General features: G+C 59.8%; 138 protein-coding genes, 2 tRNA genes and 1 pseudogene. 76 read left to right on the top strand and 65 right to left on the bottom strand.

The window, feature by feature from the left end; all coding sequences use genetic code 11:
- Both WA157_RS07875 and WA157_RS07870 read left to right on the top strand, forming a co-directional pair.
- Positions 1 to 1,128: branched-chain amino acid ABC transporter substrate-binding protein (locus WA157_RS07875; RefSeq protein WP_422620415.1), on the top strand; the 1,128-nt coding region annotated here is incomplete at its 5' end.
- Positions 1,129 to 1,233: 105 nt separating this feature from the next.
- A tRNA-Ser gene (locus tag WA157_RS07870) sits at positions 1,234 to 1,323 on the top strand.
- A gap of 63 nt (positions 1,324 to 1,386) precedes the next feature.
- Here WA157_RS07870 and argF read toward each other — a convergent pair.
- The 3 genes from argF to rpsT form a co-directional block, all read right to left on the bottom strand.
- Positions 1,387 to 2,295, bottom strand: a complete 909-nt coding sequence (gene argF, locus WA157_RS07865) for an ornithine carbamoyltransferase (RefSeq protein WP_422620414.1) — start codon at positions 2,293 to 2,295, stop codon at positions 1,387 to 1,389.
- Positions 2,296 to 2,347: 52 nt separating this feature from the next.
- Entirely contained in the window at positions 2,348 to 3,562 is a 1,215-nt protein-coding gene (locus WA157_RS07860; RefSeq protein WP_422620413.1) for an aspartate aminotransferase family protein, read from the bottom strand.
- A gap of 310 nt (positions 3,563 to 3,872) precedes the next feature.
- The gene (gene rpsT, locus WA157_RS07855; protein ID WP_011464414.1) at positions 3,873 to 4,175 is read right to left on the bottom strand and encodes a 30S ribosomal protein S20; all 303 of its coding nucleotides are present in this window, start codon (positions 4,173 to 4,175) and stop codon (positions 3,873 to 3,875) included.
- A gap of 85 nt (positions 4,176 to 4,260) precedes the next feature.
- Between rpsT and murJ the strand changes: the two genes are divergently transcribed.
- Positions 4,261 to 5,826 carry a murein biosynthesis integral membrane protein MurJ gene (murJ, locus tag WA157_RS07850; RefSeq protein WP_422620412.1) on the top strand — a complete coding sequence of 522 codons (1,566 nt, stop codon included), beginning with the start codon at positions 4,261 to 4,263 and terminating at the stop codon, positions 5,824 to 5,826.
- Between the two features lie 84 nt (positions 5,827 to 5,910).
- Here murJ and WA157_RS07845 read toward each other — a convergent pair whose 3' ends face one another.
- The gene (locus WA157_RS07845; RefSeq protein WP_011464416.1) at positions 5,911 to 6,822 is read right to left on the bottom strand and encodes an SPFH domain-containing protein; all 912 of its coding nucleotides are present in this window, start codon (positions 6,820 to 6,822) and stop codon (positions 5,911 to 5,913) included.
- Positions 6,823 to 6,854: 32 nt separating this feature from the next.
- A complete protein-coding gene (locus tag WA157_RS07840) occupies positions 6,855 to 7,280 on the bottom strand; it encodes an NfeD family protein (protein WP_422620411.1) in 426 nt (141 codons plus the stop codon).
- 132 nt (positions 7,281 to 7,412) lie between these two features.
- Between WA157_RS07840 and WA157_RS07835 the strand changes: the two genes are divergently transcribed.
- A complete protein-coding gene (locus WA157_RS07835) occupies positions 7,413 to 9,701 on the top strand; it encodes an Orn/Lys/Arg decarboxylase N-terminal domain-containing protein (protein WP_422620410.1) in 2,289 nt (762 codons plus the stop codon).
- 76 nt (positions 9,702 to 9,777) lie between these two features.
- Here the strand turns inward: WA157_RS07835 and fabI are convergent, their stop codons facing one another.
- Positions 9,778 to 10,563: an enoyl-ACP reductase FabI gene (gene fabI / locus WA157_RS07830; protein WP_422620409.1), complete on the bottom strand. Its 786-nt coding sequence runs from the start codon at positions 10,561 to 10,563 to the stop codon at positions 9,778 to 9,780.
- A gap of 128 nt (positions 10,564 to 10,691) precedes the next feature.
- On the opposite strand from fabI, the gene WA157_RS07825 reads away from it, so the two are divergent.
- From WA157_RS07825 to WA157_RS07770, 12 genes are all read left to right on the top strand, one after another.
- Complete coding sequence (locus WA157_RS07825; RefSeq protein ID WP_422620408.1) at positions 10,692 to 12,488, top strand: extracellular solute-binding protein; 1,797 nt, start codon at positions 10,692 to 10,694, stop codon at positions 12,486 to 12,488.
- A gap of 3 nt (positions 12,489 to 12,491) precedes the next feature.
- Entirely contained in the window at positions 12,492 to 13,526 is a 1,035-nt protein-coding gene (locus WA157_RS07820) for a microcin C ABC transporter permease YejB (RefSeq protein WP_422620407.1), read from the top strand.
- Positions 13,510 to 14,649 (top strand): ABC transporter permease, encoded by a 1,140-nt coding sequence (locus WA157_RS07815; RefSeq protein WP_422620406.1) that lies wholly within the window; start codon positions 13,510 to 13,512, stop codon positions 14,647 to 14,649. The genes WA157_RS07820 and WA157_RS07815 overlap by 17 nt, the downstream gene beginning before the upstream one ends.
- Positions 14,646 to 16,361 carry an ABC transporter ATP-binding protein gene (locus WA157_RS07810; RefSeq protein ID WP_422620405.1) on the top strand — a complete coding sequence of 572 codons (1,716 nt, stop codon included), beginning with the start codon at positions 14,646 to 14,648 and terminating at the stop codon, positions 16,359 to 16,361. The genes WA157_RS07815 and WA157_RS07810 overlap by 4 nt, the downstream gene beginning before the upstream one ends.
- Positions 16,362 to 16,476: 115 nt before the next feature.
- The gene (rimP, locus tag WA157_RS07805) at positions 16,477 to 17,091 is read left to right on the top strand and encodes a ribosome maturation factor RimP (protein WP_422620404.1); all 615 of its coding nucleotides are present in this window, start codon (positions 16,477 to 16,479) and stop codon (positions 17,089 to 17,091) included.
- A gap of 22 nt (positions 17,092 to 17,113) precedes the next feature.
- Positions 17,114 to 18,610, top strand: coding sequence for a transcription termination factor NusA (gene nusA / locus WA157_RS07800; RefSeq protein WP_422620403.1), 1,497 nt, complete (start codon positions 17,114 to 17,116; stop codon positions 18,608 to 18,610).
- Between the two features lie 24 nt (positions 18,611 to 18,634).
- Positions 18,635 to 21,562 carry a translation initiation factor IF-2 gene (gene infB / locus WA157_RS07795; RefSeq protein WP_422620402.1) on the top strand — a complete coding sequence of 976 codons (2,928 nt, stop codon included), beginning with the start codon at positions 18,635 to 18,637 and terminating at the stop codon, positions 21,560 to 21,562.
- Positions 21,563 to 21,590: 28 nt separating this feature from the next.
- A complete protein-coding gene (gene rbfA / locus WA157_RS07790) occupies positions 21,591 to 21,959 on the top strand; it encodes a 30S ribosome-binding factor RbfA (RefSeq protein WP_011464427.1) in 369 nt (122 codons plus the stop codon).
- 86 nt (positions 21,960 to 22,045) lie between these two features.
- Entirely contained in the window at positions 22,046 to 23,080 is a 1,035-nt protein-coding gene (gene truB, locus WA157_RS07785; RefSeq protein WP_422620419.1) for a tRNA pseudouridine(55) synthase TruB, read from the top strand.
- Positions 23,081 to 23,093: 13 nt separating this feature from the next.
- Positions 23,094 to 24,917, top strand: a complete 1,824-nt coding sequence (gene typA / locus WA157_RS07780; RefSeq protein WP_422620401.1) for a translational GTPase TypA — start codon at positions 23,094 to 23,096, stop codon at positions 24,915 to 24,917.
- Positions 24,918 to 24,934: 17 nt separating this feature from the next.
- The gene (locus WA157_RS07775; RefSeq protein ID WP_422620400.1) at positions 24,935 to 25,810 is read left to right on the top strand and encodes a DMT family transporter; all 876 of its coding nucleotides are present in this window, start codon (positions 24,935 to 24,937) and stop codon (positions 25,808 to 25,810) included.
- Positions 25,807 to 26,949, top strand: coding sequence for an enoyl-CoA hydratase/isomerase family protein (locus WA157_RS07770; RefSeq protein WP_422620399.1), 1,143 nt, complete (start codon positions 25,807 to 25,809; stop codon positions 26,947 to 26,949). The genes WA157_RS07775 and WA157_RS07770 overlap by 4 nt, the downstream gene beginning before the upstream one ends.
- 245 nt (positions 26,950 to 27,194) lie before the next feature.
- Here WA157_RS07770 and phaP read toward each other — a convergent pair whose 3' ends face one another.
- Positions 27,195 to 27,737 (bottom strand): TIGR01841 family phasin, encoded by a 543-nt coding sequence (gene phaP / locus WA157_RS07765; protein WP_422620398.1) that lies wholly within the window; start codon positions 27,735 to 27,737, stop codon positions 27,195 to 27,197.
- Positions 27,738 to 27,981: 244 nt separating this feature from the next.
- Here phaP and WA157_RS07760 point away from each other — a divergent pair, with 244 nt between their 5' ends.
- From WA157_RS07760 to WA157_RS07735, 6 genes and pseudogenes are all read left to right on the top strand, one after another.
- Positions 27,982 to 28,428 (top strand): acyl-CoA thioesterase, encoded by a 447-nt coding sequence (locus WA157_RS07760; RefSeq protein WP_422620397.1) that lies wholly within the window; start codon positions 27,982 to 27,984, stop codon positions 28,426 to 28,428.
- Entirely contained in the window at positions 28,425 to 29,150 is a 726-nt protein-coding gene (locus tag WA157_RS07755) for a nitroreductase (protein WP_422620396.1), read from the top strand. The genes WA157_RS07760 and WA157_RS07755 overlap by 4 nt, the downstream gene beginning before the upstream one ends.
- 76 nt (positions 29,151 to 29,226) lie before the next feature.
- A pseudogene (locus WA157_RS07750) lies at positions 29,227 to 29,373 on the top strand (nicotinate phosphoribosyltransferase); the annotation flags it as partial.
- A 40-nt stretch (positions 29,374 to 29,413) separates the two neighbouring features.
- Positions 29,414 to 30,823 carry a sodium:proton antiporter gene (locus WA157_RS07745; protein WP_422620395.1) on the top strand — a complete coding sequence of 470 codons (1,410 nt, stop codon included), beginning with the start codon at positions 29,414 to 29,416 and terminating at the stop codon, positions 30,821 to 30,823.
- Between the two features lie 9 nt (positions 30,824 to 30,832).
- Positions 30,833 to 31,813, top strand: a complete 981-nt coding sequence (locus WA157_RS07740; protein ID WP_422620394.1) for a 2-hydroxyacid dehydrogenase — start codon at positions 30,833 to 30,835, stop codon at positions 31,811 to 31,813.
- A 95-nt stretch (positions 31,814 to 31,908) separates the two neighbouring features.
- Complete coding sequence (locus WA157_RS07735) at positions 31,909 to 32,913, top strand: sodium:calcium antiporter (RefSeq protein WP_422620393.1); 1,005 nt, start codon at positions 31,909 to 31,911, stop codon at positions 32,911 to 32,913.
- Positions 32,914 to 32,916: 3 nt separating this feature from the next.
- Here WA157_RS07735 and WA157_RS07730 read toward each other — a convergent pair whose 3' ends face one another.
- The 5 genes from WA157_RS07730 to WA157_RS07710 form a co-directional block, all read right to left on the bottom strand.
- A complete protein-coding gene (locus WA157_RS07730; protein WP_422620392.1) occupies positions 32,917 to 34,179 on the bottom strand; it encodes a putative Na+/H+ antiporter in 1,263 nt (420 codons plus the stop codon).
- 11 nt (positions 34,180 to 34,190) lie between these two features.
- Positions 34,191 to 34,349 (bottom strand): hypothetical protein, encoded by a 159-nt coding sequence (locus tag WA157_RS07725; RefSeq protein ID WP_422620421.1) that lies wholly within the window; start codon positions 34,347 to 34,349, stop codon positions 34,191 to 34,193.
- 221 nt (positions 34,350 to 34,570) lie between these two features.
- Positions 34,571 to 37,435: an AMP-binding protein gene (locus tag WA157_RS07720; protein ID WP_422620391.1), complete on the bottom strand. Its 2,865-nt coding sequence runs from the start codon at positions 37,433 to 37,435 to the stop codon at positions 34,571 to 34,573.
- Between the two features lie 124 nt (positions 37,436 to 37,559).
- The gene (locus WA157_RS07715; RefSeq protein WP_422620390.1) at positions 37,560 to 38,186 is read right to left on the bottom strand and encodes a TVP38/TMEM64 family protein; all 627 of its coding nucleotides are present in this window, start codon (positions 38,184 to 38,186) and stop codon (positions 37,560 to 37,562) included.
- A 243-nt stretch (positions 38,187 to 38,429) separates the two neighbouring features.
- Positions 38,430 to 39,503: an AI-2E family transporter gene (locus tag WA157_RS07710; protein WP_422620389.1), complete on the bottom strand. Its 1,074-nt coding sequence runs from the start codon at positions 39,501 to 39,503 to the stop codon at positions 38,430 to 38,432.
- Positions 39,504 to 39,697: 194 nt separating this feature from the next.
- On the opposite strand from WA157_RS07710, the gene WA157_RS07705 reads away from it, so the two are divergent.
- The 3 genes from WA157_RS07705 to WA157_RS07695 are packed head-to-tail and all read left to right on the top strand — an operon-like array spanning position 39,698 to position 42,843.
- The gene (locus tag WA157_RS07705) at positions 39,698 to 40,579 is read left to right on the top strand and encodes a universal stress protein (protein ID WP_422620388.1); all 882 of its coding nucleotides are present in this window, start codon (positions 39,698 to 39,700) and stop codon (positions 40,577 to 40,579) included.
- On the top strand, positions 40,576 to 42,042 hold the full coding sequence (locus WA157_RS07700) for an NfeD family protein (RefSeq protein WP_422620387.1): 1,467 nt from the start codon (positions 40,576 to 40,578) through the stop codon (positions 42,040 to 42,042). Before WA157_RS07705 ends, WA157_RS07700 begins: the two co-directional genes overlap by 4 nt.
- Positions 42,043 to 42,063: 21 nt before the next feature.
- Positions 42,064 to 42,843, top strand: a complete 780-nt coding sequence (locus WA157_RS07695) for a slipin family protein (RefSeq protein ID WP_422620386.1) — start codon at positions 42,064 to 42,066, stop codon at positions 42,841 to 42,843.
- Here WA157_RS07695 and WA157_RS07690 read toward each other — a convergent pair.
- Positions 42,761 to 43,192: an antibiotic biosynthesis monooxygenase family protein gene (locus tag WA157_RS07690; RefSeq protein ID WP_422620385.1), complete on the bottom strand. Its 432-nt coding sequence runs from the start codon at positions 43,190 to 43,192 to the stop codon at positions 42,761 to 42,763. The genes WA157_RS07695 and WA157_RS07690 overlap by 83 nt on opposite strands.
- Before the next feature lie 477 nt (positions 43,193 to 43,669).
- On the opposite strand from WA157_RS07690, the gene WA157_RS07685 reads away from it, so the two are divergent.
- The 5 genes from WA157_RS07685 to WA157_RS07665 all read left to right on the top strand — a co-directional run bounded on the left by WA157_RS07685 (position 43,670) and on the right by WA157_RS07665 (position 50,990).
- Positions 43,670 to 44,761 carry a mechanosensitive ion channel family protein gene (locus WA157_RS07685; RefSeq protein WP_422620384.1) on the top strand — a complete coding sequence of 364 codons (1,092 nt, stop codon included), beginning with the start codon at positions 43,670 to 43,672 and terminating at the stop codon, positions 44,759 to 44,761.
- Between the two features lie 173 nt (positions 44,762 to 44,934).
- On the top strand, positions 44,935 to 46,395 hold the full coding sequence (locus WA157_RS07680; RefSeq protein ID WP_422620383.1) for a phospholipase D-like domain-containing protein: 1,461 nt from the start codon (positions 44,935 to 44,937) through the stop codon (positions 46,393 to 46,395).
- Between the two features lie 80 nt (positions 46,396 to 46,475).
- Positions 46,476 to 46,823: an HPF/RaiA family ribosome-associated protein gene (locus WA157_RS07675; protein WP_422620382.1), complete on the top strand. Its 348-nt coding sequence runs from the start codon at positions 46,476 to 46,478 to the stop codon at positions 46,821 to 46,823.
- 160 nt (positions 46,824 to 46,983) lie between these two features.
- On the top strand, positions 46,984 to 48,588 hold the full coding sequence (gene otsB, locus WA157_RS07670; RefSeq protein ID WP_422620381.1) for a trehalose-phosphatase: 1,605 nt from the start codon (positions 46,984 to 46,986) through the stop codon (positions 48,586 to 48,588).
- Positions 48,585 to 50,990, top strand: a complete 2,406-nt coding sequence (locus tag WA157_RS07665; RefSeq protein WP_422620380.1) for a glycoside hydrolase family 65 protein — start codon at positions 48,585 to 48,587, stop codon at positions 50,988 to 50,990. The genes otsB and WA157_RS07665 overlap by 4 nt, the downstream gene beginning before the upstream one ends.
- 15 nt (positions 50,991 to 51,005) lie before the next feature.
- Here WA157_RS07665 and WA157_RS07660 read toward each other — a convergent pair whose 3' ends face one another.
- The 9 genes from WA157_RS07660 to WA157_RS07620 all read right to left on the bottom strand — a co-directional run bounded on the left by WA157_RS07660 (position 51,006) and on the right by WA157_RS07620 (position 70,989).
- The gene (locus WA157_RS07660) at positions 51,006 to 56,114 is read right to left on the bottom strand and encodes a malto-oligosyltrehalose synthase (protein WP_422620379.1); all 5,109 of its coding nucleotides are present in this window, start codon (positions 56,112 to 56,114) and stop codon (positions 51,006 to 51,008) included.
- Positions 56,107 to 57,963, bottom strand: a complete 1,857-nt coding sequence (treZ, locus tag WA157_RS07655; protein WP_422620378.1) for a malto-oligosyltrehalose trehalohydrolase — start codon at positions 57,961 to 57,963, stop codon at positions 56,107 to 56,109. The genes WA157_RS07660 and treZ overlap by 8 nt, the downstream gene beginning before the upstream one ends.
- Before the next feature lie 7 nt (positions 57,964 to 57,970).
- Complete coding sequence (gene glgX, locus WA157_RS07650) at positions 57,971 to 60,130, bottom strand: glycogen debranching protein GlgX (protein ID WP_422620377.1); 2,160 nt, start codon at positions 60,128 to 60,130, stop codon at positions 57,971 to 57,973.
- Entirely contained in the window at positions 60,117 to 60,809 is a 693-nt protein-coding gene (locus WA157_RS07645; protein WP_422620376.1) for a mechanosensitive ion channel family protein, read from the bottom strand. The genes glgX and WA157_RS07645 overlap by 14 nt, the downstream gene beginning before the upstream one ends.
- 40 nt (positions 60,810 to 60,849) lie before the next feature.
- Positions 60,850 to 64,188: a maltose alpha-D-glucosyltransferase gene (treS, locus tag WA157_RS07640; protein WP_422620375.1), complete on the bottom strand. Its 3,339-nt coding sequence runs from the start codon at positions 64,186 to 64,188 to the stop codon at positions 60,850 to 60,852.
- A 12-nt stretch (positions 64,189 to 64,200) separates the two neighbouring features.
- Complete coding sequence (locus WA157_RS07635; protein ID WP_422620374.1) at positions 64,201 to 66,243, bottom strand: alpha-1,4-glucan--maltose-1-phosphate maltosyltransferase; 2,043 nt, start codon at positions 66,241 to 66,243, stop codon at positions 64,201 to 64,203.
- Complete coding sequence (glgB, locus tag WA157_RS07630; protein ID WP_422620373.1) at positions 66,236 to 68,113, bottom strand: 1,4-alpha-glucan branching protein GlgB; 1,878 nt, start codon at positions 68,111 to 68,113, stop codon at positions 66,236 to 66,238. The genes WA157_RS07635 and glgB overlap by 8 nt, the downstream gene beginning before the upstream one ends.
- Positions 68,114 to 68,224: 111 nt before the next feature.
- Positions 68,225 to 70,456 carry an alpha,alpha-trehalose-phosphate synthase (UDP-forming) gene (locus WA157_RS07625; RefSeq protein WP_422620372.1) on the bottom strand — a complete coding sequence of 744 codons (2,232 nt, stop codon included), beginning with the start codon at positions 70,454 to 70,456 and terminating at the stop codon, positions 68,225 to 68,227.
- 44 nt (positions 70,457 to 70,500) lie between these two features.
- Positions 70,501 to 70,989 carry a MarR family winged helix-turn-helix transcriptional regulator gene (locus WA157_RS07620; RefSeq protein ID WP_422620371.1) on the bottom strand — a complete coding sequence of 163 codons (489 nt, stop codon included), beginning with the start codon at positions 70,987 to 70,989 and terminating at the stop codon, positions 70,501 to 70,503.
- A gap of 147 nt (positions 70,990 to 71,136) precedes the next feature.
- On the opposite strand from WA157_RS07620, the gene WA157_RS07615 reads away from it, so the two are divergent.
- The 3 genes from WA157_RS07615 to WA157_RS07605 all read left to right on the top strand — a co-directional run bounded on the left by WA157_RS07615 (position 71,137) and on the right by WA157_RS07605 (position 75,379).
- Positions 71,137 to 72,483 carry a chloride channel protein gene (locus WA157_RS07615; protein ID WP_422620370.1) on the top strand — a complete coding sequence of 449 codons (1,347 nt, stop codon included), beginning with the start codon at positions 71,137 to 71,139 and terminating at the stop codon, positions 72,481 to 72,483.
- Between the two features lie 287 nt (positions 72,484 to 72,770).
- A complete protein-coding gene (locus WA157_RS07610; RefSeq protein ID WP_422620369.1) occupies positions 72,771 to 74,171 on the top strand; it encodes a DNA recombination protein RmuC in 1,401 nt (466 codons plus the stop codon).
- A 17-nt stretch (positions 74,172 to 74,188) separates the two neighbouring features.
- Positions 74,189 to 75,379 (top strand): MFS transporter, encoded by a 1,191-nt coding sequence (locus tag WA157_RS07605; RefSeq protein WP_422620418.1) that lies wholly within the window; start codon positions 74,189 to 74,191, stop codon positions 75,377 to 75,379.
- Positions 75,380 to 75,431: 52 nt separating this feature from the next.
- On the opposite strand, the gene WA157_RS07600 is transcribed toward WA157_RS07605, so the two are convergent.
- Positions 75,432 to 75,941, bottom strand: coding sequence for a nucleoside-diphosphate sugar epimerase (locus tag WA157_RS07600; protein ID WP_422620368.1), 510 nt, complete (start codon positions 75,939 to 75,941; stop codon positions 75,432 to 75,434).
- 73 nt (positions 75,942 to 76,014) lie between these two features.
- Positions 76,015 to 77,739, bottom strand: coding sequence for a DEAD/DEAH box helicase (locus WA157_RS07595; RefSeq protein ID WP_422620367.1), 1,725 nt, complete (start codon positions 77,737 to 77,739; stop codon positions 76,015 to 76,017).
- Positions 77,740 to 78,111: 372 nt separating this feature from the next.
- Between WA157_RS07595 and WA157_RS07590 the strand changes: the two genes are divergently transcribed.
- Positions 78,112 to 80,325 (top strand): DUF1631 family protein, encoded by a 2,214-nt coding sequence (locus WA157_RS07590; protein ID WP_422620366.1) that lies wholly within the window; start codon positions 78,112 to 78,114, stop codon positions 80,323 to 80,325.
- A 78-nt stretch (positions 80,326 to 80,403) separates the two neighbouring features.
- Entirely contained in the window at positions 80,404 to 82,065 is a 1,662-nt protein-coding gene (gene ettA / locus WA157_RS07585) for an energy-dependent translational throttle protein EttA (RefSeq protein ID WP_318665039.1), read from the top strand.
- A gap of 24 nt (positions 82,066 to 82,089) precedes the next feature.
- On the opposite strand, the gene WA157_RS07580 is transcribed toward ettA, so the two are convergent.
- The 3 genes from WA157_RS07580 to WA157_RS07570 all read right to left on the bottom strand — a co-directional run bounded on the left by WA157_RS07580 (position 82,090) and on the right by WA157_RS07570 (position 85,190).
- On the bottom strand, positions 82,090 to 82,890 hold the full coding sequence (locus WA157_RS07580) for a class I SAM-dependent methyltransferase (RefSeq protein WP_422620365.1): 801 nt from the start codon (positions 82,888 to 82,890) through the stop codon (positions 82,090 to 82,092).
- 167 nt (positions 82,891 to 83,057) lie between these two features.
- Positions 83,058 to 83,942 (bottom strand): Rossmann-like and DUF2520 domain-containing protein, encoded by an 885-nt coding sequence (locus WA157_RS07575; RefSeq protein WP_422620364.1) that lies wholly within the window; start codon positions 83,940 to 83,942, stop codon positions 83,058 to 83,060.
- 51 nt (positions 83,943 to 83,993) lie between these two features.
- Complete coding sequence (locus WA157_RS07570) at positions 83,994 to 85,190, bottom strand: amino acid aminotransferase (RefSeq protein WP_422620363.1); 1,197 nt, start codon at positions 85,188 to 85,190, stop codon at positions 83,994 to 83,996.
- 107 nt (positions 85,191 to 85,297) lie between these two features.
- On the opposite strand from WA157_RS07570, the gene uvrB reads away from it, so the two are divergent.
- From uvrB to WA157_RS07520, 10 genes are all read left to right on the top strand, one after another.
- The gene (gene uvrB, locus WA157_RS07565) at positions 85,298 to 87,430 is read left to right on the top strand and encodes an excinuclease ABC subunit UvrB (RefSeq protein WP_422620362.1); all 2,133 of its coding nucleotides are present in this window, start codon (positions 85,298 to 85,300) and stop codon (positions 87,428 to 87,430) included.
- Positions 87,431 to 87,530: 100 nt separating this feature from the next.
- Positions 87,531 to 88,067 (top strand): Fe-S cluster assembly transcription factor, encoded by a 537-nt coding sequence (locus tag WA157_RS07560; protein ID WP_011464468.1) that lies wholly within the window; start codon positions 87,531 to 87,533, stop codon positions 88,065 to 88,067.
- A gap of 52 nt (positions 88,068 to 88,119) precedes the next feature.
- Positions 88,120 to 89,340 (top strand): IscS subfamily cysteine desulfurase, encoded by a 1,221-nt coding sequence (locus tag WA157_RS07555; RefSeq protein ID WP_041790588.1) that lies wholly within the window; start codon positions 88,120 to 88,122, stop codon positions 89,338 to 89,340.
- Positions 89,341 to 89,395: 55 nt separating this feature from the next.
- Positions 89,396 to 89,794, top strand: a complete 399-nt coding sequence (gene iscU, locus WA157_RS07550; protein ID WP_422620417.1) for a Fe-S cluster assembly scaffold IscU — start codon at positions 89,396 to 89,398, stop codon at positions 89,792 to 89,794.
- 2 nt (positions 89,795 to 89,796) lie between these two features.
- Positions 89,797 to 90,120, top strand: coding sequence for an iron-sulfur cluster assembly protein IscA (iscA, locus tag WA157_RS07545; RefSeq protein WP_422620361.1), 324 nt, complete (start codon positions 89,797 to 89,799; stop codon positions 90,118 to 90,120).
- The gene (gene hscB / locus WA157_RS07540) at positions 90,117 to 90,650 is read left to right on the top strand and encodes a Fe-S protein assembly co-chaperone HscB (protein WP_422620360.1); all 534 of its coding nucleotides are present in this window, start codon (positions 90,117 to 90,119) and stop codon (positions 90,648 to 90,650) included. Before iscA ends, hscB begins: the two co-directional genes overlap by 4 nt.
- A gap of 25 nt (positions 90,651 to 90,675) precedes the next feature.
- On the top strand, positions 90,676 to 92,532 hold the full coding sequence (gene hscA, locus WA157_RS07535) for a Fe-S protein assembly chaperone HscA (RefSeq protein ID WP_422620359.1): 1,857 nt from the start codon (positions 90,676 to 90,678) through the stop codon (positions 92,530 to 92,532).
- 22 nt (positions 92,533 to 92,554) lie between these two features.
- The gene (fdx, locus tag WA157_RS07530; protein ID WP_422620358.1) at positions 92,555 to 92,893 is read left to right on the top strand and encodes an ISC system 2Fe-2S type ferredoxin; all 339 of its coding nucleotides are present in this window, start codon (positions 92,555 to 92,557) and stop codon (positions 92,891 to 92,893) included.
- 2 nt (positions 92,894 to 92,895) lie between these two features.
- Positions 92,896 to 93,597 carry a DNA polymerase III subunit epsilon gene (gene dnaQ / locus WA157_RS07525; RefSeq protein WP_422620357.1) on the top strand — a complete coding sequence of 234 codons (702 nt, stop codon included), beginning with the start codon at positions 92,896 to 92,898 and terminating at the stop codon, positions 93,595 to 93,597.
- A gap of 39 nt (positions 93,598 to 93,636) precedes the next feature.
- Positions 93,637 to 93,711 (top strand) — tRNA-Val (locus WA157_RS07520).
- An 84-nt stretch (positions 93,712 to 93,795) separates the two neighbouring features.
- On the opposite strand, the gene WA157_RS07515 is transcribed toward WA157_RS07520, so the two are convergent.
- The 4 genes from WA157_RS07515 to WA157_RS07500 form a co-directional block, all read right to left on the bottom strand.
- Positions 93,796 to 95,421: an NAD(P)-binding protein gene (locus WA157_RS07515; protein WP_422620356.1), complete on the bottom strand. Its 1,626-nt coding sequence runs from the start codon at positions 95,419 to 95,421 to the stop codon at positions 93,796 to 93,798.
- Positions 95,422 to 95,483: 62 nt separating this feature from the next.
- On the bottom strand, positions 95,484 to 96,476 hold the full coding sequence (locus WA157_RS07510) for a thiamine pyrophosphate-dependent enzyme (protein WP_422620355.1): 993 nt from the start codon (positions 96,474 to 96,476) through the stop codon (positions 95,484 to 95,486).
- A 95-nt stretch (positions 96,477 to 96,571) separates the two neighbouring features.
- Positions 96,572 to 97,825 (bottom strand): transketolase C-terminal domain-containing protein, encoded by a 1,254-nt coding sequence (locus tag WA157_RS07505; protein WP_422620354.1) that lies wholly within the window; start codon positions 97,823 to 97,825, stop codon positions 96,572 to 96,574.
- Complete coding sequence (locus WA157_RS07500) at positions 97,818 to 98,405, bottom strand: 2-oxoacid:acceptor oxidoreductase family protein (protein ID WP_422620353.1); 588 nt, start codon at positions 98,403 to 98,405, stop codon at positions 97,818 to 97,820. Before WA157_RS07500 ends, WA157_RS07505 begins: the two co-directional genes overlap by 8 nt.
- A gap of 262 nt (positions 98,406 to 98,667) precedes the next feature.
- Here WA157_RS07500 and WA157_RS07495 point away from each other — a divergent pair, with 262 nt between their 5' ends.
- Positions 98,668 to 99,711: an NADP-dependent oxidoreductase gene (locus WA157_RS07495; RefSeq protein WP_422620352.1), complete on the top strand. Its 1,044-nt coding sequence runs from the start codon at positions 98,668 to 98,670 to the stop codon at positions 99,709 to 99,711.
- Between the two features lie 90 nt (positions 99,712 to 99,801).
- Here the strand turns inward: WA157_RS07495 and WA157_RS07490 are convergent, their stop codons facing one another.
- The 3 genes from WA157_RS07490 to ppsR all read right to left on the bottom strand — a co-directional run bounded on the left by WA157_RS07490 (position 99,802) and on the right by ppsR (position 102,912).
- The gene (locus WA157_RS07490; protein WP_422620416.1) at positions 99,802 to 101,010 is read right to left on the bottom strand and encodes a serine hydrolase domain-containing protein; all 1,209 of its coding nucleotides are present in this window, start codon (positions 101,008 to 101,010) and stop codon (positions 99,802 to 99,804) included.
- A 135-nt stretch (positions 101,011 to 101,145) separates the two neighbouring features.
- Positions 101,146 to 102,027, bottom strand: coding sequence for an ion transporter (locus tag WA157_RS07485; RefSeq protein ID WP_422620351.1), 882 nt, complete (start codon positions 102,025 to 102,027; stop codon positions 101,146 to 101,148).
- 63 nt (positions 102,028 to 102,090) lie between these two features.
- Entirely contained in the window at positions 102,091 to 102,912 is an 822-nt protein-coding gene (ppsR, locus tag WA157_RS07480; RefSeq protein ID WP_011464482.1) for a posphoenolpyruvate synthetase regulatory kinase/phosphorylase PpsR, read from the bottom strand.
- Between the two features lie 218 nt (positions 102,913 to 103,130).
- Between ppsR and ppsA the strand changes: the two genes are divergently transcribed.
- The 7 genes from ppsA to WA157_RS07445 all read left to right on the top strand — a co-directional run bounded on the left by ppsA (position 103,131) and on the right by WA157_RS07445 (position 112,692).
- Entirely contained in the window at positions 103,131 to 105,530 is a 2,400-nt protein-coding gene (ppsA, locus tag WA157_RS07475; protein ID WP_422620350.1) for a phosphoenolpyruvate synthase, read from the top strand.
- Positions 105,531 to 105,575: 45 nt separating this feature from the next.
- Complete coding sequence (locus WA157_RS07470; RefSeq protein WP_422620349.1) at positions 105,576 to 107,885, top strand: VC_2705 family sodium/solute symporter; 2,310 nt, start codon at positions 105,576 to 105,578, stop codon at positions 107,883 to 107,885.
- Between the two features lie 120 nt (positions 107,886 to 108,005).
- Positions 108,006 to 108,371, top strand: coding sequence for a 30S ribosomal protein S6 (gene rpsF, locus WA157_RS07465; protein ID WP_011464485.1), 366 nt, complete (start codon positions 108,006 to 108,008; stop codon positions 108,369 to 108,371).
- A 23-nt stretch (positions 108,372 to 108,394) separates the two neighbouring features.
- Positions 108,395 to 108,694 (top strand): primosomal replication protein N, encoded by a 300-nt coding sequence (priB, locus tag WA157_RS07460; RefSeq protein WP_422620348.1) that lies wholly within the window; start codon positions 108,395 to 108,397, stop codon positions 108,692 to 108,694.
- Positions 108,695 to 108,723: 29 nt separating this feature from the next.
- Positions 108,724 to 109,008, top strand: coding sequence for a 30S ribosomal protein S18 (gene rpsR, locus WA157_RS07455; protein WP_011464487.1), 285 nt, complete (start codon positions 108,724 to 108,726; stop codon positions 109,006 to 109,008).
- Between the two features lie 11 nt (positions 109,009 to 109,019).
- A complete protein-coding gene (gene rplI / locus WA157_RS07450) occupies positions 109,020 to 109,472 on the top strand; it encodes a 50S ribosomal protein L9 (protein WP_422620347.1) in 453 nt (150 codons plus the stop codon).
- A 310-nt stretch (positions 109,473 to 109,782) separates the two neighbouring features.
- The gene (locus WA157_RS07445) at positions 109,783 to 112,692 is read left to right on the top strand and encodes an adenosylcobalamin-dependent ribonucleoside-diphosphate reductase (RefSeq protein WP_422620346.1); all 2,910 of its coding nucleotides are present in this window, start codon (positions 109,783 to 109,785) and stop codon (positions 112,690 to 112,692) included.
- Positions 112,693 to 112,732: 40 nt separating this feature from the next.
- Here WA157_RS07445 and WA157_RS07440 read toward each other — a convergent pair whose 3' ends face one another.
- Positions 112,733 to 113,170 carry a universal stress protein gene (locus WA157_RS07440; protein ID WP_422620345.1) on the bottom strand — a complete coding sequence of 146 codons (438 nt, stop codon included), beginning with the start codon at positions 113,168 to 113,170 and terminating at the stop codon, positions 112,733 to 112,735.
- A 268-nt stretch (positions 113,171 to 113,438) separates the two neighbouring features.
- On the opposite strand from WA157_RS07440, the gene smc reads away from it, so the two are divergent.
- The 4 genes from smc to def are packed head-to-tail and all read left to right on the top strand — an operon-like array spanning position 113,439 to position 120,652.
- Positions 113,439 to 116,954 (top strand): chromosome segregation protein SMC, encoded by a 3,516-nt coding sequence (gene smc / locus WA157_RS07435; protein ID WP_422620344.1) that lies wholly within the window; start codon positions 113,439 to 113,441, stop codon positions 116,952 to 116,954.
- Positions 116,955 to 116,959: 5 nt separating this feature from the next.
- Complete coding sequence (locus tag WA157_RS07430; RefSeq protein WP_422620343.1) at positions 116,960 to 118,006, top strand: cell division protein ZipA C-terminal FtsZ-binding domain-containing protein; 1,047 nt, start codon at positions 116,960 to 116,962, stop codon at positions 118,004 to 118,006.
- A 26-nt stretch (positions 118,007 to 118,032) separates the two neighbouring features.
- Positions 118,033 to 120,105: an NAD-dependent DNA ligase LigA gene (gene ligA, locus WA157_RS07425; RefSeq protein WP_422620342.1), complete on the top strand. Its 2,073-nt coding sequence runs from the start codon at positions 118,033 to 118,035 to the stop codon at positions 120,103 to 120,105.
- A complete protein-coding gene (def, locus tag WA157_RS07420; RefSeq protein WP_422620341.1) occupies positions 120,092 to 120,652 on the top strand; it encodes a peptide deformylase in 561 nt (186 codons plus the stop codon). Before ligA ends, def begins: the two co-directional genes overlap by 14 nt.
- Before the next feature lie 32 nt (positions 120,653 to 120,684).
- On the opposite strand, the gene dnaG is transcribed toward def, so the two are convergent.
- From dnaG to WA157_RS07405, 3 genes are all read right to left on the bottom strand, one after another.
- Entirely contained in the window at positions 120,685 to 122,562 is a 1,878-nt protein-coding gene (gene dnaG, locus WA157_RS07415; protein ID WP_422620340.1) for a DNA primase, read from the bottom strand.
- Between the two features lie 115 nt (positions 122,563 to 122,677).
- Complete coding sequence (locus tag WA157_RS07410; protein WP_318665054.1) at positions 122,678 to 123,436, bottom strand: 3-hydroxyacyl-CoA dehydrogenase; 759 nt, start codon at positions 123,434 to 123,436, stop codon at positions 122,678 to 122,680.
- A gap of 108 nt (positions 123,437 to 123,544) precedes the next feature.
- Positions 123,545 to 124,618, bottom strand: a complete 1,074-nt coding sequence (locus WA157_RS07405) for a quinone-dependent dihydroorotate dehydrogenase (RefSeq protein ID WP_422620339.1) — start codon at positions 124,616 to 124,618, stop codon at positions 123,545 to 123,547.
- 46 nt (positions 124,619 to 124,664) lie between these two features.
- On the opposite strand from WA157_RS07405, the gene rpiA reads away from it, so the two are divergent.
- Complete coding sequence (gene rpiA, locus WA157_RS07400; RefSeq protein ID WP_422620338.1) at positions 124,665 to 125,369, top strand: ribose-5-phosphate isomerase RpiA; 705 nt, start codon at positions 124,665 to 124,667, stop codon at positions 125,367 to 125,369.
- A 47-nt stretch (positions 125,370 to 125,416) separates the two neighbouring features.
- Here rpiA and WA157_RS07395 read toward each other — a convergent pair whose 3' ends face one another.
- The 5 genes from WA157_RS07395 to WA157_RS07375 all read right to left on the bottom strand — a co-directional run bounded on the left by WA157_RS07395 (position 125,417) and on the right by WA157_RS07375 (position 132,255).
- Positions 125,417 to 126,082 carry a glutaredoxin family protein gene (locus WA157_RS07395; RefSeq protein ID WP_422620337.1) on the bottom strand — a complete coding sequence of 222 codons (666 nt, stop codon included), beginning with the start codon at positions 126,080 to 126,082 and terminating at the stop codon, positions 125,417 to 125,419.
- A 14-nt stretch (positions 126,083 to 126,096) separates the two neighbouring features.
- A complete protein-coding gene (locus WA157_RS07390) occupies positions 126,097 to 128,136 on the bottom strand; it encodes a M3 family metallopeptidase (protein ID WP_422620336.1) in 2,040 nt (679 codons plus the stop codon).
- Positions 128,133 to 128,996, bottom strand: a complete 864-nt coding sequence (gene folD / locus WA157_RS07385; protein WP_422620335.1) for a bifunctional methylenetetrahydrofolate dehydrogenase/methenyltetrahydrofolate cyclohydrolase FolD — start codon at positions 128,994 to 128,996, stop codon at positions 128,133 to 128,135. Before folD ends, WA157_RS07390 begins: the two co-directional genes overlap by 4 nt.
- A 74-nt stretch (positions 128,997 to 129,070) precedes the next feature.
- Positions 129,071 to 129,697 (bottom strand): response regulator transcription factor, encoded by a 627-nt coding sequence (locus WA157_RS07380; RefSeq protein WP_422620334.1) that lies wholly within the window; start codon positions 129,695 to 129,697, stop codon positions 129,071 to 129,073.
- The gene (locus WA157_RS07375; RefSeq protein WP_422620333.1) at positions 129,694 to 132,255 is read right to left on the bottom strand and encodes a PAS domain-containing sensor histidine kinase; all 2,562 of its coding nucleotides are present in this window, start codon (positions 132,253 to 132,255) and stop codon (positions 129,694 to 129,696) included. Before WA157_RS07375 ends, WA157_RS07380 begins: the two co-directional genes overlap by 4 nt.
- A 208-nt stretch (positions 132,256 to 132,463) precedes the next feature.
- Here WA157_RS07375 and aceE point away from each other — a divergent pair, with 208 nt between their 5' ends.
- The 3 genes from aceE (at position 132,464) to lpdA (ending at position 139,007) form a co-directional block, all read left to right on the top strand.
- Positions 132,464 to 135,175 carry a pyruvate dehydrogenase (acetyl-transferring), homodimeric type gene (aceE, locus tag WA157_RS07370; protein WP_422620332.1) on the top strand — a complete coding sequence of 904 codons (2,712 nt, stop codon included), beginning with the start codon at positions 132,464 to 132,466 and terminating at the stop codon, positions 135,173 to 135,175.
- A gap of 141 nt (positions 135,176 to 135,316) precedes the next feature.
- Entirely contained in the window at positions 135,317 to 137,023 is a 1,707-nt protein-coding gene (aceF, locus tag WA157_RS07365) for a dihydrolipoyllysine-residue acetyltransferase (protein ID WP_422620331.1), read from the top strand.
- A 124-nt stretch (positions 137,024 to 137,147) separates the two neighbouring features.
- A complete protein-coding gene (lpdA, locus tag WA157_RS07360; RefSeq protein WP_422620330.1) occupies positions 137,148 to 139,007 on the top strand; it encodes a dihydrolipoyl dehydrogenase in 1,860 nt (619 codons plus the stop codon).
- 134 nt (positions 139,008 to 139,141) lie between these two features.
- Here the strand turns inward: lpdA and WA157_RS07355 are convergent, their stop codons facing one another.
- The 3 genes from WA157_RS07355 to WA157_RS07345 are packed head-to-tail and all read right to left on the bottom strand — an operon-like array spanning position 139,142 to position 143,926.
- Positions 139,142 to 140,677: a SpoVR family protein gene (locus WA157_RS07355; RefSeq protein ID WP_422620329.1), complete on the bottom strand. Its 1,536-nt coding sequence runs from the start codon at positions 140,675 to 140,677 to the stop codon at positions 139,142 to 139,144.
- An 8-nt stretch (positions 140,678 to 140,685) separates the two neighbouring features.
- Positions 140,686 to 141,954 (bottom strand): YeaH/YhbH family protein, encoded by a 1,269-nt coding sequence (locus WA157_RS07350; RefSeq protein WP_422620328.1) that lies wholly within the window; start codon positions 141,952 to 141,954, stop codon positions 140,686 to 140,688.
- A 49-nt stretch (positions 141,955 to 142,003) separates the two neighbouring features.
- A complete protein-coding gene (locus tag WA157_RS07345) occupies positions 142,004 to 143,926 on the bottom strand; it encodes a PrkA family serine protein kinase (protein ID WP_011464509.1) in 1,923 nt (640 codons plus the stop codon).
- A 305-nt stretch (positions 143,927 to 144,231) separates the two neighbouring features.
- Here WA157_RS07345 and WA157_RS07340 point away from each other — a divergent pair, with 305 nt between their 5' ends.
- Positions 144,232 to 146,355 carry a beta strand repeat-containing protein gene (locus WA157_RS07340; protein ID WP_422620327.1) on the top strand — a complete coding sequence of 708 codons (2,124 nt, stop codon included), beginning with the start codon at positions 144,232 to 144,234 and terminating at the stop codon, positions 146,353 to 146,355.
- Between the two features lie 113 nt (positions 146,356 to 146,468).
- Complete coding sequence (locus tag WA157_RS07335; RefSeq protein WP_422620420.1) at positions 146,469 to 146,612, top strand: hypothetical protein; 144 nt, start codon at positions 146,469 to 146,471, stop codon at positions 146,610 to 146,612.
- A gap of 136 nt (positions 146,613 to 146,748) precedes the next feature.
- Here the strand turns inward: WA157_RS07335 and WA157_RS07330 are convergent, their stop codons facing one another.
- Positions 146,749 to 147,939 (bottom strand): putative bifunctional diguanylate cyclase/phosphodiesterase, encoded by a 1,191-nt coding sequence (locus WA157_RS07330; protein WP_422620326.1) that lies wholly within the window; start codon positions 147,937 to 147,939, stop codon positions 146,749 to 146,751.
- Between the two features lie 28 nt (positions 147,940 to 147,967).
- Here WA157_RS07330 and WA157_RS07325 point away from each other — a divergent pair, with 28 nt between their 5' ends.
- Entirely contained in the window at positions 147,968 to 148,210 is a 243-nt protein-coding gene (locus tag WA157_RS07325; protein ID WP_422620325.1) for a hypothetical protein, read from the top strand.
- Positions 148,211 to 148,311: 101 nt separating this feature from the next.
- Complete coding sequence (locus WA157_RS07320; protein WP_422620324.1) at positions 148,312 to 148,929, top strand: 2'-5' RNA ligase family protein; 618 nt, start codon at positions 148,312 to 148,314, stop codon at positions 148,927 to 148,929.
- A gap of 11 nt (positions 148,930 to 148,940) precedes the next feature.
- Here the strand turns inward: WA157_RS07320 and WA157_RS07315 are convergent, their stop codons facing one another.
- The gene (locus tag WA157_RS07315) at positions 148,941 to 150,176 is read right to left on the bottom strand and encodes an NAD(P)/FAD-dependent oxidoreductase (RefSeq protein ID WP_422620323.1); all 1,236 of its coding nucleotides are present in this window, start codon (positions 150,174 to 150,176) and stop codon (positions 148,941 to 148,943) included.
- Positions 150,177 to 150,440: 264 nt separating this feature from the next.
- On the opposite strand from WA157_RS07315, the gene WA157_RS07310 reads away from it, so the two are divergent.
- Together WA157_RS07310 and WA157_RS07305 are read left to right on the top strand one after the other, a co-directional pair.
- Positions 150,441 to 150,920 carry a BON domain-containing protein gene (locus tag WA157_RS07310; RefSeq protein ID WP_422620322.1) on the top strand — a complete coding sequence of 160 codons (480 nt, stop codon included), beginning with the start codon at positions 150,441 to 150,443 and terminating at the stop codon, positions 150,918 to 150,920.
- 307 nt (positions 150,921 to 151,227) lie between these two features.
- Complete coding sequence (locus WA157_RS07305; protein ID WP_422620321.1) at positions 151,228 to 152,967, top strand: methyl-accepting chemotaxis protein; 1,740 nt, start codon at positions 151,228 to 151,230, stop codon at positions 152,965 to 152,967.
- 197 nt (positions 152,968 to 153,164) lie between these two features.
- On the opposite strand, the gene WA157_RS07300 is transcribed toward WA157_RS07305, so the two are convergent.
- Positions 153,165 to 153,629, bottom strand: coding sequence for a CHRD domain-containing protein (locus tag WA157_RS07300; RefSeq protein ID WP_422620320.1), 465 nt, complete (start codon positions 153,627 to 153,629; stop codon positions 153,165 to 153,167).
- 203 nt (positions 153,630 to 153,832) lie between these two features.
- Positions 153,833 to 156,880: an AAA family ATPase gene (locus WA157_RS07295; RefSeq protein ID WP_422620319.1), complete on the bottom strand. Its 3,048-nt coding sequence runs from the start codon at positions 156,878 to 156,880 to the stop codon at positions 153,833 to 153,835.
- Positions 156,881 to 157,090: 210 nt separating this feature from the next.
- On the opposite strand from WA157_RS07295, the gene WA157_RS07290 reads away from it, so the two are divergent.
- From WA157_RS07290 to WA157_RS07280, 3 genes are all read left to right on the top strand, one after another.
- Positions 157,091 to 157,453 (top strand): group I truncated hemoglobin, encoded by a 363-nt coding sequence (locus tag WA157_RS07290; protein ID WP_318665072.1) that lies wholly within the window; start codon positions 157,091 to 157,093, stop codon positions 157,451 to 157,453.
- Positions 157,454 to 157,499: 46 nt separating this feature from the next.
- Entirely contained in the window at positions 157,500 to 158,330 is an 831-nt protein-coding gene (locus WA157_RS07285) for a class I SAM-dependent methyltransferase (protein ID WP_422620318.1), read from the top strand.
- Between the two features lie 400 nt (positions 158,331 to 158,730).
- A complete protein-coding gene (locus WA157_RS07280) occupies positions 158,731 to 159,465 on the top strand; it encodes a hemerythrin domain-containing protein (RefSeq protein WP_422620317.1) in 735 nt (244 codons plus the stop codon).
- 3 nt (positions 159,466 to 159,468) lie between these two features.
- Here the strand turns inward: WA157_RS07280 and WA157_RS07275 are convergent, their stop codons facing one another.
- Both WA157_RS07275 and WA157_RS07270 read right to left on the bottom strand, forming a co-directional pair.
- Positions 159,469 to 160,809: a GAF domain-containing protein gene (locus WA157_RS07275; protein WP_422620316.1), complete on the bottom strand. Its 1,341-nt coding sequence runs from the start codon at positions 160,807 to 160,809 to the stop codon at positions 159,469 to 159,471.
- Complete coding sequence (locus tag WA157_RS07270) at positions 160,806 to 161,315, bottom strand: hypothetical protein (protein ID WP_422620315.1); 510 nt, start codon at positions 161,313 to 161,315, stop codon at positions 160,806 to 160,808. The genes WA157_RS07275 and WA157_RS07270 overlap by 4 nt, the downstream gene beginning before the upstream one ends.
- A gap of 207 nt (positions 161,316 to 161,522) precedes the next feature.
- Between WA157_RS07270 and WA157_RS07265 the strand changes: the two genes are divergently transcribed.
- Positions 161,523 to 161,708, top strand: a complete 186-nt coding sequence (locus tag WA157_RS07265) for a hypothetical protein (RefSeq protein WP_422620314.1) — start codon at positions 161,523 to 161,525, stop codon at positions 161,706 to 161,708.
- Here WA157_RS07265 and WA157_RS07260 read toward each other — a convergent pair.
- The 4 genes from WA157_RS07260 to WA157_RS07245 all read right to left on the bottom strand — a co-directional run bounded on the left by WA157_RS07260 (position 161,666) and on the right by WA157_RS07245 (position 165,550).
- Positions 161,666 to 162,634: a DMT family transporter gene (locus tag WA157_RS07260; RefSeq protein ID WP_422620313.1), complete on the bottom strand. Its 969-nt coding sequence runs from the start codon at positions 162,632 to 162,634 to the stop codon at positions 161,666 to 161,668. The two genes, WA157_RS07265 and WA157_RS07260, sit on opposite strands and share 43 nt — an antisense overlap.
- A 90-nt stretch (positions 162,635 to 162,724) precedes the next feature.
- The gene (locus WA157_RS07255; RefSeq protein WP_422620312.1) at positions 162,725 to 164,026 is read right to left on the bottom strand and encodes a TRAP transporter large permease; all 1,302 of its coding nucleotides are present in this window, start codon (positions 164,024 to 164,026) and stop codon (positions 162,725 to 162,727) included.
- Positions 164,027 to 164,035: 9 nt separating this feature from the next.
- Positions 164,036 to 164,545 carry a TRAP transporter small permease gene (locus tag WA157_RS07250; RefSeq protein ID WP_422620311.1) on the bottom strand — a complete coding sequence of 170 codons (510 nt, stop codon included), beginning with the start codon at positions 164,543 to 164,545 and terminating at the stop codon, positions 164,036 to 164,038.
- A gap of 24 nt (positions 164,546 to 164,569) precedes the next feature.
- Positions 164,570 to 165,550 carry a TRAP transporter substrate-binding protein gene (locus WA157_RS07245; RefSeq protein ID WP_422620310.1) on the bottom strand — a complete coding sequence of 327 codons (981 nt, stop codon included), beginning with the start codon at positions 165,548 to 165,550 and terminating at the stop codon, positions 164,570 to 164,572.
- Positions 165,551 to 165,708: 158 nt separating this feature from the next.
- On the opposite strand from WA157_RS07245, the gene WA157_RS07240 reads away from it, so the two are divergent.
- The 4 genes from WA157_RS07240 to WA157_RS07225 all read left to right on the top strand — a co-directional run bounded on the left by WA157_RS07240 (position 165,709) and on the right by WA157_RS07225 (position 171,204).
- Positions 165,709 to 166,263: a winged helix DNA-binding protein gene (locus WA157_RS07240; protein WP_422620309.1), complete on the top strand. Its 555-nt coding sequence runs from the start codon at positions 165,709 to 165,711 to the stop codon at positions 166,261 to 166,263.
- A gap of 27 nt (positions 166,264 to 166,290) precedes the next feature.
- A complete protein-coding gene (locus WA157_RS07235) occupies positions 166,291 to 169,947 on the top strand; it encodes a hydantoinase B/oxoprolinase family protein (RefSeq protein WP_422620308.1) in 3,657 nt (1,218 codons plus the stop codon).
- Positions 169,948 to 170,021: 74 nt separating this feature from the next.
- On the top strand, positions 170,022 to 170,792 hold the full coding sequence (rlmB, locus tag WA157_RS07230) for a 23S rRNA (guanosine(2251)-2'-O)-methyltransferase RlmB (RefSeq protein ID WP_422620307.1): 771 nt from the start codon (positions 170,022 to 170,024) through the stop codon (positions 170,790 to 170,792).
- Positions 170,793 to 170,844: 52 nt separating this feature from the next.
- On the top strand, positions 170,845 to 171,204 hold the full coding sequence (locus WA157_RS07225) for a hypothetical protein (protein ID WP_422620306.1): 360 nt from the start codon (positions 170,845 to 170,847) through the stop codon (positions 171,202 to 171,204).
- 95 nt (positions 171,205 to 171,299) lie between these two features.
- On the opposite strand, the gene ahpC is transcribed toward WA157_RS07225, so the two are convergent.
- From ahpC to WA157_RS07200, 5 genes are all read right to left on the bottom strand, one after another.
- Positions 171,300 to 171,863: an alkyl hydroperoxide reductase subunit C gene (gene ahpC / locus WA157_RS07220; RefSeq protein WP_318665076.1), complete on the bottom strand. Its 564-nt coding sequence runs from the start codon at positions 171,861 to 171,863 to the stop codon at positions 171,300 to 171,302.
- A 211-nt stretch (positions 171,864 to 172,074) separates the two neighbouring features.
- Complete coding sequence (locus tag WA157_RS07215) at positions 172,075 to 172,938, bottom strand: TIGR00730 family Rossman fold protein (RefSeq protein ID WP_422620305.1); 864 nt, start codon at positions 172,936 to 172,938, stop codon at positions 172,075 to 172,077.
- Positions 172,939 to 172,998: 60 nt separating this feature from the next.
- Positions 172,999 to 173,310 carry a YqjK-like family protein gene (locus tag WA157_RS07210; RefSeq protein ID WP_422620304.1) on the bottom strand — a complete coding sequence of 104 codons (312 nt, stop codon included), beginning with the start codon at positions 173,308 to 173,310 and terminating at the stop codon, positions 172,999 to 173,001.
- Positions 173,297 to 173,698: a phage holin family protein gene (locus WA157_RS07205; protein WP_422620303.1), complete on the bottom strand. Its 402-nt coding sequence runs from the start codon at positions 173,696 to 173,698 to the stop codon at positions 173,297 to 173,299. The genes WA157_RS07210 and WA157_RS07205 overlap by 14 nt, the downstream gene beginning before the upstream one ends.
- A gap of 24 nt (positions 173,699 to 173,722) precedes the next feature.
- Positions 173,723 to 174,034 carry a DUF883 family protein gene (locus WA157_RS07200; RefSeq protein ID WP_422620302.1) on the bottom strand — a complete coding sequence of 104 codons (312 nt, stop codon included), beginning with the start codon at positions 174,032 to 174,034 and terminating at the stop codon, positions 173,723 to 173,725.
- Between the two features lie 130 nt (positions 174,035 to 174,164).
- Between WA157_RS07200 and WA157_RS07195 the strand changes: the two genes are divergently transcribed.
- Complete coding sequence (locus WA157_RS07195) at positions 174,165 to 175,565, top strand: phenylacetate--CoA ligase family protein (protein WP_422620301.1); 1,401 nt, start codon at positions 174,165 to 174,167, stop codon at positions 175,563 to 175,565.
- 27 nt (positions 175,566 to 175,592) lie between these two features.
- On the opposite strand, the gene WA157_RS07190 is transcribed toward WA157_RS07195, so the two are convergent.
- The 4 genes from WA157_RS07190 to earP form a co-directional block, all read right to left on the bottom strand.
- Positions 175,593 to 176,498 (bottom strand): ribose-phosphate pyrophosphokinase, encoded by a 906-nt coding sequence (locus tag WA157_RS07190; protein ID WP_422620300.1) that lies wholly within the window; start codon positions 176,496 to 176,498, stop codon positions 175,593 to 175,595.
- Positions 176,498 to 178,066, bottom strand: a complete 1,569-nt coding sequence (locus WA157_RS07185) for a thymidine phosphorylase family protein (protein WP_422620299.1) — start codon at positions 178,064 to 178,066, stop codon at positions 176,498 to 176,500. Before WA157_RS07185 ends, WA157_RS07190 begins: the two co-directional genes overlap by 1 nt.
- Positions 178,067 to 178,194: 128 nt before the next feature.
- A complete protein-coding gene (efp, locus tag WA157_RS07180) occupies positions 178,195 to 178,749 on the bottom strand; it encodes an elongation factor P (protein ID WP_011464532.1) in 555 nt (184 codons plus the stop codon).
- A 92-nt stretch (positions 178,750 to 178,841) separates the two neighbouring features.
- Entirely contained in the window at positions 178,842 to 179,963 is a 1,122-nt protein-coding gene (gene earP / locus WA157_RS07175; protein WP_422620298.1) for an elongation factor P maturation arginine rhamnosyltransferase EarP, read from the bottom strand.
- Between the last annotated feature and the right edge of the window lie 115 nt (positions 179,964 to 180,078).

The raw sequence follows: 180,078 nt of genomic DNA, 5'->3' as shown, positions 1-180,078 counted from the left end.
CAAATGAAATTGAAAATTACTATGGTGGCTGCCATTGCTGCTGCCGCCGGTGTTGCCATGGCCCAGGAGACGGTCGTCAAGATCGGGCACGTTGCTCCGATTTCCGGTGCCCAGGCGACTTATGGCCGGGATAACGAGAATGGCGCCCTGATGGCAATTGACGATCTGAACGCCGCAGGCGTCGTGATCGCGGGCAAAAAAGTCAAGCTGCAACTGGTGGCTGAAGATGATGCAGCCGATCCCAAACAAGGTGCAGCGGTTGCACAAAAACTGTGCGACGCCAAAGTAAATGGTGTGGTCGGTCACCTCAACTCCGGCACCACAATTCCTGCATCCAAGATTTACCATGATTGCGGTATCCCCATGGTCACCCCATCGGCGACCAACCCCAATTTGACCAAGCCTGGCTATAAGACGACTTTCCGCTTGCTGGCCAACGACAACTCGCTCGGCGCTGGTCTGGCTTTTTACGCCGCTGACACTTTGAAACTCAAGCGCATCGCCGTGATTGATGACCGTACGGCTTATGGCCAAGGGGTCGCTGATATTTTCAAGAAAACAGCCGCATCCAAAGGCATCACGATCGTTGATGAACAGTTCACCACCGACAAGGCGGTTGACTTCATGGCAATCCTGACGGCCATCAAGGGCAAAAATCCGGATGGCGTGTTCTTCGGTGGCATGGACGCGCAAGCGGGTCCCATGTTGCGTCAGATGGAGCAACTCGGTCTCAACAATGTCAAGTATTTTGGCGGTGATGGTATTTGTACCCAGGATCTGATCAAACAGTCCGCTGGCGCTAAAACACTTGAACACGTGATTTGCGCCGAGGGCGGTGCCTCCCTGGCCAAAATGCCCGGTGGTGTAGCCTGGAAGGCACGTTACGACGCCAAGTATCCCGGCCAGTTCCAGGTTTACGCCCCCTATGTCTATGACGCCGTGAACGTGATTGTTGACGCCATGAAGCGCGCTGGCAGTGCAGACCCCAAGGTCTATCTCGCCAAATTGGCTGATACCAATTACAAGGGTATTACGACCAATGTGCAGTTTGAACCCAATGGCGAGTTGAAGAACCCGGCTATGACAATCTACACCTACAAGGGTGGAAAAAAAGCAGCTTTGAACTGATCCAGTTCTACACAGAAAGAAAGCCATCTTCGGATGGCTTTTTTCTTGGCCCTTGGGCTCTTGCAAGGGGAAATCAGACTTTGCTCGGTTAAAATTGCGAGTGCTGGAGCGGTGGATGAGTGGTTTAAGTCACACGCCTGGAAAGCGTGCGAGGGGTCAAACCCTCCGGGGGTTCGAATCCCCCCTGCTCCGCCAGTTGACAAGTAAATACGGGCCTTTTGAGGCCCGTATTTCATGCGGCTTTTGCCGGGCTCACATTCACAGACGTCCCAGCAACAGGTACTCCATGAGCGCCTTTTGCACATGCATGCGGTTTTCTGCTTCTTCCCACACCACCGATTGCGCGCCGTCAATCACCTCGGCTTGCACTTCTTCACCCCGGTGCGCGGGCAGGCAGTGCATGAATAGCGCGTCCGGCTTGGCCGCGTGCATCATGTCCAGGTCCACGCACCAGTCAGCAAACGCCACTTTGCGGGCCTCGTTTTCGGCTTCAAAACCCATGCTGGTCCAGACATCGGTGGTGACCAGATCGGCACCGGCGCACGCCTGCATCGGGTCCTGAAATACCTGGTAACTGTCGGCTGAGCGCAGGCCCGCGATGGACTGGTCAACTTCATAGCCACCGGGCGTGCTGACATGCACCTTGAAGCCGAGAATCTCGCTGGCTTGCAGCCAGGTGTTGGCCATGTTGTTACCGTCACCGACCCAGGCAACCGTCTTGCCCGCAATGGAGCCGCGGTGCTCGATGTAGGTAAAGATGTCGGCCAGAATCTGGCACGGGTGAAATTCGTTGGTCAGGCCGTTGATGACCGGCACGCGGGAGTGTTGGGCAAAGCGCTCAATCTTGGTCTGCTCAAAGGTGCGGATCATCACCAGATCGACCATGCGGCTGATCACCTTGGCGCTATCTTCAATCGGCTCGGCGCGGCCCAGCTGGCTGTCGCCGGTGGTCAGATGCACCACGCTGCCGCCCATCTGGTACATGCCAGCCTCAAAGCTGACCCGCGTACGGGTGGAGGCTTTCTCGAAAATCATGGCCAGTGTTCGATCAACCAGCGGGTGGTGCTTTTCGTAGGCCTTGAACTTCTTCTTGATCAGGGCGGCCCGCTCAAACAGGTAGGCGTAGTCGAGGGCAGTGAGGTCGCTGAATTGCAGGTAGTGTTTCATGGCGGATACTCGCAGGGCAGGGTAGGGAGCAGTGGGCGGTTGTCGGCATTCTTCAGCTGGCGTCAGTCAAAAGCTGCTTGATCAGTGGACACAGGATGCTGACCACTTCATCGGCTTCGGTCGCGCTCATGATCAGGGGTGGCACCAGGCGGATGACGGTGTCGGCGGTAACACTGATCAGCAGGCCGTTGTCGGCACATTGCTGGACCAGGGCGGAGCAGGGTTTTGCCAGTTCGACCCCGATCATCAGACCCATCCCTCGAATTTCCTTGATGGCGCCTGAGGCCAGCTCGGCAGACAGCGCAAGAGCGAGGGCTGCCGCCATATGCTTGCCCACCTGCGCCGCGTTCTCCAGCAGGCCATCTTCTTCCATGATGCGAATGGTCTCGACCCCAGCCCGCATGGCCAGCGGGTTGCCGCCAAAAGTAGTGCCGTGGTTGCCAGGCTGAAAAATGGCGGCGGCCTTGGGGCCTGCCACCACCGCACCCACCGGCACACCCGAGCCCAGGCCCTTGGCCAGGGGCATCACGTCAGGCACGATGCCAGCCCATTGATGGGCAAACCATTTGCCGGTGCGGCCCATGCCGCATTGCACCTCGTCAATCATCAGCAACCAGTCACGCTCGTCGCACAGCTGTCGTACCGCCTTGAGATAGTCCATGTGCATGGGGTTGATGCCGCCTTCACCCTGGATGGCCTCAAGAAACACGGCCACCACGTTTGTGTTGCCTTCCGTCGCTGCTTGAAGACTTTCGATGCTGTTGATCGGCACCCGGATGAATCCTTCCACCAGCGGGCCAAAACCAGTCTGCACCTTGGGGTTGCCGGTGGCGCTGAGGGTGGCGATGGAGCGGCCATGAAAGGCCTTCTCGTAAACCACAATCTCCGGCCGCTCAATGCCCTTGTCATGGCCAAATTTGCGCGCCAGCTTCAAGGCGGCTTCGTTCGCTTCCAGACCGGTGGAGCAGAAAAAGACATTGCTCATGCCCGACAGTTCGACCAATTTTTTGGCCAGCACTTCCTGATTGGGCACGTGGTAGTAGTTGCAGCTGTGGATGATTTTGCCGATCTGGTCTTGAAGCGCTGGCACCAGCTTGGCATGGTTGTGGCCCAGGGTGTTGACGGCAATGCCGCCCAGCGCGTCCAGATACGACTTGCCATTGACATCCCAAACGCGGCAGCCCTGGCCATGCGACAGGGCGATGGGCAAACGACCGTAGGTGTTCATGACGTGGGGCGATGCGGCTTCAATGAAAGATGCATTCATGGTTTCAGACTTCATCCAATCAGTTGGGGGACAGAGCCAGCTCGTGCTGCGACGCTGCGGACTATCCCTCCAAGGCTCAAAAATAAAGCGGCCCAACGTGGGTTGGGCCGTTGAAGCGTGATTTTATGGCCATTGGCCTGTCTGCTTTTTTGACAATTTGACATCACTGCGATGCGTTTGATGTTTCAGACAAGTGTTCCAACAAAAAAGCCGTCTTTCGACGGCATTTTTGCTTTGCTTGAGCAGCGCACCCGTTACAAACGGCGGATCGACTTTCAGATAAGTCAATCCGTGCGATTTGCCTGAAAAATCAGGCGGCGATTGCGGCCAGGGCTTTCACCTTGGTCGACAGACGGCTCTTGTCACGAGCGGCCTTGTTTTTGTGGAAGATGCCTTTGTCTGCCACGGTGTCAACCACGGCTTGCATCTTGGCAAACAACTCGGTTGCCTTGGCCTTGTCGCCAGCGACAACTGCTTTTTCCACGTTTTTCACCGCAGTGCGGTATTTGGAGCGCAGCGAGGTGTTTGCAGCGTTGATTTTGACGTCCTGACGGACGCGTTTACGGCCCGACGCCAGGCGCGGGTTCTTTTTCTTGGGTTTTCCAGATGCCATAATTTAGTTCCTTGTGTCTGAGGATGTTGCCAGCAAAGCCTGCGATTCTAACAGGTGCTGGTCTGACGCAGCTACACTTCGGGCGGTGAGTCTCCTCAAATCTGCTTCTATTGTTTCCCTGTTGACACTGGTGTCACGCATTACCGGGTTGGTGCGCGAACTTCTGATTGCATCGACCTTTGGCGCCAATGCCATGACGGACGCGTTTAATGTCGCGTTTCGTATCCCCAACCTGTTTCGCCGCTTTTTTGGCGAAGGCGCCTTCAGTCAGGCCTTTGTGCCGGTGCTGGCGGCCTCCAAAGCGCAGCACGGCGAGGCGGCCACCCAAACCGTGATCAACCATGCCGCCACGGTCCTGACCTGGGCTCTGTTGGTGCTCAGCGTCATCGGCGTGGCGGCAGCCCCGGCCCTGGTGTGGGCCATGGCCAGTGGCCTGCAACAGGATCCGCGCGGCTTTGAGGTGGCTATTGTCATGACGCGCTGGATGTTTCCCTACATTGCCTTCATGTCCCTGGTGGCGTTGGCCGCGGGTGTGCTCAATACCTGGAAGCGTTTTGCCGTGCCGGCCGCCACGCCTGTGTTGTTGAACCTGTGCATGATTGCCGCGGCGTGGCTGGGAGCGCCCTGGTTCAAGACCCTGGGGCTGGAGCCGATCTACGCGCTGGCCGGTGGCGTGCTGTTGGGTGGCGTGCTGCAACTGGGTGTGCAGTGGTGGGCCTTGAAAAAACTCGGTCTCGCCCCCGCTATCGGTCTGCGCTGGCGTGTGTTGCGCGCGGCCTGGGCTGACCCCGCCACCAAAAACATCCTGCGCCTGATGGGACCCGCTTTGTTGGGGGTGAGCGTGGCGCACATCTCGATGCTGATCAACACCCAGATCGCCTCGCATCTGGCGCCCGGCAGCGTGAGCTGGATCACCTATGCCGACCGCTTGATGGAGTTCCCCACGGCCATGCTCGGTGTCGCCATGGGCGTGGTATTGATGCCCCAGCTCGCACTGGCCCGCGCAGCGGGAGACAAGGCGAAATACTCCGCCATGCTGGACTGGGGGCTGCGCCTGGTGGTGCTGCTGGCCGTACCGTGCGCGGTGGCGCTGATCGTGTTCCCGATGCCGCTGGTGGCCGTGCTGTACCACTACGGTGCCATGACTGACTTGGACGTGCAAAAAATTACTTACGCACTGATGGGGTGGGGCGTAGGCTTGATCGGGATCGTGGCCATCAAGGTCCTGGCGCCGGGGTATTACGCCAACCAGGACACCAAAACACCGGTCACCATAGCGGTTGCCGTGTTGCTCATCACGCAGTTGCTCAACGTTGTGCTGGTGCCCGTGTTTGCCCATGCCGCGCTGACGTTGTCAATTGGCATCGGCGCCATGATCAATGCCGGCTGGCTGCTTGTGGGGCTCATGCGGCGTGGCAGCTACAAGCCTGAGCCGGGCTGGGGCGCTTTTGTGTTGCAGGTGATTGCCGCCTGCGCTTTGCTGGCGGTCTTTTTGATGTGGGCCAATGGTGCTTTTGCCTGGACCCAGCTGCGCAGCGAGAGTTTCAAGCGAATTTGGCTTCTAGCCCTCATCCTTATTGGCTCTGGTGCTATATATTTTGCAGCAATCTGGGCGGCGGGCCTGAAGCTTCGTCAGTTCTTGCGGCGCTGAGCGGGGTCAGCGCTGTTGGGCCTTCAGCGCCAGGAAGCCGTCGTTTTCGAATGGACGCGACGGCTTCTTGCTTTTGACAGTTGCTTAAGCCCGCTGGACTTGCACCATCTTCATGGCCGAAGAAATCAGCGCTGACACTTCGGTCATGTTGCTGGGCACAATCAGCGTGGTGGTGGCCTCTGCCGCCACCTTGGAATAGGCGTCCACCGCTTTTTCGGCCACCTTGAGCTGCACCGCCTCGGCACCGCCGGGCTGGCGAATGGCCGACGCGATACGTTCAATCGCTTGGGCGGTGGCCTCGGCGACGGCCAGAATGGATTGCGCATCGCCCTGAGCCTTGTTGATCACCGCCTGCTTTTCGCCTTCAGAGCGGGCAATAAAGGCTTCACGTTCACCGGTGGCTATGTTGATCTGCTCCTGGCGCCGACCTTCTGAGGCGGCGATCAGTGCCCGTTTTTCACGCTCGGCGGTGATTTGCTGCTGCATGGCGTGCAGGATTTCTTTCGGTGGCGTCAAGTCCTTGATTTCATAACGCAGCACCTTGACACCCCAGTTCAATGCGGCCTCATCAATCGCCTGCACCACCTGCGCGTTGATGATGTCGCGCTCTTCAAAGGTTTTGTCGAGTTCGAGCTTGCCAATGACGGAGCGCAGCGAGGTCTGCGCCAACTGAGAGATGGCCACAATGTAATTGCTGGAGCCATAGCTGGCCCGCATCGCATCGGTCACCTGGAAATACAAAATACCATCGACTTGCAACTGGGTGTTGTCACGCGTGATGCAGACCTGGCTGGCAATGTCCAGCGGGACTTCCTTGAGTAGATGCTTGTAGGCTACCTTGTCGACAAAGGGAACCAGAAAGTTCAAACCCGGCATCAGGGTGCCGTTGTATTTGCCCAGCCGCTCGACGACCCACGCGTGTTGTTGGGGAACGACCTTGATGGACTGCGTGACAAAGATCACCGCGATCACGAACAGGATGACTGCAACTTCCATTTAACTCTCCAAAAAATAATAGCTAACCGAATTCACACCTTCTCGACCACCAGGCGGCTGCCAGTCACCTCAACGATGCGGTGCAGACCCGGGGTCGCCACGGCACCCGTCCTCAGTGACACGCTCCAGGCGGCACCTCGGTACCTGGTCGTGCTGGTTCCATCTGCGTTCCACGCCTCTATCTGCAGGGTTTCCCCAATATCCAGATTGACATCCCGGTTGGCACTGGCAGGCAGTGCGGGCGGCTGGTGCTTCCTGTAACTGCGCCAGGCTACAACAAAACCACCACCCAGCAGGGCCGCCACCACCAATTGAGCTGGCACCGTCGCCCCCAGATGGGCGGCGACGGCTGCGCCGGCCAGCCCCAGCGACAGCATGAGCAAATAAAAGGTGCCGGTCAGCAGTTCGGCCGCGATAACCGCCCCCGCCAACAGCCACCAGATCGTCGATTCAGCCATGTTTGTTTCCAATTGTGTTTCCCTTGCCACATTCTGCGGCAAAAGTCGCCATACGCAAGGGCTGAGAATGGATTAGTCCTTACACTTCGCGCCTCATTCCTGAAATTGTTTTGTAAGTGGCTGGAGTTACCAATGAAATTTCGCTTTCCCATCATCATCATTGACGAGGATTTTCGCTCTGAAAACGCCTCCGGCCTGGGTATACGGGCGCTGGCCCAAGCCATCGAGTCAGAAGGCCTGGAAGTGCTGGGTGTAACCAGTTATGGTGACCTGAGCCAGTTTGCGCAGCAGCAAAGCCGCGCCAGTGCCTTCATCATGTCCATTGATGACGAGGAATTTACCCCCGGTCCGGACCTCGACCCGGCAGTGGTGAACTTGCGCCACTTCATCGAAGAGGTGCGTCGTAAAAATCTTGATGTGCCGATCTATATCTACGGCGAGACCAAGACCTCACGCCATTTGCCCAATGACATCCTGCGCGAGCTGCATGGTTTCATTCACATGTTTGAGGACACGCCCGAGTTCGTGGCGCGTCACATTATTCGCGAAGCCAAAGCTTACCTTGAGAGCGTGCAGCCGCCGTTTTTCAAAGCCTTGTTGGACTACGCCGAGAACGGTTCCTACTCCTGGCACTGCCCAGGGCACTCCGGTGGCGTCGCCTTTCTGAAAAGTCCGGTCGGTCAGATGTACCACCAGTTTTATGGCGAGAACATGCTGCGTGCCGACGTCTGCAACGCGGTGGAAGAACTGGGGCAACTGCTCGACCATGATGGTGCGATTGGCAAGAGCGAGCGCAATGCGGCGCGCATCTTCAATGCCGACCACTGCTTTTTTGTGACCAACGGCACCAGTACCAGCAACAAGATGGTGTGGCACCACACCGTGGCGCCCAACGACGTGGTGGTGGTGGACCGCAATTGCCATGTGTCCATCCTGCACGCCATCATCATGACCGGGGCCATTCCGGTGTTTTTGAAGCCCACGCGGAACCACTTCGGCATCATTGGGCCGATTCCCAAGAGCGAGTTTGAGCCAGCGTCCATCAAGGCAAAAATCAAGGCCAACCCTTTGATCAAGGCGCATCTGCCCGACGTGGACCTGAGCCGGATCAAGCCGCGCGTGCTGACGCTGACCCAGTCCACCTACGACGGTGTGCTGTACAACACCGAGACGGTCAAAAACATGCTGGACGGCTATGTGGAGAACATCCATTTTGACGAAGCCTGGTTGCCACATGCGGCATTTCACCCGTTTTACGGCACCTACCATGCGATGGGCAAAAAGCGCTCGCGCCCCAAGCACGCCATGGTCTATGCCACGCAATCCATTCACAAGCTGCTGGCCGGCATCAGCCAGGCCAGCCAGGTGCTGGTGCAGGATTCGCAAACCGTCAAGCTCGACAAGCACCTGTTCAACGACGCGTACCTGATGCACACCAGTACCAGCCCGCAGTACAGCATCATTGCCAGTTGCGACGTGGCTGCCGCCATGATGGAGCCACCCGGCGGCACCGCGCTGGTGGAAGAAAGCATCGCTGAAGCGCTCGATTTCCGCCGTGCCATGCGCAAGATCGACGAAGAATACGGTACCGACTGGTGGTTCAAGGTTTGGGGACCGGACAAACTGGTGGACGAGGGCATTGGCCGCGCCGATGCCTGGGTGATCAAAGGTGAATCCGCCAAAGCCAAGGCGGGTGTCAACTGGCACGGCTTTGGCAAAATGGCCACCGGCTTCAACATGCTCGACCCGATCAAATCGACGGTGGTCACGCCCGGCATGGACTTGAACGGCAAGTTTGCCAAGACCGGCATTCCGGCCAGCATCGTCACCAAGTTCCTCTCCGAACACGGCGTGGTGGTCGAGAAGACCGGGCTTTACAGCTTTTTCATCATGTTCACCATCGGCATCACCAAGGGCCGCTGGAACAGCATGTTGACCGCCTTGCAGCAGTTCAAGGACGATTACGCCAAGAACCAGCCGATGTGGCGCATCCTGCCCGAGTTTTGCCAGAAGTACCCCAAATACGAAACCATGGGGCTGGCTGACCTGTGCCAGCACGTGCACCAGCTCTACGCCAAATATGACATTGCGCGCCTGACCACCGACATGTATTTGAGTGACCTGGCGCCGGCCATGAAGCCCAGCGATGCCTATGCCCACATTGCGCTGCGCAAGACCGAGCGCGTGGCGATTGATGATTTGGAAGGTCGCATCACGGTTGGCCTGGTCACACCTTACCCGCCCGGCATTCCCTTGTTGATCCCGGGCGAAGTGTTCAACAAGAAGATCGTGGACTACCTGAAATTTGCCCGCGAGTTCAATACCCAGTGCCCCGGTTTTGAAACTGATATTCATGGACTGGTGGAAGAACAGGATGCTGACGGGCAGCGGCACTACTATGCTGATTGCGTCAAGTCCTGATTCAAGCCTTGAAGTGAGAAGCTATTAATTTAATAGCTTCTAACCCAGGTAATACGGGGGCTACAGCCCTATTTTATCAAGATTCCACGACCGCCACGGCGGTCTGGCTGACGCCGCAATCGACATAAGAAATCTGCCCGGTCATGCCGGACGCCAGGTCGCTGAGCAAGAAAGCGGCCACATTGCCGACCTCTTCAATCGTCACGTTGCGCTTCAAAGGCGATGCGCTGGCTGAAATGGCCAGCAAGCGGCCAAAATCCTTGATGCCGCTGGCCGCCAGTGTCTTGACGGCGCCAGCGCTCAGGCCGTTCACGCGCATGCCGCGTGGGCCAATCGCATCGGCCAAGTAACGCACCGACGACTCCAGTGACGCCTTGGCCAAACCCATGGTGTTGTAGCTGGGCACCACGCGCACGCCGCCCAAGTAAGTGAGTGTGAGCAAGGACGCCTTGTCGTTGAGGTAGGGCAGGGCAGCCTTGGCCATGGCGGGGAAGCTGTAGGCGCTGATGTCGTGCGCGATGCGAAAGTTTTCGCGCGTCAATCCGTCCAGAAAATTGCCGGCAATGGCCTCGCGCGGCGCGTAGCCAATGCTGTGCACAAAGCCATCAAATTTGGGCCAGTGCTTGGCCAAATCGGTGAACAGTTTTTCAATCTGGGCATCGTCTGCCACATCGCAGTCAAACACCAGCGTGGAACCAAAATCGGCCGCAAACTCAGTGATGCGCTCCTTGAAACGCTCGCCCACGTAGCTGAAGGCCAGTTCCGCGCCTTGTTCGTGGCAGGCTTGCGCGATGCCGTAAGCAATCGAGCGTTTGGACAAAACACCGGTAATCAGCAATTTTTTTCCTGTCAGGAATCCCATAGTGGTCTCTTCTCTCAGTTCTATATGCAGTTAAATCGTCGCCGTCTCGAAATCGGCTTGAAAAGCCGTTTATAGCGGCATTCATCATGCCCGCCCGACGGCAGGTGTCGTTGATGCAGAATTGTCGCATGCGACGTTTGTTTTTTTTATGCCTGTCTGTTGTTTGCAGTCCGTTGTGGGCGGCGCATGGGTACGCGCTGTGGGGCGATCTGAAGTACGGTGCCAATTTTTCGCACTTCGATTATGTCAACCCGAACGCGCCCAAGGGTGGTGAACTGCGGCTGGTGAGCAATTTGCGCGTGTCCACTTTTGACAAGTACAACCCGTTCACGATCAAGGGCTCGGCCCCGGCGTATCTGGCAGATTTGATGTTTGACTCGCTGCTGACGGGCGCGCTGGATGAAACCGGCGCCGGTTACGGCCTGCTGGCGCGTGACGTGGACGTGGCGCCAGATGGCTTGAGTGCCACCTTTCGCCTGGCGCCCGAGGCCCGCTTTCACAACGGTGACCCGGTGTTGGCCCAGGACGTGAAATACAGCTTTGACACTTTGATGGGGCCGCACACGTCGCCGGCCTACAAGAGTCTGCTTGAAGATGTGGCGGGTCTGGAGGTGCTCGATGAGCGCACTGTGCGCTACCGCTTCAAAAAACCGAACCGGGAACTGCCGCTCACCGTTGGCGGTTTGCCGGTGTTCAGCCGGGCCTGGGGCAGGGTGAATGGCAATGTCAAGTCATTTGATCAAATCGTCACCGACATCCCGATTGGCAGCGGCCCCTACAAAATTGGTCCGGTGCGCTTTGGCAAAGACATCACTTATGTGCGTGACCCGAACTATTGGGCCAGGGACCTGAATGTGAAGCGTGGCAGCAACAACTTTGATCGCATCACGGTCAAGATTTACAAGGACGGTACGGCGCGACTGGAAGCGCTCAAAGCCGGTGAGTTTGATTTGATGCGTTTTTTCTCGGCTGGCGATTGGGCGCGCCGGGTGAACGGCAAGCGTTTTGACAGTGGTGAGTTGGTCAAGGCTGAGTTCAAACACCGTTTGCCGACCGGTTTTCAGAGCTACGTGCTCAACACCCGGCGCGACAAGCTCAAGGACCTACGCGTGCGCCAGGCGCTGGGCTTGGCGCTGGATTTCGAATGGATGAACCGGCAGATGTTCTACAACGCCTACCAGCGCGTCAATGGCCTGTTTGGCAACACCGATTGCCAGGCCAGCGGGATGCCCAGCGCGCAAGAACTGGCGTTGATGACCCCTTGGCGCCAAGACATCCCGCCAGCCGCTTTGGGTCCCATGGCGGTCGCGCCGCGCACCGATGGTGATTCATCCCTGCGCGCCAACCTGCGCCAGGCCCAGTCCCTGCTGAAGGCCGCAGGCTGGGAGGTGCGCGATGGGGCCTTGCGCAACGCCCAGGGCCAGGCGTTTGAAATTGAGTACCTGGACAGCAACGAGAGCGGTGCCCGCATGGCGGCGCCGTGGGCGCGAAATCTGGAAAAAATTGGCATCACTTTGAGCTTTCGCCCGGTGGACTTTGCCCTGTACCAGCAACGCCTGCAGAAGTTTGAGTTCGACATCACCTCGATTGCCTATGGCGGCACCCACAACCCGGGGCAGGAATATGCCGACATGTTTGGCTCCAAGGCGGCCGATCAGGAAGATTCCGGCAATTTTGCGGGCGTCAAGAACCCGGCCGTCGATGCGTTGATCAGCGCGATGACCAGTGCCAGGTCCAAGGCCGAACTGCTGCCCGCGTGCCGTGCGCTGGATCGTGTCATCAGTCACAGTCATTTTCTGATTCCCCAATGGAGCGCGGGCACACATCGCATGGTGTACAACAGTTGGCGCCTGGCCAAACCCGAGTCGATGCCGCCCTATGCGGCGGGCGAGGGCTGGGCGATCGACACCTGGTGGGCCAAATAAACCATGTTGAGCTACATCCTCAAACGCTTGCTGCTGATGATTCCCACCTTGCTGGGGGTCTTGCTGATCACTTTCATGGTGGTTCAATTCGTGCCCGGTGGCCCGGTAGAACAATACCTGGCTGAGGCCAAGGCGGGCAGTGGCAAAGGGGCTGGTGCGGAAAGTGGCGGCTTGAGTTACCGCGGCGCGCAAGGGGTGGACCCGAAGCGCATCGAGCAGATCAAGGCGCTCTACGGTTTTGACAAACCCGCGCACGAGCGTTTCCTGCAAATGCTGGGGCAATTTGCCCGTTTTGATCTGGGGCGGGGTTTTTTCCAGAACAAAAGCGTGTCGGAGCTGATTTGGGAGAAGCTGCCGGTCTCCATCAGTCTGGGACTGTGGACATTTTTTATCAGCTACCTGATTGCCGTGCCGCTGGGCGTGGCCAAAGCGGTGCGCGCGGGCTCGCGTTTTGACTTTGTCACGACCCTGCTGGTGCTGTTTGGCTACGCTATTCCCGGCTTTGTCCTGGGGGTGGCGCTGCTGGTGATTTTTGGCGGACAGCTGCAGTGGTTTCCCCTGCGCGGCTTGACGTCGGGCAATTGGGATGAGCTCAGCTGGGGTGCGCGCGTGGTCGATTACCTGTGGCACATTGCCCTGCCGGTCACCGCCATGGTGCTGGGCAGCTTTGCCGTCACCACCATGCTGACCAAGAACGCGTTTCTGGAAGAAATCCGCAAGCAGTACGTCGTCACGGCGCGCGCCAAAGGCCTCGACGAGCGCCAGGTGCTGTGGAAGCACGTTTTTCGCAATGCGCTCATTCCTATCATCACCGGCTTCCCGGCGGCGTTTATTGGCGCCTTTTTTACCGGCTCCCTGCTGATCGAGACGCTGTTTTCGCTCGATGGCCTGGGGCTGCTGAGTTACGAGAGTGTGATCCGGCGCGATTACCCGGTGGTGCTGGGCACCCTTTACTTCTTTACGCTGATTGGTCTGGTGACCAAGCTGATTTCAGATTTGTCTTATGTTTGGGTCGATCCGCGTGTCAAGTTTGACTAACCCCCCCGAAGCGGCCTCTGGCCGCCTCCCCCCTGAGGGGGCGCCGCCAGCGGCCCGGCAAAGGCGGTTCCGCGGCGGCCCCGCGAGGACGCCCCCGAAGTCTCCATCGCCCGGCCGTCGAGCCTGGATGCGATTCAAGCGCAACCGCCTGGGCTACTGGAGCCTGCTGGCTTTTGTGACGCTGGTGCTGCTCAGCCTGCTGGCTGAAGTGATCTCCAACGACCGCCCGTTGCTGGTGCGCTACCAGGGCACGACCTACTTTCCGATTGTCAAGGATTATTCGGAGAAGACTTTTGGCGGTGATTTCGACACCGCCACCGACTACCTTGACCCTTTCATCCGCGAGCGCCTGTCCCAGGCAGGCAACTGGGCGCTGTTTGCCCCCAACCCGTACGGCTCGAAAACCTTGAACTACTTTGCCAAAGAGCCCAACCCGTCGGCGCCTGGGCGTGACAACTGGCTGGGCACCGATGACCGCGGGCGCGACCTGCTGGCGCAGCTGATTTATGGCTTTCGCGTCAGCGTGCTGTTTGCCCTGGCGCTGACTTTCACCGGCACGCTGCTGGGTGTCATCACCGGTGCCATTCAAGGGTTTTTTGGTGGCAAGACGGATCTGGCGTTTCAGCGTTTCATTGAAATATGGGGCTCCATGCCCGAGCTGTACCTGCTGATCATTTTCAGCGCCGTTTTTGCCCCCAGTCTGGCGCTGCTGCTGATTCTGCTCAGCCTGTTCGGCTGGATGGGCTTGAGTGACTATGTGCGCGCTGAATTCTTGCGCAATCGCCAATTGGACTATGTGCGCGCGGCCCGTGCGCTGGGGGTGAGCAACTGGCAGATCATCACCCGCCACCTGCTGCCCAACAGCATGACGCCGGTGGTCACGTTCCTGCCGTTTCGCATGAGTGGCGCGATTTTGGCGTTGACGTCGCTGGATTTTCTGGGCCTGGGCGTGCCACCGGGTACGCCGTCGTTGGGGGAACTGCTGTCGCAAGGCAAAAACAACATCGATGCCTGGTGGATTTCACTCGCCACCTTCTGTGTGCTGGTGCTGACCTTGCTGCTGCTGACCTTCATGGGCGATGCCTTGCGTGATGCGCTGGACCCACGAAAGGCTGAGAAATGACCCCCACGCTTGTCGCTTCGCGTACTGCGCTGCCCCCCGAGGGGGCCGTCCCGCCTAAGGGCGGCCTGTCGGCGGAACTTACCCACACGCTTGCCGCTTCGCGTACCGGACCGACGCCATTGCTCGACGTCCGTGGACTGCGCATTTCGTTTGCCGGGCAGGAAGTGGTGCGCGGCATCGACTTTTGCATCGCTGCGGGCGAGAAAGTGGCGTTGGTCGGTGAGTCAGGCTCTGGCAAGACTGTCACTGCCTTGAGTCTGCTGCGGCTGGTGCAAAACGCCGACGTCGGCGGCCAAGCCGTGTTTCAGGGGCGTGATCTGCTGTCAATGCCGGAGCAGGCCTTGCGCGGCCTGCGCGGGCAAGCGATCTCAATGATTTTTCAGGAACCGATGACGGCGCTGAATCCTTTGTTCACGGTGGGTGAACAGATTCGCGAGGTTTTAGAGCTAAAACAGAGTCTAGCCCCCGTTCAGTCTTCTCAAGTAGCTATTAAATTACTAGCAGACACCGGCATCTCCGAGCCGCAGCGGCGCGTCAACGCCTATCCGCACCAGCTCAGCGGCGGCCAGCGGCAACGCGCCATGATTGCCATGGCGTTGGCGTGCCAGCCCCAATTGCTGCTGGCCGACGAGCCAACCACCGCGCTGGATGTGACCTTGCGCGGCCAGATCCTTGATTTGCTGGCCAGTTTTCAGGCCCAAAACGGCATGGCCGTGCTCATGATCACCCATGACTTGAATCTGGTACGGCGTTTTGCCGACCGCGTCATCGTGATGGAAAACGGCTTGATCGTGGAGCAAGGTGCCACGGCAGACGTGTTTGCCCGGCCGCAGCATCCCTACACCCGTCGGCTGATTGACAGCAAGCCGGTGCGCGACGGGGCAGAACAATTGCCGCCAGCCGGTGCGCCTGCGCTGATGACCGCACAGGGATTACGGGTGGTTTACCCAATCCCGCTGCCGGGTTTCAAGGGCTGGTTCAGACACGGCGAGTTTGTCGCGGTACAGGGCGCGGATTTCAGTCTGCCAGCGGGGCAGACGGTGGGCGTCATGGGTGAGTCTGGTTCGGGCAAATCCACGCTGGCGCTGGCGGTTTTGGGTTTGCTGCCTTGCAGTGGCGATTTGCAGGTCACGGGCCAAGCGTGGGGCATCAGTGCGGCCAGCAACCGGGCCATGCGCCGCGAAGTGCAGGCGGTGTTTCAAGACCCTTTTTCCTCGCTGTCCCCGCGTCTGAGTGTCGAGGAAATCGTCGGCGAAGGCTTGTCCGTGCATGAGCCGGGCTTGTCGCGGCTGGCGCGTCGTCAGCGCGTGGTACAGGCACTGGCCGATGTCGGCATGGATGACGGCGCCAGTGCGGCCCGACTGGCCGAGCTGCTGCAGCGTTACCCGCATGAGTTTTCTGGCGGGCAACGCCAGCGCCTGGCGATTGCCAGGGCGCTTATCATCAACCCCCGTGTGCTGGTGCTGGACGAACCGACCAGCGCGCTGGATGTGACGATCCAGAAGCAGGTGTTGCTATTGCTGCAGCGACTGCAACGCGAGCGCGGTTTGAGTTACTTGCTGATCACGCACGATGTTGATGTGATCCGGGCCATGGCGCACTATGTCCTGGTCATGAAAGAAGGCCACATCGTGGAGTCCGGCGCGGCAGCCCAGCTGTTGGCGGCGCCGCAGCACGAATACACCTGCGCTTTGCTGGCCGCCGCCAGTTAAAATCCCTGAATATTCTTCGATATTGGGCTATAATTCGCCCCTCACGACCAAACGGGCGGGTATCTACCGCCCGTTTTTTTTGGTCGATTGTTTTTTATGGGACATTTGGACTGACGTGGCGCTGAAAGAAATTGTTGAGCAAACCGTAGCCGGTCTGGGTTACGACCTGGTGGAAATCGAGCGTTCCGCTGGTGGTTTGCTGCGCATCACGATCGATTTGCCTTGGGTACCCGGCACGGCGGGTAGCGAGGCTGAGCAGTTTGTCACGGTTGAAGACTGCGAGAAAGTGACCCGTCAGTTGTTGTTTGCGCTGGAAGTGGATGGTGTCGATTACAAGCGGCTGGAGGTGTCCTCGCCCGGTATCGATCGTCCCTTGCGGCATGAGAAAGACTTTGAACGCTTTGTGGGGCAAGAGATTGATGTCACCCTGAAGGCGCCCATTGGCGCGGCGGCGGGGACCCTGGTGAACGCGACACGCAAAAAGTTTCGGGGTACGTTGGAGCGCACGCAAAGCACCAACGGCGAGTCAGGGGTCGTGCCGGGTTGGCAAATCGTCTGGAGCGATGCGCCCGAGGTCAAGCCCGGCCAAAGAGTCAGTAAAAAGAGATTGCCCGCGCCGCTGCAGGCGCTGGGTTTTACGCTTGACGAGTTGAAAGAGGCGCGCCTGGCGCCAATTGTCAGTTTTAAGGGCCGAGGTGCCAAGGCTGGCACTGAGTCGAATTTGGATTGAATTGAAACAGGAGAGTCATGGCATGAATCGCGAAATGTTAATGCTGGTAGAAGCCATATCCCGTGAGAAAAACGTGGAGCTTGATGTGGTGTTTGGCGCAGTTGAAGCGGCGTTGGCGCAGGCAACAAGAAAGATTTACCCCGGTGATGTCGACATCCGGGTGGCGCTTGACCGCGACAGTGGCAACTACGAAACATTTCGTCGTTGGCATGTGGTGCCCGATGAGGCGGGCTTGCAGTTGCCCGATCAGGAAATCCTGTTGTTTGAAGCCAAAGAACAGATTCCCGACATCGAGGTCGACGAATACATCGAAGAAACAGTGGAATCGCTGCCGATTGGCCGTATTGGCGCCATGGCGGCCAAGCAGGTCATCCTGCAAAAAATCCGCGACGCCGAGCGTGAAATGCTGCTCAACGACTTCATGTCGCGTGGCGATAATATTTTTGTTGGCACCGTCAAGCGCATGGACAAAGGCGACCTCATCGTCGAGTCAGGCCGCGTTGAGGGCCGCCTGCGTCGCACCGAGATGATCCCGAAAGAAAACTTGCGCGTTGGTGACCGGGTTCGCGCCATGATCATGGAAGTCGATCTGACCTTGCGTGGTGCGCCGATCATTCTGTCGCGCTCGGCGCCTGAATTCATGATCGAGCTGTTCCGTCAGGAAGTGCCCGAGATTGAGCAGGGTTTGCTGGAGATCAAATCCTGCGCCCGTGATGTCGGTTCCCGCGCCAAGATCGCCGTGTTGTCGCATGACAAGCGGGTCGACCCGATTGGCACTTGTGTGGGGGTCCGTGGTACCCGCGTCAACGGTGTCACCAACGAGTTGGCGGGCGAGCGCGTTGATATCGTGCTGTGGAGCGAGGACCCGGCCCAGTTTGTGATCGGGGCGCTGGCTCCAGCCAACGTGTCGAGCATTGTGGTGGACGAAGAACGCCATGCCATGGATGTGGTGGTCGACGAGGAGAATCTGGCGATCGCGATCGGCCGGGGCGGCCAGAACGTGCGCCTGGCCTCCGAGCTGACCGGCTGGAAGATCAACATCCTGGATGCGGCCGAGTCGGCCCAGAAACAAGCGAGCGAAACCGATTCGGGTCGCAAGCTGTTCATGGAACACCTCGATGTTGACGAAGAAATCGCCGATCTGCTGATTGCCGAAGGCTTTACCAGCCTGGAGCAGGTGGCTTATGTGCCGCTGGAAGAAATGCTCGAAATCGAGAGCTTCGACGAAGACACAGCCAACGAATTGCGCACCCGTGCCAAGGATGCGCTGTTGACCATGGAAATCGCGCATGAAGAGAGTGTGCAGGCGGTTTCGCTGGATTTGCGCGACCTGCAGGGCCTCACCCCTGAGCTGATTGCCAAGCTGGCAACAAGCGGCGTTAACAACCTGGACGACCTGGCTGACCTGGCCGTTGACGAATTGACAGAAATCACCGGCCAGTCTGCGGACGAGGCCAAGACCTTGATCATGAAGGCGCGCGAACATTGGTTTACCAATGACGCCGCTTCTCAAGAGTAATGGTCATGAAAGGTTACCCAACAAATGTTCAGTACGACAGTCGCCGAGTTTGCAAACGAACTCAAAAAATCAACCGCTACGCTGCTTGAGCAGCTCAAATCGGCGGGCGTTGCCAAAACGGCAGCTTCCGACAAGCTTAACGACGCTGACAAGCAACGTCTATTGAGTTACTTGCAGTCCACCCATGGCGCGGCGGGTGCCGAGCGCAAGAAGATCACCTTGGTCAAGAAGTCGACCACCGAAATCAAGCAGGCGGATGCCAGTGGCAAGGCGCGCACCATTCAGGTCGAGGTGCGCAAGAAACGCACCTTCATCCGGCGCGACGATGGCGTAGAGGTGAGCGCGGAGGCTCCCGCGCTTGAGACCGAACAGGAAGTCGAGGCCGCGCCGCAGATCGACAACCTTGAGTTGGCACGCCGGGAAGAAGAAGCGCGCCGTCAGGCTGAGTTGATTCGACGTCAGGAAGAAGAGCTGTCCGAGCGCAGACGTCAGCGTGAAGAGCAGGAAGCGCGCTCACGTGAAGCATCTGAAAAGGCTGCGGCAGTAGCCGCAGAAGCTGCGGAAGCCGCAGCAGCACAAGCACTCAAGAAAAAAAGCAAGCCGGTGGCGCCCGAGCAACCGGTGCCCAATCCGACTGAAATTGAAACCGCCAAGGTTTTGGCTGCAGCGGAAAAAGAGCAACACCTGGCCAAAGAAAAAGGGCTGGCACGCGAAAAGGAATTGGCGGAGTCCAAGGCTCGGGCGGCTGAAGATGTGGCTCGTGCCGCTGATCTGGGGGACCGCCGACGCAAGGCAGAGAGCGAAGCGGCTGCCATTCGCCTGATGATGTCCTCGCCGGCCAAAAAGGCGCCGCCTCCACCCAAGAAGCCGGAAGAGGTCAAGCCGGCCATGAAGGGCACGCTGCACAAACCAGCAGCTGGCGCCGTGCCTGCGAAACCGGTCAAGCCTGGGGCACCTGGTGCACCGGCGGCCGGAGCCGCCGCAGGCGCTGGCAAGGAAGTCAAGTCAGCCAAGCTGTCCAGCAGCTGGGCCGGCGATCCAGCGAAGAAAAAAGGTATTCCCACCCGTGGCGCAACCGGCGCACCGGGTGCAGGTCGAGGCACCGCCTGGCGTGCCCCTGCACGGGGTGGTCGACGCGGTGTCCATGATCGCGACCGTGATGACAGCCGGGTGCAGGCAGCACCGGTCGAGGCACGCGTTATCGAAGTGCATGTGCCCGAAACCATTACCGTGGCCGAGTTGGCGCACAAGATGGCGGTCAAGGCGTCCGAGGTGATCAAACATCTCATGAAGCTTGGCCAGATGGTGACCATCAACCAGCCGCTGGACCAGGACACAGCCATGATTTTGGTGGAAGAAATGGGTCACAAGGCGATTGTGGCGGCGCTGGACGATCTGGAAGCATTTACCGATGCCGAAGTGTCGCAGCAGCAATCCGAGTCGCTGCCACGTGCACCGGTTGTGACCGTCATGGGCCACGTTGACCATGGTAAAACCTCCTTGCTGGACTACATTCGTCGTGCCAAGGTCGCCACGGGCGAAGCCGGCGGCATTACCCAGCACATTGGCGCCTACCACGTGGAGACACCACGCGGCATGATTTCCTTCCTTGACACCCCCGGTCACGAGGCCTTCACGGCCATGCGGGCCCGCGGTGCGCAAGCGACCGACATCGTGATTCTGGTGGTGGCTGCCGACGACGGTGTCATGCCGCAAACCAAAGAAGCCATCAAGCACGCACGGGCGGCCGGTGTGCCGATCGTGGTCGCCATCAACAAGATCGACAAGCCCGATGCCAACCCGGAGCGCGTCAAGAACGAGCTGGTGGTCGAAGAAGTGGTGCCCGAGGAATTTGGTGGTGACTCGCCGTTTGTTCCCGTGTCGGCCAAAACCGGTCAGGGTATTGACGCCTTGCTGGAACAGGTGTTGTTGCAGGCTGAAGTGCTGGAACTCAAAGCGCCGGTCGACGCCATGGCCAAGGGTCTGGTGATTGAGGCGCGGCTGGACAAGGGCCGTGGCCCGGTGGCCACTATTCTGGTTCAGTCCGGCACGCTCAAGACTGGTGACGTCATTTTGGCGGGCTCCACTTACGGTCGTGTGCGCGCCATGCTGGACGAAAACGGCAGAACCATCAAGACGGCAGGCCCTTCGATCCCGGTCGAAATCCAGGGTCTGACGGAGGTGCCGCAGGCGGGCGACGAGTTCATGGTGCTGGCCGACGAGCGCCGTGCCCGTGAGATTGCCACTTACCGCGCGGGCAAGTTCCGTCACACCAAACTGGCCAAGCAACAAGCGGCCAAGCTCGAGAACATGTTTACCGACATGGCCGCGGGCGAGGTCAAGATGGTGCCGATCATCATCAAGGCCGATGTGCAGGGTTCCCAGGAAGCGCTGGCGCAGTCCTTGCTCAAGCTCTCGACCGACGAAGTCAAGGTGCAACTGGTCTACACCGCCGTGGGTGCCATCAGCGAGTCGGATGTGAACCTGGCGATTGCCTCCAAGGCCGTCATCATTGGTTTCAACACCCGCGCCGACGCCGGCGCGCGCAAGCTGGCCGAGAACAATGGCGTGGACATCCGTTACTACGACATCATTTATGACGCCGTGGATGAGCTCAAGCTCGCCATGTCGGGCATGTTGACGCCAGACAAGAAGGAAGAAGTCATTGGTACCGCCGAAATTCGTCAGATTTTCAAGGTGTCCAAAATTGGCTCGATTGCTGGCTGTATGGTCACCGCCGGCGTCGTGCGGCGCACCGCGCGGCTGCGCTTGCTGCGCGACAACATGGTCATCTTCACGGGTGAACTCGACTCGCTCAAGCGTTTCAAGGACGATGTCAGGGAAGTGCGTGAAGGCTTTGATTGCGGTTTGAATATCAAGAACTACAACGACATCCAAGAGGGTGACGTGCTGGAATTCTTTGAAATTCGCGAAGTGGCGAGAACACTTTGATGCTGCTGTGATGGACCCGACGTAAATCGTGCGTAAAAAGTCAAAAACCCCCAACCGCGCCTTCAAGGTCGCCGATCAGATCCAGCGGGATCTGACCGAGCTGATTGCGCGCGAGCTCAAAGATCCGCGGGTGGGTATGGTGACGATTCAGGCGGTGGAAGTCACGCCTGACTATGCACACGCCAAGGTGTACTTCAGCCTGCTGGCGGGAGATCCCAAAGCCTGTACGGAAGGACTGAATCAGGCGGCCGGCTTTTTGCGGGCGGGCCTGTTCAAGCGGCTGCACATTCATACCGTGCCCACACTGCATTTTTTGTTTGACCAAACGACCGAGCGAGCCGCCGACATGAACGCCTTGATTGCGCGTGCTGTTGCCTCTCGCGCCAAAGAGGATTGACCATGAGCACCGCTGGGCCGCCCCAAGGTGCGAAAGTCCCCTTGGGGGGCAGCGACGCACACGAAGTGAGCAAGCGTGGGGGCAACATCCCTGCGCCGCGTGCACGGGTTGCCAGGCGCCCCGTGCATGGGGTGCTGTTGCTGGACAAACCTTTGGGACTGTCGAGCAATGACGCCTTGCAAAAAGCCAAGTGGCTGTTGCGGGCCGAGAAGGCCGGCCACACCGGCACGCTCGATCCACTGGCCACGGGTCTGTTGCCGCTGTGCTTTGGTGCCGCCACCAAGTTCAGCCAGCTTCAGCTGGATGCGGACAAAACGTACGAGGCAGTGGCGCGGCTGGGTCTGAAAACCAGTACTGGCGACGCCGAGGGCGAGCTCATTGAAGAGCGGCCGGTGAAGGTGACGGAGCAAGACCTGAGTGATGTGGCGATACGCTTCACCGGGCCGATTCGGCAGATACCGCCGATGCACAGCGCCTTGAAGAAAGACGGCAAGGCCCTGTACGAATACGCGCGGGCCGGTATCGAGGTGGAGAGGGAGGCCCGTGACGTCACAATTTATAAGCTAAATATGGCTCTAGCCCCCGTGGGTATTGAGTATATTGCTATTAAAATGATAGTTAAGTGCAGCAAGGGAACTTACATCCGGACCCTGGCTGAGGATATCGGTGAAGCGCTGGGATGCGGTGCGCATCTGACGGCGCTGCGCCGGGTTGAGACCGGTGGCTTCGATGTGGCGCAGTGTGTGACGCTGGCGGCATTGGAGGCGATGACGGATGAAGAGAGATTGAGCCAGCTGCTGCCGGTGGAGTCGCTGCTGAGCGAGCACACGGTAGTCACGCTGGACACTGAGAATGCAGGGCGGTTCCTGAGCGGCTTGCGCCGCCGGGGAGATTGGCCTGACAACGGGCAAGTTGCCGTTTATGGCCCTTCGACCGGCTCAGGACAGGCACCGCGTGCCTTATTGGGCACTGGCCATGTGGTGGCAGGTGAGCTGATACCTGGGCGGCTATTGAGTCCGCTTGAGATTGAGAAAATAGTGGGAGATTGCGAATCGGGGTCCAGCGTGCTGCACGCAGCCCCGCCCTCAGCCCTCCAGACGACAGACTTTGACGAGATTTAAGAGAAAGTGAACTATGTCCCATAAGCAAATCCGAAACATCGCCATCATCGCCCACGTCGATCATGGCAAGACCACCATGGTCGACCAATTGCTGCGCCAGTCTGGCACCTTTGCCGAGCACGAGAAGGTTGTTGACACCGTGATGGATAACAACGCCATCGAAAAAGAGCGTGGCATCACGATCCTGGCCAAGAACTGCGCCGTGACCTGGCAAGGCACGCACATCCACATCGTCGACACCCCCGGCCACGCCGACTTCGGCGGCGAGGTGGAGCGTGCATTGAGCATGGTCGACGGTGTGGTGCTGCTGATCGATGCGCAAGAAGGTCCCATGCCCCAAACGCGTTTTGTGACCAAAAAGGCCCTGGCCTTGGGGCTCAAGCCGATCCTGGTGGTGAACAAGGTGGACAAGCCCGGTGCGCGCCCCCAATGGGTGGTCAACGCCGCATTTGATTTGTTCGACAAGCTCGGCGCCACGGATGAACAGCTGGATTTCCCCGTGGTCTATGCCTCCGGCATCAACGGCTGGTCGTCGCTGGAAGAGGGCGGTCAGGGTGAACAGTGGGGTCCTGATATGTCGGCCCTGTTCAACACCATTCTCAAGCATGTGCCGCACCAACAGGGTGACCCTGCAGCGCCACTGCAACTGCAAATTTCGGCGCTCGACTTTTCGACCTTTGTGGGCCGGATTGGCGTCGGGCGCATCAGCCAGGGGACGATCAGGCCCATGATGGACGTGGTCGTGATGGAAGGTCCGGATGGCAAGGCCGTCAAAGGTCGTATCAACCAGGTGTTGACCTTCCAGGGCCTGGAACGCGTGCAGACCACGGATGCCGGCCCAGGTGAAATCGTGCTGATCAACGGCCTGGCTGACATCGGCATTGGCGTGACCATCACCGATCCCGTCAATCCGGCACCGCTGCCTATGCTCAAGGTGGATGAGCCGACCCTGACCATGAACTTCTGCGTCAACACCAGCCCGCTGGCGGGCCGTGAGGGCAAGTACGTCACCAGTCGCCAGATTTGGGATCGCCTGCAAAAAGAACTGCAACACAACGTGGCCTTGCGTGTGAAAGAAACCGATGAAGAAGGTATCTTTGAAGTCATGGGTCGCGGCGAACTGCACTTGACCATTCTGCTGGAAAACATGCGGCGTGAAGGTTTTGAGTTGGCAGTCAGCAAGCCGCGCGTGGTGCTCAAGGAAATCAACGGCGAAAAGTATGAGCCGATCGAGCTGGTGACCATCGACGTTGAAGAGCAGCACCAAGGCGGTGTGATGCAGGCCTTGGGCGAGCGCAAGGGCGACTTGATCAACATGGAACCCGATGGCCGTGGCCGGGTCCGTTTGGAATACCGTATTCCGGCGCGTGGTCTGATTGGTTTTACCAATGAATTTTTGAACCTGACGCGCGGCTCGGGCCTGATCTCCAATATTTTTGACAGCTATGAGCCCCACAGGGGTGACATCGGCGGGCGCAAAAATGGTGTATTGATCTCCATGGATGCGGGTGAAATCTTCAACTACGCGCTGGGCAAACTCGATGACCGCGGCCGTATGTTTGTCACGGCCAATGACCCGGTCTACGAAGGCATGATTGTGGGCATCCACAACCGTGACAACGATCTGGTGGTCAACGCCACGCGCACCAAACAACTGACGAACTTCCGCGTCAGTGGCAAGGAAGATGCGATCAAGATCACCCCGCCGATCCAATTGACACTGGAATACGGCGTGGAATTCATTGAAGACGACGAACTGGTCGAAATCACGCCCAAGTCGATTCGCCTGCGCAAGCGTTACCTGACTGAGAGCGAGCGCAAGCGGGCAGGGCGCTAATTTCCGATTAAAGACGCGTGAGGCTCACCCACAACCGGGCCGTTCTCTTGATGGTGGCGGTGACCCTGATGTGGTCTATCGCCGGGGTGGTCACGCGCCATTTGGAGCAGGCCCGCAGTTTTGAGGTGACCTTTTGGCGCAGCTTCTTCACGGTGCTGTCGCTGCTGGTGATCCTGCCGCTTTTTCTCGGGCGTGGCGTTTTCAGCCGAATGCGCAGTGGCGGCTCGGCACTGTGGATTTCCGGCGTCTGTTGGTCCGGCATGTTCACTTTTTTCATGCTGGCGATCACGCTGACCAGCGTTGCCAATGTGTTGATTACCATGGCGCTGGGGCCCTTGTTCACGGCGCTGGCCGCCCGCCTGTTCATCGGTCACCGCATTGCCTGGCGAACCTGGGTCGCCATTGTGGTCGCCGGCGGCGGCGTTGCCTATATGTATGGCAGCCAGATCACGCAAGGTGGCAGCCTGCTCGGCACCTTGGTGGCTCTGTGTGTCCCCATCTCCGGCGCCGCCAACTGGACCGTCACGCAACATTCCCACGCGCAAGGACACGACGTCGATCTGATTCCGGCTGTGTTGATCGGCGCCGTGCTCTCATCCCTGGTGACCCTGCCCATGGCCTTGCCGTTTCAGGCCTCGGCGCACGATCTGGTTTTACTGGCCGGGCTGGGCTTGGTGCAACTGGCTATTCCCTGTGCACTGGCGGTGCTGTGCACCCGGGTGCTGAAGGCGCCTGAAGTGGCGCTGCTGGGCTTGCTGGAAGTGATTTTTGGCATTTTGCTGGCCTGGGTCGGCGCCGGCGAGGTGCCGGGCCCCAATGTGCTGTTGGGCGGCACGCTGGTGATCGGGGCACTGGCAGTCAATGAACTGATTGGATGGAGAAACCGCGCATGACGAACCCTGGATTGAATGTACAAAAACCTGCACCAGGCGATGAGGCAGCCCTCGTGCTGGGCGAGGTACGCGGCCAGGTAGGCTTCATCACGCTGAATCGGCCCAAAGCCCTGAACGCCCTGTCGCTGTCCATGATCCGCGCCTTGACCCAATGCCTGCTGGCCTGGCGCGATGATGCTCGGGTCAAGGCGGTGGCCATTCGCGGCAACAGCAAAACCGGCTCTTTTGGCGCCTTTTGTGCCGGTGGTGACATCCGTTTTTTTCATCAGGCTGCGCTGGCGGGTGATTCTGAGCTGGAAGACTTCTTCACTGAGGAATACAGGCTCAATCATTTGATCCACAGCTACCCCAAGCCCACAATGGCCTTCATGGATGGCATTGTCATGGGCGGTGGCATGGGCATTGGTCAGGGCGCCAAGATCCGCATCGTCACGGAACGCACCAAAATGGCCATGCCGGAAACCAACATTGGCTTGTTCCCGGATGTGGGTGGTGGTTATTTTCTGAGCCGCTGCCCGGGGCACAGCGGTGAATGGTTGGCCTTGACCGGCGAAACCCTTGGCGCCACCGCAGCGCTGGCGCTGGGTCTGGCCGACGTTTGTTTTGACGCCACCCAGTTGCCGTCGGCTTGGGAAGCTTTGGCCCAGCTGGACTTTGATCGCGACACCGCCATCGATTCCTGGACTGCTATGTATTCAATAGCTAGTAACGATTATTTCACGGGGACTAGAGGCCGAATTGATCAATATTTTGGATTGGACTCTGTGGCCGCCATGGTGCAGGCGCTGGAGGCTGCTGACGACGAGTGGGCACAACGTACTGCCGCCACTTTGCGCCAGCGCTCACCGCTGATGCTGCAAGTGACGCTGGAACAGATTCGCCGCGCCCGCACTTTGAGTCTGGCTGATGACCTGCGCATGGAGCGCGACATGGTGCACCACTGTTTTGCCCCCCGGCATCTGGGGCGCAGCGCCAGCCAGAGCGAGACGGTCGAAGGCATCCGGGCGTTGGCCGTGGACAAAGACAACACGCCGCACTGGAACCCGGTCCGAATTGAAGACGTGACCCCGGCGATGGTGGCGCCATTTTTCACCAGCCCGTGGACGCCTCAGGCCCACCCGCTGCGTGAGTTGAGATAGTCGCTGATCACACTCAGCCCGTTGTCAAGTTTTTCTCCAAAAAAAAGGGCTGATCTTGCGACCAGCCCTTAAGGAGTCCCTGAACCTGTTGGTTTCGAAAGGACCCGAGGAGACAACCAGTAAAAAACTAAATGTTTTTCATAAATCCAACTGGTATGAAGTATCTCAGGGTTTGCCCTAAGTTTTGTAGAGATGTTGCTCCAGAAAGACGATTTATCTCTAACTTACTTCACAAGTTTTATTAATTAACGCTTTTTGCCGGCGGGCTTGGCCGCATTCACAGCGGTCGCTGAAACTGCATTGAAGTTGGCTTCAGCTACTTCAGTCGCTTGCTGAACCGCTTTTTGAACTGATTCCATTGCATTGCTGGCTGCAGCGACGGCGCTTTTCATGACGGCAACAGCAGACTCAGAGCCAGCCGGTGCGTTCTTGGCAACGTTGTCCACCAAACCCATGAACTTTTGTTGCGCTTCGGCAGCCTGGCCTTCAAAAGCCTTGCTGAATTCAGCGCTGGAGCCGGTTGCGATGTCATACAGATGACGGCTGTAGGCGGCGGTCTTTTCAGCCAACGGTTGCATCAGGCTCGATTGCAGCGCCAGCAGCTCTTGTGCATCTTTTGCGCTCAAAAAGGCTTTGGCAGTTTCGCTGGTTTCGGCCAGGGCAGCTTTGGAAGCGGTCATGTTCAGTTCAACGATACGCTCCATACCTTCGAAGGCTTTGGAGGTCAGACCCAACAGGGTTTCGACGTTTGCTTTTTGTGAAGCCAGGACTTGTTCGACGGTCAACATGGTAATTTTCCTTTGAAAGTTAGGATGAAAAATATCTGCCCCGTAACCCTGCTTGAATGTGGTTTATGTTGCAGTGCAGCATGGCTCAAATTATAGGGTGATCCCGGGCCCATGCAAGTGTTTTTTGCTGCATTGCAACAATTTAGAACAAAATTTCTAGAAAGTTCAGTGATTGGGGTCTGACATACGCTTGACATGAAAGCCTTTGCCGGAGATGGGCCGCCGCACTGGCAAAATCAGGCCCATGAGTGAAGCCAGATCCGACAAGCCCCAACCCGCGCCGCGCAGTGCCTACAAGGTATTTCGCAGCATCAGCACACGCTGGATGGACAACGATGCCTACGGTCACGTGAACAATGTGATTTATTACAGCTGGTTCGACACGGCTGTGAATGCCTACCTGATCGAACAGGGCGTGCTTGACATCCACCACGGCGACACCATCGGATTGGTGATTGAAACCCAGTGCAACTACTTCTCGCCCCTGGCCTTTCCGCAGACGGTGGAGGCCGGCATTCGTGTGGCCCGGCTGGGTGCGTCCAGCGTGCGCTACGAGGTCGGCCTGTTTGCACAGGGCGAGCCTCTAACCGCGGCCAGAGGCCATTTCATTCACGTCTATGTGGACAAGCAAAGCCGTCGCCCGGCGCCCTTGCCGCTCAATCTCAAAACTGTATTGGAAACCCTGCTATGACTTCAACCCGCCCGGATGCTGCCAACCTGAGTGCCGCACTCGTGGATGCTGCCATCACCTCGCGCATGTCGGCGCGTGCCTTCACTCAAGCACCAGTGTCGCGCCAGACACTGTCGGACTTGCTGCAGGTGGCCAGTCGCGCACCCTCGGGCACCAACACCCAGCCCTGGAGGGTTTACGTGCTGCAGGGGGAAAGTCGTGCTGCCTTGGTGGAGAAAGTATGCGCTGCGCACGACGCCGTGCGCGCCAACCCGGTCTTGGCCCATGAATACCGCGAAGAATATGACTATTACCCCGAAAAATGGGTCAGTCCCTACATCGACCGGCGCCGTGAAAACGGCTGGGGCCTGTACAACTTGTTGGGCATCGGCAAGGGGGACAAGGACAAGATGCACCTGCAGCATCAGCGCAATTACAGGTTTTTTGACGCGCCGGTTGGTTTGATGTTCACGTTGGACCGTGTGATGGGCCGCGGCTCGCTGCTGGACTATGGCATGTTCCTGCAAAACATCATGGTGGCGGCGCGCGCCCGCGGCTTGCATACCTGTCCGCAGGCGGCGTGGAACCCTTTTGCCAAAATCATACTGCCACACATCGGCGCCGGCGCCGATGAAATGCTGGTTTGCGGCATGGCGCTGGGTTACGTCGATGAGGACGATATGGTGAATGCCTTTCGTACGCCGCGGGTGCCGGTGGCAGAGTTCACGCACTGGCTGGAATGATCCTTGGGCTGTCGCCAGGGTTTTTACGCTGGTCGTCGGGCCACTTAAACCTTAGAGTCAAACCATGACTTATCCCGAGCCATTGCAAATTGTCATCAAGAGGGCGGGCTGCAACGGCCAGTTGGTCGCTAAACTCGGTGATTCGCCATCCAAGGACATGTGCGACGATGAGAAATACTTAGCCTACTTGCGGCAGGTTTTTGACATTGTCCATCCAGCATGACTGGACACGCTCTGCCCGAGCACGATCAAGAGACAAAAACATGAAACAACTTCATTGGGTTGCTGCGGCATTCCTGTTCGCCCTGCCGGGCCTGGCCCTGGCCGCGCCCATCGACGGCAGCCGGCTCTCGCCACTGTGGGGCGTGCCGTTCGTGGGCGTTTTGCTGTCAATTGCGTTGATTCCTCTTTTCGCACCCATGTTCTGGCACCACCACTTCGGCAAAGTCGTCGCTGCTTGTTCCTTGGCTTTCCTGCTGCCGTTTGCTTATACGTTCGGCCCAGCGGCGGCCGGGGTCAATTTCGTGCACGCGTTGCTGGCCGAGTACATTCCGTTCATTCTGTTGCTCACGGCTTTGTTTGCTGTAGCGGGCGGCATCTACATTCGGGGCAACCTGCACGGCAGCCCGGGGCTCAATGTTGCGATCATGGCCATTGGAGCGGTGCTGGGAAGCGTCATGGGTACCACGGGGGCTTCGATGCTGATGATCAGGCCGCTGGTTCGTGCCAACGACAACCGCAAGCACAAAGCCCATGTGGTGGTGTTTTTCATCTTCATCGTTTCCAATGCAGGGGGCTCGTTGACACCGTTGGGAGATCCGCCGCTGTTCCTGGGCTTCCTCAAGGGTGTTGATTTCTTCTGGACGGTTAGCCACATCCTCCCGCAGACGCTGTTCCTCATCGGTGCGCTGCTATTGCTCTTCTATGGGATCGACTGGTGGTACTACCACCGGCACGAGGAAATTCTGCCTGCGGATCCGACGCCTGACAACGAGCCCATCGGATTCGATGGTGCGGCCAACTTCTGGTTGCTTGGCGTGATTGCGGCACTGGTGCTGCTGAGCGGTGTCTGGAAGTCGTCAGTGGTGTTCAATATTGCGGGTACCGAAGTTGACCTCCCCGGTCTGGTGCGTGATGTCGGCTTGGTTGCCGTGACGTTGGTGTCGCTTTGCCTCACTCCCCGCCAGGTGCACGAGGACAACCAGTTTTCCTGGGGGCCAATGCAGGAAGTGGCCAAGCTGTTCGCGGGCATCTTTCTCACTATTATTCCCGTCATTGCCATGCTCAGGGCCGGCGTGAACGGTCCGTTTGGCGCCATTGTCTCGGCAGTGACACGGCCAGACGGCTGGCCCGATCCGGTCATGTATTTTTGGGCCAGTGGCGCACTGAGCTCTTTCCTTGACAACGCACCCACTTACCTGGTGTTCTTCAACACCGCCGGTGGCGATCCGGCGCTGCTTATGACGTCTTTGGCGCCGACCTTGGTTGCGATTTCGGCCGGAGCTGTGTTCATGGGTGCCAACACCTACATTGGCAACGCACCGAACCTGATGGTCAAGGCGATTGCCGAAGACCGCGGCGTCAATATGCCCAGTTTCTTCGGTTATATGGCGTGGTCGGGCGCCATCCTGATTCCGCTGTTTGTCGCTATGACCTTCATATGGTTCCGCTAGAGTCACTCCATGAGCAAGCCAAAAATATTGATTTCCCGCGCTATCTTCCCGGAAGTTGTTGCCAAGCTGGCGCAGCAATTCGATGTGGCGTCCAACCAGGCCGATGAACTCTGGACCCCCGCCCAGCTGATTGAGCAGCTGCAAGGCAAACAGGGCGTGTTCACCACCGGCGGCGAGCGCATTGATGCCGCGCTGCTGGCCGCCTGCCCTGAGTTGAAAATCTGCGCCAACATGGCCGTGGGTTACAACAACTTCGACCTTGACGCCATGACCACCGCCGGTGTGCTGGCGACCAATGCGCCGGACGTGTTGACGGAGACCACGGCTGATTTCGGCTTTGCCCTATTGATGGCGACGGCGCGTCGCATGGCTGAGGCCGAGCATTTTTTGCGCGCGGGTCAATGGACACGCTGGCGCTACGACATGTTTGCCGGTTCCGACATTCATGGCAGCACGCTCGGCATTCTGGGCATGGGCCGTATCGGCCAGGGCATTGCCAAACGCGGCGCCCATGGCTTTGGCATGCAGGTGATTTATCACAACCGCTCCCGGTTGGATGTCGAGAACGAGGCGCAATGCAAGGCTACTTACGTCAGCAAGGAAGATCTGCTGAAAACCGCAGACCACCTGGTGCTGGTGCTGCCGTATTCTGCGTCTTCACACCACGCCATCGGTGCGGCCGAGCTGGCGCAAATGAAGCCCACCGCCACGTTGGTCAACATCGCGCGCGGCGGCATTGTGGATGATGCCGCGCTGGCGGCTGCCTTGCGCAACAAGACGATTGCCGCCGCCGGTCTCGATGTGTTTGAAGGTGAGCCCAAGGTGCATCCTGATTTGCTGACCGCGCCCAACGTGGTGCTGACCCCGCACATCGCCAGCGCCACTCTGCCTACGCGCCTGGCCATGGCCAATCTGGCGGCGGACAATCTGATCGGATTTCTGCTCTATAACAAGCCGCTGACACCGCTCAATGCCAAGGTGCTGATTTAATTTCCAAATATTGCCAGGAGATCAGGCTTTCACTAACTCAAGGCTGTCCAGAGCTTGTCGCTGACATCCACCCTGTCGTTCTGTTGTCGAACACCATGAATCCCATCGCCTTGATCTGGTTGCAATTTGCGCTGTGCGTGGGCGTGATTGGCATCGCCGGTGTGCGCCTGAGCCGCTACGGGGATGCCATTGCCGCGCTGACCGGGCTTTCGCGCAACTGGGTGGGCCTGATTCTGATCGCCACCGTGACTTCGTTGCCAGAATTGGTGACTGGTTTAAGCGCCGTGACGGTCGCCGCCGCGCCCGACATTGCCGTGGGTGACGTCTTGGGCAGTTGCGTTTTCAACCTGACGATTCTTGCCATGATCGACGTGACTTATCGCAAAGGCGCTATCTACGCCCTGGCGGGCAATGGCCACATCGTGTCAGCGGGATTTGGCGTCATTCTGCTGGCGGGTGTGGGCCTGGCGGTGCTGCTGACCACGCAGGACATGATGCCCTCCATTGGACATGTCAGCTTGGCCAGCGTGATGATCTTCGTCATGTATCTGGTGGCGATGCGTGCGCTCTACCTGACGGAGCAGCGCAACACCAGCACCGTCGTGGCCGAGCGACCGGATATGACCCTCAAGGCCGCGCTCATGGGCTATGGCGTGGCCTCGGCGGTGATTGTGGGTGCCGGCATCTGGTTACCGCTCATTGGCGTGGAGTTGGCCCGGGTGATGGGCTGGTCGAATTCTTTCGTTGGAACGTTGTTCGTGGCCTTTGCCACCTCGGTACCCGAGCTGGCCACGACCTGGGGCGCCGTTCGCATCGGCGCGATCGACATGGCATTTGGCAACCTGCTGGGCAGCAATCTGTTTGACGTGCTGATTCTGGCGATTGATGACTTCGCCTACCGGCCCGGCTCCATCTATGCGCATGTGTCGCCGGTGCATGCCGTGTCGGCCATCACCGCCTGCCTGATGAGCGGCGTTGTCATCGTGGCGCTGGCCTACCGGCCGGTGTCACGCGTGTGGCGCACCGCCAGTTGGGCCAGCCTGGCGCTGCTGGCGCTGTACCTGATCAATGCCGCCATTCAATTCCTGCACGGCCGGTAGTCTTCACAGCAATTGAAACGCGAGTACCGCCACCAGCGTGGGCGGGATGGCCGCAATCAGCAATCCCAGCGGGTGAATGGTGTTGTCCTCAAAGCTGCCGCGCAGGATGGCCACCCCAGCCGGATTGGGCGCATTCGCGATCACCGTCAAGCCGCCGCCCGTGACCGCGCCGGCGACCAGTGCCACCTTGAATTCCTGGCTCAAGCCTTCGACCAGCGAGCCCAGATAGGTCAATGCCGCGTTGTCGGTGATGGCGGTCATCACCGTGGCACCAAAGAACACCGCAGTGGCATCCATGCCCATCAGAATCGGTTGCAACCACCACTGCTGCAGGCCGCCCAGCACCACCAAGCCAGCCAGGAAGAACGCCACCAGCAGGGCCTCGCGCAAGATCAAGGGGTTCTGGTGTCGCTCGTAGGCGGATGCAAAGCCCAGGAAAAACAGGAACAAACCCATGAACACCGAGGGGTGATGCGCGAACACCACCACGCCCAACAGAAACATCAGGTGCACCAGCACCACGGAAAAGGGAACCGGCGGGGCATCATCAGCGCCGCCTTGCTTGCCCATGGCCCCCAGTTCACGCCGGAATAGCAGCATGGCCGAGCCCGCGTTGATGGCGACGGCAATCGCTGCCTTCCAGCCGAAGTTGGCGATCATGAACCAGATGTCCCAGTTCCATTTGGCCGCCACCATCAGCACCGGCGGCGCGGCAAAGGGCGTGAGGGTGCCACCGATGGAGATGTTCACAAACAGCACGCCGATGGTGACGTATTTCAGCTTGCTGGACACTTGCTTGGCAAACAGGGTGTCGCGCAACATCAGGGCCGCCAGCGTCATGGCGGCGGGCTCGGTGATGAAGGAGCCCAGCAGCGGCACAAAGGCCAGCATCAGAAAATACATGGCCATGCCTTTGTCCAGCGGCATGAAACGCGCCACCCACATCACGGTCGATGCCGCAAACTGCAGGATGGGCCGGGTGCCGGCAATGACCATGATCGCGAAAACGAACATGGGCTCGGTGAAGTTGCGTGTATCGAGGTAGGCCGTGGCCTCCTGCTTGCCGCTCACGGCGAACATAAACAGCATCAGGACCATGGCCCAGAAGCCAAACACCACCTCCACTTCACCCAACAGGTGCCAGAGGCCGGCATGGCGTGGCCGGCTGTGGGCCAAGTGCTCAAAGAACTTGGTTGAGAAGGTGTGGATGACCGCCAGGGCGAACAAGGCCGCACCGGCGAGTTGGATGAATGTTGGATCGGTCATGGGAGGTTATGTTAGCGGAGGATCACAACCGGCACTTCACTTAGGCGCAACAGTGTGGTCGTCGCGCTGGCCTCGCCCAAGCCAAGGACCACCACTTCGGTGCCCTCACGCCTGAACTTGAGCACCAGCTTGTCCAGCGCGCTCATTGGGCCTTGAGGTGCTTTGGCCATGCGCTGGTTTGGTTCGTCTGCTGGCACCTGCCCCGGTGTTTTGGATCGCTATTTATTAAGGAGCACGATGCGCTTATTCTACGGGGGCTACCGGGCAATTTTATTGAAGAATATGTTGAGGAAATCCAATGTTTGTTGGCAGTCCAGAGTCGGATTGCACATGCGGGCCGGCCTCGTCTTTCTTGCACTGTCCGCGGGCTGATGGCGGATCCTGGCGCGCTTCAAGCATCATGCGTCGCCTCCACCAGACGGGCGGCCAGCGCTTTGCGCCCCGCATCGCGCAGTTCAAGCGCGCGGCTCCAGCCTGGACCCGTCGCAGGAATCGCCTCGCCAATCGTCACTTGAATAGCGCAGCGTAGCGGCAACCAGGCGCCGTCGCGCAGCAGCGAGCGGGTGCCGTTGAGCGTCACCGGCACCAGCGGTGTTGCGGTTTCGGCGGCGATGACGAAGGCCCCGAGCCTGAAAGGCTGCAGGCCACCGGCACGCCGGAGCCGGCCTTCGGGGAAGAACACCATAGATTCGCCGGCACGCACACGCGCTTGCAGCGTCCGGGTGTCCTCGACGCCTTGCGCTGCGTCGAAACGTTCGACGAAGGCAATGCCCAGCCTGCGCAGCGCCGCGCCGATCAGCATCACGTCGGCCAGCTCGCTTTTGGCGGCAAAGGAAAACTCGGGTGGCAGCACGGCACCCAACAGGATCGCATCGGCATAGCTGGCGTGGTTGGCCACGACGATGCGCGGCCCCGCCACCGGCAGCCGCTCCAGCCCCTCGACCCGCACCGGCAAGCCGATCAGTCGGATCGCCAAACGCGTCAGCGTGCGCGTGACACGTCGGCGCCGGGCCACGCCGGGCAGCGTCATCACCGCACACCATGCCAGCGCGCCCAAGGTGCAGAACACACCCCAGGCCCACAGGCCCCAGGCCAGACGGCCAGTCGTGTGCAGCGCGCGGCGGGCCCGCGCCGCAGCCGCAGTGGCCGCCAAGGCCGCCCATTGCCGCCAAGGCGGGCGTTGCGTCACGCCGAGCCGACCCTGCTCATACAGTTCGCGACAGGCGGCGCGGCGGGTCTTGCCGCTGGACGTTTTCAATACCGAGCGTGGCGGCGCCAGCACCACGTCGTCGGCCGGCGCGCCCAGCAGCGTGGCCGACAACGCGGTGATGGCCCGGATCATTTGCGCACACTGCGCCGGGTCGCGGACGCGGGTCTCGGCGAGCACCACGAGTCGTTCCGTGCCGCTATGCCGATCGGTGGCCGCGAACACCGCCACGCCACCTTTGCGCACGCCGACGATGCCGGCCACCGCGGTTTCAAGTTCCTGCGGGTGAATATGAAAGCCACCGCGGATGATGATGTCCTTCTCGCGTCCGGTGAGGAACAGTTCTGCGGCTGCGATGTAGCCGAGGTCGCCGGTGTTGAGCCAGTCGCCGTCGAACAGGCCTTGATTGGCAACCGGATTGTTCAGGTAGCCCTGGCTGCTGGACGGGCCGCGGAATTGCACGCGCCCCTGCTCACGCTCGGGCAATTCGCGCCCGCCGGCGCCGACCACGCGCAGTTGGTGACCGGGCAGCGGCGAGCCGCAGGAGACGATGCGCAGCGCTTGCGCGTCGTCGGGCTGTGCCGGTTCCGCCACGCCGTCGCGGGCGAGCGCGGCCCGATCGATGTGATCCACCAACGGGCCGCGGCCCACCGGCCCAAAGGCCAGGCCGACCGTGTTCTCGGCCAGGCCGTACACCGGCATGAGCGCCTCGCGCTTGAAGCGGCAAGGCGCGAACCGCGCCGCAAAACGTTCCAGCGTATCGGGACTCACCGGTTCGGCCCCGTTGAACGCCAGCCGCCAGCACGACAGGTCCAACGTGGCGAGCTCGGCGTCGGTGACCTTGGACAGACATAACTCGTAAGCGAAGTTGGGTGCCGCCGACACGGTGCCGCGATGGCGGTCAATGGTCTCCAGCCAGCGCGCCGGTCGGGCGAGAAACGCCAGCGGCGACATCAGCACCAGATGAAAACCCAGGTACAGGGCGCCCAGACAGGCGCCGATCAGCCCCATGTCGTGGTACAGCGGTAGCCAGGAGACAAAGGTGTCGCTGCTGCCAACCTTCGATGCCCGCCACATGGCGCGCAGGTTGGCCAGCAGATTGGCGTGCGTCAGGATCACCCCCTTGGGGTCGCCGGTGCTGCCCGAGGTGTACTGCAGGAGCGCGATGTCCGATGCCGCAAGTGCCGGCCGCACCGGGGGCGCGTCCGCCAGCGACAGATCGGTTACCGTGCTGACGAGCTGCAGGGCTTCGGCCTGCGCCAGCAACAGGTGCGACAGGGGCTTGGCACGCTCGACGGTCACCAGCACACGTGCCTGGGCATTGCGCAGGATGCCGGCGATGCGTTTCAGGTGGTCTTCAAGCTGCGACGGCCGCGCCGGTGGGTACAGCGGCACCGGAACGAGGCCCGCATACAGCGTGCCAAAGAACGCGGCAAAGAACTCGCGCCCGGTGGGCAGCATGATCGCCACCTTGTCGCCTTTGTCCAGCCCGAGCGCGCGCAAGCCCGCGGCCAGCGCGACAGCCTCGTGGTGCAGGTCGGCGTAGCGCAGATCGACGGCCTGGTCACCGTTCTCGTACAGGGTGATGAGCACGCGCTGCGGGTGGTGCTGCAGGTGCCATTCGAAAACATCCAGCAGCGTCTGGTCCGAGTCCGGCGGATAGTCGTCACCCACCGCCTCTCGCGACGTGAGCGCCTGAGGTGCGCGCGCCGGTGCGGCACCGCGCCCACTGGCCGGTGTGATAAAGCGCAACAGGTCGCGCGGCGTCTCCGCCTGCGTGATCGCCGCTTCGCCCAGCGACACGCCAAGATCGCGGTCGAGGCGGGCGATCAGCTCGACGCGCGCCAGGCTGTCCAAGCCGTAGTCGCGTTCCAGTGAATCGTCCAATCCCAGGGTGGCGGCGAGCCGCGCCTGTGGCCGCAACTCGTCGGCTACGCTGCGCACCGTCGCCAGCAAGCGCGGCGCCAGCGACTCGGAATCCAGCGCACAGGCAATCCCGCGCGCCCCCAAGGGGGGCAGATTGTCTTGTTTCGGTGGAGGTTCGTTCATGGCTCATCGACATTCACCAATCCGCCGATTCAACGGCAAGCAGCCTTCGGCCAATTGATAAATAACAAGCAGGAGAGCGTTCACAGCCAGATCGCCAGGGCCGGTCCGCCGCGGGTGCTTGCGGCTATAAGCGGGATGCCCGCTCGTGCCGCCACCGAAGCCAAGCCAGGCCCAGTGCGACAAGCGCCACCCCGGCAGCCGAGAGCAGCAACACATACTGTCTTTGCAAGAAGGCGCTACCGAGAAAAACCGTACCCAGCGCGTACGGAATTTCGGTGAGCATCAATGCGCCGAAATAGACGCGCAGCGGGTAGCCGAGCAGCCCGAAGAAGTAGCCCGAAACGTCTGACGGAACCGCCAGTTGCACCAGCACGGCGGTGACGAAGGAGCCTCCTTCGGGAATTCGTCTTTCGTAGCGGTCGATCATTCCACCGGACAGCATGCGCTGCACGGCGGGGCGTTTCAGGCGCCGGCCAATGGCGTAGGTCACGAGTCCACCCAGACACCAGCCGCTCCATAACATGAGGAAGCAACCCGTCTCGCCCCAGGTCTGCACGCCGATGGGAACGAGCAGCACACCGGAGAAGAACATCAGCATGGCCGAGAGCGCCGCCAGCCCCATGAAAATCAGTGCGCCCAGAACAGGGTGCTGGGCAATAACCGGTTCGGCCAGCGCAAGGCCGGCGACGATCTGGTGGTGAACAGTGTCAGACAAGGCCAGCAGCCCGGTGACGAGCAGGACGGCGATCACGATTCCAGCGCGCCGCGAAATCTCGGTTGACGAGCCCCAGCGCCTTGCATGTGCGACAGCGGTGTCTTTGGTCAGGCCCTGAGGCTGCGGCGGAGGGGGGGCAGGCGGTGTGGGCATCGAGCGTTCGGGTTGCGGTTGCAGCCGGGATTATCCGTTGAACCACGCGACCATCAGCACGATATCCCGCTTTCGGTGTGCGGGAACCCGAACTGAAACGATAGCGTCAGCGCTTGCCAGAGAGTGTCAAGCGGGCGGAGGCTCGCGCATCTGGACATTGTCGGCGGCCCATTCGCGCCAGAGCGCCAGCAGAATCGCCAGGATCACCGGTCCGACAAACAGACCGATGAGCCCGAACGCCACCAGCCCACCCAGTACGCCGAACAGCACCAGCAGAAATGGAATCTTGGCCACGCCGCTGATGACAAGCGGGCGCACCAGGTTATCGATCCAGCTCACGGCCAGCGCGCCCCAGAGCAGCAGGCCGATGCCGGCGCTGACCTGGCCCTTCAACAACAGCCAAGCACCGATGGAGCCCCAGATCGCCGGCGCGCCGAAGGGGATCAGGGCCACCACGGCAGTCGCCGCGCCCCAGAAGGCTGGCGCCCTGACCCCAACCGCCCAATAGCCCAGGCCCGCCAGCAGCCCTTGCGCCAAGGCAGCCAGCAACAGGCCATAGACCACGGCGCGGGTGGTGTCGCCCACCGCCTTGAAATAGGCATGGACCCGATTCCCGAGCAGGCCGTACAGGACGCCGCGCAGTTGTTCGAGCATGCGATCACCATCGAGGAACAGGAAAAAAGACGTCAGCAAGGCAAAAAAGAGGCGCAGCGCATTCAAACCAAGATCACCGACCATACGCATGGCGCGACCACCCCATTGGTCGGCCAGGTCCGACAATGGCGCGCCCCAGGCGGCACGGTCACCGCTGAGCGCGGTCAAGCGCTCCTGCAGCCACGGTCCCAGCCACGCAATACCCAGGATCGACTCCGGCAGGCGCACGCCGCTCTCCAACAACGCAGCGGCCTCACGCACGGCCGCCGCCCCCTCGCTGCGCAACAACAAGCCCGCCCAAAGCAGTGACAAGCCAAGAACCAGGGTCAGCACGAGTGTCATGGCCAATGCGGCCCAGGTCCGGCGACCGCCCAGCCACGCCAGCATTCGCAGATGCAGCGGCCACGCGACATAGCTCAGGATGGCTGCCCACGCGATGGCCGCCACGAATGGCTGCATCACCACAAAGCCCGCCAGCAGCAGGCCGCCCAGCAAGGCGGCGAGTACGGTACGGCGCAACCAGAGTGGTGTTTGCTGTTCGGTCATGGTGGGTCCTGGTGACGATAGATAAGATAAGCGCAGTGTGCGCTTTTTGGTTCAGCGGACAACAGCATCGGCCCGCAGTCAGCACCTGCAGTTGACGATGATCAAACTCGAGTTTTGAAAATCATGGAGCATCAAACCAAGCGCCTTCGATTGACGGTGACGCAGGGGCTTGGGATGCATGAGGAGATACGACCTTGACGCCGATTCACAACATTGTGGTGGCTACGGATTTCTCACCGGGTTCCAACGCGGCCGTCGATCGGGCGGTGCTGTTGGCCCAGACCCACGGCGCGTCGCTGCGCCTGCTGCATGCGTTTGATGTGAGTGCCTGGCACAGCCTGCAGGGCGTCTTTGACCCGCATCGTCTGGCCAGAGAGCCACCGCCGGATGTTCAGATACAGCGGCGTTTGACCGAGGTGGCGGCATCGCTGGCCGCCCAAACCGGGCTGCAGGTTGAAGCACGCTTCACCGTAGGCAAGGCAGCAAGTGCCATCAACGCCTACGTCACTGCCCACGACACCGCATTGCTGGTGATCGGTTCACGCCCCGAGCCGGGTCTGTTGGGACTGGGCAGCACCGCCTCCAGGCTGCTGCGCTCGCCGACCTGCCCGGTGCTGACCGTCCGTTGGGGCCATGCCCGGCCGTATGCCAAGGTGCTCGCCGCGGTTGATTTGGGCGCGGATGCGATGCGCGCGGCAACTTTTGCCGTCGCCGTGTTTCCGGCGGCGCAGCACCACCTGGTCCTGGCGCTCGCACCTGCACTGGAGCGCGCCGCGTGGCTGCAGGCCCTGGCGCAGGAGCAGTTGGCGGGGCCTGACGATTCGATGCGCGCGCAGGCGCTGCGCCAACTGGAGCAACTGGCGCTGACCCTGACCCGGCAAACCCAACATCCGGTGATCGCGGAGGTACTTGAAGACTCCCCCGCACGCGCCATCCTCGAGCGCGCCGCCGCACTGCCTGCGGATTGCGTAGCCGTGAGCCATCATGGCCAGGGCGCAGGCGCCGAACGCCTGTTGGGCAGCATGGCCCAACAGGTGTTGCAGCACACCCTGCGCGATGTGCTGGTCGTGCCATGAAATATGCGCTGGCAATGGCAATCATGGCGATTGCCTTGTTGGTTGCCGCGCAGGAGCGTGTGGCAACACCGGATAAGCCGGTGCCGGGCGCTGTCGCTGCCGCCGTGCCGCTGCTGACGGTGACCGGCCCGATTGGGCCCGCCACGGCCGACTACATTGCGCGCGGCCTGCACAAGGCCGCCCATGACCGTGCACCGCTGGTGGTACTGCAAATTGACACGCCGGGCGGGCTCGACAGCTCGACCCGCCAGATCGTCAAGGACATCCTGGCGTCAGTCGTGCCAGTGGCTGCCTGGGTGGCCCCCGGCGGCGCGCGCGCGGCCAGCGCGGGCGCCTACATTGTCTACGCCAGCCATGTGGCGGTCATGGCGCCGGGCACCAACCTGGGTGCTGCCACACCGGTACAAATGGGCGGCTTGCCTGGCACACCACAGCAACCGCAGCCCAGGCCTGCCAACCCGGCTGCGCCGCAGGGCAAGGCGAGTGAACCCAAAGACGCCGCAGACACAGTACGCCCGGCGGCTGACGCCATGACCCGCAAAATCGTGCACGACTCGGCGGCCTATCTGCGCTCGCTGGCCCAGATGCGCGGGCGCAATGTTGAGTGGGCCGACAGTGCCGTGCGTGACGGGGTCAGCCTGTCGGCAGAAGAGGCGCACAGCCAGCGGGTGATTGATTTCATCGCTGCTGATCTGCCCACGCTATTACAACGGGCGCATGGCCGTACCGTGCAGATGAGCGACGGTGTTGCGCGCACGGTGGACAGCATGGGGATGCGGACGGTCGCCATTGAGCCTGATTGGCGGACCCGGCTGCTTGGAATCATCACCGACCCAACCGTGGCCTACCTGTTGCTGCTGCTCGGCATCTACGGCATCTACTTCGAGCTGATGTCGCCGGGTTTCGGCGTGCCCGGGGTGGCGGGTTCGATCTCGCTCCTGCTGGGCATGTTTGCGCTGCAGATGCTGCCGGTGAGTTATGCCGGGGTCGCATTGATCGTGCTCGGTTTTGTGATGTTGGTGGCTGAGGCCTTGCTGCCCAGCTTTGGCGCTTTGGGCATTGGCGGCACCATCGCCTTCGTCATCGGCTCGGTCATGCTGATCGACACCGAAACACCGGGCTTGGGCATTCCGCTCGGGCTGATTGCCACCGTGGCTGTGGTGAATGTTCTGTTTGTACTGGTGGTGTTTCGGATGGCGATCAAAGCCAGGAAGCGGCCGGTTGTCAGCGGGTCGGAGGAGCTGATTGGCGCGACCGGCGAGATTCTTGAGGCCACGCCCCATGACGCCTGGATGCGTCTGCACAGCGAGCGCTGGCGCGTGCGCTCGGACTCGCCGCTGCAGCGGGGCCAGCGTGTGAGGGTGACCGGACGCGAGGGACTGGTGTTGCAGGTAGAACCCATGGCGGCCGCGCCCACCGCAGGCGCTGCGCCAAGGAGATCATTGGGGGCTTCAGGCCCATAACGTCACGTAAAGGAGACCTCTATGTACTGGGAATTCGGATACGGCTTCATCCCCATTGTGCTGATCATGCTGGTGGTCGCATCGGTGCGTATTTTGCGCGAGTACGAGCGCGGCGTGGTGTTCCAGTTGGGGCGGTTCTGGAAAGTCAAAGGCCCGGGTTTGATCATTTTGATACCCGGTATCCAGCAGATGGTGCGGGTGGATCTGCGCACCGTGGTGATGGACGTGCCACCGCAGGATGTCATCACGCGCGACAACGTGTCGGTCAAGGTCAACGCCGTGGTCTACGCCCGCGTGGTGGATTCGCAGCTCGCCATCATCCAGGTCGAAAATTACATGTTGGCCACGTCGCAACTGGCGCAGACGACCCTGCGTGCCATTCTTGGCAAGCACGAGCTTGACCAGTTGCTGGCCGAGCGCGACAAGATCAATCAGGCACTGCAGCAGGTGCTTGATGTGCAGACTGACGCCTGGGGCATCAAGGTCTCGAAGGTGGAGATCAAGAACGTCGATTTGAACGAAAGCATGGTGCGCGCCATTGCCAAGCAAGCCGAAGCCGAGCGCGAGCGGCGCGCCAAAATCATCCATGCCGAGGGTGAGTTGCAGGCGTCCGCCAAGCTGCTGGAGGCGGCGCAAAAATTGGCGCAGGCCCCGCAGGCCATGCAGTTGCGTTACCTGCAGACGCTCACGGCGATTGCCGGGGAAAAGACTTCCACCATCATTTTCCCGATGCCGATTGATCTGATTTCGTCGGTGCTGGACCGCCTGTCTGAGCGACCAAAGTCGGGCTCGCCTGGCTGAGCCGCTGCGCTGCATCGGTCGTGCCAGGCGAAGGCGTTTTTGGGTCCGGCAGCACCGACCACTGCGGCTCTTCAAATTCGCCAATAACCGTGACCTCGCAGTTTTGGGCGTGTTTTTCGAGGATGGCGCGCACGGTGTCGCTGCGGCTGTCGTCCTTGGCATCGCGGTGCGCCTTGGACTCCCAGGTGGCAATCGCCAGCAGGGTGTCGGGCGAACCGATCTTGCGGTGCAGGAAAGTGCCGCGCGCGCCTGGCGTACGCTGGATGATTTCGCTGGCGCGGATCCAGGCCGCAGCGTACTGGTCCACGGTGTAGCCGGGCTTCATCCGGACTTCAAAAATGAATTTCATGGTGGCTTCATTGTGCGACGACCAGCACATCCGCGCGCGCCCGGCCCAGACGCTGTATCAATCGCAGCGCACCCCAAGCCAAGCCGGGCTAGCCGGCTGCGGTGAAAGCTGATTGGTTTTCAAGCATTTTAGTGCTCTAGCCCCCGTGTAATAAGCGTTAGTAGCTATCTATTTGGTAGCAAAACAAGAAACTCAAACCAGTCGACTTTGGGTGTGGGGTGAGTGACTGGTGCGCCATCTTGCCAATGGATAAACCCAGCGCCAAGATTGATACTGTGACCGTGCGGCAAGTCTGTTCCCAGGGCGACGCGGTTGTTTTACGAAGATATTCCCTGTGTCGCCGATGCCCGTACCGGCCACGGCAATCACGATGTGCCCGCACGAGGCACTGGTACGGCTGAAAGATTTTTTCCGCGCACCACGGGTGGTGTGTGAATGGCCGCAAAATCCTGTCAAGAAAACTTGAATTTGATCACGATGTTTCGTCAACTGATAAACAACAACACCGCCCAGGACTGGGTCTACGCGCTGCTGGCCGCTAGCGCCTTCATGCTGCTGCTGCACATCCTGAGGCGGCTGGTTTTGCACCATCTGGAGCGCGTTGCCAAGACCACCGATACGGTGATTGACGACTTCTTGGTCGAAGTCCTGTCGGCCACACGCATTTTGCTGGTGGCCGCCACGGGCGTCTACCTTGGCACCCATTTTTTGACGCTGCCCGCTGCGCTGGAAAAATTCGTTGACCGAGCCTTCATCACCCTGATCATTTTGCAGGCTGGCTTTTGGGCCAGCCGGGGCCTGATTTTCTGGCTGAAACACCGTTTTTCCCAAGGAGAAAAGGAAGACGAAGGCGCGCGCGCCATGACCTTGTCGCTGCTGTCCTTCCTGGGCCGGGTGGTGGTCTGGGTGCTGGTCTTGCTGCTGATGCTCGACAACCTCGGCCTCAATGTGACGGCCCTGGTCACCAGCCTGGGCATTGGCGGCATTGCGGTGGCACTGGCGGTGCAAAACATTTTGGGCGACCTGTTTGCCTCGCTGTCGATCGCCATCGACAAGCCTTTTGTCATTGGCGACTTCGTGATTGTGGATGACCTGATGGGCAGCGTGGAACATGTCGGCCTGAAGACCACCCGCATTCGCAGCCTGGGCGGCGAACAAATCATTTTTTCCAATAATGATCTGCTGAAAAGCCGCATCCGCAACTACAAGCGTATGCAGGAGCGCCGCGCCGTGTTCGCCATCGCAGTCACCTACGACACCCCGGCAGAGAAACTTGAGCAGATTGCGGCACTGATTCAGCAAGCCATTGAGGCGCAGGGCGATGCCCGCTTTGACCGTGCCCACTTCAAGAGTTTTGGCCAATCTTCGCTGGATTTTGAGGCGGTCTATTATGTTTTGAAACCCGACTACAACGTCTTCATGGACGTCCAGCAGGCGATCAACCTGCAACTGGTGCGCCGCTTTGCCGAGCATGACATCAAGTTTGCCTTCCCGACCCAGACGCTGTACCTCAATCGCAGCCCGTCCCAAGTCAAGACGGAAGATCCGGTGGCCGCGAAAGTTGAATAGTATTTATGCTTTTTAGGGCTCTAGCCCCCGTGAAATAAGCGTTAGTAGCTATCAATACAATAGCGAATTGCGATCCCACGCCAGGTTGTCAATGCGACCCCTATGCAAGGTTTGCCAAACTGCTTCTTATCCAAAAGGGTGAAGCCATGGAAACGCACGGCTAACATGCGGGCATGACCTCTTCCTGGTTCGAATCCGTGCTGCAGGTGATGCACGGCCTTGCGCCCTTGCTGGTGTCCCTGTTGCACTTGGGCTGCGCGGCGGCTGTGACGGTGCATGCCTTGCTTAACAAACGGCACGTGCAGACCGCCATCGGCTGGATCGCGCTGGCCTGGCTGGCCCCGCTGTTGGGTGCCTTGCTGTACCTGATGCTCGGCGTGAACCGTATTCAGCGTGCCGGTGTCGCACTGGGGCTGAAGGACACTTGGCGGGTGGAGGGGGGAAGCGCTGATGCTTTCATCGAGGCCGATGCCATCTGTTTGCCCGAACTGGCGGGCATCAACCAGCTGACGCGTGAGATCACAGGGCGATTCTTGCTGGCTGGCAATGCGGTGACGCCGCTGGTCCATGGCGATGAAGCCTACCCAGCCATGCTGGCCGCGATTGAGGGGGCCCGCCGCTCGGTCACGCTGCTCAGCTACATTTTCAATCATGATGTGGCCGGGTTCGCCTTTGTGGACGCCCTGGCGCTGGCGCAGGCGCGCGGCGTGCAGGTGCGGGTGCTCGTTGATGCGGTCGGGGCCCGCTACAGCCGTAGCAACATGGTCAAACAACTGCGCCATGTGGGTGTGCCTGCAGCGGCGTTCCTGCGGCCGCGCCTGACCCGCCTGCTGGCTCAGGCCAATTTGCGCAACCACCGCAAGATCATGGTGGTCGATGGTGAGCTTGGCTTCACCGGCGGCATGAATATCAGCGCGGTGCATTGGCTGTCAACCCAGCCGAAGCGGCCTGTTCAATGCCTGCATTTCGCCGTGCGAGGTCCCGTGGTCGCTGACTTGCAGCGCACCTTTGCCACCGATTGGACCTTTACCACCGGCGAGGCATTACACGGCAGTCCCTGGTTTGCCGCCAACGAAGCCTGCGGCCCGGTGCTGGCACGCGGTGTTACCGACGGCCCGGATGCCGACATCGACCACATGCGTCAGGTGATTCTTGGCGCTTTGGCCATCGCCCGGCGCCGGGTGCGCATCGTCACGCCGTACTTCCTGCCCGACGAGGTGTTGCTCACCACCTTGCAGGTGACTGCGCTGCGCGGCGTGGTGGTGGACATCGTTTTGCCCGCCCACAGCAACCTGCCGCTGATGGACTGGGCGATGCGACCGCAGTTCGCCGGCCTGGTTTCCAGCGGCTGCCGTGTGCATCTGAGCGGACCCGGGTTTGACCACACCAAACTGTTTCTGGTGGATGACGCGTGGTCGCTGATCGGCTCCACCAACTGGGACGCGCGCAGTTTGCGGTTGAACTTTGAATACAACCTGGAGTGTCACGATGCCCAGTTGGTGCAGCAACTCGATGGCCTTGTCGATGAACGCATCCGCCATGCGCACCGCCTCACTGCCGCTGAGCTGGCGGGCCAGTCTCTGGCGGGGCGCCTGCGCGACCGGCTGGTCTGGCTGCTCTCGCCTTACTTGTGAGGGCCAGGGCGTGCTATAAGGAACTCATATTTGATGGCCTGTTTCGGCCAATGTGCAAAGCCCAACCAAGGAGAGACAGCATGCAAATACAAGTGAATACCGACGACCACATCCAGGGTGGCGAATCCCTGGCCCAATGGGTGCGAGACGAAGCGAGCAGCCGTCTGGGCCGGTTTCAAGACCATATCACCCGCCTGGAGGTTTTCCTGACCGACGTGGATGGGGGCAAATCTGGTGTCAACGACAAACGCTGTCGCCTTGAAGCCCGCGTGGTCAATCGCCAGCCGCTTACTGTGACGGCCGAGGCCGACAATATGAACAACGCCTTCATCGGCGCTGTGGACAAGCTTGCACGTGCGCTGGACACCGACCTGGGCCGCGTCAAGGACCGCAACGGGCGCGACACGATCCGCGCTGCGCAAGAGTAAGTCTGGTCCCGGCACTGACAGCCGGGGTGCGTCAAGTCAGGCAAGGGGCAGCAGCTTGCTTCTTAAATTCTGAAGCTGCCTCCTTGCGGCAATCAGGTCTGGTGGGGCCTTGGCAGGGCGCACGTAATTTTTCCCGCCACGAAGTGAGGAGCTAGCGGACATGAACGCCAAGAACCCAAGCTCTGAATCGCCGCGTCTCATCCTTGCCAGGGATGTGTTCGATGCCGTGATTTTCGATCTCGACGGAGTGGTCACCCGCACGGCCAAAGTCCATGCCGCAGCATGGAAAGCGCTGTTCGACGCTTTTCTTCAACAGCAGGCTGACGCCACCGGCAAGCCGTTTCGCCCGTTCGATGTGGAAACAGACTACCGCCGTCTGGTTGACGGCAAGCCGCGCTACGACGGCGTCGCCGATTTTCTCCAGTCGCGCGGCGTCGCTCTTGCCTACGGCGATCCGGCTGATCCGCCTGAACGGGAGACCGTGTGCGGACTCGGCAATCGCAAGAACCTGCTGTACCTGCAGAGGCTGAAGCAGGGGGTGGAAGTGTATGACTCCACGATTGGGCTTATCCATCAATTGCGGGCGCAGGGTATCAAAACCGCCATCATCTCCGCCAGTAACAACTGCGCGCAAGTGCTGGAATCCGCCGGCATCACAGGTCTGTTTGACGTGCGGGTGGATGGGGCGGTGGCACAACGCCTGGGCCTGGCCGGAAAACCTGCCCCTGATGTTTTCCTGGAAGCGGCCCGGCAACTTGACGTGAAACCGGCGCGCAGCGTGGTGGTGGAAGATGCGCTTGCCGGTGTGCAGGCGGGCCGACGTGGTGGGTTTGGCATGGTCATCGGCGTGGACCGCGGCGGTCATCCACAAGAAATGAAAGACGCGGGCGCGCACGTGGTGGTCGCCGACCTGGTGGAAGTCGGCGTAGCGAAGAAAACCGTTCTTACCCGCCAGCGCAGTGACGGCCTGCCTTCCGCCATGGTGGCGTTCGAAGACATCAAGGCCCGCATGAAAGGCAGGAGCCTGGCGGTTTTTCTTGACTATGACGGCACGTTGACGCCGATTGTGCAAAGCCCTGAGCTGGCACTGCTGTCGGACGACATGCGTGATGCGGTGCGCACACTGGCCCGAAGCTGCACGGTGGTCGTGATGAGTGGCCGGGATCTGCCCGATGTGCAGGCAAAGGTGGGTTTGAAAGACATTGTTTATGGTGGTAGCCATGGCTTCGAAATCTGCGGCCCCCAGGGCATGCACTTCGAGCAGGAGCAGGGCAGCGAATTTCTGCCCCAGCTCGACCAGGCCGAGCTGGCGCTGCGGGAGCGACTTGGGGGCATCCCCGGCCTTCTGGTCGAGCGCAAGAAATACGCCATCGCAGTCCACTTCCGCCTGGTCGGGCAGACAGACCTGGAGGCCGTGGAGCCCGCTGTGAATGCGGTGCTTGCAACACATCCGAGACTGCGCAAGACCCACGGCAAGAAGATTTTTGAAGTGCAGCCGGATATCGACTGGGACAAGGGCCGGGCCATGATCTGGCTGCTCGGAAAGCTCGGCCTGGCGCAATCCGATGCATTCGTGCTTTATCTTGGGGACGACATCACCGACGAGGATGCGTTCAGGTCGCTGAACGCGCAAGGCAACGGCATCGGCATCCTGGTGCGGGACGAGCCCCGCGACACCGCAGCGCAGTACGCCCTGGGCAGCATTGAAGAAGTTCGACGTTTTCTGAGTGAACTTGCCACCCTGGCGGAGGGGAAAAGGGCATGAGTCAGTGGTCCCTGATTTATGAAGATTTCGAGCCGGCCCAGGAAAAGCGGCGCGAAGCCCTGTGCACCCTGGGCAATGGCTATTTCGCCACTCGCGGCGCTGCGCCCGAAGCGGATGCAGACGACGTGCACTATCCTGGCACCTATCTCGCGGGCGGCTACAACCGGCTTGTGAGCCAGGTCGGTGGGCGCGACGTGGAAAACGAAGATCTGGTCAATATGCCGAACTGGCTGGCCCTCACGTTCCGAATTGCCGGTGGCGAGTGGTTTGATTTACAAGGGCTGGAGATCCTGGCATACAGGCGGGAACTCGATATCAAACAGGGTGTGCTGCTGCGCAGCCTGCGTTTCAAGGATGGCCAAGGGCGCGTGACGCGGCTGGCCAGCCGTTGCCTGGTGCACATGCAGCAGCCGCACCTTGCGGCGCTGGAAACCACGCTGACCGCCGAAAACTGGTCCGGGCGCATTGAAATCCGCTCGGCGCTGGATGGCCGGGTTGTCAATGATGGTGTTGCGCGTTACCGGGGCCTGGGCAACCGGCATCTGGAGTTGCTGGAAACCCGTACGCTCGACGCAGAGACCCTGTTTCTCAGGGTGCGTACCAGCCAGTCGCGCATTGAGGTGGTGCAGGCTGCCGCCACACGGCTATGGGCCAATGATCAGCCCCTTGCCTGTGCGCGCAAGACATTGCAGGAGCCTGGCTATATTGCCCAGCACATTGAATTGGATATCACAGAAGAAACACCGCTGACCATTGAAAAAATCGTCAGTTTGCACAGTTCGAAGGACAGGGCCACTTCAGAGTGCGGACTGGCAGCAGAAGAGAGCATTGCGCGCGCCGGGCGATTTCGGGATCTGTTGCGAAGTCATGTGCTGGCCTGGGGGCACTTGTGGGGGCGTTTCGATATAAGCATCGGGACGCGCGAGCCTGAGCAGGGGTTGCCGACGGTGCTGGTGCTGCGGCTGCATATTTTCCACCTGCTGCAAACTGTGTCGTTGCACACCATGGACCAGGACGCGGGCGTTCCGGCACGCGGCCTGCATGGCGAGGCTTACCGCGGCCATGTGTTCTGGGATGAGCTGTTTATCTTTCCGTTTTTGAATTTGCGCGTGCCAGAGATCACCCGCGCGCTGCTGATGTACCGTTACCGCCGCCTTGACGCGGCCCGTGCTGCAGCACGCAAGGCCGGCTATGACGGTGCCATGTATCCCTGGCAGAGCGGCAGTGATGGGCGCGAGGAAAGCCAACGCCTGCACTTCAATCCGAAGTCGGGCCGCTGGAACCCGGACAAGAGTTATTTGCAGCGCCACGTCAACGCGGCCATCGCCTACAACGTCTGGCAGTATTTCCAGGTCACCCAGGACATGGAATTTCTCTCCTTTTATGGGGCGGTGATGCTGCTTGAAATTGCCCGTTTCTGGGCCAGTATTGCCACTTACAACGAGGACCTGGGACGTTATGAGATTCTGGGTGTGATGGGCCCGGATGAATACCACGACGCCTATGCGGACAGTGAACGGCCGGGGCTGGACAACAACGCCTATACCAACGTCATGGCCGTGTGGGTGCTTTGCCGCGCGCTGGAAGTGCTGGAACTACTGCCGCAGGAACGACGCCAGGAATTGAGTGACACACTTGCACTGCGCCCGGAAGAACTGGCACGTTGGGACCATGTCAGCCGCAGGTTGCGTGTGGTTTTTCACGGTGACGGCATCATCAGTCAGTTTGAACACTACGACCGCCTGGAGGAATTTGACTGGGAAGGCTACCGCAAAAAATATGGTGATATCCAGCGTCTGGATCGTGTCCTTGACGCGGAGGGCGACACGCCCAACCGCTACCAGGTTTCCAAGCAGGCCGATGTGCTGATGCTGTTCTATCTGTTCTCGTCGGAAGAATTGAGCGCGCTCTTCGAGCGTCTTGACTACCCATTTGGATACGACACCATCCCGAAAAACATCAATTACTACCTTCAACGGACCTCGCATGGCTCCACGCTCAGTCGTGTCACGCATTCCTGGGTGCTGGCGCGCTCTGATCGCGAAGGTTCCTGGCGCCTGTTTGCCCAGGCTTTGATGAGCGACGTGGAGGATATCCAGGACGGCACCACGCCGGAAGGCATCCATCTGGGCGCCATGGCCTCCACAGTGGACATGATGCAGCGTGCTTACACCGGGGTAGAGGCGCGCGCAGGCGTGCTCTGGCTCAACCCGCAGTTGCCCAAGACCATCGACAGTCTGTGCATCCATATCCACTACCGCAACAAGTCGCTAACCATGACGGTATCCGGCGACGTGCTCACAGTCGAGGTGGCGGGCGTCACGCCAGAGGCCATCAAGATCGGTTTCAAGAATGATGTCCATGAACTCCGGCATGGACAGACGAAGGAATTCACGCTGTAAGAAAGCAGGATTGCGTCAAGTCGGACCGAGCAAGGCGGCGGCCGGCAGGCGCGCAAACGCTACGCCCAGCTTGATGTGCCCGTGTTCGACGATGAGTGTCTCGTCGGTCAGTGTATTGGTCAATCGCGTGCCGTCGGGCAGGTTGATCGCGACTGTGGTGTCGGCCCAGACGGACTCGCCCAGTGGTGGGAGGATCGCTTCCCGGAGCAGCCGGGCAAACAAGCGTCCGGCAATGACCACCAGCGTTGCGCCTTCATGACGACGCGCGAACGCGACCACGTGCTGGGCATGCGCGCCGCTGACCTTGAGCGCGGTGTAGTCGCCATCGCGAAACAGCGCCTGCCGCTCGCGCCGTAGTGCCAGCAGGCGCCAGGTGATCCACAGCTTGGCACGGCCGTCCTGCGGCGCGGCCATCAGCGTTGGCAACTGCGTTGGATCGAGGGACTCCAGTGAGGCAAGATTTTGATTCAGCGCCTCATAGTCAACCGGCCGGCGATTGTCCGGGTCCACCAGCGTCAGGCCGATGGTTTCGTGGCCCTGGTAGAAATCCGGCACACCCGGGGAGCTCAACTTGAGCAGGGTCGTGCTCAAGCTGTTGAGTGCGCCGAACCACGCGAGCGTGGCGCCGAGCGCCTGCAGTTCGGTGAGGAAGGTGTTGTTTTCACTGTGCCCCAGCAGCGCCCGCACGAAGCCTTCGAGCGCGGCCTCGTAGTTCTCGTCCGGATGGGTCCAGCGGGTGTGGAGCTTGGCCTCGCGCGCCGCCTTTTGCATATAGCGCATGATGCGTTCGCGGTAAGGCGCCAGTGTCGTCTCGTCCAATTCGCCTACGGGCAGCGTGCCCAGCAGCGTTTGGTACAGCAGGTACTCGTCGCCGGGCGAGGGCGCCCCTGCCGCTGCGCCCCCTGCCTCCAGTCTGTGGCGCAGGCCGCGGTGGTGGGCGCGCCAGCGGCGCAAGGCCAGGCGCCAGCGCGCAGGCATTTCAGACAGCACGTTGATGCGATTGCGCACATCCTCCGAGCGTTTGTTGTCATGGGTGGAAGTTGCCAGCATGTTGTGCGGCCAGTACGCGGCCCGCGCGGCGTTGGCGGCGTGAAAGTTGGCCACCGTGACGCCGAAACGGCTTGGGTCGCCGCCGACCTCGTTGAGAGAACTCAAGGGGAAATAGCGATAAAAAGCCGTATCCTCGACACCCTTGGCCGCCACCGGCGCGCTGAATTGCTGGAACCGGATGGCAAAGCGGCGCACACGCTGGCACAGGCTCTCAGGGGCATCGGGCAGCGCCTGCCCGAGCAGGGTCTGGCGTATGAAGCCAAAGATCGACAGGTCGGCGTCATGGCTGTGGTGCTCGGCATCCCGCACGGCCCAGTCGACAAAGCGCTGGTCCTGCTCGGAGGCCGATTCAATGATGTAGGTGCGGTAGACCGGCAGGCAGGCGGCCACCTCGGTCAAGGCGCGGCGCAGCGCATTGAGTGTGTAGTCGCGGGTGCGCCGGTCGGCGCGTGCGATGCGCAGCAGTTCGGTTGAGAGGACATTGAGCTCGGAGGCCAGCGCGGTGCGAATGATGTCGAGCTTGCCGGCATAGGCCAGCTCGTCGAAACTCTCGCTGACGGCGGTGAAGTTGCGCCAGATCAGCGCGAATTTGGCCGCCGCCGAGGGGTCAACCAGCAGCCCGTTGACCGAGTTGGCAAAACGGTAGCCGGTCATGCCGTGGATGTGCCAGCCGAGCGGGATATCCTCGTGGAGCGCGGCGATCTTTTCCGCCACCACATAGAGTGGTCGGGCCGGCCGGCCCTGCTCATCCGGGCCCGCCAGCAGCAGGCCGGCGCGTCGCGCGTAGCCCTCCTGCAGTTGCTGGAAATAGCGCGCCGGATCGTACAGCCCGTCCGGATGATCGATGCGCAGCCCGTCCACCATGCCGGCCGCGGCGAGGTCCAGTGCAAACGACTGCGTGGCCTCGAACACCTCTTTGCGCTCCATGCGCAGGGCGGCGAGTTCATTGATATCAAAGAAGCGCCGGTAGTTGATGTCGTCGGCGGCGACGCGCCAGTAGGCGAGCCGGTAGGCCTGCACTTCGATCAGCGCATGCAACTCATCACGTGCGCCCGCCAGGTTGAGTTCCGCCACCACGCTGGCGATGGCCTGCGCCACGCTCGCCTGGCGCGCCAGCCGCGCCAGGCGGGCCTTGAGCAACTCCTTGTCACGCGAGCGCTCGGCACGTGCATCGGGGTCGGCAACGTCGCGCCCGGGCAGGTGACCGAAAGCGGTGGCCGTGCTGGCCACGCTGGCGGCCAGGTCCACATCACCGAGCCGCGCCTGCGCCGGCATCAAGACCTGCGGGTAGCTCTCGGGCGCCAGCGGGAAGCGATGGTCAAAGTAATGCAGCGCCAGGCTGCCGGCACTGTCGTCAAATCGCAGCTCGATCTTGCCGCTCATGAGGACATCGCCATAGTGGTCGCTCAGCACAGGGAGCAACACTTTGCCGGTGAGTTCGGGGTTGAGCGGCTGCCAGTCGATGTCGAAGTGCTGGGCAAAAAGCGAGGCCGGCCCGTTCTCCAACACGTCCATCCACCAGGCGTTGTCGCCGCCCATGACGCCCATGTGGTTGGGCACCATGTCGAGCAGCATGCCCATGCCGCGTTCACGTAAGCCCGCGCAGAAGCACTCGAAGCCTTCACGCCCGCCGAGTTCGGGGTTGACCTCATTGTGCGCCACCACGTCATAGCCATGCATGCTGCCGGCGCGTGCCCGCTGGATCGGCGAGCAGTAGACATGACTTACACCCAGGCGTGCCAGGTAGGGCAGGATGCGGATGGCATCCATGAAGGTGAAATCCTTGTGGAACTGAAGTCGGTAGGTGGCGCGCGGCACGATCGCCTGGGCACGGCTGCGCTTGGAGGCCGCACCGGACCCGCGTGGCCGCAGCCCGGACAGGGTGCGGCTCAAACTCAGCATCGCCTCGTCAGTGGCCAGTGCGGCCAGGTTCAGCGGCAGCTTGCGCCGCCAGTTGGGTTGTTCATCGGTGGTGCCGGGCACATTGATTTGTTCAGCGATGCCGAGCGCGTCCTCGAGTTGGACCGTCATGATCGCGCACGGTGTTGCCGCCAGAAACGCGTGAACCGCCTGTGCTGCATGCGCCGGCAGGTTTGACCCGGCCAGAACATCCGCCACCTCGCGCGCCGACAGCAGGTTGGCATGCTGCAGAGCCAACAGAAGCTGCACGCGCTCCTGGGCGCGGTCGAGCAGTTGCTTATCGAAGACCTGCAGGTCGGGGAACAGGCCGAGCTGCAGGCGCAGGCGCAAGTCCAGTCCGCACCACCAGCCGGCCAGTGTCGCCAGATCGTGCGTGCTGACGGCCACCAGCGCATTCGCCGGGTAGTCGGTCGCCGGTTTGAATTCGCCATTGTCCTGGCGTTCGAAGTACAGCAGGCGATAGGACAGCACGTCGAAACGCGCCAGCGCCGCACGCACCTCGTCGGCTACAGTGCCCAGGTCTTCGCCGATCACCATGCAGCGGTTGCGTTGGCTCTCCAACGCGACGATGGCCAGCATCTCGTCCTGCGCGTAATGCACGTAGGTGCCCGCGCGCGCGGTCTGCCCGGGGGGTATCCAGAACAGGCGCATCAAGCCCATCACGTGGTCAATGCGCAGCGCGCCCGCACCGCGCATATTGGCGCGCAAGGTGTCGATGAAGTAGCGATACTGGCTCGCGCGCAGGCGGTCCGGCCGCAGCGGCGGCAAGCCCCAACCCTGGCCATTCGGATTGAACTTATCGGGCGGGGCGCCGATGCTGGCATCCGCGGCAAAGCACGCGCGCTCGCACCAGACATCGGAGCCCGCGCGATCGACCGAGACTGCGAGGTCAACATACAGGCCCACACCCATGCCCAGCGCCTGGCAGTAGTCGCTCGCGCGTGCCAACTGGCTGGCCGCCAGCCATTGCAGGTACTGGTGGTACTGCACACGCTCGGCGTGTTGCTCGGCGAAGGATTTCAACTCGGGACTGTCGGGATCCTGGTACGCCAGCGGCCATCCCGGCCAACCGCCAATGGCGGCATCGTTGGCATGAAAATACGCCCGCAGCGCTTCAAAGAGGGCGTGGCGGTACAACGCTTCGCCGCCTTGGACCACGAACGCGAGAAAGGTGCGTCCGGCGTCGTCGCCCGCCTGCAGACCGTCGGGCGTCAAATGGTGTTCACGGAAATGACTGAACAATAATTCGAGCGCCTCGAATTTGACTGCGGCAACCCCAACATAGTCGACCAGCGGCGCCTCGCGCAGGCGCGCCAGCCGGCCCTGAAACTCGAAGGAATGAACCAGCCGCGCCAGCGCTGCACAGCTGGCGTAATCATCGACCGCCTCGACATCGATGTACAACACGTTGAGTTGCAGGCGCGATGAGGGGCTGTAAGGGCTGGCATGGGCCGGGTTGTGCACGAACAGCGCGTGCAAGGGGTTGATGCCTATGATGTCGGCACCCCGTTCAGCCATCTGTGCGACCAACTGCGCGAGATCGCTGAAGTCCCCGATGCCCCAGTTGCGCGGGGAGCGCAGTGCATACAGCTGCACCGTGGGTCCCCAGGCCTTGCCGCCATTCTGCAGTGCCGCCGGACGATAGCAACGCTCGGGTGCGCTGACCACCAGTGTCTCGCCGGCCAGGTCCGTCACGCTGAGGCGATGGTAGCCAGCGGCCAGCCGCAAGCTGAACGACAGCTTGCGCTCGCACCAGCTGACGCCGTCGAGTTCGGTTCGGTCGATCTCGGGCAGCGCATCGGCGGCGACCTCGCCCTGGTGCACAGTGCCGGTTTCCTCGCGCAGTTGCCAGCGGATACGGGCCAGCGAGGCGGGCAGGCGCAGCGACACGTCCCACGCCGGCGCCGACGCCTGAATCGCCACCACCGGCGGCAGCGCCTGGTGCCAGGCACAGCGCAGCACGGCTGCGAGTGCGTCAGGCGCGTTCGATTCGTCAGCCAGTGTGACGCCGAAATCCGACAGCAAGGCCAGCAAGCTCGCGCGTGCTACCGGGTGGCGCGTGCCCCAGATGTCATCGTACTCAGTGGCAATGCCAAAGTGTGCGCACAGTTGGCTCAACGCCTGCGCGTTGTGCTCGGTCCTCGGGCTAGACAAGATCGCTCTCCTGCAGCGTTAGAACGACTGCGCCGCGCGCGAGCCGCAGCGTGGCACCCGCCTCGGGTTCAAGGCCGGTTCCGTAGAGGCGTTCGCCCGGCGGGGCCACCACGCCGACGCGCGGTTGCATGCCGAAATGCGCGAGCAGATGCAGGCACGCACCATTCGCTGGAGTGCCCGCGTGGTCAAGCGTCCATTGAACCGACAGCGTCTCGCCCTCGCAGTGAAAGCGGCCAGTGCCTTGTTGGCCGGCCAGCAGGGGTACCAGTCGGCGTTGGCGCAGGTGCAGCAGGTGGCGTACCTCGTCCAGCCAATCCTTGTGAGGCGCGATGTCACGCTCTTCCCAGCGCAGTTTGGACGCCAGGAAGGTCGTTTCCATGTTCGGGTCAGGAATGCCCGCCTGGGTAGCTTCACTGGCGAACGCGGCAAAGCGGCTGAACTCGGCACGCCGTCCGCGCGACACCGCATCCGCCAACGCTGGACCGAAATCGCAGAAGTACAGAAAGGGCGTGGAGGCGGCGAACTCTTCGCCCATGAACAGCATGGGGATGTGCGGTGACAGCAACACGCAGGCGAGGGCGGCACGCACCAGCACCGGATCGCCCAATGCATGGATGCGTTGGCCGAAGGCGCGGTTGCCGACCTGATCGTGCGACTGCAAAAAAGAGACAAAGGCCGCCAGTGGCAGCTGTGTGCTCGGCTCGCCGCGCCGCTCGCCATGACGAAACGGCGAGGGCTGCCCCTGGTAGATGAAACCCTGCGCCAGTGCCCGCCCGAGTTGGGCCACGGGTGCGTCGGCGTAGTCAAGGTAGTAGCCATCGTTTTCGCCGGTGGCCAGCACATGGACGGCATGATGCAGATCGTCGTTCCATTGCGCTGTTGCGGCGAGCGGATCACCGCTGGCGTCGCGCGACAGAAGGGATGCCTGGTTGGCGTCGTTTTCCAAAACCACATGAACCTGGCGCTCACGACCCGGGCCGGCGCGCAGTGCTTCGCAGATCTCGCGCACGATATGGCGTTCGGAGTCATCACGTATGGCGTGAATGGCATCCATACGCAGGCCGTCGAACTGGAATTCTTCCACCCAGTAAATTGCGTTGTGAATAAAAAAGTCGCGCACAGTGCGCGAATCGGCACCGTCGTAGTTGATGGCCGCGCCCCAGGGCGTCTGGTGCGCCGGGTTGAAAAAATGCGGGCAGTAGGCGTGCAGGTAGTTGCCCTCCGGCCCGAAGTGGTTGTACACGACATCCAGCAACACCATCAGGCCGAGCCCGTGAGCGGTGTCGATCAGGGCTTTGAGCCCGTCCGGGGTGCCATAGGAGGCATCGGGCGCGAAGGGTAGTACGCCGTCATAGCCCCAGTTGCGCCGACCGGGGAATTCAGCGAGCGGCATCAGTTCCACGGCGGTGATGCCGAGCTCGGCCAGCGCCGCCAGGCGGCATTGTGCTGCGGCAAAGGTGCCCTCGGGGGTGAAGGTGCCAACATGCAATTCGTAAATCACGGCCTCTCGCCAGGGGCGGCCGCGCCAGGTGTCGTGCCGCCACAAATAGGCGTGTGGGTCAATCACCTGGCTGGCGCCGTGCACGTCGCTGGGGTTGCAGCGCGAGGCTGGGTCCGGCACGCGCAGGCCGTCGGGCAGACAGTAGCGGTAGTGGTCGCCGGCCTGCGCGCCGGGCAGCGTCAGCTGATGCCACCCGTCGGCGCTACGCGCCATCAAGTGTGCGAGCGCGCCAGCGTCTGGCCCGCTCTCAAGCACGACTTTTCCAACCCCTGGCGCCCACAGCGCAAAGTGCACGCCACCGCCCGACAGCACACTGGCGCCAAAAGGCATGGCATGGGCGTGTTTCATGGTCACTTCATGCAAGCGTCCTGGCGCGGGTCAGCAGTACCAGGGAGCGAGATTGCAGCGGATAGCTCGCCTGCCCCCACGCTGGCGGCGAAGCGAGCGGTAGACCGTTGTCGGCCGGTGGAAGGGCCTGGGTCGCGGTGTCAAGCAGCAGCAGCCACTCGCCCCCGCGCACCGGCGGCAGGGCAAAGGGTATCTCGGCATGGTGGCTGTTCAGGAGCAGCAGAAAGTCATCGTCGTGCAGTGTTTCGCCACGTGCGCCCCGCTCCGAAATGCCACAGCCCGACACCAGCATCGCCAGGCATCGCGCCTGGTTGTCGCTCCAATCCTTCCCCATCATCTCGCCGCCGTCGGGCTTGAGCCAGCACACATCCTTATCCGCGTCGCCCTCCTGCGGCTTACCTTCGAAGAAATTGCGCCGACGCAGAGACGGGTGCGCCCGGCGCAGCAGGATCAAGCGTTGCACAAAGGTATGCAAAGCGTCGCGCTCCGGAGTCGGGGTCCAGTCCAGCCAGGCCAGCTGGCTGTCCTGACAGTAGACGTTGTTGTTGCCCAGTTGCGTGTGGCCGCGTTCGTCACCGGCCAGCAGCATGGGCAAGCCTTGTGACAGCAGCAACGTGGCCAACAGGTTGCGCTTCTGGCGCTCCCGCAGAGCGAGAATAGCGGGGTCGTCACTCTCGCCCTCGGCACCGCAGTTCCAGGATAGGTTGTGGTTGTTGCCGTCGCGGTTATCTTCGCCATTGGCCTCGTTGTGCTTGTCGTTGTACGAGACCAGGTCGTGCAGCGTGAAGCCGTCGTGCGCCGTGACGAAGTTGATGCTGGCGTGGCTGCGTTTGCCCGACCAGCCGTAGAGGTCATGCGAGCCGGTGAGGCGCTGTGCAAGCTCACCGATCTGCCCGTCGTCACCTTTCCAGTACGCGCGCATGCCGTTACGGTAGCGGTCGTTCCACTCGGCCCAGCCGTGCGGGAAGTTGCCAACCCGATAACCACCGCTTCCCAAGTCCCAGGGCTCGGCGATCAGCTTGACGCGATTGAGCGTCGGGTCCTGGCGGATGGCATCGAAAAAGCCGCCCAGGTTCTCCACCTCACCGGCTTCGCGCGCCAGCGCGGAAGCAAGGTCGAAGCGAAAACCGTCGACATGCATCTCTTCAACCCAGTAGCGCAAGGAGTCCATCATCAACTGCAGCGCGCGCGGGTGCTCAATGTTGACGGTGTTGCCGCAGCCGCTGAAGTCGTCGTAATACCGGTGGTTGTCGGCGTTGGCGATGTAGTAGGACGCGTTGTCGATGCCGCGCAGGGAGAGCGTGGGCCCAAGCTGATTGCCCTCGCAGGTATGGTTGTAGACCACGTCAATGATCACCTCGATGCCGGCTGAGTGCAGCGTCTTCACCATGGTCTTGAATTCCTTGACCTTGCCCGAGGCGCTGTAGCGCACCTCTGGGGCGAAGAAGCCCAGGGTGTTGTAGCCCCAGTAGTTTGAAAGCCCCTTGCTGGCCAGGTGGCGTTCACTGACGTAGCTATGTACCGGTAGTAATTCAACCGTCGTGACCCCCAGGCGCTTCAGGTAGTCGACCACCGGGGCGCAGCCGAGCCCGGCGTAGGTGCCGCGCAATCGTGCTGGCACCTCCGGATGGGTCATGGTGAAGCCGCGCACGTGCAACTCATAGATGACCATGTCCTGCCACGGTACCGTGGGCCGGCGATCGTCGCCCCATGTGAAAGCGGGCTCGAGCACGCGGCTCTTGGGCACCAGCGGCGCACTGTCGCGGCGGTCGAACGAGAGGTCCTCGCGCTTGCTTCCGATGGTGTAGCCATAGAGCGCATCGCCCCAGCGCAATTGGCCGATAAGGTCTTTGGCATAGGGATCAACCAACAGTTTGTTGGGGTTGAAGCGGTGGCCCTCTTCGGGTTTGTAGGGGCCGTGCACGCGGTAACCGTAGGCCAGACCCGGGCGGGCCTCGGGCAGGTAGCAGTGCCAGATGTCGTCGGTGCGTTCGCGAATCTCGATGCGTTGGCGTTCGTGACGACCGGTCTCGTTGAACAGACACAACTCTACTTTCTCGGCATGTTGCGAGAACAGCGCAAAATTGACGCCTTCGCCGTCCCAGTGGGCGCCGCGCGGATAAGCCCGGCCGGGCCAGATTGCGGTGATCAGCTCATTTGTTTTCATGGTCGAGGGTGTCCCTGGCCTTCTTGTCGCGCGGCCACCAGTGCTCAATGCGTTCGGCCGCCCAGTCCCGGCCACCCAGACCAAAGGCGAGTGCCAGCGCAAACACGATGCCGGCAAGAATCACCAGGAAGCTCTCGCGAATAATGTCGCCTCCGACCTTGATCTGCTCCAGTGCAATCAGGACCACGAAAGCCATGATGGCGTACTGCGCCAGCCTGCCCAGGAGGCTCGCATCCGGCAGCTTGAGGCTGCTGACGACAGTGTTTCCGACGAAGCGCGCGAAGTAAGAACCGAACGCCAGCACCCCCAGTGCAACAAAGACATTCGGAATAAACCACACCACGCGCGACAGCAGGTCAGTGATGTAGGTCAGGCCGAGTCCGTTGAAGGCAATCAGCAGGGCCGCCAGAACGACCAGCCAGTACAGGAGCATGCCGAAGAGGGAGGTCGTGTCGCCGGACATGCCGCCTTGGCGCAGGAAGTTGTCCAGGCCCGAGCGCTCGGTGAGGACGTTGAAATTAATCGCACGCAATGCCTTGGTCACCGCAATACGTGCCACCTTGGCAAGCAGCCAGCCGGCCAGCACCACCACCACGGCGATCAGCAGGCGTGGAAGGAACGCACCAATCTGAAAAAGGATGGCCCGCAAGGGTTCGAGCTGAATGTCCAGTTTTTCCATGATCTCTACTCCAGTTGGGGTTGCAGGTGCAAAGGCGACCTCAGCTTGTCAAGCCCGTATCGGGGCCAATCAGGGCCAGGATACCTTGCAAAGGCACTTGGATCCAGTCGATGCGATTATTGAGCTCGTATCGGAGTTCGTAAAGTGCCTTTTCAAGTTCGAACAAAGCGAGCAGGTCCAGGTCAACCGGCTGCCCCGATTTGACGGACACCATGGTGTGCTCGTAGGCCGCCAGGAAAGCCTCGCGGGTGCTGCGTTCCCATTCGCGCACTGCGGGTTCCAGTTGGTCAATCTCGGTAGCATTTTGTGCCACGCGCCGCAGCGCTGACCAGCGTGCATAGTTGAAAGACCGCAGCATGCCGGCCACGTCGCGCAACGGTGAACTCTTGGTGCGGCGTTCTTCAAAGCTGCGGGCTGGCTCACCCTCGAAATCGATAATCACGAAATCGTTGCCGGTTACGAGGACTTGGCCCAAATGGTAGTCGCCGTGGTAGCGTGTTTTGATGCTGACCTTCCCCTCGGTCTTGACGGCGGCGATGCGAGTCTGCAGTCGGTCCTGTTGCAACAGCAGGGCTTGGGCTCCATCTTGGGCGGCTGCGGGCAATTGCGCCTGGCGCTCGCGCAGCAGTGACAATGTGGCGGTGGCCTCTCTAGCCGCCCGGTCCTTGAACGCGACGACATCTCTCGACAAGAGAGGTTCGGGGTCGAAGGCCGGCTCTGCTGTGTGTTGCGCCAGTGCGAGGTGAAGCTCCGCAGTGCGCTGGCCGAGCGTGGCGGCCAAAGCCAGGAAGCCGCCATGCGTTTCGCCTGCGGCGGCATTGACGTCGCCCGAGATGCGCAGCTCTTCCAGGAAGCGCTCGACGTAACGTGATGTGTAGTCCCAACCATCCCCTTGATTGGACACGTAACCTTGGATCAGAGCCAGCGTCATGACGTTGCCATCGTTCATGAAGTATTCGAGTGCGCCCAGCACCGGCACGCAGTTCGGGTAGCGTACGACTTCAGTCAGGAAGCGACCCATCTCCAGTTCGGGATTCAGGCCCTGGCGCAGACGACGGTAGCCCTTGAGAAAAAGCGTGTCATCCAGTGTCACAACCGTGTTGCTGCTCGTCGTGCTCGGACGCGACACCGTTAGCGCGGCGATGTCCGAGGTGAAGTTTTTGAACACCCTCGTGGGTTTGAACTGCAGGCGTCCGGCTGCGGTGGAAATTTCCATGTCGGCGCCGATAGCCTGGACCAAGGCGCGGCAGAAGGCCGGGTCGTAGAAAGCATCGCCCATGACGCCAGTGTTGGCCTGCTGGCGTACCTTGGCCAGTGCGGCGGGCGCGAGGTTGGCGATGCGCTCTTCGTCGCGCTCCTCCCACGCCAACGCCAGCGGCATGAAATAGGTCGATTCCCCGACGGGTCCGTCCAGTTTCAGAATGGGCAGCATCCAGCTGAAGTTGCCTGCCTCCCACACCGCATGATCGACCAGCCGTGCGCGTTCAATGGGCGTGCCTTTGGATGCGTACCAACGCTGGATCTCAATATGACGCGGCAGTGTGTCCGTTTCGAATTGCGTGCGCATGCGGTCGGCCATTCCGATTCGCCACGGCATCACGCGATCGCGAAAGAAGCTGGTCCAGCCATCAAACAGCACCAGCGTCGGGCGGTCTTGCAGTGCCACATACTCCTGATGCCAGCTCGGAACTTCAGCGTCGGCGGCGAGCCGGAACCAGAAAAAACCGAATGACGGCAGCGTCAGCAGATAAGGCAGCTCGCTAATCGGCGGGAACGAGGTGCGTCCCAACATCTCGACCGGCACACGGCCCTTGTAGGCCGACAGCTCCAGCTCCACCGGTTGCGCCGCGCGTGACAGATTGAACACGGCCAGGATGGTGTCGTCCTCGTACACGCTCAGGTACGCCAGGATCTTGCGGTTGCCAGGCTTGAGGAAGCTGCGCTTGCCGCGGCCGAAGGCCCGGCTGCTTTTGCGCACGGCGAGCATCCGTTTGGTCCAGTTGAGCAGCGAGCTGATGTCGCGCGCCTGGGCCTCGACGTTGAGGGCCTCGTAGCCGTACATCGGATCCATGATGGGTTGCAGGTACAGGCGCTGCGGATCGGCACGGGAGAAACCGGCGTTGCGGTCGGGGCTCCACTGCATCGGTGTACGCACGCCGTTGCGGTCGCCGACGAACATGTTGTCGCCCATGCCGATCTCGTCACCGTAGTAGATGATGGGCGAGCCGGGCATCGACAGCAGCATTGCGTTCATCAGCTTGATGCGATCCGCGTCGTTCTCCATCAGCGGGGCGAGGCGGCGGCGAATACCCAGGTTGATCCGTGCCCGCGGGTCGGTCGCATACATGCGGTACATGTAGTCCCGTTCCTTGCTAGTCACCATTTCCAGGGTCAGTTCATCGTGGTTGCGCAGAAAGATGGCCCACTGGCAGCCGTCGGGGATTTCCGGCGTTTGCTGCATGATTTCGATGATCGGGTGACGGTCTTCCTGAGCGATGGCCATGTACATGCGTGGCATCAGCGGGAAGTGGTAGGCCATGTGGCATTCGTCGCCGTCGCCGAAGTATTCTCGAACGTCCTCGGGCCACATATTGGCTTCAGCCAGCAGGAAGCGGTTCTTGTATTGCGCGTCGATGGCCGCGCGCAGTTGCTTGATCACCGCGTGCGTCTCCGGGAGGTTCTCGTTGCTGGTGCCATCACGCTCGATGAGGTAGGGAATGGCGTCGAGGCGGAAACCGTCAACGCCCATGTCGAGCCAGAATCGCATGGTTTTGAAGATCGCTTCGAGCACTCTGGGATTGTCGAAATTCAAATCAGGCTGATGACTGAAGAAGCGGTGCCAGAAGAAGGCCTTGGCCATCGGGTCCCAGGTCCAGTTGGAGGTCTCGGTATCGGTGAAGATGATGCGCGTGCCGTTGTACAACTGATCGCTATCGCTCCAGACATAGAACTCGCGCTCGGGCGAGCCCGGTGGCGACCGTCGCGCTGCCTGGAACCACGGGTGATCGCTCGATGTGTGGTTCATGACGAGCTCTATGATCACCCGCAAGTCGCGTTTGTGCGCCTCGGCCAGCATCTCACGAAAGTCGTCGAGCGAGCCGTATTGTGGGTGAACGTCTTCATATTCCGCAATGTCGTAGCCGTCGTCGCGCATCGGCGAGGGATAGAAGGGCATCAGCCAGATGGTGTTGACCCCCAGGTCCCGGACATAGTCGAGCTTGGCTGCGACACCCTTGAAGTCACCCATGCCGTCGTCGTTGCTGTCGAAAAACGCTTTGACGTTGAGCTGGTAGATGACCGCGTCGCGGTACCACAGCGGATCGTCGCGGCTGTCAATCTCGACAGTTTCGAGCGTCAGATTGGTTGCAGGTGCGTTCATCGGTGGCCGGTTTCAAAAATAGTAATCGAAGTCGCGTTCATCGCGGACGCGCCGGCGCACGACGAAGACGTGTGCTGGCGCGTTGTGCGGATCGAGACGGATATAGTGATGCCGGCCTTGCCACACAAAGCGCTGGTTGCTTAGCAGGTCGTGCATCTGAAACGGATGCGAGGCATCCACTCCGATCGATTCGGGGTCCAGATGAACCATGCCAGACTGGACGTTATGGGGGTCAAGATTGACCACCGTGACCACCACGTTGCTGCCGTCATCCGAGGTTTTCGAGTAGGCCAGAAGCTGGTCGTTGTCGATGGGCAGGAAGCGCAGGCTGTGGTCCGCATGAAGCGCAGCGTTGTCGTGACGGATCTGATTGATTCGGGTAATGAAGGGTGCAAGGCTATCTGGATCATCATTGTTCCAGTTGCGCAGTTGATATTTTTCGGAGTTGAGATACTCCTCGCTGCCGGGCGACTTCGGCAAATGCTCGCGCAACTCATAGGCCGGGCCGTAGATACCATAACTTGCCGCCAATGTGGCGGCAAGAACCAGACGGGCCATGTACATGGCGGGCTCGCCGCTTTGCAGCTGTTCGTGCAGGATGTCCGGTGTGTTCGGCCAGACATTGGGGCGGAAGTAGTCAACACCCGGACCGCCTGAAAGCTCCGTGAAATAATTCGTCAATTCCTGTTTGTTGTTGCGCCAGGTGAAATAGGTGTAAGACTGTGTGAAGCCGAGTTTGGCCAGCCGGTGCATGACCTTTGGCCGGGTGAAGGCTTCGGCCAGGAAGAGAACATCGGGGTGCTTGCGCTTGATTTCGCAGATTGCCCACTCCCAGAACGGGAAGGCCTTGGTGTGCGGGTTATCCACGCGGAAGATTTTTACTCCCTCAAGAATCCAGTAGTCGAACACGCTTTTTAGCTCTGCCCACAAGCCGCGCCAATCTTCACTTTCGAAATTGAACGGGTAGATATCCTGGTATTTCTTCGGTGGGTTCTCGGCACACTGCACGCTGCCGTCAGGGCGCCAGCGAAACCAGCTCGGGTGCGCCTTGACGTAGGGGTGGTCGGGCGAGCACTGAAAGGCGATGTCGAGCGCGATCTCAAGCCCAAAGTCCGCGGCCTTGGCCACCAGGTGCCTGAAATCTTCCGGTGCACCCAGTGTCGGCAGGATCGACTTGTGGCCACCCTCGACGGCACCGATCGCCCAGGGACTGCCGACATCACCAGGCTCACTGGCCAGTGCATTGTTTTTGCCCTTGCGCTGCATCAGTCCGATGGGATGGATCGGTGGGAAGTACAGAACATCGAACCCCATCGCTGCGATCACAGGCAGGCGGGCCTCCACATCTTTGAAAGTGCCGTGTCGGCCAGGCTCAGGCCCGGCAGAGCGAGGAAATAACTCGTACCAGGTGCTGAAGCGCGCGCGAGCGCGGTCCGCGACCAGCGGCAACTCCTGATCGGAGTTTGCAGCCAGACTGCGGTCCGGATAACGTGCTGCCAATTGAGCTAGAGCCTCATCCAGCGCCAGTGCCTTGAGGAGTGTCGCGTCGACCGTGCGGTCGCTTGCTGCTGCCCTTAGATCCTTGGCCCATTTGGACAGCGTCTTGCAGTCTCTGCCGCGCGCGCGCTGTGCCGCTGCAGAGATATCAATTGCGCCTACCTGCGACGCAATGCGGATGTCGTCAACATCGGTGCGGCGCGTCATCTCGTAGCGCCACGACTCGAACGGATCTACCCAGGCGGTGACCGAGTAACGATAGTGTCCGACCGCAATGGGTGTGAACTCGGCGGACCAGACGTCGTTGCCCAGCGGCTTCATGGGGACTTCGTGCACTTCGGCCTGCTCTTCCTTGCGCCAGCGCAGCACGACGCGCAACACGTCGTGGCCATCGGTGAAGCAATGGGCCGTGACCGCCATACTTTCACCCGCCACCCGTTTCACCGCGAAACGGCCACCGTCCACATTGGGAAGAACGGCGTCAATCACGGCGCGAATGCGCCCGTCCTCGACTGAGGCGCACGGCAATGGTGTTCGGGCTGTGGCGGATTTAGGCATGGGGCACGTGTTCAAAGATGAGTGTGGACAGGGGCGGCAAAGTCAGGCACACCGAATGGGGTCGGCCGTGGAATCGCACGGGAGATGCTTCGACCCCGCCCAGGTTGCCCCAACCCGAGCCACCAAATTCGCTGGCGTCGCTGTTGATCACTTCACGCCAGAAACCGGCCAATGGCACGCCGAGCATGTAATTGGTGCGTGGCACCGGTGTCATGTTGCAGACGATCAGCACCGGTGCTCCACGCTCACGCGGCTTGCGCAGGAAGGCAAAAACGCTGGTGTCAGTCGCGTCGGCCTCCACCCATTCAAACCCGGCGGGAGAAAAGTCCAGCTGGTAGAGGGCTGGCAGGCTGCGGTACACGCGGTTAAGCTGCGCCACGTAGCGTTGTAGTCCGGCATGACCTTCCAGCTTTGTGACCCACCATTCCAGCTCGCCGTCGTGGGTCCATTCGCGCCGCTGGCCGAACTCGCCGCCCATGAAGAGCAGCTTCTTGCCAGGATGAGCCCACATGTAGCCGAACAGCGCACGCAGGTTTGCAAACTGCTGCCAGGCGTCGCCGGGCATCTTGCCCAAGAGCGATCCCTTGCCATGCACCACCTCGTCGTGTGACAGCGGCAGGACAAAATTCTCGTTGAAGGCATACACCAGCGAGAAGGTCAGCTTGTGATGGTGGTATTTGCGGTGGATCGGCTCTTCCTGCATGTACGCCAGGCTGTCGTGCATCCAGCCCATATTCCACTTCATGCCAAAACCCAGCCCGTCCATGTCGGTCGGCCGCGACACGCGCGGCCAGGCAGTTGACTCCTCGGCGATGGTGAGCGTGTCGGGATGCTCACGGTAAACAGCCTTGTTCAGTGTCTGCAAGAAATCGACGGCTTCCAGGTTCTCTCGCCCACCATGACGGTTTGGAATCCACTCGCCCTCCTTGCGGGCATAGTCAAGGTAGAGCATGGAGGCGACGCCGTCCACCCGCAGGCCGTCCAGGTGGTACTTGTCCAGCCAGAACAGTCCCGATGAAATCAGGAAGCTGCGCACTTCATTGCGCCCGTAGTTGAAGATGCTCGAGTTCCATTCGGGGTGGAAGCCCTGCCGCGGATCGGAATGTTCGAACAGATGGGTGCCATCGAAATAGCCAAGCCCGTGCTCATCCGTCGGAAAATGCGAGGGCACCCAGTCCAGCAACACACCGATTCCGCGCTGGTGCAAGTGATCGACGAAGTGCATGAAGTCCTGCGGTGTGCCGAAGCGCGAGGTAGGTGCGAAGTACCCGGTTGTCTGGTAGCCCCATGAGCCATAAAACGGATGCTCGGTCACCGGCATCAGCTCAACATGGGTGAAGCCCATCTCGATCACATAGTCGGCCAGCGAATGCGCAAGTTCGCGGTAGTCGAGGAAGTGTCCGTCCTTGCGCCGCCAGGAGCCAAGATGGATCTCATAGATGGACATCGGTGCATCGAGCGCGTTTTTCGGACCGCGCGATGACATCCACTGATCGTCTTTCCAATCGTGTTCAATGCTCCAGACGCGCGAGGCCGTTGCAGGGGGTGCTTCCGCATAGAACGCGAACGGGTCCGCCTTGTCCACGACGTAGTTGCCATGACTTGATTGAATGCGGTACTTGTAGCCCTGACCGCGAACCGCGTTCTCGACGAAACCTTGCCAGATGCCGGAGCCGTCGTCGCGCAGATCAAGGCGATCCACATTGCCGGCCCAGTAATTCCAGTCGCCGACGACAGAGACGGATTCAGCGTTTGGTGCCCAGACTGCGAAATTCGCGCCGCCGTTGGACTGCAAGTGGCAGCCCAGCTTGTTGTACAGCTTCGCGTGTGTTCCCTCACGGAAGAGATAGATGTCGTGATCGCTCTTCATATAGTTTTCAGCTTAGCACACAGGGCTCATTCATGGACATTCCCTATCGCAAGGCAGACGATGTCTGCAGGCCGCCTTCAGCCCCATGGAAAGCGTCAAAGCGCGTTTATTTCACAGGGGCGACGTGCCTGGCTTATCAGTCACCCGACTGCGCCGACGTTTGGTGGCGGCATCGAGCAGCATGCGCCCGGCCCAGCGGAAGACGTTGAATTCGGCCACCAGACCGCGCATGAGCCGCATGCGGTCGCGCTGCTCGGCCTCGGGCATGCTCAACGCCAGGTGCAGGGCAGCCGCGCACTGGTCGGCATCGTACGGGTTGACGATCAGGGCTTCGGGCAACTCCCTTGCGGCCCCGGTGAATTCGGACAGTACCAGCACACCGCGTTCATCGTCGCGGGCGGCGACGAACTCTTTGGCCACCAGGTTCATGCCATCGTGCAGGCTGCTGACAAAGCACAGATCAGCGGCGCGGAAATATTCATAGACCTGGGGTGGCGCGTGCTGCTCAATCTTCAGCAGGATGGGGGCGGGTCCGCGGCTCCTAAAGCGCGCATTGATGCGCGCTGCCAGGGCACGCACCTGCGCCTCGTGGTGCTGGTACTCGTCGATCCCCGTGCGCGTCGGTGCGGCAATCTGAACAAACGTGAAATGGCCGATCCAGTTCGGATTCAACTCCAGCAGACGCTCAATGGCCCGAAAGCGTTCCAGGATGCCTTTGGTGTAATCCAGACGGTCAACGCCGATGCCCAGCTTGTGTTCGGGTGGCAAGTCGTTTAGCTGGCGAATGTGGCTGCGGCAATCGGGCACGTTCTTTTGCAGCAGTTCCGGGTCCGGTGGCCAAGCGATGGAAATCGGGTAACGCCGCACGGCGGTGAGTTTGCCCCCAAAAGAGACATTGAACGATTCGCGGTCGACCCGCGCTTCCAGAAAGCGGTCCACCGTATCAACAAAATTGTTGCAATGGGACTGGGTGTGAAAACCCATGATGCTGCTGCCCAGCATGCCCGCCAATATCTCCTCACGCCATGGGCAAATGGCAAACGACTCGGGGTTAGGCCAGGGGATGTGCCAGAAGCTGATGATGGTGGCATCAGGCAGCTCGTCGTGGATCATCTTGGGCAACAGCGCAAAGTGGTAGTCCTGCACCAGCACAATCGGGTTTTTGGTCTTGGCCTCACTCACCACCGCCTTGGCAAACTTGCGGTTAACCGCCACGTACTGCGTCCAGTCGCTGGAGCGGAAAATAGGCCGAACGTGGGCGATGTGGCACAGGGGCCAAAGCCCCTCATTGGAAAAACCGTAGTAGTAGCCCGCTTCTTCCTCAGGCGTCAGCCAGACACGGCGAATATGGTAAGCGGGGTTTTCGGGTGGCACGGCCACACGGTCGTCTTTGTCAACCACCTCCGGGTCGGCCGAGCCACTGCCGTGTGCAACCCAGGTGCCCGAGCAGGCGCGCATGATCGGCTCCAGCGCTGTTACCAGGCCGCTCGCGGGGCGATGGACCTCGATGCGCTCACCGCGGCGTTGGTGGATGTAGGGTTCGCGGTTGGACACCACAATCACGTCCTCGCCACGCAGCTCGCCATGCAAAATGGTACGCAGGGTCTCCGCCGTCCAGGTGAGCTGGCTTTCATCGCGAGCTCGGGTCTCGGCCTCCAATTCACTGATGAGGCGTTGCAGGTCGCGTGCAATCGGCTTGAAGCCGGGCAGGCCGGGTGGGGCGCTGATTTCAGGCCGGCGCAGCAGCCCCTCGCCCCGCAGCAGAGCGCGCACACCGGCCATCCAGCCGCGCCATGAGAGCTGGGCCACGATCACCGTGATCAGCGAGACTGCCGCCCCCAATGCCATAAAGACATAGAAAAGGTAGCGTTTGGTTTCTTCGCTGCGCCGGGTGATGAAGCTCATGTCGTGCACCACAACCAGCTGGCCGGTCGGTCCGGCCTCGGTGCCCATGGGTTTCACTGCCACGTGTAATGGTCCCTGGGCGCTTGGTAGCAGGTGATCGCTCGGGACGTTCCAGCGGTCAAGATTGTCGCAACGAATCTCCGCCGGAAGCTGGTAGCTGGCCATCATCGGGGCCGTGGGCGTGGCGCAGTACCCCACCGCGAAAATCCGTTCATCCTGCGTGATGCGGTTGAAGAATTCTGTTATTTTTGCCTTCTTGCCAGTAGCGAGTTGCTCCTGCAGCGGTTCCTGAAAGGTGCTGGCGATCAACGATGAACGGCCGTCGAGATCGCGCACAAACCAGCTCAGCGTCAATCGGTCGATCAGAGGCGCGACGGCGTAGGCAATGCCCGCCAGCACCAGCAGCAGTGGCAGAACGAAGCGTAAAGAGAGTCGCATATCTTTCCTTGTAGCGCTGTTTCAAGCACAGACCGGTTTTATTTTTACAGTTCGGCCAACGGGATGCCCGCGGCCTGCTCATCTGCTTTGAGCAGTGCAACCAATTCGCCCAAATCCTGATCCAGCCGCAGCAAGCTTGCCGCTGACAGCTGGTTGAGGGCCTGCGGCAACACGCCTTCAAACGGGCCTGGCACCTGGCTCAAAATGGCCAGGCCGGATGGCGAAATTTGAAGCTCAACCTGACGCCGGTCAGCGCTTGCCTTGTGCATGCTGATCAGCTCTTTACGCAGCAGCAGCTTGACCAGGTTGCTGGCGGTGGACTGGTGGATGTCCATGCTTTTTGCCAAGGTGCCTACGCCAATGCCGGGATGATCCCTGACCACATTCAAGGCCCAGACCTGAGCTCCACCCAAACCAACCCGCTTTTCAATTTCCTGAAAATGGCCGCGCACGGCGTTGAAGACGACGCGGAAGCGCCGCAGCACTTGCACCGCGCTGGTCGGCTGAACAACATTGTGGGTCTTTAGCGGCATGTGGTCTCCGATGGGCGATTGTTGTGCCTGCCAAGGCGCACATTCTGGCTTGCTGGCATTTATTCGCATACGCTCTCCGCGATCGGGTTTCGGGATTACATTTGATGCAATATAACAGAGTGAATTTCCAGTACCGAGAGAGTCCCCATGCGAACGCGTTTTCCGGTTTTTTATGCGATCAGGCAAGAACTTTACGACTGGCGCTTGTGGGCCGGCCGCGCCGTGGTGCTGGCGTTTGCGGCGCTGGCCGGCTTGATCGTGGTGGCGTTCACTTGGCTGACGGAGCAGGCTTCTGCACGATTTGTCTGGTTTCAGAGTTCGTTCTGGTGGGGGCCTCTGTTTTGGACGCCGGTGTCCACCGTTGCCATTGTCTGGCTGATGAGGCGCCACGCCGTCGGCTCCACCGGGTCGGGCATTCCACAAGTCATGGCAGCCCTGTCGCCCGAAGTGAGCAAGGAGCACGTCAGCTTGTATGTGTCGATCCGCCTCAGCGTGGCCAAAATGGTGTTGGCCAGTTGGGGCTTTTTGGCTGGTCTGTCGCTGGGGCGCGAGGGTCCGTCGGTGCAAATTGCCTCGGGCGTCATGCACCACGCGCGCCGCTGGCTGCCAGCGCATTCGCAGGTGTCGGCCAAGGGCTTGATGATGGCAGGGGGCGCGGCCGGCATTGCGGCGGCCTTCAACACGCCTCTGGCGGGCGTGATGTTTGCCATCGAAGAGCTGACGCGCCAGTCGGAGCATCGCAGCAATGGCTTGCTACTGGCGGCTATTGTTCTGGGCGGCATGATGGCCGTGTCGGTGCATGGCAATGCGACGTACTTTGGCGTCATTCGGGTCCAGAACCTGAGCATGGCACTGTTGCTGCCGGGTTTGCTGGTGGCTGTTTGCAGTGGTCTCGCCGGTGGTTTGTTTGCCCGGCTGGTGGTGCTGTCTCTGTCCGGTCGCTCCAACGACTGGTTCAGCAGGTTTCGCCAGCGTGCGCCCTTGCGTTTTGCGGCCGTCTGCGGCTTGGCGGTGGCGCTGTTGGGGTTGGCAAGCCAGGGTGCAACCTATGGCAGTGGGTACGACTACACGCGCGAGATGCTTGAAGGCAGTGCCACTGAATCACCTTTCTATCTGCTGCTCAAATTTGTCGCCACCTGGATTACCACCTGGTCCGGGGTGCCGGCCGGGATTTTTGCGCCGTCGTTGGCGATCGGCGGTGCCTTGGGTAATGACATTGCCCAGCTGATAACTTACGCCAATGCGCCCACGTTGATGGCCCTGGGCATGGCCGGTTTTCTGGCCGCCGCCACCCAGGCGCCCATGACGGCCTTCATCATCGTCATGGAAATGGTGGATGGTCATGCGCTGGTGCTCAGTTTGATGGCCAGCGCCCTGGTCGCCAGCGGTGTGTCGCGCCTGATCAGTGCGCCGCTGTATAGCTCTTTGGCCCAATTGCAGTTGCAACGCTTGCCGAAGGACGAGGCTCAAAAAAAGAGCCCCGAAGGGCTCTAAACTCGTTTTGTTGATCTCGCCGCTTAAAACAAGAGCAACGTGTTCATTGTATTTGACCAAATGCAATTCATGGAATAGGGATTTCCCTTGCTACGCCGTCCAGTTGATGGTGTTGATGCGCCGGGTGTGCCGCTTCCATAAATCAATTTACTACTTATTTAATAGCATGTTACCAAGTATCCATGGGGGCTACAGGCCGATTTGTTATATAAAGCCGGGCATGGGCTGGGCCTGTGCAGACAAACAATTGTTTTGCTCAACAATAGCCCCAAGGAGAATCTTCAAGCGTGAATGAATTGCTGCTCTGGGCCGCACTCGCCCTGGCCGTGCTCAATGCCGGCTTGCTGATTTGGATCGTTCTACAGCGCGGCGGCGCGCAGGACCAGGCCGAGCTTGACCGGCGGTCGCGGGAGACAGCACACCAGGCGCTGTTGGCACTGGTTGCAAACAGCTCGGAGCGGCTGGAGCGCGAGCTGCGCCGCGAGATCAGCGAGTCAGCACGCGGTGGACGCCAGGAACTGACGCAAAATCTGGCCACGTTTCAGCAAACGCTGGTGCAGCAGGGCGCACAGGCCACGCGCACGCAAAACAGCCAGATTGACGCCTTTGCCCAGCAGTTGGCCCTGTTGCAAAAGACGCTGTCCGATACGCTGACGACGCAACTCTCGGCCCTGAGTGAATCGAACGCGCGGCGGATGAACGAAATTCGTGAGACGCTGGAAAAGCAGTTGGCGCAGCTGCAAATCACCAACGCCGCCAAACTTGACGAGATGCGCGCCACGGTCGACGAAAAGCTGCAGACCACACTGCAAAGCCGGCTTGGTGAGAGCTTCAAGCAAGTGGCCGATCGATTGGAGCAAGTCCATAAGGGCCTGGGCGAAATGCAGACGCTGGCCGCCGGCGTGGGCGACCTCAAACACCTGCTGACCAACGTGAAGACCCGCGGCATTTTTGGTGAGGCGCAACTGGCCTCGCTGCTGGAACAGGTGTTGGTGGTTGATCAATACGCGGCGCAGGTGGCGACGCGCCCAGGCAGCAAAAACGTCGTCGACTTTGCCATCAAACTGCCGGGCACGTCCGCGCATGCCGAGCCGCTGTGGCTGCCGATTGACGCCAAGTTTCCCAATGAGGACTACGAGCGACTGCTGGACGCGCAGGGCAGGGCGGATGTCTCTGGCGCTGAAGCAGCCGGTAAGGCGCTGGAGTTGCGCATCCGGCTGGAGGCGAAATCGATTGCCGACAAATACGTGGAGCCGCCGCACACCACCGATTTCGCCATCCTGTTTTTACCGACTGAAGGGCTGTATGCCGAGGTGCTACGCCGGCCCGGCCTGATGCAGGCCCTGCAGCGCGAGCATCGCATCACGCTGGCTGGGCCAACCACGCTGCTGGCGATGCTGAGTTCCTTGCAAATGGGCTTTCGCACGCTCGCGCTGGAGAAGCGATCCAGCGAGGTGTGGCAGGTGCTGGGTGCGGTCAAAACCGAGTTCGGCAAGTTTGGTGACGTGCTGGCGCGGGTCAAGTCGCAAACAGAGACCGTGCTTAAGTCGCTGGACAGTGCCGAGACCCGCAGCCGCGCCATGGGCCGTGCGCTGAAAAAAGTCGAGGCGCTGCCCGAGCCTGAAGTGCAGGCCCTGATCCCGATGGACAAAGACTTTGACAGCGACGTGGAGGCAGAGCGGGCGTGAGCCTCGCGCCCGCCCGCATGCCAGCCCCCCGCTTTGCGCTGGCGCGCCTGATCGCCGGGCAAATCTGCCTGCATGCCTGCATGGCTGGCATGCGCATGGCAGCACCCTTGCTGGCATTACGCGCGGGCTACAGTGCCATTGCGGTCGGTTTCCTGCTGGCCCTGTTTGCCTTGACGCAGGTTTTTCTGGCCTTGCCGGCGGGTCGCTACGTGGACCGGCACGGGCTCAAGCGTCCGGTTGGTTTTTGTGTGGTTGCCGCGACGCTGGGGGCCGGGCTGGCGGTGGTGTTCCCGGTCTTTCCCGTGCTGTGCCTGAGCGCCCTGATGACGGGTGGGTCAACGGGCGTGGCGGTCATTTCGCTGCAGCGCCACGTGGGGCGGGCCGCGCAGAATGCGACGGAGTTGAAGAAAGTGTTCAGCTGGCTGGCCATCGGTCCGGCGGTGTCGAATTTTGTCGGCCCCCTGACGGCCGGTCTGCTGATTGACTACAGCGGCTTTCGCGCGGCCTTTTTGTTGATGGCCTTGTTGCCACTGGCGACCTGGTTCTGGGTCCGCCGCACCGTGGAATTGCCTCCTGTAGCCGTGGTGCAGGGTGCTGCGCCCAACAAGGCCTGGGACTTGTTGCGTGAGCCCCTCATGCGCCGGCTGATGCTGGTGAACTGGCTCTTGTCATCGTGCTGGGACGTGCACACCTTTGTGGTGCCGATTCTCGGGCACGAGCGCGGCTTCAGCGCTTCGGTGATTGGCACGATTCTGGGCGCATTTGCCATTGCGGCCGCCTTTGTCCGGGTGTTGTTGCCGGTGTTTGCGTCGCACGTGCGCGAGTGGTTTGTCGTGACTTCCGCCATGGCGATGACCGCCGTGCTGTTTGCCGTCTATCCCCTGATGACAACCCCGTTGGCGATGGGGGCTTGTTCGGTTCTGTTGGGCTTGGCGCTCGGTTCGGTACAACCCATGATCATGAGCACCTTGCACCAGATCACGCCGGAGGCGCGCCATGGTGAAGCGCTCGGTCTGCGGCTGATGACCATCAATGCGTCGAGTGTGATGATGCCGATGTTGTTTGGCACCGCTGGGGCAGTGGTGGGGGTGTCCGTGGTGTTCTGGACCGTGGGATTGGCGGTCGGTGTTGGGGCACGCACAGCCTGGCGACTCAAACCGGTGCCGAGTTTGACAGCGTCGCCCGGCACAACAGAAACCTCGGAATGAACTTCGAACCGCATCAAACGGCCGGACCGTACGCCATGCGGTCGCGCTGGCGCTAGATGATGGCCTGCATTTCACCCGAGAGTAAAACGCGCGTGCCGCGTTCAGTACTGTGGACCACGCTGAGCAATGCGTGCGCTACTTGCGTGGCCGTAATCGGGTGATAGTTGGTCGGAATCAGCGGTTTGAGCAGCGTCATGGCGAGCAAACCCAGTCTTTCAGCTGGCCGTGCGGCTTGTCCGAGGGCATCGCGGTTGCCGACCAGCAGCGATGGCCGCGCCAGGATCAAGACCTGGTAACCCAACCGGGCCAGGGCTTGTTCCATCTCACCTTTGACCCGGTTGTAAAACACCCTGGATGCCGGGTCGGCGCCCATGGCGCTGATGACTCCTAATTTTGTAGCGCCCAGCGCTTTGCCGACGCGGGCTAGTGCCACAACGGCCTCAAAATCAAGCGCGCGAAAAGCGGACTGGCTACCGGCCACCTTGAGGGTCGTGCCGAGCGCGACAAAGACGTCGTCAACGTGCTTGATGCCGGACAGCGCAGACAGGGTGGCGAAATCCACCACGTAACTGAAAAGCTTCGGATGTTCGAGCGTTAACGGTCGACGGCCCACACAGTGGACCGCCGCATAGCGCTTATCGGTTAAAAGAGCCGCGAGAACTGCCCGGCCCACGAGACCCGTTGCCCCCGCCACCAAAGCCACCCGCGCCGCCGGAGCGCCCGCCTGATCCCGCATAAGAACCTCCCGTACGGTTGCCGCCGCCGAAACCACCGCCGCCACGGCGGGCACCGCGCTCAGCCATCATGTCGACGCTGGTGCGCATGGGGTCGGGCTGGCTCGACGGTGACCGCGAGGGTGCCGAGTTGCCGCCACCGTAAGCACCACTGTTGCCACCGCCATTGCCACCTGGGTACCCACCCGCATTGCCACCGCGCCCTTGTGCGGGGCGTTGGCCGGGGCCACGTGCCGCATGTTCGCCCGCTGAGGCGTGGCTGCGTGGTTCCGACGAGCGTTGTCCGCCGCCGTTGCCACCCCGACCCGCACCGGCGCGGCCACCGCGCTCACCCTGCGGGCCCTTGTTCTCGCGCACGCGTTGCAGCATCTCGGTGCGTGCCGTTCTGGCCGCTGCCTGCATGACATCGCGGCTGGGCGGCTTGCCTGCGCCACCCCAAATGGTCTGGCGACCCATGGCAATCGGTTCAGCCTGTTCACCGGGTTCCGGCATGAAGCCTTCCACGATCTGGACTTCAATGTCCTGTTTGGTAAAGCGCTCAATCGCCTGCATGAAGCCTTCTTCGTCCAGGCACACCAGGTTGACGGCAGCGCCGTCGGCGCCCGCACGCCCGGTGCGGCCAATGCGGTGCACATAGTCTTCGCAAACGTTGGGGATGTCGTAGTTCACCACATGCGGCAGGTCGTCAATGTCAATGCCGCGGGCGGCAATGTCTGTTGCCACCAGGGCCCGAATGTCGCCGCTCTTGAAGCCGGCCAGCGCCTGGGTTCGCGCCGCCTGGCTTTTATTGCCGTGCAGGGCCATGGCATTGATGCCGCTTTTGGTCAGAAATTCGGCGACGTTGTTGGCGCCAAATTTGGTGCGGGTGAACACCAGCACCTGGCTCCAGTTGCGCTCTTGAACGATGTGCGCCAGCAGCGCTTTCTTCTTGCCGCGTCCGACCGGGTGAATGAGCTGCGTGATGCGCTGCACGGTCGTGTTGCGCGGCGTGACCTGGATGGTGAGTGGGCTTTTGAGCAGTGTGGCGGCGAGTTCACGAATTTCTTCACTGAAGGTGGCCGAGAACAGCAGGATCTGCTTGTCTTTGGGGACCACGGCCAGCACTTTTTTGACGTCATGGATGAAGCCCATGTCGAGCATGCGGTCGGCCTCGTCGAGTACCAGGATTTGCACCTGACTCAAATCCAGCACACCTTGTTGCAGCAGGTCCAGCAGGCGACCCGGGGTGGCCACCAGAATGTCGACGCCTTTTTTGACGCGGCTGATTTGCGGGTTCATGCCGACGCCGCCAAAAATGACGGTGGAAGACAGTTCCACGTATTTGCCGTAGGTCTGCACCGATTCTTCGACTTGCGCGGCGAGTTCACGGGTGGGTGTCAGCACCAGGGCGCGAATGCCGATGCCGCCGAATTTGTTGCGGGCCGCTTCACTCTGGCTCAGCTTGTGCAGCATGGGCAGTACAAACGCGGCTGTTTTGCCGGTACCGGTTTGGGCGCCACCGAGCAGGTCGTGGCCGTCGAGCACGGCCGGAATGGCTTGCGCTTGAATCGGGGTGGGGGTCTCGTAGCCTTGCTCAAGCACGGCTTTGACAATGGCCGGAGCCAAATTTAGTTCTTCAAATTTCATGGTTTGGCGCCTATCCTGGGCGCTGTGGCATCGGCCTGCTCGGTGCTTGAAACACTGAATCAGTCAAAGGCAGATGGGGTACAAAGGGTGAACGTCCGCGCTAGGCATGGTTCCCAGCAAGGTGCTGGCGTAGCGGGCAACTGACGCTCCGCAACTGGCGCATTGTCGCATGATCTGGATGTTTTGCCCTTCGCCTCATGGAATTCAATGGATTTGCCAGTGCCGGACATGTGGTTTGGACTCCCGCAGACCACAACTCGTTTTGTCACGGCAGGCCGATTCGAAACAATCTGTTACCGAGGCAGTCTCTACTTGGTGGCAGCGGGGAGAATTGGTTTGATGAATTGAATTTGCAATGGGGGGCCATTCTTGATGAAGAAATTCCTGCTTCGACGTATCGGTGCGGCGCACGATCAGGCCAGTGGTCGTACCTCCCTGCAGGAATGCCTGGAAGTCGTGCTGATGCAGGCCGATAACCTGATGGATGATGTGCTGGAAGGATTGGCCGCAGCGGCCACCAGGCCCAAGAGTAAAAGGTCTTTTGGGCAACACTTCGCCGTCAGCAAAACCGTGACTGATGCGCTGCGTATGCAGGCTGGGTCCGTTAAAGCGACGTTCAAAGCGCAATTGCGGCTGGGCTTGTACAACACCGGTTCCCAACAGATCGCGGCGCATACGCAGTTGCGTTTTGACGATTTGCAGCAATTCGACTCCCGCCAAATCGATGCCAGCATTGAATTTGCGCTGGCGCAGCAGGAGGTAATCCGCTGTGTTGATGACCTGCTTCCAGCCTTGAATGCCCTGGTCAGCAGTCTGTTGGGTTGGATCACGGTTCAGCCGCAGCTCAACCCGCTCAAACCCGAGGTTTTTGTGAGGGCACTGCAGGCAAGCCTGGCGGAGCATGCGCCGGACGAACAGGCGCGGGCGGCGCTTATCACGCCCGCTGCAGGATTGCTGGGGGTGAGCCTGCACCAGCTTTACCGTGAAGTCTGCATTTGGTTGCGCTCGCAAGGCATCGAGCCCGCCTCGCCTGTGGGCGCTTTGCCGGGTGGGCGTGCAGCGGCCGGAAAGGGCACCCAGAACGCGGTGTCGCGCACCTTGGTGACGCTTGACAAACTGCGCAAGCTGCTTTCGGGCGAGCTTGACGGTGCGCAGGGCAACCCGGGCGCGCAGGACTTCTTGCAAACGGTGCCCGCCTGCTATGACGCACTGGAATACATGAAGTTGATCGAGCCCATGATGAAACGTCTGGCGCAGCGCGCCAGTTTGCCTTCGAACCCGGGCGTGCCGGTGAAGACACCTCAGCAGATGGTCGTGCGTGAGCCGACGCAGGGCAAGCAGTTGGGCAAGCAACTGGGTGCCGAAGTTGTGCGCCTGATGCTGGACAACCTGATGCAAGACGAAAGACTGCTGCTTAAAGTGCGTGCACTTATCAAGACGCTGGAGCCGGTGCTGTTGGCGCTTTCCGATGCCGATCCCCGGTTCTTCAGCGAACGTCAGCATCCGGCACGCCAGTTCCTGGACCGACTGACGCACCGCAGTCTGGGTTACACGTCTGAAAATGATGACGGGTTTTCCCGGTTCTTGGCGTCCATTTCAGAGGCGGTTGGCGTTTTGACCGGTGGCGACAGCGATGCCGCATCGTTTGCCCAGGTGGGGCACGTGCTTGAAACGGGTTGGGCTTTGGATGAGGTCAAGCAGCGGCAACAACAAGAAGAAGCAGCGCGCGCGTTGCTGCACGTGGAACACAGAAACCTGCTGGCGCAGCGGCTGGCCGACGAGTTTCAGGAACGTCAAAAAGACAAGCAAATTCCTGAGTTGGTGGCCGGATTTCTGCGGGGGCCTTGGGCACAGGTGGTGGCGGAGTCGCAGTTGGGGTGTGCCGATGGCAGCACCGACCCCGACGGCTATCTGGCGTTGGTGGATGATTTGATCTGGAGCGTCCAACATCGATTGACCCGGCGTAATCGGCTCAGACTCGTGCAACTGGTGCCTAATTTGCTGGTCAAGTTGCGTCACGGCCTACAGCTGATTCAGTATCCACAGGAGCGTATTCCGGTCTTGTTTGACGCCTTGGTCACGCTGCATGAAAAAGCATTTGAAGGTCGCCGTGTTGGACCCGTTGCCAGTGCTGCAGAGCCTGCGGCTCAGACAGCTGGCGACCTGTTGGATGTCGGCAGCCTGATGGATGTGCCTGACGTGCTGGACGAGGAGGGTCTTTGGGTCGCCGATGATCAGGCCCAGGAATCGGCTTATTCGGAGCCTGATGTTCAACATCAATCAGTTACCGACGTTCAGCGTCCCTGGTCTGCCGTGGAGCTCACCCCAGGGGTTTGGGTGGAACTGATCGTGGACGATGTGTGGGTGCGCGCGCAATTGACCTGGGCCAGTCCGCACCAGACTCTTTTCATGTTTATTTCCCGCGGCGGGATGGCTCATGCGTTGTCCCGGCGCACCATGGAACGCCTGCGGATGAAGGGCAGGGTGCGCTTCATCTCAGATGGTCATGTGCTTGACAACGCGCTCGACGCCGTGGCCCAGATGGCTTTGGAAAATGACCTGGGTCGGGTGGAGAAACAACCTTAATCCAGGCTGGTGGCGCCGCCGCGCCGGGCGAACCGCCGATAATAGCGGGTTTTCATTTAGAAGTACCCCGCACGACCCATGGCTCAATACGTATTTTCCATGAACCACCTCGGCAAGATTGTTCCGCCGAAAAAGTTCATTCTCAAAGACATTTCCCTCAGCTTTTTCCCCGGCGCCAAGATTGGCGTGCTGGGCACCAACGGCTCCGGCAAGTCCACCCTGCTCAAAATCATGGCCGGGGTCGACAAGGAGTTTGAAGGCGAAGCCATCCCCATGGCAGGCCTGAACATTGGCTACCTGCCGCAAGAGCCGCAACTGGACCCCGAACAGACGGTGCGTGAAAGCGTGGAAGCCGGCATGGGCGATGTGTTCAAAGCCAAAGCCCGGCTGGAGGAAATTTACGCCGCTTACGGCGACGAAGATGCCGACTTTGATGCGCTCGCTGAAGAGCAGGCCAGGATGGAAGCCATTATTGGCAGCACGGGCACCGATACAGAACATCAACTTGAAATAGCGGCTGACGCGCTACGGCTGCCTCCGTGGGAGGCGAGGGTTGGCGTGCTCTCCGGGGGCGAAAAGCGCCGGGTCGCCCTGTGCCGCCTGCTGCTGTCCAAGCCGGATATGTTGCTGCTCGATGAGCCCACCAATCACCTGGACGCCGAATCGGTGGACTGGCTGGAACAGTTCTTGAAGCGTTACCCCGGCACCGTCGTGGCCATCACCCATGATCGCTATTTTCTGGACAACGCCGCCGAGTGGATTCTGGAGCTCGACCGGGGCAATGGCATGCCTTACAAAGGCAACTACAGCGCATGGTTGGAACAAAAGCAGGAGCGCCTGTCGCAAGAGCAAAAGGGTGAAGAGTCGCGCGCCAAGGCACTCAAGAAAGAGCTTGAATGGTCACGCCAGAACCCCAAGGCACGCCAGGCCAAGAGCAAAGCCCGTTTGGCCCGCTTCGAAGAGCTGTCTGACTTTGAGTACCAGAAGCGCAACGAAACCAACGAAATCTTCATTCCCGTCGCCGATCGCCTCGGTAATGAAGTGATTGAATTTGTTAATGTCAGCAAGTCGTTTGGCGACCGCATGCTCATTGACAACCTGAGCTTCAAGGTGCCGCCGGGTGCCATCGTCGGCATCATCGGCCCCAACGGTGCCGGTAAATCCACCTTGTTCCGCATGATCGCTGGCAAGGAAAAACCCGACAGTGGCGAGGTCAAGATTGGTTCCACCGTCAAGATGGCGTTTGTTGACCAGCACCGCGATGACCTTTCGAACGAAAAAACCGTCTGGGAAGACGTGTCAGGCGGGCTTGACATTCTGAACGTGGGCAAGTTCCAGATGGCCAGCCGGGCTTATTGCGGCCGCTTCAACTTCAACGGCGCCGATCAGCAAAAGCGCGTGGGCACCCTGTCCGGTGGTGAGCGCGGACGGCTGCATCTGGCCAAGACCCTGATTGCGGGCGGCAATGTATTGATGCTCGATGAGCCGTCCAATGACCTGGATGTCGAAACGCTGCGGGCGTTGGAAGACGCCTTGCTGGAGTTCGCCGGTTCCATCATGGTCATCAGCCATGATCGCTGGTTCCTGGACCGTATTGCCACCCACATTCTGGCTTGCGAAGGCGACAGCCAGTGGACCTTCTTTGATGGCAACTACCAGGAATACGAGGCCGACAAGCGCAAACGCCTCGGTGAAGAGGGCGCCAAACCGCATCGCATGCGGTTCAAAGCCCTCAAATAAGCGCTGTGAAGCGCACCAAAAACCTCAAGGTTTGGGGTTTTTGGTGGCAATGACGATCTGGAAGTTGCCAAAGAACACGGTGCGGCGCTCGCAGGTGAAGCCACCCATGGCTTCAAGTTGATTCAGCGGGTCGTGAGAATCCCAGAGTGCCAGACCCAAGGGTTCGAACACCTTGAAGTAAGTCCAGCTCAACGCGCGCAGCACCCATAAATCAGGTCGATGAAATTCGGCCAGGTAGAGTTTTCCGCCCGGTACCAGCACGCGCATGGCTTCACTCAGGGCTACGCTCTTGAGGTGGTGCGGCAACTCGTGCAGCAGGAAAAAGATCACATTGGCGTCAACCGACTCGTCCGCCTGCTTCATCGCCGTGGCGTTTTCTTGCAGAAATTCAAGTTTGCCCGCGAACTCAGGGAGCTTGCTGTTGGCGTGCACCAACTCGTTCTTGATGATGTCGGCAATCAGCACGCGCTTGGCGCCTGATTTGACGGCAGCGGTGACCACGCGGGGAATGACATTGCCAAAAGCACAGGACGTGATCAGCACTTTTTTGCCACGCAAGTCCATGTGGTGCAGCCCGCTGGTAATGGCAGAGACCAGGCGGTCGTATTGAAACAGCAGGATGGCCGCAATGACTGGCTGAAAATCGATCAACTTGATCAGTCGCATGTTCGAGTAAAGGGGGTAGACATGGGCTGCATCGTCTTCCAGGTTGCCCATGGCGCCGCGCACGATCAGCGTGCCGCGGGTCAGCGCAAAGAAGAAGAGGGCCGTGCTGGAAAGAACGACAAACACGCCGATAAACGTATATAAAAACCAGGCAGACATTGCTTTCCTTAGAGGGTCAAGATGATTCTTGAATCATAACTGACGGGTTTCCCCGGGGCCCCCTTGGAAGATTGACCTCGCTCAATAGATTGATGTTCAGGCGCCGATAAACATTGGGTGCAGCCGCTTGAAGCGGGCGCACAGTAGCGCCACTGGCCGCGCGGCAATCAACTGGCTGCCAGTTTGGCTGCCAGTTGACTTAGCGCCTGGTAGGCCTTGCCCGCCGTGGGATTCCACTGCGCGACAGCCTCGCCTTGGCGCTGAACCAAGGCCGTGTCGCCCCGGGCGGCAGGGCCGGTCAGGGCGCTAACGGGGCCCAGTGCCAGGATGTTGTCGACCGCATTGCGCAGTAGAGTGGTGTTGAGCCGCGCTGCCATGTCGGCGGGCACTCCGCTGTCGCGCCACAACTGCTGTGCCAAGTCTTGTAGCACCGGCAGAAAATTGGTCGCAAATACGGCCCCCGCGTGATACAGCAGTTTGTGCTCGGCCGCCAGCGGGAAGCAGCGTGTGCCAATGCGGGCAAATGCGGGCTCAAGCGCCAGAGTCGCCGTTGGGTCGCCTTCAAGCGCGCAGGGGGAGCCTGACAATTGCTGCAGCGCGGTGCCGGGGTCGGCAAAACTGAGCAGGCAGTGTGCGCTGGCCAGTTGCCAGCCCAGGGAGTGCAGTGGCGCCAGTTCGGTAGAGGCGAGTGCGCCGCTGCAGTGAAAGGCGATGGCGGGTGGCCCGCCGGGGTTGGTTCGGTCGGATTTGGCCCAGCTTGCGGCGGCTTGTGCCAGTGCCGCGGCAGTTTGGGCAATCTGACCGTCTGGTACCGCCAGCATCCAGACATCGGCCGGGCGCAGATATGCCAGACTGGTGGTGGCTCGTCCCGCGCCCATAAAAGCCACCGCTTGCTCGGCCGACGCCGGCGAGCGCGTCAGCACATCCTGCACGCGATAGACGGCGCTACTGTGCCAGGCACGGCCCAAGGTCTTTCCTACCCGACCGCAACCAATGATGTTGATGGATTTCATGGCGTAAGTGACAATGCTATAAAAAAAATAGCTGCTCACGCCCGTTCTACGGGGGCTAAGCAGCTATTTGGTTTAAAGTTTTGGATTGGCTTAAATGACTTTGGCAATCGACGCGCAGACGTAGTCAATGTTCTTGCTGTTGAGCGCGGCCACGCACATGCGCCCGGTGTCGGTGCCATACACGCCAAACTCATTGCGCAGGCGCACCATCTGGTCTTTGGACAGGCCTGAGTAGCTGAACATGCCGATTTGCTGGGTGATGAAGCTCATGTCTTGCTTGATGCCAGCGGCTTTCAGGCCGTCGACCAGCTTCTGGCGCATGGCTTTGATGCGCACCCGCATTTCGCCTAATTCTTTTTCCCACAGGGCGCGCAGCTCGGGTGTTCCCAGCACGGCGGCCACGATGGCGCCACCGTGGCTGGGCGGGTTGCTGTAATTGGTGCGAATCACGATCTTGAGCTGGCTCAGGACCCGGCTGGCTTCTTCCTTGTTTTCGCACAGCACGCTCAAAGCGCCAACACGCTCACCGTAGAGACTGAAGCTCTTGCTGAAGCTGGTCGCCACAAAAAACAACAGGCCAGCGGCGACAAATTTACCGATCACGGCACCGTCTTCGGTCAAGCCGTAGCCAAAGCCCTGATAAGCCATGTCGAGAAACGGCACCAGTTTTTTGGCCTTGACGGCGGCAATCACTTGATCCCACTGGGCCGGGCTGATGTCATAGCCGGTCGGGTTGTGGCAGCAAGCGTGCAGCACCACCACGGTGCCAGCGGCAGCGGCGTTGAGGTCGGCCAACATGCCCGCAAAGTCAAGGCTGCGTGTGGCGGCATCGTAGTAGCGGTATGACTCAACCGTGAACCCGGCATTGGTGAACAGCGCGCGGTGGTTTTCCCAGCTTGGGTCGCTGATCAACACCTTGGCGTTGGGGTTGAGTTTCTTCAAAAAATCGGCTCCCACCTTGAGGCCCCCGGTACCACCCAGCGCCTGGATGGTGGCAATGCGGCCACTCTTGACGGGCTCACTGTCAGCGCCAAACACCAAGGCCTTGACCGCGTCGTCGTAAGCGGCAATGCCGTCAATTGGCAGGTAGCCGTGGGGTTTTGGCGCATCCATCATGGCTTTCTCGGCCGCCAGCACACATTGGAGCAGTGGCAGCTTGCCGTTGTCGTCGAAGTACACGCCCACGCCCAAGTTAACTTTGGCCGGGTTGGTGTCGGCATTGAATTGTTCGTTGAGACCCAGAATCGGGTCGCGCGGGGCCATTTCGACAGCGGAAAAGAGAGACATGGGGGTTCCTGTTCAGAGTGGTATTGGAAAAAAACCGAGAATAAGGGTTTTGCCGGATTGCAAAGACTTATTTTACCGACCGCTTTGCATGCTGATGGACCTTTTTTATGACTGTACCCACTCCCGCCGCTCTTGTTACGTCCTCTGATGCCGAGCCGGTTCGCTCCGGCACCTTTGTACGCTACCCCGACTCACCCTTTGAGCTGTATCAGCCGTACCCACCCGCTGGCGACCAACCCGAGGCCATCAACGAACTAGTGGAAGGCGTCAATGACGGTGAGGTGTTTCAAATCTTGCTGGGCGTCACCGGCTCGGGCAAAACCTTCACCATGGCCAATGTGATTGCCCGGCTGGGGCGGCCCGCCATTGTGTTTGCGCCCAATAAAACACTGGCGGCGCAGTTGTACAGCGAGTTCCGTGAGTTCTTTCCCAAGAATGCTGTGGAGTACTTCGTCAGTTATTACGACTACTACCAGCCAGAGGCCTATGTACCGCAGCGCGATTTGTTCATTGAAAAAGACTCGGCCATCAACGAGCACATCGAACAGATGCGCTTGAGCTGTACCAAAAGCGTGCTGGAACGTCGCGACGTGGTGATTGTGGCCACGGTGTCAGCCATCTACGGCATTGGCCAGCCCGAGGCGTATCACAAGATGGTGATGACGCTGCGGGTGGGCGACAAGCTGGGCCAGCGCGACATGATTGCCCAACTGGTGCGCATGCAGTACCAGCGCAACGATGTGGATTTTTCACGCGGGGCGTTTCGGGTGCGCGGTGACACCATTGATATTTTTCCGGCCGAGCACAGCGAGATGGCGATCCGGGTCGAGCTGTTTGACGACGAGATCGAGTCACTGCAATTGTTTGACCCACTCACCGGGCGCATCCGGCAAAAAATACCGCGCTTTACCGTCTACCCCAGCAGTCACTACGTGACCCCGCGCGAGCAGGTGCTGTCTGCGGTGGAGGCGATCAAGATCGAGTTGGCAGACCGCATCAAGGAGTTTGTCAGCCAGGGCAAGCTGGTGGAGGCGCAGCGCATTGAGCAGCGCACGCGGTTTGATCTGGAAATGCTCAGCGAGGTGGGGCATTGCAAGGGCATTGAAAACTATTCTCGGCACCTGAGCGGTGCCGCCCCCGGTGAGCCGCCTGCCACGTTGACAGATTACCTGCCGAAAGACGCGCTGATGTTTCTGGACGAAAGCCATGTGCTGATCGGCCAGTTTGGTGCCATGTACAACGGCGACCGCTCGCGCAAGACCACGCTGGTTGAATACGGTTTCAGGCTGCCCAGCGCGCTGGATAACCGACCGCTCAAATTTGAAGAGTTCGAGGCCCGCATGCGCCAGGCCATTTTTGTCTCCGCCACGCCAGCGCAATGGGAAAAAGACCATGCCGGGAAAATTGTGGAACAACTGGTGCGCCCGACCGGCCTGGTTGACCCTGAAGTGGAAGTGCGTCCGGCGGTGAATCAGGTGGATGATGTGTTGCAAGAAATCCGCATTCGTGTCGAAAAACATGAGCGCGTGTTGATCACCACGCTGACCAAGCGCATGGCCGAACAGTTGACCGACTATTTGAACGACAACGGGGTCAAGGTGCGCTACCTGCACAGCGATATCGACACCGTGGAGCGGGTCGAAATTTTGCGGGATCTGCGTTTGGGCACTTTTGATGTGCTGGTGGGTATCAACCTGCTGCGCGAGGGACTGGATATTCCCGAGGTGTCGCTGGTAGCGATTCTGGATGCCGATAAAGAAGGCTTTTTGCGCTCCGAGCGATCCCTGATCCAGACCATTGGTCGTGCCGCCCGCAATCTGGAGGGGCGTGCGATTTTGTATGCCGACAAGGTAACCGAGTCGATGAAAAAAGCGATTGGCGAGACTGAGCGCCGTCGCGTCAAACAGGTGACGCACAACCTGGCGATGGGTATCACACCACGCTCCATCGTGAAGCAGGTCAAAGATCTGATCGACGGTGTTTACAGCGAAAAAGCCGGCCAGGAGGCCGAGAAGTTGGAGCGCGACGCGATGCAGCGCGCTCAGGTGGAAGACATGAGCGAGAAAGACATCTCCCGCGAGATCAAGAGGCTGGAAAAACTGATGATGGAACACGCGCGCAACCTGGAGTTCGAAAAGGCGGCGCGGGTGCGCGATCAGTTGGGTATTTTGAAGGAACAGGCCTTTGGCGCAGCGGGCAGGGACAACGTGGTGGTCATTGCTGCAGGTACAAAAGACTAAAAATACTGATCAGTCTAGTTACCCGAGTAAATTACTTGGTTTCTTGATATACTCAACTCCATTAGTCAAGTTAGTACGATTCAGCTTCAAGGAGTATGCGATGCGTCTCACCACCAAAGGCCGTTTTGCGGTCACTGCAATGATCGATTTGGGTTTGCGTCAGAGCAACGGGCCGGTCACTTTGGCGGCCATTAGTCAGCGCCAGCAGATTTCGCTGTCCTATCTGGAGCAGTTGTTCGGCAAACTGCGACGCCATGAGTTGGTGGAATCCACCCGTGGCCCCGGAGGGGGCTATACCCTGGCGCGTAATCCAGCCGAGATCACGGTGGCAGAAATCATCACGTCGGTGGATGAACCGATTGATGCCACCCACTGCGCAGGCAAAGAAAACTGCTTGGGTGAGGGTGCACGTTGCATGACCCACGACCTCTGGACGTCATTGAATACAAAAATGGTGGAGTTTTTGGACTCTGTGACGCTGCAAAAACTGGTGGACGACCAATTGGCCAAAGGGCTTCAAATTGAAGACAAGCCGACGGTCAAGCGTGCCATTTCCAGTATGCCGACGATCAAGCCGATTCGCATGAATATACCGAATTCAGTGTTTGCGCTGGGCAATGCGTATTCAAAAGTATAAAACTGGCCGGTCGATAATTCAGCCTTTTCAAGATAGCAGTAACGAGCCCGCCATGGATACCACACCGCATTTCCCGATTTATATGGACTACAGCGCGACCAACCCTTGCGATCAGCGGGTGGTGGATGCCATGATTCCCTGGTTGCGCCAGCACTTTGGCAATCCCGCATCCCGCAGCCACGCTTGGGGCTGGGAAGCCGAAGCCGCCGTGGAAAAAGCGCGTCAACAAGTTGCAGACCTGGTGGGAGCCGATCCACGCGAAATCGTCTGGACCTCCGGCGCCACCGAGTCCGACAACCTGGCCTTGAAGGGCGCTGCCCATTTCTACCAGACCAAGGGCAAACACATCATTACCGTCAAGACCGAACACAAAGCGGTGCTTGATACCTGTCGCGAATTGGAGCGCCAAGGCTTTGCGGTCACGTATCTGGATGTGCAGGAAGATGGTTTGATTAATCTTGACGCATTCAAGGCCGCCATCCGTCCTGACACCATTTTGGCAAGTGTCATGTTCGTGAATAACGAGATTGGTGTTATCCAGGATATTGCCGCCATTGGTGCGCTTTGCCGCGAAAAAGGCATTATTTTTCACGTTGATGCGGCGCAGGCGACTGGTCGGGTCGAGTTTGACCTGACCCAGTTGCCGGTCGATCTGATGAGCCTGACTGCGCATAAAACCTACGGTCCCAAAGGCATCGGTGCCCTGTTTGTGCGGCGCAAACCGCGCATCCGCATTGAGGCGCAAATGCATGGTGGCGGGCATGAGCGCGGGATGCGCTCGGGCACCTTGCCGACGCACCAGATTGTTGGCATGGGTGAGGCCTACCGCATTGCCAAAGAAGAGATGGCGGGTGAAAACATACGCATTCAGGCGCTGCACGACCGCATGCTGGCGGGTTTGAAAGATGTCGAACAGGTGTTTATCAACGGCCATCTTGAAAAACGTGTGCCGCACAACCTGAACATGAGCTTCAACTATGTCGAAGGCGAGTCTTTGATGATGGGCATCAAGGGCTTGGCCGTCTCCAGCGGTTCGGCTTGTACGTCAGCGAGTCTGGAACCTAGCTATGTGTTGCGCGCCCTGGGGCGCAGTGACGAGCTGGCGCACAGCAGCCTGCGCATGACGATTGGCCGATGGACGACTGAAGAAGAGATTGATTACGCGGTTGAGACCATCAAAGTCAACGTGGCCAAGCTGCGTGAGTTGAGTCCGCTCTGGGATATGTACAAAGAGGGTATTGACATATCCACGATTCAGTGGGCAGCCCATTAACCGTATCGTCATGGATGCTGGAACAGGCCCGGCACGACAAACAGGAGAAAGAAAAATGGCATATTCTGACAAGGTTGTTGACCACTACGAAAATCCCCGCAACGTCGGATCCTTCGACAAGGGTGATGAGTCGGTTGGTACCGGCATGGTCGGCGCACCGGCTTGCGGTGACGTGATGAAGTTGCAGATCAAGGTCAATGCAGAAACCGGCGTGATTGAAGATGCGCGCTTTAAAACCTACGGCTGTGGCTCGGCTATTGCCTCGTCGTCTTTGGTCACCGAGTGGGTCAAGGGCAAGACGCTGGATCAAGCGGCGGCGCTTAAAAACAGCGAAATCGCTGAGGAGTTGGCTTTACCACCGGTCAAAATCCATTGCTCCATCCTGGCTGAAGATGCCATCAAGGCAGCAGTCGATGACTATCGAAAAAAACACGTCGCTACGCTGACGCACTGAACATGGCTGTTACGCTGACTGAGGCCGCCGCACGGCATGTGACTCGTTACCTTGCCAAACGAGGCAGGGGTGTGGGCGTGCGCTTGGGTGTCAAAACGACGGGTTGCTCGGGCTTGGCTTACAAGCTGGAGTACGTCGATGAAATTGAGCCCGAAGACATGGTGTTTGAAGACTTTGGCGTGAAGGTCCTAGTTGAGCCCAAGAGCTTTGCTTACCTGGACGGCACCGAACTTGATTTCGTGCGTGAAGGTCTCAATGAAGGCTTCAAGTTCAACAACCCGCGAGAGCGTGACCGTTGCGGCTGCGGCGAGTCGTTCCGGGTGTGAATCTCCAATCCAACGATTTCGAACTGTTCGGTCTCGCGCCTCAGTTTGCGCAAGACCGGGGTGCGATTGACGCGCGCTGGAAAGACCTGCAGCGCGAAGCGCACCCCGATAAGTTCGCGGCGCAAGGGGCTGCCGCGCAGCGTGTGGCCATGCAGTGGTCGGTGCGTATCAACGAGGCCTACCAGCGGCTCAAAGACCCGCTCAAACGCGCGGCTTACTTGTGTGAATTGCACGGTGCGGCGGTGAATGCCGAGAACAACACCGCGATGCCGCCTGAGTTTTTGATGCAGCAAATGGACTGGCGCGAAGCGCTCGATGATGCCCATAGCCTTGAAGATTTAGATAATTTGGGCCTCCAGGTCAAGCTGGCTATGCGTGACGAGCTATCAAAATGCGAGCGATTGCTGGATCAGCAGCACAACTATTTGCAGGCCGCGCAGCAGGTGAGGGCGTTGATGTTCATCGAGCGCTTTGAGCGTGATGTGCAAGCCCGCCTCGATCAGATGGACACCATGGAGCGGGGACAATAGCGCCTCTATCCAGAACAAAGAAATCATGGCGCTTCTACAAATTTCCGAGCCCGGTCAGACTCCCAATCCGCATCAGCGGCGCATTGCGGTAGGCATTGACTTGGGGACCACCCATTCACTGGTGGCGTCCGTGCGCCATGGAGTCGCTGAATGTTTGCCAGACGCGCAGGGTCGAGTCATCCTGCCCTCAATCGTCCGTTATCTTGAAGGTGGTGGACGCCAGATCGGCTTTGAGGCACAAGCAGCGTCAGCCCTCGATCCTGAAAACACCATTGCCTCGGTCAAGCGCTTCATGGGTCGCAGCGTGAACGATGTGATCGGGCGTGAGAAATTGCCGTACCGCTTTGTGGACCATCCCGGCATGCTGGGTTTGCACACCGTGCAAGGTGAAAAATCGCCGGTTGAGGTCAGTGCCGATATTTTGGCGACCTTGCGTTACCGCGCAGAAGACACGTTCAATGACGACCTGTATGGCGTGGTGATCACGGTGCCGGCCTATTTTGACGACGCCCAGCGCCAGGCCACCAAAGACGCAGCGAAGCTGGCGGGTCTGAATGTGCTGCGCCTGATCAATGAACCCACAGCGGCTGCGATTGCCTATGGGCTCGATAACGCCAGCGAGGGCGTTTATGCCATTTATGACCTTGGTGGTGGGACCTTTGACATTTCCATCTTGCGGCTGACAAAAGGTGTGTTTGAAGTGCTGGCGACCGGTGGCGACTCGGCTCTGGGTGGTGATGATTACGACCGCGCACTGGCCGATTGGATCATGGCTCAGGCTGGCGTGCGTGCCAAAACACCGCAGGACAAGGCGATTGCCATCATCGCGGCACGCGCTTGCAAGGAGGAACTGTCGGCGACGCATTGTGCCGCCTGCCACGCCTGTATCGGCGGCGAGAACGTTAAATTCGAGGTGGTCGGCGAGCAATTTGAAAAGCTGACGGCAGAGCTGACACAACGCACCATGCGAGCGGTGCGCAAGACGCTGCGCGATGCCAATCTCGACAAGAACGATGTCAAGGGTGTGGTCATGGTGGGTGGCTCCACCCGCATGCCACAGATTCAGCGAGCGGTTGCTGATTTTTTTGGTCGCGTGCCCCTCACCAACCTCAACCCCGATGAAGTGGTTGCGCTTGGCGCCGCCATACAGGCCAACCAGTTGGCAGGCAATAACGCCGGTGGTGACTTGCTGTTGCTCGATGTCATTCCCTTGTCGCTTGGCATCGAGACCATGGGGGGTCTGGTTGAGCGGATTGTGCCCCGCAATGAGACCATTCCGACCGCCAAAGCGCAGGATTTCACCACTTACAAGGACGGCCAAACCGCGCTGGCGTTGCACGTGGTGCAGGGTGAACGTGACCTGGTGGCAGATTGCCGCAGCCTGGCGCGTTTTGAGTTGCGTGGCATCCCACCCATGGCCGCAGGCGCCGCACGTATCCGCGTCACCTTTACGGTTGATGCCGACGGGCTCTTGAGCGTCAGTGCGCGCGAGCAGCTGAGCGGCGTTGAAGCCCGAATTGATGTCAAACCCTCTTACGGACTGGGTGACGAGCAGATTGCCAACATGTTGCAAGACAGTTTCACCAAGGCCGATGTGGACATGAAGGCCCGTGCCCTGGTCGAGGCCCGTGTCGATGCCGAACGCATGGTACTGGCGACGCAAAGCGCGCTGGATGCGGATGGTGACCTGCTCACCGAGTTGGATCGTGCCGGCATTGATCGGCTGATGGTTGCCGTGCATGTGGCAAGCCTCCTGGAAGACCCGGCCCGGATTGAAGCGGCGACGCAGGCGCTGGCCAAAGGCACTGAGGCCTTTGCGGCAATGCGGATGAATAGGGGCATACAAAAAGCACTGGCGGGAAAAAACATCGCAACGGTCTGATCCCGATTCAACGAGTAAACATATGCCTGTTATCAAAATACTGCCTCATCCTGAGTATTGCCCACAAGGGGTCGAGATATCGGCTCCGGCTGGCACCTCTATTTGTGAGGCCATGCTGGACAACCACATCAATATTGAACATGCCTGCGAGATGAGCTGCGCCTGCACCACTTGCCACGTCATCGTGCGCGAAGGGTTCGCGTCACTCAATGAGGTCGATGAGAATGAAGAGGACATGCTCGATCGCGCCTGGGGCCTGGAGCCCCAATCACGCTTGAGCTGCCAAGCCATTCTGGCGCGGCAAGATGTGGTGGTGGAGATACCCAAGTACTCCGTCAATCACGCCAAGGAAACTCACTAGCTATGCGTCAAATTTTTCTGGATACTGAAACCACGGGTCTGTCAGCCGATACGGGCGACCGCATTATCGAAATTGGTTGTGTAGAGTTGTTCAAGCGCAAACTCACCGGCAACAATAAACATTTCTACCTGAACCCCGGGCGTGAAAGTCACGAAGATGCACTCAGAGTGCACGGTATTACTTCTGCGTTCCTGAAGGACAAACCCAAGTTTGAAGCCGTGGCCGATGAGCTGCTGGCGTACGTGAAGGACGCTGAAATCATCATTCACAATGCCCCGTTTGACCTTGGTTTCCTGAACAAGGAACTGGCCCTGCTGGGCCGCCCCCGGTTCAAGGAATTTGTAGCCAGCGTGACCGATACCTTGGTCATGGCCAAGGAGATGTTCCCCGGCAAGCGCAATTCACTCAATGCGCTGTGCGACCGTCTCGGTGTTGACAATTCCGGCCGGGCGCTGCATGGCGCCTTGCTGGACGCCGAACTGCTGGCCGACGTCTACATTAACCTGACGCGTGGGCAAGATGCCTTGCTGATGGAGGTTGGTGCGACCGAGAGTGAGAGCTTGCAAGTGGTGCAGATCGACCTTGGCAGCATTCTGTTGCCGGTGCTGGCCGCCAACGACCAGGAGTCGGCCGCGCATGATGATGTTCTCAATCAGATTGACAAAGCCAGTGGCAACAAGACAGTGTGGCGCAAATCAGCCTGAAAATAGGGCATAATCCAACGCTTTCCTGAATCGAATTCAGGGCGGTTAGCTCAGGGGTAGAGCACAGCATTCACACTGCTGGGGTCGGAGGTTCGAAGCCTCCACCGCCCACCAAATAGTTGGATGTAAAAAAGGACTTGGCCTTATGGCCAAGTCCTTTTTTCTTGGGTACGCCCGCCGGAGCGAGGCGGCGGCTGATCAAATTTCTTCTGGCACCATCTTGATCGCGCCGCAAGGGCACTCGGACACGCAGATGCCGCAGCCCTTGCAATAGTCGTAATTGAAGTCAAAACCCTTGCCTGGCCCGTGTTTGATGACCGCATTGTCCGGGCACACGCCGTAGCAGTTGTCGCATTCAAAGCAGTTGCCGCATGAGAGACAGCGGCGCGCCTCAAACAGGGCATTGCTTTCGTCCAGACCGCCTTGCACTTCCTCAAACGTCGATTGGCGACGGATCATGTCCAGCATCGGGCGCACCGTTTTGGGCGCGTCGCTGTAATACCAGGTGTTGAGCTTGTCAAAGCTGGCCAACTCACTCTTGGGTGCAGCGGCATAGACTTCAGCGCGCAGCCAGGCATCGATATTGCGTGCTGCTTTTTTTCCGTGCCCAATCGCAACCGTGACGTTGCGCTCGGCAGGAATCATGTCGCCACCGGCAAAAATACCTGCGTGACCGGTCATCATCCGGGCGTCGACCACCACCACACCGTCCTTGACGACCAGACCTGGTACCCCTTCAATCAGCGACAAATCCACGTCCTGACCTAGCGCCAGCACCAGAGAATCCGCTTCCAGGGTTTCAAATTCGCCGGTGGGCTGTGGAAAGCCCTTGTCGTCGAGCGCCATTTTTTCGACCGTAATGGATGACTCACCAGCTTGCTTGATGGTGGACAACCACTTGATCATCACGCCTTCTTGCAGCGCTTCTTCGACTTCCAGGTCGCTGGCGGGCATTTTTTCGCGATTGCGCCGATAGACAATGATGGATTCGGTGGCGCCCAGGCGCTTGGCGGTGCGCGCCACGTCAATCGCCGTGTTGCCCCCGCCATAAATGATGACTCGCCGACCCAGCATGGGTTTGTCTTCACCCTCCATGGAGCGCAGCACCGAGACTGCATCGAGCACCTTGGCCGAGTCGCCGGCTGGAATGTAGGCGCGCTTGGCAATGTGGGCACCGACTGCCAGAAAGACGGCCTCAAAGCCGCCTTGTTCTTTGGCTTCCAGCACGTTGCTCACTTTGGTGTTGTACTCAATGTTCACACCCAGATCGACAATGCGCTGCACCTCGGCGTCGAGCACCTGACGCGGCAAACGGTATTGGGGAATACCAAAGCGCATCATGCCGCCTGGCATCGGGCCTGCTTCAAACACCGTGACTTGATGACCCAGGCGCGCCAGTTGATAGGCCGCCGACAAGCCCGACGGTCCCGCCCCCACCACCAGCACCTTCTTGCCAGATGCAACAGCGGGACGTTCGAATTTCCAGCCGAGCGCAATCGCCTCATCGCCCAGAAACCGTTCCACTGAATTGATGCCTACAGGGGCGTCAAGCTGGGCCCGATTGCACGCGGCCTCGCAAGTGTGATAGCAAACCCGCCCCATGATGGCCGGAAACGGATTTTGTTCGACCAGTTCGCGCCAGGCTTTTTCATAATCACCCGACTCGGCGTGAAACAGCCAGGCCTGGATGTTTTCGCCCGCCGGGCACTGGCTGTTACAGGGCGGGATGCGGTTCAGATAGACCGGCCGCTCGGTGCGCCAGGAGCCGGTGTGGTTAGCCAGCGAGGTGCCAACATCAAGCGTGATTGCAAATGGTTTTTCCATAATATTCTCCTTGCGGGACAGACCGCAGGTACACGAAGTGAGCCAGCTCTGTCCTCAACTAATTAAGAATCCAGCAAGCCAAAGCGGCGGATGTTGCGGTCGGCCCTGGCTTGCAGCCGTGCAATGGTTTCAAAGTCAGGGGTTTTGCCAAACAGGTGGGCAAAACGCTTTTGTGGTTTCAGGTAATCCTCAATCGGCACCCGGCGCCGGATTTTCGCCACGCCGGTCACCTCGCCGCGTTCGGCTTCAAAGACCGGAAAAACACCGCTCTCAACGGCCAGCCGTGCGAGCCGAATGGTGTCGTGCGAGGCTGCGCCCCAACCCAGCGGGCAAGGAACAAAGATGTGGATGTAACGCGCGCCGTGAATCGACATGGCTTTCTTGACCTTGTATTCCAGATCGCGCAGGTCGGCTACCGTCGCGGTGGCTACATAGGGGATTTCATGCGCCATGGCAATCTGCGGCACATTTTTTCCCTGGCCAAATTCATTGCCTGGATGCGGTCCCACGGGCATCGTGGTAGCGGTGCGCGCTGCCGGTGGCGTGGCCGATGAGCGCTGTACGCCGGTGTTCATGTAGGCCTCGTTGTCGTAGCAGATGTAGAGCACATCGTCGTTACGCTCAAACATGCCCGACAAACAGCCAAAGCCGATGTCGGTAGTACCACCGTCACCGCCCTGGGCGACGACCCGCACTTCACTGCGACCTTTCACGCGCATGGCGGCCGCGATGCCGGTCGCCACAGCGGCCGTGTTGCCAAACAGCGAGTGAATCCAGGGCATTTGCCAGGAGGTTTCGGGGTACGGGGTGGAAAACACCTCCAGGCAGCCAGTGGCGTTGGCAGCTATCAACTGGCCGTTGGTGGCCTGCATGGCGGCGTCGATGGCGTAGCGCGCGCCGAGCGCTTCGCCGCAGCCTTGACAGGCACGGTGGCCGGAATTGAGCGAGTTGCTGCGCTGGGTGTTGGCCTGTACGCTGCGCTGCTCGGGCGCGAGCAGGCGGTTACCAACCGTAAAAGTACCGGTTTGGTAAAACTTGACTAATGTTTGTTCCATGATTTTCCTAATCGGTTGAGGACAGAGCTGGCTCTTTGATTGGTTGAGGACAGAGCTGGTTCGCTTTGCGTAACTGCGCTCTGTCCCGCAAAGCTTCAGGCCAGATGTGACGCGACCGTGCCGATGTCACGCAGAATGCCTTCGGCCACGGGGCCGGAGCGGCGTTGCTTTTTCTCGCGATCAAGCACACGGTTGACAATGTCCCAGTCGAGGTCCAGGAAGGTCAGCAATTCAAGCTTCTCATCAATGGCTTCAAGCAGCAACTTGTTCAGGGAGGCCTTGGTGATGGCACGTCCGCCCAAACCGGCAACCACCGTCAGCACCGGCTGCGGTCGGTTACGCACGGCGCTACGCACATCGCGGGAAACGATACCGCCAATGCCGACGGCAAAACATTTCTCGATGACCACGATACGTTTGGCGTTCGCTGTCGCCTCCCGAATGGCGTTGATCGGGAACGGGCGATAGGAAGTAATGCCGAGCACGCCAATCTTGATGCCCTGCTTGCGCATGTCGTCCACGGTGTCCTTGATGGTGCCCAGTACCGAGCCCAAGGCAATCACGATGGTCTCGGCGTCTTCCAGACGGTAGGTCTTGATCAAGCCGCCGGAGTCGCGCCCGAAAATTTGTTTGAATTCGTCGGCAATTTGCGGAATCAGGTCGAGCGCCTGCATCTGCTTGGCATGCGCCAGGTAGCGCACCTCGGTAAACGCCTCGGGGCCCACCATGGCACCAATCGTGACGGGCTCGTTCGGGTCGAGCACCTGGCGGGGTTCATAGGGGGGTAAAAATCGATCCACCTGGGCTTGATCCGGCACGTCGACCCGCTCGTAGGCGTGCGTCAAAATGAAGCCATCCATGCACACCATCACAGGCAGCGACAACTCTTCGGCAATTTTGAACGCCTGAATGTGCAAGTCCAGTGCTTCCTGGTTGGTTTCGGCAAATATCTGCAGCCAGCCGGCGTCTCGCATCGACATGCTGTCGGTGTGGTCGTTCCAGATGTTGATGGGCGCGCCAATTGAACGATTGGCCACCGTCATGACAATTGGCAGGCCCAGCCCGGAGGCGTTGTAAACCGCTTCGGCCATGAACAGCAGGCCTTGGCTGGCCGTTGCCGTATAGGCCCGAGCCCCCGCAGCGGAGGCGCCAATGGCAACGCTCATTGCGGCAAATTCAGACTCAACATTGATGAACTCACAGTGTTCGAGGGAGCCGGACTTAACCATCTCTCCCAGGCCTTCGACGATGTGGGTTTGGGGTGAAATGGGGTAGGCGCAAATAACTTCAGGGCGGCTCATGGCGACCGCCAGGGCCACCGCATGCGAGCCTTCACATTGTTTAAGCATGGTGTGCCTCCCTCTTCGCTACGTGTTGTTTGACTATGTCATAGGCGTCCCGAGCGGCATCCTTGTTGCCTTGCGCGACCGCACCCTTGAATTTTTGACTGATGGCCGCCTGCACCGCTTCGAGCGTGATGAGTCCAGTGGCGGCGGCGAAGGCCCCCAGTAGCGGCACGTTGGGTACCGGGCGCCCGACATGTTTGATGGACAGCTCGGTAGCGCCAACGGTCAGCAAATGGTCCCTCTGGAAGTCTTTGACGAAGTCGCCCAAACCCAACTCCCCGAATGTGCGGGTGGTGTTGATCAGGATGTAGCCATTTTTTTTGAGTCCGCTAAAAACGTCGACCTGGTTCAGCAGAGTCGGGTCCTGAATGATGATCGCATCGGGCTCCATGACCGGTTCGCGCAGGCGTATTTCCTGGTCGTCCATGCGGCAATAAGCCACCACCGGCGCGCCGGTGCGCTCTGAGCCAAAGCTGGGAAAGGCCTGCGCATGTCGACCTCCCAAAAAACCTGCGATCGAGAGCATTTCTGCACCGGTCACCACCCCTTGCCCCCCACGTCCGTGAATTCGTACCTGAAACATCGTTGGCCTTTCGTGTTGCGGTCATGCAAAAGAGCGGGTTTGCGATCTGCATCATTCCGTCAGACGAAATTTTGCACCACGATATAAATTTTTAACTTGTTTTAGATCAATATTCGCGTAGACGCAAAAACCAGATGCTGCCGCCGTGAAAGGTTAATTCAGGCTGCAATACAGAGATCGTTCGAGCCGTCTGTCGCTTTCGCTACCCGCGTCTGTATCGGCTCGCGCTAGGATCAGTTGCTTTCAATTTCCGGAATTTTTTATGCCCGCACTTGCCACCTTGACCAATCACGAGATTCGCCTGGCCTCCCATCCTGTCGGCCTGCCCACCCGCGCCAACTGGCAAAGTACCCTTGAGGCGGTCGCGGAACCGGTTGAGGGCGGTGTGCTGCTCAAAACGCTGGCACTCTCGCTGGACCCCGCCATGCGTGGCTGGATGAACGAAGGCAAAAGCTACATTCCTCCCGTGGCCATTGGCGAGGTGATGCGCGCTGGCGGGGTGGGCAAAGTCATTGCTTCCAGAAACCCGCAATTTGCCGTGGGCGACTACGTTTCGGCAGGATTCGGCGTCCAGGAGTATCTGACCCTGGCGCAAGCCGACTTCAAACGCAGTGGCCTGGTCAAAATTGACCTGAACATGGGCACGCTGACGCAATGGCTTAATGTGCTGGGCATGCCAGGCATGACCGGTTACTTTGGCCTGATGGACGTCGGCCAACCCAAGGCGGGCGAAACCGTGGTGGTGTCCGGTGCGGCCGGCGCCGTCGGCCAGACCGTAGGCCAGATGGCGAAGATCAAGGGTTGCCGCGCGGTTGGCATTGCCGGCGGCCAGGCCAAGTGCGACTGGGTGGTCAACGAGTTGGGTTTTGATGCCTGTATTGACTACAAGGCCGGTCCCAGTGCTGTCAAGGACGGTTTGAAGCAACACTGCCCGGCAGGTGTTGACGTCTACTTCGACAACGTGGGCGGCGAAATTCTGGATACCGTGCTGACGCGTATTAACCGCGGCGCCCGCATCATCATCTGCGGCGCCATCAGCCAGTACAACAATACGACGGCCGTACAAGGCCCCAAGAACTACCTGAGCCTGCTGGTCAATCGCGCCCGCATGGAAGGTATTGTGGTGTTTGACTACGCCGACCGCTACCACCTGGCCGTGGCCGAGATGGCGGGCTACCTCAAGGACGGGCGCATGAAAAGCAAGGAAGACGTCGTCAAGGGGCTGGATGCCTTCCCTGAAGCCCTCAACAAGCTCTTCAGCGGCGAGAACTTTGGCAAGCTGGTGCTGCAAGTCGCCGAAGATTGAGATTGATAAATGCTATCATATATATAGCGTAGTATGCTTATTTCACGGGGGATAGAGGCCAATTTGTTATAAATCTATAGAATAGCTGATTCAATCAATCAGCGCCGCGTAGACCAGATCACGAAACAGCATACGGTAGTACTCGCGCTGGTTGGGGGCCTGCAGCATCAGAACGGCAAACAGGTCTTCGGCCGGATCCACAAAGAACGTGGTGCCTGCCATGCCGCCCCAGAAATAACTGCCGACCGAACCCGGCACTGACGCTACGCCCAAATTCTTACGCACCGCAACACCCAGCCCGAAACCATGACCCGGCGGCAACAGCGCGCGCGATGCACCACTGTTCACGGGGATTTCCCCAAGATGATCTGCGGTCATGAATTCGACTGTTCTGGGCCCCAACAGGCGCACGCCGTCGAGTTCCCCCTTGTTCAGCATGAACTGCAAAAATCGCGCGTAATCCATCGCCGTTGACGCCAGGCCACCGCCACCGGATTCCAGAGCCGCGTCCTCGCGCACATCGATCAGCCGCATCTGTACCCCTCCCGCGGGGTCGCGGGCAAAGGGTTCGGCAATGCGAGCGTGATGTTCGGGTGGCACGGAAAAGCCGGTGTCGGTCATGCCCAGTGGCTTGAAAATGTGGTCTTGCAGATACGCGCCCAGCGTCTGGCCGCTGACTATTTCCACCACGCGCCCCAGTACATCCGTGGCGCGGCCGTACTCCCATACTGTGCCGGGCTCAAACAGCAGCGGCAAAGCGGCCAGTTGATGCGAGAGCTCGGCATTGCTGCGTCCGCGCGAGCCGATTCTGATTTGCGCATACTGCCGTTGCACCGATGCATTGCCCATGAATTCGTAGGTCAGGCCGGCCGTGTGCCGCAACAAGTCCTGCAGCGTGGCCGCTTGTCGCACGGCTTGCAGTTGGATTGCCCCGTCAACCAGATTGGCCACCTTCTGCATCGCATACTCAGGCAGGTATTTGGCCACTGGGTCATTCAACAACAGTTGCCCCTGTTCCATCAACATCATGGCGGCCACCGACACAATCGGCTTGGTCATGGAATAAATGCGGAATATGGCATCCCGCGCCATGGGGGAATTCGTGGCCGGGTCCAGCGCGCCCAGACTGTCAAACAGGGCCAGCTTGCCGTGCCGGGCAATCAGTACAACGGCGCCGGGCAGGCGCTGGCGATCCACCTCGGCTTGCAGTACCGCCATGACGCGACTCGTGCGCTGTGGGCACAAGCCGACCTGATCCGGTGACAGACTGGGTAGCACCTTGCCGAGAGGGTCAACCATCTGCTGATGCGTCCCGGCAGGCTTGGCCGACTTTGGCTGGCCACCCGCCATAGAGGTTTGAAACAAGTTAATCTCCAAAAAATAATGTCAATTCGCCGGCACGCCAACATGCAAACCCAGGTGGCGTTGGTGATCCTAATCCTGCGCCGATCGCTCAGGGGCGTCGTTGATGTAGCTAGGCAATTGAGCGCCGCAATGAAAACAGAAACTGGCCTGCGCCAAGTGTCCCTCGGTGAGACATTCTTGGCAGGTGCGCGTTGTTGGTGCCGTGGAAATGCGTCTTGCCGTCATCTCTGCGGTCACGATGCCGGTCGGCACCGCCAGCGTACCCCAGCCCAATAGCATCATGGCCGATGAGATCAATCGGCCCAAGTCGGTCTTGGGCGTGATGTCGCCAAATCCAACCGTGGTCATCGTTGTAATCGCCCAATACACCGACGTCGGGATATTGGTGAAGCCGTTGTTGGGGCCTTCCACCACATACATCAGGGTGCCCATGACCAGCACAATCATCAAGACCGCTGACAAAAAAACCAGTATCTTGCGACGGCTGGCGTTCAGGGCGTGGCCCAGGGACTGGTATTCAGCCACATAGGCGGTCAATTTGAAGATACGAAACACGCGCAGCAAACGCAGCACCCGCACGTCAATCAAGGCTTGAACTTCGGGCACCAGCAAAGCCACATAGGTCGGTAACAGGGCCAACAGATCAATGACGCCATAAAAGCTGAGGGCGTAACGCAAGGGATGGCGCACGCACACCAATCGGGCCACGTACTCCACCGTGAAAGCGAGGGTGAAGAGCCACTCCAGCCACAAAAAAATCGAGTGATGGGTCGAATCAATGCTCTGCACACTGTCCACAACTACCACCACGATGCTCGTCAAAATCAGCGCAATTAGCCACTGGTCAAACAGGCGCCCGGCGCGCGTATCGGCCTCAAAGATGACGGTGTAAAGCCGCAACCGCCAGCCGGTCAGCGGCTTGCCAAGGATGTTCTGATTTGAATCGGTCATGGTGCGATCGTTGCCCTGCGCGCAGCTTAATCCAGTTGACATCCAGGGCCTGATTGAAGCAAATCAATAGGCCAGGCGCTCCGGCCTGATTTCCTGCAGGATGGTGGTCGATATTTCTTCAATCGATTTGGTGGTGGTTGACAACCACCGGATACCGCTGCGGCGCATCATGGCTTCAGCTTCACTCACTTCCATGCGGCAGTTCTCCAGTGAGGCGTATTTGGAATTGGGCCTGCGCTCGTTGCGAATTTCGCTCAAGCGTTCAGGCTGGATCGTCAGACCAAAAAGCTTGCTTTTGTGAGCCTTTAGCGCAGGGGGCAACTGTTGGCGTTCAAAGTCGTCTGGAATCAGTGGGTAGTTGGAGGCTTTGAGCCCATATTGCATCGCCAGATAGAGTGAAGTCGGCGTTTTTCCGCTTCGGCTGACGCCAACCAAAATAATATCGGAGTGCTCCAGGTCGGTGTTGGATTGCCCATCGTCATGAGCCAGTGAGAAGTTGATGGCTTCAATGCGTGATTGGTAGGCGCTGCTTTTGCTGGCATCGGTGAAGCGGCCAATGCGGTGGCTGGACTTGAGATTGAGCTCGGATTCAAGGGGATGGACAAAAGTGCTAAACATGTCCAACACCATGCCGTGGCAGTTGTCTGTAATGACTTTGAGCACCTCCATATCAACAAGCGTCGTAAAAACAATGGACTTGTTGCCGTCCACGATGCCGGCATGGTTGATTTCCCGGACCGCTTGGTGCGCTTTGTCGACGGAGTCGGTAAATGGCAGCCTGACATGCCGAAAATTGGTTTCAAACTGGGCCAGGATGGCGTTACCAAAGGTTTCTGCGGTGATGCCGGTGCCATCGGATATGAAAAATACAGTACGTTGCGACATGATGTTTGAGGATTAGGTTGTCTTGTGGCATTGTGCACGGGCCAACTGCGTCCGGCCGACTCGCAGCCTACAATGGCAAAAATTCAACCCAATTCTTCCATGTACTGCACTGACCGATTAAAACAACGACAAAGTCAAGCTGTTGACATGTGCATGGCCCGCGCACCAGAGCGCCCGGGCTTGTGCATTGATCCACTTTTAACTTCTGGAGCTTTCCCATGTCTGACCTTTTTAACTCGACCGCCTTGGTCGTTCCGTTTGAAAACCTGAGAATGACCGACGTCGAGTCGGTTGGCGGCAAAAACGCCAGTCTCGGCGAAATGATTTCAAACTTGCCAACCGGCGTGAAAGTGCCCACTGGTTTTGCGACGACAGCCCATGCGTTCCGCGATTTTCTGGCTTATGAGGACCTCGCCGGGAGGATCAATGCCCGCCTGAGTGCCCTCGATACTGACGACGTGCGGGCGCTGGCGCAGGTGGGTGCGGAGATTCGTGCCATGGTTGAGGCGCAGCCCTTTCCGGCTGACCTTGAAAAGGCCATTCGTGAATCCTTCATTACCCTCAGTGCCGACAATCCGCAAGCCTCCTTTGCCGTACGTTCGTCCGCGACGGCCGAAGATTTGCCGGATGCCTCCTTTGCCGGCCAGCAAGAAACTTTTCTAAATGTGATCGGTATCGACGAGATCCTGCACAAAATCAGGGAAGTTTTCGCCTCTTTGTACAACGACCGTGCCATCAGTTACCGGGTACACAAAGGCTTTGCACACGAGCACGTGGCCTTGAGCGCGGGCATTCAGCGCATGGTGCGTTCAGACTTGGGCGCAGCGGGCGTCATGTTCACCATTGACACCGAGTCCGGTTTTCAGGATGTGGTGTTTATTACCTCCAGTTACGGCCTGGGAGAGACCGTGGTGCAGGGGGCTGTGAATCCGGACGAGTTTTATGTGCACAAGCCGATGCTCAAGGCGGGCAAGCGGGCCGTGATCCGCCGCAGTTTGGGTTCCAAGTTGATCCAGATGCAGTTCACAACCCCCGAGGAAAAAGCCCACGGAGGCAAGCTGGTCAAAACCACGGATGTGCCGACCGAGATGCGCAACCGTTATTCATTGACCGAGGCCGATGTTGAGAAGCTGGCTGCGTATGCGTTGGTGATTGAGGAGCACTATGGCCGTGCCATGGACATTGAATGGGGCAAAGACGGGTTGGACGGCGAACTCTACATTTTGCAGGCCCGTCCGGAGACGGTGAAGAGCCAGTCCGCAGGCAAGGCCGAGTACCGTTACAAGCTCAAGGGCAAGGGCAAGAGTGCTGTGATCGTCGAAGGGCGGGCCATTGGCCAGAAGATCGGCACGGGTCCGGTTCGCATCGTGCACAACATCAGCGAGATGGACAAGGTGCAAGCTGGCGATATTCTTGTGACCGATATGACCGATCCCAACTGGGAGCCGGTGATGAAGCGGGCCTCGGCCATTGTGACCAATCGGGGCGGACGCACCTGTCATGCCGCCATCATCGCGCGCGAGCTGGGTATACCGGCGGTAGTCGGGTGCGGGAATGCGACCGAGGTGCTCAAGGACGGCATGCTGGTGACTGTCAGTTGCTCAGAGGGCGACACCGGTTTTATTTATGACGGCTTGCTGGAAACCGAAATCACCGAAGTTCAACGCGGCGAACTACCCAAAACTGCCGTCAAGATCATGATGAATGTCGGCAACCCGCAACTGGCGTTTGATTTTTGCCAGTTGCCCAATGAAGGCGTCGGTTTGGCGCGCCTTGAGTTCATCATCAACAACAACATTGGTGTGCATCCCAAGGCGATTCTGGACTATCCCAACATTGACGCAGATCTTAAAAAGGCGGTCGAATCCGTTGCCCGTGGCCATGCCTCGCCGCGCGCTTTTTATGTGGACCGGGTCGCCGAAGGTGTTGCGACGATCGCTGCCGCGTTTTGGCCCAAGCCAGTCATTGTGCGTCTGTCCGATTTCAAGAGCAATGAATACCGCAAGCTGATTGGTGGCAGCCGCTACGAGCCCGAAGAAGAGAACCCCATGCTCGGCTTCCGTGGCGCCGCACGTTATGTCAGCGCCGATTTCGGTGAGGCCTTCGCGATGGAATGCGAGGCGCTCAAACGTGTTCGCCAGGACATGGGCTTGAGCAACGTTCAAGTGATGGTGCCGTTTGTCCGGACGTTGGGACAAGCCAAAAAGGTGACCGAACTGTTGGCCACCCACGGACTCAAACGCGGTGAAAATGGTCTGAAGATCATCATGATGTGCGAGATCCCCAGCAACGCTATTTTGGCAAGCCAGTTTCTTCAGTATTTTGACGGCTTCTCGATTGGCTCCAATGACCTGACCCAGCTGACCCTGGGACTCGATCGTGACTCCGGTCTGGAGTTGCTGGCGGCTGACTTTGATGAACGCGACCCGGCTGTTACCGCGCTCATCAGCCAGGCTATCAATGCCTGCAAAGCCGAAGGCAAGTACATTGGCATTTGTGGTCAGGGGCCCAGCGATCATCCTGACTTTGCGGAGTGGCTCGCCAAGGAAGGGATTTCATCGATTTCCCTGAATCCGGACTCCGTGATTGCAACCTGGCAGAGGCTGGCCGGGCAATAGCAAACCCCTATGGCCTGAGACTTCGCGGGCTGTCATGATGCAGCGATGTTGAATCCAGCGGTGGAGGTAGGGCAATTCAAGCCGATGCCAGGCGGTTTTCGCTTGCATGGCTGGCTTCTTGCGATCTGGTTTGCAGCGTCGTTCGGCGTGGTGTTCTTCGCACGCGACCTGCAGATAATCGTCGCTGGCTGGCCCTTGGGCTACTGGTTCGCGGCCCAGGGCAGCGTGTTTATTTTTATCGCCGTCGTGGCGGTGTTCGCCTGGGTTGCGAATCGACGCGACGGAGAAATTACGACGGCCGACGCTGCATACACCGCCTACAAGCACCGGCTTCATTGGCGATTCTCCGCTTACGTTGTTTGCTTGCTGCTGTTCTTGCTGGCTCTGGCCCTTGCCGAGAGGTTGGGGCTGAAGAAGATGTGGGTTGGTTCCATTTTTCTGTTCGCCACAGTCGCCTTGTACGCAGTGATAGGGATCTACGGTCGTACTTCGGATGCCTCGGAGTATTACGTCGCCGGACGCAGCATCCCGGCTGTTTACAACGGCATGGCGGTCGCCGCCGACTGGATGAGTGCGGCCTCGTTTATCAGTATGGCGGGGGGGCTCTACCTGCAGGGGTTTTCAGGGACTCCATCGCAGCCTGGAGGGCTGGTCTATGTGCTGGGCTGGACGGGGGGCTTCTGTCTGGTGGGGCTGCTTGTCGCGCCTTATCTGAGAAAGCTCGATCTGTACACAGTTCCAGACTATTTTGGCGTGCGTTTTGGGGGCCGTTGGCCACGGATGATTGCGGCTTTTGCGGCGGTTCTGTGTTCTTTTACCTATGTCGTGGCACAGATTTACGGCGTGGGGCTGATAACGTCCCGTTTGACCGGTGTTCAGTTTGAAATTGGGATTTTGCTGGGGTTGGGCGGCGTTCTTGTGTGCTCGTTTTTGGGCGGCATGCGGGCGGTAACCTGGACGCAGGTGACTCAGTATGTTGTACTGATTCTGGCCTTTTTGATTCCTGTTTCATGGTTGGCCTACAAACAACTGGGCAATCCATTGGCGCCGTTCGTTTACGGGCAGCAACTGCAAAAAATTACTGAATTGGAACGGCAACTCATCGATTCGCCGGCCGAGCTGCAGGTGATCAATGAATACGCCCGGCGAGCGCGGGACTATGAGCGCAAGCTGCAACACGTGGAAGCATCGCTTGAGAGTGAACGAAATGCGATAAGGGAAAAAATTCGTTTTCTGAACGAACATCGGGTTGATGAATCGATTGTCGTTGCCGCAAGACGTGAGCTTGCAGCGCTGCCAAAGGACGCAGTCAGCGCACGTGAGCGCTGGATGCATGCGATGCAGGACAACCTGGATCGAGCGCAGCCCTTGGGTGGCATGCCACCGCACGCCAAACCATTTGCTGGAGATCCGCAGGGGAGCGCTGATGAACAGAAGGCGTTTGATGTTTCGCGGCGCAACTTTCTGGCATTGGCGTTTTGTCTGATTGTGGTGACCGCTGGCTTGCCCCACTTGTTGACCCGCTTTTATACAACTCGCACGGTGGCCGAGGCCCGCACCTCCGTTGCCTGGTCGCTTTTCTTTATTGCGTTGCTGTATTTGTCGGCCCCCGCACTGGCCGTGCTGGTGAAATTTGAAATCATGAGCCAACTGGTCGGGCAGAACTTTGATTCATTGCCCGTATGGATCGCACAGTGGGCGAAGGTAGATTCGACGCTGGTGTCTGTCAGCGATGTCAATGGAGATCACATTCTCCAATTTTCAGAGCTCAAATTGGGGGCGGATATTGTGATGTTGGCCACGCCTGAGTTGGGCGGCTTGCCTTACGTTGTGTCCGGCCTTGTGGCTGCGGGTGGACTTGCCGCTGCGCTCTCAACAGCGGACGGCTTGTTGTTGACGATTGGAAATGCGCTGGCACATGATCTTTTCTATCGAAGCGGGAGTAGCCAGTCGGAGGAGGTCAGACGGGTCATGTTGTCGAAGTTTGCGCTGCTGCTGGTCGCCCTTGTTGCTGCCTATGTGGCTGCGCAGCGGCCTGCAGATATCCTTTATCTTGTCTCGGCTTCTTTCTCTTTGGCTGGGGCCGCATTTGTACCGGTGATGGTGTTGGGAATATTCTGGCGCCGTACGACACGGCTGGCCGCCGTCGCCGGGATGGTCGCGGGTCTTGGAATAACGATCTACTACATGGCCGTCAATGCCGTAGCGCTTAGATCTGCATTGGGATTGAGTGGCACGGGGTTATGGCTCGATATTCAGCCTGTTTCTGCCGGAGTATTTGGCGTTTTGGCGGGTTTTGTGGTCACTGTGCTGGTCAGTCTTCTGTCTCGATCAGAGGCTTCGGCGCCCGGCTGATGTAACGTTATGGGTCGGTCTGGCATTGGCATATAATGCGAGGCTTCGCCTTACCACACCTCAATTAGACGCTGAGGGTGGTTTTTTCTGCCCAATGTGGGCCATCCACAAGGAGTATCAATGCGTCATTACGAAATCATTCTCATGATCCATCCGGATCAGAGCGAGCAGGTTCCCGCCATGCTGGAACGTTACAAGGGCATGATCACTGCCGGTGGCGGCAAAGTGCACCGTGTTGAAGACTGGGGCCGTCGCCAGTTGGTCTACATGATCAACAAGCTTGCCAAAGCCCACTACCTTTGCGTCAATATCGAAGCTGACCAGGCTGTCATGGCAGAGTTGGAACACGCGTTCAAGTTCAATGATGCCGTGTTGCGTCATCTGACTGTTTTGAAGAAAAAAGCCGATACCGGTCCTTCTTCGATGATGAAAACTGTCGAACGTGAAGATGCCCGCAAGACCCAGCAGGCCGAGTACCAGGCTTAAGGGCTTTTTTGCCTGCAAGGGGTGTGAACCACGTTGCCAATCAGCTTGTTTTGACTGCCTGTATCGCCGGAATTGATTCCCTGCGTTACACACCAGCCGGTTTACCGGCGCTGAACATCAGACTTGAGCATGAGTCGGAGATTCAGGAAGCGGGGCAGATAAGACAAGTGAAGGCGACACTGAAAGCGGTGGCCTTTGGCGCAATAGCTGAGCGGCTTGCAAAACAAGCCATAGCCAGTGCCTGGAGATTCAACGGTTTTCTGGCGACACCTCGCAATGGCAAGCACGTCGTGTTTCACATTCAAGAATTTCAGCAAGATTAACGAATTCATAAATATTTAAGGAGTCCATCATGGCCGGACCAAAACGTTTCAATAACAAAGACAAGCGCCCCAAGCGCCCAGCACAGAACCTGCTGTTCAAGCGCAAGCGCTTTTGCCGCTTTACCGTGACTGGCGTTGAAGAGATCGATTACAAGGACATTGATACCTTGCGCGATTTCATTGCCGAAAACGGCAAGATCATTCCCGCTCGCCTGACTGGCACCCGTGCCATTTTTCAGCGTCAGCTCAACACCGCTATCAAGCGCGCACGTTTCCTTGCGATGCTGCCGTACAGCGACCAGCACAAGATTTAAGGAACACAATCATGCAAATTATTCTGCTCGACAAGGTTGTGAACCTTGGCAATCTAGGTGAGGTCGTGCGTGTTAAAGACGGTTATGCCCGCAACTTCCTGATTCCCTCTGGCCGCGCTCGTCGCGCCACGGCTTCGGCGAAGCAAGAGTTTGAAGCCAAGCGCGCTGAACTCGAAAAAGCTGCCGCAGCCAAATTGGCTGAATCGCAGACTGTTGGCGAAAAGCTTGCAGGTATCACCTGCAAGCTGACCCAAAAGGCCGGCGTTGATGGCCGCCTCTTTGGTTCTGTGACCAATGCGGACATCGCTGAAGAACTGACCAAGACGGGCTTCAAGGTGACCAAGGCGCAAATTCGCATGCCCAATGGCCCGATCAAGGTGGTTGGCGACAGTAAAGTCAGCGTCGCCTTGCATACCGACGTACTGGTGGAAATCACAGTTTCGGTTTACGGCGAAACGGCCTAAACGAACTGAGGCTCCACTTGGAGTCAAAAGCCCTCTAGCAATCGAGCAGAGGGCTTTTTTTTCGGTCAACGCTGTCTGCTGACCTCTTTATGACGCGGCGCCGGTCGTCAAATCGGTAGAATGATCAAGTTGACGCTGTCCCGGCCTGACGGACCTGTCTGGGCGCGGACCAAGGGCTCACGGCGAACAAATGTCTTGCTGTAATGTGATGCCCACATCACACATGCTGACGCAGACCATGTACCCGACAGTCCCCCTGGGAAAAGCGCACGACTGGAATCAAGTATTCCCTAGAATTTAGGAACAAATAATGACGCAAAAAACTCCCTCACGAACAAAGCCAATCCACGCCCTTGCCCCCCAGCCCATCAGCGAAGAGGTTCTGATTGAGAAGTACAGCAAAGGGTCCGAAAAAACCATTGTTGACGTCAATCAGCGTGTTGCACATGCTTTGGCTCAGGTAGAGGCACCAGAGCAGCAAAAGCAATGGGAAACCAAGTTTCTGCAGGCCCTACAAAACGGATTCTTACCAGCCGGGCGCATTCAATCCGCTGCTGGCACTGATCTGGCTGCCACCTTGATCAACTGTTTTGTGCAGCCCGTCGGCGACTCGATCGCCCATGTGGAAGACGGACATCCCGGCATTTACACCGCGCTGACCGAGGCGGCCGAGACCATGCGTCGTGGCGGTGGCGTGGGTTATGACTTCTCCCGCATCCGCCCGCGCGGCGCCTGGGTTGGCAGCACGCAAAGCAGTGCATCAGGCCCCGTGAGCTACATGCGCGTGTTTGATCGGTCCTGCGAAACGGTCGAATCCGCTGGTGCCCGGCGTGGCGCACAAATGGGTGTTCTGCGCTGTGATCATCCTGATATTGAAGAGTTCATCCATGCCAAGGACACTGGTGACTTGAAGAATTTCAATATTTCAGTGGGTATCACCGATACCTTCATGCAGGCGGTGCAAAAAGACGCGGCATTTACCCTTGTCCATCGTGCTGAACCAGGACCTGCGCAAAAAGAAGCGGGGGCGCATCATGTGCCTGACAGTGGTATCTGGGTCTACCGGACCTTACAAGCGCGCGAATTGTGGGATCAAATCATGCGCTCGACCTATGATCATGCCGAGCCCGGTGTCTTGTTCCTGGATCACATCAATCGCGACAACAACCTCTCTTATTGCGAGACTATTGCCAGCACCAATCCTTGCGCTGAGCAGCCCTTGCCTCCTTACGGTTGCTGTTGCCTGGGCTCGATTGATCTGACACGCTTCATCAAACAACCCTTCGAAAAGGCTGCCAGTTTTGACAAGGCGGCTTTTGTCGAAGTAGCGCGCGTAGCAACGCGCATGCTCGACAACGTACTTGACGTGACGGTCTGGCCCCTGCCACAGCAACAGGAAGAGGCGCGCAGCAAGCGCCGCATTGGCTTGGGCTATACCGGGCTCGGTGACGCTCTGGTGATGCTCAATTTGCGCTACGACACGCAGGCGGCACGCGACATGGCACGCGATATTTCCGAATTGATGCGCGACACCGCGTACGACGCCTCGGTCGATCTGGCGCAAGAACGCGGGGCCTTCCCCTTGTTCAATGCTGATCTTTACCTCACCGGCCAAAGGTTCGCATCGCGTTTGCCATCCGCCCTGAAGGAACGCGTTCGTACGCATGGTCTTCGCAACTCGCATTTACTCTCGATTGCGCCGACCGGCACCATCAGCCTGGCTTTTGCGGATAACGCCAGCAACGGCATCGAGCCCGCGTTCAGCTGGAGTTACACCCGCAAAAAGCGCATGGCTGACGGCAGCTTCAAAGAGTATGCGGTGGAAGATCACGCCTGGCGCCTTTATCGCCACCTTTATGGCAAGGACACCGCACTGACCCCTGCATTCGTTACCGCGCTGGAAATGAGTGCCCAGGCCCATGAAGCCATGGTGGCCGCAGTTGCGCCGTTTATTGATACCGCCATTTCCAAGACGGTGAATGTTCCGGTTAACTATCCCTATGCCGACTTTCAAAACCTGTATATGGAGGCATGGCAGTCGGGCTTAAAGGGCTTGGCCACCTATCGACCCAACTCGGTGCTGGGGTCGGTGTTGAGCGTGACGCCTGCGTTGGGCTCCTCATCCGCCCCAGCCGCCGCAACAGCCTTGCAAATTGACAGCGCGAACCAGCGACTGGCGCTGGAGCGTCTGCCAGCCGCTGTGCTGTCGTCCTTGCGCTGGCCGAGTCGCCCCGAGTTGCCTGCGGGCAACCCGGCTTGGACGTTCATGGTGCATCACCCTTTTGGGGACTTTGCATTATTCGTTGGTGAGTTGGCCCCCGAAGAAGGCGGCGCGCCCAAACCCTTCGAGGTGTGGGTCAATGGCACAGAGCAGCCGCGTGGTTTGGGCGCACTCGCCAAAACGCTTTCCATGGATTTGCGCGCCAATGATCCGGCCTGGTTGCAGTTGAAGCTCGACGCATTGGCCACGGTCGCCGAGGAGCATTCGTTTGAGATGCCATTCCCGCCGCATGGCCAACTCCGTCTGTTCCCGGGTGTGGTGGCGGCCACGGCGGCGGTCATTCGCTGGCGCTGCGACCAACTCACGGCCTTGGGCGGCAACGACACCAAAGTGCCAACGCCCGTGCTGGATGCCATGTTCAGCCGGGGCGAACCGCAGACTGGTCCCTCTGGCACGCTGGCATGGTCGGTGGATGTGGACAATCCCGCGACTGGCGAGGCATTCACTGTCACACTCAAGGAGGTGAATTTGCCCGGTCCTGACGGTGTCATTGTGACCCGGCCTTGCTCCGTCGGCTTTTCAGGTAATTACCCAAGAGCACTCGATGGATTGGCCCGACTGCTCTCGCTGGACATGCGAGTGATCGATCCGGCGTGGATCGGCATGAAGCTGCGCAAGCTGCTCAACTATGCTGAACCGCTGGGCCACTTCATGGCGTTTGTGCCGGGCTTGCCGCGTGGTGAACGCCGCCAGCAGACCTGGCCTTCGACGGTCGCGTATGTCGCGAGACTGATTATTCACCGCTATGCCATGCTGGGTGTGCTTGACGAGGAAGGTTTCCCCTTGCGTGACATGGGCGTGCTTGATGCCCCAAAAAATCAGGGAGCACCGAGTACCATGGCTGGCAAAATCTGCCCGGAATGCGGAAATCCAACCGTCATTCACAAAGACGGATGTGATTTCTGTACCGCCTGCGGCTACGTTGGACAGTGCGGTTAAGAAATGGTTTGGAGGCGGCCGGTTAAGCCTCCTTCCGCTTTCAGTCCCGCACGACGAGCACAGGGAGTTTGGTGTGCGACAGTACGGCTTGCGTGACGCTGCCGAGCACCAGTTTTTCAAGCCCGCTGCGTCCATGTGATCCCATGACGATCAAATCGGCTTGCATTGACTCAGCGGCCTTCACCACGCCGCGCCAAGCAGTGTGAGATTCAATCACGGAAGCTTCCACGCTGACGCCCGCGTCCATGAACGCAGCTTTTGCGGCCTTCACGGCCGCATTGGCCTCGGCGGTCGCAGCACTCAGATACTCAGCCTGACCATAAGCAAAATCGGTTCCAACCCCGGTGAACGGGTAGGGATCAATCACGAAAATCGTAGAGACCCGGCTGTCAAAGGCCTTGGCCAGCTGGATTGCCTTTTCAACCGCCAGCTGTGCTGTCGGTGAACCATCCACTGGAACGAGTATGTGCTTGAACATGATGAAAACTCCTTATTAATATCAACGATACCAAGTGTCCGATCGACTCATCTTAAAAAACATGACCGATATCAAATAATTGACGTTTCCTGTGCGATCCGGCCTGCAAATGCAACTCATCAAGGCTATCACGATAACCGTTCACCAAGGTTGCCAGCAGATATTTTTTGCGGAAACTGACAAGGTATCATGGCAATGTCCGAGCGGGCTGCTTGGAAGGTAGACTGCTCGCCCCTCAAATTAACTCAAGCTAGCGTCAACGATTCCTGTGCGTCTTAATTCAATCAAGTTATCCGGGTTCAAGTCTTTCGCCGAGCCCACCAATTTCATGCTGCCGGGGCAGCTGGTGGGCGTGGTCGGTCCCAATGGCTGCGGCAAATCCAACATCATGGATGCGGTGCGCTGGGTGCTGGGCGAGTCCAAGGCGTCGGAACTGCGTGGCGAGTCGATGCAGGACGTCATTTTCAATGGCACCAACACCCGCAAACCGGCCAGCCGCGCCAGCGTGGAATTGGTGTTTGACAATGCCGACCACCGCGCCGGCGGCCAGTGGAACCAGTTCGGCGAGATTGCCGTCAAGCGGGTGCTCACGCGCGACGGCACCAGCAGCTACTTCATCAATAACCTGCCGGTGCGCCGTCGTGACGTGCAGGACGTCTTCCTGGGCACCGGGCTGGGGCCGCGCGCCTACGCCATCATCGGCCAGGGCACCATCAGCCGCATCATCGAATCCAAGCCCGAAGAGTTGCGCCTGTTTCTGGAAGAGGCCGCCGGTGTATCCAAGTACAAGGAACGCCGCCGCGAAACTGAAAACCGCCTCTCGGATACACGTGAAAACCTGACGCGGGTGGAAGACATCCTGCGCGAGCTCAACGCCAATCTGGAAAAACTGGAAAAGCAGGCCGAGGTCGCCAAGAAGTACAACGCGCTCACGGCTGACGTCACACTCAGGCAGCATCAACTCTGGTTTCTCAAGCGCACCGAGTCCGAGGCCGATCAGGCCAAGGTCAAGGCGGACGCGCAAGGCGCGGTCAATGCGCTGGAGAGCCGGGTGGCCGATTTGCGCCACATCGAGGCCGAGCTGGAGATCGTGCGCCAGGCCCACTATGCGGCGGGCGACCAGGTCAACCAGGCGCAGGGCCTGTTGTACGAGGCCAGTACCGAGGTCGGGCGGCTGGAAGCCGAGATCCGTTTTGTGGTGGAAGGCCGCCACCGGGTCGAGCAGCGCCTGATCACCCTCAAGGAGCAGACTGCCCAATGGGCCACCCGCAAGGATGACGCGCAGGCAGAAATAGAAAACCTGCTGGAACTGGCCATGGTCGGGGAAGAGAAAACCGAGCTGCTGGCCGCCCAGGTGGAAGACCAGGCCCAGCAATTGCCCGATCTAGAAGAGGCTTTGCGGCTGGCGCAGAAAGGCGCGAACGAGCAGCGCGCCAGTGTGGGCCAGGTGCAGCAGCAAATTCAGGTGCTCGCCGCTGACCAGCGCAGCATCGAGGAGCAAGCGCGCCAGCTCACCACGCGCCGCGAACGCCTGAGCGCGGATCGCAATGCCTTGGCCGCGCCCGATGAGGCCCGGCTGCTCAATCTGCAAAGCCAGCTCGATCAAGCCCAGGAGACGGCCAGCATTGCCGAGGCCCGCCTGCACGAGTTGCAGGAGACCGTGCCGCAACTGGACGACGACCGGCGCCAGCAGCAACAGGCCGTCAATACTGAATCAGCCCGGCAGGCTGATTTGTCAGCCCGCATGGAAGCGCTCAAGGCCTTGCAGGAAAAGGTCAAAACCGACGGCAAGCTGCAGCCCTGGCTGGCCAAACATGGGCTGGACAGCTTGCAGGGTTTGTGGAACCGTATTCACATCGAGCAGGGTTGGGAAAATGCCCTGGAAGGGGCCTTGCGCGAGCGCCTGGGTGCGCTGGAGGTGTCGCGCCTGGAGATGGTGCGCGCCTTTGGCAATGACGCTCCGCCCGCCAAGCTGGCGTTTTACAGCCCACCGCTGGCCGCAATGCCCGAGAAGGCCGCCGTATTGCCGCGCCTGTCCGATTTGCTGCGCATCAACGATGCCGGTCAAAGAGCCGTCTTGACGGACTGGCTGCAAGGCTGCTTCACCGCCGCCAGTTTTGAAGACGCCCTGGCCAGCCGCGACCAGTTGCAGCCGGGCGAGACGATTTTTGTGAAGACCGGCCATGCCGTGGGCGCCCACAGCGTGAGTTTTTACGCACCCGACTCGGAGCAGGCCGGCTTGCTGGCCCGCGCTCAGGAAATTGAAAACCTGGAGAAGCAGCTGCGGGCACAGGCTTTGATCAGCGAGGAAGCGCGCTCAGCACAGGTACGCGCCGAGGCGGCCTACGCCGATGCGTCGCAGCGCTTGGTGGCCGTGCGTCGTGAAGCGGCCGAGAGCCAAAGCCGGGCGCATGAGTTGCAGGTGGAAACTCTGCGCTTGACGCAATTGGCAGACCAGGCCCGGGTGCGCAGTGCGCAAATTGCCGCTGACCTGGCCGAAGTCGACGCCCAGTTGGCTGACTTGCAGGAGCGCCGCGTGACCTTGGAGGCGCGCTTTGAAGAGCTGGACATGCAGCTGGCCGACACCCAGGAACGCCATGCCCAGCTCGACGAGCGCGTGATGGGGGCCGAACGCAAGTTGAGCGAGTGCCGCGAGCAGCAGCGCAGTCTGGAGCGTCAGTCGCAGGAAGCGGTATTTTCCATGCGCAGCCTCGACGCGCGCAAGGCCGAGCTGTCGCGTGCTATCGAAACTGCAGCACAACAGGCAGAGTCCGTCAGGGCTGAAGCCCAAAGAGCCCATGAGGAATTGGCGCGCCTGAACGATGCCGCGGCCCAGGGTGGTCTACAGAATGCCTTGGCGGCCAAGCTGGAGCGCGAGCAGTCGCTGGGTGCCAAGCGCAGCGAATACGACGACCTGACCGCCAAGCTGCGCGCCAGCGACGAGCGCCGTCTGCAACTGGAGCGCGAGCTCGACCCCTTGCGCCAGCGCATTACCGAATTTCAGCTCAAGGAGCAGGCCGCGCGCCTGGGCTATGAGCAGTACACCCAGTTGCTCACCGACGCGCAGGCCGATCTGGAGGCGGTGGCAAAATCCCTGGCCGACGGCAATGTGCGTCTGGGCGGCATGCAAGGCGAGATTGACCGCCTCAACCGCGACATCGCGGCTTTGGGGGCGGTTAACCTGGCCGCTCTCGACGAGTTGGCGGCGGCCAGTGAGCGCAAGGATTTTCTGGATGCGCAAAATGCCGACCTCGTTGAGGCCATGACCACGCTGGAGGACGCCATCAAGAAGATTGACGCTGAAACCCGCGAGTTGTTGTCGGGCACGTTCAACGCCGTCAACGAGCACTTTGGCAGGATGTTCCCCGAGCTGTTCGGCGGTGGCAATGCCCGGCTGGTGATCACCGGCGAAGAAATTCTGGACTCGGGTGTGCAGGTCATCGCCCAGCCGCCGGGCAAGAAAAATCAGACCATTCATTTGCTCTCTGGCGGTGAAAAAGCGCTGACGGCCATTGCGCTGGTGTTTGCGATTTTCCAGCTGAATCCGGCGCCGTTCTGCCTGCTCGACGAGGTCGATGCGCCGCTGGACGATGCCAACACCGAGCGTTATGCCAAGCTGGTGTCCAGCATGAGTAAAGAAACCCAGTTCCTGTTCATCAGCCACAACAAGATCGCCATGGAAATGGCCAAGCAACTGATTGGTGTCACGATGCAGGAACAAGGTGTGTCGCGCATCGTGGCGGTGGATATGGATGCAGCCATCTCGATGGCGGAGCTTGCCTGATGGTCATGAGTAATTTACAAATTGGTTTGGCCGTTCTGGGCGGCTTGGTGCTGGCGGCCATGGCCGCACACGCGGCTTGGTCGGCGCGCAAGAACCAGCCGCGCCAGGCTGCACCCAGCGACCCCGGCGATGGACCCGCCATTGAATCTCAGGTCGGCGCGGGCATTGAACCCGGGCTGGATGCAGCCGCGTTTGATGTGGCGAGTTTTCCATTGCCGTTAGTGGAAAAACGCGCATCCATGGACGCCTTGATCGATGTCATCGCGCCGATTGCGCTGGAGTGCCTGATCTCGGGCGATGCCGCGTTGGCCGCCATGCCGCCAACGCGACGGGCTGGCAGCAAGCCGTTTTCCATCGAAGGGTTTAATGAAACTGGACAGCGTTGGGAGATGCCGCTGGCCGGCCAGCGCTATTCTCTGTTTCAGGCCGGTGTGCAACTGGCCAACCGGTCGGGCGCACTCAACGAGATTGAATACTCCGAGTTTGTGATGAAAACCCAGGCTTTCTGCGACGCCATCAATGGCTCGCCTGATTTTCCCGAGATGCGCGAAGAGGTGGCCCGGGCGCGCGAACTGGACCAGTTTGCCAGCGACCACGACGCCCAGTTGGGCTTTGTGTTGCGCGCTCGCCATGCGGCCTGGAGCCCGGGCTATGTGCAGCAAAATGCGGCGCGCCTGGGTTTTGTGGCGGGCGTCATTCCTGGGCGTATGGTCGTGCCCGCCAGCGTTGCCGGTATGCCGCCGGTGCTGGGCCTGAGTTTTGACACCCAGGCGGCGCTCGCGGACGACCCGGCCCAATCAGCAATTCGCGATGTGGCGATCAGCCTGGACGTGGCGCAGGTTGACCGCAGCGAGCGCGCCTTTGAGCGCATGCGCGAGGCCGCCCTGGCGCTGGCAGACAGCATGGACGGCGTGGTGACCGATGACAACGGCCAGCCTCTTGCGCCTGAGGCGATGGACATGATTGGCGCCGAACTTGAACAGTTGTACGACACGCTGGATCAGCGTGATCTGTCCGCCGGGTCGGCGCTGGCGCGACGCCTTTTTTCCTGAATGCTGGTTTCCTGGCCGCTCACCTGATGGCAACGAACGATTTGTTCCCACCCGAGGCGCTGCTGCCTGATCCTGCCCATGTGGCGCAGCTCAGGCGCACACTGCATGAACACGCTCATCACTATTACGTGGAGGACGCGCCGACCATTCCGGATGCAGAGTACGACCGCATGTTTCAGGAGTTGCAGGCGATCGAGGCACAACATCCGGAGCTGATCACGCCAGACTCGCCCACCCAGCGTGTCGGTGGGCGAGCTTTGGAACAGTTTGCCAGCGTGCGCCACGCCGTGCCCATGCTGAGCATTCGCACTGAAACCGACACCGAGGCCAGTGGTGCGCGCAATTTTGACACTCGCGTGCGGCGGGAACTGGGGTTGGACGAGGCTGCCCCCGCCGTGGCGTACGTGGCCGAACCCAAGTTTGACGGTCTGGCCATGAACTTGCGTTATGAATCTGGGGTCTTGGTGCAGGCGGCCACGCGCGGCGACGGCGAAGTGGGGGAGGACGTCACCCAAAATGTCCGCACCATCGGCCAAATTCCCCTGCGGCTACCGGCTGACGTGCCGCCGATCCTGGAGGTGCGGGGCGAGGTCTACATGCGCCGCGACGACTTTGAAACGCTGAACCAGAATCAGCGGGAGCGGGGCCAAAAAACCTTCGTCAACCCGCGCAACGCCGCCGCCGGTGCGGTGCGCCAGCTGGACCCGGCTATTGCCGCCCAGCGCCCCTTGAGCTTCTTTGCCTATGGCTTGGGTGAGGTCACACCAGAGCAGGCGGGTGGCCCCGCGTTTGGAACACATTATGAGCTGTTGCAGGCTCTGAAAATATGGGGTTTTCCGGTGTCAGCCCTCGTCGGTATTGCACAAGGTGCTACTGAATTAGTAGCATATTACGAATCGATAGCACGCCAGCGTGACGCGCTGCCGTTTGACATTGACGGCGTGGTCTACAAGGTCAACAACCTGGCGCTGCAGCGCCGCATGGGCTTTGTGACGCGCGAGCCGCGCTGGGCGGTGGCGCACAAGTTCCCGGCCCAGGAGCAGTTCACCACCGTGCTCGACATCGACGTGCAGGTGGGGCGCACCGGCAAGCTCACGCCGGTGGCCAAGCTGGCGCCGGTGTTTGTGGGCGGTGTCACGGTCACCAACGCCACCCTGCACAACGAAGACGAGGCGCGGCGCAAGGATGTGCGCGTGGGCGACACGGTCATCGTGCGTCGTGCCGGCGACGTGATTCCCGAAGTGGTTTCGGTGTTGTTGGACAAGCGTCAGCCCGGCGCAACAGAGTTCTCCATGCCGCGCCGGTGTCCGGTGTGCGGCAGCGCCGCCGTGCGCGAAGAAGGTGAAGTTGACTACCGCTGTACCGGCGGGCTGTTTTGCAGCGCCCAACGCAAGCAGGCGATCCTGCACTTTGCCCAGCGCCGGGCGGTCGAGGTGGAAGGGCTGGGCGAAAAGCTGGTTGATCAGCTGGTTGAGGGCCACGTTATTCGCATCCTGCCGGACCTGTACCGGCTGGGCCTGACCGCGCTGGCCAGTCTGGACCGGATGGCCGACAAATCGGCGCAGAACATCCTGCAAGCGTTGGAGAAATCGAAGCAGACCACGCTGCCGCGCTTTCTGTTCGGATTGGGCATTCGCCATGTGGGCGAGGCCACCGCCAAGGAACTGGCGCGGCACTTTGGCAGCCTGGACGCCGTGATGGACGCTTCTCTGGAGCAACTGCTGCAGGTCAACGACATTGGCCCCATCGTGGCGCAAAGCCTGCGCACATTTTTCGACCAGCCGCACAACCGCGAGGTGGTGGAGCAACTGCGCGCCTGTGGCGTGACCTGGCAAGAGGGTCCACCGGCGCCGGTCACCCCGACGCCACTCACAGGTAAAACCTTCGTCATCACCGGCACCCTGCCCAGCATGAGCCGCGATGAGGCCAAAGACCTGATCGAGGCCGCCGGCGGCAAGGTGGCGGGTTCGGTCAGCAAGAAAACCACTTTTGTCGTGGCGGGCGCTGAGGCGGGCAGCAAGCTCACCAAGGCGCAGGAACTGGGCGTTGCCGTGTTGGATGAAGCCGGTTTGAAGGAGTTGCTAAATGGCCATTCGTGAAATTCTGAAAATGGGCGATCCACGCTTGCTGCGCATCGCACCGCCCGTGACCCTGTTCGATACGGACGAATTGCATCTGCTGATCTCGGACATGCTCGACACCATGCTGGCGGCCGATGGTGCCGGGCTGGCGGCGCCGCAAATCGGGGTCGACCTGCAACTGGTGATTTTTGGCTCCAACGCCCGCAATCCGCGTTATCCGCAGGCGCCGGTGGTGCCTCAAACCGTCTTGCTCAACCCTGTGATTACACCGTTGCCGCAGTCAGAAAGTGACGCGACGCCGCTGCAGGTTGAAGACTGGGAAGGCTGCCTCTCCGTGCCGGGCCTGCGTGCCATGGTGCCGCGGTTTGCCCGTATTCGCTATACCGGGTTCGACCAGTATGGCGACCCGATCGACCGCACAGTGGAGGGTTTCCATGCCCGCGTGGTGCAGCACGAGTGTGACCATTTGATCGGCAAGCTGTACCCGATGCGGGTGCGCGACTTCAGCCGCTTTGGTTTTACCGACGTTCTTTTTCCGGGGCTGGATGCCGGGCAGGACGACTGAGCTGCAGCGCGCCCGCTGTGCGCCAGGCCCGCTTATTCAGAGCGAGTCGGCACCGATTCGAGTTTGAAGCGACGCGCCTGCAGCTCGCGGTAGCGTTGCAGTGCGCCCGGGTCCGCTTTGGCCGCCTGGATGGCCTCGGTTTCCTGCACTTTGAGCTTTTCAACCAGCATGCGGTTAAGCAGGTCACGCAGTTCCTTGCTGGATTCATCGCTCTCCAGCGGGCCGGCCAGCTCGTAGCCGGTCATGAGCCGAACGGCGAGTTCTTCCTCCTGGCGCCCGCGCAGGCCTTCACGCAGCGCCACCCAGGCTTGCGGGCCGTGTTCATGCAGCTGGTTTTCCAGCCACACAAAAAGCGGTCCGTGCGGTTCCGGCAAGTCACACAGCAGGGTGTGGTCTTCGGCCGACAGGACTTCAAGCGCGGCCATGTCACCGAGCAAAAGACGGGCGGCGTAGTCAGCCCGGCTGGTGGGCCGAACGCGGCCACCTGGACGCGGACGTGGTGGCGGTTTTTTAGATGAATTCTGGCTGTAGCCCCCGTATTCATTGGGTGATGCGCTATGTTTTTCATAGGCTTTTGATTTTGCATGGCCCTTGCCTGCGGTTGCGGGGTTCCACACCTCGGTCAATTCACGACTCGACAACTGCACCAGGTCGGCAATTTCGCTCAGCAACTGCAGTTTCAGGGCACCATCGGGCAGCAGCAGCCACAGCGGTTTGGCATTGCTGGCGAAGTGGGCGCGGCCTTCAGCCGTGTTCAGGTCGCAGCCCTCGCGCGCCGCGTCAATCAAAAAGCGGCTCAAGGGGACGGCTTCGCTCACATAGCGCGCGAAGGCTTCCTTGCCAAATTCCCGGATGAAGCTGTCGGGATCGTGTTCGGGGGGCAAAAACAGGAACTTGACGCTGCGCACATCGGTGGCAAAGGGCAGGGCGCCATCGAGCGCCTTGCGTGCAGCGCGCCGGCCGGCGCTATCGCCATCAAAACTGAACACCACGGCATCGGTAAAGCGAAACAGCTTGTGCAGATGCTCTGCCGTGCAGGCGGTGCCCAGCGTGGCCACGGCGTTGGAGAAACCGAGTTGGGCCAGCGCCACCACATCCATGTAACCTTCGGTCACCAGCGCGTAGCCCTGCTCGTGGAGCGCGTTGCGGGCTTCAAACAGGCCGTACAGTTCACGTCCCTTGCTGAAAACAGGGGTTTCCGGTGAGTTGAGGTATTTGGGCTTGTCGTCGCCCAGCACCCGGCCACCAAAACCAATACATTCGCCCTTGACGTTGCGGATCGGGAACATGACCCGGTCGCGAAAACGGTCGTAGCGCTTTTCTTCACTCGAATTCTCGTCAACATTCAGGATCACCAGACCGCTTTCGACCAGCAGCGGATCGTCATAGTTCGGGAAGACGCTGGCCAGACTGCGCCAACCCTCGGGCGCGTAGCCCAAGCCGAACTGTTTGGCAATTTCACCCGACAGGCCGCGACCCTTGAAGTAATCCTTCGCTTTGGTGGACTCCTTCAGATGTTTTCTATAGGCATCGCTTGCTCTTTCGAGCACGTCGGTCAAGGTGGTCTGCTTTTGCCGCTGCTCAAGCGCGCGCGCCCGGTCCTGCGGGCTGGCGTCGTCCTCAGGCACTTGCAGACCGTATTGCTGGGCCAGGTCCTGCACCGCCTCCACAAAGGTCATGCCCGCGTGCTCCATCAAGAAACTGATGGCATCGCCGTTTTTGCCGCAGCCAAAGCAGTGATAAAACTGCTTGCTCGGGCTGACCGAGAAGGAGGGTGACTTTTCCCCGTGAAACGGGCACAGGCCCATGAAGTTGGCGCCGCCCTTTTTAAGCTGCACATAACGGCCCACGATCTCCACCACGTCAGCGCGTGCGAGCAACTCCTGAATAAAGGTCTGGGGAATGGACATGCAGCGATTGTAGAAACACGGGGATCGACCGGCTGGTTTTAGCGGTCGATCACCCGGCATTCAGGGGCCGGGGTCCGGCTGCCTGACAGGGGCGCCCGTGGTGGGCGCATGAAATTTAGCGCGGTGCCAGGCGAATGGCGCCGTCGAGCCGGATGACTTCACCATTGAGCATGTCATTCTCGAAAATGTGCTGCGCCAGCTTGGCGTAGTCCAGCGGTGTGCCCAGCCGCGAGGGAAAGGGCACGCTGGCGGCCAGCGAGTCCTGCACTTCCTGAGGCATGCCGAACATCATGGGGGTGCCAAAAATACCGGGTGCGATGGTCATGTTGCGAATGCCGTTGCGCGCCAGGTCGCGTGCGATCGGCAACGTCATGCCGACAATGCCACCCTTGGACGCACTGTAGGCGGCCTGGCCGATCTGGCCGTCATAGGCGGCCACCGATGCGGTGGAAATCAGCACGCCGCGCTCGCCGGTGGCTTCGGGTTCGTTCTTGCACATGGCGTCAGCCGCCAGGCGAATCATGTTGAAACTGCCGATCAAATTGACGGTAATGCACTTGGTGAAAACAGCCAGGTTGTGCGCACCATTCTTGTTCACGGTCTTCTCGGCCGGGGCAATGCCCGCGCAGTTGACCAGGCCCATGAGCTTGCCCATGGAAACAGCCTTGGCGACCACGGCCTGGCCATCGGCTTCCTGGCTGACATCGCATTTGACGAAAGCACCGCCAATGTCCTTGGCAATGGCTTCGCCTTTTTCAACCTGCATATCGGCGATGACCACTTTGCCGCCCTTGGCCGCCAGCATGCGGGCGGTGCCCTCGCCCAAACCTGACGCGCCACCGGTGACGATGAAAACCTTACCTGCGATGTCCATGTGAATCTCCTTGCAATTGACGTTAACGTAAACGTCAATTATGACGCATCGACGCCAGCGTCAATTTCTTCGGGCGTCGCCAATCGATCGGACGCTTGCCGCAAGCCTTCAGCAGCTGGTCTTGATCAGTGCCGCGGCTTGTTTCACCAGCTTGGGGCCGTGGTAAATCAGGCCGGTATAGATTTGCACCAGATCGGCGCCAGCCCTGATTTTGCTCACCGCGTCATCGGCGCTCATCACGCCGCCGACACCAATGATGGGAAAGCCCGGCCCCAAAGCGGCGCGCAGCTGTCCGATCACGCGGTTGCTCATGGCCAGCACCGGCGCACCCGACAGGCCGCCCGTTTCATCGGCGTGCGCCAGACCCTGCACGGCGTCCCGGCTGAGCGTGGTGTTGGTCGCGATCACGCCGTCCATGCCATGGCGCCTCAAGGTGGCCGCAATCACGTCCACTTGCGAGGCATCCAGGTCGGGTGCAATCTTGACAAAAATGGGGGTCTGCTTGCCATGTTGCGCGGCCAAGGCTTGGCGCCGCTGCGCGATAGCGCCCAGCAGGCTGTCGAGCGCTTCATCGCTTTGCAGTGAACGCAGGTTCCTGGTGTTGGGGCTTGAAATGTTGACGGCGACGTAGTCCGCATACGGGTAGACCCCGTCCAGACAGGTCAGATAGTCCTCGGTGGCACGCTCAATCGGTGTGGCTGCGTTCTTGCCGATGTTCAGGCCCAGCAACAAGGGCCGCTGCTTCCTCGGCAAAGTGGGGTTCTGGCGCTGGCGATAGAAGTCTGAATTCTTGACATTCGCCATAAAGCTGGCCAAGCCCTCGTTGTTAAACCCGAACCGGTTGATCAGCGCCTGCGCCTGGGGCAGGCGAAACAGGCGCGGTTTGGGGTTGCCCGGCTGGGCCAGGGGCGTGACGGTGCCGACCTCGACAAAACCAAAACCCATGGCGCCCAGACCGTCGATGCAGCGGGCATTTTTGTCCAACCCGGCGGCCAGCCCAACCCGGTTCGGGAAAGTCAGGCCGGCCAGCGTGATCGGGTCATTCACCCGGCTGCTGCCATAGGCCAGTTGCAACGGAGTCCCTTGGGTCAGCGCCAGCGCACGCACGGTCAACTCATGGGCCGTCTCCGGGTCCAGGCTAAATAAAAAAGGGCGGGCGAGGGCGTAAGGGAGGAGAGCCATTGGATAATTCCTGCATCGTATTTTTTAACTGACCTGATTTTCACTGATGACAAACCCTGTTTCCCAATCTGCCGGCGCGCTTTCGCAAGACGAACTCAAAACCCTGGTCGGCCAGGCCGCGCTGCAGTACGTGGCGCCGGGCGAAATCGTTGGCGTGGGCACCGGTTCAACCGTCAACAAGTTCATTGATGCCCTGGCCAGCATGAAGCATCTGATCAAGGGTGCCGTCTCCAGTTCTGAAGCCAGTACCCTGCGCTTGAAGGCCTTGGGCATTCCTGTCTTTGATGCCAATGAGGTGAGCGAGTTATCGGTTTATATCGATGGCGCCGATGAGATCGACGGCCACGGCAACATGATCAAAGGCGGTGGGGCAGCGCTTACGCGCGAGAAGATTGTGGCGGCGCTCGCCAACCAATTCGTCTGCATTGCCGATGAGTCCAAGCTGGTTCAGACCCTGGGCCGGTATCCCTTGCCGGTCGAGATCATTCCCATGGCGGCGCAGCGGATCACTCAGCAGTTTGCTGCGCTGGGGGGCCGGGCGCAGGTGCGTCTCAAAGGCGATCAGCCGCTGGTGACGGACAACGGTCAGATTCTCCTGGACGTGACCGGATTACAGATAAGCGACCCGCTGGCCTTCGAGACGCTGGTCAGTCAGTGGCCGGGGGTGGTGACGGTGGGTGTTTTTGCCTTTCAAAAGGCCCAGGTGTGCCTCTTGGGCACGGCCCAAGGGGTCAAGACCTTGACCTTCTGATACTTTTGCGGGACAGATCGTTAGCCCTGTCCTCAACTGATCAAGACCTAAAACTTGATACCTGCCGGATTGGAGGGGTTGTCCACCGGCGCCTGGCTTGGCGCTGACGATTGGGGCTGATTCTGATTCTCCTCAGCTTTGGCCGCGGGAACCTGTTTTTGGACCACAACCAAGGGTGTTGTGGCCGGATTGCGGTAGGCGCTGGGCAGCACGGATGCCTTGGGATAACCTGCGGCATTCAAAAATTGAGTCCACTCCGAATCAGAGAACCCCTTGATTTGCTGGCCGCCAATGGTCAGAAAGGGCAGCGAGTTCTCACCACTGATGCGTTGCAGCGCATCGCTATCTTCGGCCGTATTGACGGTTTTCTCGGTGAATGGAATGCCGCGACTGCTGAGCAGCGCGCGACCCGATCCACAGGGGGCGCAATTGCTGGAGGTGTAAAGCGTGACCGGGTATTGGCTGACCACTTGCCGCAACTCAAACGGCAGCGCGGGCGCGCTGGTGCCCACAGCCTTGCCGCCCGCCTCGGTAGCGGTCACGTTGGCCGCAGCGACCGGGGGTTTGTCAGAAAACGTCACTTTGCCGTCCGGCCCCACGACGCGATAAATCGTCTGGGCCTGCGCCAGGCCCGCCGCCAGCAACAGCGCCGCACCAATGGCGGCAGTGGCGCCCCATGTTTTTGGGTTGATTTGATGGATGCTATTTTTCATGTTGGGCACTCGCTTTACTTTTTTCCGGACATGCCTTGATGCCGCAGCAAGGCATCCAGATTGGGCGCGCGCCCGCGAAACGCCATGAACGACTCAATGGCCGGGCGGCTGCCACCGGCTTCCAGAATGGCTTGGCGGTATTTTCGGCCTGTCTCCACGTTGGGTAAACCGTCCTGGCCCACTGTTTCTTCAAAAGCGGCGTAGGCATCGGCACTCAAAACCTCGGCCCATTTGTAGCTGTAGTAACCGGCGGCGTAGCCACCGGCAAAAATATGGCTGAAGGTGTGGGCCGTGCGGCTCCAATCCGGTGGTTGCAGCACCGCCACTTCGGCCCGTACCTGGTTCAACAGAGGCATCAAGTCAAGCGCGGGATCGTGCGCCGTGTGCAGCAACATGTCAAAGAGCGAAAACTCGATTTGCCTCAGCGTCTGCATGCCACTCTGGAAGTTCTTCGCCGCCAGCATCTTGTCAAACAGCGCGCGCGGCAGCGGCGCGCCGGTATCGACATGCGCGCTCATGTGGCGCAGCACGTCCCACTCCCAGCAGAAGTTTTCCATGAACTGGCTGGGTAACTCCACCGCGTCCCACTCCACGCCGCTGATGCCGGACACGTCGCGCTCGTTGACCTGCGACAGCAGGTGATGCAAGCCGTGGCCAAATTCATGAAACAGGGTGGTGACATCGTCGTGTGTCAGCAGCGCCGGTTTGTCGCCCACGCCTTCGGCAAAGTTGCACACCAGATGCGCCACCGGCGTCTGCAATTGATGCGTGTCGGGGCGCAACCAGCGAGAGCGCACGTCGTCCATCCAGGCGCCGCCGCGCTTTCCGGTACGCGCTGAAGGGTCCAGGTAGAACTGGCCGACAAGATTGCCTGCGCGCTCGATCCGGTAGAACTTGACACCGGCATTCCATACCGGCGCATGGTCTTCCCGGATGTTGACGTCAAACAGCGTCTCCACAATTTTGAACAGCCCCGCCAACACTTTGGGCGCCGGAAAGTACTGCTTGACTTCCTGCTCGCTGAAGGCGTAGCGCGCTTCCTTGAGCTTTTCGCTCACATAGGGCCAGTCCCAGGCCTGCGGGTCGGGCAGGCTCAGCTGTTGGGTGGCGAACTCGCGCAGGTCGGCCAGGTCTTGCTCGGCGAATGGCCGCGCTTTGCTTGCCAGGTCGCGCAAAAAGGTAACCACATGCTCAGGCGATTCGGCCATTTTGGGCACAACCGAGAGTTCGCCAAAATTGCGGTAGCCCAGCAACTTGGCTTCCTCCAGCCGCAAGGCCAGCATTTCGCTGATCAGGGCCGAGTTGTCGAATTGGCGCGTTTGGGGGTCGGCCTGATCCGAGGCGCGTGTGACATAGGCACGGTACAGCTTCTCGCGCAGGGCGCTCTTACGGGCAAACTGCATCACCGGCAAATAGCACGGCATTTTGAGCGTCAGCTTGTAGCCTTCTTTGCCTTCTGCTTGTGCCGCGGTCAAGGCGGCCTGCTGCACGTCATCGGGCACACCGTCGAGTTCAGACGCCTGGGCGTAGTAGGCAAAGGCGTCGGTCGCGTCCAGCGCGTTCTCGCTGAACTTTTGGCCCAGTTCGGCCTGGCGCTCCTGGATGGCGGCAAAGCGCTCGCGGTCGGCACCCGCCAGTTCCGCGCCGCCCAGCACAAAATTGCGCAGCGCGTTTTTGTGGGCCTGGCGCTGCTCTGCATCCAGTGAAGTCGGGTCAATCGCTTTGTACTTGGCATACAAGCGCTCATCGGCTCCCAGGCGGGTAAAAAACTCGGTGATTTTGGGCAGTGCCTCGTTGTAGGCGGCGCGCAGCTCGGGCGTGTCGGCCACGCTGTTCAAGTGGCTCACGGCGCCCCAGGCACGCCCCAGCTTTTCAGTGGCGACATCCAGCACACGGGCAATGTCGCTCCAGCGCGCCGGAAAATCCGGAGCGGTGACGCTCGTCAGTGCGGCGCCGGCAGCGGCCAGCAACTGGTCGACGGCGGGCGCCACGTGTTCCGGCTTGATCTGGTCAAACAGCGGCAAATCGTCAAAAGAGAGCAGGGGATTGTTCATGCAGTGGTGCGTTCGGCGGCTTCAAGGGTGTTGACCAGCAACATCGTAATGGTCATGGGGCCAACCCCACCGGGCACCGGGGTAATGAAGCCGGCAACTTCTTTCACACCGGCAAAGTCCACATCGCCACACAGCTTGCCTTCATCGTTGCGGTTCATGCCGACATCAATCACGACCGCGCCAGGTTTCACCATGTCGGCGGTCAGTACGTTGCGCTTGCCCACAGCGGCGACGATCACATCCGCCTGACGGGTGTGGTAGCCGATGTCCAGCGTGGCGCTGTGGCACACGGTCACGGTGGCATTGGCTTGCAGCAGCAGCAGCGCCATCGGTTTGCCCACCGTGTTGCTGCGCCCGATGACCACGGCGTGTTTGCCGCGCAAATCAATGCCGGTGGTTTCAATCAGCTTCATGCAGCCGTAGGGCGTGCAGGGCCGAAAGCCAGGCGCCCCGGTCATCAATTCACCGGCGCTCAAGGTGGCATAACCGTCCACGTCTTTGGTGACAGAAATCGCTTCAATCACCTTGTGCGGGTTGATGTGTTTGGGGATCGGCATCTGCACCAGAATGCCGTGGATGCTGGGGTCGGCATTGAGCGCGGCAATGCGGGCCAACAGATCGGCCTCGGACAGAGTAGCCTCGTACTTTTCAAACACCGAGCGCACGCCGGTGTCCTGGCAGGCCTTGACCTTGTTGCGCACGTACACGGCGCTGGCCGGGTCTTCACCGACCAGAATCACCGCCAGGCCAGGGGTCACGCCGCGTGCCTTGAGCGCCTGCACGCGGGTGGCCACGTCGGCACGCAGCTTGGCAGAGAGGGCGACACCATCAATGATCTGACCGAATTTCTGCGTTGTCATGATTTCATTCCTATAAGTAAAAAAGCCCGCTAGCCCTTATCGGAACTGGGCGGGCAGCTATAAAATAAATAGCACTAAGCTTTTGCGGGGGTCTGTCCCAAAGCAATTTTCAGCAAGTCGGCAACTGTATTGGCGTTGAGCTTTTCCATGATGTTGGCGCGGTGCGCCTCCACCGTTTTGATGCTGATGCCCAGGTCGTCGGCAATCTGTTTGTTCAGGCGCCCAGCCACGATGCGTTCCAGCACCTGTGCTTCGCGCAGCGTCAGACGCGCCATCAGGGCGTCCCGGCTGGCTGCGCTCTGGTGGTCGGCAAAAGCGTCTTTGGCCTGCTCCAGCATGCGCTCGACCAGTGTGACCAGTTGATCTTCCTTGAACGGCTTCTGGATAAAGTCCATCGCACCTTTTTTCATGGTGTCTACCGCCATCGGCACGTCGCCGTGGCCGGTGATGAAGACAATGGGAAGTGGCGAGTGGCTCTCCAGCAAACGACTTTGCAGCTCCAGTCCGGTCATGCCACCCATGCGGATGTCCACGATCAAACAGGCCACCTCGCGGGCGTCGTAACGGCTTAAAAATGACTCGCCGGATTCAAAACAGCGGACCCGGTAGTCTTTGCCTTCGAGTAGCCATTGAAGCGAGTCACGTACCGCTTCGTCGTCGTCCACCACGTAAACCGTGCCCTTTTTTGGTATCAAACTCATGTTTTACTTGGGTGTCCTTGGTTGTCGTTGGCTTGACCGGCTGGCAGACGTGCCTTCGATGGCAGCACTTCTATCATGGGAATCCAGAACGAGAAACAGCAGCCGGTCAGATCGGGGCCATTGTAGAGGTTCTCGGCTTTCATCCGGCCCAGGTGCGATTCCACAATCGAGCGGCACAGACTCAGGCCGATGCCCATGCCTTCGGCTTTGGTGGAATGAAAAGCCTCATACAGCCGCGCCATCACCTCGGGCGCGAGCCCCTGGCCGGAGTCCAGCACGGCGAATTCAATCACCGGTTTGTCATTGACCTGCGTTGGCGCGACGCGCAACATCACACTGCGTTGTGCCGTGGGCCGCTGGGCGGCATCCACCGATTCGGCGGCATTTTTAAGCAAGTTGACCAGTACCTGCTCGATCAGAATCGGGTCCACCAGCAGGACCGGCAGGCGCGGGGCCACATAGTGGGTGAGGCGCACGTTGCGCCGGCGCATCTCGATTTCCACCAATTCCACCGCTTCGTCCACCATGCTTTCGATGTTCGATGGCGAGCGGTTGGGCTCGCTGCGTTTGACGAAAGAGCGAATGCGATGAATGATCTGACCGGCCCGCTGCGCCTGCTTTGCGGTTTTTTCCAGTGCGCCCAGCAACTCGTCTTCACTGATTTGCTGCGACTTGATGCGCGACACCATGCCGTTGCAGTAGTTGTTGATGGCGGTCAGCGGCTGATTGAGTTCGTGCGCCACGCTGGAGGCCATCTCACCCATGGTGATCAAGCGGCTGGCGGTCTGGGCGCGCTCGATTTGGGCCGCGGATTGTTCCTCGGCAACCCGGCGCGCGGTGATGTCAGTGGCAATCACCATTTGCGCCAGGCGACCATCGACCCAGCTCAAATAACGGGTGCGCACCTCCAGCCACTTGCCCAGGGCGTCGACATACAGCTCGGCACTTTCAGGATCGCTGTCGGGCAGCGAGTTGGTGGGCAGACCGGCAAAAGCGTCTACGTGGTCAAGCGAGTCATCACTGGTGGGCGTCGCCGGCACACCGGCCTCGGCGACCAGTTGCAGATGTCCGCCCGCTTCGGTTCCAAACCACAGCCGGTACAGTTTGTTGGCGAACAGCAGCTCGTCGCTGCCCAGCGGCGCCACCGAGATCGAGGCGTCCAGCGCTTCGAGCACCGTGGTAAAGCGTTCATGCGAGGCCGACAGTTGATCCCGGATCCGGTTCGGTTCACTGATATCGGTCATGGAGGTCATCCAGCCGGTTTGCAGGCCATGGGCATCAATCAGCGGTGAGACATAGAGGCGTGCTTCGAACAGCGATCCGTCGCGGCGCTTGACCCGGAACTGGATGCCACTGGACTGAATCTTGCCGGCCAGCTCTTCTTGCAGGCGTGAAGACAAGGCATCAATATCGGCATCGGGCCAATAGGCAAAAGGCGCGGTTCGCCCCACCAGGTCGGGTTCACTCCACCCGGTCATGCGGCAAAAAGCTGGATTGACATAGGTGATGCGGCCCTGCAAATCGAGCGCGCGCATGCCAGTCAGCATGGAGTTTTCCATGGCCCGGCGAAAGCTGGTTTCCGATATCAGCGCCTGCTGCGCCTGCATCCGCCGGCGGGTATGGCGCCAGTTGGCAATCAACATCCAGGCCGTCATCAAGCTCAGGGCGTTAACCAGCCAGAACAGCCCACTGCCCACGACACCCAGGGAGGTTCGGTAGGCCTGGGCCCGGATGATGAGGCCATTACCCACCGGGGACACCGGAACTTCGTAAACATTGACCGGGCTGTCCCATGGCAGGCGGGCGCCGGGTTTGCGCCGCGCGATGCTGGTGCCCGCCAGCAAGCCCCCGTTGGCATCATGGAACGAGACCGCGTAACGGGCGGACACCTCGGCGGGCACGCCATAACGGAACAAACCGTCGATGGAGTATTCGGCCAGCAGAACACCCAAAAAGCGGGCGCGGTCACTGAATGGAATGTGCAATTGCAGCACGGCAGGGTTGTTGGCACCTGCCGCGTGCATCGCGTAAATGGGTTGCTGCAGTTCGCGCGCCAGGTTGTAGCTGCTGACCGATTCGCCTGGCTCCAGTGTGCTGCCTATTTTTTTAACCAGGTGCGGCGCCAGGCTGACGGAGCCGAAGCTGGCCTTGACGTTGCGACGGTTGTCAATCCAGCTCAGGCTTTCCAACTCGGGGTATTGGTTGACGATCGCCTCGGCCCGGCTCTGGAACTCGTCCGCATCGAGCTCCCGGTTGGAAACCTCACGCGCGATCCGCATGAGCTGTTCCTGGCGCTCCAGCAGCCGCAGCCGCAGACGCTGCTGCGTGTACTCCACATCCCGATTGACCGCTTCTTGCTCGCGTTCGATTTCCTCCAGTCGCAGATAACCGAATGCCGCCACGATGGCGGCCAAAAACAGAACCACAGCCACCAGTGGTGCCAGCACGGCAAACCGGTCTTGTCGTTGCGGCGTCAAACGCTTCCACCAGCGTTTTAACCTTGCCGGCGGCGTGAGTTTCTCAGGACCACTGAGTGGAATAAGTGAACTTGAAGGCATAGTGGCGAGTGTAGATGCCAGCATGTTGACGCAAGGCCGATGACCCGACGTGTAGATGAGTTAGGCTTGGCTTGAGTGCATTTTATCTCATAGTATGAAATCACATCGCATAATTCGAAATTTTTTGAAAATTCTGGCAGAATTAAACGATTGGCGTTTCTAGAAAATCCCAATAACATCAAAACGACAAATCACCCAGGAGACAAAAATGTCAGCAGTTCCCGAGAATTTGGCCGGCGCAGCAGCGCCTGACGTCGACAGCCAGGAAACCCGTGAATGGATGGATGCGCTATCGGCCGTCATCGAGCGCGAAGGCCCTGAGCGCGCCCATTTTTTGCTGGAGCAGTTGCTTGAGCATGCGCGCCAAAGCAGCATCGACATGCCGTTTTCGGCCAACACCGGCTATGTCAACACCCTGGAGCCGGATCAGGAAGAGCGTTGCCCCGGCAACATCGAAATTGAAGAACGCCTGCGCGCCTACATGCGCTGGAATGCCATGGCGATGGTGGTTAAAGCCAACCGGCATCACCCCGTGGACGGTGGCGATCTGGGCGGGCACATTGGCTCTTTTGCCTCGCTGGCCCATATGTTTGGCGCCGGTTTCAACCATTTTTGGCATGCCGAGAGTGAAAACCATGGTGGCGACTGTCTCTATATTCAGGGTCACGTGGCACCCGGTGTCTATGCCCGTGCCTACCTTGAAGGCCGTTTGACTGAAGAGCAACTGCTGAACTTCCGCCAGGAAACCGGTGGCAAGGGCCTGTCCAGCTACCCGCACCCCAAGCTGATGCCCGAGTTCTGGCAGTTCCCCACGGTGTCAATGGGCCTCGGGCCGTTGATGGCGATCTACCAGGCTCGCTTTCTGAAATACCTGCACGCCCGTGGCATTGCCAACACCGAGAACCGCAAGGTCTGGGTGTTTTGTGGTGATGGCGAAATGGACGAGGTGGAGTCCCTGGGCGCTATCGGTCTGGCCGCGCGCGAAAAACTCGACAACCTGATTTTTGTTATCAACTGCAACCTGCAGCGCCTGGACGGCCCGGTGCGTGGCAACGGCAAGATCATTCAGGAGCTCGAAGGCACCTTCCGTGGCGCGGGCTGGAACGTGATCAAGCTGCTGTGGGGCAGCAACTGGGATCCGCTGCTGGCGCGTGACAAAGACGATGCTTTGCGCAAGGTCATGATGGACACGCTCGATGGTGACTACCAGACCTTCAAGTCCAAAGACGGCGCCTATGTGCGTGAGCATTTCTTTGGCCGCGACCCGCGCACGCTGGCGATGGTGGCCAAGATGAGCGACGACGATATCTGGAACCTGCGCCGCGGCGGCCATGACCCGCAGAAAGTGTATGCCGCCTACCATTCGGCGGTCAATCACAAGGACCAGCCGAGCGTGTTGCTGATCAAGACCGTGAAGGGTTTTGGCATGGGCAAGAGCGGTGAGGGCAAAAACGCCGTGCACCAGACCAAAAAACTGACCGATGAAGACATCAAGATCTTCCGTGATCGCTTCAACATTCCGATTCCGGACAGCGAGTTGTCCAAGCTGCCCTTCTACAAACCGGCCGATGACACACCCGAGATGAAGTATCTGCACGAGCGTCGCAAGGCACTTGGTGGCTACCTGCCGCACCGGCGCACCAAAGCCGACGAGCATTTCACCGTGCCGGCGCTGGAAGTCTTTAAAGCCGTGCTCGACCCGACCGCCGAAGGCCGCGAAATCTCCACCACGCAAGCGTACGTGCGCTTTTTGAGCCAATTGCTGCGCGACCAGGCGCTGGGTCCACGTGTCGTGCCGATTCTGGTCGACGAGGGCCGCACCTTTGGTATGGAAGGCTTGTTCCGCCAGATCGGCATCTACAACCCGGAAGGCCAGAAATACACCCCGGTCGATAAAGACCAGGTCATGTATTACAAGGAAGATGCCAAGGGCCAAATGCTGCAAGAGGGTATCAACGAAGCCGGCGGCATGGCGAGCTGGATTGCGGCGGCCACCAGCTACTCGACCTCCAACCGCATCATGGTGCCGTTCTACGTGTACTACTCGATGTTTGGCTTTCAGCGCATCGGCGACCTGGCCTGGGCGGCCGGCGACATGCAGGCGCGCGGTTTCCTGCTGGGCGGCACCTCCGGGCGCACCACGCTCAATGGCGAAGGCCTGCAGCACGAAGACGGCCACAGCCACATTCTGGCCAGCACCATTCCCAACTGCATCAGCTACGACCCGACCTTTGCGCATGAGGTGGGCGTCATCCTGCACCACGGCTTGAAGCGCATGGTCGAAAAGCAGGACAACGTCTACTACTACATCACGCTGCTCAATGAGAACTACCCGATGCCGGGCTTGAGTGCGGGCACCGAAGAGCAGATCATCAAGGGCATGTACCTGTGCAAGGCGGGTGCAACGGCTGCCAAGCAGCCCACGGTGCAGTTGCTGGGCTCTGGCACCATCCTGCGTGAATCAATTGCCGCCCAGGAGTTGCTGGCCAAGGACTGGGGTATCAGTGCCAATGTCTGGAGCTGTCCCAGCTTCAACGAGCTGGCGCGTGACGGCCAAGCCTGTGAGCGCCACAACCTGTTGCATCCGGCGCAGGCGCCCAGCGTGTCGTTTGTCGCCCAACAGCTCGAAAAACACGCCGGCCCGGTGGTGGCCGCCACCGACTACATGAAGGCTTATGCCGAGCAGATTCGCTCCTTCATCCCCAAGGGCCGCACCTTCAAAGTGCTGGGCACCGACGGGTTTGGCCGCAGCGACTTCCGCTCCAAGTTGCGTGAGCACTTCGAGATCAACCGCCATTTCATTGTGGTGGCGGCGCTGAAAGCGCTGAGTGAAGAAGGCACGCTGCCGGTGGCTAAAGTGGTTGAAGCGATTGCCAGGTACGGTATCAAGACCGATAAGGTCAATCCCCTGTACGCGTGATCTGAATCACCTGCTGCCTTGTGACACCACGCCCTGCCGCATGCCAGCAGGCCGGGGTTGGCGGCAGTGGCGCAGCAGGTTTCATAATGAGAGGGCGGCACGCTTGCCTTGCCCGTTAACTGAATAAATAAGGAGACATGTATGTCCTTAATCGAAATAAAAGTCCCGGACATTGGCGATTTTGATGAAGTTGCAGTGATTGAACTGCTGGTCAAGCCGGGCGACACCGTCAAGGCTGAACAAAGCTTGATTACCGTCGAGTCCGACAAGGCGTCGATGGAAATTCCGTCGTCGTCGGCTGGCGTGGTCAAGGAGCTCAAGGTCGCTTTGGGCGACAAGGTCAGGCAAGGCTCATTGTTGTTGTTGCTGGAGGTGGCTGATACCGAGGGTGCCGCAGCTGCAGCACCGGCCGCCGCGGTGCCGGCACCAGCCCAGGAATCTAAGACAAATCAGGCTGTAGCCCCCGTCCCTCCTGCGCAATCCGCTATTAATGTAGTAGCAACTGGCGCGGGCCCTGTCGAGGTACGCGTGCCTGACATTGGTGACTTCAAGGATGTGACAGTGATTGAGGTCATGGTCAAGGTGGGCGACGCTGTCCGGTTTGAGCAAAGCCTGATTACCGTGGAGTCTGACAAGGCATCCATGGAAATTCCGTCCAGCGCGGCGGGCGTGATCAAGGAGCTCAAGGTCAAACTCGGCGACAAAGTCAATATTGGCGACCTGCTGGCGATTCTGGAAGGCACCGCGCCGGTTGCTACGGCCGCAGCTGCGCAGGCTTCAGCGGCAGCCGCTGCACCGGTGGCCTCGGCAGCGGTTGCTGCTGTTGCACCAGTTGCTGCCGTGCTGGCCGTGCCCGCGCACATCCCCACATTGGCCCCGCTGGGTCTGCCCCACGCCTCGCCGTCGGTGCGCAAGTTTGCCCGCGAGTTGGGCGTGCCCCTGGATGAGGTCAAAGGTACGGGTCTCAAAGGTCGCATCACTGACAACGACGTGCAAGCCTTTACCCGCTCGGTGATGAGCGGCGCGATTCAAACGCTGGCTGCTCAGGCGCAGCCCAAGGCAGCCGCAGCCGCTTCAGGCACTGACGGCGCCGGCCTGGGCCTGATCCCGTGGCCGAAAGTGGACTTTGCCAAGTTTGGCCCGGTCGAGCGCAAGGAACTCAGCCGCATCAAGAAAATCAGCGGTGCCAACCTGCTGCGCAACGCGATCCTGATTCCGGCCGTGACCAACCATGACGACTGTGACATCACCGACCTGGAAGCCTTCCGGGTTTCAACCAACCTGGAGAATGAAAAGTCCGCGAAAACTGGAGTTAACGCAAGCGTTAAGGTCACCATGCTGGCCTTCCTGATCAAGGCCTGCGTGGCCGCGCTCAAGAAATACCCCGAGTTCAACAGCTCGCTGGACGGCGACGCCCTGATCTACAAGCAGTACTACCACATCGGTTTCGCGGCGGACACGCCCAACGGCCTGATGGTGCCGGTGATCAAGGATGCTGATCAAAAAGGCATCATGCAAATCTCGGTCGAGATGGGCGAACTGGCCAAAAAGGCGCGTGATGGCAAGCTGAGCCCGGCCGAGATGACCGGCGCGAGCTTCACCATCAGCAGCCTGGGCGGCATTGGCGGGCGCTATTTCACGCCCATCATCAACGCGCCTGAAGTGTCGATTCTGGGCGTGTGCCGCTCCACCATCCAGCCGGTGTGGGATGGCAAGGCGTTCCAGCCACGCCTGATGCTGCCGCTGTCGCTTACCTGGGACCACCGCGTGATTGACGGTGCCGCTGCGGCCCGCTTCAATGTCTATCTGGGCCAAATCCTGGGTGATTTCCGCCGGGTGTTGCTCTAGAACCTTGCGGGTCAGACCACTTTGCGCAGCAAACGTGCTCTGACCCCGACATACTGAAACCTTGCGGGTCAGACCGCAGTTACGCGAAACGAACCAGCTCTGTCCTCAACTGATTGGAAAAAATATGGCACTTATCGACATCAAAGTCCCCAACATTGGCGACTTCGCCGAAGTCACCGTCATCGAGCTGCTGGTCAAGCCCGGTGACACCGTCCGGGCCGAGCAAAGCCTGATCACCGTGGAATCCGACAAGGCGTCCATGGAAATTCCCTGCAGCCACGCGGGCGTCGTCAAGGAGCTCAAGGTTGCGCTGGGCGACAAGGTTTCTGAAGGCTCGGTGTTGCTGGTGCTGGAGGCGGCAGAGGCTCCTGTCGCTCCAGATATCAAGCCAAATCAGGCTGTAGCCCCCGTAGCGTCTGAGCAGGCAGCTACACAAACAGTAGCGTCTCCAGCTGTAAGCGCGCCCACCCCAGTCGCCACTGCCGCCAGCTATGCAGGCGGCGTCGATCTGGACTGCGATTTGCTGGTGCTCGGCGGCGGCCCCGGTGGCTATTCGGCTGCTTTCCGCGCGGCGGATTTGGGACTCAAAGTCATCCTGGTCGAGCGTTACGCCCAACTGGGCGGTGTCTGTCTGAACGTCGGTTGCATCCCGTCCAAAGCGCTGTTGCACGTGGCCAGCGTCATTGACGAAGTGTCACACCTGACGGCGTTGGGTGTGGATTTTGGCGCGCCCAAGATCAATGTGGACACCTTGCGCGGCCACAAGGAAAAGGTTGTCGGCAAACTCACCGGCGGCTTGGCCGCCATGGCCAAGATGCGCAAGGTCACCATCGTTCGCGGCTACGGCGCGTTTGTGGGCGCCAACCACGTGCAGGTCGAAGAAACGACCGGCACATCCCAGGAGAAAACCGGCAAGACGCAAACCATTGCGTTCAAGAAGTGCATCATCGCCGCCGGCAGTCAAGCCGTGCGCTTGCCGTTCATGCCAGACGATCCCCGCGTGGTCGACAGCACCGGTGCCTTGGCCTTGAGGGAAGTCCCCAAGCGCATGCTGATTCTGGGCGGCGGCATCATCGGCCTGGAAATGGGGACGGTCTACAGCACGCTGGGTGCGCGTCTGGATGTGGTCGAAATGCTCGACGGCCTGATGCAGGGCGCCGACCGCGACCTGGTCAAGATCTGGCAGAAAATGAACGCCAAGCGTTTCGACAACATCATGCTCAAGACCAAAACGGTTAGTGCCCGCGCGCTACCTGAAGGCATTGAAGTCACTTTCGCAGCAGCGGAGGAGGGCGTGAAAGTGCCCGAACCACAGGTCTACGACCTGGTGCTCCAAGCCGTGGGCCGCACGCCCAACGGCAAGAAGATCGCCGCCGACAAGGCTGGTGTCGCCGTCACGGACCGTGGCTTCATCAATGTCGACATCCAGATGCGCACCAACGTGCCGCACATCTTCGCCATCGGCGACATCGTGGGCCAGCCCATGCTGGCGCACAAGGCGGTGCACGAAGCGCATGTGGCCGCCGAAGTGATCGCAGGTGAACTCCAAGGCAACAAGGAACTGGCCAGCGCCGCCTTCAACGCCCGCGTCATCCCCAGCGTGGCCTACACCGACCCCGAAGTGGCCTGGGTCGGCCTGACCGAAGACCAGGCCAAGGCGCAGGGCATCAAGGTCAAGAAGGGTCTGTTCCCCTGGACGGCGTCCGGCCGCGCCATTGCCAACGGCCGCGACGAAGGTGTGAGCAAGCTGCTGTTTGATGACTCTCCTGAAGCGCACGGTCACGGAAAAATCCTTGGCGGCGGCATGGTCGGCACCCACGCCGGCGACATGATCGGCGAGATTGCGCTGGCGATTGAGATGGGTGCTGATGCCATCGACATCGGTAAGACCATTCATCCGCACCCCACGCTGGGCGAGAGCATCGGCATGGCGGCGGAGGTGGCGCACGGCAGTTGTACGGATCTGCCACCGGCGCGGAAGTAGTCTCTCGTCCCCTCCAATGTGAAAGCCCGAACTGTCACAGGTTCGGGCTTTCTGTCTTCTGAGGGGCAAGCTACACAGACTCTGCGGTGCTGGCCACGGGATTGCGCGCCGGTGACCCTGCAATGCGGCAAACCTCAGGGGCCGATGCCGGGGTGGCTGGCGCGCTTCTCCCGCATGCGCTCCGCAATCAAGCTGACTTTACCGTCGCTGTCTTGGCTCTCGAGTCGCACCGTGAAGCCCCACAGGTAGGCAACGTGCTCCATCACCGCCTTGCTCGCCTCGTCCAAGGGCCGGCGCTGCTGGGAAAAGTGGCGCAGGGTCAGCGAGCGGTCGCCGCGTAAATCGACGTTCCAGATCTGGATATTGGGCTCCAGGCTGCCCAGGTTGTATTGCTCGGACAACTGGTGGCGCAAGGCCCGATAGCCGCTTTCATCGTGAATCGCCTGGATCTGCAACTTGGAGCGCGCATCATCATCGAGCACCGAAAAAAAGCGAAAGTCACGCATGAGCTGGGGCGAGAGATATTGGGCGATGAAGCTCTCGTCTTTGAAGTTCTGCATCGCGAACTCCAGGCTCTCGCGCCAGTTGGAGCCGGCAATGTCAGGAAACCACTCACGGTCTTCAGCGCTTGGGTTTTCGCAGATGCGGCGAATGTCGCGCCACATGGCGAAACCAAGTGCGTAAGGATTGATGCCAGAGTAATGCGGGCTGTTATAGGGCGGCTGGTAGATGACGTTGGTGTGCGATTGCAGGAATTCAAGCATGAAGCCGTCGGACAGGCCGCCCTGGTCATAGAGCGTATTGAGCAAGGTGTAATGCCAGAATGTGGCCCAACCTTCGTTCATGACCTGGGTCTGGCGCTGGGGGTAAAAGTACTGCCCGATCTTGCGCACAATTCGAATGATCTCCCTCTGCCAAGACTCCAGCAGGGGCGCGTTTTTCTCAATGAAATAGAGCAGGTTCTCTTCGGGCTCGGCCGGAAACCGGGCCTCTTGTTCGGTTCGGTCCGCTTCCGGGCGTGGCGGCACGGTGCGCCACAGGTCATTGACCTGGCTCTGGAGGTAGTCCGAGCGCTCTTTTTGTCGCAGCGTTTCCTTGTTCAGGGAGAGTCGCGGCGAGCGCTTGAAACGGTCGACGCCCAGATTTTGCAGCGCGTGGCAGGCGTCAAGCAGCTTTTCGACCGGGCCCACGCCGTGTCGCTCTTCGCACTGGGCAATGAATTTCTTGGCAAACACGAGGTAGTCCACGATGGCATCGGCGCTGGTCCACTGTTTGAACAGGTGGTTGCCTTTAAAGAAGGAGTTGTGACCATAGGCCGCATGGGCGATGACCAAACCCTGCATCGGCAGCGTGTTTTCTTCCATCAGGTAGGCAATGCAGGGGTCCGAATTGATGACGATCTCGTAGGCCAGACCCATTTGGCCGCGTTTGTAGCGGTTCTCGGTGGACAGAAAATGCTTGCCGTAGGACCAGTGGTGGTAATACACCGGCATGCCGATGGAGGCGTAGGCATCCATCATCTGCTCGGCGCTAATGACCTCCAGAATGTGGGGGTAGCAATCAAGCTGGTAATCGGCCGCCACGAGGCCAATAGCCTCGTCGTATTGCTCCAGGGCGGCAAAGGTCCACTCAGATCCGGTGGGCAAAGCGGGGCTTGATTTTTGCGCCATGATGGCCCTCAGATCTTTTGCTTGAAAAGATCGCGAAACACAGGGTAAATATCGGCCACTGCGGTAATGCGCCGCATCGCAAAATGGTCCGTATGGCCCGCCTCCAGTCTGGAGTATTCCTCCCACAGGTTCTGGGGTGGGCCATCGGTGATTTCGATATAGGCGAAATACTGCGTCAAGGGCAGCAAGGACTGCTCCAGCAGCTCGCGGCAATGCGCCGAGTCATCATTCCAGTTGTCACCGTCAGATGCCTGAGCGCCGTAAATATTCCATTGGTTGCTGGGATATCGCTCGTTGATGATTTTGTACATCAGCTCCAGGGCACTGGAGACCACCGTGCCGCCGGATTCGCGCGAGGTGAAGAATTCATCCTCGTCAACCTCGGCCGCGACCGTGTGGTGGCGAATGAACACGACTTCAATGCGCTCGTAATTTCGGGTCAGAAACAGATAGAGCAACATAAAAAATCGTTTGGCGATGTTCTTGCGTTCTTCGTCCATGGAACCCGAGACGTCGAGCAGGCAGAACATGACGGCCTGCGTGCTGGGCTGCGGCACACGAATGCGGTTGTTGTAGCGCAGATCAAAGGAGTCGACGAACGGCACCTTGTCCATCTTGGCGCGCACGCGCGCAATCTCCTGGCGCAGACGTTCCAGCTCCGGGTCGTCGTCGGTGAGCTTGTCTTTGAGTTCGTCGAGCTGCGCCAGCAAGGCGCGCAGCTGCGCCGTGTAGGGCCCGCCGACGGCGATGCGCCGGCCGGCGGCGCCGCGCATGGTGCGGGCGAGGTTGATATTGGTGGGCACGCCGCTCTGGGTGTAACCGGCCCGAATGCGCCGATATTGTTCGATCTGGGCCAGATGCTGCTTGACCAGATGCGGCAGGGCCAGCTCGTCAAAGAAAATGTCCAGAAACTCGTCTTTGGTCAGCGTGAACATGAATTCATCAAGGCTCTCGCCGTCCTTGCTGGCTTGACCGCCACCGCCGCCGGCGCCACCGCCCTTGGGTCGATCCACCTGCTCGCCGCGGCTGAAGCGGTCGTTGCCAGGCCGCACCGTCTCCCAGATGCCGCCGTGACCATGGGCAAACTGCGGCTCTTCGATGTCTTTGCCGGAGATACCGATTTTTTCACCGTTGTCGATATCGCGAATGCCTCGCTTGTTGATGGCGTCAGCCACCGCTTTGCGAATCTGGCCCTTGAAGCGTTCAATAAAGCGCCCGCGATTGACCGAGCTCTTGTGCTTGCTATCGAGGCGGCGGTCTACGATATGCAATGGCATGGGGTATTCCGATTCAAATTGAGTCTCGGCATCCGTCGGGTCGCAAAACTCAGGAGGACTTGCGCACGCGCAGATACCATTCGCACAGCAGGCGCACCTGCTTCTCTGTGTAGCCCTTGCTGATCATCCGGTTCACGAAGTCTTTGTGTTTCTTCTGTTCGTCGCCACTGGCCTTGGCGTTGAACGAAATCACTGGCAGCAGTTCTTCCGTATTGGAGAACATCTTTTTCTCGATGACCGCACGCAGCTTTTCGTAAGACGTCCACGGCGGGTTTTGACCCTCGTGTTTGGCGCGGGCGCGCAGCACAAAGTTGACCACTTCGTTGCGAAAATCCTTCGGGTTGGAGATGCCGGCCGGTTTCTCGATCTTCTCCAGTTCGCTGTTGAGGGCGCCACGGTCCAGAATCTCGCCGGTGTTGGTGTCGCGGTACTCCTGGTCCTGAATCCAGAAGTCGGCGTAAGTCACATAGCGGTCAAAGATATTCTGGCCGTACTCGGAGTAGCTCTCCAGATAGGCGGTCTGGATCTCCTTGCCAATGAACTCGGCGTAACGCGGCGAGAGGAATTCCTTGAGGAAGCGGGTATAGCGTTCCGCGACCTCAGCCGGGAACTGCTCCTGTTCAATCTGCTGCTCCAGCACATACATCAGATGCACCGGGTTGGCGGCGACCTCGCGGTGGTCGAAATTGAACACGCGCGAGAGAATCTTGAACGCAAACCGGGTCGATAGCCCGGTCATGCCTTCATCCACGCCGGCAAAATCGCGGTACTCCTGGTAGCTCTTGGCCTTGGGATCGGTGTCCTTGAGGTTTTCGCCGTCATAGACCCGCATCTTGGAGAAGATGCTGGAGTTTTCCGGCTCCTTGAGCCGCGACAAAACGGCAAACTGCGCTAACATCTTGAGCGTATCCGGTGCGCACGGGGCCTTGACCAGCGAGGAATTGGCCAACAGTTTTTCGTAGATGTGAATCTCGTCCGACACGCGCAGGGAGTAGGGCACCTTCACGATGTAGATGCGGTCAAGAAAAGCCTCGTTGTTGCGGTTGTTCTTGAAAGTCAGCCATTCGGCCTCATTGGAGTGCGCCAACACCAAGCCGTCAAACGGAATGGCGCCGAAGCCTTCAGTGCCCTTGTAGTTGCCCTCCTGCGTAGCGGTCAGCAAGGGGTGCAGCACCTTGATGGGTGCCTTGAACATCTCGACAAATTCCAGCACGCCGCGATTGGCCAGGCACAGGCCGCCCGAGAAGGAATACGCGTCGGGGTCGCTTTGGGAGTAGGTTTCAAGCTTGCGGATGTCAATTTTGCCCACCAGGGAAGAAATGTCCTGGTTGTTCTCATCGCCGGGCTCGGTCTTGGAAACAGCGATTTGTGACAGCACCGATGGGTGCAGCTTGACCACGCGAAAGCGGGTGATGTCGCCGCCGAACTCATGCAGACGCTTCACCGCCCACGGGCTCATGATGGTGCCGAGGTAACGCCGCGAAATGCCGTAGTCGTCCTCCAGTATTTGCGCGTCTTCCAGCGGATTGAACAGGCCCAGGGGCGACTCATGCACCGGTGAGCCCTTGATGGTGTAGATGGGCACAACTTCAATCAGGGCTTTGAGCTTCTCTGCCAGCGACGATTTGCCGCCGCCGACCGGGCCCAGCAGGTACAGAATTTGTTTTTTCTCCTCCAGCCCTTGCGCGGCATGGCGGAAATAGGAGACGATCTGCTCAATCACTTCCTCCATGCCGTAAAGGTCGCGAAACGCCGGATAACGCCTGAGCATTTTGTTGGCAAAGATGCGCGACAGCCTGGGGTCGGTGCGGGTATCGACCAACTCGGGCTCGCCAATGGCCCGCAGCATGCGCTCGGCAACGGTGGCGTAGGCGGTGGTGTCGCGTTTGCAGAGATCCAGGTAGTCCTGGATCGACATTTCTTCTTCCTTGGCGGCCTCAAAACGACCTTGGTAACGTGCGAAGACATTCATGACGAATCTCCTTTTGCAATCGGCGGGCTTCACCCGTGTGAACCACGCGCTTTTCGAATGAAGTAATTCATCATAGTCACTTATGGAATTTGACACTGGAGAAAAGGATAAGAAAAGGCCTTGGTCAACGGGTCATTTTTTTTGCTTAGGCTGGTCAGAAGAGGGCACCGGCCCCACCCTATAAAAGCTTGACTTGAGTCAGCTTAACATTGGCTGTTGCCAGGCCTCCTCAGTGGACGGCCATTCTTCTATCCACGCAAGCAGGTGAAAGACCAATGACCAATACCCAATCGAGCAAAAGTGATATGTCCAACCACCCCCTGCAGTCACACCCCTGCCACACATCAGCGGCATTCACGGATGCACTCGGCAAGCCGGGTCGCGCAGCAGATGATGCTTCGCGCCGCCTGTTTCTGTGCAGCCTGAGTGCCTTGGGTTTGTCAGCGTGCGGCGGTGGCTCCGGCAGTTCAGCCGCAACCCCAACCGGTGCTGCGACCGATACTGCAACCAGCACTTCGGTCGGCACTTCCACCGTTACCGACATCACCGCGGACATTCTGGCCAACCAGAATGTCACGCTCAGTGGCGATGCCGTCATCCGCCTGCCTGCGGGCACCAGCACCTACACCGGGGTGATCTCGGGCAAGGGAACGCTGGCGCTGGCGGCCACCGGTGGCACCGGCAGCCCCAGCACCCTGGTCATCACCCAGGCCAGCACCTTCACCCTGCCCGATGCCCAGCAGGTGGCCGTGGTCACGAAAACGACCTATCCTGGTGCTGGCTACGCGCTGACGATTGCCGGGGCCAACCCGCCAGTGCTCACCATCAACGCCGGGGTCACGCTGCAGATGGGCACCAACACCGCTGCCGACAGCAACCCCAACATCATCGCCACCTCCGACAGCAAAAACACGGCCAGCTTGGTCAATGGTGAGGTGAACCTGAACCACATCCAGAACAACGGCAGCATCGTGCTCAGCAGCGCGCAATTCATTCTGCTGGGGCGTATCAGCGGCAGTGGCCCCGTCTTGCAAGGCGTGGGGGTGTGGGGTGGTAACTCACTGCGTGGGGTCAATCCCTTTGGCGGTGTTTTGTCGCTGACCACCGGGCATGACTTCGGCAGCAACCATGTGGCGGCTTCCATCCCGAACGCGAAGGCTGTGCTCAACGAGGGTTCCTGGCTGGTCTGGAGCCCGCCGGGCAGCGTGGTGAGCGTGTCGCAAAACATTTACGAGGCTGCTTATGGCAACGATGTCAACTTTCACGCCATTGGCAATTCCACCATCGTCATGTCCGGCATTTACAGCCACACTGACAACAGCCCGCACAACATCCCGAATGTGCTCAATCCCGGCTTGAGCAATCCGGCCCTGAACTACGCCAAAGCCATCTACCGCAACGGAGTGAACAACGGCAACGATGCCAGCTACCGTGGAGTCAACATTGAATCCGGCGCAGGCACGGTGCAATGGGGCGACGGCACGCATGCCAATTTCTTCCTGCCCTCGGCACCGTCGCCTGCCGAGCCGTATCCGGCGCTGGGCGCGAAGAACGCCTACATCAACCTGCGCGGCAGCACGCTGGCTTTCAACTACAACGCCCCGGTGACCCTGAACATCGGCATCAGCGGCGGTGGCGGCGGCCCACACCGCGGGGGTGAAACCGGCTGGGGCAACGTTACCCTCATGCCTACAGCGGGCAACGACGTGACCTTTGCCCAGCCGCAGAACTACAACGGCACCACCACCATCGGCGTCAATGCCATCCTGCGTATCGGTGCTGGCAAGACCGTGCCACTGAACTACATCACCGTCAATGCAAGCAGCAATTCGACCGTGCTGCACGCCACCTACAACGGTGACAGCAGCCTGCTGACAGCCGAGTCCAGCGGTGGTCTTGCGACCAATGCCATCGTCAACGCGGGCCAGTTGATCATCCAGAACACCACCACCGACATCATCCTGTCCAACATCAGCGGCAGCGGCAGTCTGGTGCACAACGGTGCCGTCACTGTCACCCTGCGCGACAACAGTTACAGCGGTGGCACCACCCTCAACAGCGGCAGGCTGCTGGTGGGCAGCGCCAACGCGCTAGGCACTGGCAACGTGGTCAACAACACTGCTTTGGCGCTCAGTGGCACGCGCGCGCTGACGTTGGGTGGCGGCTTCCAGCAGGGTAGCAGCGCCAACCTGACCCTGGCCATCGACGGCGCCAGCCCAGGGGTAACGCATGACCAGTTGACGGTGACCGGCACAGCGGTGCTCGGCGGCACACTGACGCTGAATTTCACCGGCAGCTACGCCAGCGGACAGAAATTGCTGCTGATCCAGGCCGCCAGCATCAGCGGCAGCTTCAGCACCCTAACCAGCCATGGTGCCGCCGTCGTGGGTGGGCAGGATGCGACCGGCTTTTACGTCATCGTGCAATAGCGGCAATAGCCCGTCTGCATACACCGAACTTGCCAATACCGTGCGCATGAGGATGACTCTGCCTTGGAAATTGGCTTCTTGCGCCCGTGCAATAAGCGTAGGGAGCTACAACTTTGATAGCAACAACAGGATACCCATCCAACCTCAAGCGCGCGCTGGACAAGGGGGTGGACGTGGTGGGTGGCATCCCGCACTTTGAACGAACCATGGCGGATGGGGCTGTCAGCGTCAAGCCGCCCGTGTCATGGGTCTGGTGAATTGCGGGCTGGACGTGGGTTGCAACGCCGACTTCGTGCTGCTGCAAGCCCGCGCCCCGGGCAGATGGCTTGGATGCAAAACGACGAGTAGCCCGGGATTACTGCACCGGCAAAGGCCGTGGCCCCTGATGGCCTGTCACGGAACTTGAACGCCGTGAAGGCGTGATGTCAACTCCTGCACCGTCATCGCTTTGGCAAACAGCCAGCCCTGGTAAACCTCGCAACCGTATTGGCGCAAAAAAGCCAGCTGGGCATCGGTTTCCACCCCCTCGGCGACCAGTGTCAACCCCAGACTTTTGGCCAAGGCAATGATGGCCCGGGAAATGGCGACGTCATTGGCGTCGTGGGGAATGCCGTCCATGAAGCTCTTGTCAATTTTGAGCTTGCTCACCGGCAGGGCCTTGAGATAGGCGAGCGACGAATAGCCGGTACCAAAGTCATCCAGGGCGATGCGGCAGCCCAAGCCCACCAGGGCATTGAGCTGTTCGCGCGCCTGCGCGGGCTGCGTCATGGCCACCGACTCGGTGATTTCAATGTCCAGCCATTGGGCCTGCGCGCCGGTGCGCGCCAGTGCTGCGCGTACCTGCTCGGGCAGATTGCGCTGGCGAAATTGCTGCGCCGAAACATTGACGGCCACCCGCAAGGGCGTGCCGGCCCGAGTCCAGGCGGCAATTTGCTGGCACGCCGTTTCCAGCACCCAGTCCGATAGAGGCAAAATCAGGCCGGTGGCCTCGGCAACCGGTATGAACCTGGCCGGAGACACATGGCCCAGCTCCGGGTCCTGCCAACGCAACAAGGCTTCTGCCCCCACGATCGCACCACTTTCCACGTCCACCTGAGGCTGGTAATGCAACTGCAAAATTCCTTGGGCCATGGCTTCTTTCAGCCGTGTATGCAGCCGCATGTTTTCGTGCCCGCGCAGGTCCATTTCCTGCGAATAGCAGGCATAGCCTCCGCGCCCGGCCGTTTTGGCCTGGTACATGGCCATGTCAGCGTAGCGCAGCAGGGTGTCACTGTCCTGCGCATCGTCTGGATAAAAAGCCAGACCCAGACTGCCGCCGGAATAGACATCCTGGTCTTGCAGCCGGTACGAGGCCTGTAGCGACAGCAAGAGCTTGCTGGCCACACGCACCGCTTCATCCACATTTTTCATATCGGCGAGCAGAATGGCGAACTCGTCGCCGCCCAGGCGCGCCAGCGTGTCGTTTTCGCGCAGGATGCTGCGGATACGAGTGCCGACTTGCACCAGCAGGGCATCTCCGGTGGTATGCCCAAAACTGTCGTTGACACTTCTGAAGTAGTCCAAATCCAGAAACAATACCGCCACTCTCGAACCGCTGGGGGTGTCGATTCCGATGCAGGATAAGCTCAAGGTCCTGGCAGACTGGCTGCAAGTCAGCCCTGAGGAATTGCGCTATGGCGTGGCGGTGGTGGCGGCGCACGACATCCAGGATGGCGATTGCGATACGTCGATCCTGAACATGCAAGACCGTGAAATGCTCAAGCGCTACATGGTTTTGTCAGCAGAAGATCGCAAAACCGTGCGCGATGTGGTGACGGCACTGTTCCTGGCTTCCAAAGTGAAAGCCCAGGATTGAGGTGGCGTGAACTGGGTAAAAATGCAGGTATGTCAATTTCGCCAGCGCGAGAATAGTCTGTCTTTTATGTCAGAAATTCGGGGTTGATGCCAGGAGGCGGTATGTCTGAACAGTTCACGTTGCCCGGGTTTGATGGCGCCCCGCCAAGCCCCCCACCTTCTGCAAAAGTACTGGCAAAATTTCCGCGTGGGCGGGCGCCCTATACCTTGTTCTTCTCCATTTTTCCGCAAGCCGAAGCCGCCAAGGCCATCGCGATACAAGCAGCACGTTTGGGGCGCGAGCATGGACTGGTCGGCAAACCGCTGCTGGCACATCGCTTGCATGTCACGCTGCACGACCTCGGCGGCTATGCCCAATTGCCGCCAGACATTGTCAGGACCGCCAGAGAGGCCGGTGACGCTGTGGCGGCGCCTGCATTCGATGTGGTCTTTGACCACGCGATGAGCTTTCCGAGCAGCGGGACCTACGTTCTGTGTGGCGGCGCCGGCACGGCGCAACTTGCGGCTTTCCGCCAGAGCCTTGGCCTGGCGATGGATTATGCGGGGCTACCGGTGAAACGCAGCTTTACCCCGCATATGACGGTTTTGTACGATCGCCACCCCATTGCCGAGCACGCCATTGAGCCCATCACCTGGACCGCGAAGGAATTTGTCCTTATCAACAGCCATGTTGGCCAAGGGGTGCATGAGGTGCTGGGGCGCTGGTCCTTGCGCGCCTGACAGCGTCAAGCTCAGCCGCGATTCAGGTCGACCAGGGCGTCCATCACCAGTTGTGGGTTCTTCATCAGTTGGTCTTTCCAGGCGCCAAGGTGGCGGCGTGACTGGATCAGGCCGCGGATGGCCCCCACATGGTGGGGATGACCAATGGTGATGGCACCGATCAACTGGTCGCCATCGAAACACAAGCGGGTGTAGATAAAGTTGGCTTCGTCCACCACTTCGGTGCTGTCGCCCGTCGGGATGCCCTGCCACAGCCCAAAGGTGTGGGAAATGAGGCCGACGGAGTCCAGCACATTCATGCTCAGGCTGCCGCGGTAAGCCACCTCCTTGCCGGCCATGTTCAGCGCCGCGATGCGTCCATGCTCGGTGGCGGTGGGCTGCAAGGCGTGCACCACCCACTCGCCGGTGGAAAAATCACGTCCTTCCGCGACATCGCCCGCCGCGTAGACGTGCGGGACGGTGGTGCGCATATGCTCATCAATCACGACACCGCTGCGGATCTCGGCACCGGTGCCTTCGAGGAAAGCAACATTCGGATGCACGCCAGTGGCCAGGATGATCAGGTCGGCGTCGATGGTGCGTGTGTCCATGACCAGTCGCGGGCCTGGCTCGATGCGCAGGGTGCGCCCGGTGGTGATGACCTCCACGCCGCGGCCCTCCAGCCAGCGCTGCAGCATGTGACTGCCCACAGGTGTCATCATCGAACGCAGAATCTGTCCCGAGCGACCGGCCACCACTGACAGCTGCGCGCCGCTGTTCACAAGCGACTTCATGCACACCCCGGCAACAAAACCCGCGCCCAGCATGACCACGCGCGCACCGGGCACGAGCTTGGCCGCGATCTGGCGGGCGTCTTCCAGGGTCCAGCAAGTCACCGCGCCCGGCAAATCGGTGCCGGGTATGGGCGGCAGCGAAGGCGATGAGCCGGTGGCCACCAGCAGCCGGTCATAGTTGAGCTGCGAACCGTCGTCGAGATCGACATGGCCGCCGTCCGGCCTCGCATGCAATTGCAGCGCCTTGCAATTGAGGTAGCGAATACCAAGGCTCTCCAGGTGGTGATGCGATTGGCGCTGGTGGGCGCCGTTTTCATCAATAGCGCCATTCAGGATGTAGGGAATGGCCATGCGCGAATAGGGTTCGCCGGGTTCACCGCTGACCAGCGTGATACTGGCTTGGGGAGCATTTTCGCGCAGAGTTTCAGCAGCCCGCACCCCTGCGGATCCGGCACCGATGATTACGAAGTTCATGGTAGTTCGCCTTGTTGTGCATCCCGTGTAGATGCGTTCCTATCAAGCCCGGTTAGCACCAGAACCGCGTCCTGCCAGGACGTGACAGTACAGCCGAGCGACCCTTGCAAAGTGTAGCTGCTTGTCGGCGCCAACAAGCCGACCCTCAAACACTTGAAATCAGGATCAAATGCCAGTCTTGATGGCCGCTGATTTACCATCCACCGCAACCATGCCAACCCAAGCCCCTGGCGCAGGCAAGCGGGCGACTTTCAGGAGAATTCGATGGCCTTCGGTTCAACCATGAACATCTGCTACCTGATCCTGGGCGTTATCGCACTGGTCCCGCCAGCCAGGGCGCTCGCAGACGAGGCGCGCGCGAACTATTTCGATGACCCGTTCTTGCAGATCACAGCCGCCATAGCAAATTGCCCCAAGCAAGCAGAGCCGACGATGACGCCAGCCCAGGTGCGAGAGGAAACACACTGGCGGGCCGAGCGTGGAACCAGCTGTTTTCAGTCCGGGCGCTGCCGCCTTCCGAATGCCTATTTGTACGACAAGGAAATCATTCCAAGGGTCAAGAAGGCGATTCTCGCTGATGGGCGCTTTTCGGACACCAGCATCTCGGTCGAGGGGCAGCGCCGGTGGGTCTGGCTGAAGGGCTGCGTCAGCAAGCGGGAACAATCTTCCGCCGTCGAGCAACTCGTGCGCAATATTGACGATGTCGAATCCGTCATCAATCAACTCATCGTGGTGGACAAGTAGAAGCGCTGGGACCACGCACTTGGCAAACTGAAGTTGCTCGTGGAAGGTTGATGATCTGGCGTGCGATATTTGACTTGATGCGATTGGATTTGCGATCCGTCTGCCGGATGCTTGATCCAAGTCAGGCCTGAATTGGCGTTGAAAGACTATAGTTCCACTCAGGGTCGCCACAAGGCGCTCCTCAGTTTTCTATCCCATGAATACGATGATTTTTATGGAGGCCGGCAGTCTGATGGGTCCTAACAAATGGGCTTGATTGACTCGACGCCACAATAATTCCCGACTGTCAAAATACGGAAACGCGGACATGAAAATATTTGCATCAATGAAAATCGGCAAGCGCCTCGGGTTCGGCTTTGCGGTGGTTTTGGCCTTTGCCGTCCTCATCACAGGTATCGGCGTTTGGCAGCTCAACGCACTGGGCAACGCGACACGGGAAATGATGCGGGAACCGCTTGCCAAAGAGCGACTCATCAGCGACTGGAGCCGCAATATCAACGTTGCCGTGATTCGCACCACGGCTGTTGCAAAAAGCAGCGATCCGAGTCTGGTCCCCTTCTTTTCGACCAATGCGGCCGAAATCACCAAAAGCACTTCGGCGCTGCTGAAGCAGATCGAGCCTCTGCTTTCGAGTCAGGAAGAAAAAGACCTGTTTTCAAAAATCTCAGACGTACGCAAAGCCTATTTATCAAGCCGCGACCAGGTAACCAAATTGAAGGCGGACGGCCAAGCCGACGAAGCGAATCGTCTTCTTGAGAGCAGCTACATACCTGCTGCAGATAACTACATGAAGCTGGTTTCCGAATTTCTCGACCTGCAGCGTAAGAATCTGGATGCAAAGGCCGTCGAGATTTCCGAAATTGAGACCACCAGCCGCACTTACCTGGTGGCACTCGCCGCCCTTGTCCTGACCTTCGGCATCATTTGCGCATGGCTGCTGACCGTGGGTATTACGGGTCCTTTGACAAATGCCGTTGCGGTCGCCCGGCGGGTCGCGGATGGTGACCTTGCGACCGACATCCAGACCGAGGGCAAGGACGAAACGGCACAGCTGCTGCACGCCCTGTCAGCCATGAAAGACAATCTCGCCCGCATCGTGGGCAATGTGCGCCAGGGATCGGAGGGCGTGGCCACGGCCAGTGCCGAAATCGCCCAAGGCAACAACGACCTGAGTGCCCGCACCGAACAACAGGCCAGTGCGCTGGAAGAAACCGCTTCCTCCATGGAAGAACTCAGCGCCACCGTGCGGCAAAACGCCGACAACGCCAGACAGGCCAACCAACTGGCTCAAAGCGCCAGCACGGTGGCCATCAAGGGCGGCGAGGTGGTGAGCCAGGTGGTGGAAACCATGAAGGGCATCAACGACAGCTCCAAGAAAATCTCCGACATCATTCAAGTGATCGACGGCATCGCCTTCCAGACCAACATCCTGGCCTTGAACGCTGCGGTGGAGGCGGCGCGCGCCGGTGAGCAGGGCCGTGGCTTTGCCGTGGTGGCTTCTGAAGTGCGCAGCCTGGCCGGACGCTCGGCCGACGCCGCCAAGGAAATCAAGAGCCTGATCAACGACAGCGTGCAGCGTGTCGAGCAGGGCTCCACGCTGGTCGATCAGGCCGGTGTCACCATGACCGAAGTGGTGAGTTCGATCAGGCGTGTGACCGACATCATGGGTGAGATCAGTGCCGCCAGCACCGAGCAGAGTCAGGGCGTGGCGCAAGTGAGCGAGGCCGTGACGCAGATGGACCAGGTGACGCAGCAAAATGCCGCGCTGGTGGAAGAAATGGCGGCCGCCGCGAGCAGTTTGAAGAGCCAGGCACAAGAACTGGTCGGTACGGTGTCGGTATTCAAGCTGTCGCAGAGCCAGAGTGCCGGTCTGCCCGACAGCAGCGCCTCCCAGCGGACAAGGAGTGTCCGATCCGCACCCGCTCCAGCGGCCAGAAAACTGGGCAACACGCCCGCAAAACCTGCGACCAGAGCCAAACCCGACGCCCTGGCAGCCCCCGCTGCTGCAGCCCCCAAGGCGGTCGCTGATGACTGGGAAAGCTTTTGACCGAGCACGCGCAAATTTTTCTCGGTAGCGCCTGCCCCAAGCGCCCCATGGTGCTTGATGCGGCAGTGCGGCTATTCCACGAGGATTTAAGCCGAATCAGGCTGTAGCCCCCGTCGCATCTTCATACATTGCTATATAAACAATAGCGTAATTTGACGATGAGCGCGTCCAGCCCAGTCGTCACTACCGCCAGCACTTTAATCACGCAAAATCATTTGTCCCCGAATCTCGCCAGCGGGGTGGGCCGCAGTGTGTATATTGGCGTACCACTTGCCCGCCAGCAGGTCCGCAGCCTGCGCCGGGGTCAGCGTCGCGCGGCCCTCCAGGGGGCTACTGACCGGGGTGTTCAGGGGCAGGGCGACCTTGGCGTTGGCGCCAATAAGGGCCGGACCATGAAAGTGGCCTGCGGTGGCGGGGCCGCTCAGGCCGGCAAATGACATCTTCCAGCGAAACAGTCGAGTGTTCTTGTTCAACACGGCGTCCACTCGCCCCGTCGCCGCAGTGGCCACCGGGGGCACCTCGTTCATACCCGTCATCTGGGTGCTGAAGGTCGCCAGATGCGCGTTGGGGTCAGGCGGCGCGACGCTGCAACCCGCCAAGGCCAAGGCCAAGACCAGGCCGGTCAATGCGAACGTGTGGCGCAGGGCAAGATGAAAATACATGGTTGACTCCTTTTTTATTATTGAACAGTGTTTCGGCCGGAGTGTAGGTGGGCAGGCGCCTTGAGCGTGATTTTGTTGGCCGATAATTTGTAACAAAATAGGCATCCAGCCCCCATATTCATTGGACTTATAGCTACCATTTTGGTAGCTACAGCAAGGCTGACCCGTGCTGCACAGAATGCAATGCCAAAGATAGAGGGGTCTCACTGATCTGACTCCAAATTGGAAATCAGACCCGAGCCACGCAAATTCTCGGCAACTTGCGCAGCCAGCACGCGTGCGCTGGCTCGCTGGGCGTTTTCGCCGCTGCCGTCGCCGAGCGCAGCGGCGACCCGAGCGAGCGCACTGTGGCACTCCCGCGCGAGCCGGACGCACCCGATCTGTTCGGCCAGCGTTACGGCCAACGTCAGCTCATTGCGCGCAGATTCGTATGCCTTGCCAGCGAGCCATGCCAGGCCGCGCAAGTGATGGGCTTGCCCGATCAGCTCCCGCAAGTCGCCGCGCGAGGCCAGCGCCAGCAATTGGTCCGCCTGCGTGAAGCACCCATCGGCGTCGCCATTGGCCAGCGCCAACTCGGCGAGCGCCTCCAGGCAGCGCAGCGTCAGCCAGGCTTCACTGTGATCCTGCGTGTACTGCTGAGCCGCTAGTAATGCCGCCCGATCAGTTCGCACACAGAGGCGCAGTTGTGCAATCGCCAGACCGGCTTGCAGCCTGGGCTGCCAGAACTTGATCCCGGCGTCGCGTGCGAGCAACAGACCCCGTTCAAAGTGCTGCAGCGCCTGCCCGGGCTGATTCAGGTCCAGAAACAGGCCGCCCAGCGCGTCATGCGCCATGATCTGGTACCGAGCCAACCCCAGTGTTTCAAGACGCGGCAGGGCCTCGCTCAAATCATGCCAGGCCTGGTCAAATCGGCCGAGCGCCACCTGCACATTGGCGCGTCCGATCAGGGTCGGGCCGATATGCCACTGCAGGTCGGCGGCGCGCGCGATGACGAGGGCGGCGTCGAAGTGTGACAAGGCGCGTGGGTAGTCGGCCAGCCCCATATGACCGCTGCAGGCCCAGCCGATCATCATCAGGTTTTCCGATTCATAGCTCTTGTCGCCGATGCCGCGTGCAAGGTCGAGAGAACGCGAGAAACAGACGATGGCCGCCGCCGGTTCGGCATTGGCGAAATGGGCTTCCCCTCGGCCGTGGAATGCCTGCACGGCGACCAGGTCAGTCAGGCACAGGCGCTCGCAGATCGCCACCGCTTGTTGGTGATAGGTGATCGCCAGATCGTTGCGACCGTTGCTCCAGGCCACCGTTCCCAGGTGATACAAGGTATCGGCCGCATGGCGTTCATCACCCATGGCCAGCGACGCCGTGAGTGCCTCGTCCAGGCAGACAATGGCCTGCTGGTAGGCGTCGGCGCGCCGATAAGCCATGCCGAGCTGAATCAATACATCACGCGCATGCCCGTGCTCACCCAACGCGCGCGCGGCATCTATCACCCGTTGAAAATCGGCCACCGCGCCCTCGATCTGGCCCGCCTGCGCCCGCGCCGCGCCACGCTGCTCGTACAAGGCGAGTTGTTGGGCTTGCGTTGCCGCTTCGGGATGGGCTTGCAGTAACGCGACGGCGCGATCAAACCATTTCAGCGCTTCGCGCATTGCAAATAATTTTTGCGAGTGCTCGGCGGCCAGACCTAAATAAAGCAGTGCCTTGGACCACATCTTCCCGCGCTCATAGTGCTCGGCAAGATGGGCATGGCGCTCATGCGTTTCACTTTCAGCATGCTGCTCCAGCATCTCCGCCACCGCCCGGTGCAGCAGTACGCGCCCGGCCATGCCGATGTCCCGGTACACCACCTCTCGCACCTTGTCGTGACTGAAATCATAGAACTCGCCGTCCTGCTCCTCTCGCAGCAGCCGGCGCTTCACCAGCGCATCCAGGCTGTGCAAAAAGCGCTCTTCGGGCACCCGGGTGAGCGTGAGCAGGGTCTCGAAGTCAAAACGGCGCCCGAGCACGGCCGCCACGTCCAGCAGCAGCCGGTCTTCCTGCGGTACGCGGGCCAGACGCGCGCGCACCGAGTCACGCAGGACGTGCGGCAGCGGTAGGTTGAGCGCGTCGCCGACAGTGCCTTCATCTTCACTCAGCGAGTGCATGATCGAGCAGAGGAAAAATGGATTGCCGTCCGTTTCACGGTGCAGCCGGGCGGCAAGATCAGGCGCACTCAGTTTGGGATCCTCCATTGCGTTGAGCAACGCCTGCGTATCGCCGGGTCCGAACCGTGCCAGCGCCATTTGCCGCGCGTAGGGTTCACGGCGCAGGCTCTCAAGCAGGCCGGCGAGGTGTTCGTTGCTGCCCAGTTCCTCATCCCGATAGGCGCAGGCCAGGAGCACCGGCCGGCTCGCAATCTGGCGCGCGAAAAAATGCAGGAATCGCAGGCTGGCGTCGTCTGCCCATTGGATGTCATCCATCATGACAATCAACTGCCGGTCCTGCGCCCGCGCGTCGAAGAGTTGTACCAGCGCATGAAACAGGCGCGCTTGGCGCGCCTCGGGAAAGTCCGCCGACAAGGGGGGCAGGTCAACCAGGCGGGCTGCCATGGCCGGCACCAGCGCGGCGATTTCGGCCAGCAGGATCGGTGCGATCAAACGCAGCCGGGCCTCGGGTGCTGCGTCGCACGCCTGGGTGGCGAGATCGATCACCGGCTGATACGCTATCGCGCGCTCGATCTCGTAGCAATTGGTGCTCAGCACCGGCAAGGCCCGCTGGCTCGCATAACACGCCACCTCAGCCATGAGTCGGCTCTTGCCGATGCCGGCCTCACCTTCGATCAGTACCACCTGGCCGCTGCCCGCGGTGAGTCTGGCGATCAGACCGATGAACTGCCCGTACTCCTTGTTGCGCCCGACGAAGGGGGATTTTTGTTCGCCGGCGTGGCCGAGCTGATCGCCGACAGTTCCGAGTCCGTCGCTCGCGGCAGCGGCGCGCGTTGCTTCGATGGGCAACTCATCAAGCGGCATGCGCTTGGGCGCTTGCAGGGTGCGGGAAGCCTGCAAAAACGCCGCCCGGTCCTGCGCGGGAATAGCGAGTTGCTCGGCCAGGCGTTGCGCCAGTGCCCGCGAAGGTCGACGCTCCTCGGCTTCGATCTTCTTGATCGCGGCCAGCGAACAACTGACTTTTTTTGCCAGCGCGTCCTGGGTCAGGTCAAGCGCTTTGCGCCGTCGTCGCAGCCAGTATCCGAAAGAATTGCTCTGCTCAATCATGTTCGGTGCCTGTCCTTGATGCCCCTATCGGTACATCTTATCCCTGCGGTCTGCGCCTGTCCGCTCTTTTTTTGTCTCCCCGTTTGTCCACTTTTGGGTGACCCTGGGGCAATGCGGATGGTGTGCAATACCTCGGCGTGTTTCGCAATCGCGGATGCGCTTGATCACAGTGAGATCAACGAAGTACATCAACATCAAAAGGAGTTTCCTATGACTACGACACTCTACCAACGACTCGGCGGCGCAGACGGTATCGCGCGACTCGTGGACGACATCATTGCCACACACCTGGCCAATCCCCTCGTCAAAACGCGATTCGAGAAGATCACAGACATGGCACACATCAAAAAACTGTCGCGCGAGTTTTTGACGACGGGCTCAGGCGGACCGCAGACTTACACCGGGCAGGGCATGCTCGCCGCGCACAAGGGCATGAACATCAGCGAGCAGGAATTCCTGGTGGTGGTGGATGACATCTTTGTGGCGCTGAACAAGAATGGTATCGACGAGGACTCGAAGAAAGACGTTCTCGCCATTCTCTATTCACTCAAGGACCAGATCATCCGCGTATGAAGACGCCAGGAATATTGGTGAAATACAACCCGAATTCAGGAGCACGATGATGGACACTTTATCCCCTGCGCCTGCCATCGATCTGGTGGCGCTGAAGCAGAAGCAGCAAGCCACCTGGTCTGCAGGCGACTACGCTGTCATTGGAACAACCCTGCAGATCGTCGGTGAGACGCTGTGCGAAGCGCTTGATTTACGTGCCAAAGAGCGCGTGCTGGATGTCGCCGCCGGCAACGGCAACGCCACACTGGCCGCAGCGCGGCGTTGGTGCGATGTGGTCTCAACCGACTATGTGGGCGCGTTACTGGTGCGCGGTCAGGCGCGCGCCAGCGCCGAGGGCCTGGCCGTGCAGTTCACAGAAGCCGATGCCGAGAACCTCCCCTACACGGATGGTTCGTTTGATGTGGTGCTGTCCACCTTCGGTGTCATGTTCACACCCAACCAGGAACGGGCGGCGAGTGAACTCGCCCGCGTGTGCAGGCCAGGCGGAAAGATAGGCCTTGCCAACTGGACACCACCCGGCTTTATCGGCGAGTTGTTCAAGCTGATTGGTCGTTACGTCCCACCGCCCGCAGGTGTCAAGTCAGCGGCACTGTGGGGTACCGAAGATCGCCTGCGCGAGCTGTTCGGCGAGTCCATCGCCTCGCTCGAAACCTCACACAGGAACTTCGTGTTCCGCTACCGCACGCCGCAGCACTGGCTCGACACGTTTCGCACTTACTACGGTCCGATGCAAAAAGCGTTCGGCGCCGTTGATGCTGCCCAACAGGAGGCCCTGGCCGCCGATCTGCTGTATCTGGTGCGGCAGTTCAACCGCGCAGACGACGGCGCGATGGTGGTGCCGGGCGAGTACCTTGAAGCCGTTATAAAAGTACGTTGACTGCGAATGGCAGGCAGGGACAGTTGCAGCTGGAGAACTGGGCGCATATGAGAAAACTGGCAAATTGAAGCGCTAGCCCCCGTCAGTGTTGGGTACGCAGCTATCACATTGATAGTTCTCCATCCTGTTGTTGCATAACCAGAAAACTGGCAACGGGTCGACTGCAACTCAAAGTGTCCATGACGTCAAAATGATTGCGCCGGCAGCATTCAACACGCGAAAGACGGTTTAAGAAATATTTAGCATTTTCTTAAGCACCCCGTAGCAAATCCTTAAGCAATATTTAAGAGCGCGCCGGTGCGCCGATTTTTAGACTTCTTCCCATGGTTGCTGGCACATGGTGTGCCTTGTGGCCATACCCACCAACGGCTCCGGGAGCCTCAACCAAGGAAGAAACATCATGAAGATCAACGAACAGGAAATTCAGGCCATCACCGCCGCCCAGCCAAGCCCGCGTCTGGACCTCTATGCCGGTATCCACAAAGCGCTGCGCGCACTGATGGCCGACACCCTGCTGGCCGTAGGCCGGATGGATCCAGACGACACAGCCGAACGCAGAGCCGTCAGCGCCCGCGTGCTGGAACTGCTGGACTTCTGCGCCTCGCATGTGGCGCATGAAAACGAATTTGTCCATGCCGCCATCGAGGCCCGGGCACCTGGTGCCAGCGACGCCATTGGTTACGAGCATGAGGTGCATCTGGCCCAAATTGCCCGCCTCAGGACCGCTGTAGCGGCCTTGAGCGGGCCCGCCGGCAGCGACGCCGCTGCCGCGCTGGACCTTTATCGCAGCCTGGCCTTGTTCATCGCCGAGAATTTCCAGCACATGCACGTCGAGGAAACCGCGCACAACGCGGTGCTGTGGGCACGTTACACCGATGCCGAGCTGGTCGCCATCCACAACACCTTGTTGGCGTCGATCCCGCCGACCGAAATGATGTACACGCTGCGTTGGCTTGTGCCCGCCATGCACGCGGGTGAACGCACAGCGCTGCTGGCCGACATGCAGGCGCACGCACCGGCTCCGGCCTTTGCCGCCGCGCTGGACACGGTGCGGCCGCACCTGAGCGACGCCGAGTGGGCCAAGCTCACCCGCAGCCTGGGATTGCCCCCTGCGCCGGGGCTGGTGCAGGTCTGAGCCTCAATCCATTTGCGTCAACTCGACCGGGCGCTGCAGGGCCAGCTGAAAACGGCCGCGCCCGGTTTTTTCGATGCGGATGTGGGGGCCGTGTTCGGTCAGGCGGCGCTGCAGCAGCAACAAGCGGGCCTCCAGGTTGTCCGCCACATCGGGCAAGCCGAGGTTGGGGTCCAGCCGCAACTCCCGGTTGGAAAAAACGGTGCGCCCCTGCTGAGTGAAATCAGTCACCAGCTTCCAGAAAATGGCCCCCGCCACACCCTTGATCAGGTAGTGGTTGTTGATGAAGATACTGTCATTGGCCCGGAAATGGCGCACTTGCAAGGGGCTGCCCACGGCTACCGGCAAGGGGGCGGCAGGCGGCACCACTTCGGCCGGTTCGGGTGACACTTGCAGCAGGTCAATGGCCGCGCCCAACTGGCCCGCCATGGCAACCAGCACGTCTTCGTCCTCAAAGTTGAACTGCAGGTCGTTGGGGCTCTCAATAAACAGCACACCCAACAAGCGCCCGACCGACACGATCGGCACGGCCAGTTGGCTGTGCGGCTCACGCAGGCCGGGGTAGGGAATGTCCTGATCCAGTGTCAAGCCGGGTGTATCGGCGCGCAGGCTGCTGCGCACAGCCTGGCTGTAAAGGTAGGCACTGGTCATGTGCATGATGCGCACCGGCGTGCGCTCGCGCGCCGCCACGCCAATGACACCGTCGCCCATTTCAATTTCCGAGCCCACGCCCGACGTGGCATAACCACAACTGGCCACGGTGTACAGGCGCTGGGTGAGCGGATCAAGCATCAGGACCATGGCGTGGCGCACTGCCAGGGAATCGGTCAGGACGGCCAGCGCGGCATTCAACAAGTCATCCAGGGTCGTGCAGCGCGACAACTGCTCGCTGCAGCGCCGCACCACCTGGAGCATGCCGCAGCGCGCGGGCGGCGCCGGCAGCGGTTCGCCTGCCACCGCTTCGATGGTCTGCACTTCATAGACGTCAGAGCCCAGCAACCGGAACACGTTCGCCATGCCGCTGTGCGACGCAATGCCGGCCAATTGCGCCTTCATGCCTTCAAACAGCGGGCCCTCGGTTTCAGTGCGCAGGTAGCGCAGGTGGAGCCGGAAAAACCCGGCAGTGACCGGGTGCAGCACCAGGACGCTGGCATACGGGTTGGCCAGAATATTCTGGCGTGTCTTGTTGAAGAACTGGAACGACAGGGCCACGTGGCGCTCATCCACGTAGTAGACCTGAGAAATATAGGCCACATTGGGGGTGCCGTCGGCAGCGCAGGTGGCCATCATCGCCGGAATGGCCCCCTCCAGGCACGGCCGGATGGCGCCCAGTACCAGACCGCTCATGTCGTGCTCCCCGACGCGAGGCCGGGCAGGGCGGCACCCGCCTTGGGCCCGGGTGTCTGGTCAAAGGCCTGCGTCGGCTCGAAACTGATGACCACCAGGTCATCGAGCTGGTAGGCCAGCATGGCCTGCGTGAAGGCGGGGTCAAAGCCAACCCGGGACACCTCTTCCTGCATGGCGAGCAGGTAGCGCTGCAGTACCGGCTGGTCCGCGGGCAGCGCACTGCGGGTGCGCGCGCTGATCGCCTTGACCTGCAGCGTGCGGTGGCTGTTTGGCTGGCTGAAGACGACGGCAATGTGGCCGTTCGCAGCGACGTCCTGCAAGAGCTGGCGCGACTGCCGGCGCGACAGGTAGACCGAAATCGATTGGCCGTCGGGCGTAATAGCGCTGCCGACGGCGCGCATGATGCTGGGACGTAGCGCGGCATCGCATGAGCTGACAATCGCGGACACGCCCCCATCCACCATGGCAATCAGGTCCGGCGACAAAAGGGAAGACGGTTTAGTCATCGTGACAAATTATAAAAAAAGCCCACGCTTGGGGAATACATCGGCATGGCAGCTGAGGTGGCAGATGGTCGCTGCACCAATTGGTCATCGACAGGTCGATAGGGTTTGACCGAAATTCCCCAACTACCCATGGTGGCAGGTCAGTTTGTCGCAACGAAGATGTTTGAAACTTCTGGTAAAGTGCCTCTAACAACCTGAAAGAACACTTTGGCAACACCGAATTACGGATACGAGAAGCGTCAGAAAGAACTGGCGAAAAAGAAGAAGAAGGAAGAGAAACTGAAGCACAAAGCCGACCGCAAGGTGGGAGAGGGTGCTGAAGCCGAGCTGCCCGATGACAACGATGCGGCTCAATCGACCGAGCCAGGTGCTGACGGCCCCGTGTCATCCTGAGTCTCACTGCGGGCATAGGTGGCGTGGGTAGCAGTTTCTGACTTGCTCAACAACGCCGTACGCGACCTGACAAACGCCATACGCACCTCGCCCAGCGCCACCCCCAACCCTGCCAGACAGATCAAGGCAATACCGATCGCTGTGATTGGGCTCGGCAGTTGGTCAAATACCAGCCAGCCCAGTAGGGTTGCGGCCACAATCTGCAGGTAGCTGAAGGGCGCCAGCAAGGTTGCCGGGCTTTTGCTGTAGGCGGCAATCTGGAGCCAGTGCCCGAGGAAGCCGGTGACGCCGGTGGAGATCAGTAGCAGCCACTGCCAAAGAGACAGATCGGGTGTTTCCCAAAACCAGGGCAGGGCAAGTGTCAGCGCAATGGTGCCAAACAAGCCGCCGTAGTAATTGGTCGTGAGCGGGTCGTCGTGGGCTACGTGTCGAGTGGCGATCTGGAACAAGGCAAAGGCCAGTGCCGTCAGCAGGCCCAGCCCCATGCCCACGGGGTCCAGCTGGGCGCCGGGCCGCACCACGATCAGCATGCCGACAAAGCCGGCCAGTACACCCAGCCAGCGGTGCAGGCGGTGCGCTTCATGGAGCAGCCACGGCGCCATCGCCATCAGGAACAACGGCGCCAAAAAGTTCATGGCCGTGGCCTCTGCCAGCGGCAGGCGGCTCAGCACGGAAAAGAACAGCACGGTGGTGGCAATCATCAGCAAACCGCGGGTGAGCTGGCGCGCCAGGGACTGTGTTTTGAAAATGGCTTTGCCTCGCGATGGCAGCACGACAGCCGTCATCAGCGCGATGTGCACGGCATAGCGCACCCACGCCACCATGAGCACTGGCACGCCGGCCATAACCAGCCACTTGCCGGACGCGTCCAGCGTCGAGAGCAGCCACAGGCCCGCGATGTGAAGAAGAATTCCGCTTCCAGTCATACCGCCCGTTGTGCGTGCTGCACCGTAGACCGATGCCAATGTCAATTTTTTGGCGCCCACGACCACCCCATGGCAAGGAAATAACTCTGCTCAACGTTTCATCTGGTGAGGCAGCCAGGTAACCAATTCGGGCACGAAATAGATCAGCAAAATCGCCGCCACCATCAAGAGAAACATGGGCAAGGCCACGCGGGCAATGTAAGGAAGCTCTTTGCCGGTCATGCCCTGCAGCACAAACAGATTGAAACCCACAGGCGGTGTGATTTGCGCCATTTCAACCACCAGCACCACAAAAATGCCAAACCAGATCGGGTCGATGCCGGCGGCCAATACCGTAGGCATGAGCACCCCCATGGTCAACACCACCACGCTGATGCCGTCGAGAAAACAGCCCAGAATGATGAAGAACACCATCAGCGCCATGATCAGGCCGAACTGGCTCAAACCCAAGCCACTGATCCACTCGGCCAGATGGCGCGGCAAACCGATATATCCCATGGCCAGCGTCAAAAAGGCTGCGCCCGCCAGGATCATGGCGATCATGCAGTAAAGGCGCGTGGCACCCATGAGCGACTCGCGAAACGTAGGCCAGTTCATGGAACCCTGCAGCGTCGACAACACCAGTGCGCCCACCACCCCGACGCCAGCGGCCTCGGTGGCCGTGGCGATACCCGCGTAAATGGAACCCAGGACAGTCGTAATGAGCAAGACCACGGGAATCAGGCTGGAGGACGCCTTGATTTTTTCGGCAAAGGACATTGGCGCGTCGCGCGGGGGCACCTGGTCGGGGTGGCGCAGGGCCCAAATCATGATGTAGCCAGAAAACAGCGTTGCCAGCAGAATGCCCGGAACGACGCCGGCAATGAATAGGTCGGAGATAGACACATCGGCCGCCACGCCGTACACGATCATGATGATGGACGGTGGAATAAGCAAGCCCAGCGTGCCCGCGCCGGCCAGGGTGCCGATGGTCATATCCTCAGGGTAACCGCGGCGCTTGAGTTCTGGCAAGGTCATTTTGCCGATGGTGGCGCAAGTGGCGGCGCTGGACCCCGAGACGGCGGCAAATATGGCGCACCCCACCACGTTGGTGTGCAGCAGTCGCCCTGGAAGTGCCTGCATCCACGGGGCCAAACCCTTGAACATATCTTGCGACAAACGGGTTCGAAACAAAATTTCACCCATCCAGATGAACAGAGGAAGGGCGGTGAGCGTCCAGCCCGAAGACGAACCCCAGATGGTGAGGGCCATGGCATCACCGGCGTCGCGGGCAGAAAAAATCTGAATGCAGATCCATGCCACGCCGGAGAGCGTGAGCCCAATCCAGACGCCACTGCCCAAAATAAAAAACAGCGCTGCGACAAGTATGCCGGTGATGAGTAAGTCGTTCATTGGCGCTTCCTATTCATTGCGCAGCATTTCGCCGCTGATGTTTTGCCGGCGCTTGCCCAGAAGTTCAAGAATGAAGTCATCGACAAAAGCAATCGCAAACACCACGGTCCCTGTAGCCATGACCAACTGCGGTATCCACAAGGGTGTGGCATCGTTGCCGGTGGATATGTCATTGAATTGCAGCGACTGCCAGACCAGACGGCAGCTGTAAAAAGCCAGCAAACAGCTCAGCAGGGAGGCAATGCCCAAACCCCAGATTTCCAGAGCGCGCCGCAGCCCACCCTTGAGTGCATTGAGGATCAGCGTGACACGAATATGCTCACCCATTTTGAGGGTGTGGGCCAATGCAAGAAACCCGGCCCCTGCCATCAGATAGCCCGCATAGGCGTCGGTTCCGCGGGCATTGAAACCCAACTGTCGGCTGACGATCGACAGCATGACCATGAACAACAGCCCGACCATGCACAGCGCCGCAGCAGCTGCGGCGCTGTTGTACAGAAAGTTCAATAAGCGCCGCATGACGTATGACGTATGACGGCTGACTTATGACTTGTGGAAGGCGTCAACCAGGGTCTTGCCCTCAGGACCGGCTTTTTCAAGCCATTCCTTGAGCATGGTGTCCCCCACCTTTTTCATGTCGGCCTTGAGCTGGGGGGAGGGCGGCAAAACCTGCACGCCGTTGGCTTTGAGCTTCTCTAGGGACTCGGTATTGACGCGCTTGCTGGCCGCCAGACCACGCACTTCTGCATCTGCTGCAGCTTTCATCACCGCATCCTGGGTGGGTTTGTCCAGCGCATCGAAGGCCTTTTTGTTCACCAAAACGGCATTTTTTGGCAGCCAGGCCTGCATGTCGTAGTAGTACTTGAGGTGCTCGTACAACTTGCTGTCGACACCCGTCGCGCCTGATGTCATGGTGGATTCCACGACACCGGTAGCGAGTGCTTGCGAGAGTTCTGCCGCCTGCACGGTCACAGGCTGCGCGCCTACCAGTTCAGCAATGCGAGCGGTCGCGGGGCTGTAGGCGCGCCATTTGACACCCTTGAGGTCAGCTGCGGAATTCAGTGGCTTTTTGGTGTAGATGCCCTGGGGTGGCCAGGCTACGGCGTACAGCAGGCCCATGCCCTGATCGGCCAGCTTCTTCTCGATCAATGGCTTTTGTGCTTTGTAGAGCTTGATGGATTCATCGTAGCTGTCGGCCAGGAAGGGGAGGCCGTCTGCGCCATAGATTTGCCATTCGTTCTGGAAATTGGCAAAAATTATCTCCCCGGCTTGGGCTTGTCCGCCCTGCACGGCGCGCTTGATCTCGGGCGCTTTAAACAGCGACGCGTTGGAATGCACCGTGATCTTGAGCTTGCCACCGGTAGCTTTGTCCACATCGTTGGCGAATTGCACCAGGTTTTCAGAATGGAAGTTGGTCGCAGGGTAGGCCGAGGCTAAATCCCATTTTGTTTGGGCGCTGGCAATACCTGCGCTCAGCGAGAAAACGGCGACCGCCGCAGTCAGAGTAAAGATTCGACGCTGCATAAAAGCTCCAGTAGATTGAAGGGAAGACACATTAATGTAGATACGCGTCGATAAATCGTCATCGGTAGTTTCCCTAATTGTCGACAAAATGATGACAAATTATCATTTGTATATCTACAATTTAGGCATGCAACAAAGGTGCCAGCCCAGAGGTTTCTATGGTCAAGAAAACACAGCAAGTAATCAGTGAGGGTGTTCAGGCTCGGGTACCAGCACCACCCATCGTGTCGTCGGCCCATCTGGTTTCACCCAGAAGTGCCGAAATGAGCGAGTTTGAATTTGGCTTGATCGTGGCGGGCAATGCCTTTCACCGTTGGGTGGTGCACTGTATGAGTGCGGCCGGCCTGAAAGATCTGATGCCGCTCGACGTTTTGGTGCTGCACCATGTCACGCACCGGGCCCGCAACAAACGTCTGGCCGATATCTGCTTCATCATGAACGTGGAAGACACCCACCTGATCAACTACTCGCTCAAGAAACTGCAAAACCTGGGCGTGGTGGTATCGAGCAAAAGTGGCAAGGACGTGACCTATGCCTCGACCGAGAGCGGGCTCGATTACGTGAACCGCTATCGCGCCATTCGTGAGTCTTGTCTGATCAACGCCCTCAATGCGAACGAGGGGCTCAACCGTGACATCGGCGAACTGGCCCGTCTATTGCGCCTGCTCTCGGGCATTTACGACCAGGCGGCCCGTTCTGCGGCCAGCCTCTAAGCCACATACCCATCTGGAGACCCACTCATGAGTACGCCCTTTGCACAACGCTGGCAGTTCTGGATCGACCGCGGCGGCACGTTTACCGACATTGTGGCCAAGCGCCCGGATGGTACGCTGACCACGCACAAGTTGCTGTCGGAAAACCCAGAGCAGTACCGCGACGCTGCGGTGGCAGGCATTCGCCACCTGTTGGGTCTGAAAACTGGTGAGCTGATCACGCCCGCTCGAGTGGAGTGCGTGAAGATGGGCACAACTGTGGCCACCAATGCACTGCTGGAACGTAAGGGCGAGCCCACACTGCTGGTGACTACGCGCGGCTTTCGCGATGCCTTGCGCATTGGCTACCAAAATCGACCCCGTTTATTTGACCGCAACATTGTGTTGCCAGAGCTGCTGTACAGCGCCGTGATTGAAGCCCGGGAGCGCATGGGGGCGCATGGCGAGGTGCTTGAAGTCCTGAACCAGGCGCTATTAAAAACAGAGCTACTTACCCAGTTTGCACAAGGGCTACGCAGTGTTGCAATTGTTTTTATGCATGGTTACCGCTACACCGCGCACGAGAAGGCAGCCAAGCGCATAGCTCAAGAAGTGGGGTTCACGCAGATCAGCACCTCGCATGAAGTCAGTCCGATGATGAAGTTGGTAAGCCGCGGGGACACCACGGTGGTGGACGCCTACCTCACGCCGATTTTGCGGCGCTATGTTGAGCAAGTGGCGGGTGAAATGCCAGGCGTCAAAATCTTTTTTATGCAGTCATCGGGTGGATTGACAGATGCCCACGCTTTTCAGGGCAAGGACGCTATTTTGAGCGGCCCGGCGGGTGGCATTGTTGGCATGGCGCGCACGGCGCAATTGGCTTTTGGCGCGGGCGCCTCGTCGATGAGCGGACCCATCAAGGTGATTGGTTTTGACATGGGTGGAACCTCGACCGATGTTTCCCACTACGCAGGGGAATTTGAGCGCGAGTTCGAGACCCAGGTAGCTGGGGTGCGTATGCGGGCACCCATGATGAGCATCCACACGGTGGCGGCGGGCGGCGGTTCTTTGCTGAAATTCGACGGCGAACGATTTCGGGTTGGGCCGCAGAGCGCCGGGGCCAACCCCGGTCCGGCCAGCTACCGGCGCGGCGGTACGTTGGCAGTGACGGATGCCAACGTGATGGTGGGCAAGGTGCAGCCCAACTACTTTCCCAAACTGTTTGGTGCGCATGCCAATGAAGCACTGAGCTTTGAAGCAGCAAAAGCCCAGTTTGATGTCTTGGCTCAGCAGACCGGACGCAGCCCAGAAGCGGTGGCCGAAGGCTTTATCAATATTGCCGTGCAGCAAATGGCCAACGCCATCAAGAAGATTTCGGTGGCCCGCGGCTACGATGTGACGCGCTACACCCTGCAATGTTTCGGCGGTGCAGGTGGCCAGCACGCCTGCCTGGTCGCTGATGCTCTGGGTATGACGCGTGTGTTTGTGCACCCGCTGGCAGGCGTGCTGTCGGCTTACGGCATGGGGTTGGCGGATCAGAGCGTGATTCGCGAACAGGCGGTGGAGGTGAAGTTGTCTGCACAGGCACTTCCTGAAATCGAGGAAAAACTGCTGGCGTTAGCGGCCGCCGCGCAGGCTGAACTGCAGCGGCAACAGGTCAGTGCCGGCACCGTCTCGCAATTCAAGCGCGTGCATGTGCGTTATGAAGGGAGCGACTCTGCGCTGGTGGTGCCTTTTGGCAGCACGGAAGAGATCAAGTCCAGCTTTGAAGCCGCCTACCGGCAACGGTTTTCCTTCCTGATGCACGGCAAAGGACTGGTTGTGGAGGCGGTATCTGTGGAGGCTGTGGTGGCTGGCGATGCGCCCGCCGAGCCAGTCTTGCCGACATTTGAGCCCCGTGATGTGCCAAGGCGCGAGACCGTGCGCATGTACTCCGGTGGGCAGTGGCATCCCGCCGCGCTGGTGGTACGCGAAGATCTGCGCCCGGGTGACGTGATCGCCGGCCCGGCCATCATTGCCGAGAGGAACGCCACCACCGTGGTGGAGCCTGGCTGGGTTGCCAACCTGACGGCCCTGGACCACCTAGTGCTTGACCGGCGTTCTCGGCGTGCCATGCAATTTGCAGCAGGCACCCTGGTCGATCCGGTGCTGCTGGAGGTTTTTAACAACCTGTTCATGAATATTGCCGAACAAATGGGACTGCAGTTGCAGAACACGGCCTATTCGGTGAACATCAAAGAGCGGCTGGATTTCAGCTGCGCCCTGTTCGACGCCGAGGGCAACCTGATTGCCAACGCACCCCATATGCCGGTGCATTTGGGCAGCATGGGGGAGAGCATCAAAACGGTGATTCGCGAGAACGCCGGCAACATGCACCCGGGCGATGTCTATGTGCTCAACGACCCCTACCATGGGGGCACGCATTTGCCTGACATCACCGTCATCACGCCGGTCTATCTGGGGCAGACGAGTTCTGACAAACCTCTGTTTTATGTGGGCTCGCGCGGCCACCATGCAGACATTGGCGGCACCACACCCGGCTCCATGCCTCCTTTTTCCACGCGAATCGAGGAGGAGGGTGTTCAAATCAATAATGTAAAGCTGGTTGCGCAGGGTGTACTGCAAGAAGCGCACATGGTGGCTCTTCTACAAAGCGGCGAGTACCCCAGCCGCAACCCGCAACAGAACATGGCCGACCTCAAGGCGCAGATCGCCGCGAACGAGAAGGGCGTACAGGAACTGCGCAAGATGGTGGATCAGTATGGCCTGGATGTGGTGCAGTCCTATATGGGGTATGTGCAGGACAACGCCGAAGAATCGGTTCGCCGTGTGATCACTCGCCTGAAAAATGGCGAATTCACTCTGCCGCTGGACAATGGCGCGCAAATCCGTGTGGCGATTCGGGTCGATGCGGCCAATCGCACTGCCGAAGTGGATTTCACGGGTACATCGGCACAACAGACCAACAACTTCAACGCGCCGACGGCAGTTTGTATGGCAGCCGTGCTGTATGTTTTTCGCACCCTGGTTAACGATGACATTCCCCTCAACGCGGGCTGCCTCAAACCCATCAAGGTCATCATTCCAGCCGGCTCCATGCTCAACCCCAACCCACCTGCATCCGTGGTGGCTGGCAACGTGGAGACTTCGAGCTGCATTACCAATGCGCTGTATGGCGCTTTAGGTGTGATGGCGGCAAGTCAATGCACCATGAATAATTTCACCTTTGGCAATGACCAATACCAGTACTACGAAACCATCTCGGGTGGGTCCGGTGCAGGCGCAGAGTTTGATGCGAGCGGCGAATTAACGGGTGGCTTCAATGGGTGCAATGTTGTGCAAACCCACATGACGAATTCACGCTTGACCGACCCTGAGGTACTGGAGTTTCGCTTTCCGGTGCTGTTGCAGAGCTACGAGATTCGTGCGGGGTCTGGCGGCACCGGCCACTGGCATGGTGGTTGCGGGGGTGTGCGGCGAGTGGAGTTTCTGGAGCCCATGACAGCCAGTATTTTGTCCAACGGCCGTGTGCATGGTGCTTTTGGTCTGGCTGGCGGACAGCCAGGTCAGGTGGGTATCAACCGCGTGCTGCGCGCAGATGGCCGTATCGAAGAACTTGGCCATATTGGCCAAGCGCAAATGCGTGCGGGAGATGTGTTTGAAATTCAAACGCCGGGTGGTGGCGGGTTCGGTACTGTTGTTTGAATTTTGTGAGTTTTATGGCAGTCAGGAAAATCACTGTTCGGGATGCCTGAAGCGCAAGCTGTGATAATTCAGCCATGTCTTCACCCAAAGTTCTATTCGGCTTTCATGCCGTCGGGGTTCGCCTCAAAACCGCACCCCAGTCCATCATCGAGATTTATTTCGAACCGACGCGCCGCGACGCGCGCATGCGCCAGTTTCTGGACAAGGCCAACGAGGCCGGTGCGCGCCTGATCGAGGCCGATGGCATTCGTCTGGCCAAGCTCTGTGGTGGTCACGGCCACCAGGGCGTGGCGGCGCGGGTGCACGAGCTGGCGCAAGTGAAATCACTGGATGAATTGCTGGAGCAGCTCGAAGCGGCGCAAACCGACAGGCCACCCGCCGAGCGGGAACAAGCGTTGCTCCTGGTGCTTGATGGTGTGACCGATCCACACAACCTGGGTGCTTGCCTGCGCGTGGCCGACGGCGCCGGTGTACACGCTGTAATCGCCCCCAAAGACCACGCCGCTGGCATCAACGCCACAGTGGCCAAGATCGCCAGCGGCGCGGCTGAGACTGTGCCCTACTTCATGGTGACCAACCTGGCGCGGACCCTGAATGAACTCAAGGAACGCAATATCTGGATCATCGGCACCAGCGACCTCGCAGCTAAAACCATTTACCAGGCCGACCTCAAAGGGCCGGTGGCGCTGGTGCTGGGGGCCGAGGGCGATGGCATGCGCGCGCTGACCGCCAAGACCTGTGATGAGTTGGTCAGCATCCCGATGCGCGGGGCTGTTGAAAGCCTCAATGTGTCGGTGGCCAGTGGTGTTTGTTTGTATGAGGCATTACGCCAGCGAATGGGCTGAGCACAGAGCTTGCTCGCTTCGCGTCACTTCGGTCTGTCTTTTACGGAGTTTCATGATTACTATTAAATCAAGAGCTGCTAAAGCAATACTGGCGGGGGCTAGCGCCTTGTTTCTTCTATCAAGCTGCACGCAGGAGCAACAGAACAAAATTAGCCGCGACATCCAGAACTGGACTGGCACCAACGGCGTGCTGGAGGTCTATGCAGGTGACAAGGTCGTGCGCCGCTTCCTCAAGATCGACAAACTCAGCACCGCGATGGGCACCGAAGACAACAAGCCGCGTCCTTACCGCTATGGTTATGGCGTACTGGACGAAAACCTGAATTTTGTGGCAGATCCGGGCGAGAAAAAAGTCTACTTCGAAATCAGTGACTTCGGCTCGAATTACCTGTTCTTTGAAAGCCCGCGCTGATCAACAAGCGTCAAAGGCGCGTGCCGGGTTTTGGGCTGGTGCTGCCAGCAATGGACGGTCAAGTTGATTTGATCCGTCCATCCATCCTTCCTTCCCTAGATCTTGCCGACCAGGTCCAGTGAAGGGGTCAGGGTCTTGGCGCCTTCGTGCCACTTGGCGGGGCAGACTTCACCGGGGTTGGACGCCACGTACTGGGCCGCCTTGACCTTGCGCAGCAGTTCTGAGGCGTCACGGCCGATGCCGTTGTCATGGATTTCGCACAGTTTGATCACGCCGTCGGGGTTGATCACGAAGGTGCCGCGCAGGGCCAGGCCTTCTTCCTCGATCATCACGTCAAAGTTGCGGGTGATGGCGCCGGTCGGGTCGCCAACCATCACGTAGTTCACCTTCTTGATGGCGGGTGAGGTGTCATGCCAAGCCTTGTGCGCGAAATGGGTGTCGGTGGACACGCTGTAGACCTCAACGCCCAGCTTCTGGAACGTGGCGTAGTTGTCAGCCAGGTCTTCCAGTTCGGTCGGGCAGACAAAAGTAAAGTCGGCTGGGTAGAACACCACCACAGACCACTTGCCCTTGAGGCTTTCGTTAGTGACAGGCACAAACTGGCCATTGTGGAAGGCAGTGGCAGCAAAAGGTTTGACTTCGGTATTGATCAGAGACATGGGGTGGTTTCCTATTAATAAATTGGGTTCATCAGTGAGGGATCAAATGCGATCCTATTGCATCACAGCAGTTTTTTGGGTTAATTGATTAAATGCAAGCGATTGGAAAATTCTATTTGGACCTTGTTACGGTGCACGAAAAGAGAGCCGGGTTGATGTAACTCCGAGTTACACGGCGTCGGTGGTCAAAGTTGATTCAATCCGGGCTTCCTCAGAGGTCATAAAAAGTCCGTATGACCTCCCACGCCGCATCGGCATCATCCACGTAGGTGAACAGGTCCAGGTCTTGCGCCGCGATCACGCCTTCTTCCACCAAGACGTCCATATTGACCAGTCGCTTCCAGTAGTCGGTGCCAAACAATACAATCGGCACCGGCTTGGCCTTGCGGGTCTGCACCAGGGTGATGACTTCAAACAATTCATCGAGCGTGCCAAAGCCGCCGGGGAACGCCACCAGGGCTTTGGCACGCATCATGAAGTGCATCTTGCGCAGCGCAAAGTAGTGAAACTTGAAACTCAAGGTCGGCGTGATGTAGGGGTTGGGGTGCTGCTCGTGCAAAAGGGATATGTTCAGGCCCACGCTCGGGGCGCCCATCTCGTGCGAACCGCGATTGGCCGCCTCCATGATGCCGGGGCCGCCGCCGGTCGCAATGAACAGACGCTCTTCAGGCCGTCGGTGTGCGCTGTGTCCGGCGACTTGTCGGGCAAACAGTCGCGCCTGATCGTAGTAATGGGCGCTTCGTACTTGCCGCTGCGCCGCTATCAGCGCATTGGGGTCGCCGCTGGTCTGCGCTTGTTGCAGAGAGGCTTGGGCCATCTCGGGTGAGGCCGAGCGGGCGCTGCCGAAAACCACGATCGTGCTGTCGATGCCTTGTTCAGCCTGGTCCAGATCGGGCTTGAGCATTTCCAGTTGAAACCGGATGCCGCGTGTTTCCCGCCGCACCAAGAACTCGGGATCGGCAAATGCCAGACGGTAGGCGTCGGCCTCCAACGCATGGCCGAGGTCAGCCTGGCTTTTCAGTTCCGCCTCGGAATCAGGCAGGCGAGGTTCGGAAAGGTTCTGAGTGGTGTCCATAGCTTCGATTGTGTGCGAAAAACTGTGACACGTCGCTTGGCCAAGCCGTGCCGGATCGACTCAATTCAGGGGGGAGAGTTTTTGCAAGGACTGTTTGGCCAACCATTTTTGCGTCTGCTTGAAGGTTTTCCAGGCCCACCACAGGCGACCACCCCACACGATGGCGCGGCGCGGCCGCACGAGAACCACAAGTACCAGGGCGCCCAGCGGCCACTGTGGGTTGCGATAAAGCCATTGCAAGCCGCTTTGTGCCTGGTCGGCCAAAGCCAGCGGTCGCTGCAAGACTTGCGCCTGATCGGCCAGGCGCAGTCGCAACTGCGCACTGCGCACCAGCAAGCGCTGTTGCCGCAAGACCAGATCATCGTTGTTCATGGGAACCTGATGTTTGGAGCCCGGCGCGATCTCGCTGCAACTCAGCAAGGCTGGCTTCAAACATGCCATTCGGACTCTGCAGTCGGCGCCGCGCCGCGCGAATCAGCCAGGCGCCTGCAGCAAGAAAAAGCAGCGCCAGAACACCCACTGCGGCCAGACGATAACCCTCCCCAAACAGCAGGATGATGAAGCCGCACAACAAAACCACACCAACGCCCAGCATCAGCAGGGCAGCAAGACCCCAGAGCAGACCGTCAAAGAGGCGTCGTTTCTCAAGTTCGACCTCGGTGCGCAGCAGGTCCAGGCGCACCTGGGCGATTTCAAGCACCGTGCCAAGCAGACGGCGCAATGAGGCGAATAGACCAACGTTCTTGCCCAGCTCACTCATGGATTTGGCTGGTTCGCTGCTGTTTTAACGGCGACTGATCAGCAAGCCGATCACCAACCCGACACCTGTCGCGATGCCGATAGACTTCCAGGGGTTGTCATGCACAAAATCATCAGCGACATGACCGGCGGCTTTGGCTTTGGCGACTGCCGCTTCCTGCAAATGAACCAAGTCATCCTTGGCCTGATTCATTCGGGCTTGCACGCGGCTGCGCAGATCGGCTGCGCCTTCGCCCACCTCGTCGGCCGTCATGCGCAGCACCTCTTCGGCGTCGGCAATCACCATGCGCAAGTCGCTCATCAATTTGTCTTTTTGAATCGACGTCATATCATTCATTGCAAACCTCCATTGAAATTGAAACCGAGTCCCACAATAAAGCCGATCCTGTTGCATGTCTTGATAAAAATCACATGCGTTGCTCGCGCACAATTTTGGGGGTATGGAGTCGCACTAATATGTTTCGCCTATGACGACAGTTTTTGATCCCTTGCGCTTGGGTGCTGTGGCGCTGGATGTGCTGGCCAGCGGGCGCGCCGCGCCGGATGCGATCGCCGCGCGCCAGAAAACCCGGCTGGCTCACCTGCTGGACGCCGCTGTGCGCGGCTCCCGGCTGTACCGGAAGCGACTGCAAGGCAAGACGCCCGCCACCCTGGCTCTGAGCGCGGTGCCGGTTCTGGACCGGGCTGAGTTGATGGCGCGCTTTGACGATTGGGTGACTGACCCGCAACTCAAGTTGACTGAGCTTCGCGCGTTCACCGCCGATGCCCAGCGCATTGGCGAGCCTTACCTGGGCAAGTACCTGGTATGGGAGAGTTCTGGCACCCAGCATCAACCGGGCGTGTTTGTCCAGGATGCACGCGCCATGGCGGTTTACGATGCACTGGAGGCGTTGCGCCGCAGCGCGCCACGGCCGCTGCAGCGCTGGTTTGATCCCCTGTTGCTGGCGGAACGCATCGCTTTTGTGGGCGCCACCACCGGCCACTTCGCCAGTATGGTGAGCATGCAACGGCTGCGCCAACTCAATCCGTTCATGGCGCAAAGCTTGCGTTGCTTTTCCATTTTGCAGTCAACCAGTGCTTTGCTTGATGAGCTCAATGCGTTTGCGCCGACCGTCATCGCCACCTATCCGACCGTGGCGGCCTTGCTAAGCGATGTGGCTGCGCAAGGGGCGCTGCACTTCGCCCCAAAAGAAATCTGGACCGGTGGTGAAACGCTGAGTGCCGCCGTGCGCCGGCACGTCGAGCAGGGTCTCGGGTGCATGGTGCGCAACAGCTATGGTGCCTCGGAATTCATGTCGATTGGCTGGGAGTGTCAACACGGGCAGATGCATGCCAATACCGACTGGTTGATTCTGGAGCCGATTGATGCGCAGGGGCAGCCGGTGCCGCCGGGGCAGGTTTCACATTCCACCTTGTTGACCAATCTGGCCAATTTCGTGCAGCCGCTGATCCGTTATGACATGGGCGACCAGATCACGGTGCATCCAGAACGCTGTGAATGCGGCTCGCCACTGCCGGTGATTGAGGTGCAGGGTCGCCGGGATGATCCCTTGCTGATGGCGGGACAGGATGGGCGCCTGGTGACGCTCTTGCCGCTGGCGCTGACGACGCTGCTTGAAGACGATGCTGGCGTATTCGATTTTCAATTGCGCCAGCAGGATGATCACACGCTGGTGCTCAGGTTAGATCCGCATGGGGCCGATGCCCCAGCCGCTGCAGCGCGCTGCCGCAACGCCCTGGAGAAATTTGCCGTGACGCAGGGCCTGGCGCGGCTGCGCGTCAGGACGGAACTGGGGCGGCCGGTGCCCCGGGGGCGCAGTGGCAAGCCGCAACGCGTCGTCGCGCAATTGAAACGCAAGCACCGCTAATGCGGCAATAGCCCGCCACGCTGGCACTCAGCGCGTCATGGTCATGGCGTCGATCCGGATCAAAGCCTCGCCAATGGGGACACTCATGCTGACGGCGTTGCTGGCATGCTTGACGCAGTCGGTGCTCCATACCTCGCGCACACCTGCGTTCAGAATCATCTGCCAGGCATCGCCAACAAAGAGGGCATGTGTGACCGCAACATCGACCGAGGCTGCGCCCGCAGCCAGCAGTTGTCGCGTCGCCTGGGCCAGGGTGTGGCCGGTGCTGACTACGTCGTCAAGCAGAACCACTTGACGGTCCGACACAGGGATGTCCGGCAGTGCAATGTCTACTGCCCGGTCACCACGGCGCACCTTGCGGCAAACGGCGTAGTCAAAGCCATGGCGTGATGCGGCCAGTGCCAGCCACTGCGCCGACTCTTCGTCCGGGCCCAAGAGCAAGGCTTTCGGTCGCTGGGTGGCAATCAGGTCTGACAGCAGCGGGGCGGCGCTGAGCACCACGGCGTTGGCCACTGGCACAGCCTGCTGCAATGTGGCGACGCGGTGTAGATGGGGGTCAACAGTGATCACGGCATCAAACAGGCCGGCTAAAAATCTCCCGACAATGCGCTGGCTGATGGCCTCGCCCGGTTGAAACGCCACATCCTGTCGCATGTAGCCGAGGTAAGGGGCGACCAGCGTCAGGTGCCGGGCGCCCAGGTCACGCGCGGTTTGGGCTGCCAACAGCAGTTCGACCAATTTTTCATTCGGGTCGTTGAGCGTGCGCAGGATGACCGCATGATCCGGCAGGGTCGGGGGCAGGCGCAGCTTGATTTCACCGTCGGGAAAGCGGTGACGGTCAATACGGGCCAGATGGTGCCCAGCCGCCTGGGCGATGCGTACCGCGTTCTCTTGCTCATCGTCAAAGCACAGCAAAACAGGTGTTGATGGCATCAGAATTCCGTGAAGACATGGGGTACGTCTTCGGCTCGCCCGATGGTATAGCCGGTCGACTTGGCGCAGGCCTGGCGCGCAAAGTCGAGGTCGCTTTGAAACCCGGCGTGAACGCGGTACAAAACCTCGCCGCTGGTCACCGCCTCCCCCAGTTTGTGAAAAAGATCAATGCCTGCGCCGATGACTTTGGGTGCACCCGCCAAACGGGCGATACGTGCCACCTGCAGATTGTCAATGCCGGTGACCACGCCGGCCGCGGTGGCGCAAATGTCAAAGGTCAAGGCGCCGAGTTGCGGATGGTTGTGATCAAACAACTGAGCGCCCTGGGCGGCAATAATGGCGTTCATTTTCGCCAGCGCCCGGCCAGAATCCAGAATGTCCCGCGCAATGGCAAAACCGTCGCCACCGCGCACGTCCGGGTGGAATTCAATCAGTCGGCCAGCTAATCGCAAGGATTTTTGTCGCAGGTCGTTGGGTGCCCGGGGGTCATTCTCCAGCACCCGCATCACATCGCGCGCCTCAAGCACCGGTCCGATGCCATTGCCGATGGGTTGGCGTCCATCGGTCACGACCACGTCGAGCGACAAATGCATGCGCCCCGCCACGTACTCAAAAAGCCGGCGCAGACGTTGGGCCTCGGGCATGGAACGTACTTTGGCGCTGGGGCCGATGGGAATATCAAGGACCAGATGGGTGGACCCCGCGGCAATTTTCTTGGACAGAATGGAGGCCACCATTTGCCCCGGCGAGTCAATCGCCAGCGGTCGCTCTACCGAAATCAGCACATCGTCGGCCGGCGACAAATGGGCGGCGCCGCCCCAGGCCAGGCAACCCCGATGCGTGCGCACGATGTCCGCCAGTTGATCAACAGGCAGCTCTACCTTGGCCAGCACTTCCATCGTGTCGGCCGTACCGGCCGGGGAGGTGATGGCGCGCGATGATGTTTTGGGGCACAGCAGGCCGTGCGCCGCCACAATCGGCACCACCAGCATGGAGCTGCGGTTGCCGGGAATGCCACCAATACAGTGTTTGTCCACCACCAGGGGTTCATGCCAGTTGAGCGTTCGACCACTGGCCACCATCGCCTCGGTTAAAAAGTACACCTCTTCGCGGTCCAGTTCATCCCGGTTGGTGGCCACAACAAAAGCACTCAACTCAATTTTGGAATAGTGCAGCTCGGCAATGTCGCGCACGATACCCAAAAAGTCCTCACGGCCGAGCCGTTCACCGGCCAATTTGCGGCGCAGCGCACCAATGGACTGCGGCGGTTCGGCCTGAGACACCGAGGCTGGCTGACCATCAATCACCGCCATCTGAGCAAAAGCGTCTTCCGACAGGCCAAGCTCATTGCAGGCGACGATATTGGGGTCATCCACCACGTTCAGGGTGGCCAGAATGTGGCGTCCGTTGGCCCGGACCGCGACTTTGGACAGGGCCTGAAAGCCTTCAGCCCGGTATACCGCGCAGTCCCGGTGCAGGTAGGCCACGTTTTCACGGTAGGTGTCGATCGCCACCCGGCGCAGCACCAGCTTGCTGGCGACCTCCGGTTTATCGGTGTGTTTGCTCATAACCGAAGCCTACATCGGTTTGGTGCACTGGATCGGATAAGTTTGCGACATCAAGGCCTTGGAGTCGCCCATAAAAAAAGGCTTCCAGGAAGCCTTTTTTTACTGCGACCCGGCGTGCGGGCTGGCGCTTAAACGCGTTTGCGGTATTCGCCGGTGCGGGTGTCGATCTCGACCTTGTCACCCTGTGCCACAAAGATTGGCACACCCACGTCAAAACCGGTGGAGATTTTGGCCGGCTTGAGCACCTTGCCGGAGGTGTCACCCTTGACGGCGGGTTCGGTCCAGGTGATTTCGCGCACCACGTTGGTGGGCATTTCAACCGAAATGGCTTTTTCGTTGTAGAACACCACTTCGAGTTCCATGCCATCTTCGAGGTAGTTGAGCGAGTCGCCCATGTTCTCGGCTTCGACTTCGTACTGGTTGTATTCGGTGTCCATGCAGATGTACATCGGCTCGGCAAAATAAGAATAGGTGCATTCTTTTTTGTCCAGAATGACCTGCTCCAGCTTGTCGTCGGCTTTGTAGACCACTTCAGTATTGAAGTTGGCAATCAGACTTTTGAGCTTCATACGAACGGTGGACGAATTGCGGCCACCGCGGCTGTATTCGGTCCGTAGCACGACCATCGGGTCTTTGCCGTACATGATGACATTACCAACGCGAATTTCTTGAGCGGTTTTCATAGCGAAATGTGTGAAAGTTGGCCGCTAATGACGCGGCAAGGGCGGGATGGACGGATGAAAAACCCGGTGAAGTCCCGCAAAAGTTCGCTATTTTAAAGGTTTTTTAAAGCAAAACGCATGATCTGGGTCACAAGGTCATCTTGCTGGCGCAGTTGTTGCCCTGCGCTGACCACGACTTGCCGCCATGAATCAAGCGCCAACGCGGGCAGTTGCGTTTGTTGGCTGGCCTTGCTATCTGTACGGCTATTCACGCCGTTCCAGACCATGTGAAAAGCCCGCAGCGAGGGCGGAGCGTCCAACATAGCCAGAAAAGCTTCCAGCTTGCGGTGATGGGCGTCGTCGTGCTGCGGGTAGATCTGCCAGACAAAGGGCTTGTTCGCCCACAAGGCGCGCACCAATGAATCTTCCCCGCGCACGAAATTCAGGTCACAGGCCCACAGCAGATGGTCGTAGTCGTCTTGGGTGAGTGCCGGCAGGTATCTAATTGATAGCAGCTCACGCTTGTTCCATAAGGGCTGGAGCCTTGTTTTGTTCAAAATGCAAGCGGTGACTGCCGCCGTCGCCCGGCCTGCGGTCACCAGCAGTTGGGTGGCTTGCGGACCAGTGGCCAACTGATCCAACAAGTCGGCCAAGGCCGGGGGTTCGTAGCAGAACAGGGACACCAGGCGCTCGCCCTGCCAGTTGACGCCTCGTTGTTGCAGCCAGTCGGCACGCTCGAAGCGGGCCTGGCGCTCGGCCAGATCGGGTTCACGCAACAGGCCACCCGTGGCTTTGCTGAAGCCGGGGTAGAAAAAGTATTTGCACAAACCCGCGCCCGGTCCCGTCATGACCGGGGAGGGCAGACCGTGATTACGTTCGACGTAGCTTTCGGCGCTCAGGTACTCCAGGTTAATCCATAAGCCTTTTTGGCCTCTAGCCCCCGTCCAGTCTGCGTAAGCAGCTATAAATTCAGGATCTATTTCACAGGCAAAGGTCTCCAGCAAAATATCGCCTGGCGCCAGGCCTTCAGTCTGGATCGGCCGGGTCCAGTGCCGGATTTCGACGTTGGGCGCACCAGAGGGCGCCATCCAGGCCAGCGCGCTGGTATCGTCTACCCAGAAGCGCACGCGTTCGCCACGCGCGGCCAAGCCAACGCTCAAGCGCCAGCCCACGCCGATGTCACCGTAGTTGTCAATGACCCTGCAAAAGATGTCCCAAAGTTTTCCTGTCGTCACACCTGAATTGTCCACAATACGCACCTATGCCTCATTTGCCTGATTCCATGTCACATGAAGCGCCCGCAGGCCCGGCGCCCGCAAGCCTGCCCGCGCACCCTGCGCAGTTGCTCAG

Source organism: Rhodoferax ferrireducens, from assembly GCF_049302455.1.
In the GTDB taxonomy this organism is placed as follows: domain Bacteria; phylum Pseudomonadota; class Gammaproteobacteria; order Burkholderiales; family Burkholderiaceae_C; genus Rhodoferax; species Rhodoferax ferrireducens_B.
This window is presented reverse-complemented; position numbering and strand designations above follow the sequence as displayed.

What these genes read in the sequence shown, in the direction of transcription:
- ligA (WP_422620342.1), top strand. Translation starts at nt 118,033, where the DNA reads ATGGCAACGAACGATTTGTTCCCACCCGAGGCGCTGCTGCCTGATCCT.
- WA157_RS07825 (WP_422620408.1), top strand. Translation starts at nt 10,692, where the DNA reads ATGCGACGTTTGTTTTTTTTATGCCTGTCTGTTGTTTGCAGTCCGTTG.
- otsB (WP_422620381.1), top strand. Translation starts at nt 46,984, where the DNA reads ATGAACGCCAAGAACCCAAGCTCTGAATCGCCGCGTCTCATCCTTGCC.
- WA157_RS07210 (WP_422620304.1), bottom strand. Translation starts at nt 173,310, where the DNA reads ATGAACAACGATGATCTGGTCTTGCGGCAACAGCGCTTGCTGGTGCGC.
- WA157_RS07200 (WP_422620302.1), bottom strand. Translation starts at nt 174,034, where the DNA reads ATGAATGATATGACGTCGATTCAAAAAGACAAATTGATGAGCGACTTG.
- ppsR (WP_011464482.1), bottom strand. Translation starts at nt 102,912, where the DNA reads ATGTCGCAACGTACTGTATTTTTCATATCCGATGGCACCGGCATCACC.
- WA157_RS07730 (WP_422620392.1), bottom strand. Translation starts at nt 34,179, where the DNA reads ATGACCGATCCAACATTCATCCAACTCGCCGGTGCGGCCTTGTTCGCC.
- WA157_RS07710 (WP_422620389.1), bottom strand. Translation starts at nt 39,503, where the DNA reads ATGACCGAACAGCAAACACCACTCTGGTTGCGCCGTACCGTACTCGCC.
- WA157_RS07735 (WP_422620393.1), top strand. Translation starts at nt 31,909, where the DNA reads ATGAATCCCATCGCCTTGATCTGGTTGCAATTTGCGCTGTGCGTGGGC.
- WA157_RS07280 (WP_422620317.1), top strand. Translation starts at nt 158,731, where the DNA reads ATGAAGATCAACGAACAGGAAATTCAGGCCATCACCGCCGCCCAGCCA.
- argF (WP_422620414.1), bottom strand. Translation starts at nt 2,295, where the DNA reads ATGAAACACTACCTGCAATTCAGCGACCTCACTGCCCTCGACTACGCC.
- WA157_RS07685 (WP_422620384.1), top strand. Translation starts at nt 43,670, where the DNA reads ATGTTTCGTCAACTGATAAACAACAACACCGCCCAGGACTGGGTCTAC.
- WA157_RS07395 (WP_422620337.1), bottom strand. Translation starts at nt 126,082, where the DNA reads ATGAAAAATAGCATCCATCAAATCAACCCAAAAACATGGGGCGCCACT.
- WA157_RS07810 (WP_422620405.1), top strand. Translation starts at nt 14,646, where the DNA reads ATGACCCCCACGCTTGTCGCTTCGCGTACTGCGCTGCCCCCCGAGGGG.
- WA157_RS07760 (WP_422620397.1), top strand. Translation starts at nt 27,982, where the DNA reads ATGAGTGAAGCCAGATCCGACAAGCCCCAACCCGCGCCGCGCAGTGCC.
- WA157_RS07405 (WP_422620339.1), bottom strand. Translation starts at nt 124,618, where the DNA reads ATGGCTCTCCTCCCTTACGCCCTCGCCCGCCCTTTTTTATTTAGCCTG.
- fabI (WP_422620409.1), bottom strand. Translation starts at nt 10,563, where the DNA reads ATGGGATTCCTGACAGGAAAAAAATTGCTGATTACCGGTGTTTTGTCC.
- WA157_RS07500 (WP_422620353.1), bottom strand. Translation starts at nt 98,405, where the DNA reads ATGTTTCAGGTACGAATTCACGGACGTGGGGGGCAAGGGGTGGTGACC.
- glgX (WP_422620377.1), bottom strand. Translation starts at nt 60,130, where the DNA reads ATGAAAACAAATGAGCTGATCACCGCAATCTGGCCCGGCCGGGCTTAT.
- WA157_RS07590 (WP_422620366.1), top strand. Translation starts at nt 78,112, where the DNA reads ATGAAGAAATTCCTGCTTCGACGTATCGGTGCGGCGCACGATCAGGCC.
- treZ (WP_422620378.1), bottom strand. Translation starts at nt 57,963, where the DNA reads ATGAAACACGCCCATGCCATGCCTTTTGGCGCCAGTGTGCTGTCGGGC.
- WA157_RS07190 (WP_422620300.1), bottom strand. Translation starts at nt 176,498, where the DNA reads ATGCCATCAACACCTGTTTTGCTGTGCTTTGACGATGAGCAAGAGAAC.
- WA157_RS07410 (WP_318665054.1), bottom strand. Translation starts at nt 123,436, where the DNA reads ATGGACATCGCAGGTAAGGTTTTCATCGTCACCGGTGGCGCGTCAGGT.
- fdx (WP_422620358.1), top strand. Translation starts at nt 92,555, where the DNA reads ATGCCTGTTATCAAAATACTGCCTCATCCTGAGTATTGCCCACAAGGG.
- WA157_RS07695 (WP_422620386.1), top strand. Translation starts at nt 42,064, where the DNA reads ATGTACTGGGAATTCGGATACGGCTTCATCCCCATTGTGCTGATCATG.
- WA157_RS07275 (WP_422620316.1), bottom strand. Translation starts at nt 160,809, where the DNA reads ATGAGCGGTCTGGTACTGGGCGCCATCCGGCCGTGCCTGGAGGGGGCC.
- WA157_RS07595 (WP_422620367.1), bottom strand. Translation starts at nt 77,739, where the DNA reads ATGAAATTTGAAGAACTAAATTTGGCTCCGGCCATTGTCAAAGCCGTG.
- WA157_RS07680 (WP_422620383.1), top strand. Translation starts at nt 44,935, where the DNA reads ATGACCTCTTCCTGGTTCGAATCCGTGCTGCAGGTGATGCACGGCCTT.
- WA157_RS07720 (WP_422620391.1), bottom strand. Translation starts at nt 37,435, where the DNA reads ATGAACGAACCTCCACCGAAACAAGACAATCTGCCCCCCTTGGGGGCG.
- WA157_RS07580 (WP_422620365.1), bottom strand. Translation starts at nt 82,890, where the DNA reads ATGTCTGCCTGGTTTTTATATACGTTTATCGGCGTGTTTGTCGTTCTT.
- WA157_RS07770 (WP_422620399.1), top strand. Translation starts at nt 25,807, where the DNA reads ATGACGAACCCTGGATTGAATGTACAAAAACCTGCACCAGGCGATGAG.
- WA157_RS07505 (WP_422620354.1), bottom strand. Translation starts at nt 97,825, where the DNA reads ATGCTTAAACAATGTGAAGGCTCGCATGCGGTGGCCCTGGCGGTCGCC.
- rpsR (WP_011464487.1), top strand. Translation starts at nt 108,724, where the DNA reads ATGGCCGGACCAAAACGTTTCAATAACAAAGACAAGCGCCCCAAGCGC.
- WA157_RS07625 (WP_422620372.1), bottom strand. Translation starts at nt 70,456, where the DNA reads ATGCGACTCTCTTTACGCTTCGTTCTGCCACTGCTGCTGGTGCTGGCG.
- WA157_RS07340 (WP_422620327.1), top strand. Translation starts at nt 144,232, where the DNA reads ATGTCCAACCACCCCCTGCAGTCACACCCCTGCCACACATCAGCGGCA.
- WA157_RS07285 (WP_422620318.1), top strand. Translation starts at nt 157,500, where the DNA reads ATGATGGACACTTTATCCCCTGCGCCTGCCATCGATCTGGTGGCGCTG.
- WA157_RS07290 (WP_318665072.1), top strand. Translation starts at nt 157,091, where the DNA reads ATGACTACGACACTCTACCAACGACTCGGCGGCGCAGACGGTATCGCG.
- aceE (WP_422620332.1), top strand. Translation starts at nt 132,464, where the DNA reads ATGTCAGCAGTTCCCGAGAATTTGGCCGGCGCAGCAGCGCCTGACGTC.
- iscU (WP_422620417.1), top strand. Translation starts at nt 89,396, where the DNA reads ATGGCATATTCTGACAAGGTTGTTGACCACTACGAAAATCCCCGCAAC.
- ettA (WP_318665039.1), top strand. Translation starts at nt 80,404, where the DNA reads ATGGCTCAATACGTATTTTCCATGAACCACCTCGGCAAGATTGTTCCG.
- WA157_RS07185 (WP_422620299.1), bottom strand. Translation starts at nt 178,066, where the DNA reads ATGAGCAAACACACCGATAAACCGGAGGTCGCCAGCAAGCTGGTGCTG.
- hscA (WP_422620359.1), top strand. Translation starts at nt 90,676, where the DNA reads ATGGCGCTTCTACAAATTTCCGAGCCCGGTCAGACTCCCAATCCGCAT.
- WA157_RS07195 (WP_422620301.1), top strand. Translation starts at nt 174,165, where the DNA reads ATGACGACAGTTTTTGATCCCTTGCGCTTGGGTGCTGTGGCGCTGGAT.
- WA157_RS07440 (WP_422620345.1), bottom strand. Translation starts at nt 113,170, where the DNA reads ATGTTCAAGCACATACTCGTTCCAGTGGATGGTTCACCGACAGCACAG.
- WA157_RS07300 (WP_422620320.1), bottom strand. Translation starts at nt 153,629, where the DNA reads ATGTATTTTCATCTTGCCCTGCGCCACACGTTCGCATTGACCGGCCTG.
- typA (WP_422620401.1), top strand. Translation starts at nt 23,094, where the DNA reads ATGTCCCATAAGCAAATCCGAAACATCGCCATCATCGCCCACGTCGAT.
- WA157_RS07605 (WP_422620418.1), top strand. Translation starts at nt 74,189, where the DNA reads ATGCCAGCCCCCCGCTTTGCGCTGGCGCGCCTGATCGCCGGGCAAATC.
- treS (WP_422620375.1), bottom strand. Translation starts at nt 64,188, where the DNA reads ATGAACGCACCTGCAACCAATCTGACGCTCGAAACTGTCGAGATTGAC.
- WA157_RS07645 (WP_422620376.1), bottom strand. Translation starts at nt 60,809, where the DNA reads ATGGAAAAACTGGACATTCAGCTCGAACCCTTGCGGGCCATCCTTTTT.
- WA157_RS07840 (WP_422620411.1), bottom strand. Translation starts at nt 7,280, where the DNA reads ATGGCTGAATCGACGATCTGGTGGCTGTTGGCGGGGGCGGTTATCGCG.
- rpiA (WP_422620338.1), top strand. Translation starts at nt 124,665, where the DNA reads ATGACAAACCCTGTTTCCCAATCTGCCGGCGCGCTTTCGCAAGACGAA.
- WA157_RS07755 (WP_422620396.1), top strand. Translation starts at nt 28,425, where the DNA reads ATGACTTCAACCCGCCCGGATGCTGCCAACCTGAGTGCCGCACTCGTG.
- WA157_RS07615 (WP_422620370.1), top strand. Translation starts at nt 71,137, where the DNA reads ATGCGAACGCGTTTTCCGGTTTTTTATGCGATCAGGCAAGAACTTTAC.
- WA157_RS07490 (WP_422620416.1), bottom strand. Translation starts at nt 101,010, where the DNA reads ATGGTTGACCCTCTCGGCAAGGTGCTACCCAGTCTGTCACCGGATCAG.
- WA157_RS07725 (WP_422620421.1), bottom strand. Translation starts at nt 34,349, where the DNA reads ATGGCCAAAGCACCTCAAGGCCCAATGAGCGCGCTGGACAAGCTGGTG.
- WA157_RS07305 (WP_422620321.1), top strand. Translation starts at nt 151,228, where the DNA reads ATGAAAATATTTGCATCAATGAAAATCGGCAAGCGCCTCGGGTTCGGC.
- dnaQ (WP_422620357.1), top strand. Translation starts at nt 92,896, where the DNA reads ATGCGTCAAATTTTTCTGGATACTGAAACCACGGGTCTGTCAGCCGAT.
- WA157_RS07270 (WP_422620315.1), bottom strand. Translation starts at nt 161,315, where the DNA reads ATGACTAAACCGTCTTCCCTTTTGTCGCCGGACCTGATTGCCATGGTG.
- WA157_RS07570 (WP_422620363.1), bottom strand. Translation starts at nt 85,190, where the DNA reads ATGTCTCTCTTTTCCGCTGTCGAAATGGCCCCGCGCGACCCGATTCTG.
- WA157_RS07430 (WP_422620343.1), top strand. Translation starts at nt 116,960, where the DNA reads ATGAGTAATTTACAAATTGGTTTGGCCGTTCTGGGCGGCTTGGTGCTG.
- ppsA (WP_422620350.1), top strand. Translation starts at nt 103,131, where the DNA reads ATGTCTGACCTTTTTAACTCGACCGCCTTGGTCGTTCCGTTTGAAAAC.
- WA157_RS07445 (WP_422620346.1), top strand. Translation starts at nt 109,783, where the DNA reads ATGACGCAAAAAACTCCCTCACGAACAAAGCCAATCCACGCCCTTGCC.
- WA157_RS07510 (WP_422620355.1), bottom strand. Translation starts at nt 96,476, where the DNA reads ATGGAACAAACATTAGTCAAGTTTTACCAAACCGGTACTTTTACGGTT.
- WA157_RS07635 (WP_422620374.1), bottom strand. Translation starts at nt 66,243, where the DNA reads ATGCCTAAATCCGCCACAGCCCGAACACCATTGCCGTGCGCCTCAGTC.
- WA157_RS07245 (WP_422620310.1), bottom strand. Translation starts at nt 165,550, where the DNA reads ATGCAGCGTCGAATCTTTACTCTGACTGCGGCGGTCGCCGTTTTCTCG.
- WA157_RS07555 (WP_041790588.1), top strand. Translation starts at nt 88,120, where the DNA reads ATGGATACCACACCGCATTTCCCGATTTATATGGACTACAGCGCGACC.
- WA157_RS07315 (WP_422620323.1), bottom strand. Translation starts at nt 150,176, where the DNA reads ATGAACTTCGTAATCATCGGTGCCGGATCCGCAGGGGTGCGGGCTGCT.
- WA157_RS07215 (WP_422620305.1), bottom strand. Translation starts at nt 172,938, where the DNA reads ATGGACACCACTCAGAACCTTTCCGAACCTCGCCTGCCTGATTCCGAG.
- WA157_RS07345 (WP_011464509.1), bottom strand. Translation starts at nt 143,926, where the DNA reads ATGAATGTCTTCGCACGTTACCAAGGTCGTTTTGAGGCCGCCAAGGAA.
- WA157_RS07690 (WP_422620385.1), bottom strand. Translation starts at nt 43,192, where the DNA reads ATGAAATTCATTTTTGAAGTCCGGATGAAGCCCGGCTACACCGTGGAC.
- WA157_RS07225 (WP_422620306.1), top strand. Translation starts at nt 170,845, where the DNA reads ATGATTACTATTAAATCAAGAGCTGCTAAAGCAATACTGGCGGGGGCT.
- iscA (WP_422620361.1), top strand. Translation starts at nt 89,797, where the DNA reads ATGGCTGTTACGCTGACTGAGGCCGCCGCACGGCATGTGACTCGTTAC.
- phaP (WP_422620398.1), bottom strand. Translation starts at nt 27,737, where the DNA reads ATGTTGACCGTCGAACAAGTCCTGGCTTCACAAAAAGCAAACGTCGAA.
- WA157_RS07620 (WP_422620371.1), bottom strand. Translation starts at nt 70,989, where the DNA reads ATGCCGCTAAAGACCCACAATGTTGTTCAGCCGACCAGCGCGGTGCAA.
- WA157_RS07485 (WP_422620351.1), bottom strand. Translation starts at nt 102,027, where the DNA reads ATGACCGATTCAAATCAGAACATCCTTGGCAAGCCGCTGACCGGCTGG.
- WA157_RS07235 (WP_422620308.1), top strand. Translation starts at nt 166,291, where the DNA reads ATGAGTACGCCCTTTGCACAACGCTGGCAGTTCTGGATCGACCGCGGC.
- WA157_RS07310 (WP_422620322.1), top strand. Translation starts at nt 150,441, where the DNA reads ATGGCCTTCGGTTCAACCATGAACATCTGCTACCTGATCCTGGGCGTT.
- WA157_RS07835 (WP_422620410.1), top strand. Translation starts at nt 7,413, where the DNA reads ATGAAATTTCGCTTTCCCATCATCATCATTGACGAGGATTTTCGCTCT.
- WA157_RS07390 (WP_422620336.1), bottom strand. Translation starts at nt 128,136, where the DNA reads ATGAACAATCCCCTGCTCTCTTTTGACGATTTGCCGCTGTTTGACCAG.
- WA157_RS07860 (WP_422620413.1), bottom strand. Translation starts at nt 3,562, where the DNA reads ATGAATGCATCTTTCATTGAAGCCGCATCGCCCCACGTCATGAACACC.
- WA157_RS07700 (WP_422620387.1), top strand. Translation starts at nt 40,576, where the DNA reads ATGAAATATGCGCTGGCAATGGCAATCATGGCGATTGCCTTGTTGGTT.
- infB (WP_422620402.1), top strand. Translation starts at nt 18,635, where the DNA reads ATGTTCAGTACGACAGTCGCCGAGTTTGCAAACGAACTCAAAAAATCA.
- aceF (WP_422620331.1), top strand. Translation starts at nt 135,317, where the DNA reads ATGTCCTTAATCGAAATAAAAGTCCCGGACATTGGCGATTTTGATGAA.
- uvrB (WP_422620362.1), top strand. Translation starts at nt 85,298, where the DNA reads ATGACTGTACCCACTCCCGCCGCTCTTGTTACGTCCTCTGATGCCGAG.
- WA157_RS07740 (WP_422620394.1), top strand. Translation starts at nt 30,833, where the DNA reads ATGAGCAAGCCAAAAATATTGATTTCCCGCGCTATCTTCCCGGAAGTT.
- WA157_RS07495 (WP_422620352.1), top strand. Translation starts at nt 98,668, where the DNA reads ATGCCCGCACTTGCCACCTTGACCAATCACGAGATTCGCCTGGCCTCC.
- WA157_RS07260 (WP_422620313.1), bottom strand. Translation starts at nt 162,634, where the DNA reads ATGACTGGAAGCGGAATTCTTCTTCACATCGCGGGCCTGTGGCTGCTC.
- WA157_RS07845 (WP_011464416.1), bottom strand. Translation starts at nt 6,822, where the DNA reads ATGGAAGTTGCAGTCATCCTGTTCGTGATCGCGGTGATCTTTGTCACG.
- ahpC (WP_318665076.1), bottom strand. Translation starts at nt 171,863, where the DNA reads ATGTCTCTGATCAATACCGAAGTCAAACCTTTTGCTGCCACTGCCTTC.
- WA157_RS07320 (WP_422620324.1), top strand. Translation starts at nt 148,312, where the DNA reads ATGTCTGAACAGTTCACGTTGCCCGGGTTTGATGGCGCCCCGCCAAGC.
- folD (WP_422620335.1), bottom strand. Translation starts at nt 128,996, where the DNA reads ATGACAACGCAGAAATTCGGTCAGATCATTGATGGTGTCGCCCTCTCT.
- rpsF (WP_011464485.1), top strand. Translation starts at nt 108,006, where the DNA reads ATGCGTCATTACGAAATCATTCTCATGATCCATCCGGATCAGAGCGAG.
- nusA (WP_422620403.1), top strand. Translation starts at nt 17,114, where the DNA reads ATGAATCGCGAAATGTTAATGCTGGTAGAAGCCATATCCCGTGAGAAA.
- WA157_RS07325 (WP_422620325.1), top strand. Translation starts at nt 147,968, where the DNA reads ATGCAGGATAAGCTCAAGGTCCTGGCAGACTGGCTGCAAGTCAGCCCT.
- glgB (WP_422620373.1), bottom strand. Translation starts at nt 68,113, where the DNA reads ATGAAGAGCGATCACGACATCTATCTCTTCCGTGAGGGAACACACGCG.
- lpdA (WP_422620330.1), top strand. Translation starts at nt 137,148, where the DNA reads ATGGCACTTATCGACATCAAAGTCCCCAACATTGGCGACTTCGCCGAA.
- efp (WP_011464532.1), bottom strand. Translation starts at nt 178,749, where the DNA reads ATGAAAACCGCTCAAGAAATTCGCGTTGGTAATGTCATCATGTACGGC.
- WA157_RS07205 (WP_422620303.1), bottom strand. Translation starts at nt 173,698, where the DNA reads ATGAGTGAGCTGGGCAAGAACGTTGGTCTATTCGCCTCATTGCGCCGT.
- WA157_RS07350 (WP_422620328.1), bottom strand. Translation starts at nt 141,954, where the DNA reads ATGCCATTGCATATCGTAGACCGCCGCCTCGATAGCAAGCACAAGAGC.
- rpsT (WP_011464414.1), bottom strand. Translation starts at nt 4,175, where the DNA reads ATGGCATCTGGAAAACCCAAGAAAAAGAACCCGCGCCTGGCGTCGGGC.
- WA157_RS07240 (WP_422620309.1), top strand. Translation starts at nt 165,709, where the DNA reads ATGGTCAAGAAAACACAGCAAGTAATCAGTGAGGGTGTTCAGGCTCGG.
- WA157_RS07295 (WP_422620319.1), bottom strand. Translation starts at nt 156,880, where the DNA reads ATGATTGAGCAGAGCAATTCTTTCGGATACTGGCTGCGACGACGGCGC.
- WA157_RS07375 (WP_422620333.1), bottom strand. Translation starts at nt 132,255, where the DNA reads ATGCCTTCAAGTTCACTTATTCCACTCAGTGGTCCTGAGAAACTCACG.
- rlmB (WP_422620307.1), top strand. Translation starts at nt 170,022, where the DNA reads ATGTCTTCACCCAAAGTTCTATTCGGCTTTCATGCCGTCGGGGTTCGC.
- WA157_RS07255 (WP_422620312.1), bottom strand. Translation starts at nt 164,026, where the DNA reads ATGAACGACTTACTCATCACCGGCATACTTGTCGCAGCGCTGTTTTTT.
- dnaG (WP_422620340.1), bottom strand. Translation starts at nt 122,562, where the DNA reads ATGTCCATTCCCCAGACCTTTATTCAGGAGTTGCTCGCACGCGCTGAC.
- WA157_RS07470 (WP_422620349.1), top strand. Translation starts at nt 105,576, where the DNA reads ATGTTGAATCCAGCGGTGGAGGTAGGGCAATTCAAGCCGATGCCAGGC.
- WA157_RS07515 (WP_422620356.1), bottom strand. Translation starts at nt 95,421, where the DNA reads ATGGAAAAACCATTTGCAATCACGCTTGATGTTGGCACCTCGCTGGCT.
- WA157_RS07665 (WP_422620380.1), top strand. Translation starts at nt 48,585, where the DNA reads ATGAGTCAGTGGTCCCTGATTTATGAAGATTTCGAGCCGGCCCAGGAA.
- def (WP_422620341.1), top strand. Translation starts at nt 120,092, where the DNA reads ATGGCCATTCGTGAAATTCTGAAAATGGGCGATCCACGCTTGCTGCGC.
- WA157_RS07745 (WP_422620395.1), top strand. Translation starts at nt 29,414, where the DNA reads ATGAAACAACTTCATTGGGTTGCTGCGGCATTCCTGTTCGCCCTGCCG.
- WA157_RS07820 (WP_422620407.1), top strand. Translation starts at nt 12,492, where the DNA reads ATGTTGAGCTACATCCTCAAACGCTTGCTGCTGATGATTCCCACCTTG.
- WA157_RS07250 (WP_422620311.1), bottom strand. Translation starts at nt 164,545, where the DNA reads ATGCGGCGCTTATTGAACTTTCTGTACAACAGCGCCGCAGCTGCTGCG.
- WA157_RS07355 (WP_422620329.1), bottom strand. Translation starts at nt 140,677, where the DNA reads ATGGCGCAAAAATCAAGCCCCGCTTTGCCCACCGGATCTGAGTGGACC.
- WA157_RS07675 (WP_422620382.1), top strand. Translation starts at nt 46,476, where the DNA reads ATGCAAATACAAGTGAATACCGACGACCACATCCAGGGTGGCGAATCC.
- rplI (WP_422620347.1), top strand. Translation starts at nt 109,020, where the DNA reads ATGCAAATTATTCTGCTCGACAAGGTTGTGAACCTTGGCAATCTAGGT.
- WA157_RS07380 (WP_422620334.1), bottom strand. Translation starts at nt 129,697, where the DNA reads ATGAGTTTGATACCAAAAAAGGGCACGGTTTACGTGGTGGACGACGAC.
- WA157_RS07560 (WP_011464468.1), top strand. Translation starts at nt 87,531, where the DNA reads ATGCGTCTCACCACCAAAGGCCGTTTTGCGGTCACTGCAATGATCGAT.